Source organism: Mucilaginibacter sp. Mucisp73 (assembly GCF_059491465.1).
This window is the reverse complement of record NZ_CP168507.1, coordinates 2,595,217-2,825,902: the sequence shown is the minus strand read 5'-3', so window position 1 is coordinate 2,825,902 and position 230,686 is coordinate 2,595,217. Positions and strand designations below refer to the sequence as shown.

Annotated in this window: 201 protein-coding genes, 2 tRNA genes, 1 other RNA gene and 2 pseudogenes (1 of these 206 cut by a window edge); 92 read left to right on the top strand and 114 right to left on the bottom strand. The window is 43.7% G+C overall.

The window, feature by feature from the left end; translation table 11 throughout:
- Positions 1-326 carry the beginning of an aldo/keto reductase gene (locus ACEN82_RS11935; RefSeq protein ID WP_413317003.1) on the bottom strand. It extends 706 nt beyond the left edge of the window, so 326 of the gene's 1,032 nt are visible here — the first part of the coding sequence; it begins with the start codon at positions 324-326; its stop codon lies off the left edge, out of view.
- Positions 327-474: 148 nt separating this feature from the next.
- Between ACEN82_RS11935 and ACEN82_RS11930 the strand changes: the two genes are divergently transcribed.
- The 4 genes from ACEN82_RS11930 to ACEN82_RS11915 all read left to right on the top strand — a co-directional run bounded on the left by ACEN82_RS11930 (position 475) and on the right by ACEN82_RS11915 (position 3,640).
- Positions 475-702, top strand: a complete 228-nt coding sequence (locus tag ACEN82_RS11930; RefSeq protein WP_139159937.1) for a hypothetical protein — start codon at positions 475-477, stop codon at positions 700-702.
- 102 nt (positions 703-804) lie between these two features.
- The gene (locus ACEN82_RS11925) at positions 805-1,029 is read left to right on the top strand and encodes a CDGSH iron-sulfur domain-containing protein (RefSeq protein WP_090525766.1); all 225 of its coding nucleotides are present in this window, start codon (positions 805-807) and stop codon (positions 1,027-1,029) included.
- 93 nt (positions 1,030-1,122) lie between these two features.
- On the top strand, positions 1,123-1,935 hold the full coding sequence (locus ACEN82_RS11920) for a tRNA pseudouridine synthase A (RefSeq protein WP_176624762.1): 813 nt from the start codon (positions 1,123-1,125) through the stop codon (positions 1,933-1,935).
- A gap of 406 nt (positions 1,936-2,341) precedes the next feature.
- Entirely contained in the window at positions 2,342-3,640 is a 1,299-nt protein-coding gene (locus ACEN82_RS11915; RefSeq protein ID WP_413317000.1) for a DEAD/DEAH box helicase, read from the top strand.
- Positions 3,641-3,703: 63 nt separating this feature from the next.
- Here the strand turns inward: ACEN82_RS11915 and ACEN82_RS11910 are convergent, their stop codons facing one another.
- The gene (locus ACEN82_RS11910) at positions 3,704-3,916 is read right to left on the bottom strand and encodes a VF530 family protein (RefSeq protein ID WP_090525771.1); all 213 of its coding nucleotides are present in this window, start codon (positions 3,914-3,916) and stop codon (positions 3,704-3,706) included.
- Positions 3,917-4,089: 173 nt separating this feature from the next.
- Here ACEN82_RS11910 and ACEN82_RS11905 point away from each other — a divergent pair, with 173 nt between their 5' ends.
- Entirely contained in the window at positions 4,090-8,394 is a 4,305-nt protein-coding gene (locus tag ACEN82_RS11905; RefSeq protein WP_413316997.1) for a hybrid sensor histidine kinase/response regulator, read from the top strand.
- 20 nt (positions 8,395-8,414) lie between these two features.
- Here ACEN82_RS11905 and ACEN82_RS11900 read toward each other — a convergent pair whose 3' ends face one another.
- Positions 8,415-8,945: a hypothetical protein gene (locus ACEN82_RS11900; RefSeq protein ID WP_176624770.1), complete on the bottom strand. Its 531-nt coding sequence runs from the start codon at positions 8,943-8,945 to the stop codon at positions 8,415-8,417.
- 300 nt (positions 8,946-9,245) lie between these two features.
- Between ACEN82_RS11900 and ACEN82_RS11895 the strand changes: the two genes are divergently transcribed.
- The gene (locus ACEN82_RS11895) at positions 9,246-10,745 is read left to right on the top strand and encodes a malate:quinone oxidoreductase (RefSeq protein WP_413316995.1); all 1,500 of its coding nucleotides are present in this window, start codon (positions 9,246-9,248) and stop codon (positions 10,743-10,745) included.
- Positions 10,746-10,752: 7 nt separating this feature from the next.
- Here the strand turns inward: ACEN82_RS11895 and ACEN82_RS11890 are convergent, their stop codons facing one another.
- From ACEN82_RS11890 to ACEN82_RS11820, 15 genes are all read right to left on the bottom strand, one after another.
- Positions 10,753-10,905 (bottom strand): energy transducer TonB, encoded by a 153-nt coding sequence (locus tag ACEN82_RS11890; protein ID WP_413317256.1) that lies wholly within the window; start codon positions 10,903-10,905, stop codon positions 10,753-10,755.
- A complete protein-coding gene (locus ACEN82_RS11885; protein WP_413316993.1) occupies positions 10,854-11,270 on the bottom strand; it encodes a hypothetical protein in 417 nt (138 codons plus the stop codon). The genes ACEN82_RS11890 and ACEN82_RS11885 overlap by 52 nt, the downstream gene beginning before the upstream one ends.
- 92 nt (positions 11,271-11,362) lie before the next feature.
- Positions 11,363-12,451 (bottom strand): efflux RND transporter periplasmic adaptor subunit, encoded by a 1,089-nt coding sequence (locus ACEN82_RS11880; RefSeq protein WP_413316991.1) that lies wholly within the window; start codon positions 12,449-12,451, stop codon positions 11,363-11,365.
- Positions 12,448-15,609, bottom strand: coding sequence for an efflux RND transporter permease subunit (locus tag ACEN82_RS11875; protein WP_413316989.1), 3,162 nt, complete (start codon positions 15,607-15,609; stop codon positions 12,448-12,450). Before ACEN82_RS11875 ends, ACEN82_RS11880 begins: the two co-directional genes overlap by 4 nt.
- A complete protein-coding gene (locus tag ACEN82_RS11870) occupies positions 15,606-17,012 on the bottom strand; it encodes a TolC family protein (RefSeq protein ID WP_413316987.1) in 1,407 nt (468 codons plus the stop codon). The genes ACEN82_RS11875 and ACEN82_RS11870 overlap by 4 nt, the downstream gene beginning before the upstream one ends.
- A gap of 78 nt (positions 17,013-17,090) precedes the next feature.
- Positions 17,091-17,930 (bottom strand): chromate resistance protein ChrB domain-containing protein, encoded by an 840-nt coding sequence (locus tag ACEN82_RS11865; RefSeq protein ID WP_413316985.1) that lies wholly within the window; start codon positions 17,928-17,930, stop codon positions 17,091-17,093.
- A 109-nt stretch (positions 17,931-18,039) separates the two neighbouring features.
- Positions 18,040-19,248 carry a glycoside hydrolase family 88/105 protein gene (locus ACEN82_RS11860; protein ID WP_413316983.1) on the bottom strand — a complete coding sequence of 403 codons (1,209 nt, stop codon included), beginning with the start codon at positions 19,246-19,248 and terminating at the stop codon, positions 18,040-18,042.
- A 110-nt stretch (positions 19,249-19,358) separates the two neighbouring features.
- The gene (locus tag ACEN82_RS11855) at positions 19,359-21,014 is read right to left on the bottom strand and encodes a glycoside hydrolase family 43 protein (RefSeq protein ID WP_413316981.1); all 1,656 of its coding nucleotides are present in this window, start codon (positions 21,012-21,014) and stop codon (positions 19,359-19,361) included.
- A complete protein-coding gene (locus ACEN82_RS11850; protein ID WP_413316979.1) occupies positions 21,004-21,801 on the bottom strand; it encodes a rhamnogalacturonan acetylesterase in 798 nt (265 codons plus the stop codon). Before ACEN82_RS11850 ends, ACEN82_RS11855 begins: the two co-directional genes overlap by 11 nt.
- A gap of 103 nt (positions 21,802-21,904) precedes the next feature.
- Positions 21,905-23,563, bottom strand: a complete 1,659-nt coding sequence (locus ACEN82_RS11845) for a RagB/SusD family nutrient uptake outer membrane protein (protein WP_413316977.1) — start codon at positions 23,561-23,563, stop codon at positions 21,905-21,907.
- A gap of 27 nt (positions 23,564-23,590) precedes the next feature.
- Positions 23,591-26,845, bottom strand: coding sequence for a SusC/RagA family TonB-linked outer membrane protein (locus ACEN82_RS11840; RefSeq protein WP_413316975.1), 3,255 nt, complete (start codon positions 26,843-26,845; stop codon positions 23,591-23,593).
- A gap of 243 nt (positions 26,846-27,088) precedes the next feature.
- Positions 27,089-28,108 (bottom strand): FecR family protein, encoded by a 1,020-nt coding sequence (locus tag ACEN82_RS11835; protein WP_413316973.1) that lies wholly within the window; start codon positions 28,106-28,108, stop codon positions 27,089-27,091.
- A gap of 64 nt (positions 28,109-28,172) precedes the next feature.
- Positions 28,173-28,793, bottom strand: coding sequence for an RNA polymerase sigma factor (locus ACEN82_RS11830; RefSeq protein WP_413316971.1), 621 nt, complete (start codon positions 28,791-28,793; stop codon positions 28,173-28,175).
- A 180-nt stretch (positions 28,794-28,973) separates the two neighbouring features.
- Positions 28,974-29,327 (bottom strand): HopJ type III effector protein, encoded by a 354-nt coding sequence (locus ACEN82_RS11825; protein WP_413316969.1) that lies wholly within the window; start codon positions 29,325-29,327, stop codon positions 28,974-28,976.
- A gap of 91 nt (positions 29,328-29,418) precedes the next feature.
- Complete coding sequence (locus ACEN82_RS11820; protein ID WP_413316967.1) at positions 29,419-30,933, bottom strand: lipase maturation factor family protein; 1,515 nt, start codon at positions 30,931-30,933, stop codon at positions 29,419-29,421.
- Between the two features lie 177 nt (positions 30,934-31,110).
- Here ACEN82_RS11820 and ACEN82_RS11815 point away from each other — a divergent pair, with 177 nt between their 5' ends.
- Entirely contained in the window at positions 31,111-31,527 is a 417-nt protein-coding gene (locus ACEN82_RS11815) for a DUF1003 domain-containing protein (RefSeq protein ID WP_413316965.1), read from the top strand.
- A gap of 130 nt (positions 31,528-31,657) precedes the next feature.
- Here ACEN82_RS11815 and ACEN82_RS11810 read toward each other — a convergent pair whose 3' ends face one another.
- From ACEN82_RS11810 to ACEN82_RS11790, 5 genes are all read right to left on the bottom strand, one after another.
- Positions 31,658-32,710 (bottom strand): metallophosphoesterase, encoded by a 1,053-nt coding sequence (locus ACEN82_RS11810; RefSeq protein WP_413316963.1) that lies wholly within the window; start codon positions 32,708-32,710, stop codon positions 31,658-31,660.
- Positions 32,711-32,786: 76 nt separating this feature from the next.
- Entirely contained in the window at positions 32,787-34,325 is a 1,539-nt protein-coding gene (locus ACEN82_RS11805) for a RagB/SusD family nutrient uptake outer membrane protein (RefSeq protein ID WP_413316961.1), read from the bottom strand.
- 18 nt (positions 34,326-34,343) lie between these two features.
- The gene (locus ACEN82_RS11800) at positions 34,344-37,697 is read right to left on the bottom strand and encodes a SusC/RagA family TonB-linked outer membrane protein (RefSeq protein WP_413316959.1); all 3,354 of its coding nucleotides are present in this window, start codon (positions 37,695-37,697) and stop codon (positions 34,344-34,346) included.
- A 122-nt stretch (positions 37,698-37,819) separates the two neighbouring features.
- Entirely contained in the window at positions 37,820-38,764 is a 945-nt protein-coding gene (locus tag ACEN82_RS11795) for a FecR family protein (RefSeq protein WP_413316957.1), read from the bottom strand.
- A 70-nt stretch (positions 38,765-38,834) separates the two neighbouring features.
- Positions 38,835-39,428: an RNA polymerase sigma factor gene (locus ACEN82_RS11790; RefSeq protein ID WP_413316955.1), complete on the bottom strand. Its 594-nt coding sequence runs from the start codon at positions 39,426-39,428 to the stop codon at positions 38,835-38,837.
- A gap of 123 nt (positions 39,429-39,551) precedes the next feature.
- On the opposite strand from ACEN82_RS11790, the gene ACEN82_RS11785 reads away from it, so the two are divergent.
- The gene (locus ACEN82_RS11785) at positions 39,552-40,529 is read left to right on the top strand and encodes a 3-keto-disaccharide hydrolase (RefSeq protein WP_413316953.1); all 978 of its coding nucleotides are present in this window, start codon (positions 39,552-39,554) and stop codon (positions 40,527-40,529) included.
- A gap of 88 nt (positions 40,530-40,617) precedes the next feature.
- On the opposite strand, the gene ACEN82_RS11780 is transcribed toward ACEN82_RS11785, so the two are convergent.
- The 6 genes from ACEN82_RS11780 to nirB form a co-directional block, all read right to left on the bottom strand.
- Positions 40,618-42,060: a rubredoxin gene (locus ACEN82_RS11780; protein WP_413316951.1), complete on the bottom strand. Its 1,443-nt coding sequence runs from the start codon at positions 42,058-42,060 to the stop codon at positions 40,618-40,620.
- Positions 42,061-42,064: 4 nt separating this feature from the next.
- Positions 42,065-45,580, bottom strand: a complete 3,516-nt coding sequence (locus ACEN82_RS11775) for a molybdopterin-dependent oxidoreductase (RefSeq protein WP_413316949.1) — start codon at positions 45,578-45,580, stop codon at positions 42,065-42,067.
- A 124-nt stretch (positions 45,581-45,704) separates the two neighbouring features.
- Entirely contained in the window at positions 45,705-46,991 is a 1,287-nt protein-coding gene (locus tag ACEN82_RS11770) for an MFS transporter (protein ID WP_413316947.1), read from the bottom strand.
- Positions 46,992-47,099: 108 nt separating this feature from the next.
- Positions 47,100-48,548 (bottom strand): alginate export family protein, encoded by a 1,449-nt coding sequence (locus ACEN82_RS11765; RefSeq protein WP_413316945.1) that lies wholly within the window; start codon positions 48,546-48,548, stop codon positions 47,100-47,102.
- A gap of 690 nt (positions 48,549-49,238) precedes the next feature.
- On the bottom strand, positions 49,239-49,589 hold the full coding sequence (gene nirD, locus ACEN82_RS11760) for a nitrite reductase small subunit NirD (RefSeq protein WP_090525796.1): 351 nt from the start codon (positions 49,587-49,589) through the stop codon (positions 49,239-49,241).
- Positions 49,590-49,655: 66 nt separating this feature from the next.
- Positions 49,656-52,151: a nitrite reductase large subunit NirB gene (gene nirB / locus ACEN82_RS11755; RefSeq protein ID WP_413322461.1), complete on the bottom strand. Its 2,496-nt coding sequence runs from the start codon at positions 52,149-52,151 to the stop codon at positions 49,656-49,658.
- A gap of 289 nt (positions 52,152-52,440) precedes the next feature.
- Between nirB and cobA the strand changes: the two genes are divergently transcribed.
- Together cobA and ACEN82_RS11745 are read left to right on the top strand one after the other, a co-directional pair.
- Positions 52,441-53,169 (top strand): uroporphyrinogen-III C-methyltransferase, encoded by a 729-nt coding sequence (cobA, locus tag ACEN82_RS11750; protein WP_413322462.1) that lies wholly within the window; start codon positions 52,441-52,443, stop codon positions 53,167-53,169.
- 4 nt (positions 53,170-53,173) lie between these two features.
- On the top strand, positions 53,174-53,530 hold the full coding sequence (locus tag ACEN82_RS11745) for a DUF7009 family protein (RefSeq protein ID WP_413322463.1): 357 nt from the start codon (positions 53,174-53,176) through the stop codon (positions 53,528-53,530).
- Positions 53,531-53,570: 40 nt separating this feature from the next.
- Here ACEN82_RS11745 and ACEN82_RS11740 read toward each other — a convergent pair whose 3' ends face one another.
- Positions 53,571-53,804, bottom strand: a complete 234-nt coding sequence (locus tag ACEN82_RS11740) for a hypothetical protein (RefSeq protein ID WP_413322464.1) — start codon at positions 53,802-53,804, stop codon at positions 53,571-53,573.
- Positions 53,805-53,808: 4 nt separating this feature from the next.
- Positions 53,809-57,318, bottom strand: a complete 3,510-nt coding sequence (locus ACEN82_RS11735) for a beta strand repeat-containing protein (protein WP_413322465.1) — start codon at positions 57,316-57,318, stop codon at positions 53,809-53,811.
- Between the two features lie 528 nt (positions 57,319-57,846).
- Between ACEN82_RS11735 and ACEN82_RS11730 the strand changes: the two genes are divergently transcribed.
- Positions 57,847-58,176: an ArsR/SmtB family transcription factor gene (locus ACEN82_RS11730; RefSeq protein WP_354482998.1), complete on the top strand. Its 330-nt coding sequence runs from the start codon at positions 57,847-57,849 to the stop codon at positions 58,174-58,176.
- A gap of 14 nt (positions 58,177-58,190) precedes the next feature.
- Here ACEN82_RS11730 and ACEN82_RS11725 read toward each other — a convergent pair whose 3' ends face one another.
- Positions 58,191-59,345, bottom strand: a complete 1,155-nt coding sequence (locus ACEN82_RS11725; protein WP_255485253.1) for a hypothetical protein — start codon at positions 59,343-59,345, stop codon at positions 58,191-58,193.
- A gap of 703 nt (positions 59,346-60,048) precedes the next feature.
- On the opposite strand from ACEN82_RS11725, the gene ACEN82_RS11720 reads away from it, so the two are divergent.
- Complete coding sequence (locus tag ACEN82_RS11720; RefSeq protein ID WP_354483001.1) at positions 60,049-60,384, top strand: hypothetical protein; 336 nt, start codon at positions 60,049-60,051, stop codon at positions 60,382-60,384.
- Between the two features lie 173 nt (positions 60,385-60,557).
- A tRNA-Ser gene (locus ACEN82_RS11715) sits at positions 60,558-60,647 on the top strand.
- A 749-nt stretch (positions 60,648-61,396) separates the two neighbouring features.
- Here the strand turns inward: ACEN82_RS11715 and ACEN82_RS11710 are convergent.
- The 10 genes from ACEN82_RS11710 to ACEN82_RS11665 all read right to left on the bottom strand — a co-directional run bounded on the left by ACEN82_RS11710 (position 61,397) and on the right by ACEN82_RS11665 (position 75,740).
- Positions 61,397-62,662, bottom strand: a complete 1,266-nt coding sequence (locus ACEN82_RS11710) for a hypothetical protein (RefSeq protein ID WP_413322467.1) — start codon at positions 62,660-62,662, stop codon at positions 61,397-61,399.
- A gap of 145 nt (positions 62,663-62,807) precedes the next feature.
- A complete protein-coding gene (locus tag ACEN82_RS11705) occupies positions 62,808-64,124 on the bottom strand; it encodes a hypothetical protein (protein ID WP_413322468.1) in 1,317 nt (438 codons plus the stop codon).
- 188 nt (positions 64,125-64,312) lie between these two features.
- Positions 64,313-65,944 (bottom strand): DUF6734 family protein, encoded by a 1,632-nt coding sequence (locus ACEN82_RS11700; protein WP_413322469.1) that lies wholly within the window; start codon positions 65,942-65,944, stop codon positions 64,313-64,315.
- A 46-nt stretch (positions 65,945-65,990) separates the two neighbouring features.
- Positions 65,991-68,792, bottom strand: a complete 2,802-nt coding sequence (locus tag ACEN82_RS11695) for a TonB-dependent receptor (protein ID WP_413322470.1) — start codon at positions 68,790-68,792, stop codon at positions 65,991-65,993.
- The gene (locus ACEN82_RS11690) at positions 68,789-69,514 is read right to left on the bottom strand and encodes a hypothetical protein (RefSeq protein ID WP_413322471.1); all 726 of its coding nucleotides are present in this window, start codon (positions 69,512-69,514) and stop codon (positions 68,789-68,791) included. The genes ACEN82_RS11695 and ACEN82_RS11690 overlap by 4 nt, the downstream gene beginning before the upstream one ends.
- A gap of 4 nt (positions 69,515-69,518) precedes the next feature.
- Positions 69,519-71,696 carry a peptidase domain-containing ABC transporter gene (locus ACEN82_RS11685; protein ID WP_413322472.1) on the bottom strand — a complete coding sequence of 726 codons (2,178 nt, stop codon included), beginning with the start codon at positions 71,694-71,696 and terminating at the stop codon, positions 69,519-69,521.
- A 243-nt stretch (positions 71,697-71,939) separates the two neighbouring features.
- Positions 71,940-72,782 (bottom strand): hypothetical protein, encoded by an 843-nt coding sequence (locus ACEN82_RS11680; RefSeq protein ID WP_413322473.1) that lies wholly within the window; start codon positions 72,780-72,782, stop codon positions 71,940-71,942.
- A gap of 69 nt (positions 72,783-72,851) precedes the next feature.
- Positions 72,852-73,070, bottom strand: coding sequence for a hypothetical protein (locus ACEN82_RS11675; protein WP_090525813.1), 219 nt, complete (start codon positions 73,068-73,070; stop codon positions 72,852-72,854).
- Positions 73,071-73,179: 109 nt separating this feature from the next.
- Entirely contained in the window at positions 73,180-74,766 is a 1,587-nt protein-coding gene (locus ACEN82_RS11670) for a vitamin K epoxide reductase family protein (protein ID WP_413322475.1), read from the bottom strand.
- A gap of 740 nt (positions 74,767-75,506) precedes the next feature.
- On the bottom strand, positions 75,507-75,740 hold the full coding sequence (locus ACEN82_RS11665; RefSeq protein WP_188831990.1) for a hypothetical protein: 234 nt from the start codon (positions 75,738-75,740) through the stop codon (positions 75,507-75,509).
- A gap of 104 nt (positions 75,741-75,844) precedes the next feature.
- Here ACEN82_RS11665 and ACEN82_RS11660 point away from each other — a divergent pair, with 104 nt between their 5' ends.
- Both ACEN82_RS11660 and ACEN82_RS11655 read left to right on the top strand, forming a co-directional pair.
- Positions 75,845-76,048, top strand: a complete 204-nt coding sequence (locus ACEN82_RS11660; protein WP_413322476.1) for a hypothetical protein — start codon at positions 75,845-75,847, stop codon at positions 76,046-76,048.
- Between the two features lie 56 nt (positions 76,049-76,104).
- Complete coding sequence (locus ACEN82_RS11655; protein WP_413322477.1) at positions 76,105-76,605, top strand: hypothetical protein; 501 nt, start codon at positions 76,105-76,107, stop codon at positions 76,603-76,605.
- A gap of 626 nt (positions 76,606-77,231) precedes the next feature.
- Here ACEN82_RS11655 and ACEN82_RS11650 read toward each other — a convergent pair.
- The 10 genes from ACEN82_RS11650 to ACEN82_RS11605 form a co-directional block, all read right to left on the bottom strand.
- Entirely contained in the window at positions 77,232-78,005 is a 774-nt protein-coding gene (locus ACEN82_RS11650) for a hypothetical protein (protein WP_413322478.1), read from the bottom strand.
- A gap of 68 nt (positions 78,006-78,073) precedes the next feature.
- A complete protein-coding gene (locus ACEN82_RS11645) occupies positions 78,074-79,405 on the bottom strand; it encodes a beta-helix domain-containing protein (protein ID WP_413322479.1) in 1,332 nt (443 codons plus the stop codon).
- Between the two features lie 397 nt (positions 79,406-79,802).
- Complete coding sequence (locus tag ACEN82_RS11640) at positions 79,803-83,054, bottom strand: TonB-dependent receptor (RefSeq protein ID WP_413322480.1); 3,252 nt, start codon at positions 83,052-83,054, stop codon at positions 79,803-79,805.
- A 140-nt stretch (positions 83,055-83,194) separates the two neighbouring features.
- Positions 83,195-84,220, bottom strand: a complete 1,026-nt coding sequence (locus ACEN82_RS11635) for a FecR family protein (RefSeq protein WP_413322481.1) — start codon at positions 84,218-84,220, stop codon at positions 83,195-83,197.
- Between the two features lie 235 nt (positions 84,221-84,455).
- Positions 84,456-85,061 carry an RNA polymerase sigma factor gene (locus tag ACEN82_RS11630; RefSeq protein WP_413322482.1) on the bottom strand — a complete coding sequence of 202 codons (606 nt, stop codon included), beginning with the start codon at positions 85,059-85,061 and terminating at the stop codon, positions 84,456-84,458.
- A gap of 79 nt (positions 85,062-85,140) precedes the next feature.
- Positions 85,141-86,541 (bottom strand): S41 family peptidase, encoded by a 1,401-nt coding sequence (locus tag ACEN82_RS11625; RefSeq protein WP_413322483.1) that lies wholly within the window; start codon positions 86,539-86,541, stop codon positions 85,141-85,143.
- A 236-nt stretch (positions 86,542-86,777) separates the two neighbouring features.
- The gene (locus tag ACEN82_RS11620) at positions 86,778-87,554 is read right to left on the bottom strand and encodes a PDDEXK nuclease domain-containing protein (RefSeq protein WP_495644131.1); all 777 of its coding nucleotides are present in this window, start codon (positions 87,552-87,554) and stop codon (positions 86,778-86,780) included.
- A 76-nt stretch (positions 87,555-87,630) separates the two neighbouring features.
- Positions 87,631-88,377 carry an IS21-like element helper ATPase IstB gene (istB, locus tag ACEN82_RS11615; protein ID WP_495644019.1) on the bottom strand — a complete coding sequence of 249 codons (747 nt, stop codon included), beginning with the start codon at positions 88,375-88,377 and terminating at the stop codon, positions 87,631-87,633.
- Positions 88,378-88,397: 20 nt separating this feature from the next.
- Entirely contained in the window at positions 88,398-89,540 is a 1,143-nt protein-coding gene (istA, locus tag ACEN82_RS11610) for an IS21 family transposase (protein WP_495644130.1), read from the bottom strand.
- Entirely contained in the window at positions 89,486-89,926 is a 441-nt protein-coding gene (locus ACEN82_RS11605; protein WP_495644129.1) for a hypothetical protein, read from the bottom strand. Before ACEN82_RS11605 ends, istA (ACEN82_RS11610) begins: the two co-directional genes overlap by 55 nt.
- Before the next feature lie 255 nt (positions 89,927-90,181).
- Here ACEN82_RS11605 and ACEN82_RS11600 point away from each other — a divergent pair, with 255 nt between their 5' ends.
- The 18 genes from ACEN82_RS11600 (at position 90,182) to ACEN82_RS11515 (ending at position 108,181) form a co-directional block, all read left to right on the top strand.
- Positions 90,182-90,553 carry a winged helix-turn-helix transcriptional regulator gene (locus ACEN82_RS11600; protein WP_413323195.1) on the top strand — a complete coding sequence of 124 codons (372 nt, stop codon included), beginning with the start codon at positions 90,182-90,184 and terminating at the stop codon, positions 90,551-90,553.
- A gap of 423 nt (positions 90,554-90,976) precedes the next feature.
- Positions 90,977-91,648, top strand: a complete 672-nt coding sequence (locus ACEN82_RS11595) for a DsbA family protein (RefSeq protein ID WP_495644128.1) — start codon at positions 90,977-90,979, stop codon at positions 91,646-91,648.
- A gap of 37 nt (positions 91,649-91,685) precedes the next feature.
- A complete protein-coding gene (locus ACEN82_RS11590; RefSeq protein WP_413323196.1) occupies positions 91,686-92,774 on the top strand; it encodes an NADH:flavin oxidoreductase in 1,089 nt (362 codons plus the stop codon).
- A gap of 291 nt (positions 92,775-93,065) precedes the next feature.
- Positions 93,066-94,058, top strand: a complete 993-nt coding sequence (gene istA, locus ACEN82_RS11585) for an IS21 family transposase (protein ID WP_495644127.1) — start codon at positions 93,066-93,068, stop codon at positions 94,056-94,058.
- Positions 94,055-94,471, top strand: a complete 417-nt coding sequence (locus tag ACEN82_RS11580; RefSeq protein ID WP_495644126.1) for a Mu transposase domain-containing protein — start codon at positions 94,055-94,057, stop codon at positions 94,469-94,471. The genes istA (ACEN82_RS11585) and ACEN82_RS11580 overlap by 4 nt, the downstream gene beginning before the upstream one ends.
- Positions 94,464-94,592 (top strand): hypothetical protein, encoded by a 129-nt coding sequence (locus ACEN82_RS11575; RefSeq protein ID WP_495644042.1) that lies wholly within the window; start codon positions 94,464-94,466, stop codon positions 94,590-94,592. The genes ACEN82_RS11580 and ACEN82_RS11575 overlap by 8 nt, the downstream gene beginning before the upstream one ends.
- A 20-nt stretch (positions 94,593-94,612) precedes the next feature.
- Positions 94,613-95,359: an IS21-like element helper ATPase IstB gene (gene istB / locus ACEN82_RS11570; RefSeq protein WP_495644019.1), complete on the top strand. Its 747-nt coding sequence runs from the start codon at positions 94,613-94,615 to the stop codon at positions 95,357-95,359.
- A gap of 85 nt (positions 95,360-95,444) precedes the next feature.
- Positions 95,445-95,846 (top strand): NUDIX hydrolase, encoded by a 402-nt coding sequence (locus ACEN82_RS11565; protein ID WP_495644125.1) that lies wholly within the window; start codon positions 95,445-95,447, stop codon positions 95,844-95,846.
- A 255-nt stretch (positions 95,847-96,101) separates the two neighbouring features.
- Positions 96,102-96,467 (top strand): DsrE family protein, encoded by a 366-nt coding sequence (locus tag ACEN82_RS11560; RefSeq protein ID WP_256539309.1) that lies wholly within the window; start codon positions 96,102-96,104, stop codon positions 96,465-96,467.
- A gap of 139 nt (positions 96,468-96,606) precedes the next feature.
- The gene (locus tag ACEN82_RS11555; RefSeq protein WP_413320681.1) at positions 96,607-97,215 is read left to right on the top strand and encodes a TetR/AcrR family transcriptional regulator; all 609 of its coding nucleotides are present in this window, start codon (positions 96,607-96,609) and stop codon (positions 97,213-97,215) included.
- Between the two features lie 116 nt (positions 97,216-97,331).
- Positions 97,332-98,468 (top strand): efflux RND transporter periplasmic adaptor subunit, encoded by a 1,137-nt coding sequence (locus ACEN82_RS11550; protein ID WP_413320679.1) that lies wholly within the window; start codon positions 97,332-97,334, stop codon positions 98,466-98,468.
- Positions 98,469-98,479: 11 nt separating this feature from the next.
- On the top strand, positions 98,480-101,683 hold the full coding sequence (locus tag ACEN82_RS11545) for an efflux RND transporter permease subunit (RefSeq protein ID WP_413320677.1): 3,204 nt from the start codon (positions 98,480-98,482) through the stop codon (positions 101,681-101,683).
- 17 nt (positions 101,684-101,700) lie between these two features.
- Positions 101,701-103,107, top strand: a complete 1,407-nt coding sequence (locus tag ACEN82_RS11540; RefSeq protein WP_413320675.1) for an efflux transporter outer membrane subunit — start codon at positions 101,701-101,703, stop codon at positions 103,105-103,107.
- Positions 103,108-103,282: 175 nt separating this feature from the next.
- Positions 103,283-104,368: an NADH:flavin oxidoreductase gene (locus tag ACEN82_RS11535; RefSeq protein ID WP_413320673.1), complete on the top strand. Its 1,086-nt coding sequence runs from the start codon at positions 103,283-103,285 to the stop codon at positions 104,366-104,368.
- 311 nt (positions 104,369-104,679) lie between these two features.
- Positions 104,680-105,198, top strand: coding sequence for a nucleoside deaminase (locus tag ACEN82_RS11530; RefSeq protein ID WP_413320671.1), 519 nt, complete (start codon positions 104,680-104,682; stop codon positions 105,196-105,198).
- Positions 105,199-105,203: 5 nt separating this feature from the next.
- The gene (locus ACEN82_RS11525; protein ID WP_413320669.1) at positions 105,204-106,085 is read left to right on the top strand and encodes a helix-turn-helix domain-containing protein; all 882 of its coding nucleotides are present in this window, start codon (positions 105,204-105,206) and stop codon (positions 106,083-106,085) included.
- Between the two features lie 59 nt (positions 106,086-106,144).
- Positions 106,145-107,512 carry an MFS transporter gene (locus tag ACEN82_RS11520; RefSeq protein WP_413320667.1) on the top strand — a complete coding sequence of 456 codons (1,368 nt, stop codon included), beginning with the start codon at positions 106,145-106,147 and terminating at the stop codon, positions 107,510-107,512.
- Between the two features lie 30 nt (positions 107,513-107,542).
- Positions 107,543-108,181 (top strand): TetR/AcrR family transcriptional regulator, encoded by a 639-nt coding sequence (locus tag ACEN82_RS11515; protein ID WP_413320665.1) that lies wholly within the window; start codon positions 107,543-107,545, stop codon positions 108,179-108,181.
- Between the two features lie 148 nt (positions 108,182-108,329).
- Here the strand turns inward: ACEN82_RS11515 and ACEN82_RS11510 are convergent, their stop codons facing one another.
- From ACEN82_RS11510 to ACEN82_RS11490, 5 genes are all read right to left on the bottom strand, one after another.
- Complete coding sequence (locus ACEN82_RS11510) at positions 108,330-108,572, bottom strand: hypothetical protein (protein ID WP_495644124.1); 243 nt, start codon at positions 108,570-108,572, stop codon at positions 108,330-108,332.
- Positions 108,573-108,596: 24 nt separating this feature from the next.
- On the bottom strand, positions 108,597-108,866 hold the full coding sequence (locus tag ACEN82_RS11505; RefSeq protein ID WP_413320661.1) for a hypothetical protein: 270 nt from the start codon (positions 108,864-108,866) through the stop codon (positions 108,597-108,599).
- Between the two features lie 103 nt (positions 108,867-108,969).
- Positions 108,970-109,344, bottom strand: a complete 375-nt coding sequence (locus tag ACEN82_RS11500; RefSeq protein ID WP_413320659.1) for a hypothetical protein — start codon at positions 109,342-109,344, stop codon at positions 108,970-108,972.
- 4 nt (positions 109,345-109,348) lie between these two features.
- Positions 109,349-110,422, bottom strand: a complete 1,074-nt coding sequence (locus tag ACEN82_RS11495) for a DUF932 domain-containing protein (RefSeq protein ID WP_413320658.1) — start codon at positions 110,420-110,422, stop codon at positions 109,349-109,351.
- 38 nt (positions 110,423-110,460) lie between these two features.
- The gene (locus ACEN82_RS11490; protein WP_413320656.1) at positions 110,461-110,823 is read right to left on the bottom strand and encodes a single-stranded DNA-binding protein; all 363 of its coding nucleotides are present in this window, start codon (positions 110,821-110,823) and stop codon (positions 110,461-110,463) included.
- 439 nt (positions 110,824-111,262) lie between these two features.
- Here ACEN82_RS11490 and ACEN82_RS11485 point away from each other — a divergent pair, with 439 nt between their 5' ends.
- On the top strand, positions 111,263-111,649 hold the full coding sequence (locus ACEN82_RS11485) for a TraR/DksA family transcriptional regulator (RefSeq protein ID WP_413320654.1): 387 nt from the start codon (positions 111,263-111,265) through the stop codon (positions 111,647-111,649).
- Between the two features lie 40 nt (positions 111,650-111,689).
- On the opposite strand, the gene ACEN82_RS11480 is transcribed toward ACEN82_RS11485, so the two are convergent.
- The 10 genes from ACEN82_RS11480 to ACEN82_RS11435 all read right to left on the bottom strand — a co-directional run bounded on the left by ACEN82_RS11480 (position 111,690) and on the right by ACEN82_RS11435 (position 130,134).
- A complete protein-coding gene (locus ACEN82_RS11480) occupies positions 111,690-112,889 on the bottom strand; it encodes a winged helix-turn-helix domain-containing protein (protein ID WP_413320652.1) in 1,200 nt (399 codons plus the stop codon).
- 271 nt (positions 112,890-113,160) lie between these two features.
- Entirely contained in the window at positions 113,161-114,558 is a 1,398-nt protein-coding gene (locus ACEN82_RS11475) for a 5-methylcytosine restriction system specificity protein McrC (protein ID WP_413320650.1), read from the bottom strand.
- 1 nt (position 114,559) lies between these two features.
- Positions 114,560-116,227 (bottom strand): McrB family protein, encoded by a 1,668-nt coding sequence (locus ACEN82_RS11470; RefSeq protein ID WP_413320648.1) that lies wholly within the window; start codon positions 116,225-116,227, stop codon positions 114,560-114,562.
- Entirely contained in the window at positions 116,217-116,840 is a 624-nt protein-coding gene (locus tag ACEN82_RS11465) for an alpha-ketoglutarate-dependent dioxygenase AlkB family protein (protein ID WP_413320646.1), read from the bottom strand. Before ACEN82_RS11465 ends, ACEN82_RS11470 begins: the two co-directional genes overlap by 11 nt.
- Positions 116,840-118,738, bottom strand: coding sequence for a hypothetical protein (locus ACEN82_RS11460; RefSeq protein ID WP_413320644.1), 1,899 nt, complete (start codon positions 118,736-118,738; stop codon positions 116,840-116,842). The genes ACEN82_RS11465 and ACEN82_RS11460 overlap by 1 nt, the downstream gene beginning before the upstream one ends.
- 1 nt (position 118,739) lies before the next feature.
- Positions 118,740-119,420: a hypothetical protein gene (locus ACEN82_RS11455; protein WP_413320643.1), complete on the bottom strand. Its 681-nt coding sequence runs from the start codon at positions 119,418-119,420 to the stop codon at positions 118,740-118,742.
- Positions 119,421-119,435: 15 nt separating this feature from the next.
- Positions 119,436-120,281 (bottom strand): type II restriction endonuclease, encoded by an 846-nt coding sequence (locus tag ACEN82_RS11450; protein WP_413320641.1) that lies wholly within the window; start codon positions 120,279-120,281, stop codon positions 119,436-119,438.
- A 28-nt stretch (positions 120,282-120,309) separates the two neighbouring features.
- Positions 120,310-121,398, bottom strand: a complete 1,089-nt coding sequence (locus ACEN82_RS11445; protein WP_413320639.1) for a PD-(D/E)XK nuclease family protein — start codon at positions 121,396-121,398, stop codon at positions 120,310-120,312.
- Positions 121,398-127,262: a DEAD/DEAH box helicase gene (locus ACEN82_RS11440; protein WP_413320637.1), complete on the bottom strand. Its 5,865-nt coding sequence runs from the start codon at positions 127,260-127,262 to the stop codon at positions 121,398-121,400. The genes ACEN82_RS11445 and ACEN82_RS11440 overlap by 1 nt, the downstream gene beginning before the upstream one ends.
- Before the next feature lie 4 nt (positions 127,263-127,266).
- The gene (locus ACEN82_RS11435; protein ID WP_413320635.1) at positions 127,267-130,134 is read right to left on the bottom strand and encodes a hypothetical protein; all 2,868 of its coding nucleotides are present in this window, start codon (positions 130,132-130,134) and stop codon (positions 127,267-127,269) included.
- A 111-nt stretch (positions 130,135-130,245) separates the two neighbouring features.
- Here ACEN82_RS11435 and ACEN82_RS11430 point away from each other — a divergent pair, with 111 nt between their 5' ends.
- Positions 130,246-130,920, top strand: a complete 675-nt coding sequence (locus tag ACEN82_RS11430) for an HhH-GPD family protein (RefSeq protein WP_413320633.1) — start codon at positions 130,246-130,248, stop codon at positions 130,918-130,920.
- Here the strand turns inward: ACEN82_RS11430 and ACEN82_RS11425 are convergent.
- The 4 genes from ACEN82_RS11425 to ACEN82_RS11410 form a co-directional block, all read right to left on the bottom strand.
- Positions 130,897-132,075 (bottom strand): MvaI/BcnI family restriction endonuclease, encoded by a 1,179-nt coding sequence (locus tag ACEN82_RS11425; RefSeq protein ID WP_413320631.1) that lies wholly within the window; start codon positions 132,073-132,075, stop codon positions 130,897-130,899. The genes ACEN82_RS11430 and ACEN82_RS11425 overlap by 24 nt on opposite strands.
- Positions 132,076-132,081: 6 nt before the next feature.
- Positions 132,082-134,304, bottom strand: a complete 2,223-nt coding sequence (locus ACEN82_RS11420) for a DNA cytosine methyltransferase (RefSeq protein WP_413320629.1) — start codon at positions 134,302-134,304, stop codon at positions 132,082-132,084.
- 133 nt (positions 134,305-134,437) lie between these two features.
- Positions 134,438-135,286: an HNH endonuclease gene (locus ACEN82_RS11415; protein ID WP_413320627.1), complete on the bottom strand. Its 849-nt coding sequence runs from the start codon at positions 135,284-135,286 to the stop codon at positions 134,438-134,440.
- 251 nt (positions 135,287-135,537) lie between these two features.
- Entirely contained in the window at positions 135,538-135,816 is a 279-nt protein-coding gene (locus ACEN82_RS11410) for a helix-turn-helix domain-containing protein (RefSeq protein WP_413320625.1), read from the bottom strand.
- Between the two features lie 372 nt (positions 135,817-136,188).
- Here ACEN82_RS11410 and ACEN82_RS11405 point away from each other — a divergent pair, with 372 nt between their 5' ends.
- The 4 genes from ACEN82_RS11405 (at position 136,189) to ACEN82_RS11390 (ending at position 141,620) form a co-directional block, all read left to right on the top strand.
- Positions 136,189-136,461 carry a hypothetical protein gene (locus ACEN82_RS11405; protein WP_413320623.1) on the top strand — a complete coding sequence of 91 codons (273 nt, stop codon included), beginning with the start codon at positions 136,189-136,191 and terminating at the stop codon, positions 136,459-136,461.
- 143 nt (positions 136,462-136,604) lie between these two features.
- Positions 136,605-139,661 carry a SusC/RagA family TonB-linked outer membrane protein gene (locus ACEN82_RS11400; RefSeq protein ID WP_413320621.1) on the top strand — a complete coding sequence of 1,019 codons (3,057 nt, stop codon included), beginning with the start codon at positions 136,605-136,607 and terminating at the stop codon, positions 139,659-139,661.
- A gap of 9 nt (positions 139,662-139,670) precedes the next feature.
- Positions 139,671-141,050 (top strand): RagB/SusD family nutrient uptake outer membrane protein, encoded by a 1,380-nt coding sequence (locus tag ACEN82_RS11395; protein ID WP_413320619.1) that lies wholly within the window; start codon positions 139,671-139,673, stop codon positions 141,048-141,050.
- A 15-nt stretch (positions 141,051-141,065) separates the two neighbouring features.
- Positions 141,066-141,620, top strand: a complete 555-nt coding sequence (locus tag ACEN82_RS11390; protein ID WP_413320617.1) for a TlpA family protein disulfide reductase — start codon at positions 141,066-141,068, stop codon at positions 141,618-141,620.
- Between the two features lie 62 nt (positions 141,621-141,682).
- Here the strand turns inward: ACEN82_RS11390 and ACEN82_RS11385 are convergent, their stop codons facing one another.
- From ACEN82_RS11385 to ACEN82_RS11375, 3 genes are all read right to left on the bottom strand, one after another.
- Complete coding sequence (locus tag ACEN82_RS11385) at positions 141,683-141,991, bottom strand: DUF6520 family protein (protein WP_413320615.1); 309 nt, start codon at positions 141,989-141,991, stop codon at positions 141,683-141,685.
- Positions 141,992-142,146: 155 nt separating this feature from the next.
- Positions 142,147-142,575 carry a MauE/DoxX family redox-associated membrane protein gene (locus ACEN82_RS11380; RefSeq protein WP_413320613.1) on the bottom strand — a complete coding sequence of 143 codons (429 nt, stop codon included), beginning with the start codon at positions 142,573-142,575 and terminating at the stop codon, positions 142,147-142,149.
- A gap of 132 nt (positions 142,576-142,707) precedes the next feature.
- Positions 142,708-143,280, bottom strand: coding sequence for a Crp/Fnr family transcriptional regulator (locus ACEN82_RS11375; protein ID WP_413320611.1), 573 nt, complete (start codon positions 143,278-143,280; stop codon positions 142,708-142,710).
- A 221-nt stretch (positions 143,281-143,501) separates the two neighbouring features.
- Here ACEN82_RS11375 and ACEN82_RS11370 point away from each other — a divergent pair, with 221 nt between their 5' ends.
- From ACEN82_RS11370 to ACEN82_RS11285, 18 genes are all read left to right on the top strand, one after another.
- Positions 143,502-144,761, top strand: a complete 1,260-nt coding sequence (locus ACEN82_RS11370) for an aminotransferase class I/II-fold pyridoxal phosphate-dependent enzyme (protein WP_413320609.1) — start codon at positions 143,502-143,504, stop codon at positions 144,759-144,761.
- The gene (locus ACEN82_RS11365) at positions 144,758-145,648 is read left to right on the top strand and encodes an RteC domain-containing protein (protein ID WP_413320607.1); all 891 of its coding nucleotides are present in this window, start codon (positions 144,758-144,760) and stop codon (positions 145,646-145,648) included. The genes ACEN82_RS11370 and ACEN82_RS11365 overlap by 4 nt, the downstream gene beginning before the upstream one ends.
- 129 nt (positions 145,649-145,777) lie before the next feature.
- Positions 145,778-146,281 carry a hypothetical protein gene (locus ACEN82_RS11360; RefSeq protein ID WP_413320605.1) on the top strand — a complete coding sequence of 168 codons (504 nt, stop codon included), beginning with the start codon at positions 145,778-145,780 and terminating at the stop codon, positions 146,279-146,281.
- 10 nt (positions 146,282-146,291) lie between these two features.
- Positions 146,292-146,597 carry a DUF4134 domain-containing protein gene (locus ACEN82_RS11355; RefSeq protein WP_413320603.1) on the top strand — a complete coding sequence of 102 codons (306 nt, stop codon included), beginning with the start codon at positions 146,292-146,294 and terminating at the stop codon, positions 146,595-146,597.
- The gene (locus ACEN82_RS11350; RefSeq protein ID WP_413320601.1) at positions 146,594-146,902 is read left to right on the top strand and encodes a DUF4133 domain-containing protein; all 309 of its coding nucleotides are present in this window, start codon (positions 146,594-146,596) and stop codon (positions 146,900-146,902) included. The genes ACEN82_RS11355 and ACEN82_RS11350 overlap by 4 nt, the downstream gene beginning before the upstream one ends.
- Positions 146,889-149,348, top strand: coding sequence for a TraG family conjugative transposon ATPase (locus ACEN82_RS11345; RefSeq protein ID WP_413320599.1), 2,460 nt, complete (start codon positions 146,889-146,891; stop codon positions 149,346-149,348). Before ACEN82_RS11350 ends, ACEN82_RS11345 begins: the two co-directional genes overlap by 14 nt.
- Positions 149,349-149,353: 5 nt before the next feature.
- Positions 149,354-149,656, top strand: a complete 303-nt coding sequence (locus tag ACEN82_RS11340; protein ID WP_413320597.1) for a hypothetical protein — start codon at positions 149,354-149,356, stop codon at positions 149,654-149,656.
- Positions 149,656-150,324, top strand: a complete 669-nt coding sequence (locus ACEN82_RS11335) for a conjugal transfer protein TraI (RefSeq protein WP_413320595.1) — start codon at positions 149,656-149,658, stop codon at positions 150,322-150,324. The genes ACEN82_RS11340 and ACEN82_RS11335 overlap by 1 nt, the downstream gene beginning before the upstream one ends.
- The gene (locus ACEN82_RS11330; protein ID WP_413320593.1) at positions 150,311-150,994 is read left to right on the top strand and encodes a hypothetical protein; all 684 of its coding nucleotides are present in this window, start codon (positions 150,311-150,313) and stop codon (positions 150,992-150,994) included. The genes ACEN82_RS11335 and ACEN82_RS11330 overlap by 14 nt, the downstream gene beginning before the upstream one ends.
- 1 nt (position 150,995) lies before the next feature.
- Positions 150,996-151,625 (top strand): TerB family tellurite resistance protein, encoded by a 630-nt coding sequence (locus tag ACEN82_RS11325; RefSeq protein WP_495644146.1) that lies wholly within the window; start codon positions 150,996-150,998, stop codon positions 151,623-151,625.
- Between the two features lie 11 nt (positions 151,626-151,636).
- Complete coding sequence (gene traJ / locus ACEN82_RS11320) at positions 151,637-152,830, top strand: conjugative transposon protein TraJ (protein WP_413320589.1); 1,194 nt, start codon at positions 151,637-151,639, stop codon at positions 152,828-152,830.
- Between the two features lie 4 nt (positions 152,831-152,834).
- Entirely contained in the window at positions 152,835-153,455 is a 621-nt protein-coding gene (traK, locus tag ACEN82_RS11315) for a conjugative transposon protein TraK (RefSeq protein WP_413320587.1), read from the top strand.
- Positions 153,456-153,463: 8 nt separating this feature from the next.
- Positions 153,464-153,679, top strand: coding sequence for a hypothetical protein (locus ACEN82_RS11310; RefSeq protein ID WP_413320585.1), 216 nt, complete (start codon positions 153,464-153,466; stop codon positions 153,677-153,679).
- Position 153,680: 1 nt separating this feature from the next.
- Positions 153,681-154,694: a conjugative transposon protein TraM gene (gene traM / locus ACEN82_RS11305; RefSeq protein WP_413320583.1), complete on the top strand. Its 1,014-nt coding sequence runs from the start codon at positions 153,681-153,683 to the stop codon at positions 154,692-154,694.
- A 16-nt stretch (positions 154,695-154,710) separates the two neighbouring features.
- The gene (locus ACEN82_RS11300) at positions 154,711-155,469 is read left to right on the top strand and encodes a hypothetical protein (protein WP_413320581.1); all 759 of its coding nucleotides are present in this window, start codon (positions 154,711-154,713) and stop codon (positions 155,467-155,469) included.
- Between the two features lie 127 nt (positions 155,470-155,596).
- The gene (locus tag ACEN82_RS11295; protein WP_413320579.1) at positions 155,597-155,935 is read left to right on the top strand and encodes a hypothetical protein; all 339 of its coding nucleotides are present in this window, start codon (positions 155,597-155,599) and stop codon (positions 155,933-155,935) included.
- Positions 155,884-156,705 (top strand): SOS response-associated peptidase family protein, encoded by an 822-nt coding sequence (locus ACEN82_RS11290; protein ID WP_413320577.1) that lies wholly within the window; start codon positions 155,884-155,886, stop codon positions 156,703-156,705. The genes ACEN82_RS11295 and ACEN82_RS11290 overlap by 52 nt, the downstream gene beginning before the upstream one ends.
- A gap of 20 nt (positions 156,706-156,725) precedes the next feature.
- A complete protein-coding gene (locus tag ACEN82_RS11285) occupies positions 156,726-157,304 on the top strand; it encodes a hypothetical protein (protein ID WP_495644123.1) in 579 nt (192 codons plus the stop codon).
- Here the strand turns inward: ACEN82_RS11285 and ACEN82_RS11280 are convergent.
- Genes ACEN82_RS11280 through ACEN82_RS11265 form a run of 4 tightly spaced genes read right to left on the bottom strand, consistent with a single transcriptional unit; the run spans position 157,297 to position 163,073 of the window.
- Positions 157,297-160,500, bottom strand: coding sequence for an error-prone DNA polymerase (locus ACEN82_RS11280; RefSeq protein WP_413320573.1), 3,204 nt, complete (start codon positions 160,498-160,500; stop codon positions 157,297-157,299). The two genes, ACEN82_RS11285 and ACEN82_RS11280, sit on opposite strands and share 8 nt — an antisense overlap.
- Complete coding sequence (locus ACEN82_RS11275) at positions 160,497-161,999, bottom strand: Y-family DNA polymerase (RefSeq protein ID WP_413320571.1); 1,503 nt, start codon at positions 161,997-161,999, stop codon at positions 160,497-160,499. Before ACEN82_RS11275 ends, ACEN82_RS11280 begins: the two co-directional genes overlap by 4 nt.
- Positions 161,992-162,717, bottom strand: coding sequence for an ImuA family protein (locus tag ACEN82_RS11270; RefSeq protein ID WP_413320569.1), 726 nt, complete (start codon positions 162,715-162,717; stop codon positions 161,992-161,994). The genes ACEN82_RS11275 and ACEN82_RS11270 overlap by 8 nt, the downstream gene beginning before the upstream one ends.
- An 11-nt stretch (positions 162,718-162,728) precedes the next feature.
- Positions 162,729-163,073, bottom strand: coding sequence for a hypothetical protein (locus ACEN82_RS11265; RefSeq protein ID WP_413320567.1), 345 nt, complete (start codon positions 163,071-163,073; stop codon positions 162,729-162,731).
- Positions 163,074-163,162: 89 nt separating this feature from the next.
- Here ACEN82_RS11265 and ACEN82_RS11260 point away from each other — a divergent pair, with 89 nt between their 5' ends.
- From ACEN82_RS11260 to ACEN82_RS11240, 5 genes and pseudogenes are all read left to right on the top strand, one after another.
- The gene (locus tag ACEN82_RS11260; protein ID WP_413320565.1) at positions 163,163-163,423 is read left to right on the top strand and encodes a hypothetical protein; all 261 of its coding nucleotides are present in this window, start codon (positions 163,163-163,165) and stop codon (positions 163,421-163,423) included.
- Positions 163,420-163,917, top strand: a complete 498-nt coding sequence (locus ACEN82_RS11255; RefSeq protein ID WP_413320563.1) for a helix-hairpin-helix domain-containing protein — start codon at positions 163,420-163,422, stop codon at positions 163,915-163,917. The genes ACEN82_RS11260 and ACEN82_RS11255 overlap by 4 nt, the downstream gene beginning before the upstream one ends.
- The gene (locus ACEN82_RS11250; protein WP_413320561.1) at positions 163,914-164,525 is read left to right on the top strand and encodes an alpha-ketoglutarate-dependent dioxygenase AlkB family protein; all 612 of its coding nucleotides are present in this window, start codon (positions 163,914-163,916) and stop codon (positions 164,523-164,525) included. The genes ACEN82_RS11255 and ACEN82_RS11250 overlap by 4 nt, the downstream gene beginning before the upstream one ends.
- 51 nt (positions 164,526-164,576) lie before the next feature.
- Positions 164,577-165,673 (top strand): annotated as a pseudogene (locus tag ACEN82_RS11245) (S1/P1 nuclease).
- 3 nt (positions 165,674-165,676) lie between these two features.
- Complete coding sequence (locus ACEN82_RS11240) at positions 165,677-165,928, top strand: hypothetical protein (RefSeq protein WP_413320559.1); 252 nt, start codon at positions 165,677-165,679, stop codon at positions 165,926-165,928.
- 104 nt (positions 165,929-166,032) lie between these two features.
- Here the strand turns inward: ACEN82_RS11240 and ACEN82_RS11235 are convergent, their stop codons facing one another.
- Complete coding sequence (locus tag ACEN82_RS11235; RefSeq protein ID WP_413320557.1) at positions 166,033-167,238, bottom strand: sensor histidine kinase; 1,206 nt, start codon at positions 167,236-167,238, stop codon at positions 166,033-166,035.
- Positions 167,239-167,323: 85 nt separating this feature from the next.
- Between ACEN82_RS11235 and ACEN82_RS11230 the strand changes: the two genes are divergently transcribed.
- Both ACEN82_RS11230 and ACEN82_RS11225 read left to right on the top strand, forming a co-directional pair.
- The gene (locus ACEN82_RS11230) at positions 167,324-167,710 is read left to right on the top strand and encodes a response regulator (RefSeq protein ID WP_413320555.1); all 387 of its coding nucleotides are present in this window, start codon (positions 167,324-167,326) and stop codon (positions 167,708-167,710) included.
- Positions 167,711-167,823: 113 nt separating this feature from the next.
- Complete coding sequence (locus ACEN82_RS11225; RefSeq protein ID WP_413320553.1) at positions 167,824-168,117, top strand: hypothetical protein; 294 nt, start codon at positions 167,824-167,826, stop codon at positions 168,115-168,117.
- Between the two features lie 39 nt (positions 168,118-168,156).
- On the opposite strand, the gene ACEN82_RS11220 is transcribed toward ACEN82_RS11225, so the two are convergent.
- The 16 genes from ACEN82_RS11220 to ACEN82_RS11145 all read right to left on the bottom strand — a co-directional run bounded on the left by ACEN82_RS11220 (position 168,157) and on the right by ACEN82_RS11145 (position 179,486).
- The gene (locus ACEN82_RS11220) at positions 168,157-168,660 is read right to left on the bottom strand and encodes a class I SAM-dependent methyltransferase (RefSeq protein WP_413320551.1); all 504 of its coding nucleotides are present in this window, start codon (positions 168,658-168,660) and stop codon (positions 168,157-168,159) included.
- A gap of 33 nt (positions 168,661-168,693) precedes the next feature.
- Positions 168,694-169,539 carry an NAD-dependent epimerase/dehydratase family protein gene (locus ACEN82_RS11215; RefSeq protein WP_413320549.1) on the bottom strand — a complete coding sequence of 282 codons (846 nt, stop codon included), beginning with the start codon at positions 169,537-169,539 and terminating at the stop codon, positions 168,694-168,696.
- A 63-nt stretch (positions 169,540-169,602) separates the two neighbouring features.
- Positions 169,603-170,445 carry a helix-turn-helix domain-containing protein gene (locus ACEN82_RS11210; protein WP_413320547.1) on the bottom strand — a complete coding sequence of 281 codons (843 nt, stop codon included), beginning with the start codon at positions 170,443-170,445 and terminating at the stop codon, positions 169,603-169,605.
- A gap of 101 nt (positions 170,446-170,546) precedes the next feature.
- On the bottom strand, positions 170,547-172,469 hold the full coding sequence (mobC, locus tag ACEN82_RS11205) for a conjugal transfer protein MobC (protein WP_413320545.1): 1,923 nt from the start codon (positions 172,467-172,469) through the stop codon (positions 170,547-170,549).
- A gap of 4 nt (positions 172,470-172,473) precedes the next feature.
- The gene (locus tag ACEN82_RS11200; RefSeq protein WP_413320543.1) at positions 172,474-173,688 is read right to left on the bottom strand and encodes a relaxase/mobilization nuclease domain-containing protein; all 1,215 of its coding nucleotides are present in this window, start codon (positions 173,686-173,688) and stop codon (positions 172,474-172,476) included.
- Positions 173,655-174,065 carry a plasmid mobilization protein gene (locus ACEN82_RS11195; RefSeq protein ID WP_413320541.1) on the bottom strand — a complete coding sequence of 137 codons (411 nt, stop codon included), beginning with the start codon at positions 174,063-174,065 and terminating at the stop codon, positions 173,655-173,657. The genes ACEN82_RS11200 and ACEN82_RS11195 overlap by 34 nt, the downstream gene beginning before the upstream one ends.
- Positions 174,066-174,210: 145 nt before the next feature.
- A complete protein-coding gene (locus ACEN82_RS11190; RefSeq protein ID WP_413320539.1) occupies positions 174,211-174,489 on the bottom strand; it encodes a hypothetical protein in 279 nt (92 codons plus the stop codon).
- Between the two features lie 157 nt (positions 174,490-174,646).
- Entirely contained in the window at positions 174,647-175,264 is a 618-nt protein-coding gene (locus ACEN82_RS11185) for a nucleotide-binding protein (protein ID WP_413320537.1), read from the bottom strand.
- Between the two features lie 21 nt (positions 175,265-175,285).
- Positions 175,286-175,603: a hypothetical protein gene (locus ACEN82_RS11180; RefSeq protein WP_413320535.1), complete on the bottom strand. Its 318-nt coding sequence runs from the start codon at positions 175,601-175,603 to the stop codon at positions 175,286-175,288.
- Positions 175,604-175,651: 48 nt separating this feature from the next.
- The gene (locus ACEN82_RS11175) at positions 175,652-175,969 is read right to left on the bottom strand and encodes a helix-turn-helix domain-containing protein (protein ID WP_413320533.1); all 318 of its coding nucleotides are present in this window, start codon (positions 175,967-175,969) and stop codon (positions 175,652-175,654) included.
- Positions 175,970-176,216: 247 nt separating this feature from the next.
- On the bottom strand, positions 176,217-176,525 hold the full coding sequence (locus ACEN82_RS11170; RefSeq protein WP_413320531.1) for a helix-turn-helix domain-containing protein: 309 nt from the start codon (positions 176,523-176,525) through the stop codon (positions 176,217-176,219).
- 8 nt (positions 176,526-176,533) lie between these two features.
- Complete coding sequence (locus ACEN82_RS11165) at positions 176,534-176,989, bottom strand: helix-turn-helix domain-containing protein (protein WP_413320529.1); 456 nt, start codon at positions 176,987-176,989, stop codon at positions 176,534-176,536.
- A 1-nt stretch (position 176,990) separates the two neighbouring features.
- On the bottom strand, positions 176,991-177,323 hold the full coding sequence (locus ACEN82_RS11160; RefSeq protein ID WP_413320527.1) for a type II toxin-antitoxin system HigB family toxin: 333 nt from the start codon (positions 177,321-177,323) through the stop codon (positions 176,991-176,993).
- 130 nt (positions 177,324-177,453) lie between these two features.
- Entirely contained in the window at positions 177,454-177,831 is a 378-nt protein-coding gene (locus tag ACEN82_RS11155; RefSeq protein WP_413320525.1) for an ORF6N domain-containing protein, read from the bottom strand.
- A gap of 15 nt (positions 177,832-177,846) precedes the next feature.
- Positions 177,847-179,097 (bottom strand): site-specific integrase, encoded by a 1,251-nt coding sequence (locus ACEN82_RS11150; protein WP_413320523.1) that lies wholly within the window; start codon positions 179,095-179,097, stop codon positions 177,847-177,849.
- Between the two features lie 315 nt (positions 179,098-179,412).
- Positions 179,413-179,486 (bottom strand) — tRNA-Ile (locus ACEN82_RS11145).
- A 65-nt stretch (positions 179,487-179,551) separates the two neighbouring features.
- Here ACEN82_RS11145 and ACEN82_RS11140 point away from each other — a divergent pair.
- Entirely contained in the window at positions 179,552-180,184 is a 633-nt protein-coding gene (locus ACEN82_RS11140; protein WP_413320521.1) for an HAD family hydrolase, read from the top strand.
- Positions 180,185-180,216: 32 nt separating this feature from the next.
- Here ACEN82_RS11140 and ACEN82_RS11135 read toward each other — a convergent pair whose 3' ends face one another.
- On the bottom strand, positions 180,217-181,419 hold the full coding sequence (locus ACEN82_RS11135) for a proline dehydrogenase family protein (RefSeq protein WP_413320519.1): 1,203 nt from the start codon (positions 181,417-181,419) through the stop codon (positions 180,217-180,219).
- 58 nt (positions 181,420-181,477) lie between these two features.
- Here ACEN82_RS11135 and ACEN82_RS11130 point away from each other — a divergent pair, with 58 nt between their 5' ends.
- The 10 genes from ACEN82_RS11130 to ACEN82_RS11085 all read left to right on the top strand — a co-directional run bounded on the left by ACEN82_RS11130 (position 181,478) and on the right by ACEN82_RS11085 (position 191,600).
- On the top strand, positions 181,478-181,684 hold the full coding sequence (locus ACEN82_RS11130) for an RNA-binding S4 domain-containing protein (protein ID WP_413320517.1): 207 nt from the start codon (positions 181,478-181,480) through the stop codon (positions 181,682-181,684).
- 2 nt (positions 181,685-181,686) lie between these two features.
- A complete protein-coding gene (gene aroB / locus ACEN82_RS11125) occupies positions 181,687-182,745 on the top strand; it encodes a 3-dehydroquinate synthase (protein ID WP_413320515.1) in 1,059 nt (352 codons plus the stop codon).
- A 1-nt stretch (position 182,746) separates the two neighbouring features.
- Complete coding sequence (locus ACEN82_RS11120; RefSeq protein WP_413320513.1) at positions 182,747-183,673, top strand: sterol desaturase family protein; 927 nt, start codon at positions 182,747-182,749, stop codon at positions 183,671-183,673.
- Positions 183,674-183,715: 42 nt separating this feature from the next.
- A complete protein-coding gene (locus tag ACEN82_RS11115) occupies positions 183,716-184,588 on the top strand; it encodes a PH domain-containing protein (RefSeq protein WP_413320511.1) in 873 nt (290 codons plus the stop codon).
- A 245-nt stretch (positions 184,589-184,833) separates the two neighbouring features.
- A complete protein-coding gene (locus ACEN82_RS11110; protein WP_090525832.1) occupies positions 184,834-185,742 on the top strand; it encodes a prephenate dehydratase in 909 nt (302 codons plus the stop codon).
- Positions 185,743-185,834: 92 nt separating this feature from the next.
- Positions 185,835-186,965: a chorismate mutase gene (locus tag ACEN82_RS11105; protein ID WP_090525833.1), complete on the top strand. Its 1,131-nt coding sequence runs from the start codon at positions 185,835-185,837 to the stop codon at positions 186,963-186,965.
- Positions 186,966-186,973: 8 nt separating this feature from the next.
- Positions 186,974-188,281, top strand: a complete 1,308-nt coding sequence (aroA, locus tag ACEN82_RS11100; RefSeq protein ID WP_413320508.1) for a 3-phosphoshikimate 1-carboxyvinyltransferase — start codon at positions 186,974-186,976, stop codon at positions 188,279-188,281.
- Positions 188,282-188,487: 206 nt separating this feature from the next.
- Positions 188,488-189,582, top strand: coding sequence for a chorismate synthase (aroC, locus tag ACEN82_RS11095; RefSeq protein ID WP_413320506.1), 1,095 nt, complete (start codon positions 188,488-188,490; stop codon positions 189,580-189,582).
- 149 nt (positions 189,583-189,731) lie between these two features.
- Positions 189,732-190,964 carry an MFS transporter gene (locus ACEN82_RS11090; protein ID WP_413320504.1) on the top strand — a complete coding sequence of 411 codons (1,233 nt, stop codon included), beginning with the start codon at positions 189,732-189,734 and terminating at the stop codon, positions 190,962-190,964.
- 9 nt (positions 190,965-190,973) lie between these two features.
- Positions 190,974-191,600, top strand: a complete 627-nt coding sequence (locus ACEN82_RS11085; RefSeq protein WP_090525837.1) for an HAD family hydrolase — start codon at positions 190,974-190,976, stop codon at positions 191,598-191,600.
- On the opposite strand, the gene ACEN82_RS11080 is transcribed toward ACEN82_RS11085, so the two are convergent.
- Together ACEN82_RS11080 and ACEN82_RS11075 are read right to left on the bottom strand one after the other, a co-directional pair.
- Entirely contained in the window at positions 191,587-192,102 is a 516-nt protein-coding gene (locus ACEN82_RS11080) for a DinB family protein (protein ID WP_090525838.1), read from the bottom strand. The genes ACEN82_RS11085 and ACEN82_RS11080 overlap by 14 nt on opposite strands.
- A complete protein-coding gene (locus tag ACEN82_RS11075; protein WP_413320501.1) occupies positions 192,102-193,112 on the bottom strand; it encodes a glycosyl hydrolase in 1,011 nt (336 codons plus the stop codon). Before ACEN82_RS11075 ends, ACEN82_RS11080 begins: the two co-directional genes overlap by 1 nt.
- Positions 193,113-193,337: 225 nt before the next feature.
- On the opposite strand from ACEN82_RS11075, the gene ACEN82_RS11070 reads away from it, so the two are divergent.
- Complete coding sequence (locus ACEN82_RS11070) at positions 193,338-194,780, top strand: L,D-transpeptidase scaffold domain-containing protein (RefSeq protein WP_413320499.1); 1,443 nt, start codon at positions 193,338-193,340, stop codon at positions 194,778-194,780.
- A 65-nt stretch (positions 194,781-194,845) separates the two neighbouring features.
- On the opposite strand, the gene ACEN82_RS11065 is transcribed toward ACEN82_RS11070, so the two are convergent.
- The 3 genes from ACEN82_RS11065 to ACEN82_RS11055 form a co-directional block, all read right to left on the bottom strand.
- Positions 194,846-195,637 (bottom strand): murein L,D-transpeptidase catalytic domain family protein, encoded by a 792-nt coding sequence (locus ACEN82_RS11065; RefSeq protein WP_413320497.1) that lies wholly within the window; start codon positions 195,635-195,637, stop codon positions 194,846-194,848.
- Between the two features lie 222 nt (positions 195,638-195,859).
- Positions 195,860-196,438 (bottom strand): nitroreductase family protein, encoded by a 579-nt coding sequence (locus ACEN82_RS11060; RefSeq protein ID WP_413320495.1) that lies wholly within the window; start codon positions 196,436-196,438, stop codon positions 195,860-195,862.
- Between the two features lie 68 nt (positions 196,439-196,506).
- Entirely contained in the window at positions 196,507-198,942 is a 2,436-nt protein-coding gene (locus ACEN82_RS11055) for an alpha-ketoacid dehydrogenase subunit alpha/beta (RefSeq protein WP_413320493.1), read from the bottom strand.
- A 136-nt stretch (positions 198,943-199,078) separates the two neighbouring features.
- On the opposite strand from ACEN82_RS11055, the gene ACEN82_RS11050 reads away from it, so the two are divergent.
- The 3 genes from ACEN82_RS11050 (at position 199,079) to ssrA (ending at position 201,289) form a co-directional block, all read left to right on the top strand.
- On the top strand, positions 199,079-199,477 hold the full coding sequence (locus ACEN82_RS11050) for a DUF1573 domain-containing protein (RefSeq protein ID WP_090525844.1): 399 nt from the start codon (positions 199,079-199,081) through the stop codon (positions 199,475-199,477).
- Positions 199,478-199,611: 134 nt separating this feature from the next.
- Positions 199,612-200,844, top strand: coding sequence for a pyridoxal phosphate-dependent aminotransferase (locus tag ACEN82_RS11045; RefSeq protein WP_413320491.1), 1,233 nt, complete (start codon positions 199,612-199,614; stop codon positions 200,842-200,844).
- A 76-nt stretch (positions 200,845-200,920) separates the two neighbouring features.
- Positions 200,921-201,289: a transfer-messenger RNA gene (ssrA, locus tag ACEN82_RS11040) on the top strand.
- 172 nt (positions 201,290-201,461) lie between these two features.
- Here the strand turns inward: ssrA and ACEN82_RS11035 are convergent.
- The 5 genes from ACEN82_RS11035 to ACEN82_RS11015 all read right to left on the bottom strand — a co-directional run bounded on the left by ACEN82_RS11035 (position 201,462) and on the right by ACEN82_RS11015 (position 208,243).
- Positions 201,462-202,808, bottom strand: coding sequence for a hypothetical protein (locus tag ACEN82_RS11035; protein ID WP_413320489.1), 1,347 nt, complete (start codon positions 202,806-202,808; stop codon positions 201,462-201,464).
- 88 nt (positions 202,809-202,896) lie between these two features.
- Positions 202,897-204,624 carry a DUF6035 family protein gene (locus ACEN82_RS11030; RefSeq protein WP_413320487.1) on the bottom strand — a complete coding sequence of 576 codons (1,728 nt, stop codon included), beginning with the start codon at positions 204,622-204,624 and terminating at the stop codon, positions 202,897-202,899.
- Positions 204,625-204,845: 221 nt separating this feature from the next.
- The gene (locus ACEN82_RS11025) at positions 204,846-205,061 is read right to left on the bottom strand and encodes a hypothetical protein (RefSeq protein ID WP_413320485.1); all 216 of its coding nucleotides are present in this window, start codon (positions 205,059-205,061) and stop codon (positions 204,846-204,848) included.
- Between the two features lie 31 nt (positions 205,062-205,092).
- Positions 205,093-206,379: a hypothetical protein gene (locus ACEN82_RS11020; protein WP_413320483.1), complete on the bottom strand. Its 1,287-nt coding sequence runs from the start codon at positions 206,377-206,379 to the stop codon at positions 205,093-205,095.
- A gap of 13 nt (positions 206,380-206,392) precedes the next feature.
- The gene (locus tag ACEN82_RS11015) at positions 206,393-208,243 is read right to left on the bottom strand and encodes a hypothetical protein (RefSeq protein WP_495644122.1); all 1,851 of its coding nucleotides are present in this window, start codon (positions 208,241-208,243) and stop codon (positions 206,393-206,395) included.
- A gap of 69 nt (positions 208,244-208,312) precedes the next feature.
- Between ACEN82_RS11015 and istA (ACEN82_RS11010) the strand changes: the two genes are divergently transcribed.
- The 8 genes and pseudogenes from istA (ACEN82_RS11010) to ACEN82_RS10975 all read left to right on the top strand — a co-directional run bounded on the left by istA (ACEN82_RS11010) (position 208,313) and on the right by ACEN82_RS10975 (position 216,523).
- Entirely contained in the window at positions 208,313-209,305 is a 993-nt protein-coding gene (gene istA / locus ACEN82_RS11010; protein WP_495644121.1) for an IS21 family transposase, read from the top strand.
- Positions 209,302-209,721, top strand: a complete 420-nt coding sequence (locus ACEN82_RS11005; RefSeq protein ID WP_495644120.1) for a Mu transposase domain-containing protein — start codon at positions 209,302-209,304, stop codon at positions 209,719-209,721. Before istA (ACEN82_RS11010) ends, ACEN82_RS11005 begins: the two co-directional genes overlap by 4 nt.
- Entirely contained in the window at positions 209,714-209,842 is a 129-nt protein-coding gene (locus ACEN82_RS11000) for a hypothetical protein (RefSeq protein WP_495644042.1), read from the top strand. The genes ACEN82_RS11005 and ACEN82_RS11000 overlap by 8 nt, the downstream gene beginning before the upstream one ends.
- A gap of 20 nt (positions 209,843-209,862) precedes the next feature.
- A pseudogene (istB, locus tag ACEN82_RS10995) lies at positions 209,863-210,611 on the top strand (IS21-like element helper ATPase IstB).
- 198 nt (positions 210,612-210,809) lie between these two features.
- The gene (locus ACEN82_RS10990) at positions 210,810-212,039 is read left to right on the top strand and encodes a hypothetical protein (RefSeq protein WP_413322650.1); all 1,230 of its coding nucleotides are present in this window, start codon (positions 210,810-210,812) and stop codon (positions 212,037-212,039) included.
- 49 nt (positions 212,040-212,088) lie between these two features.
- Positions 212,089-213,006, top strand: coding sequence for a hypothetical protein (locus tag ACEN82_RS10985; RefSeq protein ID WP_413322651.1), 918 nt, complete (start codon positions 212,089-212,091; stop codon positions 213,004-213,006).
- A 65-nt stretch (positions 213,007-213,071) separates the two neighbouring features.
- Positions 213,072-213,527 (top strand): hypothetical protein, encoded by a 456-nt coding sequence (locus tag ACEN82_RS10980; RefSeq protein ID WP_413322652.1) that lies wholly within the window; start codon positions 213,072-213,074, stop codon positions 213,525-213,527.
- 137 nt (positions 213,528-213,664) lie between these two features.
- A complete protein-coding gene (locus ACEN82_RS10975) occupies positions 213,665-216,523 on the top strand; it encodes a M16 family metallopeptidase (protein WP_413322653.1) in 2,859 nt (952 codons plus the stop codon).
- 394 nt (positions 216,524-216,917) lie between these two features.
- Here the strand turns inward: ACEN82_RS10975 and ACEN82_RS10970 are convergent, their stop codons facing one another.
- From ACEN82_RS10970 to ACEN82_RS10935, 8 genes are all read right to left on the bottom strand, one after another.
- Positions 216,918-217,910 (bottom strand): helix-turn-helix transcriptional regulator, encoded by a 993-nt coding sequence (locus ACEN82_RS10970; RefSeq protein WP_413322654.1) that lies wholly within the window; start codon positions 217,908-217,910, stop codon positions 216,918-216,920.
- Between the two features lie 38 nt (positions 217,911-217,948).
- Positions 217,949-219,211: a S41 family peptidase gene (locus ACEN82_RS10965; protein WP_413322655.1), complete on the bottom strand. Its 1,263-nt coding sequence runs from the start codon at positions 219,209-219,211 to the stop codon at positions 217,949-217,951.
- 34 nt (positions 219,212-219,245) lie between these two features.
- On the bottom strand, positions 219,246-220,226 hold the full coding sequence (locus tag ACEN82_RS10960; RefSeq protein WP_413322656.1) for an SGBP N-terminal domain-containing protein: 981 nt from the start codon (positions 220,224-220,226) through the stop codon (positions 219,246-219,248).
- Positions 220,227-220,299: 73 nt separating this feature from the next.
- Positions 220,300-220,902 carry a hypothetical protein gene (locus tag ACEN82_RS10955; RefSeq protein WP_413322657.1) on the bottom strand — a complete coding sequence of 201 codons (603 nt, stop codon included), beginning with the start codon at positions 220,900-220,902 and terminating at the stop codon, positions 220,300-220,302.
- 221 nt (positions 220,903-221,123) lie between these two features.
- Positions 221,124-222,080 (bottom strand): hypothetical protein, encoded by a 957-nt coding sequence (locus tag ACEN82_RS10950; RefSeq protein WP_413322658.1) that lies wholly within the window; start codon positions 222,078-222,080, stop codon positions 221,124-221,126.
- A 10-nt stretch (positions 222,081-222,090) separates the two neighbouring features.
- A complete protein-coding gene (locus ACEN82_RS10945) occupies positions 222,091-222,885 on the bottom strand; it encodes an HmuY family protein (protein ID WP_413322659.1) in 795 nt (264 codons plus the stop codon).
- A 16-nt stretch (positions 222,886-222,901) separates the two neighbouring features.
- Positions 222,902-223,573, bottom strand: a complete 672-nt coding sequence (locus ACEN82_RS10940) for an HmuY family protein (protein ID WP_413322660.1) — start codon at positions 223,571-223,573, stop codon at positions 222,902-222,904.
- 5 nt (positions 223,574-223,578) lie between these two features.
- The gene (locus ACEN82_RS10935; RefSeq protein ID WP_413322661.1) at positions 223,579-225,936 is read right to left on the bottom strand and encodes a TonB-dependent receptor; all 2,358 of its coding nucleotides are present in this window, start codon (positions 225,934-225,936) and stop codon (positions 223,579-223,581) included.
- Between the two features lie 360 nt (positions 225,937-226,296).
- Between ACEN82_RS10935 and ACEN82_RS10930 the strand changes: the two genes are divergently transcribed.
- From ACEN82_RS10930 to ACEN82_RS10910, 5 genes are read left to right on the top strand one after another with little or no spacing between them, the layout of a single operon-like run.
- Positions 226,297-226,815: an HmuY family protein gene (locus tag ACEN82_RS10930; RefSeq protein WP_413322662.1), complete on the top strand. Its 519-nt coding sequence runs from the start codon at positions 226,297-226,299 to the stop codon at positions 226,813-226,815.
- A gap of 14 nt (positions 226,816-226,829) precedes the next feature.
- Positions 226,830-227,708: a heme/hemin ABC transporter substrate-binding protein gene (locus tag ACEN82_RS10925; protein WP_413322663.1), complete on the top strand. Its 879-nt coding sequence runs from the start codon at positions 226,830-226,832 to the stop codon at positions 227,706-227,708.
- Positions 227,705-228,745 (top strand): FecCD family ABC transporter permease, encoded by a 1,041-nt coding sequence (locus ACEN82_RS10920; protein WP_413322664.1) that lies wholly within the window; start codon positions 227,705-227,707, stop codon positions 228,743-228,745. Before ACEN82_RS10925 ends, ACEN82_RS10920 begins: the two co-directional genes overlap by 4 nt.
- Before the next feature lie 28 nt (positions 228,746-228,773).
- On the top strand, positions 228,774-229,565 hold the full coding sequence (locus ACEN82_RS10915) for a heme ABC transporter ATP-binding protein (protein ID WP_495644119.1): 792 nt from the start codon (positions 228,774-228,776) through the stop codon (positions 229,563-229,565).
- A 3-nt stretch (positions 229,566-229,568) separates the two neighbouring features.
- Complete coding sequence (locus tag ACEN82_RS10910) at positions 229,569-230,585, top strand: hemin-degrading factor (RefSeq protein ID WP_413322666.1); 1,017 nt, start codon at positions 229,569-229,571, stop codon at positions 230,583-230,585.
- Positions 230,586-230,686 lie beyond the last annotated feature (101 nt).

Genomic DNA, 230,686 nt, shown 5'->3' with positions numbered 1-230,686 from the left:
GACTTAATCAGGTGATAGCGTGACGAACCATAATCATTAACGCCCTGCCCCATAGTAAACGTGGCTTTGGTGGAAATCAGTACTTCATTACGGATACCTTCCAGGGCCTTACCTAATATTTCTTCAGAGATGCCGTGCGAATAAACGTTCGCGGTGTCAAATAAGTTAACACCTGCATCAAGGCAAATGTTAACCAGCTTTTTTGCCTCATCAACCTGGGTGTTGCCCCATGCTTTAAAAAATTCATTACCACCGCCAAATGTGGCAGTGCCGAAACTTAATACCGGCACCCTTAAACCGGATGCGCCTAATTGTCTGTATTCCATAGTTTAATGTTTTATGATGTAGCAGGCGGTAGCCTGTATCACAAATTTATGCGGAATGGTTACCGGCAGGGATTTTTTCAGATCATAAGTTTGTCATTTATGGCCGGTGTTTCAGTGCAGAGCGGTAAACAAATATTAATTTTGGGTAATGATTGCAGACCCGCTAAGCGTTTCCCTTTTTGAGATGAGGCTGGAAGAAATCCATCGCCGCGATCCTATGCTAAGGTATGAAATCAGTATCCGTGATTTCATAGCGTTATTTCCGCTTAAAATAAAAAATGGCAGACCGTTAAAACCCGAACAGCCTTCCTCCTTTGCACTCGACAGGGACGTGTTTTTGCAGGTGCTTGTAGCGTTTAACCAGTCATTCAACTAAATTAATCCGCTCCTCTGTTTCGTCCAATCAGGAACACTTCTAAATAACAAATAAACAATTTTGGCGGCCTGTCAAGTTTTAACTTTGGCCAAAACTTAACACATGGAGAAAACTAAACTTACCATTAATAATAACGGTTCGGTTAAAATAGAGGGCGATTTTGAAATTGTTGATATGCAGGGCAACGCTTACGGTTTACAGGGCCGTACTGTGGTTTCTATTTGCCGTTGCGGCTTATCAGCAAACAAACCATTTTGTGATGGTTCGCACAAAGGCCATTTCGAGCATAACGCTATCGCATTTGATCTGCCTCCAAAAAAAGTATAAACAATTGTTTTATATACATTAAGCCCGGTGTTTAATTACATTGGGCTTTTGTTTTATACAGGATTTTTTAAATAATCTGCATTTTTGAAAACTATGCTTAAATCAACAAGGCGGCACTTTTTTCATATAGGTTATCATGGCGCCAGGTATTCGGGCTGGCAAAAACTTTCAAAAGCAATTACAGTGCAGGAGGTGATTGAAACGGCCCTCTCTAAAATCCTGAAACAACCTGTTGCCATTAATGGTTGCGGCCGTACCGATGCCAAGGTGCATGCAAGTCAGTATTTTTTTCACGCAGATATTCCTGATAATTTAGATTTCGACCTGCTGTTTCGCCTTAACAAACTGCTGCCGGATGATATTGCTGTATTTGATATTATCCCGATGCAGGGAGATCCGCATGCCCGTTTTGATGGCGTGATCCGTACCTATGATTATTTCATCCATAATTATAAAGACCCATTTCTTAGTAATTTCAGTTCACTTTATCCGGATCAGGATCTTGATTTGGATGCAATGAAAAAGGCTGTTTCCATCCTGCCTCATTACACCGACTTCCGCGCCTTGTGCAAAACGCCCGACAGGATTGAGCACACTATTTGCCACGTAAAATCTGCAGGGCTTTATATCGACGGCAATGGAAGCAAGCTCAGATTTAACATTACTGCCAATCGCTTTTTATATAAGATGATCAGGATCACTGTTGGCCGCCTGCTTGAAATTGGCAAAGGACAGATGAGCACAGATGAATTTGAGTTTTATATTGCCAACAAACAAACACCCAAAATCATTATTCCGGCACACCCCCAGGGCTTGTATCTTTCAAAAGTAACTTATCGTTACCTTGATCTTGAACCGAGGTCGGCATTTTCACTGCTCAACAGTACAGACTGGTACCCTCTATAACATTTATCTGCCATGGCAAACGTACACAAATGGGGGTTAACAGGGTTAACACTTTTTAAATATAAAACTCTTAAATAACTAATAATCAGAAACTTAAATCCGAGCAAGGGTTACACTAACTGATGTTTTTGAGCACTTAAACATGTCCGGATGTTTGTGCTGGTTATCGGCAAAAGCAGGTACAGATGAATCCAGGAACATTAACCGCTATCCGGCCCTAAAACAAGTATCATTTGATACTGATTGCTCATCAAGATCATAACCTTATATTGTTAGCGGTCTTACAACAAATCGTCGCCGCTAAATATTTGGATGCGGTTCCCCCGCCTTATCTGCTGATTTTTAAAAATATAACGCGTTAATTTGGTACTTTTGCACCCTCATTTTAAATTTTAATAGTATCCTGATGGCGTGGTCTGATAAATTGAAGCTTAATAAACAATTATTGCGTTCGGTAAACGAAGCCGGTTTTGCAAACCCTAAAGAGCTCCAGCTTAAAACCATCAACCGCATTATTGGCGGGCAGGATATTATCGCCATTGGCCCTGAAGGCAGCGGAAAAACCACCACTTATGTATTAGGCGTATTAAACCGCTTTAACTATGCTCCCGAAGGCGTTCCGCGTGTATTGGTGCTTGTACCCGAAAAAGAACAGGTGTTTGCTGTTATAGAACAGTTTGACAGACTTAACAAAAATAAATCCATCCGCATAGTTGGCCTGTACGTCACCCCTGGCTTTGAAAGCCAGATGGATGAGCTTGCCGACGGTGCCGACATTGTTGTAGCCACTCCCGATAGGGCAAGGGCCATCTATCTTAAACTGGCCTTAAATTTAAATAAAGTTGATTTGCTGGTGATAGATGATGCCGACCAGATCGTAAAAAAAGGTTTGCAATTGCCGGTTGTTGAACTGGCTAACAGTATTGACAAGGGCCAGCACCTGGTGTTTACCCAGTTGATGCACGCCAAACTCGAAAAAATGCTTGATCCGTTCATGAGGCAACCGGCTACAATTGAGGTTGATGAACTGGGCGAAACGGCTATTGAAACCCATGAGCAGCTTTTATATAACGTACCAAACTTTGGTACCAAGCTAAACCTGCTCAATTTATTCATGTACGATGAAGAACTGTTTACTAAAACCATTGTATTTGTAAACACCCAAACAACTGCCGAAAAGCTTTTCCAAAGCCTTAAAAGTCGTTTACGTACAGGTGTGGCATATTTAAACCCCAAGTTTTTCGACTCAAAAGGGTTCAAGACCATTGAAGAATTTAAAGCCGAAGCGGGTGCAAGAATCCTGATCGTGACTAACGAAAATGACGAAAACCTTAACCTGAGCGGTATCCCCTTCCTGATCCATTTTGATTTGCCTGCAGATAATGAACTGTTTATTAGCCGTGTGGCAAATCCTAATCCTGACGATAAGGAAGAAACGCTGGCAATGACATTTGCTACTGATATTGAGTTAAGCCAGGTGAAAAAGATTGAGCAGATGATAGGGAATAAAATTCCTGTCGCCGAGCTGCCGGATGACTTGGTGATAGTAACCGAGTCGAAGCCTAAAAAAGCAGATGCTAAGGAAGATGTTAAACCCGCAGGTGTTGGTGAAGCTTTTCACGAAAAAAAAGCATCAAATGCTAAAACTTATAATTTAAGTGCTAGTACCAAGGCCAAAATGAACAAGAAGAAAAAGCACGGATAAAGACTCCGTTGTATCCAGACTTACGCAGTTTTAAAAACTTCGTAAGTCTCTATCGCATTTTTACTATACTATCTCCAAATACAACTCTTCTACCTTTTTCCTTGCCCAATCAGTTTTTCTCAAAAACTTGAGGCTTGATTTTATACTTGGATCATCGTTAAAACAGTTGATCCTGATCCGTATGCCAAGTTCTTTCCAGCCAAAGTGAGCTACCAGTTCATTAAGGATCCTCTCAAGTGTTTTGCCATGTAATGGGTTATTGGGCTGTTGCTGCATATGGCAAAAGTAAATGTTTGTTTTGTTAAAATGGTATAACAAAATTTGTTACCATCTCGTTTAAATAGTAAATGATATTAGCTGATATTTAATAAACGGTAAATTTTATTAAATTTAATGCAGCCAATCATGCACGGTTAAACCACTTCTTCAATTTGCCCAAAAATATTTTAATGAATAGCTATAAGTGTTATCTTGTTTTATTGTTGCAAGCTATTTCGTTATGCGCGTTCTCACAAAAACGCCCCATTCATTTTCAGCATATCGGCAGCCGTGAAGGGCTTTCTGAGTTAAACATCAATTGCATTATGCAGGACAGCCGCGGCTTTATATGGGTGGGCACACGCGACGGTCTTAACCGTTATGACGGGAACAAATTCAAAGTTTTTAAAAACATCATTAACGATACTAACAGTATCAGCAACAGCTTTGTTCAAGATGTACTCGAGGACAAAAACGGAAACCTGTGGATCTCGACCAGCGGCGGGGGATTAAACATGTACGACCGTAAACTTGATCGTTTTATCCATTATCGCCATAACCGAAACAATACCAATTCAATTGCGAGCGATATTTTAGTTAAGATGGCGCTTGATAAAAGCGGCAACCTGTGGATCTCGAATCAAAAAGAAGGTCTTGATCAGTTTAATATCGCGAAAAAAAAGTTTACCCATTACCGGTATAATGCAGCCGATGCAACCAGTTTAAGCGATAACAATGTCCGTACAGTTTATGTGGACAGTCAAAATAAGGTATGGGTGGGTACAACCTACGGCGGACTAAATCTTTATAAGCCTCAAAGCGGTGATTTTACCCGCTTTGTTCATGATGAAAGCATCTCTTCTTCTATATCAGCCAACAAGGTCAATGCTATTTTGGAGGATAGCGATCATCGTTTATGGGTTGGGCTAAGTGATGGGGGCCTTAATTTGTTTAATCCGGCAACCCAAACTTTTACTCATTATAAGAATGATCCGCACGATAATAATTCCCTTTCGTACAACACGGTACAATGCATGGTCGAAGACAGTAATCATAACTTGTGGATAGGTACGGAAAATGGCGGTTTAAGTATTTTTAATTATGCCGAAGGAAAATTTAACAACCATTTTGAGGACGATGTAGATAACAGCAGTATTGCTAATAACTCGGTAGATGTAATCCTGAAAGATAAGAGTGGAAATATATGGATCGCTGCATTTGCATCAGGCCTTAACTTTTATAAAAAAACAAGCGAAAACTTCATACACTACAAGCACGGCGCACAGCCAAATAGTCTGTCAAATAACTTTGTATTAAGTATTTACGAAGACAAAAATAACAACATATGGCAAGGCACAGATGGCGGCGGCCTCAATCTTTTCAACCCGGAGAAGGGTGAGTTTAAGGTTTATAAAAACAACAAAAACGACAATGCCAGTATTTGCGGAAACTATGTTTTGGCTATACAGGAAGATGCGAAAAATAACCTGTGGATTGGCACCTGGGGCGATGGGGTAAGTATGATGAACCCGCAAACCCGCAGGTTCAGGACATTTAAACATAATCCGGACGATAGTACAAGTATAGGCGGGAATAACATTTATGCCATCACTAAAACACTTGATGGAAAACTATGGTTTGGCACGCTTGGGACGGGGCTTGATTTATTTGACCCTAAAACCAACAGGTTTATTCATTACCGTCATGATCCCGGCAACCCCAAAAGCATAAGCAGTGATAATATCAATTCGCTGCTTGGCGATTCAAAAGGTAACCTTTGGGTGGGCACTAATGATGGAGGCGTAAACCTGTATGATGCTGCAACTGATTCATTTAAACCGGTACAATACGAAAAACTGAACAGTGCGGTAGGCAACAACACCGCGCTCGACCTTTTTGAAGATCACCTGGGTAATATCTGGATCTGCACTTACGGCGGTATCTATCGCTTAAATCCTGCTACAGGTAAGGTTACAAATTTTAAAGCAAAGGATGGCCTTCCCAATGATTACGCTTACGCAGTTGAAGAAGATAATAGCGGTAATTTATGGGTCAGTACCAATAAAGGCATTTCCAAATACAATCCTAAAACTAACCAATTCAGAAATTTCACCATTGAGGATGGTTTACAGGCCGACGAGTTTAAACCTCACTCGGCTGTAAAAAGTCATGATGGCACCATGTACTTTGGCGGGGTTAACGGGTTTAATATGTTTAATCCTGAAAATATCCATGAAAATATATATAACCCTCCACTGGTACTTACCGATTTTCAGATTTATAACAAATCTATCCGCGTAGCTCAAAACAGCGATGATCCTTCGCCCCTGAAAGAAGATATTTCCGAAACAAAATCAATAACCTTAACGCATGATCAATCGGTTATATCGTTTGAATATGTATCTATGGACTTTGCCCTAAGCAACAAGGGAACGTATGCTTATCTACTCGACGGCTTTGATAAAGCATGGAATTATGTAGGCAATAAAAACACGGCCACGTATACCAATCTGCCGGCCGGAAATTATGTATTCAGGGTGAAAAGCCGCAGCGCCGATGGTAAATGGTCTATCCGGCAGGTAAGCCTGAATGTTACTGTGCTGCCGCCTTTCTGGCTTACCTGGTGGTTTATCAGTTTGCTGATCGTGCTGATTGTTACGGCCATTTATGCATTTTATCGCTATAAAGTAAATGCTATAGTGAAACAAAAAAACCTGCTTGAAAAGCAGGTTAGCGAACGTACCGCCGAGGTAATGCAACAATCGGAAGAGTTGAAAACACAATCCGAAAATCTGCAGACCTTAAATGCCGAACTCCAAAATCAGTCAGAAGAGTTACAGGCTTTGAACGAAGAACTGCTTTCCCAGTCGGAAGAGCTGCAACTGCAAAAAGAACAGGAACGGGAGGCCCGGGAAGAAGCTGATAAAGCCAACCAGGCCAAAAGCATATTTTTAGCTACCATGAGCCATGAGATCAGAACGCCCATGAACGGCGTTATTGGCATGGCCTCGCTACTGGGCGAAACTGAACTGAATGCCGAGCAGCGCGATTATACGGATACCATTATTTCCTGCGGTGATAGCTTGGTAAATGTGATCAATGATATCCTTGATTTCTCCAAAATCGAATCGGGAAAGATGGAAATGGAGCAGGAAGATTTTGACCTGCGCCAGTGTATTGAAGAGGTGATGGATATCTTTTCACAAAATGCAGCCAAACGCGAACTGGAGCTGGTTTACCAGATTGACCCCGCCCTGCCGCAGCAGATTGTTGGCGATAGCTTGAGATTAAAACAGGTGCTCACTAATTTAACCGGCAATGCACTTAAGTTTACCGAGCGCGGTGAAGTATTTATTAAAGTATTCTTATCCAAAAATATTGGCGATAAGGAAATTGAGATTGGTTTTAGTGTAATGGATACCGGTATAGGGATCCCGGAGGATAAATTGACAACCTTGTTTAATGCTTTTTCGCAGGTTGATTCATCTACCACGCGCAAATATGGAGGCACCGGGCTTGGTCTTGTGATCAGCCAGCGCCTGGTAAACTTAATGGGGGGCGAAATATGGGCTGAAAGTGTTTATGGTGAAGGCTCTGTTTTTGTATTTACCATAAAAGCCACTATCAGCAACAAACAGTCGAAACATGTACCTATTGTTTTTAATGCCGAAGAGCTTGAGGGCAAAAAGGTGCTTATTATTGATGATAATAAAACGAACCGGTTTATCCTGCAAACGCAGCTCGAACAATGGGGAATTCAAACGGTGGCGGCGGCCTCGGGCAGGCAGGCGCTTGACATCCTTACTGCCAATAATGGATTTAACCTGGTTATAACCGATATGGAAATGCCTGAGATGGATGGTGTAGGATTGGCGCGGGAAATCAAGAGCAATTATGGAGAATTGCCGGTAATTATGCTCAGTTCTATAGGCGATGGTTCAAAGAAAAAATATCCGGGTTTATTTTCAACTATTTTAACCAAGCCAGTAAAACAATCGCAATTAGGTAAAAGCCTACAGGCTGAGTTCCAGGGAAAAAAACAAGCGCCGGCTCCTGAAGCAAAGCCGGATAAATTACTTGATATAAATTTTGCGAAAGATCACCCCCTTAGCATACTTGTAGCTGAAGATAACACGGTTAATCAAAAGCTCATTAGCCGCATGTTGGAGAAGCTGGGCTATAGTTTTGAACTGGCCCATAACGGACATCAAACGCTCGATAAATTAAGGGCTAATCCAACCTTCGACGTGATTTTCATGGATGTACAAATGCCTGAAATGGACGGCTTTGAGGCAACCCGCCATATTCGTCAATATGCTTTTAAGCAGCCTTTTATCATTGCTATGACCGCTAATGCCGGCCCCGACGACCGGGATATGTGTATAAGCGAAGGCATGGACGATTATATTGCCAAGCCTATGAAAACCGAAGCATTGATCGATGTTTTAAAGGGTGCCTACAAAATGATGAAAAATGTAAAGGGCAAGTATGTTTAACTGTTGCAAACAACAGCTAATTATTGTGATGCCACACCCCAGTAACAACTATGGCGGATTTTTTTAAGAATGGCAGGTGTTATGCTTGACACTTCATGCTGATATTTATTTTGGTTATTGAGCAGGTACATGGTACCGCTGGTATTGTTATAAATATATGAGCATAAACGCGCGTCTTCACCGTCTTCATCTTTCTTTACGTCAACTCTTATACCGTTGGTTTGGTTACTCGTGTCTGGTGTTAATGCCGGGGCCGATGCTTTTACCCAGTTAATGGTATAATTTATGCTTTGCGGCGAAATACCATTAGTACTTTCTTTGTAACTTTTACTATCCTGAATAACTGCAAGCAAACATTTTACGCATGGATCGCCCACCGTTGCTTCCCCATATTTTTTGCGCGGATTATTGATCACACTATCTTTTTTACCTGCTACTGTAACTGTTGTTTTTGAAATATCATTTGATACAGGTTTCGGTTTATTTTGTTTGCAGGCAAATATGGTCATCGCCAAGGCGCAAAAACAAATACATGGTTTAAACAGAATCATGGTTTATAAATTAGCTCTTACTTATATACATCATTTTAGCCGTTTTGTGTTATTGTGTTTTGATATACCAAATGCAGTATTAATCTATAAATGGAGTTTAAACAATTTAAACATAGATTTTATTGCATTTAATGGACAGGTAAAGGACAGTTTTTCTATAAAAATTTCTTAAAATTGCCTGATTTATTTTGCCGGGCCGGTTAATTAGCGGCAGGACTTAAACCATCATAACAATTTTAAAAAAACGGGGTTTACCTTGTTATAAATAACACTGCGGCATATGCAGGATATCATAATAAAATGACTAATAGCGGTACAGGTTCAAATTTAACAGTTGACGTGGTTTTAATTGGCGCAGGTATTATGAGCGCCACCCTTGGTGTAATGCTTAAAGAGCTGCAGTCCGATCTGACGATTGAAATTTTTGAACGCCTGGATGTTATCGCTGCCGAAAGCTCGGCCCCGATGAACAATGCAGGTACCGGCCACTCGGCATTTTGCGAATTAAATTATACCCCCCAGCTTCCCGATGGTAGCGTTGAAATAAAAAAAGCCATTAAAATTGCCGAGCAGTTTGAAACCAGTAAAGAGTTTTGGGCTTATCTTATTGAACAGGGCCTTTTAAATAACCCGCAAAGTTTTATCCGTAAAGTGCCGCACATGAGCTTTGTTTGGGGCGAAGAAAATGTTGAATATCTAAAAAAACGTCAGCATGCCCTTACCAAACATCACTTTTTTAAAGGGATGGAATACTCGGAGGATAAAGCTCAGATAAAGAAATGGATCCCGCTGGTGATGGAAGGCCGCGACCCTGATGAAAAAGTATCGGCAACGTTTATGGATATAGGCACCGACGTAAACTTTGGCAGCCTTACCAGTGCGCTTATAGATGAGCTTAAACAAAAAGGAGGCGTAAACATAAGTCTTAATCATGATGTAAGGGATATTAAACGCAATGCCGACGGTACCTGGAAAATTACGGTAAAAGATAAAAACACTGGCAATAAAAGAAAACTGAATGCTAAATTTGTTTTTGTTGGTGCCGGTGGTGGTGCCTTGCCCCTGCTGCAAAAATCAGGAATTCCGGAAAGTAAGGGCTTTGGCGGCTTCCCGGTAAGTGGCCAGTGGCTGGTGTGTAATAACCCCGATGTGGTAAAACAACACGAAGCCAAAGTTTATGGTAAAGCATCGGTTGGTTCGCCGCCAATGTCGGTTCCTCACTTGGATACCCGGATGATTGATGGTAAACGAGCTTTACTTTTCGGCCCATATGCAGGTTTTTCAACCCGCTTCCTGAAAAAAGGATCATTGCTTGATCTTTTTAGCTCTATTAAACTAAACAATATACTTCCCTTGCTTGCTGTAGGGCGCGATAACTGGCCTTTAACCAAGTACCTCATTTCTCAGGTTATGCAATCGCCTGCCGACAGGCTTAACGCACTTAAGGATTACATGCCAACGGCCAAAGCCGAAGATTGGGATCTGGATATAGCCGGTCAGCGTGTACAGGTTATTAAAAAGGACGCCAAACATACTGGTGTGCTGGAGTTTGGCACAGAGGTGGTTACCTCTGCTGATGGCAGTATCTCAGCCTTGTTAGGCGCCTCACCAGGCGCTTCGACTTCGGTACCTATTATGATCCAGCTTATCGAACGTTGTTTTAAAAACCACGTCAAAACAGAGGCCTGGCAGCAAAAATTCAGACAGATGATCCCTTCATATGGTGTGTCATTGGCCAGTAACGAGGCTTTGAGTGACGAGACCAGGGCGAGAACGAGCAAAGTGTTAGGATTGATTTAAAATTAGCTTAGTTTTCATAAGCCAAGGAAAAACTTATTGGTACAGAATAAATTGCATCAACAGTAATTCCATAACTGGTGGCGGGTTTCCAGGGCGGGGATAAACGAATTACACGCAAAGCTTCTTCGGCCAGGATTTCATTTCCCTGTACGCAGTGAATGTCGTGTAGAATACCCAGCCGGTTAACAGTAAGGTTAAGATTGCCCGCCCCTGTATATTATGATTGCGTGCTTCAGGCGGGTATACTATACTCTTCGCAAGATAGCTTCCAAATTTGTTTAGCCCTCCCATAAATTCAGGGACAGTATATTCCATATTAAAAGGATATTTATTACCGCTTTTAGCATAGCCGTTTCCTTTAATCACGTTGCCGCTTTTATAAGTTGCCTCATATCGTAAGGTATCGTTTAATGATCCATTCCAGGCGCCGTCTTTTAAACCGTCTTTTATAGGGCCGGTACCGACTACACTTTTAAAATCATTTGAATAAAGTATTGCAGTTCCGTTGCCGTTTTCGGCTAACATCCGCCCTGTTGAGTCACTGCATTGGCTTACTGTCAATGTTTCGATTGGAACCCCGGAATTAATTTATAACCTCGGTGTAATACATTAATCAACTATTGCTTAACAGGAAGAATTGTGCCCTCTTTCATCTCCTCGTTAGCTTGTTTAACCAGCTTGTCACCATCTTTCAACTCACCGGTAATTTCTACTTTTTCTTTGCCTGTAAATCCTGTTTTTACATCTACCCAATTGGCTTTGCCGTTTACCAGTTTCACTACAAACTTGCGTTCCTGCGTGGTTACAACAGCCTTGTAAGGTACCGTAAAGCCAGGATCAGGGCGATCCACGTTTAAGGTGATCTGGGCAAACATCCCGGGCTTAAGCTGTTTTTTTTGATTGGGAAAACTAAACTCCCATGTTTCGCTCCGGGTATCTGAGCTGATCGCTTCCGATTTTCGTGCGAGATTAGCCTTAAATACAACTCCCGGCAAAGCAGAAACGGTAAACGAGGCCTGGTTATCTTCTATTTTAGTGGCATTATAAGCCTCCGGTACCGGTACCTGGATCCTTAACAACGAGTTATCCTCTACAGTAAAAAGCAGGATTTTACCGGTATTATCCACATAATCGCCTTTAAAAATATTACGCGCGGTAACTACTCCGTTAAATGGCGACCGGATAACCAGGTAATCTTCTAATGCATGGTTAGCCTGGTTGGCAGCTTTGGAAGCTTCGTAAGCGGAGCTGTCTGTTTTCATTTGGTTGCGGGCAATATCCAGTTCATTATCTGATATGGCGCCGGGTGTTTTGGATGCTTTTAACAACCGCGAATAAACGCTTTTACTGGACAGGAACTTTGAATAAGCTCCCTGGCTGTTACTGCGGCTCTGCGCCTCGCCGGCTTTTAATTCCGGCGCGTCCAGGATACAAAGCACCTGGCCTTTACTTACCTTGCTGCCAATGTCCGCTTTTACATCTTTTACATAGCCGGCTGTACGGGCATAGATATTGGCGCGGTCGTTTGGTATAATTTCCCCGGTGAGGGTGAGCTTATTGCTCACCTTACCGGCTTTAAGCTCAACGATCTCTACAGGTTGTTTTGTCGGCGCCACCGTAGCTACCGGCGTCTTATTTTCATTGCTGCCGCAAGCCCCAAGTACCAGCGACAGGCCTAATCCTAAATATGTATGTAATGCTTTCATGCGTTTGGTTCGGTAATGGTAAAGTATTTGCTTTCCTTATCGTCGGGATCAAGTGAGATTAACTTAACCGGGCGATCGCCGGCTAAGGCATGATAGATCAGTGGTAAAATCAACAGGCTCAAGAGCAACCCGAATAATAATCCGCCTATTACCGCTATGCCTAAAGGCGCGGTCTGATCCCCGCCCTCACCTATTCCCGATGCCATCGGGACCATCCCGGCAATCATTGCAAGGCCGGTCATCAGGATGGGCCTTGTCCTGTCCCTGATTCCGATCAGAAATGAATTTTCGGTTCTTAGTTTACGATAGTTTTCTGCCTGGATGATAAACAGGATAGCATTGGCCACCGCCACGCCAATGGCCATAATACAACCCATGTAAGATTGAATGTTTAAGGTTTTGCCCGTTAGCCACAGCAATAAAAAACACCCGGTCAATACGCCTGGTATAATACCGATCACGATCAGCGAAATCCTGAATGATTGGAAATTAACAGCCAGCAACAGGAATATCACGACAATGGCCAGCAGGACACCTGTTTGCAGTTCATCAAATGTTTGCTGAAACACTTCTGCCTGGCCCTGCTGCTGGATCTTCATACCATCGGGCAACTTGCCTAAGCCTGCAATAATCTTATCAATGTCGCTGATGGCGGCGCCTAACGATTTGCCATGCAGGTTAGCTGTAAGCGTGATAAAACGCTTTTGGTTTAAACGGTCATACTCCCCTTCTATCCTACCCATCTTCCAACTGGCCACATCACGCATAAACACCTGTTTGCCGCCATTTGAACCCAATAGGATATTATCTACCTTACCAGGGTCGTTCATGACAAACTCCGGCACCTGAACCTGCACCTGGTAAGCGGTGGCATTAGCTTTATCCAGCCAGTAATTGGGCTGGGTAAACCTGCTGGAAGACGTGGCCGCGATCAGTGATTTACTTGCGTCATCTACCGTTAAGCCTAATTGTCCTAACCTAACCCGGTCAAACTCCAGTTTCATGGCGGGGTAACTTTGAGGTGCGCCATAGGTAATATCCCGCAGGTATGGCAATTTATGTAGTTGATCCAGGATCCGCTGCGCAAAATCCCTGTCCTGTAATAAATTTTTACCCAATATCCTAATCTGTACAGGGGTGTTGGTGCCCTGGCTCATCACCTGATCTACCAGGTCCGACGGCTCAAAGGAAATTTGCATACCGGGTATTTTCAGGGCCACTTCTTTTCTCAAAGTTTCCTTAAAATCTTCGAGATTTATGCCTGCATTCTCCACGAAATTGACTTTAAGAACTGCCTCCTGGGGGCCGCTTGTCCATAAGTGGATGGCATTAACAGGGTATGACGAACCCTGGTTGCCGATAAAGGCAGAAGTAATGGCTATTTTTTGTCCGCCCGATAAACTATCTATCAGAGCCAGCAATGCTTTGGTTTTGGTTTCAGTACGCTCAAGACGGGTGCCATCGGCTAAACGAACCCTGACCTGGAATTGGCCTGCATCAACTTTAGGAAATAATTCTTTTCCTAAAACATTGAACAATAAAACCGCGGCAACCACAGATACCAACAGGTATACCATAACAATCAATGTAGATGTAGTGGCGGCTTTTTTCAGCCATTTGCCATGCCGGTCTTTAAATTTACTCATCTTTTCACCCTCTTTCGCGTTTTCGCTCAAATGATCCTTAAAAAGCCAGTTGGCCATGACCGGGACAAAGGATTGTGAAAGCAGGAATGACGCGATCATGGCCAAACCTACCGCTAAGGATAAAGGCAAAAACATTGCTTTGGGAATACCGGACATAAAAAATGCCGGAAAAAATATCGCAAGGATACATAGCAATATTAACAGCTTGGGTAATGCTATCTCTTTAGAAGCTTCCAGTATCGCCCGGCCTTTCGACTCGCCTTTTTCCTGGTGATGATGGATATTTTCTATAGTAACGGTAGCTTCATCTACTAAAATACCAACGGCCAGCGCCAGGCCTCCCAAAGTCATGATATTGATGGATTGCCCGAATAATTTCAAACAAATAACCGCTGATAACAAAGCCAGCGGAATAGTAAGTACCACAATGAGCGATCCCCTCCAATCGCGCAGAAATAACAGTACCATGAGGCCAGTGAGTACGGCGCCTAATATCCCTTCTGTAGTTAAACTCTTTATCGAATTGATGACATAGCCCGACTGGTCAAACTCGTAGCTCACTTTGATATCCGGCGGTATGGTAGCCTGCATATCCGGCAATGCCGCTTTAACCCGTTGAACCACATCCCAGGTAGAAGCATCGGCCCTTTTGGTTACAGGAATATATACTGAGCGTTTGCCGTTAATGAGCGCATAACCTGATGTAATATCCGCCCCGTTATCTACCGCGGCCACATCATGTACAAAAACAGCCGGGCCGCTGCCAGTTTTAATGGGAATATTAGCCAGGTCCTGGATATTTTCCACAACCGTATTTTGCGGCGTGATCAGCGTTTGGTCGCCTACACGAATATTGCCCGAGGGGGTGATGACATTCCCTTTGGCAATGGCGGTTACCAGGTCCTGGGGTGTAACGTTATAACTGCGTAATTTATCAAGATCCGCTTTAATGAGTACGGTTCTCTGGTTACCCCCAAACGGCGGCGGAGCGGAAACACCCGGCAGGGTTGAGAACATGGGCCTTACCTTAAACAAGGCCAGGTCCTGCACTTCAGACAGGGAGCGCGTTGAGCTGAATACCAGTTGCCCTACCGGTACACTGCCGCCGTCAAAACGGGTAACAAAGGGAGATATAGTACCCGGTGGCATAAATGCCCTTGCCCGGTTCACCATCGCCACAACTTCACCGGTGGCCTGGCCCATATCAGTACCCTCATGAAAGTTCAGCTTTAGCAGGGTTACGCCTTGTATTGTCTTGCTTTCAACCGATTTGATGCCGGTAACATACAGAAAGTGGTATTCATAATAAGAAGTGATATAACCTTCCAATTGCTCGGCAGACAAGCCGCCATAGGTTTGTGCTACATAGATGGTTGGAGTGCCCAGTTTTGGAAAAATATCTACGGGCATATTGTGAATAGAAATTAAGGAAAAGAAAATGATGGCGATAACCGCGACAATGATCGTTACCGGTTTTCTTAATGAACCATATAAAAGCTGGATGATATTCATTTTCCGTATTGATTTAAAAAGATATCTATATTGCCCTGGTAAGCAGCCTTAGTTAATAAAGATTTCCAGGCTCCCCAATAAGCGATCTTAACCGAGGCTTCCGATTGGTAGAGCAATTGCAGGGATTGGATCACATCATAATAACTGATGAGCCCCGACTGATAGCGGGATTGTATTGCATAGTAGGCGTACTGCGCCGCTTTCAATGCTTCCGGGGCCAGGCGGGCAGATTGTATGGACTTAGTTAAAGCGGAATCTGCGATTTCCCGCTCAGTATTCAAATGAAGTTCGGTTTGTTTAAGCTGCTCCCGGCTGGCCTCAATATTCAGTTGCTGCTGTTTGAATAAGGGTTTCTGTCGAAATACTTCCATGATAGGAAAAGAAAGCTGTGCGCCGATACCATAATTATACCGCTCAAAACGCCACCCATCACCATTATTAACGGACCCATCGGCGGCTACGCCTGATCCGCGGCCATAACCCACGCTCCAGATGGTTAGTTTAGGCAAAAGGCTCCTTTTATAGGTTTTCAAGGTTAATTCATTGGTCAGCACATTGGTTTTTTGTAAGCTAATCTCCGGATGTTCAGTATCATCCGCACTGGGCGTAACAACAGGCAGGCTCCCAAACATCGCAGAATCTGCCACCGGGGTACCAGGTAAATTTCCCCCGGTAAGTTCTTTTAAAACGATCAGGCATGAATCCCTTCGGCGTTCAAAAGCTATAAGTTGAATCTGCGCTTTAGCCAGTTCGGCGTGAAAAGTAGATGAATCCGTTCCGGGCCTTAACCCGCTTGATACAACAGCCTGCGATTGTTTCAGGTGATAAGCATCCCTGCTGATATTACTTTGATAAACTTTAACCAGGTCGGCCGTAAGCAGGTAATTGAGCCAGGCATTAATCACAAATATCTTATGCTGAAAAATGGTAAGCGTTTCGTCGGCTTGCCCGTTTTTGAGTTTCCCCCTGGCCAATTCAACGGCTGCTCCACGCTGCCCAAAGGTAAAAGGCTCCCATTGCAGGTTCAGAGCTGCGGCACTTCCCGGCGTGCCTTTATAATAATTTGATTTGCTTGGCGGGCCGCTGATAGGTGTGATGTATTGCGGGTAAATCATACCCGTAATATTGTTGTAAGTAGCGTAATCTACCTGGTAAGATGCATTTATAGAAGGAATGATGCCGTTTTGCTGTAATTTAACGGCATATTGCAATCCCTGGGTCTGCAAACGTTTGGCTTTAATCAGCGGATAATTACGGGCCGCCGTGCTCAGCAGGGAATCAAGGTAAATGCTGCCGGATTGCTGTGCATGAAGCTGCTGACAAAACAACCCCATGGCCAGCATCAACAGTATAATTTTTGAGGTTTTAGCCTGATAAAATTTCGAATAGGTTTTTGAATACACTATATATAAATTTATGGTTGCAACGCTATAAACAATCTACAGGAAAAGCTTGAATAAAATTTACCATTTGGACAGATTTTACTTTTTGGCCAGGCTTTTTTTATACTCCGAAGGGCTTTGCCCAGTATGCTGTTTAAAAATCCTCGAAAAATGGCCCTGATCAGAAAAGCCGGTCAGGTAAGCAATCTCTGTGAAGCTGTGGGTGGTGGTCCCCATCAGGTTAATGGCTTTTTCAATCCGCATTTTCCGGATATAATCGCCAAAACTCATATTCTCAAAATATTTGGAAAACTCCCTGGATAAATAAGCAGGGTTGATTTCCAGCTCTTCAGACGCCTGTTGCAGGCTCAGGCTCATATTGGTATCGATTTGATCCTGGATCATCTCTTTAAGTTCCTTTGTCCAGGATGGCGCTTTTTTATCTCCTTTAGTTTTGAGGTACTGGTGGTAAACCTCTATAAGCCTTTGTTCAACAGGCCCGTCTGTATGTTTTTGTCTATGGAGGTATTTGGCCCAGTTGTATAGTCCGTCGTAGATCACCATGCCTAATGCCAGGAGTTGCTGATCATCGGCAATATCATGTCTTAACCCCGAAAATACCGCTTCCAACCCGGCTGATTGCGGCGCAAAATCGTGACGGTCGGTGTCCGCGCCCCTGATTATTGAGGCCAGTCGATTTAAAGCTGCATCTTTTAACTGGTGTTTTTTAAGGAAATAATCAAAGGTGCATTGATCTTCGTAGTGGGTATATTCTACATTGGGAATATCAAAGGGGATAGCATCCAGCTCAGCTGCCTTCGCCAGTACTTCCTCGTACGGAACGTAGATGATTTCACCTTCAGGATCAATGAAGCGTTTGATGAGCCAGGGGCAGGCAATACGGTCAATTTTAGGACGGGCACGCGTGATCCATTTCATAGTGAATCAAAGTTAAAAATCTAAAGCATATTAGTGGCGACCCCATTCCTATAATCGGCAATGGAATTAGTGATAATTATGATACATAAGATTTTTTCGACTACCAGAATTATTGTTTTATCATTCCGCTATGCGCATCGGCCAGGCGCTCTACCTCAACACTGGCTAATATAAATGCGCCGACACCTTTAGCATCGTTAGTTATTACCTTCTCGCTTAAATAATACTCGTAACTCCCATCCCGGTATGGTTTCCCTCCAAGACCCGATACACTCACGGTGCCGTTAAGATTCAACTGCCCATTTGCATCTGTTTCAATAAACTTTTTGATAATTCCGTTGTAGCCTTTTTGAATGGCGGGTAAATAGTTTGGTTGTAAGTATCCCTGCCTCACCGCTTTTGCTATGGTATATACAAACATGCATGATGCCGATGCTTCCGGATAATTCCCTTTGGCGTCACTTTTGTCAAGTACCTGGTACCACAAGCCAGAATTTTCATCCTGATATTTAACAATTGCCTCGGCAAACCGGTTAAGTATTGCCAGTAACTCCACGCGTTTGGGATGCTGCGCCGGAAAATAATCAAGCACATCAACCAATGCCATCCCATACCAACCCATTGCCCGGCCCCAAAAATTAAGCGACTGACCGGTTTCCGGGTTAGCCCAACGTTCTTTTTTACTTTGATCCCAGCCATGATACAACAGCCCGGTTTTTGTGTCGCGGGCCTTTTCTTCCATCAGGATAAATTGCCTGGCTATATCATTAAATGCGGTATCTTCATGAAAAGCAGCAGCATATTCGGTATAAAAAGGCTCGCCCATATATAAACCGTCCAGCCACATCTGGTTTGGGTAACGGTTTTTATGCCAAAAGCCTCCCTGTGGTACACGCGGTTGTTTCCGCAGTTGTTCACGCAGCAACGTTGCCGCTTTATAGTATTTTTTGGCACCCAGCACTTTATATAACGTCAACAAATTACGGCCGCACAATACGTTATCTATATTGTAATCAGCTTGCCTATAGGTGCGGATATTGCCGTCGGGCATAACATATCTGTCCATACATTGCTGTATATAGGTGAAGTATCTTTTGTCGCCTGTTTGTTGCCACACGCCTTCTATGCCTTTCAAAATCACTCCCTGGTCATAAGTCCACTTGTCGCCGGTTGTCAGGCTATCTTTCCAGATAGTCATAACCGTTTGTGTCATGCGCTGCGAATAAGGCTGCTTGTTTTGAGCCTGTAACATCAATGAACACTGTGCAAGGATGGCAATAATAAGCAGGCACCTTTTTATAAGCTGATCACTTCTCATACGAATTCATTTTGTTGATGATAAACTAACCGGATCATCTTCGTTTATTTTTATTTATTGTTGATTTACAATTGATGGATACCGGTTCCAATATATGCTCACACATCGTATTAATTATTAGGCGTTACCCTAAACCAATCTACATCAGCATAACCCGAATCATTGACCTGGCTTGTACGTGTACAAAACAAGCCAATCTTGGCCCCAATCCAACGGCCTGCCTCGGCCGTAAATGGCCTGCCGGTACTTTTATAATCTATTCCATCGGTGCTGTAGCTGAAGTTACATACGGCATTCTTCGTTACTTTAACACGCAGGTAAACAGTTGGTGACGATAGCTTCGTAATCACTTCCTCCAGCTCCTTTTTGCCCTTATCTGCTTCCGTACAAGTAGTAAATACCAGGTATATGCCATCTTTTTTACTTTGCATGGCGATATTAGCATAGCTGAAACCCATAATGGTAAGTCCCGTTTTTTCACCCTCCAGCTTTAAGTTAGGCGTAAAGGTGATTTTGGCAGTAGCCATAAATTCATCAGCCGGAAACTTTTGTAATAGCACATTTGGCGTAAACCACAGGTTAGCGGCATCATTTGGGGGTTGATAACTATAAAGCCTCAAAGCGCCTTTATTGGTGTTCATAAACATCCATACGGGCTTCGCGTTAGCCATCCATTGCCATTGTAAGCCCGGAGACATGGTATTAAATTCGTCACTTTCCTGCGGAGTGCTCACCGGAAAGATTTTACCAACATTGGGCTTTTTATACGTTAATACCGGTTCGCCTTTGCCATCACCATCCTTATCCACACCAATAACAGGCCAGTTATCCTTCCAGATCATTGGTTGTAAATGCACTACGCGCCCATAAACGCCCTTATCCTGAAAGTGCAGAAACCAGTCTTCTCCGGTTGGTGTATCCACCCATGCACCCTGATGCGGGCCATTGATGCTACTTTTCCCCTGATCCATTACCACCCGCCGCTCATATGGCCCATAGATATTTTTTGAACGCAGCGCCAGTTGCCAGCCTGTGGGGACGCCCCCTGCCGGAGCAAAAATGTAGTAAAACCCGTTACGCTTATAAAACTTCGGGCCTTCTATGGTAGGGTCCATTTCATGTCCGTCATAAACAATCACGCCATCGTCAACTACCCTGGTTCCGTCATTATTTAATTTGTTTACAGCGATTACGCTTTTTATACCTGCCCGGCTGCCTGCAAAGCCGTGCACAAGGTACATGCTGCCGTCGCTATCCAGCAGCGGGCAGGGATCTATTATACCTTTACCTTCCATTACCATAACGGGTTTGCTCCAGGGACCGGCAGGGTTTTTAGCTTTTACCACGTAAATGCCAAAATCAGGGTCAGGATAATAAATATAAAATTCGTTATGGTAATAGCGGATGGCGGGGGCCCAAACCCCATCGCCGTGCCGCGGTACGTCAAAATGATCAAAGGGAGGCTGCTTCAATAACGCGTAACCTAAGATGCTCCAGTTAACCAGATCTTTTGAATGCAAAACAGGCAAACCTGGAATTGCTTCAAAGCTTGAAGATACAAGATAGAAATCATCGCCAACGCGAATAGCGTCAGGATCGGAATAATCGGCATTTATCACCGGATTTTTATAGGTGCCATTACCCTGATCTGCCACCCATACTTTAGAGATATAATTGGCACCAGTTACGGATAGTCCTTTTTTTTGCTGCGCAAGAACCTGTCCGTTTATAATTAATAGCGTAACGAACAGTAATTTATTTTTCATATAAAGGTTTAACATTTGAATGCGCGATATGCGGGGTAAGTCCAAGCTTTAACGACCGGATGCCTGCTAAAACTATTTCGGCCATTTTCAGGGCTCCCAACTCACTAAAGTGCGTATCATCAGCCCGGCCTTCCGGATAGTTAATACTCTCTCCCGGAGTAAGGTAATTAAACAACTTTTTTGATCCCTCGGGTCCGAGTTTTTGCAATAAAGCCTGGCTTTCCCTGTCCAGGTCAATCAGCGGGACCTTTTGTTCTGCTGCCAGTTTACGCACTATGGCCGAATACACTTCATGTGTGCCAACTATGGTTCCTGTTGTATCAAACTTTCTTCGCGCTGCTGGTGTCAGCAATACCGGGTTTGCTTTTTTTTCCCTGGTTTCGCGGATGAACCTTGCTAAGTTATCCCCGAACCCCTGCTCATTGATATAGCTCTTTTTAGTAGGCACTTCATCATTATGGCCAAATTGTATAAATACATAATCGCCTTCCTTTAAACTGCCGATAATAGAACTCCATAAGCCTTCACTAATAAACGTTTTGGTGCTTCGGCCATTCTGCGCACGGTTGTCAACAACTACCGTACTATCAAAAAAAGCGCTGAAAGGCATCCCCCAACCTGTCTCAGGAAATGCCTTTGGCTGCTTATTGGCCATTGTTGAATCACCCGCCAGGTATACGGTGGTATGGCCGGGAGTAATCAGAAAAGACATCAACAACACCGCACTCATTAAAAGGCAGATAAATAATAAGCCTTTAATTTTTATATTACCGCTCCTGTACATCATATATTGTTTTTTTGCAAAATTTTTTCTCTCCGGTCGCATACTTATAGCAGGCTCAAAAATTATAAAAAGGGATCAATTATCAGATCCCTTTTACCGTTTCAAATTAATTATAGCCCGGGTTTTGTTTAAATACATCTTTATTGGTTACGGCATCAATTTGTCCCTGAGGTATGGGGCGTACCAATTCATATGGCTTGAAATTGGCTGCCGCGTCCGGGTTCATAGCCTGGATCCGGCTTGCCAATTTACCCGTCCGCTTCAAATCAAACCAGCGTAACTGTTCGCCGCCCAACTCACGTGCTCTTTCGTCCAAAATAAAATCGAGCGTAACCTGTGCGGGAGTGATCTGCATTTCTGCTGTATGACCCGGTTTTGCCGCCCTTGTCCTGAGTACGTTAATATAAGTTGCCGCGGTTCCCGGGTCGCCCAGGTTTAATTTTGCTTCGGCAGCAATCAGGTACATCTCGGCCAGCCTGATCACAAAGACATCGCGGGCACTTTGGGCCTCAGCCACACTTGCACGTGTTGAATCTTTAAATTTTGATAAAGAAACATAAAACTTACGCTGAATAGGTACCCCATTTGATTTATATACCTTGGACAGGTCATAAGTAACGTATTTACTGCTCTGCGAGGCTGCAGGTATAGTTGCATTAGGGGTATAACAAACCGTATCGCCAACTTTAACAGCATTACCATTATAAGTACCTGCTTTGTTAGCATACCAAACACTCTGAAAAGAGCCGGCATAGCGTGAATCATTTTGCTGATCAAACATGTTTAGATAAGCCAAAGTGGGCATATACCTGTTAAACGGCCTTCCGTTTGGAATATCACGGACGAGCAGGCTTGAATTTACCTGGTCATAAACCATCAGGTATAGTAAGTGCCCGTTGTTTGAACCGCGATAGTGCCCGTTTGGATATGTTGCCGAGGTAAGATCGTTATTAGCCAGGTTGGTTGAATAATCAATGGCCCAAATCACTTCCTTATTTTTCAGGTTCCCCATATTCCACAGATCAGCATATTTAGGCTGCAATACATAGCTATAGTTTTTAATCACATCATCGGCCATGTTAAATGCCTCGGCATTCATACCCCGGGTTAAGTACATCCGCGCTAAAAAGGCTTTAGCTACCGGCACTGTTGCCCGTCCGTAATCGGTGGTGGTTAGAGTCAGGTTAGCTACTGCAAATGTAAGATCTTCAAATATCTGCTTGTAAAAAGTCTCTACGGGTGTTTTATTAGCTTCTGTATTGGCGCCTGCGGTTGGTTTGGTGGTAAAGTTTACACCACCCCAGGTTTCAACAATATGCCAGTAATAAAATGCTCTTAAAAAACGCAGCTCGGCTTCGCGGTTCAATTTTTGGGCTGCCGTATAATCTGTAACAGCAGCAATCTGGGCTATACCCGTATTGCATAAATTTACACCGGCATACAAGTTGTTCCACAATAAAGGCAGCGGGTCTGCAGTGCCTTGTAAATTAATATATTGAGTAAACATTGGGTATGGGTCGCCGGTACCGCTCGTCCAGATATCCGTTCCCATTTCGGAGGCCAGATACCCTTCTTCCTTCCCATACCAAAACCGGGTATAGGTATAGGCCGCATTAACCAATGTTTCAAAACCTACCGCTTTGGTATAAACTGTTGTAGCGGTTAAATTACTGGGGTTATATTCTTCGAGCTTTTTGCTGCAGGCACTAAATAAAGTGGCAATGGCTATAAGCAGCAGCGCCCAACTTTTTAGTAAATTTTTCATAATATGTTTTTTAGATATTAGTATTGGTTAAAAGGAAAGATTTAAACCGGCCAGGAACAATTTAGTAAGTGGCCTGTCAAATGAACCGCCGCCTTCAGGATCGTAATCTTTTATCTTTGAGAAGGTCGCAAAGTTTTTGGCGCTCACATAGATCCTCAAATTAGATACGTGGATGGGTTTAGTTACACTTGCAGGAAAGGTAAACCCAAGCGTTGCGTTCCTTATTTTAACATACGAACCATCTTTGTAGCCCAAGGTTGAAGCAAATGGCTCGGATGCTTTTGTGATATTGGCACTTGGCCTTGGGTAGGCGTTTGTTGGGTTTTCCGGCGTCCAATAGTCTACATTGGCGCCATTTTCAATTCCATTGGGCTCATACTTCAACGCGTATTGAGATACGAACATCTGCCCGATACGTCCAAATACCTGCACATTTAAATCGAAGCCCTTATATTTAAAATCGTTGCTAAAACCAAAGCTATACCTTGGGACAGCTGAGCCAAGTATTTTACGGTCAAATGTTGTGGTAAACTTTCCGTCATTATCTAAATCAGCAACCTTAATATCACCTGGCTTGTACCCATAAGTTGCAGCCTGGGCAGCTTCAGATGTTTGCCAGATCCCTGTTTTTTGATAATCGTAAAAAGATACAACCGGGTAGCCTATAAACCAGCCATTGGCAAGGTCGTTCACACCATTTGGTAAATACGTGATGCGCTCCTTATTGCGTGTATAGGTGATATTGGATGTCCATGTAAAGCTTTCTGACTGGATGTTAATGGTTTTCAGTGCAATCTCAATACCTGTATTACGACTTTTGCCAACATTGGCCAATGTTCTTAGCGCTCCTGTTGAGGCAGGTAATTGCTGTGGCAATAACAAATCCCTTGTGTGCGAATCATAATAATCTATAGTGCCCGAAACCCTGTCTTTATAAATTCCGAAATCTATACCAGCGTTTAAGGTTCCTGTTAACTCCCACTTTAATTGAGGGTTTCCGATATTGGGGTCAAGGCCATACGCTAACGCAGTTATATCGTTCCATGAAAATGGAATAAGCACTGCCTTACTTTGGGTTTGGTATGCGCTTACAGCAGCATTGCCGGCAACCCCATAGCTTAAACGTAATTTCAACTCAGAAAACACGTTTTGGGTTTTCATAAATCCCTCATCAACCATACGCCAGGCCGCGGCCGCCGAAGGGAAGAATGCCCACTTATTTCCCGACGACAATACGGATGAACCATCAGCACGCCCGGTGACGGTTAGTAAATACCTGTCTTTAAATGCATAATTTAAACGTAATGCTCCTGAAGTTAAATGTTGCCCAACGTAATTACTTGATATTTTTAAGTTAGACGGATTGTTTTGCAGCGCGTAGAAAGATTGGTCGGGTATTAGTTGTCCGGTGCCTTGTGCTGCAGATTGGTCCATAACATTTGATTGATAACTGGTAACACCCGTTACAACTACGCTATGCCTTGCTATTGTTTTTTGCCAGGTGATAATATTTTCCCAAAGCAAATTAGTTTCGTTTGAATTGGTTACTGACGATAATGACCCTGAAGATAAGGCACGGTTTATAGTATTGGCACTTTCAAAATGGCCGTTTCGTGAACCAGACAGTGTGATACCTAAATTTGACCGTATGGTTAAGCCATTTATTGGCTTCCATTCTGCATAGGCGGTTGAGAGCAAATGGGTAATCTTGTTTTTATTTACAAACTGGGATGCATCATCATCAAAAAGAGGATTGGCCTGATTACCGTTACCCGGAAATTTAGCTATACTACCATCTGCATTGTACGGATTAAAATAGGGAATAATTTTATTGGCTACGGATAATACCCCATCGTTTCGAAGGTTTTGATCGTAATAAGCAAGCTGACTTTGCAGCCCCACTTTAAAAGCTTTGAATAACTGGTGATCTATATTTAACCGCAGGGTATACCTGTTTGAGTAATCATTAGCGTATAACCCTTTTTCCTTAAAATAATCAAAAGAAAAGTAAGCTTTTGTTTTTTCACTACCACCGGAAACGCTGGCGTTGTAATCCTGTTGGGAGCCCTTATGCAGTAAAAACCCCGGCCAGTAATATGACAGGCCGCTTTGAACCGCAGCCAGATCGCCTGCACTAGTAAAAACTTTCGGATCGTCGGCAGGGGAATTCCATGTTCCGATAGTTCTGAAGCTTTCACGTTTCAGGTTTGCATATTGCGACCCTGTCATGGGTACCGGATAGCCTGCAACATCCGAAATTCCATAATATGAACCCGCGGCTACTTTCGGTTGCCCGCTGCTGCCTCTTTTTGTTGTAATTATAATGACACCGTTTGCTCCGCGCGAACCATAAATAGCGGTTGATGAAGCATCCTTTAAAAACTCCATTGATGCAATGTCGTTTTGATTGATATCTTCATAATTGCTGTACTGGATTCCGTCGACTATATAAAGCGGGCCGTTACCTGCAGATAGAGACCGGTTACCACGAACAGTTACGCTTACATTTGCACCTGCAGCACCGCTTGTACGCACGATATCTACACCCGAAACCTTTCCCTGAAGCGCTTCCATAGGATTTGATGCCGCAACTTTGGTGATCTCATCACCCTTAACAGAAACAACCGAACCGGTAAGATCCCTCTTTTTTACCGCACCATAACCCACAATAATCACCTCTTCGAGCGATTTGCTTAAAGGAACTAAAGCCACCTTTAAAAAGGTTTTGCCATTAACACTCTGTTCTAACGGCCTGAATCCTAAAAAAGTAAATACCAATACGGTATTGGCATTGGGAACAGTAATGGTAAAATCGCCTGAAACATTAGTTGCTACACCGATATCAGTGTCTTTTATCCTTACCGATACACCAGGCAGGGGTTCCCCTTTTTCGTCGGTTACTTTGCCATTTATGATTATTGTTTCAATTTGCCCATTGTTGCTCGCAGCAGGCCCTGCAGTTGTGGTATTAAACAAAATAATATTGTTGTCTATCTGGCTGTACCCAATTCCCCGGTTGGCAAAGAGCTCGTCAAGGATATCCTTTACCGATTTGTCGAGGGAAGAAAGGGTAACGCGGGTGTTTGGTGACAGGACATTGTCTTTGTATGCAAACCGCAAATTGGTTTGCTTTTCAATTTTTTTGATTACCGATTTTATCGTTTCGTTACCCACTTCCAGCCTGACATTGATCTTATCCAGCGATTGACCCTTGCTTGAGGAAGCTAAAAGCAATTGGCCGGAGACCAGTAATACCAGCAGGATCATAAAACTGAATCGCATAACTTTTCGGAATGTGTTTAAAAATTGGCGTGCAGAGGCACCGGATAATGTGCACCATTGCTTAAACGCAAGAGTTTTTTTCATAACTTGCATTGGTTTTAATCGGTTAATAATAATTGGTTAAATACTTGCCCTGTCGCCGAATGATGTGAGAAGTCGTAAGCAACGGGGCTTTTTTAATCTGGAAGGTTTAAAGTATCAATGTTTCATAGGTTTTTTATTTAAGAGGTAAAAAATTGGTTATTATTCACAGCCGGAACCAGATAGCGTAACATCACCCTCCTTATTCCATTTATAGCTCAAATTATTCAGGTGCGATAATACTTTGACAACCTGTTCCAACCCAGTAGTATTTAAGAAGGTGGCGCTAAAACGACAGCTCCCTATCTTTTCGCTATCAAGGATAACTTTTACACCATATCTTTCTGTTAAAACGGCCGCGGCTTCTTTCAATGTCATATGATCCATCACCAAATCGGTCTCTTTCCAAAGTACCGTTGTTTTGGCATTCAATATATCTATGGAAGATTGATTATTGACTTCGTTATAACTTATCTGATGATTGGGCAATAAAATGCCTAAAGTTTTTTTAGGGGTTGATACTTTAACTTTTCCACGGGTTACCGTTACCTGGATCAAACTGCCTTCCGATTTAATATTAAATGCCGTACCTAACACGCGGGTTGTAATTTGCCCTGTATGCACCAGGAAAGGGTGAAGCGGATCATGTCTTACATCGAAATAGGCTTCGCCGGTTAAATATACCTCGCGGGTTTTCCCGGTGAATTTTGCCGGGTAATCTAAATGACTGTTCTTATTTAATGTCACCACGCTTCCGTCGGCCAGCCTGATCGCCTGCACATGGCGGACGGGGTTTGATGGTGTTACCCGGGTCTGCATGGGCATTGGTTTAGGCCTTTTTTGTAAAAAGTACAGGCCTGCGCATACTAACAATGCAACGGTAGCGGCAACCGAACGGATAATTGTTTTGGAGCTTCTTTTTTGAAATGAGTAAACGTTTTTTTCCTTTTTTACAATCTCAAGCAACTTATTATATAAAACCTCCTGATGGCCGACTTCTGCGTCAGTATCAGGTTTCATTTCAGTATCGGCCCATAGTTTCTCCAATAAACCTTCAATTTCTGACAGGTTCTCCTCTTTGGCCATCAGTTCAAAAAGTTCGTTAAACTCTTCTGTAGTACACGAGTTGTCCAGGTATTTTTGAAATAAGTATTTTATGCGAAAAACAGAGGCTGTTGACATGCTTCACTTGGCTGGTTTAAAACCAATTCATATACATGACGATAAAAAGAGAAGAGAGGACTAATCAGATTTGAAAAAAAATAAAAAAAAACGAGATTGTAAGCAGGATGGATAGTTGACCGTGTTTTATAAACTCGCGCATTTTTTTTAAAGCAGTAACAATGTGATTTTTTACCGTGTTTTTTGACAAGTTTAGCTTGTCAGCAATTTGCTCATGCGTAAGCCCTTCTTCCCGGCTTAAATTGAGTATCAATTGTTGCTGCTGAGTAAGCATTTGCAAACAATGTATCACATGCTGGTTATATTCTTTAAAATCATGATTTGAGGCTGCAGTTGCCTGCTCATACAGCATGTGTTGGTTAAGGAGCTGCTGTATTTTTTTTTCGCGGGCGGCCTTACGTAAAAAGTCGAGTGATTTATTTACAGCCATCCGGTAAAGAAAAGCATCAACATTTTCTACTTCACTTAAGATCTCTTTAGCCGACCAGATCTTTACAAAAATATCAAGCACCAATTCTTCTGCAATTTCGCGAGACTTGACAACTTTATAAATATAGGCGAAAAGCCGGGGTTGGTTTTTTTGGAAGAATAATTTAAAAGCAAGCTCATCGCCCGATGACAGACGCTGGTGCAGCGAATTTGATATTTCGTCACCTGTATCGGATGAGCCCAAATTGTTAAACAAAGCAATATTATAATTGGAATCATAAAGTAACAATCTATTATTCAAATAATCAATAAGTAAGTGAATAAATGATTGTTTAGAATACAATTAATAACACGCTCTGTACCGGTCAACCAACAATTATATGATATATCGTAAATTATTGCTAAATATAGTGATAACGGAATCTTACGGCCTCTTTCAGACCTGTCCTGACTTCAATACAAGTCCATCCCTTTCAAACCTGATTCCCGGCCAGCCATAGGCCATAAACTGTCGGATATTCTGATGATCTGTACCATCTGGATTTGCAAGGACGGCCCTGTAATGCTCCGCAAATAAATAAAGCGTATCAGGCTCACTTAGATTATTGAGTTGAGCAAAAGCAAAAACCCTGGCGCTGCCCTGGTTCTGTGCTGCTTCGTTATAAACATTGCCATTTTTAAATGCAGTTGGCTGATGCTCGTAATAATTATTAATAAATTCGATAACTTCATTAAATGTAACCGCACCCTCTTTTAGGGCCGTAAGTAGATCAGACAGTTGTTCTTTCATTAAGGAAATATTTTTGCGAAAATAAAATTTAAAAACAGTTATTGATGCAGGTGGTTGATTTCAATTGAAATGGAGCCTGACTAACCATAGCTTATAGCCAGCCCTGGCCTTTCAGATAAGCAACAAATTGCGGGTTTTGCACGGAAAGCATGGGTAACCATAATCCTAACTTTTCCCGCTCCCAGTAAGGGACGGCACCAGGTGCGGGACGGGCAAAGCGGTAACGGTAAATAACTGCACGAATATAACGCGGTGGTTTTCCCGGGAAGGGATTTCCAGCAAATAAACCAACTACCCCCGGGTCATTATGCAATAGTTTCCAGGCCAGATGATATGTCCAGGGGTACTGATCGGCTGTGGACATTGCGGCAAACCACATCTGCCAGTCCAGTCTTAATTGGTACGGCGCCACCTGGCGGGGAGACTGGTCAGGTGCTACCGGCAGCCCTTTATAAGGATAAGCTTTCCAGTTTGCACTATCGGGATTGAGGTCTCTTGTTCCTTCAAAAACTACATTAAAACGTTCCTGTCCCACGCTGCCGAATGCACCATAGGTATTTACAAGCTCCAGAGGGTCAAATGAGGTATTCATAATTTGTTTGGGCGACAGGAGGTTAAATGCCGGCTGGAAGCTTAGCAATCCTACTATACAAGTTACTATCAGTGCGGTGTACTGCATAGGCTGCGAAACTTCAGCTTGCTCTTCGGCCTTCGCAGCTTTGCGTACAAGTACGCCCGGCAAAAGTTTAGCCCAAAAACCATCATCAAGGCAAGCCAGCGCAGGCACAATGGTAAGCCAATTCAAAAAAGAGAGGTTCCCGCTCAGGATGATTGCAAATTGGAACAGAATGATAACGGTACCTGCGATGTGCCTGAATATCCGCGGGCCAAAAACAAACCAGGGTGCCAATAGTTCGGCCAGCCAATTGAACCAAACACCAAGCTGCAATAACGAATGTGGCAGAAAGTGAAACCAGCGGCTAAATGGTCCCGGTATTGGCTGGGTTTCAAAATAATAATACAATGCTGTGCCATTACGCCACACAGCATCGCCACGATATTTGATCATCCCCGCGCCAAACATGATCCGGAAGATGAGCCAGCGAAACAGGATGATAACCAGCAAAGGCGGCGGACGTTTGGGAAAAGGCCGCATATCCAACAAAGGGCATAAAAATATAGCAAGAAAACCGGTTTCTGTAAGTTGGATTTCCCAGCCATAACCGTACCACTCCTGTCCAACATGTACCAATGATAGATACAATACCCACAATACCCCCATTGAAAGCCCGTTGGCATAACCGGCTACAACAATCAGGGATAAAATTAAACCTGTCCATGAAACAAGCAGTAATGCCTGATCTGAATGCCAAAACCAAAACACTGAAGGCAGCCGCATAAACCCTGCTCCTTTTGAACCCAGTGCTATACTTACCTGATGCAAATAATGATCAACCGGTAATAAGCCATTTGAGCCGATTAATGGCAGCACCTGGGTTATAGCCACAAGGAACGCCACCGCGTAAACCGCACCCAGCAAACGAAGGATCACAAAACGAGTGAGCCAATACTGAGGTGCTGAGGTATGTTCAAAGCTATATAACATAGTGACATGTATCTTAAAGTTACAGAGATTTGAAGATTATGGGTAGAAATATTTAATTAACGCAGTGTTCGAATCAAAATGAATTTTCTTGCTCATAGCTTAAGGAGTTCAGCCCAATAAAAGCAGCCATGGCAATTAAATTTATATATTTATTACCTAAAGCTTAATTCTTAAAAAATGTCAAACAATAAAAAAAACTGGTATCAAAGACATATCGATTCCATGAACTTTGGGCAGCGATTGGCCGACTCTGTAGCGGCCGGCATGGGTTCATGGCGGTTCATCATCATTCAAACCTTAATTGTTGCATTGTGGATGGCGCTAAACGTAGTGGCCTTTATTGGTCATTGGGATCCCTACCCATACATTTTATTAAACTTGTTGTTTTCAACCCAGGCAGCATATGCAGCCCCGATTATCATGATGGCACAGAACCGCCAAAATGAACGTGACCGCGCCCAGGCCAATGAAGACTTCCGAACCAATGTGGAAGCAAAAAAAGAAATTGAAGAATTACAACTGCGCTTAAACGCCATTGAAGTAGACAAGCTCGACAAGATCCTGGCACTGCTTGAAAAAATGAATAAAGAATAATCCATAATCGCACAAACACGAAACCAACCACCTTTTCAGGATAGTTGGTTTCGTAATCTTTGCCAATCGTTATGGAGTGGAAACTACGGGGCAATGGTTGCCGGCGCTTTAAGAAAAATCTTCATAGCTATTATTTTACAGGTGTATCAAATAAAGAAACCGTAAACTGGCTATCGGCGTCCGTTTCACTTGTTTTGGCATAAGGAGAAAATGTTTTGACTGACAACTCGTTGCGCTTAACTGAAAATTTATACAAACGCATCAACCCATTGCCGCCGTTTGGCCTGCTTTGATAATCGTTAAGGAAAGCCTTAATTGTGTGGCCGTTAAAAACTTCTGTACGATAACCCTCCCCATTATCACCAACGTGCCCGCAAAGCATCATAAACAGATTGGGATTGTTTTTAAGGCTTTCATAAATAGCCTTGCCCTGCGCGTTAAATGGAGCTTGCGGCGTATTGGAGCCCGCTACCGGGTTAAAATGTAAAATGGAGTGACTTACCACAATTGCCTTGCGGGAAGCATATTTGCTTAAAATTTGGTTGGCCCAGCCATACAAGCCTGCCTGATCTTCATTAAAAGCATCAAATTCGAGGAACAACACGATAAAATCAATGCCGCCTGCAGTAAACAAGTCATAATGGCTATCGTTATTATTACTGTAATGACCGCCATAATATGAACGTCCCTCAAAGTGTTTTACACCAAAATATTGATTATATCCATTAGTAGTGCCAGTAACCGGGTGCTGTGACGGGAATTGGTCATGATTACCAACAGCCAAACCGTAAGGAATACTAACCGGATTTTCCAGGCCATAAAGCGCTGTTTTGGCAACATACCACTCGCTTCTCGCTGTTACCGGGTTATCACCATGTTCGGTAATATCACCCATGTGTGCTACATAGGCTATGTTTTCTTTACCCTGGTTCTTCCGGATCCAGTCAATTTGTGCTTTGAACATATCAAAAGTTCCGCCCAGTTGCGCCTGCGCCAGGTAGTACTGCGAATCGGGAATTACAGCGATTGAAAAATCACCCGGTTTAACCGTTGCCGCGGGCCTGGGAGTGTTTAAAACGGTATCAATTGAAGGCACTCTCTCTTTTGCTTGCGCATTATAATTCAGCGACAATAAGCCAAAACAAAGCCCCGCCGATAATGCATTTCTGTATTTCAGTAACATAATTTTTTGTTTGAAGGGTTAAACTTGATCCCTGCCTTCAGCAATCTGAAAAGCAGGGATGATAAGTTTTAATGGATCAATAGCCCGGATTTTGAGTCATTTGACCCGGATTTAAATCAATTTCGGGCTGTGGGATAGGATAAAGCAATTTATTGACTGTAACGTTATAGGTATCAGGCATAAGGTAATTTACCTGCGTTTTCAACACAGCGCCAAAAGCGTTCATCACGTCAACAGCTTTGCCGGTGCGTACAAGATCGTTCCAGCGGTGGTTTTCGAAGGCCAGCTCGACCCGGCGTTCATGTGCTATGATAGTGCGCAAAGATGCCTGGTCGGCAGTGGTTGTTGCGGGTAACCCAGCCCTTGACCTTACGGCATTTAATGCTGTTAAAGGTGATTTACCCTGCTCATTTTGTGCTTCAGCCAAAAGCAGCAATGCATCTGAATAACGGTAAACAGGGAAGTTATCACTTGAGCCGGTAACCGCAATGAGTGGCGGGTGCTCGTATTTTTTAATATAAGGTACGCCTATTTTTCCTGCCGCCGGGGTATAACCAATAACACTTTTATTAGCCGAATAAACAAACAGGTCGCTGGCATTATAAGTACCTTCAACAATCCCGATAGAAGCATCAAGGCGCTTATCGTTTGGCTCATAAGCGTTGATCAAATCTCGTGTAGGGGTATTCCAGCCACCGGTTGAGCTGTTGTTGATATTAATCCCAGTGATGATTGAGGTATTTGTACTCCTCGGTAAAAAAAGAAAAGGCAGCGGGTTTGGCGTAGTGCCTAAAACTGTCCCTTCCAAAAACTGGATGTCAAATAGTGATTCTTTGCTGTTTTTATTTCCGGGTGTAAAGGCATCTGCGTAATTAGCGTTTAATCCGTAACCCATGCCCGAAAGCGTAGTTAGTAAGGTTTCAGCATCTGCCCATTTCTTTTGAGTAGTGTAAACCTCGGCCAGGAGCATCGTTGCCGATCCTTTGGTGGCTTCTCCTGTTTGAGGGAATTTCGCCGGTGCACTCAACTCACTGATGGCATCCTTAGCATCGGCAATAATTTGATTATATATCGCGTCAGATGCTGAACGTGGTAAAAAGGCATCTTCGGCCTTGGTCACTTCCTTTAAAAATAAAGGCACGCCACCAAATAACCTAACCAGTTTAAAGTAATAAAAAGCCCTTAAAAATTTGGCTTGCCCATCAATGGGCGCCTTAACTGCTGCATCAAAATCTGTTGTTTTTAATCGCTCAATAACAATATTGGTGCGGGAGATGCCGGTATAGCAATGCTGCCAAACAGCGTTCACGTAATCGTTAGTAGATGTATTTGTGAAGTTTGAAATGCTTTCGCGATATAAATATGCAGTACCGCGATTGCTGGGATAAGGCTGGTAAATGGTATTGTCCGAGCGCATTTCTGAAGTAAAGTAATCGTTTACCAAAACGTCACGCAGCGGTGCGTAGGCGGCGATGTTGGCCTGTTTAAACTGATCAACAGTTTTATAAAATGTAGCATCGGTATAGGAGTCCTTTGGTGTAAGGTCGATAAAGTCTTTTTTACACGAAGCAGCGGTAAGCGCTGTTAATGCAAGGATGATATATGTCTTTTTCATACAATGGTCTTTGGGAGATTATTTAAAAGTTGCTGAAACACCAAATGAAAAGGTGCGTGGGATTGGGTAAGCATTTTCGTCTACGCCAATACCCAGCGTAGGATCAAGCCCGGCGAAGTTGATCTCCGGGTTCATACCCGAATATTTGGTAAGCACAAAAGCTTGCTGAACAGAGGTATAAACCCTTAAGCTGCGCATCAAAAACTTTTCGCCCAAATTAAACCGGTATCCCAGCGAAATATTCTTTGCAGTTAGGTATGAGCCGTCCTCAACCCATTGCGAGTTAACTTGCCTTCCCATTGCTGTAGTTCCGGTTTTTGTACGTGGATAAACGCCCGAGCCAGGGTTTTCCGGCGATCTCCAGCGGTCGGCAGCAGCGGCAAGCATCACACGTGAACCATCGAGATTGGTTTGATAAGCCCATTTAGCCGCATTTAATATTTTGCCACCAACTGAAAAAGCCATGTGGATGTTCAGGTCCCAGTTCTTATAAACAAAATTATTGGTAAGGCCGCCGGTAAAAGTTGGCGTAGGATCGCCGATAAAGGTACGGTCATTTACATCATCAATAACGCCATCTCCATTAATATCCTTAACCTTGATGGTACCAACATCCGAGGCACTGCCATATTTGGCCGAATTAGCCAGATCATTGGCGTCTTTATATAAGCCTAAAAACACGAAGCCATAAAACTCGCCGAGGTGATGTCCCTCCTGCTGGCGGTAATAATCTGACGATACGGTATTGTTACGGCGGATATAGCCCGGAGAAACAAGATTTTTGATCAGGTTGCGGTCGAACGAAATATTTAAATTAGTTGTCCATTTCAATTTCCCGGCAAGGTTGGTTGAATTAACCGTGAACTCATGTCCCCACAACTCAATAGCACCAACGTTATCCAGGATACTTGTGAAACCTGATGCCTTAGGTATAGGGCGCTGCATGATAAGCCCGTCGGATATTTTGTGGTAGTAATCGTAAGTAAAGTTCAACCGGTTATTGAACAGCGACAGATCCAAGCCGAGGTCAAATTGTTTATTGCGTTCCCAGCGAAGATCACTGTTAGCCAATCGGTTAATAGTTTGCCCGGCCACAGATGCGCCACCAAATTCATAATAATATTTTCCGATGGTTGCCTGTCCATCATAATAACCAGGGAAGAAATTATTACCGGTTACGCCATAGCTTGCACGGATCTTCATCAGGTTAAGAAAGCTGAAATGATCCATGAACTTTTCATCGCTTACTACCCAACCGGCAGATATTGATGGGAAATTACCGTAACTCTGGTTTGAGCCAAAGCGGGATGAACCGTCACGACGAATTGCGCCTTGTAACAAGTACCTGCCTTTGTAGTTGTAGTTAATACGTGCGATGCTTGACAATAACGAATAGGCATTATATGAACTCCCACCTGCAGATAAACTGGTCGCCGCATTTAAATAGGGAATATCATCACTTGGATAACCTAAACCGGTTAAGGTATTATTAGTACCGCTATATTTTTGAGCAGAATATCCTGCCAGCGCTTCGATATTATGATTTCCAAAAGATTTACGGTAAACGAGGTTCGCCTCCGCTGTATATGATCCATTATCTACCGAACTGCTGGTTCCGGTGGCCTGGCCCACCGTTGAAGTAACCACACCCGACTGAAAATACTGCCGCGTTTCACCGCCTTTATCTACAGCAATATTAGTTTTGATACTAAGGCCGGTTAAAAACTCGTAGTTTAAATAGCCATTGGCCAGGATGCGTGTAGTTTTATAATCATCGTTAGTAAGGTTGAACTGGGCCAGCGGGTTAATATAAGCTACCATACCCGGTGAATAAGTATCACGGTTGTAACTGCCATCTGCATTATAAGGCGACTTTAACGGACTGGCTTCAAAAATCCTTTCAAACAAACCGCCAACCCCATCAGTACCTAAACGGTTGTTATGATCAAGGCGATAGCTTGGCGCAAGATTAAAGCCTATTTTTAATTTATTGTTGCTTAATGAAAGGTCCTGATTTATACGCAATGAAAACAATTTGGTGCCGGTATTAATCAGTACGCCCTGCTGCTCCTGGTAACCAGCCATAACTGTCGAACTTGATTTTTCGCGCGCGCCGCGGATGGTGATGTCATAACTTTGAATCGGAGCAGTACGGGTAAGCAGTTTATACCAGTTAGTACCTTCGCCATATTGCTCCGGGTTCAAATAATCGGCTGGGGTAGCTGTTGTATAGCCAGGTTCGTACTGACGGCTATCGGCAAATTTTTCATTCATGTACTGGGCAAAGCCACGGGCATCCATCATTTTTGGAACACGCTCGCCCGGTATTTTCTGCACACCATAATTAGCATTAAATTCAATTTGAGCATCCCCCGGTTTAGCATGTTTTGTAGTGATCAGTATCACGCCATTTGCTGCCCGTGAGCCATAAAGCGCTGTAGCCGAAGCATCTTTTAAAATACTGAAGCTTTCGATCTCGGCAGGATTCATGTTATTGATGCTGCCTGTAACAGGGATTCCATCAATTACTACCAAAGGCTGGTTGCTGGCATAAAAAGAAGCCGCACCCCTAATCCTGAATTCTACGCCACGGCCCGGTTGTCCGCTGCTTTGCGCAACCTGGACACCGGCCGCCTTACCTTGCAATTGCTGAGCAAACTGCATTACAGGCATATCCTGAAGCGGAGCTGCATCAACCTGGGTAAGCGAACCCGTAACTTCCCTTGCACGCTGTTTTCCATAACTTACAGTAACTTCTTTTAACTGGCTACCGGCCACAAGGCGGATATTTAAAGTAGTTGTTTGATTACCATTGACTGTAATATTAGCAGATTCAACACGGGTGTAACCCACAAATGAAGCAGCCACGGTATAAGTACCTTCGGGCAGGCTGATATTATACCTGCCGTCGGCATCGGTCATCATTCCCAACGAGGCGCCAACAACACTTACCGATGCACCGGGCAAGGGCTGCCCGTTTTCATCTGTTACCCTGCCGCTTACGCGCCCTGAGAGCTGCCTGTATAATATAATATTACCGGCTTGTTCTTTAAAGCCTATCTCCTGCCCTTTTAGCAATGCAGTAAGGATGTTTTTCAGGCTTTCGTTCTGATAATTTGCCGCATTGACGTGTTTATTAGCGAGTTTTAAAAACAACTCGTCATAGGCAAAAGCAACGTTGGCCTTTTGCTCCAGTTTTTTTATAACTGAAGAAAGGTCTTCGTTCCCGATGCTGATATCAAGCCGGGTATTAACCCCCTGGGCCGCTAACTCAGTGGCTTTTACCGATACCAGGCCGATGGTTATTGATATGGAAATTAGTAAAAAAGAGATACGCATAAACTGTCTGCATAACTGTGTATGGAAATTCATATTTTTGATTGCTTTGTAATAGTCAAATTTTGCTGAGCATTGCAGGCTGGGGTCGGCAAACCTTCACCTGCTGAAATTAAAGCCGGCTCCTGCTGAAACAGGACCGGTTTCTTTTTTAAGGGTTAATAAATAATTACTTCAGTACCCTCCTTTCTGAAATGTGCATTATGTATGGCGCTGATGAGTTTCAGCGTTTCTGTGGCCGGTGTATTGCGCTTAATACGTAAGGTGAATAAATAATCATGCACCCGTTTGCTGCCCGCTTTTAAAGTAAGGCTATACAGGTTTTTAAAAACCAATGACAGTTCCTCAAACTTTACTCGATTTAAATAAGTGTCACCATCTTTCCAGCTCTGGCTTTGACCGGCATCCACTTTTTTCTGCTCAAAGGTGCCATTGTCCGTCATATAGCTGAGTTCCTGTCCGGGTGCGAGGAATGAAAGCAACTTTGTTCCTTTACTTACCCCTACCTTGCCGGTAACAACAGTAATTTTAACATGAGGAAGGTTGTGATATGCGTTGATGTTGAACGAGGTTCCTAAAACCTGCACCTGCAAAGGAGCGGTAATAACCCTGAATGGTTTGTGAACATTGTGCTTAACTTCAAAATAAGCCTCGCCCTCATCCAGGTAAACCTGGCGTATAGTTTTATCAAAATTAGAAGGGATCCGTACACGGCTTTGGGCATTTAGCCAAACAACAGAACTATCCGGCAATGTCAGTTTCCTGATCTCACCGTTATGTGTACTTAAAGTGGTATAAGTTTGCGGAACTATAGTTGCGGGCTTTCTCAGAAAATAAATCAACGCAGCCGAGCAGCATAACAATAAAATACTTGCAGCAATTCGATAGCTGAACCACATCGACCGTACAGGCGTATTGATGGAGCCGCTGATCTTTGCGTGCATAACATTTCTTACGCGCTCAAGCTCTTCTGCCGGCAACGCTTGCTTTTCATTCCCGGCATCGTATGAATCATACCAGGCATCAATGATTGCTTTTTCGGTTTCGTTAGTTGTGCCTTTCTGGTACCGGCCCAGTTGTTTTATAAATTTACTTAGCTCCATAGTGGGTTTTCAACAGTAAGTCGTCAAAAGGCCCGGGAGGTACTTATAATTTACATCAACATTTTGTTAATTAATTGTAAAGCACAAATAGTATTAGTGCTAAATAGGCGGCGCTTTGTTCGGGGTGTTTTTCGGAGATAATGATACGCAGCCGGCGCAGTACTTCAGAGATATAATTTTTTACCGTTTGTTCTGCCAGGCCGAGTTCACTGGCAATTGCTTTTACCGAGTGGTTTTCGCTGCGCAGTTCGTAAACCTTTTGCAGCATTTCGGGCATATGCTTAACCGCCTGTTCAAGCGTTTGCTCCAATTCAAGATATCCGGAATGGTTATGTATGGAATTTTCAAGCAGTTCTACCCGCTGCAGCGCATCCTCCAGGCGCACGTGCGTAACCTTTTGCGATCTGAAATAACTGATCACACTCAGACGTACCGCGCTCAATAAATATTGCTCAAAACTTGTTTGAATGGCTAAGGTATGTCTGCGTTGCCACAGTTTTATAAAAATCTCCTGCACAAGGTCCTGTGCCTGCGCTTCATCATCAAGCCTGGCGCGGGCTGCCTGGTACGCGCGCTCCCAATAACGCTCAAACAGCAGATCAAAAGCCGAATGATCGTCTTCCCTGATTCGTGAAAGTAAAATAGTATCGGCAATTTCTATCATTTGATGCTACAAACCTACATTACTAATGTTAACTAAACTTTAAGAAAATGATCGCTGCATGGTTGTTACAAAAAACTAACCGTCTAATAAAATATTGGATGATAGTTTGTAGATTTAAAAATTATGAGAAACCAACCTACTATTAAAAAGAACTCAAATAGCAGATTCATCCGCATACAGCTCATCGCAGGATTGCTGCTTTTAATGATTTCGGGAGCCAAAGCTCAACAGGCAAAGGACCCTGCCGTTATCGGCCGATGGGATATAACCATCGACAAAGGTGGCAAAAGCCTTCCTTCCTGGCTGGAAGTTCAAAAATCAGGCACACATACCCTGATTGGCCGTTTTACCTATGCTTTCGGAAGTGCACGACCAATATCAGAAGTAAAACCACATGACGGCAAATACAGCTTCTCTATCCCGCTCCAATGGGAAGAGGGAAACCGGAACATGGATTTTGAATTTGAGGTTAAGGGCGAAGAATTAACCGGAACAATGGTATATTCAGATGGGGTTACTTATCATTTTACAGGTGTCAGAGCTCCGTCAATGACAAGGGCAAAGGCACCGGTTTGGGGCAAACCTGTTAAACTGTTCAACGGTAAAGACACCAAAGGCTGGCATACGGACGGCAAAAATCAATGGGTAGTAGAATCGGGCATATTGAGGAGCAAGCACTCAGGCGCAAACCTTATTACCGATCAAAAATTCAGCGATTTTAAATTACACATCGAATTTCGCTATCAAAAAGGCAGCAACAGCGGCGTTTACCTGAGAGGGCGCTATGAGGTACAGGTTATCGACACTAAAACCGGTGAGCCTGAACCTATCAATAACCAGTTTAGCGCTATTTACGGTTTCCTGCCGCCTAATAAAATGATGGCAAAAAATGCCGGGGAATGGCAGTCATATGATATTACGCTGGTTGGCAGACTAGTTACCATTGTAGCCAACGGCACTATGGTAATATGCCAGCAGGAAATTCCGGGCATTACCGGCGGGGCTATCGACAGTAAAGAAGGCGAACCAGGGCCGCTGCTGATTCAGGGGGACCACGGACCTATCGATTACAGAAACATTATCATTACTCCGGCAAAATAAATTACCGAAGGTATATTATAAAAAAAAGCGGCCTGTTTACACTAAGCAAACAGGCCGATTTTTTTCAAACTGATTTATTTAAAAACGATTAATCGGCTTGATACATCAGTTCTGCAAAGTTCTCCTTTTCGGCGCCGCAGGTTGGGCATTCATAGTCGCTTAAATTTTCAAATGGCATTCCGGGTTCTATATTATTAAAGATATCTCCATACAACTCGTCATAAATAGTGAAACAGCTTTTACATTGATGAACCATTTTTTGATTGGGTGATTTAATTTCATTATTGGTTTTGCTTACCGGCAATGGTGATAGGCTATTGATTTGTTGTTCATAAAACATATCGCAAAGCGCTGTCAGGTGCCTGCTTAAATCTGCTTTGGCAACGCCTTGTTTGTATATCACAAATTCGCGGGTATTGTGGTTAAAATCGCGGGTATGCACAATTTCAAATTCATCAGGCATCCGTGCGCGGATCATAACCGAACCATAGATCCCCGATTTAGGCGAGCGCTTTATGGCAAAGCTAAGTCCATATGTTCGTAAATCGGCCTCTTCAAATTCGCTTACCAATTGCTGCTTAAGCTCAAGGCAGGGATTGCAAAGGTCTTCAACCTGCCAGTTAAGCTCATTTGAAGCATGCCTGATGTTTACCCGGTATTTATTAAGCAGGTTGCCCCATAACGGCCTGTGCTTTGCTTCGATATTTTTAATGAGTAAGGACTTCCATGGGCTAAAATACAATTGTCCAACCCTGGTTTGCATACACAGGTTGCAGATTTCTTTTAAAAACTCGATATCAAAAAGCTCGTGACGCCTGTAAATACCCAGCCAATATTTATTACCCTGTTTGTTAAAACCCTCATAATAGGGCAGTTGAAATTCAGGAATAATAAGCGGTTGATCAATTTCCTGGATTACAAATTGGTAACCGGCAGTAACTAACTGATAAAGCTTATCGGGATTGATTTCAACCTGATCGTAAAACAGCTTTTTGTTGGCAAATATAACCTGTTGTATTGCTTTGCCAATGGCGGGAATATCATCCGAATAAACCAATACAGGCCAGCAATACAAGATGTTAGTTTTAGGAAACCTGATATACAAGTACCAGTAATTACTTACCGGCGAAGAAATAAAATTAAGGTTACCTGTAAAAAACGAAGCAAAAGTTTGATTGCTGTCAACCAGGTTTATTTTCAGTTCGGGCTGATAATCAAACAGGTCGAAAATGTCTTTATAAACACCTTCTTTGAGCCAGTTCTCCTGGTTAAAAATACCATCAGCTATATACGAACTGGTTATGTTGGGATAAGTATCCTGGTTAACTTCATGGTCAATACCGGCACTAAGCATATCAAATTCCAGATCCTCCAGCTGTGTTTCTTCAATTTCAAAATACAATTGCTGCCTGTTCCCAAAACGGACCTGTTTAGCACCAGCATTTTGCGCGATGATGAGCATCTCGTAAAAATCACCGGCAGAGGCTACACCGCCCGGCAAATTAATCTTAATTAGTTGCTTATTGTCCATTGGTTCAAGCTTTTAATAATTGTTGCTCAAGTACTTCTTCTAACAGGCGTTTTACTTCGGGCCTGCATGATCCACAGCCTGTTCCGGCTCCGGTTTGGCTGCAAACATCGGCCAGTTGTGTACAGCCGCCAACTACTTTATTACGGATATTATCGGCCCCCACATTATTACAACTACAAACCAGTTTGCCTAAAACAGGTTCGGCCGTTTTACCGCTGCGGAGCAGTTTAAGGCGCTTGTCGCTGAGCTCAGTTTTGTTTGCTATCAGCTCTCTGAATTCTTGGAACTCGCCTTTATCTCCAATTAAAATGGTGCCCACCAGCCTGTCCTGGTGAATAATGCATTTTTTATAATAACGCTTTGCCTTATCAATAAACACAATTTCTTCATAGTCTTTTTCATTCGGGCAATCAGATAAACCGATACTGCACAAATCAAAGCCATGAATTTTGATGATATTCATAAACAGACTGCCCTTATAATAACTGGCTATGTCGCCATTCATATAACCTGCAACTACAGCGGCTTGTTGTTCCGCAGCAGCGGTTATACCATATAACGTGCCGTTAAACTCTGCTATTTCGCCAATGGCGTATATGTTCGGATCGCTGGTAAGCAGGCGTTCATTTACAATTACACCACGCTTAATTTCAAGGCCGCAATCTTTTGCAATTTCAAGGTTTGGCGTAGTACCGATGGCCAGGATCATGGCATCACAATCTATTTTCCGCCCGCTTTTTAAGCCGATACCGGTAAGCTTACTGCGACCGTAAAATAACTGTACTTCGTCGTCATAAAAAATATCGCAGCCCTGGTCAACCATTTCTTCGTGCAACAGCCTGCTGCCCAACTCATCCAGCTGACGGTTTAAAAACCTTGATGTACGTTGAATAATGGTGATGGTAATCCCTATTTCACGCAGGGAAGCCGCCATCTCCAAACCCAATAGACCACCACCCACAATAACCACATGCCCGTTTTTAGGCACATGTTTTTTGAAATTATCAGCATCGTTACGGCTGCGCATACTGAAGATACCCGGCAGCGATGGTACGTTTTTAGGAATTGCCGCCCGGCTGCCGGTGGCCAGCAGCAATACATCGTAATAAGTTTTTACACCCCGGCTATCCAGCACATATTTGTTAACACGGTCTATTTTCTCGACACTTACACCACGTAATAACTTTATTTTAAGTTCGGGTTCTTCTTCATCGGTCATTTTTACCAGTTGCTCCCAGCGTTGCTCGCCGCTGATATAATCTGGCAGCATAACGCGGTTGTAAAAAGGATGATCTTCTTTGCTGAAAATGATGATCTCATCATCTTTGTTGAGCTCCCGGTATGATCGTACAAAACCGTGCGCACCGGCACCGGCGCCAACAACCACAATTCTTTGAAAAGGCTTTTTATATTTTTCAATCTTTACTGCGCAATATTTAAAATCCGGCTCTTTTGATATCGGATCAAGTGCATCATTAGTAACATTGTTAATGCGGTGCAGATCATTGTTCAGGATCTTGCCCCAATGCATCGGCACAAAAACAACACCCTGTTTTATCTGTTCGGTAATCCGGGCTTTTACCCGCACTTCACCCCTTCGGGATGTAATAATAGTAACATCGCCTTCCCTGATCTCCAATGCTTCAGCATCAACAGGGTTGATCTCGATAAATGACTCTTTGATATGCTGGTTGAGTTTATTCACCTTACCGGTTTTGCTCATGGTATGCCATTGATCGCGGATACGGCCGGTAGTGAGAATGAACGGATAGTCGCCGTCAGAAACCTCGCTGGTATGCCCATCCGGCACCGCGCTTATCTTAGCGTTACGTGTTTCGGTATAAAATTGCTTGTCGGTAAACAGGCGGGGCGTCCCTGGTATCGCATTGCGTTTTTTATACGGCCATTGTATTGACCGTTGTTGTATGATGGTTTCGTGCGTGAGCCCGCTGATATCAATATTGGTTTTGCCTGTTAGTTTAGCATGCTCTGCATAAATTTCAGCAGCATTTTTGAAGTCGAAGCCTTTATACCCCATTTTTTGAGCAAAGCGGCAAATGATCTCGCTATCCGGCATAGCCTCGCCCGGTGGGTCAAGTACTTTACTCAAATAACTGATCCGCCTTTCAGAATTGGTCATAGTACCCTCCTTTTCGGCCCAGGCTGCTGCGGGGAGGATCACATCGGCATAAGCCAGTGTTTCGGGCTTATTACTAATCTCCTGAACCACTACAAACTTTGCTTTTTTCAAAGCCTCTTCGGCAAGGCGTACGTTTGGCAAGCTGGTTAATGGGTTGGTACACATGATCCAGATGGCTTTAAGGCGGCCATCATTTAATGCCTCAAACATCTCCGTTGCGGTAAGACCTGGTTTTGCGGCTATCTCTGTACCTCCCCAAAACTTCTGTACCTCCGCCCTGTCTGCCGGGTTAGTTAAAACACGATGCGCCGGTAAAAGATTAGCAAGCCCTCCCACTTCACGCCCGCCCATAGCATTTGGTTGCCCGGTTAGCGATAATGGGCCAGATCCCGGCTTACCAATATGGCCTGTTATCAAGTTAAGATTCAGGAGGCTTAAATTTTTATTTACCCCAACAGCGCTTTGATTTAGCCCCATTGTCCACATCGTTATGAAACCTTTTGCATCGCCTATATAACTGGCAGCAAGCCGGATGTCGTTTTCACTTACACCGCAAATTGCAGATGATTCAGCAAGGGTACGTTCAAATACCAATTTGCTGTACTGCTCAAAACCATCAGCATGATTGTTTACAAAATCAATATCGATATCCCCATTCTCTATCAATACCCTGCCAATAGCGTGGTTAAGGGTGATATCTGTACCCGGGTTTAACTGCAGGTGCAGATCGGCATTGCTGCAGGTATCCGTAACCCGGGGGTCAACAACAATGATTTTCACATCGGGATTTGCGGCTTTATGCGCTTCAACCCTTCGCCATAAAATAGGATGGCACCAGGCTGGGTTAGCTCCGGTAACATAAAAACAATCGGCCAGCTCAATATCATCATAGCAAACAGGTACAGTATCCTCGCCTAAAGCAATTTTATAAGCGGCAACCGCGCTGCTCATACACAAACGCGAATTGGTATCTATATTATTACTGCCGATAAAACCTTTAATTAGCTTATTGACAACATAATATTCTTCAGTAAGGCACTGGCCTGAGGCATAAAATGCAACCGAATCCGGCCCGTATTTATCAATGAACGTTTTAAAAATGGCTGCTGTGCGCTCCAATGCGTCGTCCCAGCTTACCCTTTGCAGGGGCATGCTTTTGTTATAACGCATTTGAGGGTACAGCAGCCTGTCGGTTTTATCATTAGCTGTGTAATGCAGGTTAAGCCCTTTACTGCACAACATGCCTTTATTTACAGGATAGTCTTTATCGCCCTCAAGCGTTATACTGCCATTTTTTTCTTTATTAATTACCACACCACAGCCTACCCCGCAGTAGCAGCAAGTACTTTTAAATGTATTTTGAGGGCGTTTGTTCAACATTTCTTTTAAGCTAAAAGCTTTTCTTTAAGCCGAAAGCTTAAGGCTTAAAGCCTAAAGCTTTCATATGATTTCTTTTCTATTTATTCAGCCTTCTGCTTTTCGCTTTCGGCCTTTTGCTTTAAGCTTATAAAGCCAAAGCAGGTTCATCTGCTGTTTGAGCTTCAGCCTGTTTTTGAAAACGGGTAATCAGCACAATCACGGAAATCACCATAACAGTTATACCGATGTAAGTAAATGCCTGTATATAAGTGATATGTTCGGACTTGAAAAGAAACCCAAACAACATCCCCCCAAGGTTACCGCCTGCACCCACTATACCGCTTACCATCCCAACATTTTTACTATTGATAAACGGAACTATACCATAAGTAGCCCCATTTGACATTTTGAGGAACAGTGCAAACGAGAGCATGGAAATAATAGCCATTGTAAGGTTGCCCGAATTTGCAAACAGAATAAGACCAATGCCTTCCAGCAGCAGTACGCCGGCAAGCAATAAGCCCTTGCCCCGCATTCCGAATTTGCCACCAACTTTGTCAGATACAATGCCGCCTAATGCACGGGCAAAAATGTTCATGAAGCCAAAAATACCTGCCCAGAAACCGGCCGAACTTTGCGACAAATGAAAAGTATCTACAAAATGCAGAGAAGCTACATTATCAAAAGTGATCTCCATACCAAAACACATAGCATAAGCCAGTGTAAGTGCCCAAACACGCCAGTCGGCCAATATCGACCAATCGGTTTTTGATGGGTTGGTTTTGGCATAACCTACTTCATCATAGTTACCGTTAGGCGTGTCTTTGGTAAATTTCCAGTATACAAATGCAATTATCAGCATCATTACACCCGGAACTATCATGGCGTACCTCCAGGCTTCGGCTTTGGTAAAGCCGGCCCCTACTATAGCGGCAAATATCAAAGGCATTACCATATTGGTTACCCCGCCGCCAAGGTTACCCCAGCCTCCGGTTACCGCATTGGCTGTACCTTTTATATTAGGCGCAAACATCATTGAAGTGTGGAACTGGGTAATTACAAACGATGAACCTATTACACCAATAGCCAGGCGGAACAGTAAAAACGAAGTATAATCATGAGCCAGACCTACCAGAAAAACAGGCAATGACCCTATAATTAATAACCTGACTGCTGTTTTACGCGGTCCCCAGGTATCACAAAGTTTACCTATAATAAGGCGCGCAATAATTGTTGCAGCTACAGATGCAATGATGGTGTTACCCACTTGTCCTTTGCTCAAATGTAATTCAGCACGGATGGTTGGCATTAACGGAGCCAGGCCGAACCAACCAAAAAAGCATACAAAAAACATGAGCCATGTGATGTGAAAGGTGCGCATTTGTACACCCTTTAATGAAAATATGTTGAGTTTGGTAAGTTGTTTTTCCATTTTTTTTAAGCTTAAAGCTCAAAGCCTAAGGCTAAAAGCTGTTTGTTTGTACTTTGATTTTTTAACATTTCTCGCTTTCGGCTTTTAGCCTTAAGCTTTCAGCCTACATTACTTGTTTAAAAACTCAGGTTTGATATTAAGCTGCAGGTACGCCCAAAACGGGTGCAGTTTGCTGCTATCCGGCGTTAAACCTTTAGCATACTCCATGCTGTGGGTTGCTGCCATGTAGGATAAGCCCAGATCAACAGCGGTAAATTTGTTAAGCTTATAGCTGTTGGTGAGATCAAACTCAGTACCCAAATATTTGTCGATAGGTTGGCCGTTTGTTCCTTTCTGATCTTTAGCCAACAGAAAGTAATGATTAGCCAAATCAACGCTAAATCGCTTATTATCTGAAAGATATTTGATTTTAACGTAAGGGTTGCTCAAGCCGCCGGTTGGGGATCCGCTGCCGGCATAAAAATAGTCCATATAGCCCCAGAACTTATGTGGAGTACCATACAATGGGTCAAACCTGTGATTCGTTTTTGAAGTGGACAGCGCATCATTTCCTGACAGATAATCCCATCCGGCTGTGTAAGCCATGTTACTGCTTTTGTATGATAAAGATGCGGTATAAGTGTAAGCACTTAACTCAGCACCGTCGCGATCATGACCTCCCTGGTAATAAAATCCAGCGGTAGCAGCCCATTCATCTTTGCTGCCGAAAACGGGATTAACAAGCAGCCCGGTTGTATAGCGGGTATTAACTCCTGGTTGATTAAACCGGCGGCCATATATATAACCAACATCTTCGCCTGATACATTTTTTACCGAATCGAGCTTGTATTTGGCAAACTGATCGGCAAGGAAAAGGCCGGTTACCTTGGTTTTATTAAATTTTTTAGCAAAGTAGAGATATTCAAGTGCTTTATAGTTTTGGTTTTGCCCGTTAGTACCGGGAGGATTTAAAAATGAGAGGTTGCCGTTTTTGGCGCTAATACCAGAGGCATTGACCAGCGGGATAAGCCCGGCAGGGGTGTTAGCCAGATTACCTTTGCTATCCTTTACTGTAACGGGTACATTGGCCGGTGTATAATAGGTGCCATTATAGTTAATAGCATCAGAGCTTTGATTAAAGGCAGCGCCGAGATCAACCTGCCAGCCTGATTGAAGAAGTTTTAATACGATGGCGTCGTGCCTGCGGGCTTGCTGAATCCAGTCGGTAGCGCCAAGCAAGCGTTCATCGTCATAGCTAATTTCCTGGCGACCAGCTTTTATGGCGAAATAATCGACAGGTGATTTTTTAAAGGAAGTGTCTTTTTTGTTGGAGAGGATCAGCTCGGCCCAGGCTTCGTGAAGGCTTAGCCGGCTGCCATCGTTGATAGTAATAGTTGAGGCATCCTGGCCCCAAAGCCTTACATCCTGTACGGATGTTTGGAAAATAAGCTTGCTGCTTTTGTAATTAAAGGTGAGCCGCGTTCGTTGTGACACAAAGGCCGCGTTTTTGTTACCTACCGGTTCTAAAGTTCCATAACCATCACGTAATTCGCCCCTTGTTTTGATCTGCCCTGTCAAAGACAGCTGCGCAGAAGCATTATAAGAAACGAAACATGATATAATTAATAGAATTTTTCCAATAGTGTATTGATTAGATACATTTTTGTACATTTGAATTGGTTTTTTATTTGTTAAAGCGATTAAAAACTATTTAACCCTGTCTGGGAATGCGACCTCCCGGCAGGGCTTTTTTATGAATTTTTGATTTTTACCATAGGCTCAACCTTTTTTGATTTATTTATCTGTTTAATTATGATAAATATAACTTATTTAATGATTGCGTACAAATAATTGATTTTTAAAATGAATTTTTATGATTAAAATCATTAAAAACTATATTTTTTGATAAAAACTCAAATTACAAACGATCAAAAACAGCAGAAATGCATTTTTAACAATTTATTAATAGATAAAAAGCCAAAAAAACCATCGCAAAAACCAAATTAAAATCCTTTCAATAGAATCAATTCACCATAAAAAATCAAAAACATCGATATAAAGCCATTTAAATTTGCTTTAAACTCAAAAAATTCGAAAAATAAATTCAAAATAAGACAGCAAAAACGAACATGGCTTTATTAATCAATACCTTGGTGTATAAAATACACCGAAATTTTAAACAAAAACACAAAAAAAGCGCCATTACCCCTTTCGGCAACGGCGCTTAATGTAAATTTCGTTCTGTTTCCCGCCTAAATACACCAGTATTTAATCAACTCCGACAAAAACTTTTCCGTCGGCTATTTTTACCGGATAAGTTTTTATCACCAATTCCTCTTCGCCCAAGCACTCACCGGTAAGCAGTGAAAATGTTTTTTTATGAAAAGGACAAGCTACTTTGGGCTCGCAGCTTTCGCCGGCACTGCCGATCATGCCACGCGATATTGCCATTTGCTGCTTATGCGGACAAAGATTTTGCGTAGCATACCATTCATTGCGACGTGTAAAATTAAATATTGCTATCTGTTCATCGCCGTGCTTAATACATGATCCGCCATTTTCTGGCACATCATCAACATAACAGGCCATGATCCATTGGGTTGCTATTGTTGCTTCCATTGTGTTTTCTTTTTAATAATGATCAATCTAACTTTGAACTAAAAACTCGGGATTTCCTAATAAAACCTACCATTCCTTAGCGCGAACCTGTTCACGCATTGGCTCAAATTGAGCATGAGGATCTTTTTCATCAGGTGCATTTATAAAATGAGCGAAGCGCTTACGCATTGAAGGGTTATTTATAGCCTCTTTCCACTCGCAATGGTAGGTATTTACCAATGCCTGCATTTCCTCTTCCAACTGCTCACCCAATCCAAGACTGTCATTTACTATTACATTTTTAAGATAACTCATGCCACCGTCGAGCTTATTAAGCCAGGTTGCTGTCCGGGTTAACTGATCGGCTGTTTTTATATAAAACATCAGGAACCTGTCGAGATATTTAATTACGGTCTCCTTATCAATATCTGTAGCCAGTAACTGGGCGTGCTGAGGCTTTGAGCCACCATTGCCACACACGTATAAATTCCAACCTTTCTCTGTGGCTATAATTCCAAAATCTTTTGATTGCGCTTCGGCGCACTCCCTAACACAACCACTTACGCCGCCTTTAATTTTATGCGGCGCGCGAATCCCTTTGTATCTATCCTCCACCTCGATGGCGAAAGTCACACTATCATGCAAGCCAAACCTGCACCAGGTACTGCCTACACAGCTTTTTACAGTACGGAGTGCCTTGCCGTAAGCATGCCCACTTTCAAAACCGGCATCAATAAGCTCTTCCCAAATTAAAGGCAGATCGCTCAGGTGTGCACCAAACATATCAATGCGCTGCCCTCCGGTTATTTTAGTATACAACCCGTATCTTTTAGCAACCTGGCCAATCACGATCAATTTATCAGGCGTAATTTCACCACCCGGAATACGCGGCACAACAGAATAAGTGCCTCCCTTTTGAATATTGGCTAAAAAACGATCATTGCTATCCTGTATTACTTCCTGTTTTACAATAACATCATTCCATAAACTGGATAAAATACTGGCAACAACCGGCTTGCAAACCTCGCAGCCATCTCCTTTGCCATAATGATCCAATACAAGATCATAGTTTTTTAACCCGTTTATTTTAACAAGATCAAATAGTTCCTGGCGCGAGTAATCAAAATGTTCGCAAATAACATTTTTAATATACTGACCATTCGCCTTCATGGTGCCGGCAATCAAATCTTTTACCAATGGCACGCAACCGCCGCAGCCTGTACCCGCCTTGGTGCATTTTTTCATGCCATCAATACCGGTAACACCGCCGTCGTTCACTGCCGAGCAGATAGCACCTTTGGTAACTGCCTCGCATGAACAGATCAGCGCATCATCAGGCAAGCTCATTACACCTGCCCCTGCATTAGCTTCACCTCCCCTTGATCCTAATATCAGATCTTCAGGATCTGGTGGCAGTACTATTTTATTATTAACGGTTTGCAGCAGCATATTATAAGCATCTGCATCGCCGATTAAAATACCACCTAAAAGGTTCTTGCCATCGTTTGTTATATTAATACGTTTATAAATCCCCTTATGCGTATCCTCAAACAAAATAGTACGACAATCAGGTTCAGTAATAAAGGCATCACCAAAGCTGGCCACATCAACACCAATCAACTTTAGTTTGGTGCTCATATCATAGCCATAAAAACTCTTATCAGCCTCAGTTAAATGAGCTGCTACAATATCAGCCATCTCATAGCCGGGTGCAACGAGGCCATATATCATACCTTCGTATAAAGCACATTCACCAATAGCATAAATACATTCATCACTGGTTTGCATTTTTTCGTTCACCACAATACCGCCACGTGTACCTACATGCAAACCCGCCAATTTAGCCAGCTCATCGCGCGGGCGAATACCGGCCGAAATAACCAGCATATCTACAGCAAGCTGGCTATCATCATTAAATTTTAACGACTGTATTTTTTTATCGCCGGTAATAGCGGCTGTGCTTTTATTTAAGTGAATATGCAACCCCAGCTGGCTCAATTTCATTTGCAACATATTACTCCCTGCAGAGTCTATCTGACGCGGCATCAGGCGCGGTGCAAATTCGATGACATGCGTTTCAGAAATGCCAAGATCTATTAAAGCCTTAGCAGCTTCCAGCCCCAGCAAGCCACCACCCATTACAGCTCCTGATTTTGCATTAACAGCGCAGGCCTTGATCAACTCAAGGTCTTCAATGGTGCGATACACGAACACACCTTCCTTTTCAATACCCGGAATATCGGGCACAAAAGCCGATGAGCCGGTTGCTAAGACCAGGTAATCATATTTAAGTGTAATGCCTTTTAAAGAGTGGATTGTTTTTTCGGCGCGATTGATTTCCTGGATAGGGTCATCCAAATGCAGCGCGATGCCATTATCTGAATACCACGATAAAGTGGATAGCGACAGGTCATCAGCAGTCTTACCGTTAAAATATTCACTAAGGTGCACCCTGTCATAAGCGTGACGCGGCTCTTCGCCAAAAACAATTATTTGGAACTGTGTTGATCTGGCTAAAAGTTTTTCGCAAAACTTATAACCTACCATACCGTTGCCAACAACAATGATGGTTGGTTTTGACATATCGAAATTTTTTAAATGTTAAAGCAATTTTCAAACTAAAAATGAATCAACTGCGACCTTGATTTCATTTATATTACAATTATAACTCAAAAAAGCATCAAATAAAAATTTAATTTCAATTTTTTATTAAATAAATCATGATTATTGGCGTTTAAATTCATAAATTAGTGCTATTAATATAATTTATATCAATATTTAAACAGTTTTTTTTCGTTTATTTTGTGATTTTCACAAAATCAATGAAATATAAAGGCTTAAAAATCTATTTTTCAATCACTAATTTAATAAAATGCAAAAAAAAATACAAAATCCAGAACTTTTTGTACTTGGAGCCGGTCCAGGAGACCCGGAATTGATGACTATCAAGGGATTTAAGGTATTACAGCAGGCAAATGTGATATTATATGACAATCTGGCTAACAAAGAGTTACTGGCGATAAGCCGGGATGATTGTGAAAAGATATACGTTGGCAAGCAACCTTATGGTGACTATACACCGCAGGAAACAATTCATGAGCTGATAAAACACTACGCATTTACTAAAGGTAATGTGGTAAGGTTAAAGGGAGGTGATCCGTTTATATTTGGCCGCGGATTTGAAGAAATTGTTTATGCCCGTCAACATGGTATCACCACACATTACATACCTGGTGTAACCAGCATGCAGGCCTCCGGACTGGAAGACATCCCCTTAACCCACCGGCAAGTGAGCGAAAGCGTATGGATGGTTACCGGCACCAAAAAAGATGGCAGTCTATCTGCCGATTTAACCTGCGCCATGCACAGTAACGCAACAGTTGTTATATATATGGGGATGAAAAAGCTGGCAGAAATAGCATCAGCCTACATAAAAGCGGGTAAAGGCGATACACCGGCAGCTATTATACAACATGCTTCATTGCCTCAACAAAAATCTGCAAAAGGAAAAGTAAGCGGGCTTGAAGCTATCGCGGCAGATAATCAGCTTACTTACCCCGCTATTATTATTATAGGTGATGTTGTTAACGTAAAAAATTAAAAAAATGAAGATCAGAATAAAAGGAAACTCGCTGCGCTATCGCTTAACCAAAACTGACGTAGAAAACTTTGACAGGGACGGTTATCTGGAAGAAAGCATCAATTTTGGTTCACAAGTATTTAAATATGCATTGCAACGCTCTGCAACTGAATTTTTAACTGCCGGTTTCAGCGATAACACCATAATTATGTATATGCCGGCCGCGATGGCCGTTGAATGGGCAAGCACCGACCGTGTTGGTTACGAAAGCAACAACCAGATGTACCTGCTTATTGAAAAAGATTTTAAATGTCTGGATAATGTGGCTGAAGACCAAAGTGACAATTATCCTAACCCATTGAGTTTAAAACTTCAGCATTAAGCCAGGAAGGCGTAAATAAAAATCAATTAAACCGAAGTTATCATGAAGTTTTGGCGTGGTTATTTAATCTTAAATGCCGAACGGTAAAAAATAGCGCAACTAAAATCAAAATCCATACCCAGGTGTCCAGCGGGCAACCGTCGGGGCCGCCATCATTGCCATCGCAAAGACCATCTCCCGGATCGGCAAAACTCCAGGATACAGTGAGCAGGTTGATTATTATAATAGCTAATATTGTTTTCCATTTTGATTTAATCATAGCTAATTCAAACATGTTGTTATTGTCTAAAAAACATTCCACTCCCAATTCTATCTCCTGTGCCTTCATTAACTGCAACTACTATGTAAAGCCCGCGGCTCAAGCTATTAACATTTTCCTGTATAGTATTTGTGCCTGTTGCCGATAGTCTTCTCACAATAGCCCCCGAAGGGCTGACTATATCAATCCTAACAGGCCTGGTTGATGTTTGTTCTACCTTGATATTGACTGTACTGGCTGAAACTACGGTTGGATATACCAGAAATTTAGTTACTCCGGCGCCAGGTCGGATCTCAAAATTAAGGTTCTCGGAGAGTTTATTTTCCCCGGTTACCAGGGTTTGGCCAAGGCGGTAGATTATCTGTCCGCTACCAGGAGTTTGGTCTGTATAATTATATTTACCGATACCTGTTGACTGCAGGCTATCTATAGTCAAAAACGTTTTGCCCCCATCAGCACTTTTTTGAACAGCGAATTTGGTAAAGTTGCTTTCATTATTGGTTTCCCAGTTCAGGGCTACCCCTTCAGTAACTTTCTTTCCTGTAAAGGTCAATAAACGGTAATCATGGCCCGGCACGATACCGATTTTAAGATAAAACCTGTCATGTGCATAGCTTGCCGGGTTCGATTCTACTTTGAATGCGTATTCGGAGTTATGTACAACATCAAGCGAATCGTTGGTGTATTTATCCTTTAGATAAATTGAATACCTTGCATCTATATTCTTTTTTACGGGCGAGGTAAGTTTATACGTGCCATAATTCGAGAAAGTAACGATCAGGTTTACACGTTTTAACTTCTCGAGATTACCTGTGTAATTAGCAAAACACCCTACCGAATCGCTGCTTAACGAGTAAAACAAATCACCCTGCCCTGATGGCCGATAATAGGGTGCATCTTCGCCAGGAACAAACTTGTCTGTAGCATTTTTATCAAAATTGATATCGGTAGAGTTGTGGACTATCGTATCCTGCACCAACTCCATGGTAAGACGGGGCAAAGGGCTTTCAATATCATTGGTAGCTTTGCTCGCAAACGAAGCGTCAATATTTTTACTTGGGTTGCCAACGACATTGAATATTGGATTAGATGAAGGAGAGTTTGAGTAAAGAGAATAGGCCACCTTCATTGACTCATCAAATTTAAGCGCTGACGCAGCTGTTGCTAATATGAAAAAACCCTGTCCTGACAAAGCATAACGACTCGCACCTGCTCCGACACTATTAGTACTGGCATCATACAAAGCAAACTTGGTTGAAGAACTATTGGTGCCCGTACTTGCGTCTTTTACCAGCATATAATAAAATTTGTGAACACTCCCGTTTACAGTATAAAGTTTATTAAGGTCAATTACTGACGCATAAGGGTTACCAATAAGATTAAGTCCTTTCTTTGTTGAGACGGTTGAATTGAATGACAACGCCTGCGGAGCACTTACTGCTGTAGCCGTATAATAAGTTGGCGGCGTAGATGGAAAATTAACAATATTGGCCGTTAACGCGGCATTGGTAACGGCTGAGCCAGTGCCTTTAATAACTGTACCGAAAAAATATAATGTAGCGTTATCCGTCGCCGGAAAAGGCCTTACAAAAGGGTTAACCACGCTTCTGCTGCCTCTGAAATAATATAAAAAACCATTAGCAGCAGGCAAGCCCTGGCTTGTTGAGCTAAATGGCTTATACTCGTTATTTACCACCTGATTGGGGTCGGTACTGAGAGGCGCGTTTTCATCATATACAAAAACAGACGGACTATTATTAGTGGCGGTCGCATTGTCAAACCCGTTTGTAGAACCTCCCGGCCCCGTAATATAAGTTGTTGCAATAAGAGGGATGAGATTATAGGTAGAAAGCGAACCTGTTGTTTGAAACGTGGTTGTACCATTAAGCACCGGCGATGAAAGCAGCATATACCGGCGCAAAGTACCTTTTACAAAACGTTGAACATTTATGCTACCAGTTATACTGCTGATGAAACTACCCGATACAAGACTGCCGATGCTGGCGTCCCCGGCCGAAGTAGACAGCAACGTAAGCGATGTCGTTGTTGATGTGGCATTACCTACTGCAAGCGTTGAGGCGGCACTTGCTGATGGCGTTACATTTAACGTATACAATGGAGCAACTGTAAATTTGCTGCCTGATGCCATTGTTTTGGTTCCGCCACCAGTGAAGGTTACGTTATAAAAATTTGTACCGGTGCTTGTAGCATCTGTGAGCGTTTGCGTTGTACCATCAAATGATATCAGCGCGGATGCATTTGGTGTAAAAGTGCCTGTATTGGTGTAGTCCTTGGCAATGGATAAGGCACCCGTACCCATATTCATGGCGCCGGCATTGCTGAGCGTTCCGTTTACGTCAATTGATCCCGTACCACCGGTAATCGTCGCAGCTGCATTATTAGTCCAGATGGCAGCTGTTGAACCAGCCACACCAATTTTGGTAGCCGTATTGGTTGCATTGGAAAATGACACATTTGAATTTGTGGTAAATGTGGAATCGATATTTAAATAACTTGTTTGACCAGCCGTTGTACCACCAATAACAGCTGTACCGCTGCCTTGTATAATGAGGTTGTCATAAGTGCGATCTGTAGCCGCGTTTGGGTTTACAGGCCCGCCACCCGAGCCAAAACCCTGAACTGAAGTAGTATAAATCACTGGGTTAGCCCCTTTATAATTAACAGTAGCTTTACCTCCATGGTCACCATAAAAATTACAGGACGCATAAGGTACAGGTATCGTTCCGATGGCGTTTGTGGCATTAAGGATTAATGTTGGATTTACAACCGTATTAGTGGTTTTATATGATGTGAGGGCATTCACCGTAAAGTAAGCGCCGTTCTGACTGGTAACACTGTGATTTGTAAAGGTTATCTGGTTATTTATGGTCATAGTCCCCCCTTCCAATCTGAATCCACTTCCATTTTGTTGTTTTACGTTCAGATGTATATTTACATTGTTGCTGACTGTTAGTGTGTTGACCTCCGAAAACAAAAATGAAAAACTACCATAGGTGGCTGAATTAGTACCGATCTGTATGTTTGTGCAGGAGATCGTACCGGTTCCCCTTATATCATTGAAAATGGTACCACTTGCATTGGTATTGACATCCTGGGTGATATCACCTGTTATGGTCAGTGTCGCGCTATTTACAGTTAATATTGTTCCGGTTAGCGATGTGCCCGCTAAGACGCCTCCTGAAACGTATTGAATCCGTCCAAAAGTGATTGAAGCCACTGTAACGTTTGCCGAAAGGACCGGTTGGTTTGTGTAAGTAGAGCCTGTAACACCAAAGCGAACAATGTCGGCAGTACTTCCGCCCTGACCGGGGTATGAGGTTGTTGTCGCTCCTCCAACAGTCCAGTTATCCGGATTGCTCCATAAAGTGCCGTTTATATAACCACCAGAACATAAAAAACCTGAACATGTTCCCGCGCCGGTCCAATCAAAAGTAGTCGCAAAAGCGAGCTTATTTATGAAGAGTGCACAGATTGATAGCAGGATAATTTTCAAATAGCTTATTTTCAAGATTTTTGTGCGCTTGGTTTTAAATTGTTTCTTTATACGTTATACATTTCCTTCAGGTTATATTTCAATGCAAAAAACAAGTTACAATTAATTAATAAGCAGAAATAAAACAATACAAATCCCCCTATCATTTGATTTGATCGGCCCGCTTATCGGGAGTAGTATTAATATCCTTAGCGTAACCATCTAACGGCGTAAAAAGAATAATACAATAAGATGATCACGAACTGTTATTAACAATACGTATCAAGAGAACTTTAAATTTCAGGCAAAAAACAATTCGGCCTGGCGGCTGATACTTTTTTTAACCCAAGCCTAAAATCTTTTTTTCCTGTTTACTACCACAGAAGTATAATACGATTCAGAAACAATATAAAATGTATTCGACGATAATATGAGTTTTCCAGACCCAGACTTTCAGAAGCAAGATTCAATTTTTATGTAATCTTATGAAGATTAGATGAAGGCTCCGGCCGACAGTTGTTCATGTTTAAATATGAATTATATATTTGTAACTCATATTTAAACATGGCTAATCATAAAAAGACTGAGTTTGCCGCAACAGATCAGGACATATCAATGGTAGCAAAGGCGCTGTCGCACCCTGCAAGAATCGCAATCATGCGTATTTTGGCACAGCACAAGCATTTTACCTGCGGCGAAATAGTTGAAATACTCCCTTTAGCGCAGCCAACGGTATCCCATCATTTAAAAGAATTAATGGATGCCAGGCTGATCACCGTTGCAATTGATGGTAAAAAATCATTGTATGATGTAAACTGGCCAACCTGGAACAAGTATACAGCCGAGTTTGAAAATATGCTCAGTGCTATTAACAATGCGGACCAGCAGACCTGATCTGCCTTGTTAACTTATGGGTTATATTCATACACAACCTTATAAGGTACCTGTTTAAGTGAAGCAGACACCTGTCCTATCCTCAGATCGCGCAGTTGTGGGGTGGGCTCACAAAAGGAATAAGCTTTTCCTTTATAAAGCAAGGGTTTCCCCATCGGTTTATTAAACTGCACTGCCATAGTTATATGAGTTGGATATAACACCGCGATCATCGGCAAATTGTATATTTCTTTAACAAGGTAAAAAAATAACGCGGCACGATCATCGCAGTCGCTGTATTGGGCAAACAGCGTTTCTTCCGGGCTCAACCGTTTCTCCCGGCCGAAATTCATATCATCATTTTCATATAAAAAGGCATATCGGGTAAAATGCATCAAGTAATCAACACCTTTTTTGATACTCATGCCGTCCACATTTTTTTTTAGCAGGGGGATCAGCGATCCATAAGTTTCTTTACTCAGCGGAATATTGAAGTAAGATTCAAAATCTACAACCGGATAATTCTTGAAAATGGAATCAATCAGCGGGTTAAGCTTAATCCTGAAATAGTATGCTTTATGCCGGTAGGTAAACTGCAGATCCTTTTCAACATAGTCCGCAGGCGCAAAATCAGGCATGCTCGTAACCTTATATGAAAATGAGTTTATTGCACCGGGCACATTGATATCAACAGGAATAGCCGGTTGTATTGTAAGATCGGTACCCGGGTAGTCATGAATGTTAAGACACATGTACTTTTTATCATCAACCGTATAAGAAGGAATATCTGATACATCTTCATTGTTGTAAACATAAAAAATGATTTTTTTTCCGGCCAGCGCCAATCGTGCGTCATAGCCCGATTTAACCATCAGGAACCATTTACACAAGGTGTACGTATTGTAATTTTTTTCTTTAGGGCTTATTTGCTGGGCAGTTTTGCGCACGAGCTGGTAATACAGCCAGTCATTAAGCTGGTGATCTTGTTTATAACTCAATAATGCATTAAGCAAAGATTTATAATTACCGGCATCAACATTGGTATAAAAGCTTTTTATGTTATTTACCGATAGTCCGCTTGTGGTATCGCTAATAGTTAAAGCATCAGCATTAAATGTACCATCATAAAAAGCAAAACAAATCCGCCCGTTACTTTGAGCAAACAAATTAGCTGTACTTAAAAGTATCAAACAAGGGAATAATATTTTAACATATCTGCCCATAGCAAACACATCATTTTACTTATAAAGGTTAAAGCATTTTGGTTTATGTCTAAATATACAAAATTGCAAATTAAAACATCAATTGACTTAATATTATTTTAATCGTTTAACAACATACTATTAATATTACACGCATAGATTTGAATTGGAAAATTATGATGCATGAGGACAGAAACATTAGGTAAAAGAATACTATGCTTATTTATAGCTATAGGGTATTTCTTTTTTTCGTGTTTGTATGTTACACGATGTCCCAAAATTGCAGGTCATGTCAAAACAGGAAAGTATTTAACGCTTAACAACGGAACGGTAAAACAAAACGGTCCGGTTATTTCGAGTGCAAATAACGGTAAATCGGCACCTGTTCTCTTTTTATCCCGCCCGCGGGTCATTTTCGGCAAAACCTTAGCTGCATTAAATAATCAATTCAGGTTAATTCGTACTTGTGAGTTATGTCCGTTCCTGTTCATATCAGAATATGACACTCAAAGCAGATTTCGATCTCACAAGGTTTTTTACGCTGCTAACATTTTTTCCATTACCTGTACCTGGAAAATCTGATTTGTCAACTTCTCTCCTGCCAGTACCTTTTACAACGTTTTCTTATTACCTGCATTTACAGCGATTAATGCTGTACTATTAATTTATTTAAAAATCGTGTAGACAAGTTATGCCTTATTTCAACTTAAAATTTTCAAATACCGATAATGAACTGGCTAATTTTGCGAAAGCCCTTGCATTGCCGGTCAGGATTGCCATTGTTCGTATCATTATAGCTAACGGCAATTTAGTACCCAAAGAAAGTTTATATAGCATCCCGTTTAACCAGGAGACAATAACCAAACATATTGCCGAATTAAAACGGATGGGTATTTTAAAGGCTTGTGGTTTACGCGGTTCAATTAAATACAGTATTGACGAGCGGTTGTTTCGTCAAATGGCCGATGGATTTGCCATGCTATTTGAAAGTATAAGGAGATTTGAACATGATCTGCCGGACTATTAAACTTGATTATACGAGCATTGAGGTGATTTTCTGAACGCAAGATGATTAATTACAAAAAAAAATCAATTATAATAACCTGATAAACAGGTACTGCGTTATAACATTTACTTAACCTGTGCTTAAAATACCAATTCAGATTTGGCAATTCGGTTCAGATTTGTACTTTTGCGCCCGGAGAGTTGGCAGAGTGGTCGATTGCGGCAGTCTTGAAAACTGTTGAACTGTGAAAGGTTCCTGGGGTTCGAATCCCTAACTCTCCGCCAAGTATTATTCAATTAGGATCAAAAGCGCTGTAAATGAACTATTTACGGCGCTTTCTGTTTTTAGCCCTCACCAAAATAAACCGATCAATCGCGTTGTTCCGGTACCCGTGGGTGACCTTTTTCAAGGTAAGCTTGCCGATCACCGGAACGCTTATAAGTCTCCTTAGATTGGCGAAGAGGGGGCAATATCACTGGTATATCCAAATTACCGCCTGAAACCGTCATTTTTCAGGGCGCAAAAAGGGCGCAGGAAAGAATTTAATTACAGTCTATTTAAGTCCTTTCAATCACTTATTTAAATACATAAACATCTGTATAACAGTTAATTAATACATAAATGCGCCTAAAATTAGAAACTAATTTCAGGTCGCCGGATTGGTGTTCCAAAGCGTGCATTCGCAAGGATTGAAAAGGATTGGAATAAAAAAAACCTCTAAATCAGAGACTTAGAGAGTTTTGTGATCTTTAAAAATCAAGTAGGCGAAGAATTAAATTGCTCTTTGTAAACGTCATAATACTCAAGTCTTGATTCATCAGGAAATTAAAATTAATTAGTTGAGCTGAACCTAATTCTTATTATTCCATATTACTACATTAATTGATGAGTTGTAGCAATACATCCTCCATGAGCATATGTGCTTGAATTTATATTTTACTGGACGCTCCCGCTTAATCAAATAACGACCACAATCGTTACTGTTTTGCCAGTCCCTTAAGATATCCTAAGCAACCTTTTTACTAACCTTTTATCAAATCAGGTTGGAATCTACGTAAGCCGCTTTTGCCTCATATATTCTCTTTAGCTGAGCATTTGCGCGAGTAAAGTTTCTGATTAACATCTCTTTATCGTCATTATTTCCTTTTGACACATCAGAATAGCCGAAGTATTTTTGCACCGAAATAAACGGGAAAAACACCATTTTATTAATCACCATTTTGGAAAGCAGAATATCCGCAACTACATTATTATTATAGGGTTCGTCCAATATTTTTTGAAATACAGGTTTATACAAAATAGTAAATTGTGTACAATGGGAATAGCCTATCCAGGCTCTATTATTGGTAATGGGAAGGGCCTTAATCAATCCACAGATACCACCCAACAGCATCTCGGCCTGCTGCAAATAAGCCTCCATAATATTTTTAAGTAAAAATGACCTGGAGTAGTCGGATGTAAACTCATGATCATCTTCACAAATAATAATTACATCATCCCCGTTTTCAATAGCTAGTTTTATAATTTCACGAACGGTTTCCCATAAGCCCACGGCGCCGACTGGATTTTTACAGGCCTCTATTATCTGGATATTGAACTCATCCTTCCCAGCAAATTGCCCTTTTATATGTTCCAGTCTTTCCGTTCGTTCCGGCAGATTAATTATATATGTTGGAATAATGACGTTATCATAGTTTTCTTCATTTAAGGCATCTGCATTTTCGATTGAAAATGACTTATAAAAGGCAGAAATGCATTCTATTAGTTCAACTTGTTCCGAAGCATTGAAACTTGGTCGTTTTACGCGTGCCTCATTAGTATCCGACTTTAAACCGGCACCTTTTGGCTCTGTCAAATTTGATATAAATGGATATATAAAGAATTGTCCATTCGCAATTGAAAATATATTTTTATCCGACAATAATATGTCTTCAAAAAATGGGCGAAATATAATTGTAAACTGTGATTCGGAGAAATTCTCTACCCAAAATATGTTATTTGAAACTCTTATCGCACTCCCAAATGAGGTTACGTCACCACATAAAATATCTGCACCTAACTTTTCTGCCTGCCTTATACATTCTAATAAATTATCCGTCGAATAATTGGCTGTAAATTGATGGCTGTCTTTACATATCAAAATGTAATCTGCATTTGTGCTTATTACATTTTGTACAATTTGTTGGATAGTTTTCCATAAATCACTTATTTTATTTTCATCGGTAATGGGTTCCACAAAATTCAGTGCAAATTCTTCTTTCCCATTAAACTCCTTGAGGCTATTTTCTTTAAAATCCATCCGGTCTTTGGGGTTGATAATAAAGGTGGGGATGCATTGTCTTGTCATATTCATTTTTATAACTATTAATACGTGATGAGTAAAACAATCACTGATGATTGTTCTTAAATATTTCGAATCTATACATTAGAACATACAATTCTTGTCAGGACATTTGTAAACTCGAATAAGCGGCCTTTGCTTCATATATTCGCTTTAATCTTGTGTTCTCGCGATAAAATGACTTGGCAAACAACTCTATATTTTCATGATTACCTTTAGTTACATCTGAATAGCCAAACGGCTTTTGGGCAGAGATAAATGGGAAAAACACCATTTTATTACTCAGTATCATCGAAAGCATTGCATCTGCCGTTACCGTATTGTCGTAAGGGGTGTCCAATATTTTTTGAAATACAGGTTTATATAAAATTATAAATTGCGTACAAAAGGAAGTACTCACCCAGGCTCTGTTAGTGGTAACAGGAAGGGCTTTATGGAACTCACAGATACCGCCCGAAATCATTTCCGTATGCTGTTCATGGGCTTCCAATATATTTTTAAGTAAAAGTGATTTGGAATAATCGGCCGTAAACTGATGATCGTCCTCGCAAATAATGATTACATCATCTTCGCTATCCATAGCAATCTTTACTATCTTCCGAATGCTTTCCCAAAGCCCAACCGCACCAATCGGATTTTTGCAAGCTTCGATTATTTGAACTTTGAACTCATCCTTTCCCGCGAATTGCTTTTTTATATGGTCGAGTCGTTCTGTTCGCTCGGGAAGATTGATAATATAGGTTGGAATAGCTACATCATTCAAAAACTCTTCGCCCAAGTCGTTCTGCTTTTGCCCGGAAAATTCTTGATAAAATGCGGAAATATTATCTAATATTTCAACTTGTGCTGAAGCCAACCCGCTTACATTTTCCGTTCTGCTTATTTCGGTATTGCCGGGCGTTGCGTTATCACGGACGAGTTCCTTCTTAATTGATATAAAAGGATATATAAAAAATTTACCATTGGTAAATGGGAAAGTTTTATAATCATCTGTTAGAATGGATTCGAAGAATGAGCGGAAGACAATTGTAAATGGCAATCCTGCAAAATCCTCTACCCAAAAAATATGTTTTGAAATCCTCAAAGCACTCCTGAATGTGCCCAGCCCACCACATAAAATATCGGCACCTAAATCTTTGGCCTGACTAATGCACTTAATTAAATTATTCTTTGAATAGCTATCGGTAAATTGATGGTCATCCTGGCATATTAGAATATAATCGGTTTCGGTTGCCGTCACTTTTCGGATAATATGCTGAATAGTTTTTGGTAAGCTTATTACATTATCTTCGTCCATTACGGGCGCTATAATGTTCACCAGAAATTCCTTTTTTCCTGAAAATTCTTTCAAAACAGTTTCTGTGCCATCTGTACTGTTGTTGTTAATAATAAATGCGGGGATGAAGGTTTGATTTGTCATTTCTTGTTTTGCGATTATTAGGCTGGTAAATTTGCTTCCACCTTTTATGGAATTCCCACCTATGTTACTTTTCAGAAGCAACCGATTGTTTTATTTATTTAGCTTGGCGACTTTCCAGGCTTTAACAGTAAAGGCTCAACCTACCAAGAAAAACCCAGCGTATTCAAGTTTATATAGCCTTGTTCATTTTATTTAACAGCTTTAATTATTTTAGCTTGTAACATAAGTTTTATTCTACCGATAATTAACAACTCAAATTCAGCTAAAGAAGCCTTAAGATCATCCGGCTCAAAAACGGATCTTATTTCAGTTAATACATCATTTATTGCTACCGGCTGTTCCGATATCTGTAATAAGCGCATATCCAAATCATCAATTATTGACAACGAATAGCCCTTGTAATGGCATTCCGGTATAATGCATACATAAACACTTGTTGGGGTTTCATTTAAATTTAGCGGCCGTTTCTTTAAATTTTTACTAATTTCAGTATCAAACGACCTCCAGTCAAACGAGCTTTCCGTTATTTGAACTATCTTATCTGCTACGATCTTCTTAGCATAGCTACTGTCTCTGTCAGCAAAAATGTATTCAAAATAATTAGTATGTGCAATGTCTCGTTGGTACAGAAATTCATTTGAATGTTGAGAAAAATCGTTTTCTATAGTATCATTAAGCCTTGCCTCAAATAACTTTGCGTCATTCAGCATTTTGGAATATATGGCATCATCTATATTATTTGTTTCTGTATTATCGATCGCTGCTAATACATTTTCAACTATTTTACTTTGAAACTGACGTTTGGTTTCTGATTTAATACCTGTATTCTTTTCAGATATTACCCAATCCGGATGTTGTTGGCAATCCTTCAAATTAAAATATCTATCTGTTAAATATTTTTCGGTGGGCTGATTAATAAAATAGTAATAATCCTTTTTTAAGGGAGTCTGCTGATTCTTAAACAATGCAATTATCCGGTAATAATATTCAGGATAATCCTGCCTTAACCTGTTTGCCAGTTGTTGACAAACATTCGAAGTTCTTTTATATTGACCTATCAGATGCAGGTAATTTTTGTTAAAAGGCACTTCCGTAAAATCGCCGAACGATTTATATTGGTTATCAGGAATAATCTCATCAAATAACACATTTACCTTTTTATTAAATTTAGCTGCCAGGCAATAAAAAAGATATTGCTCAAAATATATATTGAAAGCGCCAATATTAATATTGGAGAGACTGTTGACATTATTGCTTATTGTTTCCTTTGATCGTGCTGTATAAAGATTAAAAAAACTCAAGTCGTTGCCGCCTATGATCCCGGCGTTGTAGGCATATATTTTATCTTTTTTATCTTTTTCTTCTGTTACTTCAATTGGAATGTAGGTTAATCTGGGTTCCAATTCGCTAAATAAATTTTCATAAAAGCTAGTTCCAACTTCCAAATTCTGTGCTATCAAATCGCCATGAAGCAGACTTTCATCAAAGGGTTTCCAAATAATTACATCTCCGTCCACGTGTAAAAATGGTACGGCTTGTTGTGAATAGGTATGTATTTTGGGCAACCCCCATAACTCAGAGGGGTTTTGATCGAATTGATCCAAGTCGCATACTACATCTGTATAGGGTAGCCGTAAGGTATCAATTAGAGTTTTTGCTGTAACACTATCGGCATGTAATACAACCTCATCGTAATATTTTTTTAATTGCAGACAGCTTAAAGCCCAGCCCATTAAATGATATTCGGGCGAATACCATCCGGCATTAAATTTCAGCATATCCTTTTGATTACATGCCCAGGAAGTTTGAACGATTTTCATATTGGATTTTTAGTTGTGTAAATGTTCTAAGTCATTATTTAGCCGGTTAATGAATAAAGCTCCCGTCCCCCCTGCGTTTCAACGGTTGGCCGTTATGCATCGGCGTCCCCCCCCATTTTTGCAGGTTTAATTTTAGCCCCACCAAAAAATATCGACTTAAAGTATTTGACTGTGTGCAAGTTGTGGACTGCGGCGTAACCGATTGCTGTAAAAAATTGTTCTGGTGTAATAGATCGAATACATCAAAGGTGAGTGCCAAACTCTGTGTCCGCATTGAAAATCGCTTTTCAAAACCGGCATTAATTACCAGCGGGTTTTGTTTATAATTTGTAAAGCCCGATATGTAATTTTTGATGGCATTATAATGTAACTGAAAATTTCTTGGTAAATATATCTGACCATCAATCGCCAATTTGGTGGTTTGAATGGTGTTTGAAGTTGCATTTAATGTGTTGGTGAATGACCTGTTGACCTCATAACCTATGTAAGGGCTTATTATAAACTTATTATCATTTAAACTTATCTGAGGGCCAAACCTTTCATTAAAATCCCATTGGGATGTATGGTAGGATATACTATTGCTTACCGCATTGAAATAGCCATAAGTAATGCTTCCGTTTAACCCAAGATAATAGTTCCGATCATTTAATTGTTTTGAAATTGAGTAGCCGCCTGTTATTGCCTTGTCGCCGTTTATATTAACATAATTAATTTCATTGATGGTTTTATTTAATGTCGCCGAAATGGGTGCTGTGATCTGCACAATATTGGTCGCTACCTGATTATCATATAATCTTCCGTCTACATTAAAAGAAATATTAAACTTGTCATTGGGGAAATATTTGTTGTAACTGGCCGTAACGCTATGGGTAAAGGTAGGCTTAAGGTTGGGGTTGCCTATAATAATGTTATTGGGATCCGATCTGTCTATAAAAGGCTGTATTTGTTGAAACTCCGGCTCGGTGTTGATACCGGAATACGCTATTTGAAATCTTTCGGAAGTTGACCAGGAGTAGGAATACCTGAATACGGGTATGATCCTAAAATCCAATCGGGAGGTAGAAACATTATTGGCCGTATTATTGTCTACCTGTGTGCCTGATAGTGCGGTAGGTACAAATGTAGCCCCCAGGGATAAATTGCTCTTTCGGCCGCTATACCGGTAATCAACCGTGGCCCTTGTTTCTGTAAACGAAAAATGATAAGTATTCTCCAACCGGGTGAGTTCCTGTAACTGACCATTCGCCAACACCGTATCCGATATCGCTTTATTGTCATAAACTGCGTTTCTTATTTGTCCGGTAAACTCAAGTTGCGCCCTGGCCGTTAACGGCTCAACATAAGTAACAACGGAACGATAGACTTTGCTGTTACTTGTTTTGTTAATTATTAAATGGGATAAGGAGTCTTTTACCAACGTGTTCTGCGTTGTGTCAAGGTAATAACGGTACTCAGTGCTTTTATCCCCCTTTATCTGGCTATTTGATTGAGTGAAGCCAGCCTGAATAGAAAAGTTTCTTTTGGGCTTTTTAAATGTATGCACAAATAGTGCTGTTAAACCATAGCCATGACCGGTAGTTGAATTGACTGCTTCGAGGTTTACCACCGGGTGTTCAAATCCAGTGGTAAAATAATTTAAATTACTTGTTAGCGTACTGGTGGTTGCCGAGGAATTAATATTATTGAATGTTGCGTTGATTTGGAGATAGTTGGATTTATCAAGGTTATCCTCCAGTTGAAATTTTACAGTATTGCCACGGCTTGAGTTTTTAACCGTGCTATTGTTAATGAATTTACTTAACCCATTGCTTGAATTTGCAAAGCCGTAAGTATTGCTTATTGAGTTGGTATTATTAAAATTATAAACGTAACTGCCGGTGGCCACTATTTTACTGCCCCAATCATCAGTATAACTAAAGGTAGGTGACCCGGATCGGGTTGTTCCGGGAGCGGATATCACGGAACTTGTTGGCGACGTTGAAGCGACACCATTGACAGTGCTGCTTACATTGCCAATTAAATTTATTACCCGGTTGGCATTGATATGCTGTACCGAAAGCTGTTCATTATACCGGCCATGATTTCCTTCTTGCGATACGATCCGGGCAATAGTACCAATTGACTTATCGGCCCTGGTGGTGATGTTCAATGTTTTTGAAGGGGCGCCATCTTTTATCCCGGTCCGGGCAGCCTGATCTCCATAATCATCAACTATCTGAATTTTATCCACGATGGAAGCCGGCAAATTCTGGATGGCCTGTGCTACATTTCCCCCTCCAAATACTTTTCCGTTAAGCTTGGCTTTTGTCACTTGTTGACCCTGGTGTACCAGTGTCCCATCTGCTCCAACCTCCATTCCCTCCATCTTCTTCAGTAACTGATCCACGGTAGAGTAAGCGGGTACTTTATAATCGCTGGCCCTGTATTGGACGGTGTCCGTTTTATAAACAATCGTGGGCGTTCCGTTAACGTTGACTTGTTTAAGCTGATAATATTGATCTTTGAGTATTATTGGTGCCAGTACAATTTTTTTTGTCTCCTCATTATTTAAATACCGGCTCACCTTGGTTGTAAATCCTACTTCGGATACGGTAAGTAAAAATGTCGCCTCTCTTACATTCTCGAATATAAAAATCCCATCTTTATCAGAGCTTGTCGCCATCGAATCTTTTGCAGACTTTAGTATGACCGTAGCCCTGGCAACCGGCGTTCCGGTACTGTCCTGTACAATCCCGCTAACCTGGCGAAACTCCCGCGCAGGCAACTTCGGTGCGTCTTTATTGATAATTTGTTGCGCCTTCAAATTTGTCGCTACCATTAAAAAAAGGATAAAAAAAATATGTTTCATTTTATCCCTCTCATTAAGCTGTTAATTAAACGGTGAAATAAAGTGGCTTTGGCTGTTATAATTTCGGCGTCGGCTATCATCCCGTTCTTCAATAATAAATATCCGCTTCTATGGTTATCAAAAGCCACCTCTGCGACATATTCTCCTGTTTTTACTTGATCATCGGTAACATACCTGATTACACCGTCCAACGTACGTTGGTCATCAACAGGATTTCTAAGTTTAATTAATACTGTTTGCCCTGATTTAACCTTATAAATATCATTTTGCGAAACAATCATTTCTCCGTAAAACCCTCTATTCTCACCAACTATAAAAAATACATTCTGATTAGGATGTAATTGTTCATTTTCATGTATCACCCCCGCATAAATTAATTGCCCATCTACCGGTGCTTTAAGGTTCTTTCTGCCGGTCGAATTTTCGAGGACTGCCAAATAATCGTCTTTCTTGACGGAGCTATTATTTTGTACCAATATCTTGATTAATCTCGCCGAATCTTTTATTGACAAGCTATATGGTGAGTTTACCGAATGTATTTTTATCTGTGTTTGAATAGCTTCGGGATAGCTTATAGTTGATGAAATGAACACACATATTATTGCGATAGCTAATACCAGACTTATTCCCCACCTATACAACCACATTGGCGGTGTACCGATAATATCCTGCATTTCTTCAGCATGTACCGGCTCTTCTTGATTTAATAATTCCTTTGCCATGTAATTATATGCCTAATTCAAGTTGATTTTTTACCAGGTTAAAATACTCCCCCCTCATTTCAGTTAGTTGGCGATGAGTACCTTGTTCAATAATTTTGCCCTTATCCATAACAATAATATTATCAGCATTTCTTACGGTGCTTAAGCGATGTGCAACCACCACCACGGTTTTTCCGTTAGTAAACTGGTTCAGGTTGTCCATTATTATTTTTTCGTTGTTTGCGTCCAATGCATTCGTTGCTTCATCAAAAAATAAATAAGCCGGATTTTTATAAACAGCACGGGCGATAAGCAGGCGTTGTTTTTGGCCCTGACTTATTCCATGTCCGCCTGCTCCAATCTTGGTATAGAGACCAAAAGGCAGCTCGCTTACAAAATCATTCAGGTTCGCTGTTTCAATGGCCTTATTTAATTTATCCAAATCCGGAAAATCATCTCCAACCGCTATATTATTGGCTATAGTGTCTCCAAAAATAAATCCGTCCTGCATTACGGTCCCGCAACTGCTCCGCCAAATCTTATAGCTTAAGCTGGTTAAGTGTATTTTTCCAACTTTTATTTTTCCGGTTTCGAGCGGATAAAAACGGAGAAGTAATTTCAGCAATGTGGTTTTACCGCTGCCGCTCATTCCCACTATTGCCGTAGTTTTACCCTGCGGAATGTTTAAATTTATATTTTCCAAGGCGGGATTGGCATCGGCTCCCGGATATCTGAAAGTAAGGTCTTTAATACTAATGCTTTTGTCAGCGGGCAATTCATTGATAAACGTACAGTCAGCAGGCTCTTCATCTTTTAGCTGGTGCACTTCATTCAAACGTTCCAGGCTAATTTTGGCATCCTGATACGCCTGTATAAAACCAATCATTTGTTCGATAGGGTTACTTACCTGACCAACAATGTATTGTATAGCCATCATGCCGCCTAAAGTAATATTGCCGTCAATAACAGCCTTTACGCTTATAAATGTTATCAGTATGTTTTTTCCCTGATTTATGAATGCTGATCCGGTTTGCTGTATCTGGCTTAGGGCAAGATTTTTTATTTTAAATTTGTAAAGGCTTGCCTGTATATTTTCCCAGTGCCAGCGTTTTTGTTTTTCACAATTATTCAATTTAATCTCCTGCATACCATTTACAAGCTCTATTACATTGCTTTGATTATTTGAAGCGATGCCGAACTGTCTGTAGTTAAGGTCACGCCTGCGTTTCAAAAACACAATTATCCATAAAACATAGAGTACGGTACTAATAAGAGAAATTAAAAAAATCAGCGTATTATAATAAATCAATACAATGGTAAAAACCACCAGATTAAGCAATGAAAACAAAGTGGTTAATGCGGTGCCGGTTAAAAAGTTTTCTATCTTTTGCTGGTCATTCATTCGCTGCAGAACGTCGCCTGTAGTTTTTGTTTCAAAATAGCTGATTGGCAACTTCATGAGTTTTACCAAAAAATCGGTTAAAATAGAAACATTGATACGCACACTTATGTGAAGCAGTATCCATGATCTGATGAAATTGATGCTCATACTTCCCAAAAAAAACATCAGCTGAGCAATCAAAATCAAATAAACGAAGTTAAGGTTGCGAGTATTGATGCCTGTATCTACCAGGGCCTGCGTAAAAAACGGGGTGACCAACTGTATTAATGTGCCAACACCCAGTCCAATAATCAACTGAAAAAAAAGTTGTTTATATTGGAAATAGTAACGGAGGATGGCACTCCATTTGACCTCATTTTGCTTATCTTCTTCAAGTTCATAAAACAAAGGCATTGGTCCTAGTAAAAGTGAGATGCCATCATAAAGCTCTTTGTGCGAAAACCAATTTGATTTAAATTCTTCTTCCTGTAGCATAACCAACCCTTTGGCCGGATCGGCGATGTAGTAGGCCGTGCCTCCTATTTTATAAAGTATAACATAATGGTTTTGACGCCAATGCAAAATACAGGGCAGTTGTACTTGCTTAAGCTGTTCAATAGTTACCCTTACGCCTAATGAGCGTAAGCCTATTTTTTCTGCCGCGTCGCTGATGTTCCATAAAGTTGTCCCCCCTCTGCCCGTAAAACACAAAGCCCTCAATTTTTGAATGGAATAATTGCGATTATAATACTTAGCAATCATCCGCAAACACGTTGGGCCGCAATCTAAATTGTCTTGCTGTTTGTAAAAGGTAAATTTCAATTGACTTGAGTTATTTTATTGTTTTCTGCCAAGGCATACTTGCCGAAAAAATCTATAGTTTGAATACCCAGGTATAAAGCGTTCTTGGGCAATCAATGCGCTGAATTTGTTTTGCTTTTAATTTTCATACCGGCAGGTTCACGCGGACTGTTTTTTGAAAGATGTAGAGACTTTAAGCTTTCTTACCAGTAATGCTAAGCGCCATAACAAACAATATCAGTTTAAAATTCATTATTTATCCATTTACTTTTTTGCTAAAGTATATTCACCCCAAAAATCTGTGGAGGAAGTAAAAGCCTCTATATGGACTTTAACAGGAAACGAAGGCTGGTTATTTTTGATGTATTCGTCGCTAACCCCAGGCAGGGGCCCGATGGGGACAACATATACTCCCCCAGCCAACGTTGTTGCTTGGCCGGCCGCGTTATATACAGCGGCCATATCTACGCCCGGCAATTTAATATTATAAGTAAATTTTGCAGGCGCATTTGCATCAAGTCCCAATTGTTTTAAACTGATAGACAACTCATAGGTAAAAAACAATTTATTATTAAAAGTTCCGGCTGCTTTGATGCCATCATGATTATATACCGAAATAAGGCTGTCCATGCTTTTTATTCCGGTTACCTTTATGAGTTTGGATGCATTTGCGTAATCTGTATTTTTTACCTTCATAATCGAGTCGGCTTCCGTCTGAGAAGCTGGCTGGTATTTTAGATTAACCCAGACCCGGTTGTGCATATCTGGGAAAGGATAAGTTATACTAATGCCATTTTTGATGTTTTTTTGATTAGATGGATTAATAGTCAGAATGATACCGCCTCCCAGTATTTTATTGATATTGGTATGTTCCGTTGCCTGTATAGTTAAATACAAGTTATCATCATCGTTAGCCATCGTATAAAAAATATCTGTAGCATGGTTATAAGCCTGAAATTTGTTGCTCCATTCCGTTGATTTCCCGTCAATTTTCACGTTCGACGGAGCGCGCAGGCTGCTTTGTTGGATGCCGGGCAGCTTTTGAGCATAAATAATAACGGGTATTACGATTGACAACAACAGCAGTGAGAGGTGTTTAAAGTTCATTTTTTTTAAAAAAAAGATTCACGGAAAAAACAACCATGATTTTTGTTATCATGGTTGTTTACTCAAAAATTAATAACAATCAACATTGTCGCAACAATCGTTCGTATTGCAATTATTATCTGCACCAGATTGAGTACCACTTGTGATACTGGTGTGAACTCCTACTGCCCCTGCACAACCGGGGGCACTACTCCAGTACCATGTACATGAGCCTCCACTAATCATTTTCATTTGATCTTTGGTGAGCATTTCCTTAATGTCTCCAAACTTAAGTTCCAACTTTTTCATAAATTTTTGTTTTTAAATTGATGCCTCTATTTTAGGGTTGCGGCTTTCCTTATCCTGTTTTACCAAGGCAGGCAACTTTTTTGTTCGCGAAACAAATTCTTTACACCTTTTACAAAACATATTTAATATCTTCTGCCTGGTAAGCAGAAGGTAATCTGCGACCGTTGATGAACAGCGTTGGCGTACTTGTAATTTCTACCATCTTACACCACTCTTTTTGCGCTGAAAGTGCGTTAGATTCAATCGCAGTTCCCATAGCCGGGTATTTCTCTTTCCATAATTCATATTTTTTTTTCTCCTGTTTATACCAGTCATTTATTGCTTCTTTAAGTCTGATTTCGTTCTTTTCAAACTTTAATGCCATAAAGTGGCTGATAACATTTTTGTCCAGTTCTTTTTGATATAGTCTGTTAACAAAAACCAATTGAAGTTTTATATCATCTCTTGAATCAAGTAAATTATCCAAAAGCATATGTGTTTTTGTACAATGAATGCAAAAAGGGTTAGATACCAGCGTAATCACGTTGGTAGCTTCTTTGTTACCTATCATGATAGTATTTTCTTCGGTTGGCAAAGCATACTTATTCTCCCGGTGCAGCATATTTTGGAATAATTCTTTATTGTATTTATACCTATACAACTCCAGTCGAAGCATTTGTAATTGCATAGAATTAATCAAGTAAGGCTTTATGAAGACCCATAAAAGGATCGGAACAAGTATTCCGACAAACAAATTGCTCAAGGTATGTAAATCGGGATACTGAATTCCATTGGATAGATAAGGTATAAAAGCAGCAAACTCCAGCCATAAAAGAGCCTGGACCGTGCAACAGAAAATACACCATTGCTTTGCTACCCGCCACTGATAATAAATGGAATAAAAAGTATAGGGTAAGCTTAGTAAATTTAGAATTCCCAATATTTGTATTAAGTGGGCGTTTGCGGCATTAAATAGCAAAGCAACCAATGTACCTGAATAGTAAAAAAAACCAATTTCGCTCCAACTCAATTCTTCGGTTACTTTTGCAGCCTTTGATGATAATATGACATGGCAATTTTTACTATTATCGTCCCCGCAAAATTTTTGTATCAGAGGATTATTTGCATCGATGCTTTGTATTAGTAACAATATGGAAGCTAATAAGCCTACCGTCTTAAAAAAAGCTAAGATGCCGATATGCCAATTTATAGTTTGTAGATAGGATTGATTGAAAAACAAATAAGCGATAAAAACAATGATTAGTCCTGATACAACAAACGGCATGCGTAGGGTCTCGATGATTTCTTCCCTGCGTTTGGCAGAATAATCATACTCACCGGATGAGTCATCTTTTTGAAACGCTAATATAGATCCCTGATAACGACTTTTAAATTCGTCTATACTAAATGAATGGTTATTCCAATGGTCATTCGATATGGTGATTTGGCTTTCATCTTTTTGGTTTACTAAAACAAATTCCCCTTTTGCAAAACAAGCTATAAAAGGCAAAGGTATTTCCGTCTCAATTAATTCTTCAACACTAACCTGGTAAGCTTCATTGGGGATATTCCAATAGGTCAATACCTCACTGATAGCAAGTAGGCTGGAAGCATCGGTATGTTTTTGCAATTCACTAATAATGCTATTCCGGGTGACGGGAATACCCAATTGTTTCACGACAAGGCTTATTACCTTAACTGAGTTACGGTGTTCCATAGGATATTAAAATGGCTAAGCGATGGTCAATAAACGAGGACGATCAGGATGTTTTTCGAATTCCTCAGCGATATTATCACCAATAACGGATATATCAAATGCGTGGCCAATACAGGTTATTACCTGCGAAAAATTACTTTTCATAATAAGGTTTAGATGTACAATTAATACTCTTCAGTACTAATTAGTTGTATTAAATTGATCGTATTTAATCGGTAGTATAAATTGGTATTTCAAATATATAATTATATATGTCAATAACACAAGTATTTTTAAAAATAATTTTCATTTACATGTATACCGGCCTATTTAATCTGGATCGTTGTGTTTTGTCCATATCCAAATCCGCAATTCCCCCCCTTGAATTCGAATTTTCCAACTTCGAATAACTGCTTAAGCAAGATATTGTTATGAATTCCAAATTTTGTTTGACTTTTTCCCTGATTGTCATTTCGAGATTTGTGAATTGCGGTTTTCTAATATCGATCTTAGCTTTGTATTTCCAGCGGCAAGAGGTCTTTTTGCCCTACAAAAAGCCTCTTGCCTCCGGGGATTTGTCGGAATTTCGCAACTCATTCCGATGTATTAAATATTTTAAGTTCTATTTGAAAATATAATTTCGAGTATCTGAAAAATATCGATTTCAATTTTTGGAGTTTCATTACTACGTCGTCGTTAAATAGGCAGACACTTTTCTTTCAGTAGCCAAATGTACGAGCCTCATTTTTGTTGCCTGTCGTTTAACGGCGGTTGACAAACCAGGCAGGACAGCGCCGGAATTCCGCAATCATGAACAAGCCTGATTCTACCATGGGATCTGATTTAAAAACATTTTCTAAAGTGATGGCTGATTGCTTCCGCCCTACTATTGAAGATTTCTTTTTGGGGTGGTAAAACGTTTGCTTTACTTTATGCTTAAGCTGATGGTCCGAAGGGGAAAATAACCCCTTCGAATGAAAAATACGACTTTCCATGTTACGTATTTTACATTTTTATTTATGCCGGATTACCACCCTTTTCGCACTGTTTTCGCTATCTAAAACCCTGTTCATTTGCTCATAAGAAACAATTCTTAAAAATGGAACAAGCATCGGTCAACGAAAAAAGATCAGTAGCAGCACCCGGGTACTCCATTTACCTCCTGGAACAAGGTATTACATTTTCGCATACTCCACCCTATCTGATCTCGGGCGCTCTGACCGGTCCGGAATCCTGGCTGATCCACCTCTCTATCGTAAGCCAGCAATTTGATTCGTACATCAGGCCAATCCTGGATTCCTGAAATCAGAAGGTCTGCCATTGGCTATACCCGCAGACGCTGTACAACATAACAGCATATTGGGTGGCACAGGCGGTTTTCAGTTCACCGGCAAAGTGATCTCGGTCAGGGTTAGCAGAACCAACGACCTGACAAGAATAACCGAAAAGATGCGCGATCTGACCAGGCACTGTCGTTTCTGGAGCCATGCGGCGCTCCTATTTACCCTCCCGTATGCTACTTACGTGATCCTCATGTACTGGGTACAGTTGGCGACGGTGATCCCCGAATCGCTGCGTGACCCGCGCGAAACCATCTTAACGGTAAACCGCATTCCATTTTCTGGACGCTGGATGCGCTCGGTTTTATCTGCATGGGAAGTTCCACGTTTTTGGCGGCCTTTGCGCTGGAAAAGAGCGACCGGAAAGCTTGCCGGCTGCGCGGCTTTTTACTGGCCAACGGCTTGCCTATTTCTACCCGCGTTTTTCCACCTTAGTGCTGTTCATCGTTTCGCCGTGGCTGGTCACCGCGCCGGGGTCGATGCTGGCGATGGCGATGTTTCTATGGAGGACACAGGATGAACTTTAATGACCGGAAAACGCTGCTGCCGGCTTATGCGGCTTCCAAAGCTGTATCGCAGCTTTCTTTTCCCTGGCCGGACCCATGAACGATACCGTATGGTATCGGTTTGATACTTGCAATATTATCTCGATGAATTCATCTTTAAATATAATTATAGAGGCAATAGACAATCTTTAACTTTTTAGTCAAAAAAACGGCTACTGCCTCCTGATGGGCTATTACTTTCAAGAGCCCCCGCCGGGGCAAAACAAACTAAAATAATTAAGCGCGCGACCAGTGGGATCTTTACTATTTTAGGGATTCCGATCGGACAATGCATCGATTATTTTCTTAAAAGCTTAATAAAAGCCTGCCCAAAATTGTCACCATTTTCTATTTCAAAATCATTTGATATAGCGAAACTGAAGATACAGCCCAATAATAACCGCATAACACATACTGCCTACAATCGCCACAATTAATCCTGTTATAAACAGATGCCCGTTATAACAGGCGGGGCGTGGTACGTCGGTCTTTTTTTTCCATTTTTAATGCGTAATCCGGAATTGTATTAACAAAGTATCCATTTGATTAAATCACCCAAGAGGCGATCTGCTTAAATGTCGATGGTAAAACCAACCCGCTCTTATTTAAAATCAGCTGATAAATCAGCTGTTTGATAGTAATCTGTAACAGAATTGGCGTCGCCGTTGGGCATAATCGAAATAAGCTGGCTGTCTCCTTTTGCAAAGGGGACAAATTGTCCGTAATTGTTTTCTGGGTCGGTGATGAAAACATGTTCACTGCTCTTATAGGGCAGATCCTTCGTTCCGGATTTATAGACCTTGAAATAATACTGATGATCGGGTTCAAGCGAAGGCAGTTCCATGAAGTCACTGAACGCGCCGCTTACATTCTTAATTACTTTATTCAAAGGCTTGTAAACAAATTCAAATTTGTCATAGTCTATGTATTCATCAAAAAACTCGACATCTACAGGCCCTCCGTAAAAATCGATAAAAGTTGTTGTGAACCGGAGACGAAAGCCCATGTTTTCAGGGTTTTTAACAGGTGTAATAGCGACATTATCAGAAAACGTCACACCGTCATAAAAGATCCGTTTGGTCTGATTAAAGGGATTTTCTGAAAGGCTGATCGTACTGACAGCCTTATGGTCGTTTTTTTTGCGGACCTGTATCTGATCCCTGGAATTGAAAAGTGACACATTAAGTTTAAACTCGTTGTTGATGGCTTCGCCGATATTTTTATCATTCAGTGTAAATTCAAGTGTATCAGTCAGCACCAGCCCTTTAATGTTGAGTTGTACAGCTTTTACAGGATTGTTATTTAACAACTGCTCTTTCTTACAGGCAAATAAAAACAACGATAATATAGGGAGCAGGTATTTTATTTTGATCATATGTTAATTATTTGAAGAAAACCGGGACATCAGCTGATGCCCCGGTAAATCACAATTCGGTGAAAATATTAGAAAGTAAATTTGGTCCAGTTGGCAACCCAGTTACCTGAACCAACGGTTAATGCACCGCTTGTACCAGGAGCAAGGAAATTAACCGCGCCTGCATTGTAGAATGGCTGGCTCATGCCCCAGGTAGGTGCAGTGGCAGCTGTTGATGTAGGATTGGCTACAGTGCTGGAATAAGCGCCGGTTGCTAAAGAGATAGCAGCGCTGAAGCCGTGAACACTGGTACCATTGATGGTTGATGGTGTAGCACTTGCATCAGCATCAAAGACAACACCGGAAGGATAACCGGTAAAGAATGAGTTGCTCAAAGTAACTTCAGTACCACGACGGTTACGGAAGCCGTATTTAAAGCCTGGTGAGGTGATAGCCGGCGATAATGTAGCAGTTTTTGTACCGATAACACTAAAATTAGCTAACGTAGGGTGTGTTTTTGGTAATAAGCTGAAGGTAGCATCTTCAGTAGGTGCATTATTATCAGATTCGATACCGTTTGAATCACTTGCACCACTGCTGGCACTGTGTGTAGAGTAGGCATCAGCCACAGCGATGGCGTATTGGATAGAACCTGTAAAACCGTTATCAAAGTCAAACTGGTCGTCATCGTTACCAAATGAAACCAGGTATTTAGGGCTTACTTTACCACCAAAGAACTCAAACCCGTCATCCAGGCCGTATGAAGCCTGTACGTGATCAATGGTTGTTCCGCTACCGACGCCACCTAAAGTTAAAGAGTTTACCTCCACATTTGGTGCCAGTACGTAACCAGCATATTCAATACGGGCATATTGCAGGGTACCGCTGTTGTCTGCATCGTTCGAACCACCGTAATGGAATTTAGGATCATCAGCCAGACCTTCGATCAGTTTATCACCAACGTTGATCTTCGCGTTACCTAACAGGATGACACCGCCGAAATCACCAGGATGACCAACAGTGCTTGCGTTACCGTCCAATAAATAACGGCTGGTGAATACAATCGGGTTTGTTGAAGTACCAACTGCGTTGATTTTAGCACCTTTGGCAATTACCAAAACACCATTTTGAACACCAGCAGTGTTTACAGTTGATTTGATGAAAGTACCGGCATTGATGGTCAGGGTAGCACCGCTTCTAACAGTAACTACACCGCTAATTTCCCATACATGACTTGCATCCCAGGTGGTATTGGTAGTAATATCGCCACTGACTGTTGTAACCGGTAATGATGACGCGCTGTAATCTGCAGCTGATGTACTGCGATTGTCAAATGCTTCGCCGTTTTTGGCTTCCTTTTTACAAGATGATACGAAGATACCCGCAGCAAGGCACAGGGTAATTATTGATAATTTTTTCATTTTTTCTGTTTTTCAGGGAGGTAATTTTTGTTTTATGCTCCCACTTTTTAAGGTTCATTTTTGGATTTGGATCATACCGGTAAACTTTATACTGCTTTGCGAGATTAGATCAGCTCCATGTTTCCGGCATACATTTTTTATTATATCTTTGCCGTCAGTCCAAATCCAACAGCAACGATCTTATGTTTATACCCTTGGTTTAAACACGTATCCCTTTCGGGGGCTGATATATTACTTTCAGGTTATCCTGTTTGTGCCGGTAGCGGGCAAGCTAATCGGTTTTAAACGAAGGACTGTACGAGGTCCTTCGTTTTATTTTATGGCACAGCGGATTTACTTCATCCTCCTTTTTTTAGTTAAACCATTATATATCTACATACAGAATGTATTCGTTCTGTTAAAAATTGTAGGTGAGCGATGTGCTGAAGGTCCGTCCAAAACGCTGTTGAAACATCACCTGGTCACCTTTTTCATAATTATTACTAAATCCGCTTTTTAAGCGATAGGCTTTACTTTTATCGCCGCTGTTATCGCTTGATATAAGCTCATAACTGGCTGTGTTACGATAAACATTGAATATATTATTGGTAAGATTAGCCATGTTGAATTTAGCCTCCATCTTATTTTTCAGGAAACGATAGCTGATCTGAATATCCAGTTGTTCTCTTGGCCTTTCATATTCAATAAAAGTAGGATCGTCACTAACGATGTAGGTTTTACGCCCCGACTTATTATAAGCCGCGTTGAAACCAAGGTGGTTGCCAAGGTATTGCAGGCCAATATTATACAGATAAGGCGATTGCCCATACAGAGACCGTTTTTGTTGGGTTGGAACCTGTATGTAAGGTTTGCCGTCTCCGGGGTCTACGGTATAGGTATTTTGAACAGTTGATTTTTGAAAGGTAAGGTTACCGTAGGCTGCTATATTTTTGAAGATCTCATTTTCAGTTATAAAACTGAAGTTTTTTCGCAATTCAAATTCCAGACCGTATACTTTTGCCCAGTCCGCGTTTTGAAGGTAATAATTAGGATTGCCGTTTACCATAATAGCGTTCAGCTCTACGGGTTTATCAAAGTGTTTATAAAAACCACCCACCGAAATAACCTCACCCAGGCCGGGAAACAATTCTGCTTTAAGGTCATAACTGTTGATACGGGTGCTATACAAGCCTTTATTACCGTATAAAGCATCCAGTGTAGGGCTGTATCTCAAGAAAGGATTATTATCCATCAGCTCGGGCCGTACCACGCTGCTGGAAACAGCTCCCCGGATGTTTAGCGACTGTATAGGGCTATAGGTTAGATTAACCGATGGAAGCCATTGCCATCTTTTATCAGGTTTTACCGCGAAAATATTCTCACCACCTCCCTTAATGATCGCGCCTGCTTTGATCTCGGTATATTTATAATATTCGCCCCTTAAGCCCCACACTAACCGCAGCTTATCAAATAGCTGGTTATCAAACATCACATAGCCCGCGTGTGTCTGGCTTTTGCCTTTATAATTGTCTACAAAGGAAGGATCAATCGCATATAAATATTTATCATAAGCTATATTTCCAGGACTGATCAACTGTCCAATTGGCTTATAGCCTGAACTGTCCGCATATTTTTCAGTTGTGGCCAGGGCTGCGATCTGCCAGTCAAATTCCGCTTTTTTATGCGTGCCGAAATAGCCGGTTTTTATGGTGCTGCGGAAACCTGCCAATGTGAAAGGCAATGTGCCGGAGAGGTTCCATGAATAATGAGTTTCTTTATTAGCAGCATGCTGACGCGAGGTTTGCGATATCCTGGGTTCCGTAAGTTTACTCCCGTTATAGAAGTATTGATAGCGATCACCGACCAAAACAGGTCCGCTTGTGGCAATACCAGCGTCCTTTTCCTGCCTGTTTACCGAAGTTCTGGCTACGTCCCACTCTATCTTTAATTTTGCCACCTGGTGCTGCCCGTTTAGTTTATTTTGCAGCAAAGAGGTATAGGTAGGATCATCGGCCTCTAAAACCCGTCGTGGAGGCCTGCCTGCAGCTATATCACCCGCCCCGTTATCTGGCTCGTAGCCAGCAATTCTTGTTAGGGTATTATCATACACATGGGTATAAGTATTGCGCAGGCCAAAGCGGTTATTGCCCCGTTGCAAACCGATATTGAGCAATGCCCCCAGGGTGGTGTTAAATACGTAGGCCGAACCGGTATTTAAATCGGGTCGCTGAATATACCAGCCTCCCCTTGATTGATCATCAATAACATTAATATTTTGTGTGTTACGGTAACTTATAGCACCTGTAAAACCAAATTTGTTGTTCCTGGTAGTATCCGCCAACAAACGGCCTATCGAGAACTGATAGTTTTGCGAGGGGGCCGTTTTATACTTATACATGGTAAAGTTGTCATTGATAAATCTTTTACTTTGATCAACTACCTTTTTTTGATACTCCGCGTCAGAAAGTGCGCGGTTAGGCTCAGTATTCCTGTTGGTATGTACCAGCCCTGCAGGGAAATCTCTCCTGCCATCATCAAAACCCCAATAATCATACTTCCCGCGCTTGTGGCTCAGGAAATCTTTACCTGTACTTTGGTCATTGTAAGAGGCCCCCGCTGTAAAACTCATAAAATTTTCTGTCGGAATATCCTTGGTATTCACCTGGATCAGGCCGCCCCCAAAACTGGCATTCATATCGGGGGTAACTGTTTTGCTGACAACCACGTTATCGACCAAACCTGCAGGGATCATATCGAACGAAAAGTTGCGGCTTTGTGCTTCGGTACTTGGCAATACCGTTCCGTCCATCATGGCTGTATTGTAGCGCTCACCAATGCCCCGTACCAGTACAAACTTATTGTCAACAGTGCTTACGCCGCTAATCCTTTTCAGACTTTCGCCTATATTTCTGTCGGGCGTGCGGGCCAGTTGCTCTGCGCTGATGCCATTAGTGATCTGCGAAGCATTTTTTTGCCTGGTAAGCAATCCTTCTACCGATGCCTTTTGATAACTTGCAGTAACAACAACTTCTCTCAAGGCCGACGCAGCAGGCTTTAATGCCACATCAAGCGGCGTGTTCTTGTTTTCGTTAACAATAATCCCGGTTATTCGTTGTGTTTGATAGGAAATATAGCTGACTTCAAGGGAGTAGGATCCCGCTGGCAGGTTTAGCAAGTAAGTCCCGTCTACGCCTGTTTGTGTCCCGGCTTCGCTTCCGATCACTTTTACCGAAGCACCAGGTAAGGTTTCCCCTTTTTCATCCAGCACTTTTCCTGCTATGGTACCGGGCTTGGCAGGAACAGGAAGTTTGTACAGCAATATAGTTGACTGGTCCGCAAATTTAAACGTGACATGGGTATTAGCTAAAATTATTTTAAGCACGTCTGTAAGGGAAACATCCTTTACATCCAGGCTAATTCTGCTGTTGGGTTTAAAAATTGCTTTGTTGTAATTAATTACGCAACCCGCTTTATTTTCGAGTGCAGTAAGCCCCTGGGGAATGCTAACCGCTACCAGTTTAAGTGTGATAGTATTAGGAGGTGTTCCCTGATAAGCAGTTGCATAGGTATCCCCGAAAAGCAGGGCAAGCATCAGGGGCACAAGCAGGATTGCCCTACAGCTAATTTTGAAAAAATACAGATATACTTTTTTGTAAAAGCTTATATTCATAAGTTTACGATGTTTTTTAATTTTCACGATTTAAAAACTATTCCCGAAACCGTTCTGTTGGCGCAGAGCGGTTTCCTTGTATGATAAGTGGCGAATCCCACAACGGGCAACTGTTTGCCTGACTTTATAAGGTTATCTCTTCATTCACAAGTCTCCCCCCATAAGACGACTGTTTTATTGTTGTTGATCCTGTATTTGATGTGCCCGCTGCTCATAATGCTGAGCTGCTGCATAACACCATGGATGTTTTGGTTAAAAAAAGTCGCATTAAACCTGCAACGGGCAAGTGCCGGGTTTTTTATCTCAAAACGAACGTCATAATAGCGCTGAAGTTTAAAAAGGATATCACCCAGGTTTTCGTCCCTGAAAACGAAACGGTTGCTTATCCAACCATCAGACTCTGTGGCCTTAACACTGCTGACCAAATAATTGTGATCATTGTTACGGTACGTTATCCGCATACCTGGCGACAGCAATGACAGGGTGGTACGAATGCCGTTCCGGTTTTCGATAACCCCCACTTTTCCTGTTCGTACCGTTACGGTTACTGTATTATCGGCAGGGTAGGCATAAACATTAAAAGAGGTACCCAAAACCCTGGTTTCCAGCTTTCCGGATTTTATAATGAACGGGCGGGTTGCGTCGTGCTTCACATCAAAAAAAGCTTCGCCTTCAAGGATTATATACCTGGGATGGCCAGGTTCAAAATGTTCCGGCCAGGTAATTTTTGTTTCGCTTCCGAGATAAACTACAGAACTGTCCGGCAGCAGCATTTTTATTTTTTCACCGGCCACTGTTATTTTACTTACGAGGGCAATGGGATCGGCCTCATGCTGCCGGCCCGGCTTTATCTTGTACCAGATCAGTGCAGCCGAGCAAAGTAAAATCAGCGCCCCGGCATACCTGAGCAATGGGAAACGGTTGTTTTTTTGCTGCCGGTTCCGGTTAATTTTGGTCCATATCAGATCCAGTTCAGCTTCCGGGTCAGTCACATCATCGGTGTTCATTTCCTCCTTTTGCCAGATATCTTCCATGACAGCCGACAGCTCTGATTCCGCGTCTTTATGATCTCTCAGGTACCGGAACAGAACTCCATTCTGTACCAGGTCAGTCTTACCTTCCAGATACATTTTGAATAAGCTCTTTATTTCGTCGCTGTGTTCCACGTTTTTGATCTCAACCGTTATGGGCCATTTTTATAGTATATAAGATTGGCAGGCGAAGTATGGCTATATCAATTTGAAATTATTTGAAAAAAGTTCGGGCTTGAATAAAAAGCATCTCCTCAAACACGATAACGATGTTCTTCCTCTGTATAACCTGCGTGCGCAATTAAGGCAAACCGGCATATCGCCGTGTTTGCTATTTGAAGCAATAGGAGAACTTATAAGAAAGGAAAATTTAGCTCAGTTCCGGGGTAAGGGATATGATTATCAGCAAAGCAGGAAGAATTGTATCTGGAGACAGATATCGAAACCTTGCACGGATGTGGCCCAGGGATTTTTTAATGTGGTTATTAACGGTATTGGGAGAGATACCCATTTGTTGTGATATAGCAGCGTGTGAGCAGCCGCCTTCCCTGCTCAAAAGGTAAGCAGCCCTGGCCTGTGGAGACAAAGACTCGATCGCCTGCATGGCAATTTTTCCGCACTCGCGCAGCTCGATATATTGGTCTGTGGAATTATGGGTTGGTTCGCCTTGGTTCGCCGCTCTGTAAACAGACATCCTTGTTTTCTTTTTAAGAGCATCCAGAAAATAACTTCGTACCATACTGAACAGATAAGCGTCAAAGTTTTTTTCCGGGTCAATCTTACCACGGCTTTCCCAAAGACGGACAAAAACATCCTGCGTAAGCTCATGCGCATCTTCTGCACATCTTACAAAACGATAAGCGAAAGTGTAAACTTTTTTTCTGTATAGTCTATAAATTTCACCGAAAGCATCGCCATCCCCAGCTTTGACGTTTGCTAAAAGTTGCTTAACAGATAAGGTTTTCAAATATTTCATACAGTAGCAGGTTAAGACAATTGCAAGTTAACCGGGTTAATTTGAAGTTAATGTTAAATGTGCACGATGCTTTTGAGTTTTAGCGGTGTGTAACAACCACACTTGATGAACTGGCCGATAATTTGGAGTCTGCAAGTACAGTTAGCGCCCCCGTCGTCCTTTTTTTCGTTTGCGCAGCGAGCGTTACTGTTTGCGCATGAGCATCTTTGATAATAGTTATTGCGGTGTTTATAAGCGGATCATTCTCCGATCCAAGCGGGAGCAACGGTAAAGTCGCCAGCTCGTTTACGGAAATATCAGGATTAATCCCTCCGCTGTAATCTCCGCTCCCGGCGGCGTTAAAGAGTTTATACACTATCGGATGCATTTCCCATGCTACCCGCTTAGGTACGCGCATATCAGAAATTTTAAAGGATGCAGCATCCTTCCCCCGTGTTACTTCGCCTATAAGCGTAACCTGCATGTACGGTTTTAAATTATTGATCATAACCTCAGATGCAGAAGCAGTAGCTCCGGTGCCCAGTATATAAATTTGTTTTAAGCCTAAGTTGTATTGTAATGCCAGCTCAAAATTTACGGTACCATCATAAGTAGCGGCATCCCCGACAGACTCTTTTCGCCTGCCGCCGTTCTTATTGCCCTGGTAAATGATAAAGGGCGTTGAATAATTTATATCATTCGCTATCATTGCCGTAAGACCGGCAGCCTCTGCAACTTGTCCGCCGGAGTTATAACGCAGATCAAGTATCAGATCTGAAATCCCCGAACTTTTAAACCTTGCAAAAACACTATAAAGAGAAGCAGCCAGCCCGGGGCTAAAATCATTGATATAGAGATAACCGATCTTTTTATTTCCGGCCGCTATAACTTTGCTGGTGGCCGGCTGTTCAAAGGTGGCACCTGATGAAATTTCCACATCCCTATCCGCGATCAGCTGATCTCCGCTAATGCGAGCTATGGATAATGTGACACTATTGCCAGAAAGTAGTTCGCTCTGGAGGTCTTTGGCGTTATCACGGGTTAATTGCTTACCGTTGATCTTGTTGATATAATCCCCCCTCACCAAACTGTTCCTGGAGGCAGGTGAATCATTCAGTACCAGTTTAATTACGCCAATAACCAAACCTGTTCTTTGTTCAACGATCGTACTGTAATCAAATCCGAATTTACTTTTGCTGTTCGCAATCCCGCTTGTAGGATCGCTGGGGAGAATAATATAAGAAAAGGGATCGGTCGTGTTTTTTACGGTGTTAAAATATACCAAAGGGGGCTTGCCGATGTCTGCATGTGCAGGCAGTTGGTCTGTCCAATAATAATATCGTTTGAGACTATCCGTTATCCAGGTATTAATATCTTCATTGCTCCCGGCAGGATACACAACTTTAACGTTCTCTTTTTTGCAAGAAAACTGAACCAAAATACTGAAACAGAGCAGCAGATTTGGTAATTGCCTTTTAGACAACCGGAAAAAAAGCACCATAGGTATGATAGGTTTTTCACAAAGCTATCATAAGCTTGTTAACAAATAGTTAATATATCATATATTATATGATATATTAGCAACTATCTTTTTATCTCTAAAACAATGTGTTGCGCCGATTTTCAACCATTCTTCACAAGGAATAATATCTTCATTGCTAAAATATTCTGGTGTAACATATATATAACCAACGCGGTTCGCCACTGGCTATATTCAGTTTTTGAGATCTGGCAGTATTATAGTTTTTGAAAACTTTTGAAGGAATAAAACCGTTCCGACCAGACCATGGTTCTCATTGAAGAAAACTGTCGACCAGGGAGGGTGATGCGCCGCTGCCGTCCTTCAAACAAAAAGCCTTTACCTAATTCCAGCATAAAGTGCTCCAGTTTATTGATGATGGCGGTCTCCAGATTATTCTCCGAATAGCCGCTATCCTCCTTTAAGCCCAAAAACTCCAGTACGAACGGGCTTTTCAACGCGCGAATGGGTTCCTCGCTTGTTTGACCTGCTTCCGCACCATCCGGTACGCATTTTTTATCGCGGCTTAACGCCAGCCGCTCGAACAGGGAAGAATTGTACTGACGCTGCAATTCCCGGACTGACCAGTTATTCGTTACCGATTGCTGCTCATAAAATTCCCGTTCACCGGGGTCGGCAATCTTCATTAACTGGATGTAATGTGTCCAGCTTAATTTGAACAGACCGGAAAACGCAATCAGTGATTGCGGAATGTTTTTATAGGTATCAGATTGCGCAATCAGTGATTGCGTAATCTGTTCCTGATATAACAGGTAGAACCTTTTGAAATAGTCCAGGTTACGATGCGAATAACCTTTGCCATATTCGCGCGTCAGCGCTTGACTGAGGTCTTTGACGATTGTTTCCGCATAAGCGGCCCGCTGGCTGCCGGCCTGCTCTTCATTGACAATCATTTCACCTATATGATAATAGGTGTAGGTCATTATGTAAGTTATGGAGATGTTGACCACCCTGTTCCGGGCCAAATTGACCACTGGGTTAGCTGACTTTTGAGTTGCAGCAAACGCTGTAAAAGCGTGTACAAAAATAGTTATTTAAAAGGCAATTTCATTAGAGGCTGTTTACCGGTTCGATACTGCGTTTTTTTCTCATAGATTCCCCTTTTAACTCGATGCGGTGTGCATCATGAACGATCCGGTCAAGTATAGCATCAGCAATCGTTTTTTCACCGATCACCTCGAACCATTTACTGACCGGCAACTGTGAGGTAATGATCAGAGAAGTCTTGCCATGCCGGTCCTCTATGATCTCCATTAATGCGGCTCTGCTCTGTGCATCAAAAGGCTGTATCCCAAAGTCATCCAGTATAAGCACTTGTGTTCTTTCCAGCTTAGCCAGCTCCTTGATATAGGAACCGTCCGCCTTTGCCATCTTCAGTTTAGCGAATAGCTTGGGCGTGCTGGTATATAGTACCCGGTAGCCCAATATGCAGGCCTGGTGGCCGATAGCAGAAGCCACATAGCTTTTACCGATACCGGTACTGCCGGTTATCAGTAGGTTCTCAAAGCGATCAATAAACGTACAGTCTGCCAAACGCATGATCTGATTACGGTCGATTGTCCGATCTGCATGGTAATGAACATCCTCTATAGCAGCTTTATAGCGGAACTTGGCATACTGGATGGTACGATCAATACGCCTGTTCTGACGGTCGTCCCACTCGGCTTCTACCAGGTGTGCCAGCAGTTCGTCTGCTGTGTAATCATTTGTTTTACCGGTTTCCATGCTGCTTTTAAAGGCATGGAACATGCCGAAGAACTTCATCTTCCGCAGTTTGTCTAAGGTGCTTGTGTTCATGTTATTGTTGTTTTAAATAGTTATTTGTAATAGTCTTCTCCCCGGATATTGCCATGATCTGGCATCGGCAGCTCATCGGCAAATAAGCTTTCCTCGTAGTTGTCCATCTTGTTTTCCAGTATGGTTTGTATCGTTTTATAGTTATACACACCGTAGCTCAATGCTCGCTGGCAGGCAATGGTCAGCCTTTCGTTCCCGGCTTTTTTTGCTAAGCCATGCTCCCCGAGCGAAGACTTATAAGCCTGTTCCGGGTGCTGCTTGCGCTCCAGTATTTGAAGGATATACAGCCTTACATCCTCGTGGATGGAGGCTGCCCAATCCAGGAACATATCCGGCGTCCAGTCGCTTTTAAAGCGGTGAGTACTGGCCATGTGCTCCTTATCCGTAGTATAGCCATAGGGGTTTTTATTGCGCTTATGCAGGGCGATGCGCTCATAGTTATAGTACACTTCTACCGTCGTGCGGGAGTATAATAACTTGACCCGCTTGCCAATAAAGCGGTAAGGCACACTGTAATAATGCTTGTCAGGGCCGAGGTTAACATGGCCGTTCTTGATCACCCTGGCCTGGAATTGCTTCTTGAACTGGTAACGCAGGGCGGGTAATGGAGCAAGCGCACTGCGTTCGATCTCCTCAAACTGTAACCTGCGGCTGTAGTTACGGCCTTTGAGCATCTGGGTGTTATGAACTTCAAGGGTCTGCCAGATTGCTGCATTAAGCTCCGTTAAAGAATGATACACCTGTTTGTTTAATGGTGCGTATATCTTGGTATAAATAATCTTTACCGCACCTTCTACCAATGCTTTATCACGAGGGCGGTATGCCCGAGCTGGTAATACAGTCGTTCCGTAATGATCTGCAAAGTCCTCAAATGTTTCGTTCAGGGTGGGTTCGTAGCGGCTGCTTTTGGTTACGGCGGCCTTCAGGTTATCTGGTACAATGGCGGCAGGGACGCCGCCGATAAAGTGCAGGGTGTTCTCGCAGGCCGCAATAAAGTCTTCCTTCTGCTGGCTCATTACAGCCTCAACATAGGTTAACTGGCTTGCGCCCAAAATAGCTACAAAAACCTCTACAGGTGTGATCTCCCCGGTATCCTTATCGGTGATACTCATCTTTTCACCCGCAAAATCGACGTATAGCTTATCCCCAGCCTTATGATCCATGTGCATAGTCGGGTTAACTCTACCTTCCACTGGTTATAATAAAAGCAAAACTGGCTGTACAGATAGCCATCAGGAAACTCTTTGTAATAAGCCTCCCATAGTATTTGCCGGTTCATGCCGGTCTTTTTCAGCTCTTTATCCACGTGAGGAAAGCAGCGTAGCATGGACTGCATACGCGCGTTAGGCGGGTGTTCTTTGGACTTTCCGAACAAATCTTCCAGTTCCTGGTCATTCAACGCGTTAACCTCATCAAAGGTAAAGCCGGTTGCTTTAAAGGCTGCTACATACTTTTTTACCGTGTTTCTCGATGCATCGGCCTGGGCAGCGATGGTCATTAATGGCCGCTGCTGGCTGTACATCCTTAGTATCTTTCTGATCTTACTCATGCTGATTGTTAAGTTGGCCATGCTTAGGAAGGTGTCTTTGCCCTCAAAAGATGGTCTCTTTTACAGCATTTGCTACGTGTTTGCGGTGGTCAATTTGCCCCGGAATCAGGTGGTCAGTTTCGCCCGGAATGGGTGGTCAGCTTGCGCCGGATTGGAGTGGTCACGTTCATCAGAATCTCCAATCAAAGGTAGGTGCGCTTATTTAGATAGTGTACATTAGCAACCCATTGTAGGGTACTATAAAAAATGTAAGTAGTGTCTAAAATCAAAGAAACATCCACCAATTTTGCCAACAAGCAGGCCCTGGCTGACCATTGTTCGGAAGTTTATGCATCGATCCTCCTGGGTGGACAATGGGCTATCCCGATCTGTTCCTGGTTGATCAATGGTAAGCTTAGATTTTGCGAACTGAAAAAATCCCTGCCAAACATCACGGAACGTATGCTCACCCTGCAACTCCGGAAACTGGAAGACCATAAGATCATTAGCCGGTCAGTTTATGCTGAAGTGCCAGTCAGGGTGGAATACGAGTTAACTTCTATAGGCTATGAGTTGGCCCCCATCATTCAAATGCTCGAAAGCTGGGGGGTAAAACACAGGCAATGCATTAAAGGATCAAATACTTAATTGGCTCAACTTTTCGAAGCTGATGCTATCTTTCCATCAATATTTCCTGGGAATGCAAAGTAACCTGATATCTCAAAACCATGGCGTTTCCGTATCATCCGGAAAATCCCGGCTCCCCTGTCCTTGGCTATCTTACCCCGTTAAAGAAATTGACTTACCAGGAGTAATGCAGTTTGACATCTGCTGAATTGTGTCATCGGATCAGCTGTTACCTGACAGCACAACATTAATTTTAATCGTGTAAATGCCTATGCCAAATACCCTGGTCAGCGTCCTTCATCACTCCTGGCAATAAGTCAACGCGGACTTGTCAACTTCTAAAAAATCCTCCATCAGATAGTAAAAATCCTCCATTCTATTAAAAGGATTGACACGGCACCTTTGCTAAGTAAACAAAACTATTCAGAAGTAAAAGTTGGAATTATGAAAATGTATTATTTCACAGACCCAATGTGTTCGTGGTGCTATGGCTTTAGTCCTGCCGTAAAAAAATTGAAAGAGAACTACAAAGATATTGACCTTGAGATCATTTCAGGCGGATTTTCGCCCTATAGCAAGCAAGTTGTTGACGATGAGTATAAGGAATTCCTGGCTTATCACTGGAACAATGTAAACGCGCGGAGCGGACAGTTTTTCGATCACTCGATGAAGTTCATCTCTGATACCTTCCGCTATGATACCGAACCGTCAAGCCGTGCATTGATGGTGATAAAGGAATTGTTGCCTGATCAGGACTTCGTGTTTCTGAGCCTGATGCAAAAAGCATTCTACGTAGAAGGAAAGGATATTACCAATGGCGCGGTACTCGCAGAACTGGCTGCAGAAATCGGCGTTGAGAAGCCGGTCTTTTTGGAGCGGTTCCATTCCGAAGAAATGAAGCTAAAAACAAATCAGGGCTTTCAATTTAGCCGCCAGCTAGGCGTTCAGGGCTTTCCGACGCTGCTCACCATCGATAACGGAAACATTAAAGTCATCACCCGTGGATTCCAGGATTATGACGGCCTGAAAATCGTTGTCGACGATTGGTTAAACAGTCAACATGTTCCGCTGCCAAGTAACGGGGGATCGTGTTCAGGTGATACTTGTGAATGCTAAACAATAGAAATGATGTATAAAGTAAAATATAATCAAAATGGCTGTATCTGATCTGTTTAAGCCGCTGCCGCTGCTACATGGTCCGGCCATGCGAAACCGTTTCATGCTGGCACCGCTTACGAATCAACAAAGTGAATTCGACGGCACGGCATCCGAATTTGACCATATATGGTACGAACAGCTTGCAGAAAGCGGTTATGCACTGATCCAAACCTGCGCTACTACTGTGGAAGCAAGTGGCATTGCGTTTGCCCGCCAGCTTGGTATTCACAGCGATGAACATTTGCCGGGGCTGACAAGGATAGCGTCAACCATACGAGTGGGCGGCGGTTTGTCCGCGGTGCAATTACACCATGCCGGACACCGTGCCAATCCGCTCTTAGGAGGTATACCTGCACCCGCTTCGAGCGACACGGTACCGGGAGTTGATGCGATCACCACCGAAGAGGTGGAGCGGATCCGCGACAGCTTTATCACGGCCGCAAAGAGAGCCCAGCTCGCGGGGTTCGATGGCGTCGCCGTACACGGAGCTTTTGGTTGGATCCTTTCAGAATTTATGTCACCCTATTTGAATGACCGTAATGATAAGTACGGGGGAAGCCTGGAGAACCGTGCACGTCTGACAATCGAGGTCATCGAGGGCATCCGCCGGGAATGCGGCCCTGATTTTCAAATCGGCTGGCGCTTATCTATAGAGCGATATGGACTGGTATTGGAAGAACTGCGTGCAGTCACCGCTTATATCTTTGATCGCGAACTGATCGACTACCTGGACCTGGCTTTATGGGATTCAGCCCAGATCGTTCACGAAGGACAATTCAAGGGAAAAAGCATGCTCAGTCTTTTTACAGAGCTTCCCCGCAAGGGCGTTCGCCTGGGTGTAGCCGGCAAGATCATGACCGCCCGGCGTGCCGGAGAGTTGCTGGATGTAGGCTGCGATTTTGTGCTGATCGCGCGGGCAGGAATTATTCAGCGGGACTTTCCGCTTCAGGTAAAGGCAAACCCGGCATACGAAAGCGTAAAAATGCCGGTGATGGCAGAACATTTACGTCAGGGAGGACTTCCCGAGCGCTTTATCAATCACTTACGGGGATGGCAGACGATCGTTTTTCCAAACTCGCCGTGATCAATGGCTGCTAACTCTCACTACGGCAATGAACCGTTGTAAAATACCTGATATGGCTGCAAAAAAAATATTCTCTTCATTTATAGAAAAGCTTAGTTGTAACCTGAAAGTGGAGATTCTGATGAACGTGACCACTCCAATCCGGCGCAAGCTGACCACCCATTCCGGGCGAAACTGACCACCTGATTCCGGGGCAAATTGACCACCGCAAACACGTAGCAAATGCTGTAAAAGAGACCATCTTTTGAGGGCAAAGACACCTTCCTAAGCATGGCCAACTTAACAATCAGCATGAGTAAGATCAGAAAGATACTAAGGATGTACAGCCAGCAGCGGCCATTAATGACCATCGCTGCCCAGGCCGATGCATCGAGAAACACGGTAAAAAAGTATGTAGCAGCCTTTAAAGCAACCGGCTTTACCTTTGATGAGGTTAACGCGTTGAATGACCAGGAACTGGAAGATTTGTTCGGAAAGTCCAAAGAACACCCGCCTAACGCGCGTATGCAGTCCATGCTACGCTGCTTTCCTCACGTGGATAAAGAGCTGAAAAAGACCGGCATGAACCGGCAAATACTATGGGAGGCTTATTACAAAGAGTTTCCTGATGGCTATCTGTACAGCCAGTTTTGCTTTTATTATAACCAGTGGAAGGCCAGGGTTAACCCGACTATGCACATGGATCATAAGGCTGGGGATAAGCTATACGTCGATTTTGCGGGTGAAAAGATGAGTATCACCGATAAGGATACCGGGGAGATCACACCTGTAGAGGTTTTTGTAGCTATTTTGGGCGCAAGCCAGTTAACCTATGTTGAGGCTGTAATGAGCCAGCAGAAGGAAGACTTTATTGCGGCCTGCGAGAACACCCTGCACTTTATCGGCGGCGTCCCTGCCGCCATTGTACCAGATAACCTGAAGGCCGCCGTAACCAAAAGCAGCCGCTACGAACCCACCCTGAACGAAACATTTGAGGACTTTGCAGATCATTACGGAACGACTGTATTACCAGCTCGGGCATACCGCCCTCGTGATAAAGCATTGGTAGAAGGTGCGGTAAAGATTATTTATACCAAGATATACGCACCATTAAACAAACAGGTGTATCATTCTTTAACGGAGCTTAATGCAGCAATCTGGCAGACCCTTGAAGTTCATAACACCCAGATGCTCAAAGGCCGTAACTACAGCCGCAGGTTACAGTTTGAGGAGATCGAACGCAGTGCGCTTGCTCCATTACCCGCCCTGCGTTACCAGTTCAAGAAGCAATTGCATAGCAGGTGATCAAGAACGGCCATGTTAACCTCGGCCCTGACAAGCATTATTACAGTGTGCCTTACCGCTTTATTGGCAAGCGGGTCAAGTTATTATACTCCCGCACGACGGTAGAAGTGTACTATAACTATGAGCGCATCGCCCTGCATAAGCGCAATAAAAACCCCTATGGCTATACTACGGATAAGGAGCACATGGCCAGTACTCACCGCTTTAAAAGCGACTGGACGCCGGATATGTTCCTGGATTGGGCAGCCTCCATCCACGAGGATGTAAGGCTGTATATCCTTCAAATACTGGAGCGCAAGCAGCACCCGGAACAGGCTTATAAGTCTTGCTCAGAGGTGCTTGGCTTTGCAAAAAGCCGGGAACGAAAGGCTGACCATTGCCTGCCAGCGAGCATTGAGCTACGGTGTGTATAACTATAAAACGATACAAACCATACTGGAAAACAAGATGGACAACTACGAGGAAAGCTTATTTGCCGATGAGCTGCCGATGCCAGATCATGGCAATATCCGGGGAGAAGACTATTACAAATAACTATTTAAAACAACAATAACATGAACACAAGCACCTTAGACAAACTGCGGAAGATGAAGTTCTTCGGCATGTTCCATGCCTTTAAAAGCAGCATGGAAACCGGTAAAACAAATGATTACACAGCAGACGAACTGCTGGCACACCTGGTAGAAGCCGAGTGGGACGACCGTCAGAACAGGCGTATTGATCGTACCATCCAGTATGCCAAGTTCCGCTATAAAGCTGCTATAGAGGATGTTCATTACCATGCAGATCGGACAATCGACCGTAATCAGATCATGCGTTTGGCAGACTGTACGTTTATTGATCGCTTTGAGAACCTACTGATAACCGGCAGTACCGGTATCGGTAAAAGCTATGTGGCTTCTGCTATCGGCCACCAGGCCTGCATATTGGGCTACCGGGTACTATATACCAGCACGCCCAAGCTATTCGCTAAACTGAAGATGGCAAAGGCGGACGGTTCCTATATCAAGGAGCTGGCTAAGCTGGAAAGAACACAAGTGCTTATACTGGATGACTTTGGGATACAGCCTTTTGATGCACAGAGCAGAGCCGCATTAATGGAGATCATAGAGGACCGGCATGGCAAGACTTCTCTGATCATTACCTCACAGTTGCCGGTCAGTAAATGGTTCGAGGTGATCGGTGAAAAAACGATTGCTGATGCTATACTTGACCGGATCGTTCATGATGCACACCGCATCGAGTTAAAAGGGGAATCTATGAGAAAAAAACGCAGTATCGAACCGGTAAACAGCCTCTAATGAAATTGCCTTTTAAATAACTATTTTTGTACACGCTTTTACAGCGTTTGCTGCAACTCAAAAGTCAGCTAACCCAGTGGTCAATTTGGCCCGGAACAGGGTGGTCAACATCTCCATAACTTACACCGCGCTCCGCGAGGCGCAGGAAGAGATCGGGTTGAAGATAGCAGACGTAACAATATTGGGAACGCTCACAGAGATCTATATCGCACCAAGCGATTTTCTCGTGCTTCCGGTCATCGGCTACCTCAATTACAGGCCGGAATTCCTGCCCGATCCCAGAGAAGTCAAAGTTGTTTTTGAAACTCGGATTGATCATTTTTTGGAGCCAAACAGCGTCGGATGCAGCGAAATCCTGATTCCTGGTGACCGGGTTTTAACACCGCATTATGAAGTAGAGGGCCACAAGATCTGGGGCGCCACGGCTAAAATGATCCGTGAACTATTGTCAGTTATAAACGCTGATCTTATGCACACCGAAAGGTGATATTGTCTGTTTCACCGTCGCCTTAGTATCTGTCAAACCATATGGAAAAGCCTGCGAGTATTCTACTTGCAGGCTTTTTTATTTTCAAAAAATGATGTGGATGGTCAATGAAAGCCGGTCTGTCATACGAATCATTTCTGTTAGCGCACCGGTGCCAGCTTTATAAAAAATCATCCATTAGATAGTAGGAATCCTCCATTCATGACGAATGAATAGCAGGGCATCTTTGCATTGTAAATAAATACAAAAGATAATATGAGCAAAACAGCTATCATAATTCTGTCTGATCCCAAGGCTGGTTCAGAAGAAGCACTCGGACGCGTATTCAACGCTTTGGCATCGGCATATGAATTCAAACATGCAGGTGAAGATGTAAAAATTATTTTCCAGGGTGCCGGCATCAGGTGGCCTGAGCAACTGGAGAAACCTGAGCATCCGGTTTACGGGCTTTATAAGGAAGTGAAGGATCATGTTCACGGGCTTTCCAAAGGCTGCGTTGCTGTATTCGGAACCGAAGTATCGGGTTACGACCTGTTGGGTGATAACGAAGTACCCGGAACACCAGGACTTCCAAGTTTCCTTAACCTGAGAAATGAGGGGTATAACATCCTGATCTTCTAAAATTATTACTGATCACTGTTTCCGGCCAGATCCGGGAGCAGTGATCTTATTCCCGGCTAATCGAAATACTTTAAGGAAATCAACACAAGTAACAAAGTTCCCGTTTCGTAACGCCGTTAGACAATTTAATAACACAAAAGTGGCAAGTAAAGACAGAATTCAACGCTTAAAAGATGAAACCCGGATCAATATCCTGGATGCATCGCTGCGCATCGCGATCGAGGAAGGATGGCAGTCTTTAAGCATGCGCAAAATTGCTGATGCAATTGAATATACGCCGCCCGTTATCTATGAATATTTCAATAACAAAGAAGCCATATTGCTTGAGCTCACGAGGCGCGGCTACCTGATCCTGTCAAAAGATATACAGGCGGCCCGAAATAAGCACGATCTGCCGGCAAGTCAACTGGAAGCAATGTGGCTGGCCTACTGGGACTTCGCATTCGCGAACCAGGAACTCTACCAGCTCATGTTCGGCGTCCAGATCAATTGTTGCTGTGGTGTGGTCGAAGAGCTGCCGGAGTCCAAGAGTCCGCTTAACCAATTCAGGGAAGTAATTCTAAGCCTGATGAATTCGGCTAACCCTTCCCCGGATGTCATCTGCTTAAAATATTACACTTTCTGGTCTGTTGTTCACGGGCTAATTTCTATTAATATCTTAAAAAGAGGGTATTCCGATGAAATGAATAACCAGGTACTGAAAGTCGCGATTAGCGATATCATCAATTCCATTGCAAAAGCGACTTAGCTTTTGACCCTTCGTTAACGGTGTTCTTTTATTTTTCGCCGTTAACCGATTTAACTCATTGTCTGCCATCAGGCAGTACTGATTCTTCCAATTAACATCATTAAAAAATTAATCAAATGAAAAATATCATTTTAGCGCTTGTCGCCATTGCATTATACGGCTGTTCATCAACACCGCAAACACCCCAGGCCCCGCCGCCGTCATTGCCGGTAGGCACTATCGCCAGTGCTTCCGAAACTACTTTCCAGGAATACCCGGCATCCATTCAGGGCGCGGTAGATATTGATATCCGCCCACAGGTCAGCGGATATTTACAAAGTGTTTTAGTTAACGAGGGCGCTTATGTTTCTGCAGGGCAAACCTTATTCCAAATCAATGCGCAGCCTTTTAAAGAGGCGTTAAATAATGCCAAAGCAAGCTTGCACGCTGCTGAAGCGGCAATCCTGAACGCGCAACTGGAAGTGGATAAACTCACCCCGCTCGTAGAGAATAAGGTCGTTTCAGATTTTCAGCTAAAAACCGCAAAGACCACGCTTCAGATCGCCCGGTCGAATGCAGAACAGGCCAGGGCAAATGTTGCGTCGGCCCAGATCAATTTAGGCTATACCAATGTTAAAGCAACCGTAAGCGGTTATATCGGCCGCATTCCCAAGAAACAGGGAAGCTTAGTTTCCCCTGCTGACCAGATCGCCTTAACGCAGCTGTCTGATATCCACGAGGTGCATGTTTACTTCGCTTTAGCAGAAAATGATTTTAACAGTTTCAACCTGCATTACCCAGGCAAAACGCCCGCTGACAGGATCAAACATCTGCCTCCGGTTGAACTGGTTCTGGCTGATCAGTCCGCCTATCCGGTTAAAGGTAAAATTGACATGATCGATGGTCAGTTTGATAAAAACACCGGAGCGATCACTTTACGAGCCAGCTTTCCAAATGCCAGCGGCATTTTACGCTCGGGTAATACCGGTAAGATCAGGCTGGGCCTCCAACATGACGATGCCATCCTGGTACCCCAAACTGCCACTGTAGAGATGCAGGATAAGGTGTTTGTTTTCGCGGTCGGCAAAGATAACAAAGTAGCCAAAACGCAGATCTCGGTCATTGGCAAAAGCGGCGACAAATACCTCATTAAAGATGGTGTAAAGTCGGGCGACCAGATCGTACTGAGCGGTTTTGACCGCCTGCAGGACGGGCAGGAGATCCACCCGGACAAAGCCGCGGATAAAACAGCCCAATTAATTAACAAAAACTAAGTTTTACGACCATGTTCAAAGTATTTATACAAAGACCAGTATTGGCGACAGTGATCTCCATCATACTGGTGATATTGGGTGTGATCAGTTTGATCAAGTTGCCCATACAACAGTTCCCAGATATTGCACCGCCCTCTGTAGTGGTAAGTGCTCTTTATCCGGGCGCGAATGCAGAAACCGTGTTGCGTTCCGTAGCACCATCGCTGGAGGAATCCATCAACGGTGTTGAAGATATGACCTATATGAGTTCAACTGCCAGTAATGACGGTACCTTATCGATCGCCGTTTACTTTAAACTGGGCACTAACCCGGACCAGGCAGCGATCAACGTACAAAACAGGGTATCACAGGCATTAAGTCATTTACCCGCTGAAGTTATCCAGCAAGGGATCACCACCTCTAAACAACACGTTACCTTCATGATGGGTATCGGTTTGTATACGGAGGATGAATCCAAATATGACCAAACCTTTGTGGGCAATTATGCAGAGATCAACATTCTTCCTGAACTAAAACGTATTCCGGGCGTAGGACAGGCAAGTATATACGGCGGGTCCAAGGATTATTCTATGCGTGTATGGTTAAACCCTTCACAAATGTCGGCCCACCAGGTCACTCCCGACGAAGTGACGCGTGCCATCCAGGATAAAAGTCTGGAAGCCGCGCCGGGTAAATTCGGTCAGCATAGTAAGGAGATATTCGAATATGTGATCAAATACAAAGGCAAGTTAACCAAGCCGGAAGAATATGAGAATATCGCGATCAGATCCAATGCCGACGGATCAGTACTTCGCTTAAAAGATGTGGCCAGGGTGGAATTAGGTACTTTTTCTTACAACAGCTTAACGCGTTTAAGCGGCAAAAAAGGCGTGGTCCTCGGTATTCTTCAGTTATCAGGTGCCAACGCAAATGAGACGCAGATCGCGGTTAGGAAAGCGATGGAAAAGGCCTCGAAAAGCTTTCCGGCAGGGATCAAACACCAGATCTTTTTTAGTACTAAAATAGCCTTGGATGAATCAATTGACCAGGTTAAAGATACATTGATAGAAGCATTTGTTTTGGTATTCATCGTGGTATTCCTGTTCCTGCAGGATTTCCGGTCGACATTGATCCCGGCTATTGCTGTCCCCGTGGCGATATTAGGCACATTCTTTTTCATGCATATCTTTGGTTTCTCGATCAACTTACTGACCCTGTTTGCGCTGATCCTGGCCATCGGTATCGTAGTGGATGATGCGATCGTGGTCGTCGAGGCGGTCCATGCCAAGATGGAGCATAAAGGCCTGGGGGCGAAAGCGGCTACCCATGAAGCCATGCATGAAATTTCCGGGGCCATCATCTCTATCACGTTGGTGATGGCGGCCGTGTTCGTGCCGGTGGGTTCTATGGAAGGTTCAACCGGCCTGTTCTACCGCCAGTTCGCCTTCACCATGGCCATAGCAATCGTCATTTCGGCAGTGAACGCATTAACTTTAAGCCCGGCATTAGCTGCATTGTTCCTGAAAGATGTCCATTCGCACGATCATGTAGAAGGAACACCTGTCAACAGAAGCTTTAAAGAAAAGTTCTTCATTGGTTTCAACAGCAGTTTTAACGCCATCACCAACCGTTATATAGGCGGCTTAAAATTCCTGATCAATCATAAATGGCTCAGCATGGCTGGTTTAGCACTCGTAACGGTGGCCACCGTAGTGATGATCAAATTTACGCCTTCGGCATTTATTCCGACAGAAGACCAGGGTTTTATTGCCATTGCTGTAAATACACCATCCGGTACTACACTGGACGGTACGCAAAAGGTAATGAAAGAAGCAGAGATCAGCTTAAAGAAAATGGATGCTGTGCGCTTTGTGACCGCCATTTCGGGATTTGATGTACTGACCAACTCCATGAGTCCGTCCAAAGGGATCATCTATATTTTATTGAAGCCGAACAAAGAGCGGGGTAAAGTAAGAAACCTCGATGCGGTTATGGACGTGGCAAGAGGTAAAATGAGTGCAATTACCGGGGCCGGTGCATTCGTTTTCAGTTTCCCGACAGTTCCGGGTTTTAGCAGTGTGGAAGCATTAGACCTGGTGCTGCAGGACAGAACAGGTGGTAAACTGGATAAGTTCAGTAATATCTCCCAGCAGTTTATCGCAGAATTAATGAAACGCCCCGAAATTGGCGTAGCCTTTACCAGCTTTAAAGCAGACTACCCGCAATTACAGATGGAAATCGATGATGACAAAGCAGGTCAGCTGGGTGTCAACGTAAAAGATATTCTGGAAACGATGCAGGCTTATTTCGGCAGCGCCCAGGCATCAGATTTTAACCGTTTTGGTAAATATTACCGCGTGATGGTGCAGGCGGATATTGTTGACCGGGCGGATCCATCATCCATAGACCGTGTTTTTGTTAAGAACAAAATGGGTGATATGGTTCCAATGAACACGCTGGTGAAACTAACCCGTGTATATGGATCAGAGACGGTTTCCAGATATAACATGTTTAACTCGATCTCGGTCAACGCCATACCGAAGACCGGGTTCAGTTCCGGTGCTGCTATCAAAGCGGTTGAGGAAGTAGCTGCAAAGCAACTGCCGGAAGGCTATTCCTACGAATTCTCCGGTCAAACGCGTGAAGAGATCGCATCCGGGGGGCAGTCAACACTTGTCTTTATCTTATGTCTGGTGTTTGTTTACTTCTTGCTGGCAGCGCAATACGAAAGTTATATCCTTCCACTGGCGGTAATCTTATCCCTGCCAGCAGGAATATTCGGTGTGTTTGTGGCCATCGGGTTAACCGGTATTTCCAACAGCATCTATGTACAGGTAGCCCTGATCATGCTGGTTGGTTTGCTCGCTAAGAATGCGATCCTGATCGTGGAGTTTGCCGTTCAGCGAAGAAAGGCCGGGCAGTCGCTGGTTTCAGCAGCGATAGAAGCAGCGAAACTCAGGCTCCGCCCGATCATCATGACCTCGGTTGCCTTCGTGGCCGGTTTGTTTCCGATGAGTATTGCTACAGGGCCATCTGCGCAGGGTAACCATTCTATCAGCATTGGCGCAGCCGGCGGCATGGTATCCGGTGTGTTATTAGGCTTGTTCATTATACCGGTCCTGTTCATCATATTCCAGCACCTGCAGGAAAAAGTTAGCGGAACACCTGTTGAAAAGCATCCTGACGATGCTAAAGACGGGCATGATATCAAAAAGTTAGAACCGGAATTATCATAATATCAATATCTCAACAAATGAAAAAAATAATAAGCGGGCTCACCTTACTGATGATCATAAGCGCCTGCAACGTTTCCAGGAACATAGAGACACCGAAACCGGCATTGCCTGCTGCTTTCAGGAATGCCGTTGCCACTGCCGATACAAGCAGCATTGCTGACATACAGTGGAAAAACTTTTTTACTGATGCTACCCTGCAACAGCTGATCGATAGTGCGATCAGCAACAACTATGATATGCAGATCGCATTAAAAAACATCGAATCCTCGCGGCTGCTGTTCAAACAGACCAAATTTAATTACACGCCACAGGTCAACCTGAACGTTTCGGCGAATACCAGCAACCCGTCAAACAATAGTCTGAATGGGTTAACCGTAGGCCAGTTTTTAGGTACTAACCATATCGAAGATTACAGCGCTAATCTTTCGTTATCATGGGAGGCCGATATCTGGGGTAAGATCCGTAATCAGAGTAAAGCCGCGCTGGCTCAATACCTGCAGACCGCTGAAGCCAGGAAGGCGATCCAAACCAATATCGTCTCATCGGTATCACAAGGCTATTATAACCTGTTGATGCTGGACGAACAGCTGGACATTGCCCGCCGCAATGTAAGGCTGAACGATAGCACGCTTCAAATTATCAAATTGCAGTTGCAGGCGGGACAGGTGACTTCCCTGGCTGTTCAGCAGGCCGAAGCACAGCAACTGGCGGCCGCTCAACTGGTGCCCGAATTTGAGCAGAACATCGCCATACAGGAAAATGCCCTGCGCATCCTTACCGGTGCTTTGCCTGCTCAGATCGGACGCAATACGCGTTTAGATCAGCTTAGGGTAACAGAGGGCGTGCCGACCGGGCTGCCATCAGAAGTCGTGAGCCGCAGACCGGATGTACGGAGTGCCGAGTTAGCGCTTAATGTCGCCAATGCAAATGTTGGTTTCAATAAAGCCAACATGTATCCCGTGCTGAATATAACAGCCGCGGGTGGCGTAAACTCCTTAAAGGCCAGTAACTGGTTCAATATACCGGCGTCCTTATTCGGCACGGTAGCGGGTAGTGTTTTGCAACCCATATTTAACCGCAAAAAATTAAAAACCCAATACGAGGTATCAAAAATTGAGCGCGAGAAGGTCGTGCTGCAATTCCGCCAGTCGGTACTCAATGCCGTTGGTGAAGTATCGGATGCCCTCGTAAAAATTGAAAAATTGAAAGAACGGCAGGCCATTGCTGCAAATCGTGTAACCACCCTGCAGCAGGCTACAGGCAATGCCAACCTGTTATTTAAGAATGGCATGGCTAACTACCTGGAGGTGATTACGGCACAAAGTAATGTGCTGCAAAGTGAACTCGAACTGGCCTCTGTTAAGCGCCAGCAGTTAAGTGCCGTAGCAGAGCTTTACCGCTCGCTTGGCGGTGGCTGGAAATAATCTTTATTGATGAGTGATGTGAGGGAAGCCATTCCCAACTTCGGTTGGGGTGGCTTTTTTTGTATGATATCCAAAATCATCCATCAGATAGTACAAATCATCCATTCTATAGGGGCAATTTCCTGGGCATCTTTGTCATAGAGTATATAAAAACAATATCAATAAACTAATCGAAATGGCAGTCTGTGATCTATTCAAACCCCTTACTTTGCTGCACGGCAAGGCAATGAGAAACCGTTTCATGATGGCCCCTTTGACCAGCCAGCAAAGTGAATTTGACGGCACGGCATCCGAATATGATCAATTCTGGATTGAGCAGCTTGCACAAAGCGGTTACGCGCTGATCCAAACCAGCGCGGCTACTGTAGAAGCCGGGGGTATCGCGTTTGAGCGACAGCTGGGAATCCACAGTGATGACCACTTACCGGGGCTGACCAGCATGGCTACAGCGATCCGCGAAGGCGGCGCATTATCAGCAGTGCAGTTACACCACGCCGGCCATCGGGCCGTTCCGGAAGTCGGGGGAATTCCTGCACCTGCCTCAGACAAAACGGTAAAAGGTGTCAAGGCGATCACAACCGAAGAAGTGGAACGGATCCGGGACAGTTTTATAGCGGCGGCCAAAAGAGCACAACTGGCAGGCTTTGACGGTGTTTCAGTTCATGGAGCTTTCGGATGGATCCTTTCGGAATTCCTGTCGCCAAATCTGAATGACCGGACGGATAAATATGGCGGCAGCGTAGAGAACCGCGCGCGTTTCACGATCGAGGTCATTGAGGGCATTCGCCGGGCCTGCGGACCGGATTTCCAGATCGGCTGGCGCTTATCTATAGAGCGCTACGGACTGCGCCTGGAGGAACTGCGGGAGATCACCGCAGAGATCTTTGATCGTGAGCTCATCGACTACCTGGACCTGGCCTTATGGGATTCGGCCCAGGTCGTCCGGGAAGGAACATTCCAGGGAAAGACCCTGCTCAGCATATTTACCGAACTTCCCCGCAAGGGCGTCCGTTTAGGGGCAGCCGGAAAGATCTACAGTGCGCAGCGTGCGGGCGAATTACTGGATGAAGGCTGTGACTTCGTACTGATCGCGCGGGCGGGCATTCTTCAGCGGGATTTCCCGCTTCAGGTCAAAGCGAACCCGCTGTACGAAAGCCCAAAGATGCCGGTAACAGCGGAATATCTGCGCCAGGGCGGACTGAGCGAGCGCTTTATCGAAACCATGCGGGGATGGCAGACTTTCGTACGCCCGGGCTCCTGATAAATAACACCTGCCATAGCAGAGCTCTACCGCTATGTTTTTATTGGAAGGAAATGATTTTACTAATGACTGATCTCAGAAAAGCCGTACCAGATTTATGTTGGGGCGGCTTATTATGTGCCGGACAAACTGCCAGCATTTGAATTTTGCAGCCTCAAAAATTTTGCAATATCAGGAAACAGCAAGGCTTTTGAATTAAAAAATCATCCATCATAAAGTAAAAATTATCCATTCCCCGGTAAGGAAGACTACCACATCTTTGCAGTGGTTACCTGTGCGTACACCATGATTATTTATTTTTAAGTAATTTTATGTATTGTGCCATCCCAATTTCCAATGGGGCAAACGTTATAATGGAGATCATGGAAGAGGAATATAATATTTACATGCGCCAGTGTTTAGATCTTGCTAAGATCGCTTTGGCGGCCGGCAATCCACCCGTGGGCGCGATCATCGTTTCTGATGGAAATGTGATCGGCACCGGTATAGAATCAGGGAGGTCCTCGGGTGATGTTACCAACCATGCGGAAATATTAGCGGTAAGGGATGCTGTAAAAAACGGACATGCAGACCAATTGGAAAGATCGATCATGTATACTACGCATGAACCCTGCATCATGTGTTCCTACCTGATCCGGCATCACAAGATCCCTGAACTGGTATATGGGGCCTCTGTACCATATATTGGTGGTTCAACTTCCCAATTTAATATCCTGTCTACAGCGGACGTACCAAAATGGGGAACCGGTCCGAAGATCACCGGGGGAATTTGTTCGGATGAGTGTAAAGCCCTCAGCGAACAGTTCAGTAAAACATTTATTAAATCGTAAGTACCATGTTATCTCAATCTGTATATACACTCGTCAATCAGCAGAACGGAAATTTGTCGTTCAAACTATTTGAGTTCGATAATAACAGCTATTTTGATCATATTCAGCGGAATAATTATTTCACGCTCATCTTCATCACTTCCGGTGAAGGATTGGCCAGGGTTGATATGTGCGACTATTCTTTCCAGGAAAATACCCTTTTCGCATTCTATCCTTACCAGCCATTTATGTTGCTGTCAAAAGGGACTTTGACAGGTATCGCGATCCAGTTCCATCATGACTTTTTCTGTATCTACAGGCACCATAAAGAAATAGCCAATAACGGCCTCCTGTTTAACAATATCTATGAACAGCCATTTGTCTGCATCAACAAAAGTTGTAAAAAAACGATCTTAAACCTCATCGAACAAATAGCCAATGAATTAAAAGACGAAGAGTTCAGGAAAGATGAGGTGCTTGTCTCTTACGTGAAAATATTACTGGTGATGGCCACCAGGATAAAACTTGAACAGCAAAACCTTCAGGATGCTGATAACACCAACAGTAAACAACATTTTTTGATCCAGAACCTGAAAAACGCGATCGAAGATAATTTCCGGTTAAAACATTCTGCAAGTGATTACGCCGATATTTTAAATCTAACGCCGGTTTCACTTGCCCGGATCACCAAAAATCATTTTAATAAAACACCATCAGACCTGATCACCGAACGGATCATTATTGAGGCCAAAAGGGAATTATATCTTACTGATAAGACCATTAAAGAAATCGCGTGGGAACTCGGCTATGAGGACGAGTATTATTTCAGCCGGGTTTTTAAAGGCAAAACAGATATTTCGCCGCAATTTTACAGGGATACGATAGGATTTAACCGGGGGGCATCTTGATCAGGTTCCAAATTCCTAAAAAATTCAAGGCTTAATTTGGCGCTCAAAAATTTATAAAGTTGAATATAGCGTCAAAACATACAAATTTCGGACAAGTAGTTACCGTCACCGGCTTAGCTTTTGTCGTCGCGCAGCTGGATGTATCCATTGTTAATCTCGCGCTGCCGCAGATCGCGCAATCCTATCATGCAAGTATAACTACTTTACAATGGGTGGTGGATGCTTATACCCTCGCTTTTGCCGTATTGATGTTATCAGCAGGCAGTTTAAGTGATCGTTTGGGCGCTTTGAGGATCTTCCAGTCAGGCATTATGATATTCTGCATCGCTTCTGCCGGCTGCGGCTTAGCAGACAGTTCGATCTGGCTGGTCGTTTTCAGGGTGTTGCAGGGTATCGGCGCTGCAACCATGATCCCCAGTTCCCTGGCCATTCTTAACCAGGCTTTTGCGCACGAGCCTTCTACGAGGATCCGGGCTGTTGGGCTTTGGACGGCTGCGGGCAGTGCTGCGCTGGCTGCCGGGCCGCTGATCGGCGGCCTGCTGATCCATATCAGCAACTGGCGTTTTATCTTTTACGTCAACATTCCGTTTTGCCTCGCAGGTTTTTTGCTAAGTTTCAAATTACCAAAAGGGACCGTAGCCGTTACCGCTAAAAAGTTCGATACAGCAGGGCAATTGGTTTGGATGCTGGCCGCTACTATATTGATCGCCTCCATTATCGAATGGCATCAGTTCGGAATAAAGAATCCGTTTATCTCAGGGGGTATATTATTAAGCATACTGTTGATGGGGTCATTTATTTGGATCGAGAAGCAAGCCCGGAACCCGATCCTTCCATTACATTTATTTGCTTCTCCAAGCTTTAATGTATTACTGCTGTTAGGAGGCATCCTTAATGGCTCTTATTATGGAAGCGTTTTCGTACTTAGCCTTTATCTGCAAAACGTCCTGCACTATTCTTCTATGAGCGCAGGCCTGGCCTTCGTCCCCTTAACTGTTGGTTTTGTGATCACTAACCTGCTAAGCGGACGGGTCATTAAGAGGTTCGGTATCGGCTTATCGATCATCACCGGTCTGTTCATTTTTGCATTAGGCTTCACGGGACTTTTCCTCGCCGACGCAAACACACCCTACTGGCAATTATTCCTGCCTTTTTTACTCATGCCCGCAGGCATGGGCATGGCGGTTCCGGCCATGACCAACGGCATCCTGGCGAGTGTAGATAGATCATTATCCGGCACTGCCTCGGCAGTACTGAATACAATACGGCAGACTGGCGGAGCCATCGGCGTTGCGGTCTTTGGCGCCTTAGCCGCAGGCGGACCCGCAGAGATAATTTCTGCCATACCAGTTATTGCAGGTGTTTCGATCATACTTATCCTGGCAACGATCATATTAGCCTTCAAATATGTTTTGAAGGCCAATTGAACCCAGACTATACCTAAACCTACGGTAACCATGAGAGACAAAGAACAAACCAAACGAAAGCTGATCAACGCGGTGGCCCAGGTCTTTAAGGACGAGGGACATGCCGGTCTGGGCGTTAACAAGATCGCCCGGCTGGCGGGTACCGATAAAAAACTGATCTATCGTTATTTCGGCAGTTTTGATCGACTGGTGGAAGCCTACGTGGTGGAAACGGACTACTGGATGCGGTTCGTCGACCAGCTGAACGAACTTAAGGTCCCGGAAAATATGGAGGAGATGAAGCGCTTATTGGGCCACGTGCTCAAAAATCAATTCCTCTATTTCTATGAGGATAAGGAGATGCAGCAGCTCATTTTCTGGGAACTGGCCGCTAAAAGCGACCTTATGCGCAGCATACACCAAACCAGGGAGGTCAAGGGACAGCAACTACTGGAGATGACGGACCGTTACCTGGAAAAAGGCAAAGTGAATTTCCGGGCGATCGCCGCCTTACTGGTAGGCGGCATCTACTACATGATCCTGCATACCCGGAACAACGGCAGTATGTTCTCTGATATCGACCTGTCGAAGCCGGATGGCCGTCACGATATACTGAATGCGATCGATGTGATCCTGGAGATGACCTTTAAGCGGTCGAACGGTTCGCCCGTTGAAGACGTCGCCAAATAAAGCGCCCCGTATTTTGCCCCCTGACCAGATCGACCAAGAAAATACGGGGCGAGATCCTCATGATTTTCCACAGGACGCTCATAGCATCCTACGCTCTCAGCGCTTATATCCTTTGATCTATTGATCTCCTGACCCTGAGTTAAATTTATCAGAGCACCCGGTTCTCGTCGGCCTGTCGGAGCATGATCTCTAGCGCTTCCTCGCGGGTCATGATATTACCTAGTTCCTTCATTGACCGCTCATCGCTGTAGATCCCGTTAGGGTCGTTCCACATCAGCCATTCCTGAATATCTTCCCTTGTCATTGCATTGGTCAACAATAACAATTGATCCTCGGATATTTGGGTGATATCCTGATAGAGATAGGAAGAATTTTTCCAGAAGCTCATCATTTAATAATTAACAGTGTCCCCTTTTCAGCGGTCATTCCATGATCTAATATAATTTTCCAGGTCTTCGCTTATCACAACCAGTTCATCCTTACGAATGGACTCGCGCGCTGCGGCATCCGGATCTTTTATATTACGCTGCAATTCTTTCAGATCTACCACCAGTATCTCGTCGTCGTCGGCATGGTCAACTGGATCTTCGGCTACAATATAGACCCGATCAGATTCCAGATCGGGAATATCAGAAACGATCTTACAGATCTGTCCGGGTCGGCTTGGTATTATTGAAAGGTCCATTTACAAATTTAAAAAAAGTAAGCGATTAATACCAGAGGCTTCCCTGGCTAATATGCAGGGAGCTCCTGGTAAGTCATTTATGTTTGAAGACAGGTGACCAGTATCAGCCGAAAAAAAGCTCAACGGCCGGTTTGAATTTTGGATCGGTCTGCTTATCCTGCGCGGTGTACTGCAATAAGGCATGTACTGTAAACAGGGCCATGAACCCACCGAACAACTGGTCAGCGAATACCGGCGCACTTTTGCGCAGGTCTTTGGGATATTTGGCCATGACCTTCTGCGTTTCTCTCGCCAGTTCGAACCACATTTCCACCCCGAACATTTGGTCCTTCCACTGTGCTGCGATCCGTTCCTGATCGCTCAGAACCTTTTCGGTCAACTCTCCGAGATACCCCAAGAACCGGGGTATCTCACTGCTGAGTAAGCTGTGCAAAAGCCTTGCTTTCTGCACATTGTTCAATATTTTCAATGGTTGCATAACGTTAGTTTTTAATAAAGTTCAAAGCATCTGCACCCTGACGGGCAAAGCTACCACAGAGGTCAAAAGCGATCTGCGCCCTTTGCTTGGCGGTGCCGTCCATGATGGACTTGAATTTGGCATCACGATCCTTGAAGCTGCGCACATTCTGATAGTAGCCCGTGATCGCATTGTAAGCACCGAACAAAGTACCTGCAGTAGTTTCCATCTGCTGGGTCGTATTCCCCATCGCGTAAGCATAAGTGTTGTCTACGATATTGGTATAGGTGGTTGATAGCTTATCGATCATTCCCAGTTCTAAATTGCTAACGACTTCCTTGTTCGGTGCCATGGCGACCTGAATCAGCTTTTTCACCTGCGCATCCGTGATGCGCACCTTCGCCCAGTGATTAAAAAGGTCCTCCAGTTCTTCCGCCATCACATGGGAAATACTCATTAAAGTATGCGCCTGTTTCAGCCGGTCATTTGCTGAAGCCGTATGCCTGATCTTGATCCCATTGGAATGGTTACGCATCGCGGCATTCAGCGTATTGTTGCACACGATCCGGGTCGGCGTAAAAGCGGCGGTAATACTGCCGAAACCGTCATGTGAAGTGGTCAGGAACAAATACTGCTCGATCAGATCCTGCTTACCTACTTTGATATATTCGGGCAGTTTAGCGGTGATAAATATGCGCTCCCCCTTACCCAATGCGCCTGCCGTTTCATACTTGATGCCGCTGCCACCGCCCACGATAGCATCGAAGAACTGGAAGGCATCCGCATTCTGCACTACCGCGTAATCCTTACCCACAACACCCAAAACCGCATCATTATCTGTCCGCACGGTGGCATAAAAGTCCGGAACCTCGATGGATGGAAAGGCCAGATCGGTATCGACGTTGTCCAGCCCCAGAGCCGCCCCGTTGGTAAACAGGGGCCGTTTCTCTACGAAATAATCCAAACTCGCGTACCTGATCGCCTCCGCGCTTGTCGGGTAATCCTCGACGATCTGCCCCAAGCCATGCCATGCCTTTTCTTTCACACTGAAAAAGCTGTGTTTCTCTGTTTGCCCGTTATAAAAAATGTTGTGTGCCATGATCTTAAATTTTAAATATTATTGATTGCTTGATTCTCTTATGCGGCTTGGTTCTTCCTGTTCGTTTTGGTCTTTGCCTTTTCCGCGTCGGCCTTGCGGGATGCACCTAATAAGGTGATCTCGTTGGTGTGAAAGTTCAGGCTCGCCATCGGCTCCCCGTCACGGCTTACCCACGGCCTTGCGCTGATGTGTCCGAATAGCTGCACCAATAAGCCTTTGGTCAGATAAGGCGCTACGGCATCCGAACGCCAGTAAGCGCAATCAATAAAGGTGGTGTCCTCTCTTTGCTCACCACCCGATACATACCGGCGGTTCACCGCAACCCTGAAATTGGTGACCGTTCTGTCTCCTTCAATGTTCCTTACGGCAGCATCTGCTACCAGTCTTCCTGTAATTTCCATGACCTTAAATTTTAAGTCGTTAAAAAATATTAATTAATTACGCAGCTTTCCCTTACCTCTGCGACCCTCCCGGATAGCTATTTTTCAAAAGAAAAAACGGTAAAAAAGAAAGTCAAAAGAGCGGTCGTAAAGGCGGAGCGGGAGAACTATAAGTCCCGGAGGGTGGCCGGAACAAGGTGGAGGACATTATGCGTTCGTACGAAACGGCTGACCGAGATTGACACCGCTTTTGTCCGTTTTCTTTGGAAAATAGCGTAAGCGTCAGCCTGCTTGAAGCAGTCCCTATTATTGTCAGGCAAATACGGAGAACCGTTTTTGCCTCAACACCGGAGGCTTTTGCAGCACGGCGAAAATGCCTTTAGGTGAATGATGATCATTTAATTAAAAAAGGTACTGCCAATTCTTGCCAACCTTTTTACAACTTGTTTGTTAGCGACAGATGCAAGAAGAAAACCCAATTAAAACCAAGTATAGCGATACCGAACTGAACGAATTCAGAGAACTGATCACCGAAAAAATAAAGATGGCACGGGAAGAACTAACCGAGCTGGCGGGGACCCTGAGTTCTTCCAATTCAAACGGGGATGATGCGGCTATTGCCGGCAAAACACTGGAGGACGGCTCGGCTACGATGGAGAAAGAGCAAACCAATCAACTGGCGGCACGTCAAAAGAAATTCATTGAGCAGTTGGAAGCAGCCTTAATGCGAATCGACAATAAAACTTATGGGATCTGCCGCACGACCGGAAAACTGATCCCGAAAGAACGCCTCCGCGCGGTACCGCATACCACACAAACCATGGAGGCCAAACTGAAACAGGCCTGAACCAAGGTACCATGAACCAAATGCATATAAACAGATCTACTTACTCCGAAAGCATGTGCCTGATGGCATCGATATAAGCGTTGTTATTCGTTTTAACGAAACGGATATCCCGGCACTGGTTGAACAGGACGAATGCTTTCAATGCTTCCACGAATTTACCGATAAGCTGGTCGTTCAAATTAACATCTTCAAAATACAGGTTATGAACGATCAGCATTTTTTGTTTCCGGTCGGCTTTGGCGTCCATCCGGGCAATAAAAGCATCACCGGCCAGTACCGGTAAAGAAAAGTAACCGAATTTTCGTTTAGGTGCAGGAACAAAACATTCGATCTGGTAATCGAAATCAAAGAAATCCTTTAAGCGGTGTCGAAAGACATTCAGGATATCAAACGGCGAAAGAATGAAAACATCACCTGCTATCTCTATGTCAACGGCCTGTTCGCTCAGCATATACAAAGGGGCGGTCTTCAGGCCATCTACCGTTACGCTTCTTAATTCGCCGTTGGCCACCATTTCCTCCAATACTTTTTTGACGAGGTTGCCCTTCACCCGACGTGCCCGCCAGGCGATCTCTTTCCCGTAAGCCACCCCGAGCCCGCCCAATGTCCGGCGGATGACATACCGGGCAAATTCTTCAGCGGATGGTGCGGTCTGATCCGTCTCTGCGGGAACCAGGTTTAATGGCAGATCATAGTTTTTTTTAAAGGTCTTGCTGCGCGTAACCATGAGTTTACCTTCTAAATAAAGTCTTTCCAGCGCTACTTTAGCCGGTCGCCAATCCCACCAGCCAGTACTCGCCTCTATGCGGTCATCATCGAAATCGCCCACGGTCAGCGGACCTTCTCTTTCCACCCGGTCGAGTACGTTACTCATCAGCCGTGACTCCGCTGGGCTAAGCGGCTTGCCGTTGTTGGCAAAACTTTCCTTGACTGGCAATGAATACCTAAAATCATGCATGGGGAGATAGCCCGCATCAGAAGTTAAATACTCGTAGACCAGTCCTTCTTCAACCAGTTCTGCCAGCCATTGCTTTTCATAATCCGGGATACGCGCGAACATAACCTGGTGATGGGCCCGTTCCACTACAAAGTTCGTATCCAGCTGAACGAAGCCGAGATGATCGATCACCCGGTAAACGGCATCTATGCCGGTGCCGAATTCCGCTTTACGCGCAAGCCCAGCTGCATGAACTACGATCTTGCGTATTTGTGTTTTAGTCAATTTTAGCATGTCGCTCATCAGATGGATAGAAACGATTAATATCGGAAATTAATTAAAAAATGCTTGCATTAACAGTTCCTGTGACATACAATTAACGACGTTTGAGCGCAACGAAGCCAAAAAAATCAACCAGAAAACATGATTGTATTTAAACAAGTCGTAAGTTCTCTGCTTGAGCACAAATTGGTTGAACCACCTTGTATCTCTGTTATCGACACTTTAGAATAAAAAAGTAACCAATGTTAAGTAAAGTCGAAAACGGATGTTTTATGAACTATGTTTTCGCCTCTTAAACTGATTCAATCGTGATTATTGATTTTGAAGATTTAAAGGACTGTTTGAAAATATTGTCCAATGCTGGCTGGTTAGCAATATTAGCAGCTACTTCGTAAAATACAACCCGGAAAGGAGTTTTTACACCTGCTATTTCCAATGTTTGTGAATCCAATGGTTGCAAAGATCCTGCGTGCAAGGGATAGACCACCCCGCATTCTACAATTTCGTACCCTGCCATGTACATAGATACGTAAGTCGCTATTTGGAACCTGTCCGCACGTTCGATACCTTTATCTTCCCGGTAACCATTAAAATGCTTGTATTTTACGTCGAAGATGCTTATTTTTTTATCACCGTGATCGATAATTATATCAGGGAATAGGTTATTATAGCCAATCCCATTGGGAATTGTATATTCTTCCTTATTTTTTCGAAACAGGGTAAATTTTTGCTGCAGCACTTTTCGGCAGTGGTGCTCAAAAAGCAGGGAAATATCAAATAGGAAAGCGTCGAAATCATTTTCTGGATTCCCAACGCTAGCGTATTTATTTTCTAAGTACATGAGCGAGAGCTTCACGACTTGTTCGTATTTTTTGTAAAAAGGGTTGCCTATTTTAAACCTCGCTAAACCCTGCGGGGAAACTTTGTTTAAACCAATACTGTCATATGCAGTTTTGATTGCAAAAATATCTTTAACTAAGGATGTATACTTTGATTTGTATACCTTATCCAAAGCCATCCAGATTGCGACATTAGCCAAGTTGTTATAACTATGTTCTTTGTAAGTGCAGGTAGTCTTACCGTCAAATGTTGCCTTTTTTAGCCACGCGTTGACATCGATTGAACCCCGTATATTTAATAAGCTGCCTGACTTCGTATCGTATGACTTGTATACGCCCAGCGAAAAGGCCTTTTTCAGTTGGAGCTTCCAATAATAAATAAAAATCCACTCGGCCATTCCCGGTTGCTTATCCATTGCTCCAAGGTTTTCCATCGACAAAAAACCACTCGTGCTAGCTATCATGTAAGCGAGGAATGCGTCACCGAACCTGCAGTTAATATTAAATGCCTGCCCCTTATAAACAATAGAACCAGCAATGTTACCGGTGAAAATTTTGGCACTTTCAAATTTGGAACCGAGTAAAGTAAAAATCGGTTGGTCGAGGTTGGCGTCAAATTCTTCATCAAACAAAAAGGGTTTGATACCAAGATCTCGCAATGTTTTCCCGGAAAACCGGTCACCGAGTTGCAAGATAAACGCGGTTACATCATGCTTGACCAAGCCCGGTTTATTATGCCTATACCAGTTATCTCCTATAAAATCTTGGGTAAAATCATCCACGAGGCTTAGCGGTTTACCCCGGTAATTATTATCCTTAATTTCCCGTCGAAAAAAATGCTGTGCTTTCAATTTAGCTCTCTTTTAAACCAAATTTCGAGGCCAATTCCGTCAACCTGGAAGCTACCATCGCATGGTCACCTAGTCCCCTATAATACTCTTCTAATAAAGGTTTAATAGCGTCGGACCATAAATAGGTCGAGATCTCTGTTTTACTATCGAACGTTCGTTCAATTGGCTTTAATTTCAATACATAAGCGTGGCCGATACGGTAATCCCTACCTAGTAAGGGGTCATCTTGTATAGCCTTATTTAAAGCTTCGAGCGCTGGTGCCAAGTCTTTTCCAAATTGCGGGAGCTGTTCGCGTATTATATCATAGGAAGGGTTTATTTCTTCCCAAGAAAAACGTCTTCTCATGGCAAAATCAAAACTATCTACCGAGCGGTCGATATTATTCATCGTGCCAATAACCAAGATATTTTGCGGGATAAAAAACCAATCTTCGTCACCGTCCATGTAAAAGCCCCCACCTTTGTTGCCTTTATTCAGGTAGGCATACTGCGTCTTTATTTTCCCGCTTAGCCCGCGGTATTCTAAGGAAAACATTAGTTCCCCGAAAACACGTGACAATTCAGCCCTGTTAATCTCGTCGATAATAAAAAAAGCTGGTTCAATTGCTTCTTGTAAAGTTATCTTCTCGCCTAATCCTGTAGTATCTACGCCAATTACTTGCCGCTGCTGGTCATTTAACTCCGAGAGGAAAATCGTGCTAAAATCATATTGCCTATCCCTGAAACGTTCAATGAAATCATTATCTTGGTATAGGGTAATTTCTTTCGCGCCGTGGGTTTTACAAAATTGCTTGAAAGTGCCCATTTGTAAACGCAGCCCATGTGTACCATCACTTGCAGGCCTGATCCCTTCCATGAAATCTTCGTAAGCGTATGATGGGTGGAACTGGACAGTTTCCACGTTGTAACCAGATTTAGATCTGTTCCCAACTTTTATTCTTTGTTCGTCGATGAAGCGTTCAGCGGTCCTTCGTGCCTTGAAAGTTTTACCAGTGCCAGGAGCACCGTAATAAACAATTGCTTTTTTTAGTGTTATCCTGTTTTCTAACATATATTGTAATTCCCAGTAAAACATTTGTTTTTTCGTGTCGTCACCTATTATCGCGTGCATCAAGTTATAGTGTTTTTCTATTACTGTAACACCCGGTATGTCGATGTCTAGTTTGTCTTTAATTGTACTTAGCCTTTGCCATAGGCGGTTTGGTGCGTCGGGTGATGCACATTCTGCAGGGAACAATGCCCGGAGAAAACGGTGTTTTACCGTCCCCGTATTATCCACGACAAGAGCGGCGATTTTGTCCAAGGCGTTATTGATTTCGGTTTCTGTTAAAATGCTAATTAATAAATTGATGTCGTGGTTCACCACCCGGGCAATTTGTTCCCGCCGTTCGTGGGTAATGAGTTGTAACTTAATGGTCGAAAGGCCATTATCGCTTTCGTATAAATATTGTTGCAAAAAGTCCCAAGTTGTCCCCATTTCGCCTTTCGACGCATCCTTGATAATTGCCTCGAAAGCTATTTTTGATCCATCAAAAGCCGGCAATGCCAATTCTTTTTTTACCAACTTTATGATGCTAGTATACTTGTTAATGTTGGCCTCCCAATGCCTAAACCTATAAGCATAATGCTTAACAAAATAATCAAAGTATAATTGAAGTTTATTTTCCATTATGATTAACTAGTCTAAACGTGAGGTTGATCCTTGTTCCTTTTGCCTTCATGGATTTTGCGATTTGGTGCTGCCAATTATGTTGAATATCACCTTTCATAACCAATATGGATCCGTTGTTTAGCATGATCGAATGCTTGATTTTAGGATTTTCTTTTTTTTTGAAATCAAAACGCCGCTCTTCCCCAAAATTTACGGATGCAATAAGTGGGTTCGTGCCCAGTTCCTTTTCATCATCGCTATGCCACGACATCGAGTCGTTACCATCCCGGTAGAGATTAAGCAATACACTGTTAAAACGTGTGCAGGCAAATGCCTCGGCCTTCGCTTTTATTTCCAGTAATGTGCTTGTCCATGGTAAAGAAATAAAGCTTGCTCCAGAATACCGGTAAGCGATACCTTCATCCCCGTACCAAGCGGTTAACCTTGGTGTTAGAACTCGCTTGCCATATAAAACCAAGGTTTCTTGTTTCCACTGGATCTCGTCTTTTAAATATTGGAATAGGCGGGAACTATCCGTACGATCGAATAAGGATGCTTTAAAATCCAGTAGCCCTTCCATTGCTCTCGGTATCGAGCCAGGCATGTTAAAAAAATCGAGTTGGTTTTCCATTAATCAAATCTTAAAATAAAAACACGCGTATACCTGGTTACATTATGTTGGCCCATCGCGCCTTGTGTATATTTATAAATTTTCCTGTAACCAATATCATTTGGTTGCACAATATCGACCAAGATGGCAATGTCTTTTGATACTAGCTGGTAAAAAGCATCAATCCGGGTCTTTCCATATGATGGAGAAGTACAAACAAATAAATTGTCACCTTTGAATGTTCCGTGTATATAGGCAGCTAATTGAACAAGGTCTATATCTTGGATATCAAGTATGTTTGAAAAACAGTGGATTTTAAGTGTATCCTCTAGGCCCGTTATATCTCCAGCTATAAGTCCACCCAGCAATTTAGGGACAATTTTCACAACAGGATTGTGGTTATTCTTTCCAAGAAGTAGGTTCAATAATACCATACCGCGCGCCGGGGCAATCGTGGATGGTTCTACGAGGGTGATATTTTCCACAACCGCATTTATTCCTTCTTTTGCTAAGAAATCCACAAGTATATTGGTAGCCAAAGCCTGGCCGCAGCCATAGTCAATAATTGATAGCGACAGCCCTTGGGAAAGTGGGGCTTTGCTAGCTTGGTAAGCATCTGCCAATTTATAATAGTGCATCGCACCATACGCTATAAAATAGGCCATTAATTGGTCCCCTGTGCTCAATACTGCTATCCCGCGCGATATCTGCGTGAATGTCTCCCTGCTAATCTTGTTTACATATTCCTGTATGCAATAAGCATAGTAACCATAGAAGGTAGGGGCATGTTGTAAGTGTGTTTTTATCTTTTCCGCAAAGGTTGATTTTTCTTCGAGGCTGAGCCGGGCTTGGCGAGTTGCTTCACCTTCTTCTGATCTCAAAAATCGATCGTGATCGTCGGGGTAAACTTTTAATAAGCTGGCTAATAATCTATCAACTTCCTCGTTGGCGATATAAAGCTCCCCATCGGAGTAAGCCTTAAACACACCTAGCGATACTAAGAAAGTACTAAAGCTACCAATCGCGAGGTTGTCATACCAACTATATGCTTCTATATCCTCGATAACAATAGTGTTCTTAGTAGCCAAACGTGCAAGGTGTTCCGAGATAATAGCCTTGCTCGGATCTTCGCCTTCGTTAAAGGCTTTGTAATAATCCGCGATGGGCAAATTGGCGATTTCGAATTCCCCTGTACCCATGCCTTCCAAGTACTCACCGAATTGCTCGGTCAAGTTGGCGCGTGCTACAAAAAAATAAACGACTTCGTTTGAGCTTAAATAAATTGCCCGCGATGTAAACAAGAATGCTAGCTTGCTAATCCTGTCGATTAAGCTTGGGTCGACATCGGCGACTGGTAACTTGGGGAGCAATTCCAAAAGCTTATTCAATCCAATTGACAAACTTTGTATGGAATCGACCGTATTCCAATAATGGTTCGGGTAACGCCATGCGCTAACTAAACTTTCAAAAAGCAACGGCAATCCCTGCTGGTATTTGCGTGATTCGATATAAATCCCTGCTACTACCATAGCCCTTAACGAACTATATTCGCCATGGAGTAAAGTAGCTGCATATGCCTGTGGGTCTCCCTGAGAATGCACTGCCGAGCCGTATATATCTTTAAGGTCCAATCCAGCCAACAAGCCGTCTCCAGCTAAAATTCCCGCCGTAAGCTGCAACTGTTCGTTCAAGGCACCGAGCTTCGCAAACTTGAGTAGGTCATCGAAATGAAAATCGCCTTTGCCAATTGCAGCTTCCAGTCGGCTAATTTCAACTGGGTCATGGTTTGGCCTAACACTATCAACAAACTGTGCTAGTAATTGCTCCTTGCTGAGGAATACCAACTCGTATTTTCGATAAATTAACCCGTTATTAAACGAGATGAGTTCGTCGATAAAAGATAAAACTATAGTGTCCATTTTAAAGAGGTGGCAAGGCTACCAAGTAACGATCTAGGTAAGCGTTTATAAAAGCTTGCTGCAAAAATTGGTTAACTACGCAATATTCATTAATAACTAATGGCAGGATATGTCCTTGCCCAATGGTTTTTTCCATTGCTGGTCCTGCTTCGATGTTCATCAATCCCCATGATGCCCAAGCTAAGAACGTTTCGAAAGCCATAACTTCCGCAGTGTATGCTCTTTCTAGTTGCGTAAGCGAACCCTTGTCCCCAGCGCCAGCTTTATTAACAAGGGTTTGAATAGCGACAACCGGCGGGTTCCCAGCTTGTAAAAGTTGGGCTATCGACGCTTCTAAAATCGGGATTACCTTTTGCTCGGCTTTTTGCTCGAAAGTGCGGGTAACATTATACGCAATTGGGTACAAGGCATCCTCCTCGAATGTCCCGTGGTGCAAAGCACTGTTAGCAAAAAGTTGTTTAAGGTTTAAATATTCCTGTTGTCCATTCGCTAAAAAGTGGTTTAAACCAAAAGATGCTGCCACGAGCGGCAGGTACGCGCCACCTTTAGCTTTAGCGTAATGAAGATTCAAAGCTACTTTGCCGGGGTACTCTCCTGGCTTGTACCTGTTGCGCCATAGTAATAATTTATTTTGTGTGATTTCGAATTGGGTGTTTAAAATGGTCCTGATTGCTGGTTTCATAATGGTATAGGTTTTTTATTTCCAAAAAGCTTTTAATGCACCCAATTCGGCAAACCAATCGTTATACGACATAACAGCAGCACTATCCTTTAAACGTTGATCTATCGCGGTTTCAAATATTACGAACTTTACGCCTTCACTTTTTGCTTCCAATAACTTCTGCGTTGTTAAGCTGCTCGGCCCCAATTTCAGGCCAAAATTAGCACTTCCAATCGCCGTGCAGGCCCTATTACGGGTATCGTTGGGCATCTGTGCAAATGTTAAACGGAAACGATCGTTAGAGGTAGTCTGGCAGGCAATGGCGCAGCAATTTTTGGGTTCGGCAAGGTAATTTGCGGCATCTGGGAAAAAGAAATCTAGCTTACAGCCGTTTGTCAATACAAACTCCCGTTGGAAATCAACACGGTAACGAAACCCATTTTTTTGTAATAGGTAATCGAGGTGGTGCATCAAGCTGGATCCCGAACGCGATACCCTGGACTGGCGGTTCGAGTCCGCCAGCGAAGAAGCAATTAAGTTAATGCCTTTTAAAGCTAAGGTAGGGTTGATCCCTGCGGCAACATCTAGTTTAAATTTGTCAAGTATTGCCCTAACGACGGGAAATTTACTTGGGTCCGCATCAATATCTGCAAATTCAAAGAAATTATCTACTAAAGCCTGTTGTTTTTGGAGGTACAATTCATACTCTACTTCTAACAGTTTTCCCAAAACTAAGTCGATGTCTGTATAGTCAAGTCCCAGTGTATCTACCGATACCTGCGCGAGCCTTGCCATCTCGACCGTTCTAGGGAGATGCCGCAACCTGACAATTTTTATTAACCCGGAATCCCCTTGTAACTCTTGTTTAACTTGTCTGTGCATATATTTTAAGCTACCTCGTTAGCAATTGCTAGTTATCATTTTTAATTAAGATAAAACTGGATTTTGTAACAACATAAAAATTGGTCAAACCGACCGGTATTTTTGTAGGGTCTTGGTAAAACAACCGCGCAAACGTAACGTAAATTAATTTACCTACAAGATTTCCCAAGTCATCGATTGGTGTAGTAGGACGATCAATTAGTAGCCGATCGCTGTTTTCCAAGGTCAGGGCAATATTACCTGAAGGATACTTCCGCACATCTTTAACAATGCCGCCTAGATCTTTGACTGTCGCCGGGCTGCTAACATCTTTAAAAGGGCAGCCGGCCCGGTAATTGCAAAACCGGCAATTCTCAACCGATGGATTAGCCAGAGTAGACGGGGGCTGGTTAAATGCGCCAAATACGTGGTCAATTTTTTGATTAACGACTGCAAGGTCAATTTCGGTAAACGGGACAAATACCGGTACCCCGTCAAATGATATTAATGTCAATTTTCCTGGGTAATTTCCGTAAATAGAATTTGCTAACCAAGCGTATAGATGCATTTGCTGTTGGTACGCTTTCTTGATTACGTTATCGCTTCCATTGTCCAACTCGGCATTGGCCTCGGCATCGAAAATTCCACCAGTTTTGTAATCCCTGATTTCGACCGGCTTTTCATTTTTTAAGATCAACAGGTCTGGCTTGCCGATAATTCTCCCGCAGCCGCTCGTGAGTGTTTCTTCGGTTAAAACCTTAAAGGATTGACCAGTTACCCTGCCCGGAACACTTCGTCTTTGTATAGACCTTTGTAAATTTTGCCATGTATTACTAAGAAAAACACCGTAATTATCGACATCGTATTTTAAAAATTGGTCCCCGTTGCTGGCATGGAAAGCCCACCGAGTCAAAAATTCTTCTTCATTGTTAATTAATTTATCACTAAAGTCTTCGTAAACTTTATGGACAAGTATACCTAGCCTTGCCGCCGGGAAGAGGCCAGCCAGGTAGGCACTATTATCATTGTTCGCATAAAGTCCGCGTAAAGGACAAGCAGCAACCCAGTTAAACGTCGATGGTGACAAATAGCCCGGGATCTTCTCTACTAAGGGATAAACTTCTTTTACTTCGATCATTACCAAGATTTACATTTAGCTGGTCGGCGTAGACCGTTGAACGTATCTATTGTCAACGTTTTACTACTAGCGCCCTTGCCCCTTAGTTCTTCTTCCAATGCTAACTTGGCTTTGCCAATCCAAGGTTCTTGCAACTTAGTGAAATCCCAAAGCGGGTGGATAATGATAACCGGGTGCCCCCCGGCGACAAATCCGTGCAGCTTTCCTTCATAATTACTCAACCCAATTCCCTGGAATGCATCACAAAGTGATTTTGCAATTTCGCCGGCTAGCCTTGGCCAATCCTTCATAGAAACGTGCTTTTCAAAAACCCCGTCTAAGCCACATAAAAAGTCTTGTTCCGTAAGTAGCTCCAGCCAAGCATAACCCAGTCGCCAATCTAGTAAACCGTGGTAACTCATATTCCTGAAGACCTTCAAGCACTTATAACACGCAGTTTCACATTCTTTGCCATGTTGTTCGCCTCTTATGTAAGTAAAATATTTATTGCTTGGGAATATGTCGCTATATATCCTTTTTCGAACAAGATCTTCGAAATTCTCGAAGGCCTTGCGTGTAAAACCCGAACCATTAGGCAACTCGTCCGCTAGCGCTATAACCGGGTAACCCGACGGCGATTTCCTCGTGTCAGCGATTTCAATCTCGGTCGGATCGACATCTAGGTCAACAGCGATGGCCCGTTGGATAAGGAACGCGGCGGAATAAACTGCTGATTTTACACCTGATGATTGTAAAGAACCATCAAACATGCCACCGTAAAGCCCTTTTATTATTTCTTTAGGCTCCAACCTAAAGATCTCCGTGGTCTTATTCGCGGCAAAAGAGGTAGTAACAGACCTACCGAGATTATCAACCCGGTCAAAGCCGCGTTTGATACTTACGTTACCTGAAATCCACTGGTCGGTTAATTCGTGGATATAACTATTCCCATTCTTTTGGGTAATGACCCTCACCGCCTTTTGCCTGCCCAAAGTGAAAAAATTATTGTCATTGGTGTTTACGCGCCAGGTGATGCCGGATGGTGAAAGCATTTTTTTATAATTATGCCCATCACCTGGAACTTCACCGCTCGATGGTAACGCGTATACTGGCGGGCGGGACGAGGAGACGTCGCTACCATCTTTGCTGTCCTTACCTTGTTCGAAATCTGTTCGGTAAGCTGCAGGTATAACCATCGGGAACCTGTCCGCATGTTTCCCACAGCTAGTACACTCGATAGTCTTTGGACTTTCCAAAGTCTCTACATCGAAATTAATTTCCACGCGTTCCGTGGAAAGGAAATTACAGCTGGGGCATCGTACCATGTAACCAGTATAGAGAAACGCCGGGGTATCGCCCATTTGGCTTGGCGCAAATGCTGGTGCACCAGAAAAACTTAATGGAGGTGTTATCCCAATGGCTGTAATGATTGCTTTATCCTTGGTCTTTTGGGAACCAGGAGAAAACTCTGATATGGCTAATGACTGGTCCCTATCAATACTCTGCATCTCCATGTTCCCAGTATTAAAACCATGGTAGAGTTCCTTTACACTGGAAGGCATCCCGAACATTGGAAGCATTCCCCCTTCAGCTAAACGGTCGGCGACCTCGGTACCCGGCAATCTATTGTCAAGCGCCTTGGCAGATACCTCTTTAAAGAATGAAGTATCACGTTCCGTGTCTAAATAATAAGTTTCAAATGCGCCCGGCCACTGGAAATTAGTGCCCACCGCCAACCGCACAAAGGCAGCCGCGATGCTGGCACCATTCTTTGATAAGAAATTTTTTAATGTTACGCCATTGCTTAACCATTGACCGGGTTCACCAAGTTCACCATGTGTACTACGGCTTTCCTCGAAACGCGCGAGGCTTTTACCTCTGAAAGCTTCGGAGAGCAAGTATTTATTTAGAACGCGTTTGAATATCCGTTCTTCGCCAACGCTAAGGGCCGGTGTAGGAGGTGGGTCCCCGGTAATTTCGGAAGGATTGTTAAAGTAATGTTCGTCGTGGCTTCGGCCCCTACAAAATGTCAAAACGGTGGAAAAAGCTTGACCTCGCCTACCAGCACGTCCCACCCTTTGCTGGTAGTTAAACCTTTGAGGCGGCATATTACCTAGCATTACTGCTTGTAAGGCACCTATATCAACCCCTACTTCGAGCGTTGTTGTCACGCTCAGCATGTCAATTGCCTTTGTCTTTTTAAAGCCCTCGTCGCTTAAAACCATATCCCTAAAATGTCTTTGCCGCAAGAACTGGTCATCTGTTTGGCCAGTCATTTCTTCGGTGTGAAGACGCAGTGGCTGTCTCTTTTCGTACTTGGCGTGGTAGGCAATGAAATTCTCCTTCCACAGGTTTGAAACGAGCTTGGTTGGCGAATTCAGGGGTTTGTTGCAAAAAGTACAATTCTTGGTCCCGGCATGTAAATGTGGTCGGAAACAATTTGAACATTCATAATAGGTTGCCTGCTCATCGTTGACCGGGTAAAGTCCAAGGCAAGAGGGATCTAAGTTCCCCTTGTTATCTAGCAAATGCGTATTTACCCCGTTGATATTGAAAGCAAGCGACCTCAAAAGGGCATAAACGGAATCTGCTGTATCATTATTCACCGCGATAAAATCTTTAACGGCTTTATTCCAATCTCCTAGCGTACCATCGGTTGGAAACTCGCTCCCTTGGTAGTAATAGTTATCACCAAGTTTTCGAATGTAAGCATGTATCTTATCTACACTTAGCTTTCGTTTCTTAGCTTCGTTGTATAACGCTGGGTGTAAACCAACATAAGCCAAGCCGCTTGCCTCTAACCCGAAATAAAGCGGTCCGAAGAGCGCTTGCACACATTCCTGCAAAACATCCTTATCAAGCCTTGTTATCCAATCGCGGCGATTGCCGTCGATTGTTAAATGGCCAGTTTCTCCTTTCACCAAGATCTTATCCCAATCATATTTTACATTGTCATCGTCATAAAATGATTGTTTGTTTCGATCGCAGCCACGAGGGTTAACACCTGTATCTATCAAAATTTGTTTGACCCCGCCTTCACCACTTGCCAATTCTGGGAGGCTAATACTATAAGGACTATTGGCAAGCGCTTCTAATTCTTCTTTTGCCGACTGTCGTTCAGTAGGTAGGGCATCCTCGTCCTCGATGTCCTTCGTTAACCGTCGTAGTTTATTGATAATTTCCAAGTTTGCTGGGTAGTTGACCCGGAGTTGGCCGAGAGTTGTGCCGTTAAGTTGTCCCGCGGCGTGCAGTTGGAAAATTTCCCTCGCGATTTCGTAGTTGTTTAAGGGTAAATCATTATATAGACCTTGGACAATAGCTTCCCTAACCAAGTCCGAGAAATGGAAGCGCTCGATACCGTTTGATAATTGCGCGGCATCCTCCCGGCTATCGGAGAAAAGCACTAGTTTCCTAGCATTACTGCCGCCTGGTAATTGGTAAAAAAGCTCCTTTGCTAATATTTCGGCCGTTTTGCTAAAGCCTGAACGGAATCCCCTAACTGGGCTTGTCCGCGATTTTCGTTTACTATAGTTACTCGAACAAGCAGGGCAAGTACAGGGAAGCGCTGGTTGTTCTATTAATTCCCCCTTGTCTAAACCATCTACAGATCGACCGATAAAGAATAATTTACCCCGCGTCCATTCGTCGAGTTTTAGCCTCGGCATGGACCGGGAAACGATCCCGGTAATTTTATTTAAAAAAGCAGCTTCCCAAGTACAAGAATAATCCTTGGTATAATTGATATCGATGTCCAGTCCCTTATTTTGTTCTCCTTCGGGCCAAAAAACAGTATATTCCCAATACTTTTTTCGCTCGACCATCGCTTGGGTACTTTTTTCAGGTATCCCCTCGATGTCTGGGCTAACCGTGATAATTTCCAACGTCCCGTTTTCATAAAGCCGGTTGCCGCCCAAAAAGGTTGTACCACAATTTTCACAATATAAGACATCGAATAAACGCTTGCCGGATTTATCAATAATACCGGGTTTTGCCGATAGCTTTCCCACCACCCGTCTCAAGTTAGGCGGGGTATCTTGCCGGCTTGAAAACCGGCTTTCGACGGTAGAAATGTCCGCGTTTGCCCATAAGCCTTCGACATTCCTAGCGAAGTAATGGAACCTGAGCCTTGGCAATTTTCCATCATCTTTTAATTTGAAAGTATCGATCAATCCTCTCAGGATAAACAATCCGCGCGCTGCATTTTTTAGCTGGGTAGCCGGTATGCCAGGGCCAAATATTTTTCCTGAAAAAGTCAGGTCATTACCCGAGGGGTTCCAAGCTTCTATCGCCCTAGGAGATTCCCCGAAAACCTCTTTAAACCGTTGGTTAATTCCCCAGCGGCTTAACCGCTCGACGATCCCGTTGCCCAGCTCTTCTTCGCTGGTGCCGGTAAAGGACAAGATTGCATTTATAAAACCTGCATTTTTGATATCTCCGCCCGACTCGTCGTAGGCCTTACTAATTAATTCAAATTGCGAAGCCGGGATTTCTTCTTTAGCAAACCCGGCTACCGGGATGTTTTGCCCTGTCAATATTTGATCTTTCTCGAAGGGTACACCAAAAAAGTCCTTTAAAAAATCTAAACTTTTCTTGTCTCCTGGGTTAAGGGAAGCGCTCGAAGCCAATATCCTGAGCTGTTCGCTAGCCGGGGTCAATCCTAGCCGTTCTAATAATACGCGGATAAGGTAAGCGACCTCTGTTCCCTGCGTGCCCCTATAAAGGTGCAGCTCATCGATCACAAGATGGAAAACATTGCTTTTTTTCCCGTTGCTGTCTTTTTCATCCAACCATGCTTTCGTTTGCTCGAAAACCAAGCTGTCAGCTTCGCGCATAAGCATTATGCTAAGCATGGAGAAATTCGTTACCAATATGTCTGGTGGCGTAACCTGCATATCAAAGCGCGTAAACATTTCTGCGCCATCTAATTGCGGGAAAAAATACCGACGTCCTTCGTCTTCCCCTTTATTTTCCACGAAGTATCGTGCTACTTTATCGAGGTCTTCTTCGAGTTTCCTGAGTTTTGTTCTTAAACGACCGACGATTTTCTGCCCGCGGGCTGTCTTCATATTGATCACTTCTTGTGAATCGCTGGCTTGGTCGATGATCGGGAGCAGGCCCGGGGACGGCGTACTACTGTTGTACCTACCGAAATAGATCCTGTTATAGGAATACCTGTCCCTGGCCGGGCCCGCTGCTTGGTTTTCAAAGAATCCCCGGGCCTCTTTCGAATCCAATGCAACCCTAAGCCGGGTCATCTGGTCCTCGACTAGGGCGTTCATAGGGTACAATATTAGGGCACGAACAGCTGGCGTCCTAGTTTCATGTCCACGCTGCATGGCGCCGGGTAGTAGGCGACCATTATCAAAATCAAGTATATCGGTATAGGTTTCGCCCCGGGAACGCCACCAGCGTTCCAACTTGTTATTGACCGGCAAGACTTCTTGCTGCCAATTTTTTGCTACTGCCTCCTTCGCTAAAGCTGCGAAGACGGGTAAAAGGAAAGCTTCTGTTTTTCCCGATCCCGTGCCGGAAGTGATGATACAATTCTTGCCTTGACCGCTTGCCATTTTCAGCATTTCAAATTGGTGCGCGTAGAGGTTGTTTTTCTCCGGGAAAAGACCTTTTCCTACCAAGGCTTTGAAATAGGCCAATTCTTGGTCATCCATCCCGGTACTCTCGCCATCCATATTACTAATATTATACTCCGAGGACAAGTAACTTGGAAGTGGCTCTACCCAAGGCTGGCGGTATAGCGTTCCATCCTCGTCAAGTAACAGCGCCCTTTCTTGTTCGAAAGAATCTTTGTACCGCGTGCTGAAGGCTGTTTTAATATAGCGCTTGTAATTTTCAATAATCGTATCAAAAGATTTGAGTGGATCTAACATCAGTCTATATAATTATGGTTGTAAGGTTGAGTTGTTGCCCTAGCTGCTTAGCCAAATTTTCGGCCAATGAATGTACCAATCCTTGGTAAACAGCGTAATAGGAACCGGTTGCAGATACTTCCAAAACGTTGTTTACCGTGGTAAATGCCGCGTTATATGGAAGCCTACCTGTGCAAAGGTAAAGGTAGGCCGGGATAGGTTGGGGTAGTCTTGCCTTTAAACGCACAACGAGCACATTCTTATTGGCGTCGAAGAACAATATATTAAGGCCAGTTAAGTGGAATAGCATGAATTTTCCCCATTGTTCATTCACCGTTGCTACGTTCCCATTAAAGTGCAAGTTTACCAATGAATAATAATCGCGTATCTTGTACTTAACCAGGGCGTTGGGTGGCAATTGTAATAGTGTGTATGGCTGGTATGCCAGCGTGGTAGTATCGAATAACGCGCAACGGGTAGGGTCATGGAAGCCAGCATTCTCGCCCGGATTCTCCACAGCTGCTGCCAGTAAGGACGCGACGGAAGGGATATGAGGTAATACGTCGAAATAATTAACTACATCGCGGTTCCCAATAATTTCCGCCGCCTTGGCTATGAAATTAGTATTACCATTTATATATAAAAATAGGCTGGGTGGTATCAAGGCATAGCTATCTTGCTCGGCGAATATCTTGATCGTAACTACGTCGCGATAAGCGGGTTGCTCGGACAATACAGCTAGTAGCTCGATATGCTTACCTTGGTAACACCCACCTAAAAAGAAAAGCTCGCCTGAGAAGACCTGCTCTTTTGTTTTCGTAGCGTTAAAAAAAGCACTATTAGCGTTTCCCAAACGGCAAAGAAATGGAGCAAGAGGAACAATGCTTCGTGCTTGGCCACGTTCGCCCCGGTTTATCATTACGCGGCAACTATCAACCAAGTTATACAAAGTATAATTCTTGAAATCTATGTAGTTACTTGTGGCGAGTTGATTATTCGCATAAAAAGCCGATAGCGAGGCATCGAAGGATTGTTTGCCTTGTTCTCCCCGGTAGGCCAAGTAGTGTAATAGTTGGACAGCTGGTGCATGTAATAAATCGTCAACCACCTGTATTTCTTGGTCCGCCCAAATTGTAAATTGCAACGGCGGGCGCTTGAAATCTTTGACGTTAGCTATAAAAGCTAAGAATTTGTCATTCCGGGGTTTCTCGTTGAATTGATCACCCTGGCCGGTTTGTAAGCTCGCTTCGTAATCATTTCCTATTAGGCCGTCAAAACCCGCGATAATAATCTTACCGTCGTTAACGATACCCACTGTTTGGCTGTTGGCAATTTCGCTAATGACGAGCTGGTAGGTACCGATGTTTTGCAAAAAATCAACGACGAAACCGTTAACAAACGGGTTAAAGTCAACTGGTGGGAAACCGTCAACGAGTAATTGCTCCCGCCCTGAAAATCCCTCCAAATGCACAGAAAAAGGAAAGCCCGCGATAAATGTACCGTTTGCTTTCGCCCTTAAACCACCGCTAATGGTCGCAGTAACCGTTGCTGGCAATTGCAAGTCTTGGTAACCTGGCAGTCCGCGTTTATAACCTTCCAAGCGGTATAAGCTCCAACCACCAATAGGTAAGTTGTCTTGTTTTTGAGCCTCGTTCTCCTCGAGCCATTCTTTGAAATTACTTAGCTTGGCATCTTTGGCCAAAAAATATTGGGTCCCGGATCGTTCGGGATGACCTGCTTCGATATAAACCTCGTTGGGTAAACCCTGGCTAATACCCGCCCCAAAAAGAAAATAATCCTTGGTAGGCTGGAAAACAGCTTTGAACCCGGCCTGTTGATCAACCAGCAAAAAAGGATCTGAAAAAGTTTTTCCACCAGGCCTTTCAATGGCGCTTGACCAGCCATTAAAATCAATCCAAACCTCCTTCCCGCCGAGTACTAACGTTTCATCTACGGGGGTTAATAAGCGGAAGTAGTAATTAAACTGCACTTTGCCAGTTGCAGGATGTTTTTCAAAAGCTAATTTTAATTTTTCAATTTTCTTTTGGATCGTGATATTTTTAAGCGTGGCTTCTTCAAATTCAGCTTTACCTTCATAATTAATTAATGCCTTGTTTATAATATCCAATACCAAGAGCTCATCGCCGTTTCGCCCGTTTAATTTAGCGGATGCTACCGGGATATATTTTCTAACGATGGCTTCGTTTGCCAGTAACATTGCTTTTACCCTAGGATTGCCCGCATCATCGCGGTGTAATCCTAAATCCCAGAACAGGCTAGGAAGACGTCTATACTCCGTGCGTGGCACGATAAATTGCGAGAGTACTTTTTCCACGTATTTTCTCGTACCAGGACTATCCTTTTTATTAAAAAACATGCCGAGCTCATCACCCCGGTTAGCAATGTCTTGCTCAACCCGGTTCCACGTAGTTTGAATGCAATTGCGGGTGTCGGCGTCATTTTCTGGAAAATTATTTCCCAGCAAATTATACAAGCCATTATAATACCCTCCAGCTCCTTTTTTTGCACCGTAAGTAAAAGCAACGGCGTAAGCAAATAATGGCGTAACGCCTTTTAGCGCACAAACCTTGTATTTACCTTGGTTATGTTCCAGGTAGTAATATTTTTCTATCGCGAGAATTTTGTTCGTAAATCCATGCTGAACAGGTGCAGCAACTTTCTTGGCAAGGTCCATTATAGGAGGACCTGAAATGATAGCTACTATAAACGAATTGATCGCTTCATGCTCTTCGTGCGTTTCGTTATTGCTTAGATGTGCAGTGTAAATGGCTGAGAAGTCCCCCGTATCGATATCCAGTAGGACAGTCTTACCGCGCTGGCTTTCATTAAAGAAAAAATCAAAAAGAGCTTGGTTCCATTCGCTGTAGTTCATTAGGCTTAAATCGTAATCCCGCTAGGTTTAGATCTTAAAAGTAATAATATTTAATAATAATACTACGAATGGTCTTGGTAAACATTAAACCCTTCCTATTGTTAAAAAAAGGTGGAAATTATCGACGAAAAGAAAATCCTTCATTTTCAAGCCAAACTGCTCGCTTGGTTTCGCATAGCTGGCAGGGAATTTCGTTGGCGACAAAATAAACTTTCACCCTACGAGTATATCATCGCGGAAGTGTTATTACAACGAACTAAGGCTGCGACCGCTGCTGCGTTTTATGATACTTTCCTCGCAAGTTATTCAAATTGGGACGCTATTGATCGGGAATCTTTGCCTGCATTAACCAGTTTTATGAAACCTATCGGTCTTCAGCAACAAAGAGCTGGCCGCCTAAAAAACCTTGCAGCTGAGATGGTTAGGCGGAAAGGCCGACTTCCACGAGATAGGAAAAAACTTGAAAAAGTGCCATTTATGGGCCAATACCTTGCAAATGCAGTTGAACTGGTGATCTTTAAAAGAAACACACCACTGATGGATGTTAATATGGCTAGGGTCTTAGAACGATATTTTGGGCCAAGAAAGCTAGCAGATATTAGGTACGATCCTTATTTGCAAAACTTGGGTGCTATAGTTGCGAGGCACAAGAAGTCCAGGTACGTTAGCTGGGCAATACTCGATTTTGCCGCGTTAATTTGCCAAGCCCGAAAACCCAGGTGCGAAGTTTGCATGCTTCAAAAAAATTGCCGGTTTTACCTACTAAACGAGGCTATAGATTTTTGAGGGTGGGAATAACAACGCTAAAGCGGCCGGCTTTATTTTGAATAAAGGACCTTTTTCTACGACTTTACCGCTGGGCTCTTTTTTAATCAAGTGGTCTAACGTGATATAGCCTTGGTCAAGCAAGATGTCAAATTGTGAAAGGATTGGCTTGCTCGTATGCTCTACCTTATTATAGTGTAAAAATTCGTTCCCGTCTACATGCGTAGAATTAGCTCCGATCCAAAAAGTCTCGTTATGCTTTTCTACCAATCTTTGGTGCAAGGTATCCATTGGCCAGCTGATAAAATTCCCGGTATTGGCTTGCCGCGAGTTTTCATGCAACAGGCTAGCCAACTGGTCAACATTTAATTGCAAACCTTGTGAGTTCCGCGACTTGGTAGAAACTGTGCAATATAATTTAAAATCCTCTCCCCTGGCGTAACCGAAGTTGGATAGGATCTCCGCGGAACTTTTGAATTTTGAAATCTTCCAGTCTGGGACTTGTGCAAATAGGTTTTTCCTATTTCCCCTCTTGTCACGGTAAGCTTTCAACTCGATCCCTTTATAATCAGGTTTTTTTGAAGAATTGATATCGATACCTAGCAAGGTTTCTAACGTTCGCCCGATAGCCGTATCGGCGTTTAGTAAGGCTTGGATCGGCCCCTTTCGACCAATCGCAACGAGTAATTGTAATAATTCATCCGCTACAGAGTTGACCTGTTTGTTAATTTCTATTACTAAATCCTGCAACGGGTTTTTAATTATAGCTCCTACTAAGCCTTCAACATCCAGCTGGGTAATGTTTATTAAGTATAGCGCGTTATCGTAATTAAATATCACGATAATATCGTGTGGGTTTGAAAAAGTGGGCAACCCTTTAAACCAAATTCGCGGGTCACCTTTCTTAGTCTCCGGCCGGTATAACGACGCGGCCGAAGGGATTAAACTAGCCGCGGTAACGAAATAAGCATTGAGTATCACCTTAGACAAGGTACCCTGTAGTTGGGCACCGTAATCGTGGATCTTTTGGTTTATAAAAAAACTCCGAACGGGGCCGGTAGCATCCAGTATAGACTTTTGTAAGCCGTTAGCAGTTGGTTCTAACGCTGTTACTTCGATGCCGTACTTGGTGAATACAGCTAGCCTCTTGGCTTCCAGGATGGTGAATTGCCTCATGCTTTGTTAATGGATGTTTTTTAGCAACTCGACGGCCACTGCTCTTGCCATTAATGGTGGAACGGCATTACCAACTAGCGTATATTGCGGTACCTCGGTTTTGCGTTTATTTCCACCGGTGGACCTTTTGCCTTGGAAAACAAAAGAGTCGTCAAATGATTGTAAACGCGCCATTTCACGAACAGTTAAAGCCCTAGGATTGGCAAAGTGTATATAATCATCGGGAATTGTTAGCACGGTCGGGCTCTGCCCATCAGCACGAAGTACGTTATAGTTCCTCTTATCAGATTCTAAACCCATCTCTTCAAGTTTTAAACGGGAGTCTGTATAATCACCCTGCTCCAAAATTATTTTTAGTCGCTGGATTACATCCTCGTTCTGCTTGCTCGTCTTGTGGTTAAGTAATGGCGCAACCTTATAGGCACCGGGAGTTTCCAGTTCTTCAAAGTCTCTTACATAGAAAGGATTTTTAAGATGTTTAAACCGTCCATTCAGCCGGCCTTTTTGAGACCACTCAGCATAAGTTAACCCTTTAGTAATGATAGTGCCGTCAATTGCACGCTTTTTTAGCAATTGGTTATACTTGGCGGAAGACCCGTTATATTTTGATTTTTTATCGATCTTTTCGTAATCCAGTTTCTCTTGGTCGTTATCAATAAAATCTAAATCGTGCAATGCTTCGAATACGGTTACTTTTTCTTGCCCAGTTACGCTGGCGGGGATAACCCTCACCATTTCCTGGTCTTTACGGCAGCCGATAAATAGTACCCTTTCGCGATTTTGTGGCACACCATAATCAGAAGCTAATGCCACGAATGGTTCTTCTATTTTGTAAAGCCTAATTTGTGCTAAGATTTCATCGAACTTATCCAAGTTTTTGGCCTTTTCGGCAAAAGGACGCAACCCGTTAACGCATTCATCAAATGTATAGGCGTAAATTTCCAATGCCTTTATCACGGCATTTACCTCTTCTTTATATTCAACACCAGGTTTGAGATTATGGAAAGCATTACTTATTTGCTCAATTATAGAGCCAGCTTCGATTGAAGTCAGGAAGTCGTCGAAAGCATCTGAAAATAAGTCATTATGCACATCGCAAAATGCTTTTTCGTTGATCACTTTTTTACGGATATAAGCTAGTTCTTTACTTCTTTTCAACAAGTTAAAACCGTGCCTTATCGAGTTAATATGAATGTCAGTTTTACTGGTTTTATAATCTGTAAATTTAGGCGTCAATACCTTGAACTTATTCTCCAAGTTCAGGATGTATTTATCCCTAAGTCCTTCTATTTCACTTTCTGTGCCGGTTTCAAACTGTAAGCGTAATAGGTAGCAATCTAGGACAAAATCATTGCCTTTAACTTGTTTTTTCAATTGGGTAACAAAAGAGATAAACTGGTGGAATTCTTCCAAATCGATAATAGAGCGAATTTCTGCTAGGATCATGTCCTTGATTTTCCCGCCTTCTTTTGTTAAAATGCCTTTGACATTTTCCATGACGAAATATTTCGGGCGTAATTGGCGAATTACTTTGAGATAATGCGAGAATAGGTCGTCCTTTTTATCAAACTTCTTTCTTTTACCGGCCAAGCTAAAACTTTGGCAAGGTGGCCCGCCGCAAACCACGTCAACGTTTTTACCATTGACTTTTTGGATCAGGTTATCTAAGAAATCTGGCTCGGTGATATCTTGTTTTAAAAACTCCATGTCAAGCCCTAACTGGTAATTATACCTTGCCAGGTGGGTCAGCTCGCAATTTTCATTAATATCACTAGCTAGCAAAAAATCATAATAGCTATTGCCTTCCTCGGCTTGTAAAAATCCTTCGCTAAAGCCGCCAGCACCAGCGAACAGGTCAATAAACGTCACGGCTTTTTTTCCTTCGAAATAAGCACTGTTATCATGGACCAATGATGTTTCTATATTTTCTTTACGCGTACTTACCAAAGATTGGATATAATCCTTCAGTTTTTTGCTAGTCAATGGTACATTTGCCGGGTTTTCTACGAAGTTTTTCACTTGGTCTTTCAGGAATCCCAAGAACTTGTTGACTACCTTATGGTTTGCATTAGCAGGTAGAACGTGGAAATTTTTGTCATCCCACGTACTTTTATCGGTTTTTTCGCCGGTGGCAATTTTGATCTGGATATCCTTTTCACGAATCACTAGGTGGATTGGAGATAGGTCATTTTTCCCAGGTTTATCGAGGTAATATTTTACACTTATCATATTGCGGACAGATTTACGGACACGGACAAATTTACGGACAAGAATGACAAATCAAAATAATTTTGATAAAAATTTTAGCATTATTTACTAACCACCTGTAAAAGAATACAATAATTTACGAGGAGGGTGTTACCTAACTAATCGAAGTGTCTTTTTCATTAATTGTCTTAATTAGGGTTGACTTTATCACTGCAGCTTTTATGCCATAATGAGCTTCCCGGTGGCAGTTTGGACATAACGCAGCTACGTTGACCGTTTTATCAGGCCCATCATCGGCTAACTTTAAAATGTGGTGAACTTCTAAAAATGGGACGCCAAGGCTATTTGCAAATGGCGCCGGTTTACCACACAATTCACAATTTCCATTAGCTCGCAATAAAGCATATTTTTTAACCATTGCGCTTCGCAAGTGGTAAATACGGATTGCCTCTTGCCGGTTACCCGGTCTAGCGTCAATTTTAATATTTATACGATCTTTTAATGTTCGTAGGTTTGATGGTAATTCAAAGTTTTCGACTTTGTCATTTTCTAGGCCAGTATAAATATTACAGGCAGGTACCAAGTAAAAGAACAATAGTGTATCGCCTTTGCGTTCACCCTCGCTAACTTTTTTATATTCCCAGCCTGCAACATCAAAAATCCCTTCAAACTTGTAAAGTTTGCGGTGGTTACCTCGTAACCTCACCTCGTGAGCATTGGGCTCCCGTGTCGAAAAAAGCAAAACATCGCGTTTTTCTGCCAGTAGCTTGTTTCCGGGCGCATTTATGTTTTGATCACCTTCACCACCTTGCCCAATGTAAAGCCATGAGCCATCACTAAATTGCTGGTTCGTGTAACCTACCCGTTTACCATGGCGACCACCAGACGTGATAATAACTGAACCCGGTTGCTTATAACCAGAAATAATCCCGGTCTGGAGTTGGTTGCTACCCACGAAACCTGTTAATTCCTGACGTTCGTATTCTTGGTATATCTTAAACATTCTTTTTAAGTTAATTTATAATGGCTAATACTGGATATACAGGCTCAATAAACTATCCCGGAATATTCTATTTGGCCAGTGGACGGCATGGCTATAGATGTAATATTACTTCTCATCAGTTATTGGGGTAATCACATGGGTTTACGCTAGGACCTATGCGGTTAACGCGATAGGGATCGTAGCGGCATCCTGCGAAGCAGATATAGCGAAGAGCCCGGGCTGAAAGCATCGCCATCAATAAAATGTACTTGTTATTTGCCTTTTCTATCTTTCCGTAAAGGAGGGTATTTCGGAATTTCGAAATCAAAATCCAATAGTTCCTTTGGGTGGACTTCTAAAGCTTTTGCAATTGCGGCGAGATTACTAATGGATGTGTTACTTATCCCTCTTTCTATATTTCCAATTTGTCTTATATCAAAACCAGTTCTTTCTACAAGATCCTCTTGAACAATGCCTTTCTCTTTTCTTATCTCTATTATCCTTTTACAAACTTGCTCAATGAAACTTTGATCACGATACTGACTTTTCATCCTCAAAATGAGTTGAAAGCATTTGTATAAAGTAGGAAGAATTTTTCCTATTTTTAGCTATTCTTTATTATATTTGATAAATTGAATGAAAAAGCTAAATAAACCATAGGTAATTTATCACTTATGTTATTTTTGCGGATACTTCGAAAATATTGAAGCATTCGCTTTGAGTCTTGCTCACGGAAATTGACACTTTCAAAAGAGCGCAGGATGAGAAGCCGGAATGCCCATGCTACAGGTGTGGGTATCCCTTCTTGTTTGTGCTCTTGGGCGTGTCAACCCTCCGTGAACAATAAGTTGGGACCCATGCCTGTAGTATTTTAACAGACCATCCCCTTCAGCGGACTCCATACTTGAAAATAATTCATTGTAATGGAAAACTTAAAACCACATCAAGACCAACCCGATTTCGGTACACTTACCGGGATAATGGAACGTTTTGCTCAAATTCCTTATGAGCAGTTCCAACAGGAGATTCATGACTGGTTTTATAACTCGCTTTCGGAAAAAGGGATCGATCTTCAACAATTACAGGATAAAGGGCTTACCCACTTACCCGATCTGGTAAGCTTTATTTATCACGAGGCTGAATTAAAGCAATTGTTGAACGATCAATCCAATTCCGATGAGCCGCGTAACAACTAAGCTTAAAATTTGGTTTCTGGTCATCTGTCCGCCCGAATGAGCGGACGGTAATGGCAACCTGTGATCAGTTAGTAGTTAAATCTAACAGGTTGCCATTATCACTTTCTATTATTCTCATTTCTCTTTCATTTTAAAAAAATATCATGAAAAAAACGATACTCTTAAGTGTCCTGGCCATGCTTTGGCTTTTTTTTAAAGCAAAGGCCCAGAATTCAAACCCTTCCGTACTGTCAACTATTACCGGAAAAGTCACCGATGAACAAGGACTTCCGCTTCCTGGAGCTACCGTACAATTGCTATCCACTAAAGCGATTGCCATCACCGGGAAAGAAGGTGAATTCCGGATTTCCGTGACCGGTACTTCAGGTACCTTATCCGTAAGCTTTATCGGCTACGTCACTTTAAAATACTCTTTTTCGCTTTCGGACGGGCCTTTATTGATCCGCCTGAAACCTACTGCCAATTCGCTTGATGAAGTACAGGTAATCGCGTATGGGAAAACCACTAAAAGGTACAATACCGGCAATGTCACCTCGGTTACAGCAGCAGACATTGAAAAACAACCGGTATCCAATGTATTAGCCGCTCTCGAAGGCCGTGTACCCGGTATGGTGGTGTCTCAAACCAGCGGTGTGGCCGGTTCTTCCTTCCATGTTCAGATCCGCGGGCAAAATGCACTGGATGCAACCTTATCCAGGAATGACCCGCTGTTTGTTATCGACGGCGTCCCATTTGAAAGCGGTAATACCGCCACTAACCAGATCAACTCCGCAGCTAACAACCCGACATCGATCAGTTCTGGCGGATTAAGCCCCCTTCAGACGATCAATCCGGCCGATATAGAAAGTATAGAAGTATTAAAAGATGCGGATGCAACTGCCATCTACGGGAGCCGTGCGGCCAACGGCGTGGTGCTGATCACCACGAAAAAAGGCAAAGCCGGTGAAACCAAAACCAGTTTCTCGGTCAACTCCGGGATCAGCAACATCGGCAGCACGGTCAGCCTGCTCAACACGCAGCAATATGTCGCCATGCGTAAAGAAGGCTTTGCCAACGATGGGCTGACCGTCAGCAACAATCCGGGTGATCCGGGTTTTGCTCCTGATATTACCCTATGGGACACCAAGCGTTATACCGACCTTAAAAAATTACTGATCGGTAACACCGCCCATGCCACCGATGCCCAGGCCACGGTATCCGGCGGAAATACCAACACGCAGTTTTTGATCGGCGGCGGTTACCACCGGGAAACAACCGTTTATCCGGGAGACTTTGCCGATGCGCGCGCCTCGCTGCATTTGAATATCAATCATACGTCTGCCGACAAAAGATTCAGCCTGCTGTTCTCCGGCATGTATGCCAATGATAACAACCGGTTGCCGCGTTATGACCTGGCCCGTTATATCAACCTGCCGCCGAATATCAAGCTGTACGATAGTCCAGGCAAACTGGCCTGGCAGGATGCCGGTATCCTGTATTCCTCGCTGGGCAACAATGATATTTTAAACCCGCTGTCCTTATTGCAGGAAAAATACAAATCGGTTAATGAGAACCTGCTCGGGAATTTGCAGTTAAGCTACAAAGTCCTGCGTAACCTTGTTTTCAGGACCAGCCTTGGCTATAATACCTTCCGGTCTGATGAATCGACGACAAGGCCAACCGCTGCCATCGATCCGAACTCCGGGGAACTGCCATCCGCCGGATTCGCCGTTTCCAATAACAGGAACTGGATCGTGGAGCCACAGCTGGAATACTCCAGGGTGACGGACAAGGATAAACTAAGTATTTTATTAGGAAATACCTACCAGGACAAAACAGGCAGTACCAGCGCCATTTACGGAAGCAATTACAATTCCGACCTGCTGCTGAATTCGATAGCCGCCGCACCGGTCATTACCGCTTCCAATGATTATGTACAATACCGCTACACCGCTTTTTTCGGACGGATCAACTATAACCTGCATGATAAGTATATCCTGAACCTTTCTGCGCGGCGGGACGGGTCCAGCCGCTTCGCACCGGAAAACCGCTGGGCGAACTTCGGCGCCATAGGTGCCGCCTGGTTGTTTTCCTCCGAGTCCTTTGTAAAAAACCTGTTGCCCTTCCTCAGTTTCGGTAAGTTAAGGGGAAGTTATGGTCGTACCGGTAACGACCAGATCGGTGATTATAAATTTTTAAACCTGTGGAGCAATACAACAAATACGTATGATGGTTTATCCGGCTTATACCCCAGGGCACTCTATAATCCCAATTACAATTGGGAGATCAATAAAAAGCTGGAAGGTGCTGTAGAACTGGGCTTCCTGAATGATGCCATTCTATTGACCGCGGCTTATTACCATAACCGGAGCAGTAACCAATTGATCAGCTATTCGCTCCCTGCACAAACCGGGTTTTTCAATGTGGTGCGGAACTTTCCGGGACTGGTCAGCAATACAGGCTGGGAGATGACGTTAACCACCCGGAACTTTCATCAGAAAGATTTCACCTGGAGTACTTCATTCAACATCACGCTGCCCAAAAATAAGCTGCTTGCTTTTCCGGGTTTAAGCACGTCCAGTTACGCGAGCCGGTACGTGATCGGGCAATCGCTGAACCTGATCAATGCGCTTAAATACACAGGCGTTGATCCGCAAACCGGGACTTATACTTATGAAGACAAGAATAAGGACGGGCAACTCACGACCGATGATTACCAGGTGCAGGGCAACCTCGACCCGAAATTCTATGGCGGCTTGCAGAACAACCTGAGCTATAAACAGTTCGACCTTAGTTTCTTTTTCGAGTTCCGGAAGCAAACGGGTTTAAGCTATCTGAACCAACTGGCCTATTATCCACCGGGCTGGATCTATAACCAACCCGACCTGGTACTTAACCGCTGGCAGCAGCCCGGTAATGTCAAACCCGTACAGCAATACACTGCAGGCTATACCAATGCGTATATCGCGATAGCGCAGCTGACCAATTCGAACGCGATTTATACCGATGCCTCGTTCATCAGGCTCAAAAATGTGGCTTTGGCCTGGCATTTACCGGAAAGCTGGCTCAGCCGCTACCATATCCGGGATTGCCGGATCTATCTCCAGGGCCAGAACCTGCTGACGATCACCAGCTATAAAGGATCTGATCCTGAAACCCAGAATTTCTATATCCTGCCGCCCTTACGGTCAATCGTCGGCGGTATCCAGTTCACTTTTTAATACGACGATATGAAAACCCATAAATTATTCAACACCAGCCTGGCTGCCGCACTTTCCTTATTAGTGTCTTTGTCCTCCTGTAAAAAATTCGTGGACATTCCGGGGCCACAGACGCAAGTGGAATCGTCCCGGGTCTTTTCCAGCGATGCCGCGGCGACCTCAGCCGTCGTTGGTCTGTACAACCAGATGATCGCCAACAACCTGACCATGATGAACGGCGCGGTCACCATCTACGCCGGATTATCCGCGGATGAGTTGAGTAACGTCAATCCAAATTCAAATTATGATGCGTTCATGAACAATGTTATCCCTACGAACAGCACAACGGTTTATTCCAGTTTCTGGTCCAATGCCTACCGGTATATTTACCAGGCCAACGCGGTGCTGGAGGGCCTGGATCAATCCACAACGATCAGCACCGCCGTCAAAGACGAACTCCGCGGTGAAATGTTATTCACCCGGGCTTTGACCTACTTTTATCTCGTCAACCTGTTCGGCGACGTACCGCTTGTTCTTTCGACGGACTACGGGATAAACGGTTCGCTTCCCAGGGCCTCCACCACCACTGTCGAACAGCAGATCCTGACCGATCTGACCGAAGCAGAACAACTGCTTTCCGCTAATGATGCCGCATCAGGTAACGCCCGGCCCGGCCGGATGGCTGCCGCCGCGCTGCTGGCCAGGGTGTATCTGTATCAAAAAGACTGGGTAAACGCGGAAAAACAGGCGACAGCAGTCCTAAGCCCGGGGACCTATACACTGGAGAACGATCTTAACCAGGTGTTCAACAGTTCATCGTCAGAAACGATCTTTCAATTGGTCAAACCAACTGCGAATACGGCTGAGGGCGCTGCCTTTATTCCCGGTTCCCCTACATCCATCCCTACATTTAAAGTCACCGGGAGTCTATTGCAGGCATTTGAAAAAGGGGATAACCGGCGAAACGCCTGGCTAAGGGCGAATACCGTCGGTGGTACGGACTACACCTACCCTTACAAATACAAGGTCAGGAACAGCACGAGTGTCACGGAAAACAATATCGTCCTGCGGCTTGCGGAGGTGTACCTGATCCGCGCAGAAGCCAGGGCGCAGCAGGACAAAATCAGTGACGCGCTGGCTGATCTGAATATCATACGGCAAAGGGCCGGTTTAACACCCATTACCACTTCAACCGAGACCGCTACGCTAAAGGCCATTATGCATGAAAGGCAAACCGAACTTTTCGCGGAATGGGGACACCGCTGGCTGGACCTGAAAAGAACCGGGCAGGCCAATGAAGTGTTAGGCGCAATCAAAGGTACCAACTGGCAGCCTGCAGACACCCTGTACCCGATCCCGCAATCCCAGATCCAGCTGAATCCTTTCCTTACACAAAATCCAGGTTATTAATAAAAACAAAACATCATGATTAAATTTATTGCCACATTTTTATTCCTCATCAGTTGCTATTGCGCCGGCGCGCAATCCCCCCGGAACTATCCGGCTGTAGGTTCCCCTTGTCCTGATCTTCAATTTAATGAGGTCCGCTATTTTACCAAAAAGCAGGTCTCCCTTGCTGATTTTAAGGGGCAGTGGCTGATCCTGGATTTCTGGAACAGGCATTGCGGGACCTGTATTGAAAAAATGCCGGCAACAGACAGCCTGCAGCAAAAATTCTCCAAACAGGTAAGCATACTGCTGGTGGGCTATACCGGGTCACAATATACGCACCGGCCCGACAATGCGATCAGGGCGTTTTACAAAGGTATCCGTAAAAGGATGCGTGTCAGCCTGCCAATTGCCTATGATTCGCTGATGTTCCACCGGCTGGCTATCGGCGCTTGCCCTTATATCATTATTGTCGACCCCAAGGGGATTGTGCGGGCAGTAACTACCCGGATAACAGCCGGGGATATGGCCGCGTTCCTGGCAGGAAGAAATCCGGTACTGGAAAAAGCCGTCAACCGCAAAGGCATATAGTCCTGAAACAAAGAAAGCCCCGACGAGTCGGGGCTTTCTTTGTTTTAACATCCGCACACAGCTTAATTAGGCTTTTTAATCTGGTCTGCCCCTGGGGCATTACTTGGATAGGTGGCTATTGCTGAAGAAAAACCGCGTAAGCAGTCTTTTGCGGTTCCGGGATCGCAGGGCGAATTCACCTGGCTTTTTTCTGATTGTACATAAAAATCCGATGCATTAACGATCGTACCGGTCGGGTGCATCGCGTCGTAAGTTACTTTATACCAGTAAAGCGATGCGAACTTGTTATGGTTGTGCTCTTTAACCGTGGTAAATGCGCTGGCGCTTACTGCGATGATAACGGCCAGCATGGGAAAAATTAACTTTTTCATTGGAAAAGAATGCTTTATTCCATCAAAAAACATTCAGAAAAACTTTAGTAATTTATTTTAATAAATTCTTTGCCTACTCTGATTGCAGGTTTTCGGCACCTCCTGTGCTATGCACCGGCAGCAACCGCCGCCGGTTAAGCTATTGTTTCTTCTGATTAATTTGCGGTCTGCCTCCTTTCCCTGTGGGTAATATATATTCCGATAACCGTTAACAGCAGGAAAAACAGGTTGAAAAAAAAGTGGGATTTCCAGCCCATATATTTCAGGACGCCACCGCAGGAACAAGGGATATGGCCAAAATAATTGACCAATACGAGTCCTGCATAGCCGGTGAACAGCAGCATCAGGGCAAAAGCCATATAAAGCCCCCATGATCTTGTTTTAGGAAACAGCAATAATGCCGCTGCGACGATTTCCGTTACCGGGAGTATATAAATCAAAACCTGCACTGCCCGGTGCGGGATAGCCTGGTGATGCATCTGTACCTTAAATTGTCCGAAATCCATCAGTTTGCTGCTTGCCGTATAAACGAACAGGAAGATGAGCAGCAAGGTAATCATGTCAAAGATGTGGGTACGTTTCATAAGGCATCAGACTATATACCAAAAGTAGACAGCACCGTCCGGCAGCCGGTGTAACCCCTGTTACCAGTTGCGGGTCGTTTGGTTATCAGTTGCTGTGCTCTTTGATGCGAAAAGCAATTTTAAAAGATAAGTTCAGCGGGGCTTCCTGTTAATGATCCGGCTCAGGCTAACCCGGCTCATATGGAGGTAAGAGGCGATCATCCTCAACGGTGCCTTTTTAAAAATATGCGGACTTTCTTTCCGGAGTTTCTGGTATCGCCGCTCTGGCGGCAGCGAGCACAACAGATGCCGCTCATATTCCTTTTGCAGGTGTTTTTGAACGGCAAACCGGATAACGGCTTTGGTATCGGGATACTTATCCATTAACCGCTTTAGATATTCGTAATCAATCGGGTTTAACTCCGAGTTTTCCAGGATCTCGATATATTCCATAGCGGGCATATTCCAGAACCCGGCATACGAAAATATCACTTCGCCCTCGTTCCAGAACCGGACGGTATGCTCCTGGCCTTCGTCATCGTAAAAATAGCCTCTGGCAAATCCGCTGCTGAGATACCATAGCCTGTTTTCCGACTGTCCCTGTGCCTGGATAACCTGGTGATGCTTGTAAAATTCCAGCTTTAAGTCCTTTACGGCTTCCTGAATAAAGCCGGAAGACAAATTGGTAATCCCGCTTAAAAAATCAATTATAGGCTTCGTATCCATGGTCAGCAAGATTAAGTTGGACAAATTCCTGATTTATAGTCCTTCGATTTTAAACGAATTGGTTTTTTAAATAAAAAGGATGCAAAGTTAATGGTCGAAATTGTCCCAAGTGGTGACATGAGAGATATAGAAACAAAGATTTAACGACTAATTAATATTTATTTTCATGTCACCGCTTTTCGGAATACCGCACCATAGGTTTAAACATTTAACCTTATTTTATGGATATAGACTTTAATAAAGCCAGTTTTAAAGATTTCGAAAACGTTCCGGGTCAGGACATTTTCGAGACCGCAAAGGAGTTCCAGCGGTACCTGGATTTCCTTAAAAGCAATGATCACCTGAACTACCGGATCCAGTCATTAAGTCCTGTTGGCCCGGAAATGGACCTGATGCTGCCCGGCGACACACAGCCGACAAGATCGGTTTGCCTCGTTTCCAATGACTATCTCGGATTCAGCCAGCACCCTGAAATTAAAGCCGCGGTAATCCGCGCTACGCAGCAGTTCGGCACCGGGTCGGGTGCCTCTCCCGCTATAGGTGGCCATTTTACCTATCATGAGCAACTGGAGAAAAAGATAGCCGGGTTTTACCGGAAGGACGAAGCGATCCTGTATACAACAGGTTACACCGCCAACAGCGCCACGCTACAGTGCCTGCTCCACAAAGAAGACCTGGCCATTTTAGATATGGCGGTTCATGCCAGCGTTTATGAAGGCGTTTTAACTACGACGGTGAAAACATTCCTGCACAATAATCTGGAAATGCTGGAACAGGTGCTCCGGAACGCGCAAGACAAATACCGCACGAAAATGGTGATCATCGACGGCGTTTACAGTCAGGACGGGGATATCGCGCCGATAGACCGGATCGCGGAACTCACACACCGCTACGGCGCTTACCTGGTTGTCGATGATGCGCACGGAATCGGCGTTGCCGGCGAGACCGGCAGAGGTGTCATCGAACTTTACAATGCCTTTGACCAGGTGGACATCATCACCGGCACATTCAGCAAAGCCCTGGGAAATATCGGCGGCTATGTTGTCGGCAAGCCCGAGATCATCAATTACCTGAAATACCAGTCCAAACAGCACCTTTTTTCTACCACGGCAACGCCGGCGATCATGGGGATCATCAGGGCCATTGAACTGGTGGATGAGGAACCCCAATGGCGGGCGAAGCTCTGGGAAAACATTAATTATCTGAAAAGCGGGCTTACGGGTTTAGGCCTTGATATCGGCACCACGGCTTCTGCGGTAATCCCGGTTAAGATCGGCGATATACCCAAAACCCTTGAAGCCGGACGGCTGCTGCTGCGGGCCGGGATCTACGCCAACCCGATCATGTATCCGGCAGTCTCTAAAAAGAATGCCCGCATCCGGATGAACATCATGGCCACACATACGCTGGCGCACCTGGACAAGGTGCTGAACGCTTTCAGCGATATCAATGCTCAACTTCACATATCGAAATTCCTATGAAAAGCATAGCTGAACGTTTCCATACCGCTATGGAAAGTCAACTGGCTGACGTCATGCTCAACAGCCAAACGCCAACCGAGCAATACCGTAAGTCAATCCTGATCTGTAAGAAAGCGATGAACAAACTGAAAAGGTATATTTCCAGCTATTCATTTGAAAACAAGGCGGAAGAGATCCAGTTTTTCAAAGAAATCAAACCTTTATTCTACAGTAAATACATTTACTATATCAACGTTTATAATTTTTTGATGCAGCTTCCTGCCGGCGGTGAAGATGCCTTCCGCAGCTATATCAATTTTCAGCTGACGGACCTTCAGCGTTTCTTTGACAGCAACAAAGCCTTTTATCAATATTACCGTTCCGGCGGCAGCCAGATGGACGAAGTTTATTTTACGCGCGGCGACTTTGATGTACAAATGGAACTGGAAGATTTTGAAGAAGATGAGCAATACTCCACCAGCCATGACTATAAATTATCCAAAATCATGGCTAATGAAAAGTTTCAGGATTACCTGAAGCTTGAACTCGCGAGAATCGGCAATGAAGACCTGGTGCAACTGAACGGGCACAAAGTGTTCCCGTTCCATCACCCGAACTGGACGGCAAGCCAGACCGATGCGATCGAACTTTTGTATTCGCTCAAGGCATCGGGAGCCGTCAATCATGGCAATATCGAGATCAGCGAACTGGTCGGTATTTTCGAGTTCGTATTCCAAACCGAACTGCATGAAACCTATCACAAGCTATTGGACATCAGCCGCAGAAAAAAGGAAATGTTCATTTTCTTAAACCGGATGAAAAACAGCTTCCAGAATTTCATCAACGACAAACTGGGCGTGTTGGTGATGGGCGGAGCTGTTACTGCAATTTTATATTACAGTCTATAAAAGACTAAAACAATGCATCATTCAGGAATTAAAATACCACCTGTGAGGGTGTTGTCAAATAAAAAATCTTAACCTGATCACTTTTGTTTTGCCCGGCGGCATGGGGCCGGCGGGTTAAAATAAAAGACTATGTTAAACGCGATCTCCTGGCAGCAATATGTGGCTGCCGTCTTAAGCTTCAGCGCGGCCTGGTATGCATATGTTGGCCTGCGTTACTACCGTACGGAACTGGCTGCCTGGCTGAAGATCAAACCTACGGTTCAGAGCACGGTTCCGCCGGTCGCCAACAAACTGACCGTTGTCATGGGCGCGGCAAAACCCGAAACAGACACCGGCCTTTATCCGGCGGAAGAACTCCTTTTTTCTGCCGGCGATCCTGACGACATCAGCGACCAAACCCTGCCCAAGGGTCCCGCAGATGACCTGCTTGACGAAGCTAAAGTGCTTATCAACGCCTACAGCGAAAACAACGATAAAACCGAATTCCTTTCCCTCTTCAGGCTATTGCTGGATAAATATGAAGTATTCCGGGAGGAGATCAGCCTGCCTGCCGTCATCAGCGCGCTCAGCGAATTTGCCGGAAGCCGTTTACCGTTTCGCCTGAAAGAAACCGAGTGGCCATTAACCTTTTAATAAGCAGAAAATGAAAAAGACATTCAAAACCATTTACGCCGCATTTCTACTACTGCTGAGCAGCCTGAGCGCCTTCGCGGCAGATGGCAATGCGGGCATCAATGAAGCCACCAACCAGGTCAAAAGTTATTTTGCTACCGGAACCAACCTGATGTACGCGATTGGCGCGGTCGTCGGCCTGGTCGGGGCAATCAAAGTTTATAAAAAATGGAATGACGGCGAGGGAGATACCGGTAAGGTTGCCTCCAGCTGGTTCGGCAGCTGTATCTTTTTGGTCCTCGTCGCTACTGTTCTCAAATCATTTTTTGGCGTATGAGTTACCAGATCAATAAGGGGGTTAACCGTCCGATCGAGTTCAAGGGCCTCAAAGCCCAGTATATCGGCTATTTGGGTGGCGGGCTGGTAACGCTACTTGTTTTGTTCGCTATCCTTTACCTGACAGGTATGGCCATTTACCTGTGTATACTCATTATAGCAGGATTAGGCAGCGTCCTATTCTATAAAGTATATGGCTTAAGCCATAAATACGGAGAACACGGACTCATGAAAAGGAACGCCCGCCGATACCTGCCCATTTATTTGAAATTCAAAACCAGGAGGTTGTTTTATGAAAAATGCTGAGCAAGTGTTCCCGATCTATAAGGTTGAACACGATACAATATTATCCATGCAGGGAGAATTAAGTGTTGCGTTCGAAGTCCGGTTGCCCGAATTGTTCACCTTATCCAATGAAGAATATATGGCCTTTCACCAGACCTGGGTAAAAGCCGTTAAACTCCTGCCCAAAAATAGCATTTTTCATAAGCAGGATTGGTTTGTAGAAGCAAACTACAAAGCTGAATTTGGGGATAAGACATTTCTGAGCCATGCCAGCGAACGCTTTTTTAATGAGCGGCCCTATCTTGCGCATCATTGTCTGATCGTCCTGACCAAAAGGCCTGAGAACTATAAACCCGTCAGCAGTGCTGCCAGTAGCCTGATGCGCAAACGCCTGACCCCGGCCCAAACCACCGATGCGGAACTGTTCCGTGATTTTCTGGACAGCGCGGGCCAGTTCAAACGGGTAATGGAAGACAGCGGTCTGGTTGGTCTGCGCCGTTTGAACAACAACGAACTGGCAGGGACGCTGGTAACGCCGGGTATCCTGGAACAATATTGCTTTCTGCTTGGCAAGGACGATGAACCGGAATTAAAAGATATTCACCTGAAGGATGAACTGCGGATCGGCGATAGTCATTGTCAGCTATATACGCTGGCCGAGGCGGGGCATTTGCCCGCACTTTGCGGACCACGCATTACCTATGATCAGTACAGTACTGACAAAACAAAATTCAGCACCGGTTTTGCAAGCCCGGTGGGTGCATTATTGAACTGCAATCATATCTATAACCAATATTTATTCATTGAAGACAGTGCCAAAACCCTGAAAAAACTGGAAGCCAAAAAGCTGCGCCTGCAATCACTATCGGCATACTCCCGCGAAAACGCAATCGGCCGTGATGCCACCCAGGAGTTCCTGCACGAAGCGATCAGCCAGCAGCGGCTTCCGGTCAAGGCACACTTCAACATCCTAGCCTGGACGGATAACCCCCGGCAACTCAAAGACATCAAAAACAAAGTGAGTTCGGCACTGGCCCAGTTAGACGCGCAGCCCAAACAGGAAACGGACGGCGCTCCGCAGATCTGGTGGGCCGGACTGCCCGGCAACAGCGGTAATTTCCCGATGAACGACACTTTCGACACGTTCGCGGAGCAAGCGGCCTGTTTTTTCAATTTGGAGACGAACTACCGCAGTAGTCTATCACCCTGCGGCATCCGCCTGGGTGACCGCTTATCCGGAAAGCCTCTGCATGTCGATCTGAGTGATGAGCCGATGAAGAACGGTATTACGACCAACCGGAACAAATTCATTTTAGGTCCCTCGGGCAGCGGCAAGTCCTTTTTTACGAACCATTTATTGCGCAGTTATTACGAGCAGGATGCGCATATCGTACTGGTCGATGTCGGTCACAGCTATGAAGGACTGTGCGAATTCGTGGACGGCTATTATTTCACGTACTCGGAAGACAGCCCGATCAGCTTTAATCCGTTTTATGTTGGAGAAGGCGACACGCTGGATACCGAGAAGCGCGAAAGCATTAAAGCGATGATCCTGGCACTATGGAAAAAGGAAGACGAGGGTGTACTGCGTTCCGAATACATCGCTATTTCCGATGCGCTTTATCATTACTATGAGAGTGAACCTGAGTTCGCTTGCTTCAATACCTTCTATGAATTTTTAAAAGGGCCTTTCTACGAAACCATGAAGCAAAGCAAAGTCAAGGACCAGCATTTTGATATTGATAACCTGCTTTTCGTTTTAAAGCCTTACTACAAAGGCGGTGAATACGATTACCTGCTGAACGCTACGGAAAACCTTGACCTGCTGCACCGTCGCTTTATCGTGTTTGAACTGGATAATATCAAAGATCACCCGATCCTGTTCCCGGTCGTAACACTGATCATCATGGAGACCTTCGTTTCCAAGATGCGCAAGCTGCCTAAGGAGACCCGCAAAATGATCCTGATTGAGGAAGCCTGGAAAGCGATCGCACGGGAAGGCATGGCCGAATACATCAAGTACCTGTTTAAAACGGTGAGAAAATATTTCGGGGAAGCACTGGTGGTTACCCAGGATATCGAAGATATCATCAGTTCGCCTGTCGTGAAGCAAGCGATCATCAACAACAGCGATTGTAAGATCCTGCTGGACCAGCGCAAATACCAGAATGATTTCCCCAAAATCCAGCAGCTTTTAGGAATCACAGATAAGGAGACGGCGCTCATCATGAGTATGAACCGGGCCAATGACGAGCGCTTTAAATACAAGGAAGTATTCATCAGCCTGAACGGTCAACTTTCCAGGGTTTACCGTACCGAAGTAAGCCGCGAAGAATACTGGACCTATACCACGGAATCGGCTGAGAAAGCCAGGGTCAAGGCCTACAAAAAGAAATACGGCGATATCCGCAAAGCCATTGCGGTCATCGTCCGGGAAGAACAACAAACTAAAAATAATGCCGCATGAAAAAAATGATTATAAGATGCATTACATTACTGGCGGCCGCACTATTTGCGGGCTGCGAAGGAGGAGGCCACGACGGGACTTATGTTGCCAGATGGAAAAACGAATTTTCAATGGCAGACGATACCATCATTATCAGAAAAGATATTGTCACCAAACGTACCGGTTATCGAAAAATCAGGAATGGTCAATTGAAACCTAAAGAGTGGAGTATAGAACGATGGATTTATAACGACCCCAATTCTCCAATCATTGAGCCCGGCGATGACCAAATTAATATTGGATCTACAACTTATAAGCGGATCAAGTAATGAAAAAATCGGTTGTTATATTAATTATTGTGATGATTGGCTTTAGTAGCCGGTTACACGCGCAGATTCCGATCGCTGAAGCGGTCAAACTGGTGGTTAAAAAAGTAATCAAGGCGATTGACCTGAAGGTGCAGCGCATGCAGAACCAAACCATATGGCTACAGAATGCGCAGAAAACCATAGAGAATGAACTTTCACGCTTCAGGTTAAACGAGATCGCCGACTGGTCTGAAAAGCAGCGTTCGCTGTATGATCAGTACTACCAGGAATTATGGAAGGTCAAATCTACCATTGCCTATTACCAGCGTATTAAGGATCTTACTCGAAAGCAGGTGGCTATGGTGGGAGAATATCAAAGAGCTTGGCATTTATTCCAGTCAGATAAACACTTTCACCCGGACGAGATCTTTGAAATGCAACGTGTTTACCTCGGCATTCTCGAAGCAAGCGCCAGGAATCTGGAGCAGGTCATGCTGGTCGTCAACCCGGGAAAAACACAGATGACGGATCAGCAAAGATTGGAGGCCATTAATCTGGCGGGCGACCGGCTGGAGGAGACTTACAGTGATCTTAAACAGTATAATAATCAAAACATGATCCTCAGCCTGCACCGCGGCAAGGATCTTAACGAAGTGCAAACGATAAAGAACTATTATGGCATCCGTTGAACAGATCATCAAACAAGCTTCGGTTCTCCGCAAAAGAGCGAAGACCTTACTCGCCGTTACGCTGGCAACAGCAGCAATGAGTCACTGCGCTCAGGCCCAAACCTTTGCGGAATGGTTCAGCCAGAAGAAAACGCAAAAGAAATACCTGCTGCAACAGATCGCCGCCTTGCAGGTATACAGCGGTTATCTTCAAAAAGGATACAGTATTGCCAAAGGCGGCCTGGGATCGATCGGTGGCTATGTCGGCAACGAATTCGGGTTGCACAGCGGTTATTACAGCTACCTGAGTTCCGTTAGCATCCCGGTTAAAAATGATCCGCAGGTTGGTGAGATCCTTCGCTGGCAACAGGATATTTTACAGCAGGTAAATCGGCTGAAAGATCTGGACGGGCTTACCCGTGACGAGGCAAAATATGTCAGCAAGGTCAGCACCGCACTGCTCAGTGATTGTAATGCGCAGCTCCATGATCTGCAAATTATTCTGGCTGACCAAAAAACGACGAGGAGCGACGAGGAACGTATCCGGCAGATCGCCCGGCTTCACCGGAACATGCAGGACAATTACCGCTTCGTTGCCGGCTTCAGATCGCAACTGCAGATGTACGCACGCAGCAAGCAACAGGAAATGAAAGATGTAAACACTTTAACTCATTTGTATGCAACTCAATAAGATGATCAAACGCGGCGGGGCCATCATAGGGGTGCTGCTGTTTTCAGTGACGCAAACCCATGCACAGAGTACAGAACTCCAGCAGTTGTTACTGAACATTGAAAAGCTGACGCAGTTCAAGGCGATTCTCTCTGATATGAAAAAAGGTTATCAGATCTACCAGCAAGGCTATGGCACGATATCCAATCTGTCGAAAGGTAACTTTAACCTGCACAATATTTACCTGACCGGTTTGATGGCGGTTAATCCCATAGTCAGGAATAACCCAAGGGTCGGCCAGATCATCAGCCAGCAAAACGATATTCTCAGCGAATACAAGCGCTATAACGGCCTGTTCCGGCAAAGCGGTAGGTTTACGAGGGATGAATTGGATTATATCAGCAATGTATACAACCAACTGGTCAGGCAGAGCAATACGAATATTGATGATCTCGCCAGTATAACAACTGCCGGAAAGTTACGCATGTCGGATGATGACCGGCTAAGGGCCATCGACCGCATTTATACCGGCAGTGCTGACCAACTGCAGTTCCTGCGCTTTTTTAACCGGCAGGCCGTTGTGCTGAGTTTGCAGCGAAGCAAGGACCTCAATGATACACAAGCGCTAAAGCGCCTGTACCGCATAAACTAAAGATCAATCGTATGAAAAAGAAGCCATTATTAAGCGCCCTGCTGGCGCTGACGGGGATACTATTTCCCTTATTTTCCAGAGCGGACGGCCTCGCTGACGATATACATGGGCTGCAGAGCGTGCTGGATCATGTCTATGCTGATATGCTCCCGATGTGCAGCCAACTGATCGGTGTGGCCCGCGGCATCGCCGGTTTCGGCGCACTCTGGTATATTGCCGCCCGCGTTTGGCGGCATTTAGCCAGTGCCGAACCGGTCGATTTTTACCCGTTGTTGCGGCCATTCGCCATAGGCATGGCTATTCTCCTGTTTCCCACGGTCATTGCCGTGATCAATGGTGTCATGAATCCGGTGGTAACCGCAACCGGCGGTATGGTCAAGAACTCGGATGCAGCGATCGCCAAATTACTGGCACAAAAGCAGGCTGCCATCGAAAGAACAGATACCTGGCAAATGTACGTCGGCGATGACGGTGAAGGAGATCGGGATAAATGGTATAAATACACCCATCCAAATGATAAAGAAGGCAGTAATGATAAACTCTTAAAGGGACTTGGCAATGATGTCAAATTCGCGATGGACAAAGCCGGCTACAAATTCCGTAACAACATCAAACAATGGATGAGTGAGATCTTGCAGGTGGTCTACGAAGCCGCAGCCCTTTGTATCAATACGATCCGGACCTTTTACCTCGTCGTTTTAGCGATCCTCGGGCCGCTGGTATTCGGGCTTTCCGTATTTGACGGTTTCCAGCATACATTGACCACCTGGCTGGCCAAATACCTGAATGTCTTCCTATGGCTACCGGTGGCCAATATCTTTGGCAGCATCATCGGCAAAGTACAGGAGAATATGCTGAAACTGGACATTGACCAGGTCAACCAGGCGGGTGATACTTTTTTCAGTTCAACTGATACAGCCTACCTCATTTTTCTCCTGATCGGAACGGTCGGCTACTTTACGGTGCCAGCGGTGGCGGGCTATATCATTAATCCCGGGGGTGGTAACGGCCTGTTGAATAAAGTGACCAGCCTGACGGCAATCAGCATGAGTTCTGTCCAATCCGCGGGCACCGTGACCGGGGAGCGTATGGCGCAGGGCGCGCAAAACATCATTAATGCACCGGGCCATATTGCTGAAGGCTACAGGTCTGCCGGGTATAATGAAGTGCAATCGGAGAAATTAAATGGAAACCCTAAAAAGTAATATCATGTTCACACATCTCAGAAACATAGAAACTGCTTTTCAGCAGAATAAGCGGATCGTCGGCCTTGTTATATTAACGAGCGCCGTCATATCCATAGCGGCCATCTGGTTTGCTTTTACCGCCTATCAAAAAGCTTCCGGGCATATTTATGTACTGGCCAACGGCAAGGCGCTGGAAGCGATCGCTGCCGACCGGAAAGACAATATTCCCGTTGAGGCGCGCGATCACATCAAAATGTTCCACCAGTACTTTTTTACACTTGATCCGGATGAAAAGGTCATCAACGGTAATATCAGTAAGGCACTATACCTGGCAGATGAAAGCGCGAAGAACCAATACAATGACCTGAAAGAAAAAAGCTATTACAACAATCTCATTTCAGGAAACATCAGCCAGAGTTTAAAGGTGGACAGTATAAAACTGGATATGAACAGCTATCCGTTCGCTTTTAAATGTTACAGTACGGAAAAACTGGTCAGGTCGTCGTCTACAATACATAAACTATTGATTACGCAAGGCTACCTGCGTAACGTTGCGCGCTCGGACAATAATCCGCATGGCTTTCTGATCGAGCACTGGGAAACACTGGCCAACCGCGACACCGTGATCAATAACCAGCCATGATAAGGGAAATGATGAACAGATTCAGCCGCTGGTTCAATGACCTGCATGGCGACAGGCAGGTCTGTTATTACCTTGTTTTTTGTGCCGCGTTCCTCGTGCTGCTTTGGCTGGGTATCCGGTTTATCCGCTTTGATGCAAAAGTCTATACGATCAGCGTGCCTCAGCATATCGGGAAACCATCCGGACCACAATTCACAGATTCTTTAACATCTAAAAAACACTGATATGGAAAAGCAACGAAAATTTCTGCTGGTATTACCGCTGTTGGTCATACCATTTTTAACGATGGCCTTCTGGGCCCTGGGGGGCGGCAAAAATGGCGGCCGGCAGCTCGTCAACAATAAAGGCCTCGACACCGATCTGCCGCAGGCGCAGTTCAAGAGTAAGGACCAAACAGATAAAATGGCTGTCTATCAGGCCGCCCAGCATGATCCGGCACAGGATGGTGTCAGCCCGGCCTTCCTAAGATCGATGGGGCTTGATAAAGCAACGCAACCAGGAGATTCTGTTACTACCCCGGACGACCAGGCAGAAAAGATCCAGGCAAAGCTGGCGCTATTGAATAAACAATTGAACGAGCCACAGACACAGACTGTCGGTTATGACGAACCTGAACCGCAACAGGTCAGGCAGCTCAAAAAAGTCATGCGAAACATGAACGCTGCCAATAACGCCCCTGACCCGGAGATGCAGCAGCTAAACAGTATGCTCGATAAGATCCAGGCTATACAAAACCCTGCTTCGGTTGCCCCGGCGTCTGTATCAACCGAACCCGACAAACCCTTTAGGGCCATACCAGCTGTAATCGACGGCAAGCAAAAGGTAATGGATGGTGGTGCTGTTAAACTGAAGCTGACCGATACGGTCACCCTGAAAAACCAATTGTTATCAAAGGGACAGGAAATCTTCGGGGTTTGCCAGGTCACTAACCAGCGTCTTTTATTAACCATTCAAAATATTCGTCTGGATAAGCAGATCATCCCGGTAAACCTTACCGTATTCAGTCTCGACGGCATGCCCGGCATACCGGCACCGGAAGCCGAACTCGGCGGCGCGGCCGGCAACGGGGCCGACAACGCCATTCAGAGTATGCAGTTCCTGAGCATGGATCAAAGCCTCGGTGCACAGGCAGCAGCGGGAGGCGTCAACGCCGCGAAAGGCTTATTCAGCAAAAAGATAAAAAAAATCAAGGTCAAACTAGCGGATGAATACCCCGTCCTTTTAAAAATCAATCGTTAATTAAATCCATTTTATTATGAACACAGAAAATCTGAATTACCTTCAAAAGCAATTGCTGAACCTGGGGTTTGGCGAAAAACTCAATGACGAACTGGAAAAAAACATCAAATCAGGCAAAAAGGAATTTACCTTAAACACTGAGCAAGAGTACAATAAGCAAAATGTGGATTATACCCTGCACTATAAAGCAGGTGATCAGAACGATATGTATTTTTTCAATAAATATGATGCTTCATTAAGAGATAAGGAAATGGAGCAAACTTTTTACATCAATAAAGGCAGCGGCATCACTGCCAAGGAGGCCTATAACCTCATGGAAGGCCGGGCGGTTCACAAGCAGTTAGAGAATCTCGAAGGAGAAAAGTATCATGCCTGGATCGTGATCGACAAAGAAAATAAGACCGAGAACGGCAATTTTAAATTAAGGCCTTTTACCGAAGGCTGGAATTATAAACCTGAACGGGCTATCGATAAACTGGATATCGTTGGGATCAACGACGAGGGTGCCCGGGAAAAGCTGATGAAATCACTTGAAAAAGGCAACCGCCACCAGGTTAACGCGATGAAGGATGGCAAGGAAGTAAAACTGTATTTAGAAGCCAATCCGGCTGAACACCGCGTTAACCTGACGAACTGGAAAGGCGAAGCCCAGCAATTGGAGCATTATAAAAAGCCTGAGTTGAAGAATGATAATAAGAAAGATCAAAAACAAGCGCAGACCGCGGAGGATGCGCCTGCAAAAAAGTCAAGAAAGAGCGCTAAAATGAAAGTTTAGTATTAAATTGGCCGCATCTTGAATTACCGGCAATCTGCCGGTTAATTGTGATAAGGTTTAGGTTGAAAGTCCCCGGCAGCGAGTGTTTGGGGACTTTTATTATATAGTAGATCCGATTTTTTCTTATTTGGATTTACTAAATATTTTAGTAATATTTGCTTTAATGAATGATCCGAAGGCATTTGAAATTGAAGTGAACGGGCAGAGTGCCCGGGTAACTGACCATACGATCAAGTCTGCTAAAATATTCCATATTGTGTTCCAAGGTCGTCGCCCGCCGTTAAATATCACGGTGGCCACGAACAGCGATGACGAAAAATTTTGGACATCTGTTCCTGAAGGACGGCAGGAAGAAGCAGAATTTGCAGGTAAGGCAGTTGCTGCTTATCTTCGTGACTACAGGAGGAATCAATCATGTGTTACTACAACGGACAAAAAGTTACCCGCACCGAGTTTATTCGACTAAAAAATCTGGAGAAAGCTGTAAGGAATTATAATTTCCTGAATGTTGGCGTACATAATGGTTTTATGTTCCAGCCTTCGGCAATTGCCGTAGCAAATGCAGATAAAACTGATTTCGATTTAACGCTTGGCCATTGGGGTTATTTACCGGGAGCGATTAAGACACATGAAGCCGCCCAAGCTTTTGTTCGTTCCTATACAACGATGAATTTCAAATCCGAGAATATGTTTATCAATGAAAAAGGACAACGCTCGATGTGGGCCGATGCGATTAATAAAGGGCGCCGCTGTTTGGTGTTATCTACCGGTATTGTAGAAAACCGCCATGTCCAAAAGATCGGTAAGAAAGGTGAGCCGTTGAAGGCTACCGATAAATACCCTTATATCGTTACCATGAAGGATACCGAGTACTTTTGGTTCCCTGGCCTGTACAATCAAATACTGGATGAGGAAACAGGTGAACTGATTTATACCTTCGCGTTGGGTACGACCCCGGCCAATGCTTTAATGTCACAAATCCATAACTCGAAAATGCGGATGCCGACAGTGCTGAATGAGGACCTTGCTTACGAATGGCTGATGACAGATATCTCTAAAGAACGGGCGCAAATCTTGGCCCGTACACAAGTGCCATCGAGTGCAATGGATTTCTGTACGATCACCAAAGAATATTTAACCGAGCGGGTAGCTAACCCGACAAACTATGATACTTTGCCCCCGATTGATATGGTGTACTTAGACACTACTGAGGAGTTAACTTACCCCGCTGCATAATAAAACACATGCGGGAATTATTGGAAAACCAAACCATTCGCGTTGATGCGCATCGGTGGGGAAACCGGGAACACATTACTTGGGATAATACGGCAAATGATATTCACATTGATAAAACTACTTATTGGCGTATTCGCGGTAAACGAGTAAAAGTGCGCATTCGCATTCCTATTAATTCTAATAGACCTATTGTAGTTGAAATTCTTAATGACATAAGAAACCCCGATCGAGCGACGCAGGAAGCAAAACAACAGTTAGAACGAGAAATAGCTCGTGCGTTGGCTGATCCCCTAACAAGGCAATCATTTATAGATGACCTTATTGATATCCTCGAAAATTATCAATCCATATTATCTTCATCAGATCGTGCCAGGGATGCGGTTCGACGTTTGGGCCGTCATTTCGGTTTAAATGACAATATAATCGAGGATTTGGTATCCTATTCCGGCAATAGGGTTCGCAGTTTTGTGACTTTGTTTGCAACACCACAAGAAAATTTCTATATCCAGCTGAATACTAATGGATTTGAGGCGGGACAAGTGCCAGACGGTAATGTAAATTTTAATCCCGACGGAATTGTCAATCCGAACGTTATTTAAAATTCCTGCCCTTGTGAATGGCATCTTCCGCTTGCTGACTTTTTAGAGGTTTATCCATAGGTACGAATGGCGATGCTTTTTCATCGGCACGGGATAGCGTAAGTATCGGCTGTTTTTCATTACGTATGGCGGTTAAATCGCCTAATAGCTTCGTAATATCAAAGACGCGGCGCACAATTATATGCGTAACTTCTGTACGTTCAACAACACCTTCAACCATAAGGAGCCGAGCGTGCAGGATCTCTTTACGGTATTTGTCAAATAATTTGGGAAATACAACCAGATTGGTAGTGCCCGTTTCATCTTCAAGCGTAATAAAGCAAACACCTTTAGCAGTACCGGGCCTCTGGCGGATGAGAATAAGGCCCGCTGTTTTGATCACTGTTTTGTTCTCGGTTTGATTAGCGTCCTTAGCGGTTTTGATATGTAACAACTCAAGTGTATGGCGTATAAAACTAAGCGGGTGCCCTTTGATCGAAAGGCCGGTAGTTGCATAATCCTGTACAACGTGTTCGGAAAGGCGTAATTCGGGCAGATTAACTTCGGGCTCGTGCAGGCTTTCCGAAGGCTGGCCCTGCATAAGTTGAACTGGACGGTCATGCAGGGCGGAAACTTCCCAAAGCGCGCGCCGGCGATCCAGATCCATTGAACGGAAGGCATCGGCATTGGCGAGGCGCTCCATCGTTGCTACGCTAACACCGGAATCGCAGATTTGGTGAGGCGCTGTATAGGGTCGAATGCGCCCGGCTATCAGTTTTTCCATTTCGTCCTGACGGATACCGTCAATCTCCCGAAACCCTAAGCGCAGCGGAAAATACCGGCCCTGTTTAGCTTCCAGCGTATTGTCCCATTGCGAAAGGTTCACATCGATGGGCAGCATTTTTACACCATGTTCACGCGCGTTACGCACGATCTGTGCAGGCTGGTAAAAACCCATTGGCTGGCTGTTAAGAAGCGCAGTCGCAAATACTTCGGGGTAATAAAATTTCAGCCAGCAGGAAACGTAAACAAGTAAGGCGAAACTTGCGGCATGACTTTCGGGGAAACCATAGCTACCGAAGCCTTCGAGCTGTTTGAAAATACGGCGTGCGTATTCTTCCGTATAACCACGGGAGGTCATGCCGTTAATCAGTTTATGTTCGAACTTGCTGACCATACCATTGAATTTGAAAGTTGCCATTGTCCGACGGAGCAGGTCAGCTTCGCCAGGAGTAAATCCGGCAGCTACGATGGCCAGTTCCATCGCTTGTTCCTGGAAAAGCGGCACACCGAGAGTGCGTTCAAGAATAGACCGGATTTCTTCAGATGGATAATCTACTGCTTCTTCGCCATTTCTTCGCCTGATATAAGGGTGCACCATATCGCCCTGTATCGGGCCGGGCCGCACAATAGCCACTTCAATTACCAGGTCATAAAAACAGGTAGGTTTCATGCGGGGCAGCATGGACATTTGCGCGCGGCTCTCTATCTGGAATACGCCGAGTGTGTCGGCGGCCGTTATCATTTCATAAACTTTGGGATCGTCCTGCGGAATATTGGCCAAAGTAAGTGTGATACCGTAATAGTTTTGCACGAGATCAAAAGCCTTGCGGATGCAGGTCAGCATACCCAACGCCAGAATATCAACTTTCATGAAACCGAGCGCATCGATATCATCTTTATTCCATTCAATATTAGTACGGTTCTCCATGCGGGCATGAAAAATCGGGCAAAGGTCGCTTAGTTTGCCATCAGTAATTACAAAGCCACCCGTATGCTGGCCGAGTTGACGCGGAAAGCCGATCAGCAGTGAAGTTAATTCAATCACCTTGAGTAAATGAGGATCTTTATGATTAAGCCCTAAAGCGCTGACTTGTTCGGCTGTGATTTCTTCATCGGACAGTTCGCCATAAGCGTCGGATAATTGTTTAACTACATCTACCGAAAGTCCCATGGCACGGCCTACATCATTTACCGCCCCTTTGTAATGAAGCATAAATACGGTTGGCAGGATCGCCGCACGGTCACGACCAAATCTGTTATAAACATACTGTATAACCTCTTCCCGCCGCTCATGCTCAAAGTCCACGTCTATATCGGGTGGCTCGTTGCGTTCTTTAGAGAGGAAACGGGCAAAAAGTAAATTGGATTTATCCGGAGCGACCGAAGTAATGCCGAGTACAAAGCAAACCGCGGAATTGGCAGCAGATCCCCGGCCCTGGCAGAGGATATTCTGGTTCCTCGCCCAGGTTACATAATCTTCCACAGTCAGGAAATAATCCGCAACATCCAGTTCAGCAATTATTTCCAGTTCATCGTCGAGGGCCTTTTTAACTTTTGCAGGTATTTCATTATTATAAAAACTGTTGGCCCCTTTCCAGGCAAGGTATTCCAATTGCTGCTGAGGCGTACGGCCGCCGGTAGTCAGTTCACTTGGATATTTATACTTCAGTGTTCTCAGATCGAACCAACAGGCATCGGCAATAGTCCGGGAGTTTATGATAGCTTCGGGGTAATTACGGAAAAGGCGCTCCATCTCGGTTTTTTCTTTAAGATGCCTTTCTGCATTCTGATGCAGTTTATATCCGGCGTTAAAAATGGTACATTTCTCCCGCACGCAGGTGAGAATATCTTGCAGTTCACGTCTTGATACATGATGATAATGCACATCGTTAGTGGCGACAAGCGGGATGTTTAGTTCGGCTAAAAGGAACAGGCGCTTGGCATCATCACCGGTATAATACTTTGTTGCCGCTAAATACAGATTAGGCAGGTTTTGCCGGTAGTCCTGAACGTGATGCGTAAAAACAAGTTCAAATTCAAAATCCTGTGTGATTTTATCGGGCGGTATGATAATGAAATAAGAACCCTCAGCATGCTGATAGACATCTCTTTTAGATATATAACATTTTTCCTTTTCAGCGCGGAGATTTCCGAGTGTCAGCAGCGCCGAAAGTCTGGCGTAGGCTTCTTTATCAGTCGGATAAGCCAATAAGCTTGGCCCGTCAAGTAAATCGAGGCGCACGCCGGGAATCAGCCGGATATTGCGGTCTTTGGCAACCTGGTAAGCACGGACTACACCAGCAAAAGTATTACGGTCAGTAATACCGATCGCGTCATAATGCAGATCCGCCGCCTGGTCGACAAGTTCTTCCGGGTGGCTTCCGCCTCGGCGAAAACTGAAATTGCTGGTGACCTGTAATTCGACGTAACTCATGCGAAAAAGCCATGTAAATACCAGTGCTGATTATTCTCCGCATTATAGTGACCTGAACGGAAAAGCCAGTAGCGGCGACCTGCTTCATCTTCAGCGATATAGTAATCCCGGTGTTCCCCCGGTTCAAGCCACCATTCACGTTCGATACGCTCGGGGCCATCGGCCCCTACAATAACATGCTGTTCGCCTTTCCAGATAAATAGCTTGGGCGGGTAATCAGGGGTTAGCGACATGGCTTCAATACATTCCGGATGATCCAGTATTTGCATCGGACGCGGTTTATCGGTGCGCCAGTCGCTTTCGGGTTTCTTTTTGAGGTTAGCGTTCGGTTCCGGAGTGCGTTCCGGCCAGTAATGTTCACCCGGCAGGTAGCGATTGATATGGGCATTGCCTATCCGGCCCGCAACGCGGTCGAGCAGTTCGGCCACCTCTTCACTATCCGCGCCGCCTTTAGATGACCAGAGTTCACTTTGCTTATCACTGACCGGTTCAGTTTTCAGCGCATCTAAAACGAATAGTTCAATACCCAGGCCCGGCGCTATGGTTTCCAGCTTATTAAAAAAAAGTTTGAACAGGTGCTGTACCCGGTTACTGGCATGGTTGGTGCCAATAGCGATGTTACCGTTCTTTCCGTCCACCCGGTACCAGGTCAGCACAGCGGAGCGCAATCCCAGCCCTTCACCATAGAGCCTTTTGCAAAGTTTTTCAAGAAGGTCATTGAGTCCTATCTCTATAGCCGTGCGTGTACGGACCGGCTCCAGGCATTCAAGGCGTTCACTGTAGGGTATTGGTTCTTTAAGCGGAAATAAATATTCCGGCTCTTGCCCGAGCGCCTGTTGCAGGCGAAGTACCATATCCTTACCGAATCGGCGGCGCAAAACAGAATTGGGCATATAAATAAAGCTGCTGACCTGGTGCAAACCGAGATTTTGCAGTTTCAGCAGCTGACTCATCGGCAAACGGAGTGCTGAAGGTGTCAGGGGCATGAGTGCGTTTCGGTGTTCCCCTACGGGTACAATAAGGCCGGATGGCGCACAGCGGGCCACACCCCAGGCTGTTCCGATGGTATCAGCAATTGCCGGTCTAATATCGTAACCTATAATTTTTAAGCGGGAAACAATTTCCTGCAAATAAGCTTTTTCACCGCCTTTCAAGTGCGTGCAACCTGTCACATCCAACAGTAAGCCGTCAGGCGGATCGAGCTGTATGAGCGGCGTATAACGCAGAAACCATTCGGCAAGTCCGGTTAACAATTTGATATTTCTGCCGGGCTTTCCGTCAAAAACCTGGAGGTCGGGTGCGATGACCCGTGCATCTGCAACAGTCATACCTTCTGTTACGCCATATTTGCCGGCTTCTTCCGTCAGTGCGGTAATAAGCATGCGTCCGTGATCCGGTTCAGCGAAGACATAGGACTTCCCTTTCAGGCCAGGCTGGCGGATCGCCTTTTGGTCTGTGAGTAAATGCCGGAACCATATGGATGCAAACCGTTTAGGCATACAGTCGGGTTTGTTCGATGATCTGAGGTGCTATAACAGTCTGGAAAGCTTTTTTCTTCCATTCTACAGTCCAGTTTCCGGGCCTGCCGTTTCTTACTTTCAATAATTCGACCTGCCAGCGCGGGTGACCGACACCAGGCATACCGGCCCTTAACTGGCTGCGAACCGGGCGAACCTGCCAGCGGGCAGCGCAAGCGGTGGTATTGGATTTTTTAACGTCTTTGCGCAGCACAAAGCCGGTCACATGACTTTTTTCGACGGCTAATTGCAGGCGCTGGGATTCTGTAAAGCTAAGATGCTGCGTTTCGCAGATCACCGTAACAACACCTTCACATTTTAACGCCTCCTCGGTAACCCAAAGCACATCTTTTTGTAATGGTACATCCACAAAAATAACCCGGTCGGGATCAACCCCGAACAGTTTTAACGCTGGCGGATAAATGCGGCGGGTATAGCTGATCCAAAGGCAGGCACCGCCACGGTCCATCAATTTTTGTACAACGCCTGCGATAAACCCGCCGCTTGCGGCGGTGTCTTCAGGGCAGGTACTGATAAATTCGTGAATAGCTCCGGTTGGAAAAATGCCGTTGGGAAAAGCCATCGCCACCGGTCCGAGGCCCATATCGTTCGCCATGCCCGGCTGTGGCGGCCGGAAGCCCTCCCAGCCAATCATATCCTGGCGCAGTTTGCTGATGATTTGTTCTTTTGTCGTGTTCATTTTCAGGGGTATTAAAAATCGAAGTGCATTTGGTCGAAACTCAGTTTTTGTGAGCGGTTGTATAACCTGACCGCCGCCGCGATCTGACGCAGTTCCATATTGGTAAATACCTCTTCGGTGCTATAAGCATCGGCTTCTTCAGGATAGTACACCGCTTCAAAATACGCCTCCACATCCTGGGGCGTAAATAAGGGAGGCACCCCATCTTCGACATTCACGCAGATCACGGATCTGCGCATTGCCGCCGTTACCTGATAGCGCATAAAACCTTCGGTATCGGCCAATTGATCCAGTTGTTCGACGCTGATTATCAGCTGTTTATTTTCAAGTTCGAGTTCTATATTAAATGGCACCATAACACGTCAAATTTGGGACTATAAAGTTATGCTAATATTTTTAGCATTATTTCATTCTTTTTTACATTTTTTTCTCCACTTTTGTTTTAATGAGAAGTAAGTTGTTCGAGGAGAAGCCTAAAACGGCCAAAACAAGTGCGGCAAGATGGGTACGTATTTTGCCGGATAATGGCGAAGGTTATCACTTGTACGATGCTTTAGCGGAGCGTTTTATTGGCCGCATTCTTTTTGATGCGGAGGATAACTGGATATACGATGGTCAGGTACTGAGTATAGAAGAGCAGGAAGAAGTCGCCGGGCTTATCAGCGGTAGTCATAAAGAAATGGATAATTTGATCAGGGACTTATGAAAAAGAATATTGATTTTGAACTTTCGGCTGAAGAAAAACAGAAGTTAAAAGCAAAAAAGATCAGCCAAAAGATGCTGCGGGATTATGCGCCCGATGAGATTGCGGCCATGCTGGACGCTTCACCTGAGCGCGCCAGAGAATTGGCAGCTTTGGCGGAGTTTCAAAGTATTCCGTCACTGGGAATCGGCTTTGCCAGGGAATTGATGCAGCAGGGTTATTACTCGCTGGAACAAATAAAAGGAAAAAGTGCGGTGGAATTGTTTGACGCCTATGAAAGGCATTGCGGTTGCTGGGCGGACCCATGCGTGGAAGATTCTTACCGCCTGCTCATTCATTACATTGAACACAAAGATGAAAGTAAACGCTGGTGGAACTTCACCGGTGAGCGTAAAGCATACCGTGAACAGTTCGGCTTCCCGTCCGACCGGCCTTTAACTGCCTGGTATGAAACGGACAAATACCCGAAGGCAAAGGCATATATGGAGGATAAATGATGGAGCAATTGTGTTTTTTCCCCGAGGCAGGACAAAGTAAGGGCCTGCCTACCGATTTCCTGGAATATTTCCCCGGTTTGTTTACCCGGGATGAGGGTGATTTCTTCCTTCAAAAGTTTATAGCGGATGCACCATGGAAACAAACGGTACAAAAGATGTATGATAAGGAAGTGGTTACCCCGAGGCTTACTGCATGGTATGGTGATCTCGGTACCGATTATTCCCATCTGGGCAGGATATCCAATCCGACGCCATGGACACCGGAGTTACTGGCGGTTAAAGAGGTCGTCGAGCCTTTAGCGGGTATCAAATTTAATAGTGTGTTGTTAAATTATTACCGCGACGGTAATGATTCTGTCGCCTGGAATAGTGATAAGGAAAGTATTTTGGGCAGGCACCCTGTGATCGCTTCGGTCAGTTTCGGACAAGTCCGAAGTTTTGATATTCGCAATAAAACCGATCATAGCGAGAAGTATTCCGTTCGTCTGGAACACGGCTCATTCCTGCTGATGAAAAGTGGTTTACAGGAACATTGGGAGCATCGGATCGCCAAATCAGTTAAACCGATGAAAGCACGGATCAACCTCACTTTCCGGGTGGTCATATGATATTTACCAACACTAATAATTTATAAAGCATCCTCCAATTATATTCGCAGCATGAAGAAACTGTTTAATTTCTGCCTGATAGGCCTTTCCGTAGCATTAATTTCATGGGGTTTCAAAGGACACCGCGCTATCGCGACCATTGCACAAAAACACCTGACCAGTAACACCGCCTATGTAGTCTCAGCTTACCTTAAAGGTGAAGGCATGGCCGATGTAGCCACTTGGGCCGATGAAAATAAAAATAAAGCAACCGCCTTATGGCACTTCATTAATTTTCCTATAGGCCTGACCCATGAGCAATTCGTTCAGGCGGTGCAGCAAAGCGATAATAATACTTATACGGCTATCTTAAAAACAGAGGCAACACTGAAAGACAAAACACTGAGCCCCGAGCAAAAAAACGAAGCATTAAATACCTGATTCATTTGGTCGGTGACGCACACCAGCCGATGCACATCAGCCGCAAGGAAGACAAAGGCGGCAACACCATTCAGGTGCGTTTCGATAACAAGGGCACTAACCTGCACAGCCTGTGGGACAGTAAACTGATCGATCACGAAGGTTTAAGTGAAGCCGATATCGCCAGGACTTACGATATAGCTACGCCTGCGCAAATAAAACAGTGGCAAGCGGACAGCCCGATGGAATGGATATGGGAAAGTTACCAGATCAGCAGCGAATTTTACGCAAAAACAAAGCCAGGCCAGCAAATTGACGAGGCCTATTACCAAAAGTATATCGGTGTCATTCATAAACGAATAGACCAGGCCGGCATCCGTTTAGCAGGTGAACTCAATAAGCTGCTTAACAATGAGCAGGTAAAAACCGCAATTGTAACACTTATGCCGCCACCACCGGTAAGTACTGAAATTGCAGGTTCTGTGAAACTGGAGGATGTTAAAAACGCAATAGGAAAAAACGTAATTACACAAGGAAAAGTTTATGGCAGCAAAGATATCGGGAGCATGATACTGGTTAATTTGGGTGCAGCTTATCCTAACCAATTACTGACCGTTGCATTGAAAGGCAAGGCCAAAGAATTAGGGAACCAATTGGAGAATAAAACGATCACCATAGAGGGTGTAGTCATTGATTACAAAGGAAAACCGGAGATCATTATCACCGACTCATCAAAAATCAAATTCTAAGTTATGAATGAACCGTTTATTATTCCGGTGATTTACCAGGGAACGGAACATGAATTCAAGGCTCGTTTTGAACGGTGGGGCTATACTCACCGCATCGCTGTACTGATCGATGAAGTGACATTTGCCTTTGAACCGGATGAAGAAGGCGGTTACCGGGCATTGATCAATCCGGAAGAATCAGGATCTGTGCGTACGGCAGACATTTCACTGATTAAGGCGGTTGCAGAAAAACTGGCTAAGCTCGCCACGCTTTAATGTAACTTATCCCGTTTCTTAAAGAAACCATGATGATGTCAAAGCGGACGACAGTAACTTACTGATGCCCGTCTCTTTGAAATACTAGTGTGCTGCTGTTGTGATTACTTTGTTAAACGGATGACAAAGGTAGTGCCTTCGCCGACTACAGACCTGACCGCGATGCTACTGCCTAGAAGATACAGAAGATCCTTAACAGTGGCCAATCCGATGCCTGAACCCAGGGTATCAAAACGGTCCTTCGTTTTTAAAGTGAAATTATTGCTGAAAATTTTTTCCAGATATTCTTCCGGAATACCCCGCCCATTATCCTCAACTTCAAACAGGTAGAAAGCTTCATTTTCCTCGAACCTGATTTGAATGATGGCCTCCGGTTTATCATTATAACGGATCGCATTACTCAGCAGATTGATCAGCAGTTGCTCCACCGCAATAATAGAATAATGCAATTGGTGCTTAGCCTCAGGCAATAGGATGCGGACACTGTCGGGTACGTTAAGTAAACCCTGAATCTTGCTGATCAGCGCATTCAACTCAAAATCCTGACGCTTTTCTAAAAGGAGCTGTGGATTTTTGGAATACGCCATCATCTCATCAACTAATGCCAACAAATTATCCGCCGCGGAAATATTCATATTGACCAAACGCAGGCAACCATCGCTCTGTGTGATTTCCTGTCGCGTCCGTAATGCCTGAGAGGTTAGCCGGATGCTGCTTAAGGGATTTTTAATATCGTGCGCTGCCATCGAGGCAAACTTCTGGATCAATACATTCGCGTTAATGAGTTCCTGGTTGGTTTGCTGCAGCGCAAGCACCTTGCGGCGCAATTCGATCTTATCTACAACCTGCTTGGCCAGCGCCTTTAAGGCATCAACCTGCACTTCATTAAAATCATGCGGTTTCTGATCGAGCACGCACAATGTTCCCAATGCGAAGCCATCTTCATTGACCAGAGGAACACCTGCATAAAAAGTAACATTAGCTTCGGTCACCACCGGGTTTTCGGCGAAACGATGATCCTGAGAGGCGTCTGGTACGATCATGATCTGCTCAGGCTCCGCAATCGCATAAGTACAAAAAGATAAATCCCGGAAATTTTCGGTAAGGGTAGTACCGATATGCGACTTGAACCACTGCCGTTTTTCATCAATGAAAGTGATCAAGGAGATAGGCGTATGGCAAATTGCAGAGGCGATCGAAGCAATAGCATCAAAATCCGCTTCCTCACCGCTGTCTATGATCGCGTAAGATTGCAGGGCGGCCAGCCTTTCGGCTTCATTCTCTGGAACAGGTAATGCTATAGCGTTCATCGTTGATTCCCGTACGAAAGTACGCTTTTAAAATCAGATCCTGATTACTGGCACTGTCTTCGCAACAGAGCTACAAAATAAAGCTATGGGAAAACGAATACTGATCCTGGACGATGACCAGGATATTTTGGATGTGGTAAGTTTTCTGTTGACCGACAGCGGCTATGAAGTGCAGATGCTGAACACCGGCGAAGAAGTTTTTGCCGTGATCAGCCAGTTCAATCCGCACCTGGTATTGATGGATGTGATGCTGGCGAACCTGGACGGCCGGGTGATCTGCACCAAAATGAAAGCTGAGGAGCAAACCCTGCACATACCCGTAATTCTGATTTCCGGCACCCATGACTTGGCGCGGACACTGGATCAGATCGGCGCACCGAACGATTTTATGGCCAAACCATTTGACATCGACGTGCTGCTGGAGAAAGTAAAAATACAACTGGCACCGCCCTCAATACAGCCCATTATTTAGTCAAATCCGGAAAAACAGATTGGAAAAGCGTTAAATGAGCCTAATGTCTGAAGATAGGCAACTATTTGGCTGATCAGTGAAACTTAATACGACTTCAACCCTTATGCAAGCCTATGGCAACTATCAAAAATATTCAGCCACTCAGCGCAGAAAAGCTGTTTGACTTATTAAAAACAGATTTCGCAGACTATATCAATGGCAAACTGGGTTCAAACCTGGCCATCGATTATGCGCATGTGTATGACGAGATCAATGTATTATTTCCCGAAGTGATCGAAGGGCCAGCCTTAAACATCACAGTTTCGGAAGCGGAGATCACGGTTACTGTGTTGGCGACCGAATCAGATTACAATACGGATCTTCTGGAGGAAAACCTGATCAGCTTCCTGGAAGAAAAAGCGGGTTAATAGCGCGAACTGTTAAAAAAAAGCACGTCACCATTTTGCTTATTTTTGGATCAACGCGCAGTACATATTAGCGGAACGATAAGCCGATGGCCGCTCGTTTATCTTCAACACACTCCGATAACCGAGCAGGACAAACAGCAGTTTTAGTTTTTCAAACGGGATGGGATACGGAACCCAGGGATTGCGCCGGTCGGTTTCGTATTCGATGATGATAAAACAAGGTTCGCTGCTAAACATCCGTTCCAGCCTGGTGATCAAAGCGGCTTTGTCCACAACGTAATGGAAAGCGTTGGCGATCAAAATGCCGTCGAGTTCTTCCAGCTGCAGTTCATCTTTATCAAAGTCGGCCCGGATAAAATCAACGCCCTCGATGTCGAGGCGCTGCTTTTCCCGGTCGACCGCGGTGACCGGGCTGCCTGGCGGCAATAAAGCGGCCAGTGCCCGGGTAAAGGTACCGCTCCCGCAGCCCAGATCGGCCCAATACTGTAGCTGGTGGCCCTTAACGGCACTCTTGATGAACGATACAGCTTCTTCATGGGTCATTGAACCGAAGATACCGAATACTTTTCATTGCCTTTACAAAATATCCAGGTCCCGTGCCACGTAATAACTGGGCACGAGCAGCCGGAAGCCGGTCTTGCGCAGTTTGGCGATATCGGTAATGCCCTCGAACGGATCGGTCAGCAGCGCTTCGACCGCCTCGAAAGCTTCGCCCGCTTTGCCGACCGATTCGGCCAGTTCGTATAAGGTGATCGGCGCATCATCGGCGATATTAAAGATCTCTCCGTTCAGGCCGTCTCTTTCCAGCAGCATGATCAAGGCCTGTGCCACATCCAAATGATGCACCATGTGCATACGCGACCCAGAGTGGCGTTTCATTTTTTTGAGCAGCGGGATGATCTCTTCGATATGCGGGTCCTTATCCCCATAGACAAAACCTAAACGTAATACGCGAACATCCATTGGTTTCTGTAACAGCTCCTGCTCGGCTGCTATCTTGCTCGACGCATACGGCCTTGGGTCGTTCACATTAACTTCGTCATCTTCCCTGGCCGGATGCCCGTAGCCGGAGCTATAGACATTGCTGGTGCTGACAAAAATGAAGCGTTTGATGCCGGCCGCAACCGCAGCATCTCCCAAAGCGACCGATCCCTCATGATTGGTTTTAATGATCCCTTCATTGTCCGTAAAGGTGCGGAACAGTGCCGCCAAATGGATCACAGCATCCACACCCGCTACCGCGGGCGCTAAACTACCCGCATCAAAGAGATCGCCGCTAACCACCTCGGCACCCACTGCCGCCAATGCTGTTGCCTTTGCGGCATCACGAACTAAAATACGCACGTCATAACCTTTGGCTAATAAACGCGGAACAAAGCGGCTGCCGACCTTGCCGGTAGCCCCGGTAACTAATATTTTCATGACCCAAAGGTCAGGCTAAATGCGGCGCGGTTTAAACGATAATCAAACCGATAAGTATGATTATCAAACCTTGCGTAAAGCTTTTGGCGTAAGACCGGTTACCCGTTTGAAAAAGTTATTGAAGTAAGTCGGGTAAGCAAAACCGAGTGCATAGGAGATATCCGCAATACTCCAGTCGGTGTGCTGCAGCAAAGCTTTGGCCTCCGCCGCGATGCGTTCCGCGATATGTACCGAGGTCGGCTTACCGGTAACCGTCTTAACCGCCCGGTTCAGGTAATTAATATGCACGGCCAGCTTCGCCGCAAAGTCCTGCGCAGTTCGTAGCCGGAGCGGTTCAGCTGTATGCTCGATAGGAAATTGCCTTTCCAGCAGGTCAATAAATAAATGCGTCATACGGACAGCGCCGTTGACAAGATGCTGCGCCGGGGGCTGTATGGACAGAGCTTCATGAATGATCAGTTCGATACAGTTTTTGATCAGGTCGCTTTTAAAGGCATAATCCCCATCCCGAACGGCCAGCATCTTTTGAAAAATGCCTGTCATAAAAATGGCCTGTTGGGTGTCCAGGCGGATAAGCGGGTTCTGTCCGGCGTTAAATAATGGCGACTTTTTGACGATCGCAGGCATAAAAGCTTCGGTAAAGATACAGGCATAGCCCGTAGTTGACTGAGAGCGGCGCAGCAACGAACGTGGTACACGGGGGTTGACAAAAAACAATACCGTATCCCGCAATTCTAAAACTTCATCGCCATAACCGATCGTCATTTCGCCGGTGATTAGGCCCATTTTATAAAAATCCCGGCGTCCGTGGACAGCCGGCACATCAACATATGCCGGGAGTGTATGCACCTTAAATCCCTGCAGCCGAAGCTCGGCCATATTGAGGCCTGGTATCTCATCTGTCATCCGGTAAATTTAAGCAAATCAAACCTGGGAACAAAAGCGATGACGCAAAGCGATTGCAAACCTGGCTAAAGGCAATTCCTGTCTTAAGCTTCGTAGTAAGGTTAGCTGTTAATATTGGCGAGTTGTTCAACCAGTCCTTTGATCTCTGCTTTGATTCGCTGGTAGTTCATTTGAACTTCTGTATTGGAAACCTTTCTGGCATCGGGACTGGTTTGGTAGGCACTTTCTTCCAATGAAATTGCCTTGTGATCGTTCTGTATTTGACAATGAAAGGTCTTGAGTTCTATTTTGTTGGTCGGATCATCAGCAACCATTCCTACGAATTCTCCTGATGACAGACCTGCAATTTTAGATGCGGGTATCGCATAATCCAGTTGAGTCGAACGGCTGACAGAAGTATCGCTGCTATTAATGGAGACACTTTCTTTTTGCTGATTGATTTTCCCGAAGCGTTCAGATAACTGTTTGGCCGTATCGCCGGTAACCTGGCCGCAGATAATATTGCCGACTATATTCATGATCACTTCAGCCTGTTCACGGCCATAATCTTTTTTCAGTTGGCTATAATCCTGCACGCCTAACGTAACAGCAACTTTGTTGGACCGGGCCGTCGCGATCAGGTTATCAATGCCGTTAAAGTAAATCGTTGGAAACTCGTCGAATATGAGACTGCATTTCTGTTGGTTCTTTCGGTTCACCAGCTTATTAATCTTGTTAACATAGAGCGATAATACAGCCCCGTAAACCTGAGACTTTTGCGGATTATTAGCCAGGCAAACGATTTTAGGGTCGTCAGGATTATTAATATCCAACGAAAAATCATTCCCGCTGAGCACGTAGTAGAGCTGTGGTGAAGACAATCGCGCTAAACTTATTTTGGCGCTTGCGATCTGCCCTTCGAGCTGCTCATAAGCTTCGTTCCGCCAGGCCGAAATAAACGGGTTGATCAGGACTTCAATCTCCGGTTCGGTGCTCAGCACCGCAAAAAGGTCTTTATAGTCTACCAGCGATAGTTCGATAACATGAGGCAAAGTGCAATATTTACCGCCTTTATATCTTTTCAGGAACCACATCAGTGCAGTGACGAAGTTGATGGGCGATTCCACGAAGAAATCTCCTTGCTTTTTTATCCATTCCCTGTTTAGTCCAAGCATCACCGTACGACTGGATTCAATCGCGTCAGTAATGTCGAGCATCGTATCGGGTTCGAGTGGATTGCTGCGGTGCATGATCTCTTCAAAGTTAATTACATAGAAAGAACGGCCACCTTCTTTCAGCAAAGCATTATAGGCAATTCTGGAAAGGTCGTCGTATTTGAAGTCATAGATCAGCATGCTGAACCCTTTACGGATGTGCTGCGTGATAATGTGGCGAATCACAAAATAGGATTTACCGGCACCTGGACTACCGCCAACCAAAGTTCCCCGAAAAGGGTTGATGATATTGATCCAGCTATTCCGCTCTTTGCCCTTTAACTGATACTTAGCAGGCAGGTTGATCGAATATTCATTTTCGAGCAGTCTTTCTTCCTGCGGGAAGGTTTCGTTTTCCTTATTAAAGATATCGCCGCCCATTTTTAGCTTCAGCATTCGGAACAAAAGGCCGCCACCTGTCATAAACAGAAGATAACCGAATGCAGTAGTAGCGATATAAAGTGCTGCTACTATTTTAAGAGAAAACGGCAAAACCAAAAACAGACTACTGATAAAATAAAGCAGTAAACCGGTGAAGCAATAGGTTACAATAGTTTTCGGCCTGATCTTTTCGTCACGTTTGCCCTTACTTCCGATCAATGATATCATAAGCAAAAGCAACACACTCAATTTAACAGTAAGCACCGTTTTGAAAATCGCCATTTTAGAGAGCGGCAATAAAACGTGGTCAACGATCTTTTGGGTCATTTTAAGTTCCCTCAATGCCGGGTAACAGCACAAATAAAAATGAATGACCAATATGGCAATGCTGATAAGCCGGGTAAAATCAATGATTTTACGCAGGGCTTGTTCATTTTCTCCGGTTTGCATAATATTATAGATTTAGTCCTCTACGTTTTTTCTTTTTGAATTTGTTAAGTGCGGCAAGGTCTTCGCGCTCGGCAGCGAATAAAATATCAAGTATTTCGTCGCTCGCATTTGACACCTGACCGGAGGTATCGCGACCTGAATTGTTTTGATATTGGCCTGTAGCCTTTTTTATTGGTTCCGGCAGTAATTGCGCGCTAAGCTGATTGGCGCTATAAGCTTTGCCTAAGTCGCTACCGTTGAATACCGCTTTGTTCTTTTGATCGATAAAGGTTACCCCGTAAATCCGGCCTTCATCGTTTTGGCGGAGAATGCAATGAACTCCCTTTTCCCGCAACGCATTTTGGAAATCACGCCTTGTTAACGGCTTTATTAATATGCCCTCCAATACCTTGATCAGCCCATCTTTAAAAGGCTTGCGCAAAGCCACGTTAAGTTTGAATTTCTCCTCCAGTGTTTTTAATGTTGGTTTACCATAGATCACACTGGCCTTGACGGGTACACCGGCTTTGTTGCCATGCTTGTCCAAAATCCAGTAAACCAATCCTCCGCGGGCATACATGCGGGAATCTTTAGAACCCCGGTCAGCCTGAATATTATATTGTCCGAGGACGGCATTGAGTTCCGGAACACTGGTGAATTTGTAGGTTCTTAACACATATCCCAGGATGTTGGTGATCGCGCGCCTGGTTTCAGCCTTACCATATTCGACGGCTGAAACGTCGGCTTTCAGGTTAGGTTTTTGTTTGGTTTGCTCATCAGCTTTAACCAGGCCATATTTGATCTCAATTGCCTTACGTGTTTTCTCCGATTCGTTCTGCCCCAGGTAGTGCAGACTGATGCGTTCGCCATCCCGTTTAATGTTGGTAGTAACTATATGAATATGGGGATGTCCGGCATCTTCGTGACGATAGACCAAATAAGGTTGCGTCCCAAAGCCAACGCCGGTCAGATAGTCCTTAACAATCTCATTTAACTTTTCATCAGCGAGGTTTTCCCCATTTGGAAAATTCAGCGAGATATGGACTGTGTTGGTTTTAGCCCGCTGATTCATCGAAGCGAGATCCGTCAGCCTGAATAGCTTATCATTAAAAGACAGGTCTTTCGCGTCTTTAAAGTATTTGACAGCTGCGATCAAAGTTGCTTTGCCCTGTTTCACTTTATTCTCATTATAGTTGAGCGCACCGATCAGGCTTTTACCGCTTTTAATTTTTGCGACCATATATCCGCGTATTGGTTCATTCGATCTTTGATCTGGCTGATGGAAGGTTCCAGTTTGGTGTTGATCACACCCAGCAAATTCATCCAAAGCCGGGTGTCAGCATTTCCATGAGCACTGTTAATGCTGCGCATTGCCTGGTTCAGGTTGTTACCGATAGCATTCAATTCCTGCCGAAGCAGGATCATTTCTTCCAGTACATCGTCCATAGCATTATCCCGGTAATTGACCGTAACGGGTTTCTCCAGAAGCACGCTGCGCATGTATTCACTAAGCTTGCGGAAAGTGGTCTTTTTGAACCGCTTTTCGAGCAATTGATATTCCTCCGGTTTAAAGCGGAGATTCTTCCATTGTATCCGTTTGTCTTCTTGTTTAGCCATTGTTCTCTTCATTCAAAATCCGACTTCGGAGGATTTTGCCTGGACCGCGGCCGACTCCGGAGGGCGGGGCAAGATTCAATTGTGACACAATTGTACATCTTGCTGATCGCTGCGAAGCGGGCGGTCTTATCCTGCTATCAGTGTTTTAATCGGCATTTTTTGTTGTTTCTTCCGGCTTCGCCTTATGGCTGAGATAAAATTCAAGCGCCTGGATATTGATGTCTTTAAGAGATTCATCATACTCCAGTCCGAATGTTTTAAGCCGCTTTAAGAGGCCCTTGGGTATCCGGTTGTTGAACTGTACTTCAGGCTCGTGTTTAACCATTGCCGGCTTGACCGGTATCACCTCCTGGATAGGGGTGGCAGGCCTTTCCTGTTTAAGTTTGTCGGCCAGATTGCCGAGTTTATTTTTATAATTTTCCATTTGCTATCATGATAGTTTGTTAGCAATTACCGGCATTTTGCTGGCTTGATAGTTTCCTATCAAATGCAGCTGGTTTAATAACTTGCTATGATCTTAGCTTGCTAAGCTGCTACGATCATAGTTTGCGATTTTGCTAGCTTATTAGCTAAATAAAAAGCTAGCTTGCTATTTCAGTGCTGATGTGCTCAACGACTTCCTCCGTCAATGCCATGATCTCTTCTTTTGCCCGCCTGTCTGCGCCATTTAAAATACCACCGGTTATCGACGAGCGGGCGATGCTTACCCGGTCATGTATCCTTGTTTTCAGCAAAGGCATACCCATACTTTGCAGCAGGTTTGCCACATCCTGGGTGATGCCTGATCGCGGCTTGACCATATTGAGGACAATGCCGGCTTTAAGATGGGGCGCTTTATGCTGTGCCTCTTTGATCAGTGCCAGCGTAGAACGGATGGCCATCACATCGAAGAACCCGGCCTTGGTCGGCACCAAAATAAAATCAGAGTATTGGAATAATTCTGGTAAGCGATTGGAGAGATAAGGCGGCGTATCGATTATGATCAGGTCATACGCCAGCTGATGGATATCCTGTAATCTATCGACTCCGACGATAGCCAGGTCAGGAAAATCCTCCCGGATATGATATAAGCTTCCCTGAAGATCGGTATCTACAAGGGCTACTGATAATTGATCCTGGAAACATAAAGCCAGGTTGATCGCTAAGGTACTTTTACCTACGCCACCTTTTTGGTGGGCTATGGTGATAATTTTTGCCATGATAGTTTGCTATTTTATAGTTTACTGGGATGATAGCAGGGCGTTTTCCCGCTGCCGTTTTCTGAGCTTTTGTTCCTGTTCATAATTGAAGATCCATTCGCCGGCCAGCAATTTCCAGTTACGGTAAGGCGTACCTTTAGGGCTGCTCCAATTCGCTTTATCGTAATGGTTATAAAATGCGCCTGCCTGAGCGGCAAGCCCTTTCTGATCAAAATAAATATCAACCAGGACTTTTTGCGGTGGAATTTCGGTGCCAAACCCTTTTTGCAGTATGGGTTCGGGTTTCCTGCACCCGGCAGGCACCCGTTTGGCTTTACGTTTGGGCGTTTGAAATAACATAGGATATAGGAAATGCCGGGCCATAAATACAGGCCCGGCCGTGAAACATCAGGCGCTCTTGTTGGCTGACATCATAAAAGTGATGTCTTCGTAATCATAATAGATAGAGCCGCCTATTTTTGTGAAGGGCAATACTCCGCTGTCACGCAATGATTGCAGGAAGCCGTGTGAAATACCCAGCAACTTTTTAACCTCGGCAGATTTCAACCACTTCTTGCCGGGCGCGCCACTAACACATTCTTTCATAATGCGTTTTACTTCCTGAAGGACGTCGTTTTTAAAATCCTCCAGGTCTCCGAGGGTCAATATCTGGTTCCGTGTCGGAACCATTCCCATTCTTGATCGTTGTTCAGTTGATTTGTCCATAACTTGATTTTTAAGGACTTCAAAATTCGGAAGCGGAAAAATCAGAAAATGACAACTTTTGAAAGGGTGGCGTTATTTTTAGGTAGATAAGGAACGATATAAACTCAAATAGACTGAAAAACAAAAAATCCGAATCGGTGATTCGGATTTTACGACATAGGTTAAATTGCTATCAAACTATAATGATTGATCGCTATGATGCTAGTATTCTAGCCATTGGAGACCGCGTTTTGCGGCCTCTAAGAATTCACAATTGAAAAGATAGCTCCAAACGGCCGCCCAAGCCTTTTTCGATTACATTTCGGAGGACTGAAATTTTAACGTTCTCCGCTTCATATTCTATCTTTTTTATCTGGGCTTTGGTAGTGCCGCACTTGTCGGCCAGCTGTTGTTCGGTCATTCCCTGATCCTCGCGTGCCTGGCAGACCATTACGCCAATTTTAAATAACTCAAAACCGCGTTCGTACTCCTGGCGTTCCGGCGAGCCTTGGGGGCCATATTGCTGATCCAAGTACTCCGAAAATGAAGTGAGGTTTTTATTTGCTGTTCCCATCATGAAATTTATTAATGTCTTGCTGTGTTTTGTGTCGCTGACTGATTGATAATTCCTGAATTTAACTCCGATTGAGCAACCGCTATTTTTAATTTATAAGGCCGGTTGAAAGCTTCCTGCCTGACTTTAAAGTGAGCAGCCAGTTTCCGGATCACTTCTTTTGATAAGCCCTTTTTATAATTTAAAATATCAGAAACGTACCCTTTACCTACGCCTAATATTTCAACCAGTTGCTGTGGTTTTAAATGATGTTCTGCCATAAATGACCGCAGCAAGGCAATTGGATCCAGTTCGGCAAATGTATTATGCGCTTCATCGTAGGTTTCGATCAATAATGTAATCAGGTCGATCTCATCCTGGACAGATTCATCAATTGCTGAAGCCAATAACTCTTCCAGGTTCTTACAATATTTATCATATTGATCCCTGTTTTTAATAATCGTGTATTTCAGTTTTGTCGCTTCCATTTCAATATAAATTAATGGTGTACTGTAAGCCTTGTTTGCAGACTTTATCATAAGCTGCATGGGTGCCGATCCAACAAACAAATAGATGAACCTGCACTGTTCCAAAAACATATTTACAGATCATCCTGTAATTATTGCCGCCAATATCAAATACAACTCTGTTGCTGCCTTTTCCCAAAAGGTCTGCCGTATTAAAGGTATATTTGATATCACCCGGCTGTTTCCAATCCGCAAATTTTAGCTTCTCTGTCCAGTCTCCAAGCGGCACTCTGCTACCCGGATACTGGTATGTATAATCCAGTAAGGTTTGTTTTTTAATCAGATGAATTTTCATCTTTATACAAATTTAAATAAAAGTTCACATTTTGCGAACTTTTATGATTTATTCTTTTTTTTTAATATAGTTCAGGTTGCCGCCGGGATCATCAATCAACATTTACAGTTTGATTTGATCCGGCTTACATTTATCTGTTGCGATCAATTATCTTTTTATAAGAAAATAACGACTCAATGATCAGCACACTGACCTGGGCGGCCCGCGGCCCTTTTAACACACTGGACAGCATAAACAGCCCGCCATTGGTGAAAGCCAATGGTGGTAACAGTTTGGTGTTTGACAGACCAGGCGAAATTTGCTCAGCGATTTCTTTCCACTCATCAGAGGTAAGCCAGAACATGAAATCAGATGGAAAACGCTTTGAATGTTTGGTCACCGTTTTATGGAGAACTGCAATGTTCACCTCATATAATGCGGCAGCATCGAAATCAAACACTACCGTTTGGTTACGAACTTTGAAAACTTTGCCGGTCAATAATTCTATCAATTTATCTGGAGTTGCCATAGTTTCGATCTTTAATTATTTCTGTTCAACATTTACCTTATTATTCTCAATGATCCTTTTGAGCTGTCCCATATCATCGCTGATCTTTTTAAGAAGGACGCGTGCGTAGATCTGGGTAGTGGCGATCTTCGTATGGCCCATCATTTTGCTGACCGTCTCTATTGGGACATTATTTGAAAGAGTGATGGTAGTGGCAAAAGTGTGCCTCGCTACCCCAAAAGTTAACGTCTTTTTAACCCCGACCATCTTGGCGATCTCTTTCAGATAACTATTCACTTTTTGATTGCTCATGGTCGGAAATACCGTTCCACAGGCAATTGAGCGGGGATTATCCTTGTATTTCTCCATGATAGCCCGGGCTGGTCCAAGTATAGGAATGTTGGTAGGTTCGTTACTTTTTTGACGGAACAGTTTCAACCATTTGTCACCATCTTCACCAGTCACCACATTGTTCTCTCTGAGATTCATCAGGTCAATGAACGAAAGGCCTGTATAGCAGGAGAAGAAAAAGAAGTCCTTGATCATGTTAAGGCTATCCGCACCGAACTCATGATCATTAATGGCCGTTAGTTCTGCATTTGTCAGGAAAGCGGTCTCGACCTTCTTATAGCGGAACTTGTAATTCTTAAAAGGATCACGTGATATCCAGGTTAGTTTCAGCGCCAGGGTCGTCATTTTACGCAACCGGATCAGGTGTTTCATCACACCATTATTATTTAATGGTTTCTGATGGTCTTTCGGTTTGTAATTGCGGAGATAGGTCTCAAAATCAATGATGAACTTATAGTCGATCTCATTGATCTTCACGTCCGTCGTATTCCTCTTATCTTTCAGGAACTTTTCTAAATACCGGCGGGTTACCGCGTAATGTTTCAGCGTACTCCATGTCAGGGCGGCAGAGGCGGTCTCATAGTGGTAATCCATCAGTTTGCTCAGCGAACAAGTTTCCTCGGTCTCTTCTCCAAGGAACATGGATTTGAGCAATTGCGCAGTGACCTCTTTTCCCGCGATCTGTAATTGCTGGTAATAGGTGGTGATCGTGAATTTGACCTGCTCCAGGTAAGCATTGGTCTCTTTAGCTTCTGCGACCTTGATCTTCAGACCGCCGCGGCCGGCATCCCAATTGTCGACCTTGACCTGATGTTTCAGGGCGAAACGGATACGTTCCTTGTTAACGGTAATGGATGCGTAAACGTTGGTTACGCCATCCTTTGCCCTTTCTTTTTTGATGGTGAAATGCACACCAAATGACTGCGATGTTTTCATCTTTGTACAGTTTTTAAGTGATTAAATGATTAATTACATCCCGAAAAGGTCATTTTTCAGGGGCCAGGAATGGGGCCGGGAATAAACTATTAGTAGTTCTTTTCAGTGCTTTTTAGTCTTTATTTCAAGCACTTAAATAACTGTAAATAAGATCCTTACATCATTCTTGGCCCCAAAACTAAAAACTTATTTCGGGGGTCCGGATTGGTGTTTCACCGCGTGCATTCGTAAGGACTGAAAAGGATTCGAATAAAATAAAAAACCCTCTAAATCAATGACTTAGAGGGTTTTTAGATGTGATAAAATCACATTTTGTGCGCCCACCTGGGCTCGAACCAGGGACCAAAAGATTATGAGTCTTCTACTCTAACCGACTGAGCTATAGGCGCGGTTATTTTGTTTTTGTTTGCGGGTGCAATTTTACATATTTGCGGCCATATCTCAAACTCTTTTTATGGAAAATATTAAAAATATCATCTTCGATTATGGTAACGTTATTTTCAGTATCGACTTTCTCCGGGTTCAACAATCTTGGAATCAATTAGGTATAAGTAACCCCGAAGCGTTTTTTGGCCACAAAACCCAGGATGAAATTTTTGATAAATTTGATCGTGGCGAAGTTACCGCGGCACAATTCAGGGATTACGTAAGGGAAAAAACCAACAACTTTTCCCTGACGGATGATCAGATTGATGCCGCATGGAACAGTATCCTGGTCGGAATTGCCGAAGGAAATCACGAATTACTGTTAAAGCTGAAAGACAAATACCGTACTTTTTTGCTTAGCAATATTAACGCTATCCATTATGATTATATCATGAACTATCTTAAAACCGATTTCGGTTTTGAAGGAAACGATCACCTGTTCGAAAAAACATATTACTCGCACCTTACAGGCAAGCGCAAGCCAGAGCCTGCCATTTTTGAACAGGTACTTAAGGAAAATAATTTAAAACCCGAAGAAACCTTATTTATTGACGATAGTCCGCAGCATTTGGAGACCGCAAAAAAGTTGGGCATCCAAACCTTTCTAATGACAACTCCAGATACCATACAGTCCTTTGCAAAAAGAGAGCAATTAATTTAATAAATGCCCTCTTTGTATGGTAGTTTAATAAGTTAAGCGCTTCGGCGCTTTCTTTCTTTTGTAATTAGACTCAACTCGCGGCTCATTTGCCCGGCTATAGCTGTATTTTCCTGTGCACGGCGAAATAAATATGGCAGTACAGCCTTTACCGGTCCATAAGGCACGTATTTGGCTACATTATAATCGGCATGGGCCAGGTTAAAACTTAAGTTATCGCTCATGCCAAGCAATTGCGAAAAATAAACATGCGGATGTTTATGATCAATACCTTTATTGTCCAGTAATTCGGCCAGCAAACGGCAACTTTCTTCATTATGTGTACCTGCAATAAAAGCTATTTCATTGATATGACTTGTACAATAATCAAGCGCCGAATCATAATCAAGATCAGCAGATTTTTTATCGGGCTGAATTGGCGATGGGTAGCCCTTTTCTTCGGCACGTTTACGTTCTTTTTCCATGTAAGCACCGCGTACTATTTTTGCTCCCAATATAAAGCCTTCGCTTTGAGCAATGGCATGATCATTTAACATCGAGGCCAGTTTATCATGCCTGTACATTTGATAGGTATTATACACTATCGGCTTTTGCTTGTTAAATTGAGTCATCATGGTAAGCGCTAAAAGATCAATAGTATCCTGAATCCAGCTTTCTTCAGCATCTATCATTACAGGCACGTTGTTTTTGAACGCTTTATCACAAATAGCCAGTACACGGTTTTGTACCCTTCTCCACTCCTCTTCTTCGGTATCGTTCAATTTAATACGGGCATCCAATTTTTCAAGGAGGCCAAAACGTCCTACCCCCGTTACTTTAAATACGGTAAGAGGGATCGCTTTGTCTTTGGCAGCGCGGTCAATGGTACGGATAATCTCATCGCGGGTATTATCAAATACGGTTTCTTCCTCTTCACCTTCTACCGAGTAGTCCAAAATGGTACCTACCCTGCCGCTGTAAAGATTTTTGATGGTATTATCGCATTCGGCAATAGTTTCACCGCCGCAAAAGTGTTTAAATATGGTAGCTTTGATAATATTCCTTATCGGCAAACCTATCTTCATGGCAAAATTGGTAACCGGTGGGCCTATCTTTACCAAAAAGTTAATATTGATCATCCTGAACAGCCAGTATGCCCGGTTCAGATCGGTATTGGATGAATGGCGAAAAGCAATTTCTGTATTTTCGAACGAGGGCGTATTTCGTCCTTGATTATTGTTAGTTTCAAAAGAGGTCATCTGCAAAATTATAAAATGATAACTCATAATTGCATGAATAGTTTATTTTTGCCATCCCATGATCGAATTTAAGTTAGAAGGGGACTTTATCCCCATGATCCAGCTACTCAAGGCTGTGAACTTAGTGCAAACCGGCGGCGAGGCGCAAATAGTTGTAACTGAAGGCCTCGTGAAGTACAACGGTGTAGTTGACTACAGAAAACGCCTCAAAGTAAAAAGAGGTGACACGGTTGAGTTCGATGGAAATAAAATTATAGTCATATAATAATGAACACTATTTTAAGCGATAATTACTCGGTTTATTTTGATAATAGCCTTGATAAATTAGTTGATTTTGTTAAAAAAGGCAACTATTCAAAATTCTTTATTTTAACCGACGAAAATACAGGCGAACACTGCCTGCCCTTACTTACCAGCAAACTTAAAGATTTTAATAATTACGACCTGATAGAGATTTCGTCGGGAGAGGAAAGCAAAAACATTGATTTTTGTGTGGGCGTTTGGAAAATGCTGATTGACTTTGGTGCCGATCGTAAAAGCCTCATGATTAACTTAGGTGGCGGTGTTATTACAGACATGGGTGGCTTTGCCGCTTCTACCTATAAAAGAGGGATAGATTTTGTACAGGTGCCAACTACCCTCCTTTCACAGGTTGATGCCTCTGTGGGTGGCAAAACAGGTATCGATGTTGACGGCATAAAAAATATTATCGGGACATTTACTATGCCTAAAGCTGTGTTTATAGCGCACGAGTTTTTACAAAGCCTTCCGCCTCGCCAGATCCTTTCGGGTTTGGCCGAAATGCTGAAACATGGTTTAATTGTTGATGCCAGTTATTGGAACCAACTTAAAAACAGCGACCTGAAAAACCCTTCGGTTGAACTTGTTCACCGTTCCGTAGAAATCAAGAATGAAATCACCATTGAGGACCCGCATGAGAAAGGTATCCGCAAGGCGTTAAACTTTGGGCATACTATCGGGCATGCGGTTGAAACATACTCTTTATTACATGACGAAGACAGCCTTTCGCACGGTGAAGCAGTAGCTATTGGCATGATCTGCGAATCATACCTCGCCCACAAAAAAACAGGGTTACCTTCAGAAGAACTTCATGAAATTGTAAAGGTATTGACCGATCTTTATCCCAGGTATACCATCAACGAAGACAGTTTTGACGAACTGCTGTTGAATATGAAAAAGGACAAAAAGAACATTGGAGACGAAATTAATTGCACCCTGTTAATACATATAGGTGAGTTTAGTATTGATAATGTGTGCACCGCCCACGAACTTTGTGAAAGTTTAAGATATTACATTAACTTGTAACATGCTTCAGCATTTAGATCCGCGAAATCAGGCGGCCCTTGTTTTAATGGGCTTATTGGTTGTTTTAACGCTTGTTGAAATGGCTCTGAGCTATTGGGAAGATCGCAAGTACTATCAAACCCGCGATACGTTAACCAATATTTATCTTACTTCGCTGGCCGTTATTACTAATCTCTGCGTTAAGGTATTTACCTTTTTTATACTTGATTATACCTACCAGCATTACAGGCTTTTTCAAATTCAGAATGTTTTTTGGTACTGGTTTGTGTTGGTTGTTGTACAGGACTTTTTATACTGGGTACTGCATTATACGGGGCATTACTGCCGTATGTTTTGGGCAATGCATGTTACCCATCATTCGTCCGAGCATTTTAACTTCACCACGGGCTTTCGGTCAACAGTATTTGAACCGCTTTACCGGGTATTCTTTTACCTCCCGCTTGCTTTAATGGGCTTTACCGCTTTAGATATCCTGTACGCATACCTTATTACCCAGCTTTATGGCAATCTGGTGCATACGCAGTACAAAATTCCCTTGCCAAAATGGTATGGGTGGATTTTTGTAACGCCCGCGCATCACCGCGTTCACCATGCTTCAAACATCCCTTATCTTGACAAAAATATGGGAATGGTGCTTATCATCTGGGATAGGCTATTCGGCACTTTCCGTGATGAAGATTTGCCCGAGCCTGTTAAATATGGCCTGACCAAACAACCGGAAGATATGGGACCGGTAAACGTTTTGTTCCATGAATGGAAAGCCCTGCTGCATGATGTAAAAAATGCCCCCGATTTTAAATCAAAAATCGGCTATTTCCTAAATCCACCGGGCTGGAGCCATGACGGCAGTACCCAAACTGCGCGTGTGCTGCAACGTGAATATAAGGAAATGGAAGAGGCTCATAAAAAACACGAAACTGCCGCATAACAACATTATATTTGGCGTGACACTTTTGTGTCGCGCTAAACCATGTTACAATTAATATCCAAACTCCAGCACAACACTTACGAAAAAAGCGAATATTCTGACGAGCAACTTCGTAATGTTGATGAGACTATCCAAGTCATTAAAGACTTCCCGTGGGACGCAGAGCGGGCATTAACTGATATCCAGTTAACCGGGCCATCGGTAGTTATTCAGGATAATAACCTGAACTACCTCAAGCTTGGCCTTTACTTTAATAGTAAATTCTGCGTTTATTATCTTGATAACGGCAATCATCTATATGAATACCATGCCTCCACCATTGATAAGGCTTGCGATCTGGTAAAAGACTTTTTTGAGCAGACACTCAATCTGAGTTCATTTGAAAAACACTTCTTTAATATTGGTAATCAACCACATTTCATAACCAGTGACTTTATCTATAGAGTTAACCCGGCGAGAATATTTGTTCTTGCAGCTTTTTTCTCAATATATCTATTATTTGCCATTTCAGTATTTTGTGCAAGCGCACTTCATATTGGCGGTGGTTCGTATCCTATAGCGCTTCTTTTAATAATTCTTGGACTGGGGATATTTATTGGCAGTATAGCCTCTGTGGCGATAAAAGGCCGCAATCAGTATTTGCAAATATCACGCGGCAACCACATATTCTATTACGGGATTGACGAAAAACACATTAAGGAGTACAATAAAGCCGACGTAGCAGAACTTGCTCATAGAACAGCGACGAGCGACCGGAATATGGGTAACGTACAAATCAGGTTCAAAAACGGAGAATTTATACAACCTAAAATGTTAATCCATGATATGGATCTTATTCAGAAGTTTCCAGAAAATTTGGGAATAAAGATAATCTATCCCCAAAATTCTCTTTTCAAACGCTCCCAAAGTGCCTAACACAGAATTTAATTTGGTTGATCTATTATTTTTTACAAAAATTAAAATTTTCTATTGACAAACCCTTTTTTTACCGTACATTTACGTCATAATAAAAAAACAAATGAAATTAACAGGTGCATACTTCTTTGGCTACTACTTTTACTTTACCAGTGAGAGCCGGGACTAATATGTACAAAACAAACATATAAAGAAACTAAAAAGTCCCGGCCTACCAGCCGGGACTTTTTGCTTTAAGCAGGTTTATGAAAATAGAACAACCAAAAGTCGCAATTCAGGGTATCCGGGCCTCTTTTCACGAAGAAGCCGCATTGAAATACTTCGGCGAAAACACCGAGACCATTGAATGCAACTCTTTCAAACAAACATTTGAGAGTTTAAAAAACCGTGAGGCCGATTATGTGGTAATGGCTATCGAAAACAGCATCGCCGGCAGCATCCTGCCAAATTATACCTTGCTGCTTGATTATGGCTTCCCAGTAGTTGGTGAAATTTACCTGCCCATCCAGCTGCACCTGATGGCTTTACCGGGAGTAAAATTCGAGGATATTAAATACGTAACCTCCCACCCTATTGCCTTACGCCAGTGTGTTGATTTTTTTGACGAATATCCGCACCTTAAAATTGTGGAGAGCAGTGATACCGCGGCCTGTGCTAAACGCATCAGGGATGAGCAGCTAACAGATACGGTTGCTATTGCAAACTCTTTAGCCGCTAAGCTTTACGGCCTGGATGTTTTGGAACGTCGTATCGAATCGAACAAAAGAAACTTTACCCGTTTTCTGATCCTAACCCATCATGATAATATTGAAAAGAAACCGGCTAACAAGGCTTCTTTGTGCTTCCAGGTAAGTAACAAAGTTGGTGCATTAGCTAAAGTGCTTAATATTTTTGCCGAAGAAGGCGTAAATATGAGCAAAATTCAGTCGATGCCGATTTTAGGCAAGCGCAACGAATACAATTTTTATGTAGATATAGAATGGGAGGAACAAAAACAATATGACGCTTCAATAAGGCAGATCCTTAAGTATACCCATAACTTCAATATCCTTGGCGAGTACGAAAGGCACGATGATGAACATGCGGTGAGCCCGAAACCTCGCCGGGCCGAACGGAGCATCCGCAAGTATATCAATATCAGGCGTAATGTATAAATAAAGACCATTAACAAGCAGAAACCAAAAAACTAACATAATTTAAATTATTAACTAACATTCCCGGCTATCGCCGGACAAACAAAAAAACGATGAAACTAAATTTAAACATACAGCCGCTTAACACCTGGATTAAAACAGGTAAGGAACCCTTGGTTATTTCAGGCCCGTGCAGTGCTGAAACAGAGGAACAATTAGTAGCCACAGCTCATTTATTAGCCCAAACAGGTAAAATCTCAGCTTTGCGTGCAGGTATCTGGAAACCACGTACACGCCCGGGTGAGTTTGAAGGTATTGGCAGCATTGGTTTGGAGTGGTTAAAACGCGCCAAAGAAGAAACAGGCTTGCCAACAGCTGTTGAGGTTGCTACTGCAAAACACGTTGAAGAAGCTTTAAAAGCCGGCGTTGATATCCTTTGGGTAGGCGCCCGTTCAACTGCTAACCCTTTTACAGTCCAGGAAATTGCTGATGCTTTAAAAGGTGTTGATGTTCCTGTAATGGTTAAAAACCCGGTAAATCCTGATCTTTCGTTATGGGTTGGCGCTTTAGAGCGTATCAACAACGCAGGTATTACCAAATTAGCTGCAATTCACCGTGGTTTCTCATCTTACGAAAAATCAGCTTTCCGTAACGAACCAATGTGGGATGTTGCTATCGCCTTAAAAACCCTGGCTCCTGAGTTACCTCTTATTAATGACCCAAGCCATATTTCGGGTAACCGCGATCTGATCGGTTATGTTTCACAAAAAGCTTTGGATCTTGATATGCAAGGCTTAATGATCGAATCACATATCGATCCAAGCGTAGCCTGGACAGATGCTAAACAACAGGTTACCCCTGCTGCTCTTGCCGATATCATTGACCACTTAACTTTGCGTAAAGCGGAAGTTAGAAATTCTGAAGTAAATGATAAACTGGCCGAGCTGCGTAACCAAATCGACAAGATTGATGACCTGGTGATCCAGAAAATTGCTGAGCGTATGCAGATTGCTGAGAAAATCGGTCAGTACAAAAAAGATAATAACATTACTATTTTACAAGTTGGCCGTTGGGATGAAATCCTTCAAAAACGTACAACTTACGGTAAAGCATTAAAATTAAGCGCCGAGTTTACTGAAAAATTGCTTGAACTGGTTCACAACGAATCTATTCGCAGGCAAACAGAAGTAATGAACGCCGACGCCGCTCAGGGCCAGGCAGCAGAAAAACTTACACACGCCTAATATTTTAAATGATGCATAACATCATTCTGAAAAGAAACAACAAGTTCATTAACGGCACGGTTACCCTCACCGGTTCAAAAAGTGAGTGTAACCGCGCCCTGATCATCGAAGCGTTAAGCAAAGGTAAAGTAAGAGTTGAAAATGTATCTGACGCTGCTGACGCTGTTTTACTTGCAGGTATTTTAAGGGAGAATCAAGAGTCAAGAGCCAAGAGCCAGGCAGGAAACGCTTCTCCTGACAATTCCGAAATTGAAAATTGCAAATCCGAAATCGTAGACATCGGTCCGGCGGGTACGGCTATGCGTTTTTTGACGGCTTACTATGCTATACAGGAAGATGACGTGATCTTAACCGGTAGTAAACGCATGAAGGAACGGCCAATAGGTATACTGGTTGATGCATTACGGGTGCTGGGCGCTAATATTGATTATGAAGAGACTGATGGCTATCCTCCTATCAAATTAAAAGGAGGTTTCAGGCAACAAACCAATAAGATCAGTATAAAGGGGAATATCAGTAGCCAATACATTACCGCATTGTTACTCATTGCAGCTCAGTTGCCTTTGGGCCTGGAATTGCATATTGAAGGCGAGTTAACCTCGCGCCCTTATGTTGAAATGACACTGGCCATGCTGGAAACCGCCGGTATCAAGCATACCTGGCAAGACAATGTCATTGCAATTGCTAGCCAGGAATTTACAACAACATCATTACACGTTGAACCTGATTGGAGCGCCGCTTCCTACTGGTACGCTATTGCTGCGCTTGCAGATGAGGCCGAATTGTTTTTAACAGGCCTTACTCCTTACAGTTTACAGGGCGATAATGTGATCACCGAAATCATGGCTAACTTTGGTATTACTTCGCAGTTCAGGGATGGTGGCGTTCATCTTAAAAAAGAGAACAAACCTATCTCCCGCCGTGAGTTTGACCTGAAAGAATGCCCCGATCTGGCACAAACAGTAATTGTTGTTTGCGCCGCGCTTAATCATGAAGCATCTTTTACCGGCCTTGAAACTTTAAAGATCAAAGAAACCGACCGCATCCTGGCCCTGCAAACAGAGCTTGGCAAAATGGGTGTTAAGCTGATTGAAAAAGATGAAGTTTACACGCTTGATTGCAGCGACAAATTTATACCTGATAGTATCTTCATCAATACTTATCATGACCACAGAATGGCAATGGCCTTCGCGCCGCTGGCCCTCATTCTTCCGCAAATGGAATTTGAGAACGGTCCGGTGGTTGATAAATCATATCCCGCTTTCTGGAATGACCTGGAAAAGCAAGGGTTTGAAGTGGTAGAGAAGGAAGCTTAAAGCTGAAGGCAAAAAGCCTAAAGCAAAAAACATACAAAAAATGCGTCACTACCGGGTACGAAGTAATCCCAGGCGAGGTTAAGACTTACGAAGTTTTCAAAACTTCGTAAGTCTGGATTTTACAATTACAGTTATAAAACAACCAATTAAAGATATTCAGATAGGATTTTCTCCTGTCTCCTATCTAACATCTCATATCTAAAACTATGGCAGGCAATTCATTCGGGCAATTATTCAGGATAACCACTTTTGGCGAATCACATGGCGAAGCCATAGGCGTAATTATTGACGGATGCCCGGCCGGCTTACAAGTTGATCTTGATTATATCCAGGGCGAACTGGATAAACGTAAGCCTGGCCAGTCAAAGATCACTACCCAACGTAAAGAAAGCGACACGGTAAAAATCCTTTCGGGTGTATTTGAAGATAAAACTACGGGCACCCCTATTGCTATGCTGATCCCCAATGAAGACCAGCGCTCAAAAGATTACAGCCACAATGTGGATGTATATCGTCCGTCGCATGCCGATTATACTTATCAAACTAAATATGGTATCCGTGACCATCGCGGCGGCGGCCGCTCATCTGCCCGCGAAACCGCAGCCCGCGTTGCTGCAGGCGCTTTGGCCAAACTGTTGCTTAAAACACAGGGCATTGAAATTGTTGCCCATGTGAGCAGCGTAGGTAAAATCAATGCACCAAATGTATTTATTAACGATCCGCTTGAGTTTATTGAGGAGCGCGAAAAAAATATTGTACGCTGCGCCGACCCGGCCACTGCTGAAGAGATGATCGAATTTATTGACAGCGTACGTAAGGATGGCGATACCGTTGGCGGCAAGATCAGCTGCTATGTAAAAAACTGCCCGGTTGGCCTTGGCGACCCTGTGTTTGATAAACTGCATGCCGATTTAGGCAAAGCGATGCTAAGCATCAACGCTGTTCATGGCTTTGAGTTTGGCTCGGGCTTTGAAGGCAGCGAAATGCGTGGGTCTGAGCATAACGATATCTTTGTAAAATCGCACCTGGGTGATATACAAACCATTACCAATTTCTCGGGCGGGATCCAGGGAGGCATCAGCAATGGTATGCCTATCGAATTTAAGGTAGCCTTTAAACCCGTAGCCACCATCATGAAAAACCAGGCAACCATCGACAGCCAGGGCAATGCTGCTGAAATATCGGGCAAAGGCCGTCACGATCCTTGTGTGGTTCCGCGCGCCGTACCTATTGTTGAAGCCATGGCTGCTCTCGTATTGGCTGATCATTGGCTCAGGAACAGAAACGCTAAGTTAAGCTGAAAGCATTTTTTTAGCTCAAAGCAAAAGGCCGAAAGCTTAAAGCGTTCTACTGAAAAGCTTTGAGCTTTCGGCTTATTATTTATCATATTTTCTTTGCTTTGGGCTTTCTGCTTTAAGCTTTCCGCTCAATAACCTACCTTTATAAAGTCATGCTTATCTCAATTATCCAATTATACAAACAAGCCTATAGCGGACTTTCAAAAAACAGCTGGTACCTGAGCATCGTAATGCTCATTAACCGCAGCGGTACCATGGTTGTACCTTTCATGACCATTTATACCATCAGGCAGTTGCATTTTACCATTGAGCAATCAGGATACATCATGGCCATTTTTGGTGTGGGCGCAGTGTCCGGCGGTTTTATTGGCGGTAAGCTGATTAATAAGATAGGGTTTTATGATTTGCAGGTTGGCGCATTGCTTACGGGCGGTTTGCTGTTCCTGATACTGGGCTATCAAACAAGTTTCATCAGCATGGCTATTTTTACATTGGTTTTGAGCATTTGCAATGAATCATTCCGACCCGCAAACTCAACTGCTATAGCGCACTACAGTACTGAAGAAAACAAAACACGCTCCTACTCGCTTAACCGGTTAGCTACAAACTTAGGCTGGGCCTTTGGCGGCGGTTTAGGGGGATTATTGGCGTCTATAAATTATCATTTACTTTTTTGGGTAGATGGTTGTACCAATATCGCGGCAGGTATATTATTGCTCACTTTGATGCCTCGTTCAAAAGTGGCAAAAACAATCAAAGAAGCAGTGGCCGGTTTTGATGAAGTGGTTTCATCGGCTTATAAAGATGGTGTTTACCTGCTGTTTATCCTATTGGCAACCCTGTTCGCAACTTGTTTTTTCCAGTTTTTTATTATGCAGCCCGTATTTTATAAAATACAATGGCATTTTAACGAGCGTTTTATCGGTTTCCTGCTGGCTTTAAACGGGATACTTATCGTTTTGATTGAAATGATATTGATTAACTGGCTTGAAGGCAAACGCCATGCCCTAACCTATATTATCTCGGGCATCCTGGTTACCGGGGCCGGTTTTGTTTTGCTTAATTTGATGCCGCATGTGCCTTTGGTAGCCATATTAATTGTCTGCATGATAACTTTGGGTGAAATGCTTTCCATGCCATTTATGAACACGTTTTGGATAAGCCGTTCAAATGTACGCAACCGAGGTGAGTATGCTGCATTATACAGCATGTCATGGGCCGGCGCACAAATCATTGCTCCATTTTTGGGCAGCCAGGTTATCGCCTACGGAGGGTTTGAGCTTTTGTGGTGGCTACTTGGCGGTGTCTGCCTGATTGTGACCTGCGGCTATTTGATCATGAAACGTTCAATACATACCACTAAACGTGTGCCTGTTTTACCTTAATTTGCTATCATGAAAAAAGCCATCATATTGGATCTTGATAATACCATATACCCTGTAAGTTCCATTGCCGATCATTTGTTTAATGAACTGTTCAACTTTCTTGATCAGCATATTACCGGCGAGGGTATCGAGCATATCAATAAAGCAAAGGAGGATTTAAAGAAGGTTCCCTATCAGAAGGTGGCAGACAAATACCAATTCAGCGATCTCATTAAAAACAAAGGGCTCGAACTATTAAATAATATTGAGTACAACCGGCCGATGCAGCCTTTTGATGATTACAAACAGATCCGCGAAACTAAGATCACCAAGTTTTTGGTTACCACGGGCTTTACCAAACTGCAATGGAGCAAAGTTAAAATGCTGAACATTGAAGCAGATTTTGAAGCCATCCACATTGTTGACCCTGAACTTTCGCCCCTTACCAAGAAAGATATTTTCGCGTTGATCTTGGAGAAATATGATTACAAACCCGAAGATGTACTCGTTATTGGTGACGATCCCGAATCTGAAATAAAAGCAGCAAGCGATTTGGGTATCGATACTTTTCTATACGATCCCGAAAATAAACATCCAAACGCCCGGGTAACCTATCGCTCACAAAATCTTAAGGATGCGGCCGCTATTGTTGCTTAAGCACCTTTACAGTAACCAAAAGCTGCCCAAGATGGCGCATGGTATGTTCGGCAGAATGCGTATACAAGCCGATAACTGTTGATGGTAATTGCCCCCGGCCTACTCCTCGCCATTCGGTTAATATGGTCTCGTCGGTAGCTTTGAGTTTATCGATAGCGTTATCAACCTCGGTATTAAACGCTTTTATTAAATCAACAACGGTAATTTCATATTCACCAGGTTCACCTTCGGCTGCAAGATAATTTAGTTGTGCCGCACTAAGCCCTTCACCTTTTGCATAGGTAAAAAGCCGATTGAGTACCCCGGTGAGGTGTTGCAAATGAAAAGCCGGCGATGCCACGCCGGCAAGCTTTTCCCACAGCAGCTTTTCCGGAAAATCGGCCATCAATTCATTAAGTTCTTCCCTTGCCTGTAAAAGCGCGTGTGCAACAGGTTGAAGCAAGGCCGGCACATCATCCAGCGGGCCGCGGAGCCAAACTTCAGGTAGTTTTTGAGTAGACATTAGTTTTTATTTAGCATTGTTTTCACCTGTTCGTGATTCAACGTTTGGGGTAAGCCATATATGGTTCTTACCCGTTCGTGTGTATTATCAGTCCACAGCCAGCTTGTCCATACCATAAACCAGGCCCATTCGGGTTGGGCTGCCAGAATTTCGGGTTTTGGCAGTTCGCCGGTTTCCGTCAGCGCAATGATCTTGCCATTGGCAACCTTAAGCAAATCGCTATAATCCCGTTGTTCATAATCGAAATGATAGATATCAGCACCTAAAATATCCACATAATCAGCACCGGGATAAAAGTCTTTATAGTCATACGCTTCATCTAATGGCAGGTCGCGCAAACCGTTAGGCCCCCATACCCAAATCAGGTTATTTAAATGATGATAATTGGTATAACGATCATACATCATTTTCCAAAGTTTAATGATACCGTCATTGCCTTTTTTGTTTCCCCACCAAAACCATACGCCGTTCATTTCATGGTAAGGCCGCCATAAAACAGGCACATGGGCATCTCTTAGCTGTTTCAGGTAACCGGCTACCACATCAATTTGGGCAAGCCATTTTTTATTCAGATCGGTGTTAGGAGTAATCAGTTCTTTCCACTGGACATCAGTCATTTTCCCCTGGATGCTTTGCTTCCAATCATATGGCGGATTATCTAAAGGGCGCCCCTGGTGCCACATGAGTGTTACCAGATAGCCATCCTGCCATTTCTGCTTAGCTTCGTTTACCAGGTCCTGCCCCAGATCTTTGTCTCCCCAAAGCATGAAATCAGAACCCCAAACGGCAGGATATTGTCCTGTAATTGCTTTGGCACTGTCTGAAAAAACGTCACGATCACTGTTATAATTTTGCTGCCCTGATAAGATATGCTTGCCTTTTATACTATAAAGGAAGCTAAGCAATTTATTTACTTCAGGCGATGCTTCTTTATTTACTGGTTTAAAACTTTGTGCTAATGCCATGAAAGGCAATGATATGATTAAAGTAAGCGGGAATAGTTTTTTCATTTTAATTAAACTGGCTATTCGGGTTAAAGGAGATAATAGGCTTTGTTCAAAAATAAATAAAAAGCACGGCCGTTTATGGTATGGCTATTGCTATTCATAAGCAATATTTAACTATCTTTCGTCTATATGATACCTATTCCCTTTAGGAAACACTTTATCCCGATTATACTTTCCACGTGTTTGGTTTTGCCTGCTGTATTACAAAGCTGCAAGAAAAAGCATGAAATGATTGCTGAAGATATGTTCAGGATCACGCAAAATGAAATTTTTAAAAAGGCCGATACTGAAGGATACATCCCTGTTTTTAAAAGAGTATTCACAAAATACCGGTCTAAGATTGCCAATCCGCTGGTTATCGAATCGTTTTTCAAAAAGAACGAATACCAGCCGCTCTTAGTTATAAACCACTTGAACAATGGCGATCTCGAAGCTTTACCAGAGTATCTTGATAAGATCAATGAACACGGCCTCGATCCAACTGTGTATCCATCGGCAGAGATCAAAGCACTTGTAGCCAAACTCAAAGACAAAAAGGCTATAAAAACAATTGATGAAGCCTATGAAACTGTTGCCAAGCTTGAGGTGTTAACAGCGGGCGCTTTGATAAAATACTCCAATGCGCTGCAGTACGGGGTAATCAATCCTAAAAAGATCTACTCAAGATATTTTATGGCCACCCGTCGACCTGATAGCACAACGATGCTTGCCACTTTAAACCGGGCAGATTTTAAAGCATTCCTTGACAGTATCCAACCCAAAAGCCCTCAATATTTAGCGTTACAAAAAGCATACAGGGACAGTGCAACTATAGAAGGCCTTTCCCGCGAGGAGAGCAAACGCTACTTATTGGTGAGCCTGGAGCGGCTGCGTTGGAGAAATAAACCTTTCGAACCCAAATATGTGATTGTAAATATCCCCGATTTCAGGCTCGACGTTATCGAAGATGGCAAATCGGTTTTAAATATGAAAGTTTGTGTAGGCCAGGGACGAAACATGAAAAACCAAAACACGCTTGAACATTTTGATGATACAGCGAGGGCCGATAAACCTTTTCCCCGGGAAACGCCGATACTGAACAGCCTGATCCATAGCGTTGAGGTAAATCCTATTTGGAATATTCCCCGCAGTATTGCAACAAAAGAGATCATTGTTGAGGCTGCCGACGACCGTTACTACCTCTCCAATAAAAACATAGATGTTTTTAAGGACGGTAAAAAGATTGAAGATCCGGAAACTATCGATTGGTCGCAGGTTACGCCCGACAATCTGGAATACGAGTTTAAACAACGCCCCGGAGAAGACAACTCGCTGGGTAAAATAAAGTTTCTGTTTAAAAACCGCAGCAGTGTTTACCTTCACGATACACCTAATAAAGAAGCATTCAGGCATGCTATGCGTGCAGTAAGTCACGGCTGTGTACGATTAGGTGATCCGCTTGGCCTGGCACAAAACCTGTTTGGAGAAGGCGCCGCCCTTGACACCATTTCGAAAGATATGGTTGAAGATAAACCGAACCCAACCAATATAGGCTTGCCAAAGAAAACGCCTATTTACATCACGTATGTAACCTGCTGGGCAGATGACAATGGCACCATCCAATACCGCCCGGATGTTTATGGCTTAGATATAGTGCTTTATTCACACCTGCAAAGCTTTTTGGCCAAATAAAAAAAGAGCCCGGCAAACTTTTGAGTAAGCCGGGCTTCATGATTTGGTTTATAGTTGGGTTGGATTTAAAACTTTGTAAAATTGAATGACGTATCAGCGCTTGCCATTAAGTTAAGCGGCCCCGTTTCATCCAGGTATTTTGAATAGTACGACTCATCGTTTCCGTTAATAAATAAAACGGTTTTGCCGGCAATGGTATTGATAACTTTATTAACCACTTTTGGCGATACCGCGGGGCAGCCAAAGCTTCTGCCGATATATCCCTGCTCATTGATAGCAGCAGGCCCAACATAATTAGCGCCATGTACAACAATGCTGCGCATACGGGCATTGCCGTTAAAGCCTTCATCCATACCGTCAAGGTATAGTGAACGGCCATGTTTACCATTATAAACCTTATCAGTTATATAAAATCCGAGACTGCTTTCATGTGAATCGTTCGCATCCGAAAAATGACTTGCCATTTCCTGCCCGCTGCCTGATCCATGTGCAACCCATGTATTGAGCACCAACTGTTTGTTCAACAAATTTATAATCCACATACGCTTTTCACGGCTTGATTTGCTAAAATCAACCACCGTGAGCACGTCGCTGCTTTGAGGTACCTGGTGCGAAAGCTTCAGATTGGTATAGCCTGTTACAGCTTTTTCAAACACATTAAAAGCTAAACCGGCCTCTTTAAGGCGCGCTGCCTCATATAAATTATTAACGTATTGCTCAAATAGTTCTTTAGTTGTAAACGTTGCATTTTCTTTCCTTACGCTCACTGATCTGTTTGCACCATCCGATTTCCAGCTTAAAATTGTTGCTGAAAGAAAAAAAATCGACATAGTGCCCCACAAAAAATGTTTCCTCATACGCTTTCCTGAGTTTAATTAATTTAAAATAATTAGGGTATAGTAACAGGTTTTGGACGGTTTGTTAACCTGGTATTAACAGGTAAACACAAAAATATACTTTAAAACCTAAAATCCAAATTAGTAAACCATATTTTTTTTACTTAAATGAAAATAAGTTTAAAGATAAGCAATATTTTAGACTGTTATACGGAGCAAAAAAGGAAAGGTTATGGGTTAATTTTACTTAACCCATTTAATTTTATTTTCAAGCGGAATAGTACGTTTACCTTCGGGATACAGGTCGGCATAACCAAGATATAATACGCCCATTACATTATCTTCATCCCGCAAATTCAAAAATTCTTTAAAAGCAGGTTTCAGGATAGCACCGCCGGTACTCCAGAAGGAGGCCATATTTAAGGCTGTTGCACCTAAAAGGATATTCTGAATAGCGCTCGACACAGCTGCAACTTCCTCGAACGGCGGTATTTTAGGCAAATCGCCGCGCTGCATTACCGTAATGATTACATGCGAAACTTTGTTGCCAAGGGTTTTCAGGTTATTGTATGCAGCCTCATTAAATTCTTCGGCAGATACACTCTGTTTATAAACTTCGGCATGTTCGGCACAAAACTGCTCAGGATTTTCATAAACAATAAAGCGCCAGGGCTCGGTGAAACCATGGGTTGGTGCCCAATCGGCAAGTTCCAACAAAGCAGCAATGTGTCCGTTTGGTGCCTTATGACCATTCATCATGGCTGGTTTTACGGTACGGCGGGTTTTGATATTCTCCGCAACGGTTAAAAAAGTATTCTCCATTTCAGATAAAAAGGGTTGTTGAAATCAGGATTATGAATCACTGATTTCAACAACCTGTAATTATGTTATTAATAAATAGCAGGATATTTTGATGGATTAGCCTCGTTCATCATAGCATAAATAATTTCAACAACATCATCAACGGAAGGCTTGCTGAAGTAGTCTCCGTCCGAACCATAAGGCGGCCTATGTTCTTTTGCGGTAAGCGTTTTTGGCTGGGCATCAAGCGCATAATAGCCATTTTGACTTTCCATTATCTTTTGCAGAATATAAGCTGAACCAGCACCCGGTAAGTCCTCGTCAACAACAAGTAACTTGCTGGTTTTCTTTAACGAAACACCACAAACACCCTCTGTATCAAAAGGATATAAAGTTTGCGGATCGATAATTTCAATATTGATACCCATTGCTGCGAGCTCTTCCGACGCTTCCTGTACGATGCGTAGCGTTGAACCATAAGATACAACGGTAATATCGCTGCCTTCGCGCAAAACCTCGGCTTTACCAAGCGGTACAGTAAATTCGCCGACATTGGCGGGTAACTTTTCTTTTAAGCGATAACCGTTCAGGCATTCTATTACCAGCGCAGGTTCGTCGCCCCTTAACAGCGTATTATACATACCTGCTGCCTGGGTCATGTTACGGGGCACACAAATATGAAAGCCGCGCATCGACCCTAAAATAACACTCATTGGCGAACCTGAATGCCAGATCCCTTCTAAACGATGGCCCCGGGTACGGATAATAAGCGGAGCTTTTTGCCCGCCCATAGTACGGTAACTTAAACTTGCTATATCATCACTGATGATGGTTATGGCATAGATCAGATAGTCAAGGTACTGGATCTCTGCGATTGGCCTTAGGCCGCGCATAGCAAGGCCCATACCCTGCCCTATGATACTTGTTTCGCGAATGCCCGTATCTGTAATGCGGATTTCGCCATATTTTGCCTGTAAACCAGCAAAGCCCTGGTTAACATCGCCTATCGCACCCAAATCTTCACCAAATGCCACGATGCTTTTATCGCGTGCAAAATTGGCGTCGAAAGCTGCATTCAATACTTCCCTTCCATCCATTAACTTGGCATCATCGCTATAAACAGCGGGCACAACAGGCACATACAGAGGCGATTCAGGAGTTCCGGTAAACAGCTTTGAATTGTAACGTTCGGTATTTTTTGCTTTCTCAACTTTTAACCATTCTGTTAAAAGCTGGCGTTCAACATTATTTTCGGTAGTAGTTAACCGTAATGTTTTGCGGATGGCCGAAAAAATCTCGCGACGCCCGGCATCAATACTGGAGCGCAAACCAGCCGATAATGCTGATATTACTTCTTTTTTACCCGGCACTGTTTCGGCAAAGGCATCGATCAACGCTGCAGCTTCTTCTATTTCGCTTTTTATTACGACAGCCAATTCATTAGCCGCCTCACGTTGACATTCGCGTACATATCTTTTTGCTTCAGCTTCAAGCTCTTCCAGTTCTATTTCGGTCGAGATAGCCGATGTAATCATCCACTCGCGCATTTTTAACAAACAATCGTGCTCATCTTCCCAGGTAAGGCGTTCCCTACTTTTATAGCGCTCATGTGAGCCCGAAGTTGAGTGCCCCTGTGGTTGGGTCATTTCGGTAACATGGATCAGCACAGGCACATGTTCCTCACGGCAAATATTAATGGCGCGCTCGTAAGTTTCACAAAGGGCAATATAATCCCAACCGCGAACTTTAAAGATCTCGTAACCGTTACTTCCGTTTTCGCGCTGAAAACCTTTTAATATTTCAGAAATATCTTCTTTGGTAGTTTGCAGGTTCGCCGGCACCGAAATAGCATAAGCGTCATCCCAAATAGAGATGGCCATAGGCACCTGCAATACCCCTCCTGCATTAAAAGTTTCAAAAAACGAACCTTCGGATGTGGCGCCGTTACCAACGCTGCCAAAAGCAACTTCATTACCATTAACCGAAAATTGTTTCAGATAATCCAGCTCTTTATTTTGGCGATATAGCTTTGACGCGTAAGCTAAACCTAATAAGCGGGGAATTTGTCCGGCGGTGGTTGATATATCCGACGAACTGTTCATCGTTTCAGCCTGGTTAACCCAACTGCCATCAGTATTCACAAAACGTGTAGCGTAGTGGCAGTTCATTTGCCTGCCGCCAGAGGCCGGATCTTTTTCAATATCGGGGTTAGCATATAGCTGGGCAAAAAACTCTTTCATATTACTCATGCCCGTAGCAAACATAAAAGTTTGATCGCGGTAGTAGCCCGCGCGCCAGTCGCCGGCGCGGAAAGCCTTGGCCATTGCCAATTGCGCAACCTCTTTACCGTCGCCGAAAATACCGAACTTTGCCTTGCCCGTTAGCACTTCCCTGCGGCCTATTAAACTGGCCTGACGGCTCTCATAACCAATGCGGTAATCATCAATAACAATCTTCTTGAAATCATCAAAACTGAGCTCGGCAGTATTAAATTTACTGGTAGCGCGTGTTGTAGTTTCAGGCATATAAAATTTTGTTTAGACGGTAAAAGTATAAAATTCTATTCTGTATTAAGCAAACTAACAGATAAAACCCCGAGTTTGAGTAATAGTTTTGTAATTACATTAAACCTTTTATATTTGTAATAATCAAATATAACGTATGAAAAAGATATTAATGATTTGCGCGGTAATATTAGGCTTTGCCTTCACCGCATCAGCACAAGATAGCGGAAAAGCTGAGTTTAAATTTAACGAAGAAAAGCATGATTTTGGTAAAATACCACAAGGCACTCCTGTTACTACCGTGTTTGAGTTTACCAATATTGGTAAAGAGCCTCTTATTTTAACAGAAGTAAGACCAACCTGCGGCTGTACCATTGCCGACTATACAAAAACCCCTGTAAAAAGCGGCGATAAAGGCACCATCAAAATCACTTACAATGCTGCCGCTGCTGCTCCGTTTAATAAAACTATCGTAGTTAAATCAAACGCAGTAACTCCCGAAAAATATTTGAACATTGTTGGTGAAGTAGTAGCTAAACCCGCGGCGAGTAAATAACTGATTACATGCTTGATATATCCCGTATATCAATCGGGATATTTAAAAATATATTTAAAAGACCCAGTTTTGGGTCTTTTTTCATTTACAAAGGTTTTACAAAACAGTATTTTGATTTTTAGTAATTTTGCAGGATGCCAAAAATATCAGAAAAAGGGCAACGGATGCCCGCATCACCGATAAGAAAGTTAACACCTTACGCCGATAAAGCTAAGCAGGATGGAAAAAAGGTGTATCATCTCAACATCGGCCAACCCGATATTGCTACACCCGATGGCATGCTGAATGCCGTTAAAAATATTGATTTTAAGGTTTGGGCTTATACCCCGAGCGAAGGCACATTAAGCTATCGCAAAAAGCTTACTGAATATTATAACAAGCTGGATTATAATATTACCCCCGAGGATATTATTGTTACCACTGGAGGCTCGGAAGCGATTACAATTGCTATGATGGCCTGTCTTGATTCGGGCGATGAAGTGATCATCCCCGAGCCTTTTTATGCCAATTATAATGGATTTGCAAGCCAGGGCGATGTTGTGGTTAAGCCTATATTGTCATACATTGATAATGGTTTCGCGCTCCCTCCTATCAGCGAATTTGAAAAGCTGATAACGGATAAAACCAGGGCCATCATTATATGCAATCCTAACAATCCTACCGGGTATTTATACTCAAAAGAAGAGATGGAAGCATTGAAGCAACTGGTTTTAAAGCATGACCTTTATCTTTTTTCGGACGAAGCTTACCGCGAGTTTTGCTATGATGGCCGTTCATTTATATCACCGGTGCACATGGATGGGCTTGAAGAAAACGTTGTAGTACTGGATACAGTAAGCAAACGCTACAGTGCGTGCGGTGCCCGGTTAGGCTGCCTGATCACTAAAAATAAAGAGTTGCGTGCCACAGCTTTAAAATTTGCCCAGGCCCGTTTAAGCGCAGGCATGGTTGAACAAATTGCAGGCGAAGCTGCCGTTGATACTCCGGATAACTATTTTGAAGCTGTAAATAAAGAATATACCAGCAGGCGTAACACACTTGTTAGTGCATTAAACAAAATGGATGGCGTTTATTGCCCTAACCCCGGCGGTGCTTTTTATGTGGTTGCCAAATTACCTATTGACGATGCCGACAAGTTTTGCCAATGGATGCTTGAATGCTTCAGCCTCAACAACGAAACTGTGATGATGGCCCCTGCCACCGGCTTTTACAGCACACCAGGCGCGGGACTAAATGAAGTGCGTATGGCATACGTTTTAAATAACAACGAGCTTAAAAAAGCGATGATTTGTTTGGATGAAGCATTGAAAGTTTATCCGGGCCGCGTGGTAGCTGATAGCCTAAAGCAAAAGGCCGAAAGCGTTTGAATTTGCCCAGTTTGCTAAAATTTTATATCTTTGATGGCTTTTTGCATTATCCTTTCAGCTTTAAGCTCCAATAAATGGGGTCGACCGGAATTGACAGGATGGAGATAAGTAGGTAAGCATGCAGCGCGTTGGGTGAATTAGCGCTTTAATCTGAACGCTCAAACTTACAAATGGCGAAAATAACTACGCCTTAGCTGCCTAATTTAGAATTAGCATAGCTTTTGTCCCGCCGGTTTTCCGTTTCATCGGATCGGCAACCGGGGCATCGAAAGATGAAACTGGCCTGCTTAGGGTGTAATAAGCCGGTAAGATAAAGCACCTAAGGAAGACGGTACAGGTAAGCGACTGACCTTCCCCTTCCCTACAATTAAACAGAAGCTAAGCATGTAGAAAGCTTATCTTATACCATGTTTGGACGAGGGTTCGAATCCCTCCGGCTCCACTAAAAAGGGCGATTTTAGTTTAAAATCGCCCTTTTTTTATATCTTAAAAAAAATTAAGTCTCGCTTTAAAACCCTAGTTGTAGTACAGTTGTTAAACAATTGTTAAACATTTCGATCAAATATTTTGTCCTTGGTTAATTTCTATTTTTTGAGATGATGACACAATCATTGTCACTAGTACGCCATGAATTGCTGAGGTTTTAATCCAACAAATGGATCACGGGCTAATGAAGCTTTAGTCTCATTGATTAATTGAATTTGCTGGACTGAGACAGGGACGATATCTGTCAACATTATTAAGCCGCAAACAGTATTGATCAATTGCGTGATCTCAGTATGCAGCTTTTTGCTGAAGACATAGATGTCGTAGTAATCTCGGCTCATCAGTCCGGACATTTCGGAGGCAAAGCCAAAGGATTCAGGTTTATAATATCGTTGTAATACTTGCCTCACTTCCTCGGGAAACCAGATCAACAGTTTATCCTCCTTCCGATTGGCACCGCCTACGGTGAGGGGGCGGATAAAGCTGCGATGTTGGATAGCGTCACGCAAAGGATAGATAAAATCAATCAAACAAGATACCTTATCACTTAGCAGGTAAGAGCTAATCGCCATGGCTTTTACTGCTAAGGCTTTGTAATACGCTTCACTATGCTTTTTTTGGGGGTATACAGGATTTTGAAGTTTGACTTTGATTCTATTGTTTTCGGTAAGCGAAAAACCAAGATCGTATATATAGTTGATTATCCAGGCCAGGTTATCGAAGCTACCGGTAACCAATACGGCAAGATAACTCAGGTGATACATCACTTCGGTGGAAGCATTATTAGTTACAGTGCGTAGAGACTGGTACTTAAGTTCGACAACGCATTTATTTATCAGCATCGTCCGGTCATGCAGGCTTTGCAACAGATTTTCAATAGTGTCGGCATACTTGGGAAAGGCGCTTTTTACATGATAGAATTCTATGAATAAGGATTTGTAGTTAGGGATGACTTTATTAACGGTGATCAGGTCGTAGAGAAATTGGTTCGTGATATCATTTGCCCTGAGCTTAAAAATGCCACTTTTAACATGATAAACCTCCAGTATATCAAGTGCGCGGTCCAGTGATATGCCACGCTTTGAGCTGTGCGAAATATGGTAATGAAAATAATGGTTTCCCATCAACATATTGTCATTTAAACTGAAGCCATGCCGCGCTTCAAAACGCAAGGCTAATTCCGGGTCTGTCTCAGCTGAAAATACGGCATGAAGAAATTTACTTTTGACGATATACTCATTGTGCTGTAAGTAGTATTGTGCAACATCCAGGTCATTTTCTTTTAAGATGGCCTGCACGACCTCGTCATCGGTCGGCGTGAATATGATGGGACACGTTTGTAAACCTGCGATTTTAATGAGCCGTTGCATCTCCGGACGTCCATCACGGATTTCCTGTAAGAATGACTGCGTATGAACCAACATCGCAGGGGCCTCCAGTGCAGGGACGGCATCTAATGGATTATAGTCGTTGCGCAATGTTTTTTGAAATATGGATAAGAGACGATAGGAATGCGAATGTATTTTAAGGTTGTGGCTTGTTTCATTCCCATTCTATTAGTGAATATTAGATATTGTGCAATGGCTTCAATTCCGGAAAAAGGCTCAAAATTAATGAACCATATTCAGGGTCAAGTCTCATGCCGTTTGATTCCCAATAGTTGAACCGGCTCTTCAGTTTACCGCTTTTATCTTCAGCAAGCAATTGATTGTAATAACCATAGACTTTTACCGCCCGAAGAAAGATATAGGCGTAATCTCGGTAGCTGTCAAATACGTAGTGCGCGACCTGCTTCATATGAATATAGCGAAACCCGATAATCATCTTGTACTTAAGGGAATTGACGGCCATCAATATCTTATTCAAGCGTAACAACTCGAAGGCATGGTGCTTGTTTTGCAAAGCTTCAAACATTTTGATGGTGGCCCATCTTTCAATATACTGCATTTCAGATTCGCTTTGGTTAAAGTAGTTTTTGTCGTAGAGTTCCTGTACGTCCTGTCGATCTTGTTCGAATAAGTTAAAGCCTTTTCGGAAAAGGCAGGCGACATATTGATTGAACTGCAAGTGATCAGGTATATACAATAATTCTTTTAAAACACTTGATCCGCTGACTTGAAGGGCGGAAGTATCTATACTGATTTGATCGTTACAGCAAAGGAACCGCAAAAAGTTAAATTTTCTGCGCTCGAAAAACAGCTTTGATATGATATGCACATTATCACTGCAAAATTTCAACCGCTCTTCCAGTTCCTGCTTGGTCACACAGTACCTGATGAGTTCTGACAAATGCTCCAATTCATCCTCAGGTAACCAATCCTTTTTGTAGAATTTCTTCAGGTAATCAGCGATCTTATCAAGTGTTCGTTGACTCTTAGCTCTTTTTTCGGCCTCTTTTTGGGCGGCCTGCTTTTGTTCCAATTCCAGCTGCAATTCTTTTTGTACCGATTCAGCATCGTAGTAATGAAATTGCCCGGGATTGATGAAGGTGATTTCTTCAAGGCCGATCGTTGCCTCATTCCAGCGAGAATTAATTTCATTATCATCAATGAAAAATTCCCGATAGTAGCAAGTCAGCAACAGTTTCCCGGCATTTTCTGAATTTACCTGGGCCTTTTTGTCGAATACATATACATTGTGGTTATTATTATAGAAAACATCCTTTTGAGTAAACTTCTGCAGGTCCGACTGTAAGGAAAAGTACGGGAATACCCAGACTAGGTAGATACCTTGCTGCTGATAAAAAAGGCTCCTGCCTACAATTACTGAAAGGAAGGTGGTCGATAGTTGCAGTTCAAAGGCAATATTGCCGATAATATTATGGTTCGCCAACACATCGGGCTTTCTCCATTTGCGGAAAATCGCCTCATTTTTGTAAACCTGATCGATCCTGACACTGCTGATTTCCGGGTCAAATTCCAGGTAGTGCGCGATCAATCTTTTTAGCGTATCATGGAGGACACTTTCTTTTTCGCCGTTGTATTTGATACACCTGACCTCTTCTTCGGTTAACCGGCTTTGCGTTTTAATTACGCAGTCTGCGCTTTTATAAGGATGTGTAAAATAAAAATTCTTTTTCTGTTCAATTCCCAAACGCCCCCTGATGGCGACGGGCTGTTTACAGTACAAGCATACCAGTTCCACGGCATTGTTCTGTAGATCCTTTTCGATCTGTGTACGCAATTGAAATATCTTAGCCTCGTTCGTATGCTGATCTTTAAATAGTTCTTCAACGTCTATTTGTTCACCGGTTGTAAGGTTTAATATAGTTTCTATTGTACGTTGGTTACTCATTTACGCTTTACCGCTTACGCGAGTGTTATTTACAAATATATCGAATTACAAAACGAATGGGGGGTGATCTAACAATAAGTGATTGATCCTTGCAAACCGGTTACCCGCCCGAAAATTGGAGGTGCTGACCAAGCTTTAAAAGGCTATAACTAAACTATGGTCTACCGTTTAGCGTAATTGCCCAACCCGTCTTGATATTTTTTAAATGTCAGGCTCATGCGTTAAAACTGATCAACGAACGGCAGTACACCGCCGGCAATTAGGCTGGATACGGGCAGCAGTCCAGCCTGTTCGCTACCTGCCGTACGCTCACAAGCTTCCTGCCCGCTGCAAAACCTATATCTTTGGGCGCCATCCCGCTTTTCCGGAAAATATCTTGCCTCGCTACCGCCGGGCAGGCATTTTCTTTGGCTGGCCCAAAGCCGGGGGAATTGCAAATCACAAAAGTGCAATCATCGAGTGCTTCGTTCAATTAAAATTTTGGTAGCTTCCGAATGAAAATGTCGGCTCTAATTCAAGAACCCGATCTTTAATATATTGGTTGTCGGTCCTGGCTCGCCTTCGGCCATACACCTGGCTATTACCATTGACCGCCTCGACGAGCAGCTTCAGTTCATTAAGATCAAATTCGTCGAGCAAAGGTTCAATCAGATCAGAAAATCGCTTATCGGCGGTATCATAACCAGGACTTGAACCAAACATCTTGATCAAAAAGATATTTCCCTCAACCCTCTTGGCCTGTAGTAAGGCCTGGTTATAGATCTTTAACAAAGTAGGCGTGCTGATATACGAATACTCATAATTGCTTAGATAATTAATCTTAGAAACCCTTTCCATGTGCGCTTCTATGGAAAGTTCCCGGTAATAAGCCAGCGCGTCCAGATCAGCGTTTTTGCCCAACTGGTTATTAATAATCATTTTGGTGGTTTCGTTCATCATTTCGCTTACCTTCGGAAACTGATTGAAAAGATCCAGTAAATAGTAGGTAAGGTCCGGATCTATGTCACTGAAATATTCTTTTTCTTCACTGATCTTTCTAACGAGTAGGCCATAGTCCAATTTTAGCATAATGGACAAGGCCCGGTTTGTTACAAAACGGTGCTGAACAGATTTTTCATCTTTCAGTTTCAAAGCGACTTTCCAGAGCGACCGGAAGATCTGACTTTTAACCTTGTCACTAAAACGTTCCAAATATTTGGACTGCAGATGTTTTTCAAGTTGGGCCGGATCGGGGAAGAAATGCTGAACAGCGACAAGATTTTCCAGAAAATCATCGAATATCTTTTTGGATAACAAGGCTGGCTTGATCAGTATACCTTCCATCATGTTCCTGATATGCGCCCTTGTGGTTTCACGATTTGGGGCATAGAGTTCATAATTCCCGTCCAGAACCGGATGAGCGCATAAATTTCGCAGATTTTGCAGTGCCTTAAAGTGTATGTAATCGGCAGCGTCAAAAAGGCTTGTTCTGCTTGACACCAATTCCACAAGCTTGCCTTCCCACTCAGAAAGTTTTACACTGTTATTTTGTGTGGTGCTTACTTCATTCAGGATATCAATAGCTGCGGCATCATTGTACAGGTCTTTCAATTCCTCAAGTTTATACAATAGATCTGCAATGGTGATCGAGTATAACATAACGATGGCCGAACGGTAGCTTTCATTATAATATGATTTTAGGACTTCGTCAAAGTAAGTTTTGGTTTTCGGTGAATGTATCCTTTCAGCGTTCTGGTCAAGGGAAAAATCTCTCATACTTTTAATTTGTTTAGGTTCTTGTGGGCAATATAATTGTTGGCGCGGCAGGAGTTGATGCGGTCAGGTAATAATTGATATTGATAAAAAGGTGATAAATAACGCCACCGGAATTCAGCTGGGTTTTACCTACTTTGATCGCAGAATTTTGTACTTTATAAGCTCCGCTTACATCCTGGAATTTCCCGCTGGGCTCATGACCGGCGGGGTAGTTGCATTGGGGTAACACGTCTTCCTGATAACTTTTCCAATTCGCCAGAAAATCGTTACCTTTTTCTCCTGTATCATACATTATGAGGAGCATGATCTCCCGTTGGTGATAATAATTAAAGACCTTACTAAGATGAGGCACGACATTGTTCGTAGCGCGATAGATGAGGGCTTCGCCTGTCACAATGAGCTTTCCATCTGCGGTAATCACGGGCAGGTCACGTTCTCCGGGTTGCGGCCCGTTTGCGCCGGAAAAAGCACCACGTTTTTGGCCACCTATCGACCATCCGTAACCTAGAATGCGACTTTCCAGTAGGGCCTCCATCAGGTCATTGTATTTGTTTTCGTCCCGGATCACGTCAATCGCCTTAATCTTTTCGAGCATCTTGTCGCCGGCGTAGACAAATTCCTGGGTGATGAATTCTCCAATTTCAGTTTTTCCATTCAGGCGTTCAGGTAAAATCCTGATCAACTTCTCCGGGGCACTGTCGAAAATCCGACGATAATGAATGATCAATTCGTCAATGTTTTCTGTCCCTTTTATTTTGTCTTCCAGATCACGTATAAATTGGATGTCCCCGTAATCGCCATATTGATGGTAGTCTTTGGCTATCTCCAGCCAGTGGTAGGCTTCAGCTCGTCTCCCGCTCTGAATTAGGCTTTCAATCCAGGCATTTAGGATGTCGGGCAGCATTTGGTATGGAAGATCCAGTTCATGAAAATGTGTTTCCATTTCAGCTTGGTAGTTTAGCTTTAAATAAACCTCCAAGAGCAGTATGGAAATTTCTGGTTCCAGGCTCTCCAGTACAGTAGCCTCGATTTTTCTTGCAGCCACTCGCCATTCCTCAAGCGCTTCAGCATATTGCTTAGAACCATTGGTAACCGAGGCAAGCGTAGTTGCAGCCAGGAATCGGTTCACTGCCAGACTTGGGTACTGAGGGTGACGGATAAATAGTCTGTTAAATATCTCGTAGGCGCTCTCCGGTTGTGTTTTTATCCGGATCAACCCCCGGTAGAACTCTTTGTAGTCCGCATCGGTCAGATCCCGATGATACACCGGTGCACTCCTGGCTGGTAATGGTTCGCGGTCTAACTGTGCTTCGTCTGATTTGAAATAGGCGATCAATAAACGAATACGATAGGCGACTGCTTTATACTCGTCATCTTTTCGCGCCTCCGTGACATGAACCTCATAGTAAATCAGCGATTCTTCGATCTTAGACATCAGTTCCGGATATTGGGATACCTTTAACAAAAGGCTTTGTATTTCCGGAATCCAGCTCTGTTTGCCCATCACCTCCCAAATGTCCGCCTCCCCTGCCTGCCCGATCAGCTGCTGGCGTAGGCCCTGAGCAGTGATCCATTCACTGATCGTTAGCAGCTTACGAAGGTCCCCGCTGTTTCTGATCGCTTGTATGATTTCAGATTTTTGCTTGAACCAGTTGATCGCCCGCGCCAATTGCGGCAATAAAGCTTCATTCCCGTCGCCAAAAAGCGATTCTTCACGTGTAAATTCAAAGATATCGAACCTAGCCGCCTGAGTGGAGATTCTGATGAACGTGACCACTCCAATCCGGCGCAAGCTGACCACCCATTCCGGGCGAAACTGACCACCTGATTCCGGGGCAAATTGACCACCGCAAACACGTAGCAAATGCTGTAAAAGAGACCATCTTTTGAGGGCAAAGACACCTTCCTAAGCATGGCCAACTTAACAATCAGCATGAGTAAGATCAGAAAGATACTAAGGATGTACAGCCAGCAGCGGCCATTAATGACCATCGCTGCCCAGGCCGATGCATCGAGAAACACGGTAAAAAAGTATGTAGCAGCCTTTAAAGCAACCGGCTTTACCTTTGATGAGGTTAACGCGTTGAATGACCAGGAACTGGAAGATTTGTTCGGAAAGTCCAAAGAACACCCGCCTAACGCGCGTATGCAGTCCATGCTACGCTGCTTTCCTCACGTGGATAAAGAGCTGAAAAAGACCGGCATGAACCGGCAAATACTATGGGAGGCTTATTACAAAGAGTTTCCTGATGGCTATCTGTACAGCCAGTTTTGCTTTTATTATAACCAGTGGAAGGCCAGGGTTAACCCGACTATGCACATGGATCATAAGGCTGGGGATAAGCTATACGTCGATTTTGCGGGTGAAAAGATGAGTATCACCGATAAGGATACCGGGGAGATCACACCTGTAGAGGTTTTTGTAGCTATTTTGGGCGCAAGCCAGTTAACCTATGTTGAGGCTGTAATGAGCCAGCAGAAGGAAGACTTTATTGCGGCCTGCGAGAACACCCTGCACTTTATCGGCGGCGTCCCTGCCGCCATTGTACCAGATAACCTGAAGGCCGCCGTAACCAAAAGCAGCCGCTACGAACCCACCCTGAACGAAACATTTGAGGACTTTGCAGATCATTACGGAACGACTGTATTACCAGCTCGGGCATACCGCCCTCGTGATAAAGCATTGGTAGAAGGTGCGGTAAAGATTATTTATACCAAGATATACGCACCATTAAACAAACAGGTGTATCATTCTTTAACGGAGCTTAATGCAGCAATCTGGCAGACCCTTGAAGTTCATAACACCCAGATGCTCAAAGGCCGTAACTACAGCCGCAGGTTACAGTTTGAGGAGATCGAACGCAGTGCGCTTGCTCCATTACCCGCCCTGCGTTACCAGTTCAAGAAGCAATTGCAGTACGGGTGATCAAGAACGGCCATGTTAACCTCGGCCCTGACAAGCATTATTACAGTGTGCCTTACCGCTTTATTGGCAAGCGGGTCAAGTTATTATACTCCCGCACGACGGTAGAAGTGTACTATAACTATGAGCGCATCGCCCTGCATAAGCGCAATAAAAACCCCTATGGCTATACTACGGATAAGGAGCACATGGCCAGTACTCACCGCTTTAAAAGCGACTGGACGCCGGATATGTTCCTGGATTGGGCAGCCTCCATCCACGAGGATGTAAGGCTGTATATCCTTCAAATACTGGAGCGCAAGCAGCACCCGGAACAGGCTTATAAGTCTTGCTCATGGGGTGCTTGGCTTTGCAAAAAAAGCCGGGAACGAAAGGCTGACCATTGCCTGCCAGCGAGCATTGAGCTACGGTGTGTATAACTATAAAACGATACAAACCATACTGGAAAACAAGATGGACAACTACGAGGAAAGCTTATTTGCCGATGAGCTGCCGATGCCAGATCATGGCAATATCCGGGGAGAAGACTATTACAAATAACTATTTAAAACAACAATAACATGAACACAAGCACCTTAGACAAACTGCGGAAGATGAAGTTCTTCGGCATGTTCCATGCCTTTAAAAGCAGCATGGAAACCGGTAAAACAAATGATTACACAGCAGACGAACTGCTGGCACACCTATAGTAGAAGCCGAGTGGGACGACCGTCAGAACAGGCGTATTGATCGTACCATCCAGTATGCCAAGTTCCGCTATAAAGCTGCTATAGAGGATGTTCATTACCATGCAGATCGGACAATCGACCGTAATCAGATCATGCGTTTGGCAGACTGTACGTTTATTGATCGCTTTGAGAACCTACTGATAACCGGCAGTACCGGTATCGGTAAAAGCTATGTGGCTTCTGCTATCGGCCACCAGGCCTGCATATTGGGCTACCGGGTACTATATACCAGCACGCCCAAGCTATTCGCTAAACTGAAGATGGCAAAGGCGGACGGTTCCTATATCAAGGAGCTGGCTAAGCTGGAAAGAACACAAGTGCTTATACTGGATGACTTTGGGATACAGCCTTTTGATGCACAGAGCAGAGCCGCATTAATGGAGATCATAGAGGACCGGCATGGCAAGACTTCTCTGATCATTACCTCACAGTTGCCGGTCAGTAAATGGTTCGAGGTGATCGGTGAAAAAACGATTGCTGATGCTATACTTGACCGGATCGTTCATGATGCACACCGCATCGAGTTAAAAGGGGAATCTATGAGAAAAAAACGCAGTATCGAACCGGTAAACAGCCTCTAATGAAATTGCCTTTTAAATAACTATTTTTGTACACGCTTTTACAGCGTTTGCTGCAACTCAAAAGTCAGCTAACCCAGTGGTCAATTTGGCCCGGAACAGGGTGGTCAACATCTCCATAACTTACAATAACCACTGATCGTCAGGGCATGCTCATTATTGAAAATGAAGGAATACTGTCCTTATTAACAGAAAAATAACATGAAAAACGATATAACTAAAGCTTTTTCTCCAGGAAAAAGTCTATTCCTTTCACATTGGATAAAGTTGGTCCCCCTGACTGGTATCCTGCTCATTTTAGCTATCCCTTCCTTTGCTCAAAAGGGGCTAAGCCGCGTGGAAGCAGAAAAACTTGCAGGAAAAGAATGGACGATAGAAATAAATAAATTACGTCCGGCAGCGGAGAAGGTGTGGTCGGAAGGAGTTATCCGCTTTGGAAAATATACCATGCCTATCGCCTACAGGGCTTTTGGTGAAAAACCAGTGGACGGGCACAGCCTCTATATATCTCTTCATGGTGGTGGCAATGCTCCTCCGCAGGTCAATGATCAGCAATGGGAAAACCAGCGGACACTATATCCGATAAAAGAAGGGTTTTGTATCGTGCCAAGGGCCCCCACGAATACCTGGAATTTATGGCACGAGGACCATATCGACAATTTGCTGGATTCATTAATCCGCTACGCTGTCATCCTGGAAGATGTCAATCCAAATAAAGTCTACATCCTGGGATACTCTGCAGGTGGTGACGGGGTATTTCAACTCGCTCCGCGTATGGCTGACCGTTTTGCCGCCGCTTCCATGATGGCCGGCCACCCCGGAGACGCCAATGCACTTAATCTCCGGAACCTGCCATTTGCCATATACATGGGCGGCAGAGACACGGCTTACAGCCGAAATACCCTGGCCATCGCTTTTAATCAAAAATTAGACAGCCTGCAGAGGCTCGACCCCAAAGGATTTATCCACGATTTTCATCTATATGCAGATAAGGCGCACTGGATGGACCGGCTCGATACGATCGCGATACCATGGATGGCATCTTATAAAAGAAATCCTTTTCCAGGCAAGGTTATTTGGGTAGAAGACAATAGGGTTCAGCACCGCTTTTACTGGCTGTCTGCACCAAACGACGCCCAGGTCAAAGGCGCCACGGCAGAGGTCAGTATCGTTGGTAACGAAATACGTGTCAGCAAAAATACTTTTAGCGAACTCAACATCAATCTTAATGACCATCTTCTTAATCTGGATAATCCGGTTTCAGTGACCATGGATGGTGTGGTATTGTTTCGAAAAAAGCTGGAAAGAAGTTTGGGAACGATCAAAAAGACAGTCCTCGAGTATCAGGATCCTACGATGGTATTTTTCGTAAAGCTTATCCTGAAAGGAAAAAGCGTCAGGATTGCCAAGTTTAAAGGTAGCTCGTTGTAGCAGGTACATAAAGAGGCTTAAAAATAATTTATCCCAAAGAATCAATCACATGAAAACATCAGGTAAGTTAATGCTGCCTCTACTCTGCTGTTCAGCTTTAATAGTTGGCTGCAAAAGAAAAGATAAAAATATCAATGTGGATAAAACGATAAAACGTAACGGCATTAGTACAACATTGACCAAGGAAGAACATTTAAAATTGACTGCGTTTCTTATGAGTAGTGCTGTAATTGATTCAGCTGGTTTTACAAACAAGATCAATGAAATAAAAAGTGAAAGCAGTCAGCAAAATAAATCTTCGATTGCAAATAACTCATCAAGCATCGACACCAATGGTACTGGCTATGAAGAGCAAAACTTTGGCAGTTTTACAACTTTATTTACCTACAACATAAACCAGGGTGACGCAGACTACCGCAATGTTGCAGGTGCCTCAGCCACTGCTACAACATTACGAAAGGGCTTCCGGGCAGTTAATGAAAGTTACTTGACATTTGCGGTTAGGGAAAACAGGATAAAAACGGTCATTCCATTTGTTGCTGTGATCGATAAAAATGCATTGAATGACCGAGGCCATTTAGTTAAAATTGCTGAACAGGTTGGAGCACTGCCCCATTTAGTCCCTGATGGACCTCATTGGGGTACCTTTTCTTCAGTCGGACCGACATGGCTACAGTCAGTTCATACACAGGGGAATACGACTATGGTGAATGTTGTCGCTATGGGAAGTGAAATACGCAAAAGAGTCGTGTCTTCTACAGGAGAGGTAAAAATCCTTTCTGATGCTGATGCAACCAGGTATAAAGCTGGAACAGCATTAGACAACGTTTATAATAATTATACTCTGTCAGGTATAATAAGAGTCACCTACAATGGTGCTGGCTTTATGAGAAGTTCAGATGATACACCGCGCTTTACCTGTTTCAGTACTCTAAAATGTAAACAAGATGGCATTTTGAGGACCTAGAATATGAACTTTTCAAGCAAGTATTTCAGGATTTTGTTAGTTCCCTTATTAACTGTCTTCTCAGCATGTGCATCGAAAAAGAATGTCGACAGTGGTGGATATCGTTATGTATCGATGGAAAAATTCCCAGAGGGAAAACGGGTGACCTTATAGGAAAAGCATTTTGGGATAAATATCATCATATTTCCGGGTCGATAACGGATTCATTTTATGTGTATGGTAATTTTGACAGTATTCGTTTTCAAGCTCCAAGTTCGCCTTCAAGGACGTTCAGAAAAACAGATATCCGGGCTGAGTCCTGGAAAGCCAAACCCAGCTACGGAAACCTGAATTTTGTTGGCAACTTTACGGCAGATCACCTTCCCGGAGCATATGTAAGTTATTATTTTTCAAAAGATAGACGATATATATTACAGGCACTCTATACTAACCCCGGAATGTTTTTTGACGCGATACTATTTCACAAAGACAGCGTGAACATTTTGAAAGTGAAAGGAATCATTATTGAGCCTGACTATTAACAGCCGGAAGCGGAGGAGGCAAGACTCAAATGAGAAGTTAATTATTGTCCAGTTTGAGCATTCAGCTGATAGTCAGTTACAACAAACCACCTATACCAATTGCATAGAAAAACATTTTTTTTCAAATACCCTAATAAATGAAACAACTATTTAATAACCGTCAACGGCTGGTTGCAGCTGCCGGCGTGCTAATCTTTGGCCTCTGTACTAACAAGGTTTACAGTCAGTTAATTACCCATGTCACCAAAACGCATTCAAAAGATGGAGTCCTGCCCCTCGACCCCAGGGTGAGGACCGGTAAATTGGCCAATGGCTTTACTTATTATATCCGTCATAACGAAGACCCCAAGAATAGAGTAGTATTCTATCTGGCCAATAAAGTGGGGTCTATTCTTGAGCGCAATGAACAGCAAGGCCTGGCGCATTTCCTTGAACACATGAACTTTAATGGCACCAAGCATTTTCCAAAAAGTGACCTGGTTAACTATCTTCAAAAAACAGGTGTACGTTTTGGCGCCGATCTGAATGCCTATACCTCATTTGACGAAACAGTGTACCAGTTACCCTTACCGTCTGATGACCCCGGGATTCTGGCTCAAGGTATACAGATTATGCGGGATTGGGCACAGGAGGCCACGCTTGATCCGGAAGAGATCAATAAAGAACGAGGTGTGGTTTTGGAGGAGAAACGCCTGGGTAAGGGAGCCCAGGACCGGATGCAGCGTCAATATTGGCCGGTTATGCTTAATCATTCCCGGTACGCAACCCGCATGCCGATCGGTACAGATTCGGTACTTACACGGTTTAAGCCCGAAACTATCAGATCTTTTTATAGGGACTGGTACCGGCCCGATTTACAGGCGCTGATTATAGTTGGCGATATTGATGTGAACGAGATGGAAAAGAGCATCCTGAAAAAGTTCAGCGACCTGAAAAACCCAAAAAACGAAAAATCAAGAACGCAGTACACCATTCCGCTTTCCGGTAAAAATCAGTTTTTAACGGTAACTGATCAGGAAATGACATCAACCGTATTGCAAATCATCATTAAGCATCCTGGCCATGCACTGAAAACCGCTGGTGATTTTCGCCAATCCATCATCAGGGAACTATTCAACTTTATGATGAATGAGCGTATTACTGAATTGCAGCGCCAGGCTAATCCGCCATTTATAAGCGGTGGAGCGGGGATAGGCGAACTTTTAGGAGGGATCGATCAGTTTTCGGTTTTTGTAAATGCGAACCCAGGTCAATTGGAAAAAGGGCTTAAGGCTATTTGGAGGGAAACCGACCGGATAAAAAAATTAGGTTTTACCCCAACAGAGCTGGCCCGGGCTAAGCAAAACTATCTGAATAAAATGGAAGCCGGCGTCAAGGAAAGTAAAAAAGTAAATTCAGACAGTTACGTTAATGAATATCTTCAATATTTCTTAAAAGGAACCGCATCCCCGGGTATACAATTTGAATACACCTTGCTCAAAAAATCTTTACCGGGAATAAATTTAAGCGACCTGAATAATCTGGCACGGGGCCAAATTAAAACAAATGACAGGGATATATTTATAATGGCTCCGGATAAGGACAAAGCCATTCTGCCTGATGAAAAAACGGTGCTGACCTGGATGAGCCAGGTTGAACAGGAAAAGCAATCGCAGTACCAAAATATTGTAAATCAAAAACCTTTACTTATAACTAAACCAAAGAGTGGCCGTATTATCAGTGTATCTACCGATAGTTTATTGAATATTACTACTGTTCAATTTGCTAACCATGTCAAAGTTATTCTCAAACCAACTAATTTCAAAGACAATCAGATTTTGTTCAGTGGTTCTACTCCCGGTGGATCCTCCCTATATAGGGATAGCGATTATGAATCAGCATCTAATGCGGCCGGCATAATATCATCCTTCGGCGCAGGTAATTATAATCCCATTCAATTGAATAACTATTTGTCGGGCAAACAAATTGGAGTACACATGCAAATGTCAGAACGCGCAACAGGCGTTAGCGGGTCCTCAGTCCCCGCTGAATTAGAAAACGCTCTGGAGCTATTGTATGCATACTATACCCAACCAAGAAAAGATAAAGACCTGTTTGCCGGATTGATTGCCAAGTCGAAAGCCAGCCTCGAAAACCGGGCTAACTCATCGGTCAATGTTTTTCAGGATACGATTTATGCAGTATTAGGTAACCACAATATCCGAAGAAGCGGTCCCAGTATATCAAAAATTGACCAGATAAGCCTGGATAGAGCTTTCGATATATATAAGGAGCGCTTTGGAAATGCCTCTGGCAGTACATTTACTTTTGTCGGCAATTTTGATGTAAAGACCATACAACCTTTGCTGTTAAAATATATTGGCAGCTTGCCCGCATTGGATTCCGTAATGCCTGCCAGGGATTTAGATATCAACATCCCGGAAGGGAACTACGAAAAGAAGGTTTTTAAAGGTACGGAAGATAAAGCAACTGTGTTATTGGTCTGGTCCGGCAAATTCAAATACAGCCAGTCGAACCTGTATACAATGGACGCCCTCAAGGAAGTGCTTACCATACGTTTGCTGGAACGGTTGCGGGAAGAAGAAAGCGGCGTATATACACCGAGCGCATCTGTAAATGTCAGCAAATTACCTCAGGAACGCTTTTCCTTAATTGTGAATTTTGGCTGTGCACCATCAAATGTGGATAAATTAATCGTCTCTACACTTGATGAGGTAGCGAAATTGATAAGATCCGGGCCGGAACCAGTGAACGTCAATAAATGGCGTGCCGAAGCCCTGCGATCACAGGAAACTGAAGTAAAAACCAATGAATGGTGGCTTGGCTATATATCTGACAAGGTACAAAATGAAGAGCACCTGGAGGATCCCCGCATTTATACAGGATTAATAAACACCGTAAAGCCAACGGATATTAAAAACCTTGCCGTTAAGTATTTAAACGGTGAAAATTTTATCAAACTCATCCTGTTGCCCGAAAGTAGCAAGCTTCAATAAAACCTCAAAAATGATTCGCTCATCGTTCTTTATCGTTTCCTCATATCGTTAAATGAGATCAGTTAAGTTAAATGTCTTTTTTGAGCAATAAAGACAAGCGCTGCAAGCAGCGATAACTATCAAGATTGGACCTGATGCATGATGTATGCGACCATCATCTTACGCTTTGCGTACCTGACGCCGTAAGCCTTTGCATCAGGGCCCAATTCTTGGGAATGACGGCCATTAGTCCGAAGGGGGGCACTATTTTATGACTCATAAATGTCTTTTGGGATAGCGTTTTCGGGATTGAATTCATCGTATGTTGTAACAAGCTATTTCCGGATGAGGCCAACTGTAAACCTATACTCTCCTTATCCATCGCTCAACCCAGGCGAAGTGAAAATATCAGTTTTTAAACAGTTAGTTTCACCTCACTTGGCAAAATACCATAATACTTTTTGAAAGCGCTCGTAAGGTGGGCCTGGTGCTTAAAACCTATCGCATGGGCTGCTTCACCGACACTTTTATGCTCATAAAGTATCATTTTTTTTGCAGCTTCCATTCTCAGCCTGGTAATATATCCATAAACGGTTGTACCGTAATAAGCTTTGAAGCCTTGTTTTAATTTAAACTCGTTTAAACTTATTAATCTGGAGAGTTTCCTGATAGTTGGTGGATTTACATAGTCCCTGTCAAGTAATGCCTTTGCCTGGTAAAGTTTATCAAGATCATCTGTTTTTATCAATGTTCTCTCCACGTCATCGCTGTTAACCTGCATTTGCTCCAACTGCAGCATCAGCAGTTCGAGTACTTTCGATTCTGTATAAAACTTTTTTAATTCGCCTGTTTTTTTGCACTCGCAAATATCATTGATTACGCGTTTCATTTCCATCGTCACGGCAAGGTCCTGTGCAGCGAGCGATGTATATTTACCCTCGAGGATAGCTGATACGAATGCAGAATGGATCAAAGCATGACGATCGATTAAATGAAAGTAATATTCTTTGGAAAGCACTATCAGGAAATAATTATATTCTACATCAGGTACAACCTCATAATTGCCTTTTGAAGAAGGAATATAGCGGATGTTATGGCGATTATTTCCATAAATATTTTTTTTGGGGAGTTTGACAGGATGCGTAGCCGCTTCATAAAAAACAAACTGTGAAGTTACCGTCTCCCCTTCCACTTCTGCAAGTATGCGTACAGGTTCATTAAACTGCATGCTGGAATGAAGCAAAAACAGTCCGCCTGCACTTAACTGATAATAGAACAATTTCTTTACAGATTTCCTTTTGATAGAGATATGCTTTTCAGATAGTTGCGAACCCGGAGAATAAGTATCGGGTAGGTCCTCCATAAACAGCCATTCGTCAAAACCTTCTATTTTTGATTTGATCCTCATACAATTTATTAAGCTTTTAAAGCACGCAACCTTGATTGCTAGTTAGTTTTTAGTTTTAGTCTGTTCTCGATCATGCTATTCCGAACCAATGAAATACTCGAAGATGCCCGTTTATGGGAAATATTAGCCTGAACTGTTTTCTTGTTGGCTGTATTTAGCCCCAAAGAACCATTGATCAACTTTAATACATTGCTTAAACAAGCCTCCGCCGGGTCTCCAAGTACCGGATCATCCTGTTCTGCTATGGATACATCAGCCGGGATCCCCTGGAAATAATCGGACCAGCCCTGGGCATTGCGGATCAGGAAACTTGATAGATACAGGCTATATACATCTATAGTTACCGGAAAAAAACCCACTGGTTTCCCAAAGGTGTTTTCACCTACCAGTTTAATATTAAAGTAAGGTTTCAAACAACTGATCAATAATTCACTCGCAGAAGCTGTGCGGGATGAGGTAATAAAGTAAATGTCTTTTACCGATCGCAGGGGCCCTTTCTTACTAAAATAATGTGTGTTAGCGCGCTCTGTGTAATCCACATCTGCCATTGTCGCTTGCCGGCCCTTGTAGGTAACCGGTTTACCCTTTGCATCCAGATAGGGCTGATTCTTTAGGATAGTTGCCTGCCCATTCTGAAGCACGGAGTTATACTGTTCGGAAAACATAACCTTTCCGTTTAATGCCTGGGGTGCAACCAGGTTGGCAACATATTCCACAGTTTCTACAAAACCGCCCCCGTTTGATCGCAGATCGATTATCAGCTGTTGCGGGCTTACTGCTGCAAATTTTAAAAAAGCCTTATCAAGCACTGTCTGGCAGGTGCTTAATTCGGGGAACGAACCTAAAGCAACATAGGCGACCGGGTTATTATTGTTTATGATAATGGTATCCTTAAGCAACGCCGGCAATGATGGTGAGCCGACAGCCGCAAGACTCCCCGTTTCGCTTTTTTCAGTAAGAAAGGAGTACTTTGGTGTCCCCGGACTAACACCTGCTTCGTAAGCCATGGATGTTTGGGGGTTTATTTTCAATTGCGTAATGTCAAACAATTCTCCGTCAAACGCATTTACAGCGTCGGAGCCTGTTGCATATCCACGCGGGTTAAAAGCCGTGTAAGTTGGGATTACATCGTTCCAGAGATAGATCTGCCGGGCATATAAGAATATAGAATCAAGCGTAAATTGTTCCCGGGTACCCGTAGTTGGGGAAATGGGCATATCTGCCGGTATTTCAGCTGCTTTTTTACATGCCGAAATTCCTATTGCTATGCCAATAAGAACGATGATACCTGATTTACGCATTGATATTCTGTTTAGTTAATATTTATTTCCTGAGTTATTTGTTGATCAATGTTGGTTTATCCGGATCCAAGTCAAATGCAAATTGATCGCCATCATAAGTCACCTGGAGATTGCTCAGGCTTCCGGTAATAATGTCTTGCGGCAAGTGGAATGTCAACGTATTATCTGTCCGGCTGGATAAAGCAATATTATATTTTACATCCTGCGAACCATTTTCAGGCGTAACGAAAAGTGTTATGGCCATCGTTTTCGGATAATATTTTTTTAACGCGGCAACAGTGCTGTAGCTGATACTCAATTGGTCACCCGCCTTCAGCGTTTTTCCTTCCTCATTAAAAACAAAGCCTTTAAAAACATCGTAAATATTGGGTGCGGCTATGTGAATGGGACCTTTAGTTACGGTGTTCTTTCCGCTTATCATACGTAGTTTATAATATCCGGTGTCGATCGTCCCGTCGCCAGGAATTTGTGACAGAATCGCTGTCGAATTGAAAACAAATGAGCCATCATTGGCCAATGGCAGTGAGAATTTTTTGTCGCCTGCATTTACGAGGTATAAATGCGTCTGGCTGGTATCTGCTACAAAATATTGTCCCTTGATAATAATGTAACCGGCTATCTGCAAAAAGTCAGGACTGCCTACTTCAAAAACCGGCGCAGGAAGATTAATCATGGGGTAAAGTTTATAAGTTTTTTTACTGCCATCCTGCGCGGTTACCGTGTAAACGGTACTGGTTGAAAATGAAACCGGTGCCCCGGAAGCCGGGCTGATGCCAGCCCCTTCAGAAATTGTAATTTTAGGTGCTATACTGGCAGGGGTATTTTTAAAAGGCGGCCAGTAAAGCAATATACTGTCGCCAATAATTGCTGCTTTAAGCGGGCTGCCTGCGGAATCGGTGACAGTAAAGCTCTCGATAGCATGGTATGGCGTTTTTAGATACTCTTTCTTGCAGGAAGCCACAAAAATCGCTACACCTAAAAGGATAACAGGAAAGAAGAGTTTGATTTTTTTCATTTTTTTAAATTTAAAACAGCCCGGAGCTGATCATGCTACCGGACTGCTTTCCTTAAGGAATTGTTTTAGCGGATTAGTTTACAATGCCACTCTGAAAAGTATAAACCGCCCTGTTGCTGGTCGCACCTCCCTGTCCGGCTATGGCAGTAGCTTTAAAGGCATAAGTGTTGGTACCATCGTTTACAAATAATACCATATTAGTAACCGGACTTGCCACGTGGGTTGTTGAATTATAGTTCCACCATCCATTAGGAGTTGATGTTGTACTTGTATTCTGACCCCATGAAGTTACGGTAGTTGCGGTTGCATAATTGGCGGCGGAAATGCTTCCTAACGCAGTCGTAGTTACCAGGTATTTAAAGGTATATCCTGATTTTGGCGAGATAGTGCCGTTATTGGTGCCGGTAAACCTCAGGTTGTAGGCAACTGTACCAACCGAATCCTGTGCCCCGGTGTAAATATTTACATACCTGGTTCCGAATGCTGCAGGGCCGAGGGCAGGATTGCCGTAATTGCCGTTAATTACCCTGGTATTGATTGGGTTTACCACTGCTTTTTCGTTTTGTACAGCCAATGGTGATGGGTTATTGTTTTCCTTTTGGCAAGATGAAAAGATGAGTGATACCGCTGCTAAGGCGATGATTGATTTACTGATGTTTTTAATGAATAAAGTCATGGTATTTGTAATAAATTATAAATGTTTCCTACACGTAAATCTGATGCTCCGCCCCGATCGATTATTCTTTTGGCGCCTTACAGAAACAGGATCCGGCTTTAGCATTGCTGACTGGCACCCGGGCATTACGTGTACCTACTGCCCGGCAGTCAGTTTTTTTTATATCTCGCGGCTTCATCGACCGGTCAAAATATTTTGTTTTTCTGTTTAATTAGTTTCAGTTAAAGTTTAGTGACTATTAAATGCGCTGCAGTAATCACAGGGGCCCACTTACCAAATTGAAAACTGAACTGTACCGTTCCCCAGTCACCCGTAGGCACTTCTGTTGGAATTGTAATTACAGCCTGTTTCCTGTCATAACTTTTAACAGGCAGATTGAAGGTTTTACCATTGATGACGGCCGTTACAGAACTCAGGTTGATGAAATAATTATTTGCCAGAAAGGTGGTGGTACCGCCTTGTGCTACAGTCCGGGTATCCCATGAGGGACCGATATCCGGTACGTTATAATATACCTGCAGCGGTTTTGCCAGCTTCACACTATGGCCAAGAAAGTCAATTTGCACATCGTAATGACCACTGTCAGCATCTGCCGGTATCCTTGAGTTAAAGAAATAAGCATCGCCAAACTGGTATCCGTCTGTACCGATCTGAGCGGTGGAGAGATCCGGAACCAATTCTTTTTTAGTGATCTGCTCAACGAGTTTTACTTTCAATGTAGCCGTGCTGGTGCTGAGAAAATTGCCAACTATGTCAGGGATAAATGAGCCCGGCTCGGTCATCGGTAAACCGTCGAACCAGTTTAAGGTGAGATCAGGGGTATTTTGCTGGACAATCGCTAATTTATAAGTCCGGATGCTGCCGTCAATTCCCTTTACCGAGTAGGTTTGTGTCTGGTCATTGATATCAACGGGGCGCTCTGCGGTCATCAGCGTAGCGGTTGCATCCACAGCTATTTGGGGCTGTATAACGGACATTGCGTAATAATAGGGCACATAAACCGTAATGGTATTCTCCGTATTATCAACCGTGCCATAAATCAGGGTGTCCTGTAAATTAACCACCTTATATTCAGTAATCCTGTTTTGTACTAAATGCGGGTAATCGACGGATTTTTTACAGGAGATAAACCCTGTAAGCAATATAAGTGCGAGCAGGTAAAAGTATCTGATTGTCATTGATTTACTTTTATTTGATTTCAAACTTGGTGCTTCCCGCAGGTACAATCACATATTCAAAAGTGAAATACATGTGCGGGGTGTTCGTGAACATTTTATCCGGCGTAAATACGTCTTTATAACAGCTGATCATTTTGATCTTAGCGAAATCTCCCGCAGCAGTTTTTACGATAATTGTACGTGCAGGCAGTGTGGTGCCATTGGCGAGTTTAAGCGGGTTCCCCAGTGCGTAGGCTACGTGTACCCTGGTATCGCTGCCATCACCTACCGTAGTTCCGCCAAAGTCATAGAGATACCAGCCGGTTCCCTGTCCGAAAGCTCCGGCATCGTCCGTTCCTATCAAACCTTTACCTGTTTTAAATTCATTATCAGCAGGTATGGCTGTTACTTCATCAAACGTTTTTTGCAGTACGGTTATCCCACCCTTACCCGGCCCCTGGTATCCGGTGTTTGTGGCATCAGCATTGTTATTGCCACCCAGGAAACTGTTGTATAAGCCGCTTAATGATATGTCCCAAAAGCTGGTTTTGGCATAGGTGGCCGGTTGTTCTTTCTTATAATCAAGACTGAACAGGATTTCCGTTTTAGGTGTAGTAGGGTTCTGGTCATCTGTTTGCGCAGCCAGGTTTTCTACCCGCTGCAGCTTATAATAAGGAACTTTGTCGGCATCTCTCGAAAGTGTTTCAGGCGTTGGGTCGGGGTCAACTGCATCCTTTTTGTAGCAGGCTGAAAAGCTAAGTACAACAAAACATAGTATGGCAATGCAGCCGGTAGCACGTTTTTGAAATAAGGATATTATTTGCATGATTATTTGATATTGATTAATTTTGGGTTGATAAATTCCGGCTGCCATCTTGCTGCACATAATAGCGGAAGGTAAAGTATGGCGAAGGCCAGTTCAGGTCTGTCACTACTGCAGGGGCGCCTTTGTACATGCTCACCAGTTCTAATTTGGCGTATTTACCGGCTGCGGTACGCAAAACAAACGTGCGGTTCTTTACGGGCACGGCTATATGCGTTTTAAGGTCGTAGAAATACCAGCCGCTGCCATTACCGGCATCCCAACCCACGGCTGTTACCCCATTAGTAGTGAACTCAGCATCAGCGGGCGCTTCTTTTACCTGGTCATAAGCCTGGTTTACAATTAGCATCGCGCCCAGGCCAGGCCCTTCAAAACCATAACTGGCCGAATTGCTGCCGCTGTTGATCCCTATATAAGAATTGTATTCGCGTGCGAAAGAAATATCCCAGGCCGCTGTTTTTTTCTGGCTGCTGTCAACCTTAATATTAGTGGCTAAACTGAAATAAAAGGTTTTAAAGCCGGAGTTAATTGTACTCCCAATATCGCCGGGCAGGTCGGTAACAACGGTACTGCTGCCGTCTTGCAATTGCGGTTTTACTTGTTCTTTGGTGCAGGAGCTAAATGCTGCCATTGCCATTGCGGCAATGAGCAGTATGTTATAGCACGGGTGACAGGTTTGTTTTAAATTCATATCAATCAATTATTATTCTTAAAAAAGCGATAGTTAAGGCCAAGCATAATGGTGCGGCCGCTTTGGGCAGGCATCAACTGGTCGCGGTAGTTCAGAAAATTATCGGCAGTTATCTGTACCGATAAATGCTTATCCATCAGTGTTTTTTGAACAGACGCGTTGAGCAGGAAAAAGCCGGAGACGTAAGTATCATAAGGATCAAGAAAGTTATTGGGACGGTTAGCTTCCTGAAAACCGTATTTACCCCGATAATTAACCCTGAATGTTCCGGTGATTCCTTTAGGCTCATACTCATAAGTAAATTTAATGTTGGCCATATGGCGCGACCGGTTATTAAGCCCGAAATAATCGGCAGTGGTTGAACGGCGGGTCTGGCTGGTGTTTGGGTCATAAACCTGTGCGTAATTTCCTGTACCGGACTTTATGGAATCAATAACTCCCCTATCTTTTGCATACAGTAGCTGGTAGCCTGCCGAGATATTTAAACCTTTTGCCGCACGCCAGCTTAAGCCAACATCGGCACCGGTAAGAAAAGCCCTGTCGATATTAAAATAGGAAAATACCTGTTGCCCCCCTTTTTTTGAAGCGACCTGATCGGTATTAATAAAGTTGCGCACATCGTTATAAAACCCGTTTACATCGGCCTTTATATTGGCGCTTAACTGCAGGGTAAAACCGGCGCTGTAAGCTACCGAGCGCTCAGGCTTAAGGGTACTCACCCGGGCGGCATTAGCAAACACCGCCGAAATTTGCCCTGCATCCTGTAACTTCTGAAGTTCTGCAGTAAAAACATCGGTTCCCAATACGGTATATCCGCCGCCTGCCAGATTGGTAAAGTTGAGGTAAAGCTGCCTGAAGTCGGGGGTCTTGAAGCCTGTCGCTATGGCCGCTTTTAAGGTTAAGGCTTTTACCGGCTGATACTTTACACCAAAGCTCGGGTTAAGACTGCTCCCGTAACGGCTGTGATGTTCGCCACGTACCCCGCCTGTGAGGCCCAATTCCTCAGAAAACTTCCAGTCGGCCTGCCCATAAACAAATGCTGTCGACTGGCTTTTGGCCCCGCTGTACAGGTTATTGTTCATGGTTTCATACTGAATACCGGCACCGCCAGTCAGCACCATTGCACTCCAAAAAGTTTGAGCGGCCTGTATCTCGCCACGGTGCAGGTATTGTACAAAATTGTTAGCGGGTATTACATAGCCCTGGGCAACACTGGTAATATTTTGGTCGGTAGCATACCGGGTTAGGTAGTATTGTGTTTTTACACGTAAGCCACTGTTAAAATTGGTATTTAAAATGGCCGATGCATTCAGGTCTTTTTCATTTAACTCATCGCGCGTTGGAGACGTGTTATAGGATATATCATTAACGGAATTTCTTACCGCATATCTGCCGGTAATATTCAGCGCATTCATTTTACTAAGCGTATAACGAGCCCGGCCCTGTATGGTATAGCTGCTATAGGGTGGAGCTGTTTTACCCTCACTCAAATATGGGTTAGCATTAAAACCATCTGTACGGTAATAATTGCCGGAGAGGTATCCAGATCCCTTGCCCTTTGCAAATGGAGTTTCACCCTCGAGGGTGGCATCCAACGTATTAAAGCTACCGTAACGCAAACTGGCCAGACCCTGGCTTTGATTTATATTTTGACGGGTTACAATATTCACCACCCCAGCCAGCGCCTCGCTACCGAATAAACATGACGACGCACCCTTGATAATTTCTATCCTCTCAATATTGGCAACCGTGATCCTGGAAAGATCAAAATTACTGGAGTTCCTGCCGGTCATCGGTTGGCCGTCAATCATGATCATGGTATAGCCACTGTCAAAGCCCTGCAGCTGCACACCCACAGCCCTCGCTCCTGATCCTATATCATTTATTATGGCCAGGCCAGTTTGTTCTTTCAGTACTTCATCAAGCCTGCGACTCCCCATCATTTCTATTTGTTTACGGGTAATTACAGTTGCGGGCATTGGGGTTCTGGTAAGGTCGATAAGGTTATCGTGACTTTCCTGCTTGCCCAATACATTAACTTCCTTCAAATTCTGCGCTGCCGACTTTAAACGGATATTAGAAATATTTACCGGAGTATTGTTAATAGTTACCTTTTGAAAACGTTTTTCGTAACCTATAGCCGATACAATAAGGGTATACTCTCCTGAACTTAATTTGTCTATTACAAAGCGCCCTGCGGTATCTGTTTGTGTCCCCCTTAAATTCTCTTTGATAAGAATACTTGCTGCAATTAAAGGCTCACCCTGTTCATTAAGAATTTGCCCGCGGATATTGTGAAGCGGATTTGCGGAGCACCAGGAAACAAAACAGGTTGTTATAAGCATCAGGTAAAATTTGAACATTGTGATAAATCGTGTCCTTATTTTTAATAAGTCTAAATAAACACAACAAAAGTCGCTTATACAAACGGAAAATCATTTACGCAATCGGGATTATCTTTTACTCTTTTAGGATAAAATTTTACGCTTTTTTATATTAAAAGATGGAACTAAGCCTATAACAGAAATAACAAGCAACGCTAATAAAAACACAATCAATTGAAAATAAGATAATTGCATATTTCAAGGCATTAATTTTCCAGCATTAACAACTTAACTTTTACTTAAATCCGGATTGCGTTAACGGCTTTTTCTTATTTTGAATGATTCTAATTAAACACTTGCTTTGCAGTATTCAACACTGTATTTAACGAGTCTAATTATATGTCAATCAACAAAAAAACAAGCTATAGACTACTATTCATCTGTTTATTTTCACCTGTTTACCAGGGGGTTTCCCAGGAATTGACGGTAAAAAAAGTCGGGAATTTAAATGCATCCGATAAGGTCGCCTACTTTAATCTGGAGAAAGGCGCCCAGGTAAATGAAGCTGATACCGCCCAAACAGGTTGGGATATCTCCTTTCAGCATACCGGTATCATTGTCCAGAATTCGGCCGGGGGCCAGGTAATTGCAAATATTTCATTTGATAAGGTGGCAGCAGCACCTGCCGCGGGGTACAAAAAAGGTAAGCAAGCTATTCCCTGGGGCAGCGGTAACGGCTGGTACACCTACAATATGGATACCCATATCATCAATCCGATTACCGGCAGGGTCATTCTGATTCACACCGCCGCCGGAAAATATTTTAAACTGGTTATTGACAGCTACTATAAAAATGGTGCTGATGGGCCGGGTGGTTATTATAGCTTCCACTACGCCGGTATTGATCCTGAAAAATAAAATATTCCACATCAATGAAAAAAAACGAACAATATCATTCCCACTTTCAAACAGCGGGAATACTAAAAGGCATATTCCTTATCCTGCTGCTTGGGTTTAGCATTCAAACTTTCGCTGCCCCTGTACCTAAGCGAATAATTACGCTCAGCGGTGCATTAACGGAAACGGTGGATGCCCTCGGTTTAGGCAAAAGTATAGTAGCTGTTGATATAACCAGTATTTACCCCGCATATGTTAATAGCCTGCCAAAAGTGAGTAAAAACCGTTCAGTATCTGCCGAAGGCCTGATTTCTTTTAATCCGGATCTTGTACTTGCCCCCGAAGGCAGTGTTTCTAAGGAAATAGCGTATCAGTTAACAGCTGCCGGCATTAAATTAATTACTATAAAACAGGAATATTCTGCCGGCGGCGCTGTATCATTTATTAAGGCGGTAGCCGCCGCCCTCCAGGTACCGCAGAAAGGCGAAGTGTTGGCAAGACAAACACAGGCCAGGATAGCCAAGGCCGTTGCCACAATAAAAAGGACAAACAAGCTACCCAAAGTACTATTCATTTACGCCCGGGGTACAGGCGTTATGCTTGTTGCAGGGCAACATACCAATATTGATGCCGTTATCACGCTCGCCGGCGGCAAAAACGCGGCACAGGGCTTTGACAATTTTAAACCTTATACTACCGAAGCCCTGATAGAAGCTAACCCGGATGTGATATTGATGTTTGATTTTGGACTTAGCAGTCTCGGTGGCGAAGATGCCGTTTTAAAAATGCCCGGCGTAGCGGGGACTACAGCCGGTAAAAATAAACGCATTGTTCAAATGGACGCCGGATTGCTCACCAACTTTAGCGTACGTCTTGATCAGGCCGTGACCCGGCTGAATAAACATCTGCAATGAAGAAAGGCCTGATTTATATACTACTGGGAACCGGTGTATTTTTGACCGCTGTTTTTTCGTTAAGTATGGGAGCTATGAAAATTCCGGTTCGGGACGTGTTGCTGATATTGGCTCAAAAAACAGGATTATTTTCAAACCGTGCTGCAGATAAGCATTATGAAACCGTACTCATGATTGTACGGATGCCGCGGGTAATTATGGGTTTACTTATCGGTTCAGCATTAGGAATTTCGGGGGCAGCGATACAAGGCGTCTTTCGCAACCCGCTTGCCGAGCCGGGGCTGATCGGTATCTCATCAGGGGCCTCCCTGTTTGCAGTGCTGATCATCGCTGCAGAGGTTTCGCTGTTTGCAGGGTTGGGCAATTTGTTTGGTTATTACTTCCTGGCCTTCGGCTCATTCCTGGGTGCAGGTGTCGCAACTTTTGCGGTTTACCAGATCTCCCGGAACGATGGCAGCCCTGATGTGGCCACCATGCTACTGGCGGGTATAGCTATCAACGCGCTTGCGGGGGCACTTACCGGCCTGGTTACCTACATGGCCAATGAACAGCAGTTGCGTAATATAACATTCTGGTTACTGGGCAGCCTGGGCGGCGCCACCTGGCAAATTGTTTTATGTCTTTTACCGTTCATACTCATTCCACTGGCATTTTTACCGATGATGGGAAAAACACTCAACGCGTTTGCACTGGGCGAAACCCAGGCCCGGCAGCTTGGGCTTCCGGTTGGCAGGACAAAGCGATGGGTGGTTATCCTTGCTACAATAGCCGTGGGCGCTTCTGTAGCTGTTTCGGGCATTATAAGTTTTGTTGGCTTGCTGGTGCCGCATATGGTAAGGCTGCTATTTGGGGTAGACAATCGCCGCGTACTGCCTGCATCAGCGCTGATGGGTGCAATAATACTTACGCTGGCAGATATGATTGCCCGCAAACTGGTTGCTCCGGTCGAGTTACCTATAGGTGTAATTACCGCTTTACTGGGCACGCCCGTATTCCTCTACATTTTGATAAAAGATAAAAAGAAAATTATCCGATAAAATGCTGACTGTTGAAAACATAACCTTCATGGCCGGAAAACGCGTCCTGGTAAAAGACGTATCATTTGCTGTTCATCCCGGTGAGATCCTGATCGTACTGGGAGCAAATGGCGCAGGAAAGTCATCCCTGATGCGCCTGCTCAGCGGAGAAAAAAAACCTTCTGCCGGTGCAGTTTATTTATCCGGCAAATTACTGAGCGGTTATCCGGCAAAAGAATTGGCGTTGAAACGGGCCATGATGAACCAGCAAAACATTATTAACCTGGACTTTCATGTGCTTGAAGTGGTACAAATGGGACGTTACCCCCACTACCGCAACCAGCCTTCCCTGCACGACAGTGATATCATTAACGAAGTTATGGCTGTTACCGGAATAAGTCACCTGGCAGAACGGTCATTTTTAACCCTGTCCGGCGGCGAGCAGCAACGTGTTCACCTGGCAAGGGTACTTGCTCAGATATGGGATACACCGGAAGCCTTGCTGTTACTTGACGAACCGGTATCCGGCATGGATATTCAATACCAGCAGCAAACGCTGGCGCTGGCCGCAATGCTGGCAAAAAAGGGATTTATGGTAATTGCCATATTGCACGATATTAATCTGGCCGCTCAATATGCCCACAACATCCTCATGCTCAAAAAAGGCCGCAAATGGTACCATGGCGCCCCGTCAGAAATACTGAATACGAAAAGCATTTATGATGTATTTGAAACAGAAGCAGATGTATTTACAAATCCGCATACGCTTCAACAACTTATTATGCCTAAAAATATAACACACCAGATACTTGAAATCAATTTAAAAACTATTACTACATAAAATATGGAAACCATTAGCTTAAAAGAACAATTCCTGGCATTTAAAGCCCAAAATCCAAAGAAACGTATCCGCGATATTGCTGCTGCCCTGCAGGTTAGCGAAGCCGAGTTACTAATGACAAGCCTCGGAGAAAGCACCGTTATGCTGGATGACACATTTGAAGACATTTTAAAAGAAATACCCTCATTGGGATATGTTATGGCGCTTACCCGTAATGATTATTGCGTTCATGAGCACAAGGGAATTTATACCAAAGTTTCGTTTACGCCGAATGCGGGACTGGTATTGGGTGCCGATATCGACCTGCGCTTATTCATGAACCAGTGGAAACTTGGCTTTGCGGTAGAAGATAACGGGCATAAAAGCCTGCAGTTTTTTGACGGTAGTGGTGTAGCCCTGCATAAGATCTATCTTACTGAAAAAAGTAATATGGAGAATTATAATGACCTGGTAACCAGGTTTCGAAAAGCGGAGCAGGAAGCTGTAACGGTGTTACCGGCCGATGCACTTGTTAAATCCGAAAAATCAGACGAAGAAATTGACCTTCCTGCTTTCCACCAGGCCTGGGAAACCATGCAGGACACCCATGAGTTTTTTGGCTTACTTAAGCGTTTTGGCCTGAGCCGTACACAAGCTTTACGCCTTGCACCAAAAGGTTTTGCCCGGCAAACAGACATGCATAGCTTTAAAAAGGTTATGCAAAACTGTTCGGGGCAACAAGTACCCGTTATGGTATTTGCAGGCAATAATGGCTGTATACAAATTCATACCGGTACAATCACCAAACTGGTTGAAATGGAAACATGGTTTAACGTGCTGGATCCTGAATTTAACCTGCACCTGCGCCAGGATGCCATAGCTGCTGTCTGGCATGTTGTAAAACCATCTTCCGACGGTGATATCAATTCTCTTGAACTTTATGATAAAAACGGGGAAATGATCATGCAGTTATTTGGCAAGCGCAAGCCGGGCTTACCCGAACTGAACGAATGGAGAAAAGTACTCGCTGAAAGCCTTTAGGTTTGGTCTGCCTATGCTAAATTTCAGTGCGGGAAGATTATAAACGGGCATACAACAAGGTTTCATAGCAAAAAAACTAATGAGGCCGGAGACTTCATGGA

Coding starts and splice junctions, on each gene's coding strand:
- ACEN82_RS11740 (WP_413322464.1), bottom strand. CDS start 53,804: ATGTTTGAATTAGCTATGATTAAATCAAAATGGAAAACAATATTAGCT.
- ACEN82_RS11020 (WP_413320483.1), bottom strand. CDS start 206,379: ATGAGAGATTTTTCCCTTGACCAGAACGCTGAAAGGATACATTCACCG.
- ACEN82_RS11300 (WP_413320581.1), top strand. CDS start 154,711: ATGAACACAGAAAATCTGAATTACCTTCAAAAGCAATTGCTGAACCTG.
- ACEN82_RS11630 (WP_413322482.1), bottom strand. CDS start 85,061: ATGAAATATTTGAAAACCTTATCTGTTAAGCAACTTTTAGCAAACGTC.
- ACEN82_RS11810 (WP_413316963.1), bottom strand. CDS start 32,710: ATGTTACTGAAATACAGAAATGCATTATCGGCGGGGCTTTGTTTTGGC.
- aroB (WP_413320515.1), top strand. CDS start 181,687: ATGAACACTATTTTAAGCGATAATTACTCGGTTTATTTTGATAATAGC.
- ACEN82_RS11825 (WP_413316969.1), bottom strand. CDS start 29,327: ATGAAAGAACAACTGTCTGATCTACTTACGGCCCTAAAAGAGGGTGCG.
- ACEN82_RS11420 (WP_413320629.1), bottom strand. CDS start 134,304: ATGATAAGTGTAAAATATTACCTCGATAAACCTGGGAAAAATGACCTA.
- ACEN82_RS11105 (WP_090525833.1), top strand. CDS start 185,835: ATGAAACTAAATTTAAACATACAGCCGCTTAACACCTGGATTAAAACA.
- cobA (WP_413322462.1), top strand. CDS start 52,441: ATGCAAAAAAAAATACAAAATCCAGAACTTTTTGTACTTGGAGCCGGT.
- ACEN82_RS11135 (WP_413320519.1), bottom strand. CDS start 181,419: ATGACCTCTTTTGAAACTAACAATAATCAAGGACGAAATACGCCCTCG.
- ACEN82_RS11140 (WP_413320521.1), top strand. CDS start 179,552: ATGGAAAATATTAAAAATATCATCTTCGATTATGGTAACGTTATTTTC.
- ACEN82_RS11130 (WP_413320517.1), top strand. CDS start 181,478: ATGATCGAATTTAAGTTAGAAGGGGACTTTATCCCCATGATCCAGCTA.
- ACEN82_RS11405 (WP_413320623.1), top strand. CDS start 136,189: ATGGAAAACTTAAAACCACATCAAGACCAACCCGATTTCGGTACACTT.
- ACEN82_RS11680 (WP_413322473.1), bottom strand. CDS start 72,782: ATGAACTTTAAACACCTCTCACTGCTGTTGTTGTCAATCGTAATACCC.
- ACEN82_RS11855 (WP_413316981.1), bottom strand. CDS start 21,014: ATGAAAAATAAATTACTGTTCGTTACGCTATTAATTATAAACGGACAG.
- ACEN82_RS11340 (WP_413320597.1), top strand. CDS start 149,354: ATGATTATAAGATGCATTACATTACTGGCGGCCGCACTATTTGCGGGC.
- ACEN82_RS11185 (WP_413320537.1), bottom strand. CDS start 175,264: ATGGCAAAAATTATCACCATAGCCCACCAAAAAGGTGGCGTAGGTAAA.
- ACEN82_RS11070 (WP_413320499.1), top strand. CDS start 193,338: ATGATTGCTGAAGATATGTTCAGGATCACGCAAAATGAAATTTTTAAA.
- ACEN82_RS11590 (WP_413323196.1), top strand. CDS start 91,686: ATGGCTGTATCTGATCTGTTTAAGCCGCTGCCGCTGCTACATGGTCCG.
- ACEN82_RS10970 (WP_413322654.1), bottom strand. CDS start 217,910: ATGAGGATCAAATCAAAAATAGAAGGTTTTGACGAATGGCTGTTTATG.
- ACEN82_RS11190 (WP_413320539.1), bottom strand. CDS start 174,489: ATGGAAAATTATAAAAATAAACTCGGCAATCTGGCCGACAAACTTAAA.
- ACEN82_RS10915 (WP_495644119.1), top strand. CDS start 228,774: ATGGCCGGAAAACGCGTCCTGGTAAAAGACGTATCATTTGCTGTTCAT.
- ACEN82_RS10950 (WP_413322658.1), bottom strand. CDS start 222,080: ATGACAATCAGATACTTTTACCTGCTCGCACTTATATTGCTTACAGGG.
- nirD (WP_090525796.1), bottom strand. CDS start 49,589: ATGGAAGCAACAATAGCAACCCAATGGATCATGGCCTGTTATGTTGAT.
- ACEN82_RS11250 (WP_413320561.1), top strand. CDS start 163,914: ATGATGGAGCAATTGTGTTTTTTCCCCGAGGCAGGACAAAGTAAGGGC.
- ACEN82_RS11410 (WP_413320625.1), bottom strand. CDS start 135,816: ATGAAAAGTCAGTATCGTGATCAAAGTTTCATTGAGCAAGTTTGTAAA.
- ACEN82_RS10955 (WP_413322657.1), bottom strand. CDS start 220,902: ATGACTTTATTCATTAAAAACATCAGTAAATCAATCATCGCCTTAGCA.
- ACEN82_RS11790 (WP_413316955.1), bottom strand. CDS start 39,428: ATGATAGAAATTGCCGATACTATTTTACTTTCACGAATCAGGGAAGAC.
- ACEN82_RS11550 (WP_413320679.1), top strand. CDS start 97,332: ATGAAAAATATCATTTTAGCGCTTGTCGCCATTGCATTATACGGCTGT.
- ACEN82_RS11545 (WP_413320677.1), top strand. CDS start 98,480: ATGTTCAAAGTATTTATACAAAGACCAGTATTGGCGACAGTGATCTCC.
- ACEN82_RS10925 (WP_413322663.1), top strand. CDS start 226,830: ATGAAAAAAAACGAACAATATCATTCCCACTTTCAAACAGCGGGAATA.
- ACEN82_RS11385 (WP_413320615.1), bottom strand. CDS start 141,991: ATGAAAAAGTTAATTTTTCCCATGCTGGCCGTTATCATCGCAGTAAGC.
- ACEN82_RS11110 (WP_090525832.1), top strand. CDS start 184,834: ATGAAAATAGAACAACCAAAAGTCGCAATTCAGGGTATCCGGGCCTCT.
- ACEN82_RS11460 (WP_413320644.1), bottom strand. CDS start 118,738: ATGGACACTATAGTTTTATCTTTTATCGACGAACTCATCTCGTTTAAT.
- ACEN82_RS11075 (WP_413320501.1), bottom strand. CDS start 193,112: ATGAAAAAACTATTCCCGCTTACTTTAATCATATCATTGCCTTTCATG.
- ACEN82_RS11155 (WP_413320525.1), bottom strand. CDS start 177,831: ATGGCAACTCCAGATAAATTGATAGAATTATTGACCGGCAAAGTTTTC.
- ACEN82_RS11800 (WP_413316959.1), bottom strand. CDS start 37,697: ATGAATTTCCATACACAGTTATGCAGACAGTTTATGCGTATCTCTTTT.
- ACEN82_RS11395 (WP_413320619.1), top strand. CDS start 139,671: ATGAAAACCCATAAATTATTCAACACCAGCCTGGCTGCCGCACTTTCC.
- ACEN82_RS11505 (WP_413320661.1), bottom strand. CDS start 108,866: ATGGACCTTTCAATAATACCAAGCCGACCCGGACAGATCTGTAAGATC.
- ACEN82_RS11345 (WP_413320599.1), top strand. CDS start 146,889: ATGAAAAATGCTGAGCAAGTGTTCCCGATCTATAAGGTTGAACACGAT.
- ACEN82_RS11380 (WP_413320613.1), bottom strand. CDS start 142,575: ATGAAACGTACCCACATCTTTGACATGATTACCTTGCTGCTCATCTTC.
- ACEN82_RS11730 (WP_354482998.1), top strand. CDS start 57,847: ATGGCTAATCATAAAAAGACTGAGTTTGCCGCAACAGATCAGGACATA.
- istA (WP_495644130.1), bottom strand. CDS start 89,540: ATGGATCATAAGGCTGGGGATAAGCTATACGTCGATTTTGCGGGTGAA.
- ACEN82_RS11030 (WP_413320487.1), bottom strand. CDS start 204,624: ATGAGTAACCAACGTACAATAGAAACTATATTAAACCTTACAACCGGT.
- ACEN82_RS11770 (WP_413316947.1), bottom strand. CDS start 46,991: ATGGAAAAACAACTTACCAAACTCAACATATTTTCATTAAAGGGTGTA.
- traK (WP_413320587.1), top strand. CDS start 152,835: ATGTTCACACATCTCAGAAACATAGAAACTGCTTTTCAGCAGAATAAG.
- ACEN82_RS10945 (WP_413322659.1), bottom strand. CDS start 222,885: ATGCAAATAATATCCTTATTTCAAAAACGTGCTACCGGCTGCATTGCC.
- ACEN82_RS11355 (WP_413320603.1), top strand. CDS start 146,292: ATGAAAAAGACATTCAAAACCATTTACGCCGCATTTCTACTACTGCTG.
- ACEN82_RS11850 (WP_413316979.1), bottom strand. CDS start 21,801: ATGATGTACAGGAGCGGTAATATAAAAATTAAAGGCTTATTATTTATC.
- ACEN82_RS11645 (WP_413322479.1), bottom strand. CDS start 79,405: ATGAAAAAATTATCAATAATTACCCTGTGCCTTGCTGCGGGTATCTTC.
- ACEN82_RS11160 (WP_413320527.1), bottom strand. CDS start 177,323: ATGAAAATTCATCTGATTAAAAAACAAACCTTACTGGATTATACATAC.
- ACEN82_RS11080 (WP_090525838.1), bottom strand. CDS start 192,102: ATGTCTACTCAAAAACTACCTGAAGTTTGGCTCCGCGGCCCGCTGGAT.
- ACEN82_RS11485 (WP_413320654.1), top strand. CDS start 111,263: ATGCAAGAAGAAAACCCAATTAAAACCAAGTATAGCGATACCGAACTG.
- ACEN82_RS11115 (WP_413320511.1), top strand. CDS start 183,716: ATGTTACAATTAATATCCAAACTCCAGCACAACACTTACGAAAAAAGC.
- ACEN82_RS11085 (WP_090525837.1), top strand. CDS start 190,974: ATGAAAAAAGCCATCATATTGGATCTTGATAATACCATATACCCTGTA.
- ACEN82_RS11500 (WP_413320659.1), bottom strand. CDS start 109,344: ATGCAACCATTGAAAATATTGAACAATGTGCAGAAAGCAAGGCTTTTG.
- ACEN82_RS11560 (WP_256539309.1), top strand. CDS start 96,102: ATGAGCAAAACAGCTATCATAATTCTGTCTGATCCCAAGGCTGGTTCA.
- ACEN82_RS10910 (WP_413322666.1), top strand. CDS start 229,569: ATGGAAACCATTAGCTTAAAAGAACAATTCCTGGCATTTAAAGCCCAA.
- ACEN82_RS11795 (WP_413316957.1), bottom strand. CDS start 38,764: ATGGAGCTAAGTAAATTTATAAAACAACTGGGCCGGTACCAGAAAGGC.
- traM (WP_413320583.1), top strand. CDS start 153,681: ATGGAAAAGCAACGAAAATTTCTGCTGGTATTACCGCTGTTGGTCATA.
- mobC (WP_413320545.1), bottom strand. CDS start 172,469: ATGCAAACCGGAGAAAATGAACAAGCCCTGCGTAAAATCATTGATTTT.
- ACEN82_RS10930 (WP_413322662.1), top strand. CDS start 226,297: ATGTCAATCAACAAAAAAACAAGCTATAGACTACTATTCATCTGTTTA.
- ACEN82_RS11045 (WP_413320491.1), top strand. CDS start 199,612: ATGCCAAAAATATCAGAAAAAGGGCAACGGATGCCCGCATCACCGATA.
- istB (WP_495644019.1), bottom strand. CDS start 88,377: ATGAACACAAGCACCTTAGACAAACTGCGGAAGATGAAGTTCTTCGGC.
- ACEN82_RS11910 (WP_090525771.1), bottom strand. CDS start 3,916: ATGCAGCAACAGCCCAATAACCCATTACATGGCAAAACACTTGAGAGG.
- ACEN82_RS11480 (WP_413320652.1), bottom strand. CDS start 112,889: ATGAGCGACATGCTAAAATTGACTAAAACACAAATACGCAAGATCGTA.
- ACEN82_RS10980 (WP_413322652.1), top strand. CDS start 213,072: ATGTGCATCGAAAAAGAATGTCGACAGTGGTGGATATCGTTATGTATC.
- ACEN82_RS11470 (WP_413320648.1), bottom strand. CDS start 116,227: ATGGAAAATAAACTTCAATTATACTTTGATTATTTTGTTAAGCATTAT.
- ACEN82_RS11255 (WP_413320563.1), top strand. CDS start 163,420: ATGAAAAAGAATATTGATTTTGAACTTTCGGCTGAAGAAAAACAGAAG.
- ACEN82_RS11510 (WP_495644124.1), bottom strand. CDS start 108,572: ATGATGAGCTTCTGGAAAAATTCTTCCTATCTCTATCAGGATATCACC.
- ACEN82_RS11845 (WP_413316977.1), bottom strand. CDS start 23,563: ATGAAAAATTTACTAAAAAGTTGGGCGCTGCTGCTTATAGCCATTGCC.
- ACEN82_RS11875 (WP_413316989.1), bottom strand. CDS start 15,609: ATGAATATCATCCAGCTTTTATATGGTTCATTAAGAAAACCGGTAACG.
- ACEN82_RS11390 (WP_413320617.1), top strand. CDS start 141,066: ATGATTAAATTTATTGCCACATTTTTATTCCTCATCAGTTGCTATTGC.
- ACEN82_RS11450 (WP_413320641.1), bottom strand. CDS start 120,281: ATGCACAGACAAGTTAAACAAGAGTTACAAGGGGATTCCGGGTTAATA.
- ACEN82_RS11270 (WP_413320569.1), bottom strand. CDS start 162,717: ATGAACACGACAAAAGAACAAATCATCAGCAAACTGCGCCAGGATATG.
- ACEN82_RS11310 (WP_413320585.1), top strand. CDS start 153,464: ATGATGAACAGATTCAGCCGCTGGTTCAATGACCTGCATGGCGACAGG.
- ACEN82_RS11055 (WP_413320493.1), bottom strand. CDS start 198,942: ATGCCTGAAACTACAACACGCGCTACCAGTAAATTTAATACTGCCGAG.
- ACEN82_RS11895 (WP_413316995.1), top strand. CDS start 9,246: ATGACTAATAGCGGTACAGGTTCAAATTTAACAGTTGACGTGGTTTTA.
- ACEN82_RS11225 (WP_413320553.1), top strand. CDS start 167,824: ATGGCAACTATCAAAAATATTCAGCCACTCAGCGCAGAAAAGCTGTTT.
- ACEN82_RS11170 (WP_413320531.1), bottom strand. CDS start 176,525: ATGATGGGAACAGCAAATAAAAACCTCACTTCATTTTCGGAGTACTTG.
- ACEN82_RS11220 (WP_413320551.1), bottom strand. CDS start 168,660: ATGACCCATGAAGAAGCTGTATCGTTCATCAAGAGTGCCGTTAAGGGC.
- ACEN82_RS11930 (WP_139159937.1), top strand. CDS start 475: ATGATTGCAGACCCGCTAAGCGTTTCCCTTTTTGAGATGAGGCTGGAA.
- ACEN82_RS11915 (WP_413317000.1), top strand. CDS start 2,342: ATGGCGTGGTCTGATAAATTGAAGCTTAATAAACAATTATTGCGTTCG.
- ACEN82_RS11775 (WP_413316949.1), bottom strand. CDS start 45,580: ATGTTGAACAAACGCCCTCAAAATACATTTAAAAGTACTTGCTGCTAC.
- ACEN82_RS11330 (WP_413320593.1), top strand. CDS start 150,311: ATGGCATCCGTTGAACAGATCATCAAACAAGCTTCGGTTCTCCGCAAA.
- ACEN82_RS11215 (WP_413320549.1), bottom strand. CDS start 169,539: ATGAAAATATTAGTTACCGGGGCTACCGGCAAGGTCGGCAGCCGCTTT.
- ACEN82_RS10985 (WP_413322651.1), top strand. CDS start 212,089: ATGAAAACATCAGGTAAGTTAATGCTGCCTCTACTCTGCTGTTCAGCT.
- ACEN82_RS11820 (WP_413316967.1), bottom strand. CDS start 30,933: ATGTTATATAGCTTTGAACATACCTCAGCACCTCAGTATTGGCTCACT.
- ACEN82_RS11260 (WP_413320565.1), top strand. CDS start 163,163: ATGAGAAGTAAGTTGTTCGAGGAGAAGCCTAAAACGGCCAAAACAAGT.
- ACEN82_RS11900 (WP_176624770.1), bottom strand. CDS start 8,945: ATGATTCTGTTTAAACCATGTATTTGTTTTTGCGCCTTGGCGATGACC.
- aroA (WP_413320508.1), top strand. CDS start 186,974: ATGATGCATAACATCATTCTGAAAAGAAACAACAAGTTCATTAACGGC.
- ACEN82_RS11835 (WP_413316973.1), bottom strand. CDS start 28,108: ATGTCAACAGCCTCTGTTTTTCGCATAAAATACTTATTTCAAAAATAC.
- ACEN82_RS11120 (WP_413320513.1), top strand. CDS start 182,747: ATGCTTCAGCATTTAGATCCGCGAAATCAGGCGGCCCTTGTTTTAATG.
- ACEN82_RS11675 (WP_090525813.1), bottom strand. CDS start 73,070: ATGAAAAAGTTGGAACTTAAGTTTGGAGACATTAAGGAAATGCTCACC.
- ACEN82_RS11640 (WP_413322480.1), bottom strand. CDS start 83,054: ATGAATATAAGCTTTTACAAAAAAGTATATCTGTATTTTTTCAAAATT.
- ACEN82_RS11180 (WP_413320535.1), bottom strand. CDS start 175,603: ATGTTATTTCAAACGCCCAAACGTAAAGCCAAACGGGTGCCTGCCGGG.
- ACEN82_RS11695 (WP_413322470.1), bottom strand. CDS start 68,792: ATGAAACATATTTTTTTTATCCTTTTTTTAATGGTAGCGACAAATTTG.
- ACEN82_RS11705 (WP_413322468.1), bottom strand. CDS start 64,124: ATGACAAATCAAACCTTCATCCCCGCATTTATTATTAACAACAACAGT.
- ACEN82_RS11525 (WP_413320669.1), top strand. CDS start 105,204: ATGTTATCTCAATCTGTATATACACTCGTCAATCAGCAGAACGGAAAT.
- ACEN82_RS11670 (WP_413322475.1), bottom strand. CDS start 74,766: ATGGAACACCGTAACTCAGTTAAGGTAATAAGCCTTGTCGTGAAACAA.
- ACEN82_RS11490 (WP_413320656.1), bottom strand. CDS start 110,823: ATGGAAATTACAGGAAGACTGGTAGCAGATGCTGCCGTAAGGAACATT.
- ACEN82_RS11240 (WP_413320559.1), top strand. CDS start 165,677: ATGAATGAACCGTTTATTATTCCGGTGATTTACCAGGGAACGGAACAT.
- ACEN82_RS11625 (WP_413322483.1), bottom strand. CDS start 86,541: ATGGTGCTTTTTTTCCGGTTGTCTAAAAGGCAATTACCAAATCTGCTG.
- ACEN82_RS11815 (WP_413316965.1), top strand. CDS start 31,111: ATGTCAAACAATAAAAAAAACTGGTATCAAAGACATATCGATTCCATG.
- ACEN82_RS10920 (WP_413322664.1), top strand. CDS start 227,705: ATGAAGAAAGGCCTGATTTATATACTACTGGGAACCGGTGTATTTTTG.
- ACEN82_RS11785 (WP_413316953.1), top strand. CDS start 39,552: ATGAGAAACCAACCTACTATTAAAAAGAACTCAAATAGCAGATTCATC.
- ACEN82_RS11495 (WP_413320658.1), bottom strand. CDS start 110,422: ATGGCACACAACATTTTTTATAACGGGCAAACAGAGAAACACAGCTTT.
- ACEN82_RS11535 (WP_413320673.1), top strand. CDS start 103,283: ATGGCAGTCTGTGATCTATTCAAACCCCTTACTTTGCTGCACGGCAAG.
- ACEN82_RS11425 (WP_413320631.1), bottom strand. CDS start 132,075: ATGAGGCAATTCACCATCCTGGAAGCCAAGAGGCTAGCTGTATTCACC.
- ACEN82_RS11840 (WP_413316975.1), bottom strand. CDS start 26,845: ATGCGATTCAGTTTTATGATCCTGCTGGTATTACTGGTCTCCGGCCAA.
- ACEN82_RS11165 (WP_413320529.1), bottom strand. CDS start 176,989: ATGGAAGCGACAAAACTGAAATACACGATTATTAAAAACAGGGATCAA.
- traJ (WP_413320589.1), top strand. CDS start 151,637: ATGAAAAAGAAGCCATTATTAAGCGCCCTGCTGGCGCTGACGGGGATA.
- ACEN82_RS11700 (WP_413322469.1), bottom strand. CDS start 65,944: ATGAAAATCGTTCAAACTTCCTGGGCATGTAATCAAAAGGATATGCTG.
- ACEN82_RS11280 (WP_413320573.1), bottom strand. CDS start 160,500: ATGAGTTACGTCGAATTACAGGTCACCAGCAATTTCAGTTTTCGCCGA.
- ACEN82_RS11805 (WP_413316961.1), bottom strand. CDS start 34,325: ATGAAAAAGACATATATCATCCTTGCATTAACAGCGCTTACCGCTGCT.
- ACEN82_RS11375 (WP_413320611.1), bottom strand. CDS start 143,280: ATGGATACGAAGCCTATAATTGATTTTTTAAGCGGGATTACCAATTTG.
- ACEN82_RS11440 (WP_413320637.1), bottom strand. CDS start 127,262: ATGTTAGATCCACTCAAATCTTTTGATACGATTATTGAAAATTACAAG.
- aroC (WP_413320506.1), top strand. CDS start 188,488: ATGGCAGGCAATTCATTCGGGCAATTATTCAGGATAACCACTTTTGGC.
- ACEN82_RS11265 (WP_413320567.1), bottom strand. CDS start 163,073: ATGGTGCCATTTAATATAGAACTCGAACTTGAAAATAAACAGCTGATA.
- nirB (WP_413322461.1), bottom strand. CDS start 52,151: ATGTCAAAACCAACCATCATTGTTGTTGGCAACGGTATGGTAGGTTAT.
- ACEN82_RS11235 (WP_413320557.1), bottom strand. CDS start 167,238: ATGAACGCTATAGCATTACCTGTTCCAGAGAATGAAGCCGAAAGGCTG.
- ACEN82_RS11515 (WP_413320665.1), top strand. CDS start 107,543: ATGAGAGACAAAGAACAAACCAAACGAAAGCTGATCAACGCGGTGGCC.
- ACEN82_RS11335 (WP_413320595.1), top strand. CDS start 149,656: ATGAAAAAATCGGTTGTTATATTAATTATTGTGATGATTGGCTTTAGT.
- ACEN82_RS11665 (WP_188831990.1), bottom strand. CDS start 75,740: ATGGAAAGTCGTATTTTTCATTCGAAGGGGTTATTTTCCCCTTCGGAC.
- ACEN82_RS11445 (WP_413320639.1), bottom strand. CDS start 121,398: ATGATCGAAGTAAAAGAAGTTTATCCCTTAGTAGAGAAGATCCCGGGC.
- ACEN82_RS10940 (WP_413322660.1), bottom strand. CDS start 223,573: ATGAATTTAAAACAAACCTGTCACCCGTGCTATAACATACTGCTCATT.
- ACEN82_RS11780 (WP_413316951.1), bottom strand. CDS start 42,060: ATGGACAATAAGCAACTAATTAAGATTAATTTGCCGGGCGGTGTAGCC.
- ACEN82_RS11175 (WP_413320533.1), bottom strand. CDS start 175,969: ATGGACAAATCAACTGAACAACGATCAAGAATGGGAATGGTTCCGACA.
- ACEN82_RS11885 (WP_413316993.1), bottom strand. CDS start 11,270: ATGTTAGCCGAAAACGGCAACGGAACTGCAATACTTTATTCAAATGAT.
- ACEN82_RS11540 (WP_413320675.1), top strand. CDS start 101,701: ATGAAAAAAATAATAAGCGGGCTCACCTTACTGATGATCATAAGCGCC.
- ACEN82_RS11920 (WP_176624762.1), top strand. CDS start 1,123: ATGCTTAAATCAACAAGGCGGCACTTTTTTCATATAGGTTATCATGGC.
- ACEN82_RS11455 (WP_413320643.1), bottom strand. CDS start 119,420: ATGAAACCAGCAATCAGGACCATTTTAAACACCCAATTCGAAATCACA.
- ACEN82_RS11360 (WP_413320605.1), top strand. CDS start 145,778: ATGTTAAACGCGATCTCCTGGCAGCAATATGTGGCTGCCGTCTTAAGC.
- ACEN82_RS11865 (WP_413316985.1), bottom strand. CDS start 17,930: ATGAAATGGATCACGCGTGCCCGTCCTAAAATTGACCGTATTGCCTGC.
- ACEN82_RS11530 (WP_413320671.1), top strand. CDS start 104,680: ATGTATTGTGCCATCCCAATTTCCAATGGGGCAAACGTTATAATGGAG.
- ACEN82_RS11925 (WP_090525766.1), top strand. CDS start 805: ATGGAGAAAACTAAACTTACCATTAATAATAACGGTTCGGTTAAAATA.
- ACEN82_RS11195 (WP_413320541.1), bottom strand. CDS start 174,065: ATGGCTAAACAAGAAGACAAACGGATACAATGGAAGAATCTCCGCTTT.
- ACEN82_RS11690 (WP_413322471.1), bottom strand. CDS start 69,514: ATGGCAAAGGAATTATTAAATCAAGAAGAGCCGGTACATGCTGAAGAA.
- ACEN82_RS11060 (WP_413320495.1), bottom strand. CDS start 196,438: ATGGAGAATACTTTTTTAACCGTTGCGGAGAATATCAAAACCCGCCGT.
- ACEN82_RS11710 (WP_413322467.1), bottom strand. CDS start 62,662: ATGGATTTTAAAGAAAATAGCCTCAAGGAGTTTAATGGGAAAGAAGAA.
- ACEN82_RS11605 (WP_495644129.1), bottom strand. CDS start 89,926: ATGAGTAAGATCAGAAAGATACTAAGGATGTACAGCCAGCAGCGGCCA.
- ACEN82_RS11400 (WP_413320621.1), top strand. CDS start 136,605: ATGAAAAAAACGATACTCTTAAGTGTCCTGGCCATGCTTTGGCTTTTT.
- ACEN82_RS11325 (WP_495644146.1), top strand. CDS start 150,996: ATGATCAAACGCGGCGGGGCCATCATAGGGGTGCTGCTGTTTTCAGTG.
- ACEN82_RS11200 (WP_413320543.1), bottom strand. CDS start 173,688: ATGGTCGCAAAAATTAAAAGCGGTAAAAGCCTGATCGGTGCGCTCAAC.
- ACEN82_RS10965 (WP_413322655.1), bottom strand. CDS start 219,211: ATGCGTAAATCAGGTATCATCGTTCTTATTGGCATAGCAATAGGAATT.
- ACEN82_RS10990 (WP_413322650.1), top strand. CDS start 210,810: ATGAAAAACGATATAACTAAAGCTTTTTCTCCAGGAAAAAGTCTATTC.
- ACEN82_RS11150 (WP_413320523.1), bottom strand. CDS start 179,097: ATGAAAACATCGCAGTCATTTGGTGTGCATTTCACCATCAAAAAAGAA.
- ACEN82_RS11350 (WP_413320601.1), top strand. CDS start 146,594: ATGAGTTACCAGATCAATAAGGGGGTTAACCGTCCGATCGAGTTCAAG.
- ACEN82_RS11595 (WP_495644128.1), top strand. CDS start 90,977: ATGAAAATGTATTATTTCACAGACCCAATGTGTTCGTGGTGCTATGGC.
- ACEN82_RS10975 (WP_413322653.1), top strand. CDS start 213,665: ATGAAACAACTATTTAATAACCGTCAACGGCTGGTTGCAGCTGCCGGC.
- ACEN82_RS11905 (WP_413316997.1), top strand. CDS start 4,090: ATGAATAGCTATAAGTGTTATCTTGTTTTATTGTTGCAAGCTATTTCG.
- istB (WP_495644019.1), top strand. CDS start 94,613: ATGAACACAAGCACCTTAGACAAACTGCGGAAGATGAAGTTCTTCGGC.
- ACEN82_RS11660 (WP_413322476.1), top strand. CDS start 75,845: ATGGAACAAGCATCGGTCAACGAAAAAAGATCAGTAGCAGCACCCGGG.
- istA (WP_495644121.1), top strand. CDS start 208,313: ATGAGTAAGATCAGAAAGATACTAAGGATGTACAGCCAGCAGCGGCCA.
- ACEN82_RS11650 (WP_413322478.1), bottom strand. CDS start 78,005: ATGATCAAAATAAAATACCTGCTCCCTATATTATCGTTGTTTTTATTT.
- ACEN82_RS11230 (WP_413320555.1), top strand. CDS start 167,324: ATGGGAAAACGAATACTGATCCTGGACGATGACCAGGATATTTTGGAT.
- ACEN82_RS11275 (WP_413320571.1), bottom strand. CDS start 161,999: ATGCCTAAACGGTTTGCATCCATATGGTTCCGGCATTTACTCACAGAC.
- ACEN82_RS11290 (WP_413320577.1), top strand. CDS start 155,884: ATGTGTTACTACAACGGACAAAAAGTTACCCGCACCGAGTTTATTCGA.
- ACEN82_RS11210 (WP_413320547.1), bottom strand. CDS start 170,445: ATGACAGATGAGATACCAGGCCTCAATATGGCCGAGCTTCGGCTGCAG.
- istA (WP_495644127.1), top strand. CDS start 93,066: ATGAGTAAGATCAGAAAGATACTAAGGATGTACAGCCAGCAGCGGCCA.
- ACEN82_RS11050 (WP_090525844.1), top strand. CDS start 199,079: ATGAAAAAGATATTAATGATTTGCGCGGTAATATTAGGCTTTGCCTTC.
- ACEN82_RS10960 (WP_413322656.1), bottom strand. CDS start 220,226: ATGAAAAAAATCAAACTCTTCTTTCCTGTTATCCTTTTAGGTGTAGCG.
- ACEN82_RS11370 (WP_413320609.1), top strand. CDS start 143,502: ATGGATATAGACTTTAATAAAGCCAGTTTTAAAGATTTCGAAAACGTT.
- ACEN82_RS10935 (WP_413322661.1), bottom strand. CDS start 225,936: ATGTTCAAATTTTACCTGATGCTTATAACAACCTGTTTTGTTTCCTGG.
- ACEN82_RS11365 (WP_413320607.1), top strand. CDS start 144,758: ATGAAAAGCATAGCTGAACGTTTCCATACCGCTATGGAAAGTCAACTG.
- ACEN82_RS11860 (WP_413316983.1), bottom strand. CDS start 19,248: ATGAGAAGTGATCAGCTTATAAAAAGGTGCCTGCTTATTATTGCCATC.
- ACEN82_RS11090 (WP_413320504.1), top strand. CDS start 189,732: ATGCTTATCTCAATTATCCAATTATACAAACAAGCCTATAGCGGACTT.
- ACEN82_RS11435 (WP_413320635.1), bottom strand. CDS start 130,134: ATGAACTACAGCGAATGGAACCAAGCTCTTTTTGATTTTTTCTTTAAT.
- ACEN82_RS11415 (WP_413320627.1), bottom strand. CDS start 135,286: ATGTTTAAGATATACCAAGAATACGAACGTCAGGAATTAACAGGTTTC.
- ACEN82_RS11465 (WP_413320646.1), bottom strand. CDS start 116,840: ATGGAAAACCAACTCGATTTTTTTAACATGCCTGGCTCGATACCGAGA.
- ACEN82_RS11720 (WP_354483001.1), top strand. CDS start 60,049: ATGCCTTATTTCAACTTAAAATTTTCAAATACCGATAATGAACTGGCT.
- ACEN82_RS11065 (WP_413320497.1), bottom strand. CDS start 195,637: ATGAGGAAACATTTTTTGTGGGGCACTATGTCGATTTTTTTTCTTTCA.
- ACEN82_RS11745 (WP_413322463.1), top strand. CDS start 53,174: ATGAAGATCAGAATAAAAGGAAACTCGCTGCGCTATCGCTTAACCAAA.
- ACEN82_RS11880 (WP_413316991.1), bottom strand. CDS start 12,451: ATGAAAGCATTACATACATATTTAGGATTAGGCCTGTCGCTGGTACTT.